This window comes from Shimia sp., from assembly GCF_039969785.1.
Lineage (GTDB): Bacteria > Pseudomonadota > Alphaproteobacteria > Rhodobacterales > Rhodobacteraceae > Shimia.
On sequence record NZ_JBDVNC010000013.1, the window covers coordinates 1 to 168,789 of the forward strand.

Annotated in this window: 153 protein-coding genes, 2 tRNA genes and 1 pseudogene; 78 read left to right on the top strand and 78 right to left on the bottom strand. The window is 56.0% G+C overall.

Features of this window, described 5'->3' with window-relative positions; translation table 11 throughout:
- On the bottom strand, nt 1-1,956 hold a 1,956-nt coding region (acs, locus tag ABJI08_RS05135), incomplete at its 3' end, for an acetate--CoA ligase (RefSeq protein ID WP_348400751.1).
- Nucleotides 1,957-2,483: 527 nt separating this feature from the next.
- Here acs and ABJI08_RS05140 point away from each other — a divergent pair.
- Nucleotides 2,484-3,359, top strand: a complete 876-nt coding sequence (locus tag ABJI08_RS05140; protein ID WP_348400752.1) for an aminoglycoside phosphotransferase family protein — start codon at nt 2,484-2,486, stop codon at nt 3,357-3,359.
- Between the two features lie 59 nt (nt 3,360-3,418).
- Here the strand turns inward: ABJI08_RS05140 and ABJI08_RS05145 are convergent, their stop codons facing one another.
- On the bottom strand, nt 3,419-4,747 hold the full coding sequence (locus ABJI08_RS05145) for a hypothetical protein (protein WP_348400753.1): 1,329 nt from the start codon (nt 4,745-4,747) through the stop codon (nt 3,419-3,421).
- Between the two features lie 400 nt (nt 4,748-5,147).
- Here ABJI08_RS05145 and ABJI08_RS05150 point away from each other — a divergent pair, with 400 nt between their 5' ends.
- The 7 genes from ABJI08_RS05150 to ABJI08_RS05180 all read left to right on the top strand — a co-directional run bounded on the left by ABJI08_RS05150 (nt 5,148) and on the right by ABJI08_RS05180 (nt 11,548).
- Complete coding sequence (locus ABJI08_RS05150) at nt 5,148-6,203, top strand: hypothetical protein (protein WP_348400754.1); 1,056 nt, start codon at nt 5,148-5,150, stop codon at nt 6,201-6,203.
- On the top strand, nt 6,200-7,420 hold the full coding sequence (locus ABJI08_RS05155; RefSeq protein ID WP_348400755.1) for a GNAT family N-acetyltransferase: 1,221 nt from the start codon (nt 6,200-6,202) through the stop codon (nt 7,418-7,420). Before ABJI08_RS05150 ends, ABJI08_RS05155 begins: the two co-directional genes overlap by 4 nt.
- Before the next feature lie 175 nt (nt 7,421-7,595).
- A complete protein-coding gene (gene dusA / locus ABJI08_RS05160) occupies nt 7,596-8,621 on the top strand; it encodes a tRNA dihydrouridine(20/20a) synthase DusA (RefSeq protein WP_348400756.1) in 1,026 nt (341 codons plus the stop codon).
- A gap of 67 nt (nt 8,622-8,688) precedes the next feature.
- A complete protein-coding gene (locus tag ABJI08_RS05165; protein ID WP_348400757.1) occupies nt 8,689-9,516 on the top strand; it encodes a sulfite exporter TauE/SafE family protein in 828 nt (275 codons plus the stop codon).
- Entirely contained in the window at nt 9,510-10,298 is a 789-nt protein-coding gene (locus tag ABJI08_RS05170) for a hypothetical protein (RefSeq protein ID WP_348400758.1), read from the top strand. The genes ABJI08_RS05165 and ABJI08_RS05170 overlap by 7 nt, the downstream gene beginning before the upstream one ends.
- Before the next feature lie 145 nt (nt 10,299-10,443).
- Complete coding sequence (locus tag ABJI08_RS05175; protein ID WP_348400759.1) at nt 10,444-11,361, top strand: calcium-binding protein; 918 nt, start codon at nt 10,444-10,446, stop codon at nt 11,359-11,361.
- Nucleotides 11,362-11,368: 7 nt separating this feature from the next.
- Nucleotides 11,369-11,548, top strand: a complete 180-nt coding sequence (locus ABJI08_RS05180; RefSeq protein WP_348400760.1) for a hypothetical protein — start codon at nt 11,369-11,371, stop codon at nt 11,546-11,548.
- Nucleotides 11,549-11,615: 67 nt separating this feature from the next.
- Here the strand turns inward: ABJI08_RS05180 and ABJI08_RS05185 are convergent, their stop codons facing one another.
- From ABJI08_RS05185 to ccmI, 3 genes are read right to left on the bottom strand one after another with little or no spacing between them, the layout of a single operon-like run.
- Nucleotides 11,616-11,861, bottom strand: a complete 246-nt coding sequence (locus tag ABJI08_RS05185; protein WP_348400761.1) for a DUF1289 domain-containing protein — start codon at nt 11,859-11,861, stop codon at nt 11,616-11,618.
- Nucleotides 11,858-12,343 carry a Holliday junction resolvase RuvX gene (gene ruvX / locus ABJI08_RS05190; protein ID WP_348400762.1) on the bottom strand — a complete coding sequence of 162 codons (486 nt, stop codon included), beginning with the start codon at nt 12,341-12,343 and terminating at the stop codon, nt 11,858-11,860. Before ruvX ends, ABJI08_RS05185 begins: the two co-directional genes overlap by 4 nt.
- Nucleotides 12,343-13,575, bottom strand: a complete 1,233-nt coding sequence (ccmI, locus tag ABJI08_RS05195) for a c-type cytochrome biogenesis protein CcmI (protein WP_348400763.1) — start codon at nt 13,573-13,575, stop codon at nt 12,343-12,345. Before ccmI ends, ruvX begins: the two co-directional genes overlap by 1 nt.
- 177 nt (nt 13,576-13,752) lie before the next feature.
- On the opposite strand from ccmI, the gene ABJI08_RS05200 reads away from it, so the two are divergent.
- The 6 genes from ABJI08_RS05200 (at nt 13,753) to ABJI08_RS05225 (ending at nt 21,386) form a co-directional block, all read left to right on the top strand.
- Complete coding sequence (locus ABJI08_RS05200) at nt 13,753-15,000, top strand: sarcosine oxidase subunit beta family protein (protein WP_348400764.1); 1,248 nt, start codon at nt 13,753-13,755, stop codon at nt 14,998-15,000.
- A gap of 127 nt (nt 15,001-15,127) precedes the next feature.
- Nucleotides 15,128-15,457 carry a sarcosine oxidase subunit delta gene (locus tag ABJI08_RS05205; protein WP_348400765.1) on the top strand — a complete coding sequence of 110 codons (330 nt, stop codon included), beginning with the start codon at nt 15,128-15,130 and terminating at the stop codon, nt 15,455-15,457.
- Nucleotides 15,454-18,468, top strand: coding sequence for a sarcosine oxidase subunit alpha family protein (locus ABJI08_RS05210; RefSeq protein ID WP_348400766.1), 3,015 nt, complete (start codon nt 15,454-15,456; stop codon nt 18,466-18,468). Before ABJI08_RS05205 ends, ABJI08_RS05210 begins: the two co-directional genes overlap by 4 nt.
- Entirely contained in the window at nt 18,461-19,027 is a 567-nt protein-coding gene (locus ABJI08_RS05215) for a sarcosine oxidase subunit gamma family protein (protein WP_348400767.1), read from the top strand. The genes ABJI08_RS05210 and ABJI08_RS05215 overlap by 8 nt, the downstream gene beginning before the upstream one ends.
- A 755-nt stretch (nt 19,028-19,782) precedes the next feature.
- Nucleotides 19,783-20,382 (top strand): superoxide dismutase, encoded by a 600-nt coding sequence (locus ABJI08_RS05220; protein WP_348400768.1) that lies wholly within the window; start codon nt 19,783-19,785, stop codon nt 20,380-20,382.
- A gap of 233 nt (nt 20,383-20,615) precedes the next feature.
- Entirely contained in the window at nt 20,616-21,386 is a 771-nt protein-coding gene (locus ABJI08_RS05225; protein WP_348400769.1) for an enoyl-CoA hydratase-related protein, read from the top strand.
- 63 nt (nt 21,387-21,449) lie between these two features.
- Here the strand turns inward: ABJI08_RS05225 and ABJI08_RS05230 are convergent, their stop codons facing one another.
- Nucleotides 21,450-22,001, bottom strand: a complete 552-nt coding sequence (locus tag ABJI08_RS05230; RefSeq protein ID WP_348400770.1) for a TIGR00730 family Rossman fold protein — start codon at nt 21,999-22,001, stop codon at nt 21,450-21,452.
- A 98-nt stretch (nt 22,002-22,099) separates the two neighbouring features.
- On the opposite strand from ABJI08_RS05230, the gene ABJI08_RS05235 reads away from it, so the two are divergent.
- Together ABJI08_RS05235 and ABJI08_RS05240 are read left to right on the top strand one after the other, a co-directional pair.
- Nucleotides 22,100-23,950, top strand: coding sequence for a LysM peptidoglycan-binding domain-containing protein (locus tag ABJI08_RS05235; protein WP_348400771.1), 1,851 nt, complete (start codon nt 22,100-22,102; stop codon nt 23,948-23,950).
- A gap of 76 nt (nt 23,951-24,026) precedes the next feature.
- Complete coding sequence (locus ABJI08_RS05240; protein ID WP_348400772.1) at nt 24,027-25,853, top strand: ABC transporter ATP-binding protein/permease; 1,827 nt, start codon at nt 24,027-24,029, stop codon at nt 25,851-25,853.
- An 11-nt stretch (nt 25,854-25,864) separates the two neighbouring features.
- Here the strand turns inward: ABJI08_RS05240 and ABJI08_RS05245 are convergent, their stop codons facing one another.
- The 5 genes from ABJI08_RS05245 to ABJI08_RS05265 all read right to left on the bottom strand — a co-directional run bounded on the left by ABJI08_RS05245 (nt 25,865) and on the right by ABJI08_RS05265 (nt 33,175).
- Nucleotides 25,865-26,284, bottom strand: coding sequence for a DUF1294 domain-containing protein (locus ABJI08_RS05245; RefSeq protein WP_348400773.1), 420 nt, complete (start codon nt 26,282-26,284; stop codon nt 25,865-25,867).
- Between the two features lie 96 nt (nt 26,285-26,380).
- Nucleotides 26,381-27,508 (bottom strand): reductive dehalogenase domain-containing protein, encoded by a 1,128-nt coding sequence (locus ABJI08_RS05250; protein WP_348400898.1) that lies wholly within the window; start codon nt 27,506-27,508, stop codon nt 26,381-26,383.
- Nucleotides 27,509-27,687: 179 nt separating this feature from the next.
- Nucleotides 27,688-27,996 carry a hypothetical protein gene (locus tag ABJI08_RS05255; RefSeq protein ID WP_348400774.1) on the bottom strand — a complete coding sequence of 103 codons (309 nt, stop codon included), beginning with the start codon at nt 27,994-27,996 and terminating at the stop codon, nt 27,688-27,690.
- A 155-nt stretch (nt 27,997-28,151) separates the two neighbouring features.
- On the bottom strand, nt 28,152-31,934 hold the full coding sequence (locus ABJI08_RS05260; protein WP_348400775.1) for an efflux RND transporter permease subunit: 3,783 nt from the start codon (nt 31,932-31,934) through the stop codon (nt 28,152-28,154).
- Entirely contained in the window at nt 31,934-33,175 is a 1,242-nt protein-coding gene (locus tag ABJI08_RS05265; protein WP_348400776.1) for an efflux RND transporter periplasmic adaptor subunit, read from the bottom strand. The genes ABJI08_RS05260 and ABJI08_RS05265 overlap by 1 nt, the downstream gene beginning before the upstream one ends.
- A 216-nt stretch (nt 33,176-33,391) precedes the next feature.
- Here ABJI08_RS05265 and ABJI08_RS05270 point away from each other — a divergent pair, with 216 nt between their 5' ends.
- The 4 genes from ABJI08_RS05270 (at nt 33,392) to ABJI08_RS05285 (ending at nt 38,060) form a co-directional block, all read left to right on the top strand.
- Nucleotides 33,392-34,072 (top strand): tetratricopeptide repeat protein, encoded by a 681-nt coding sequence (locus ABJI08_RS05270; RefSeq protein WP_348400777.1) that lies wholly within the window; start codon nt 33,392-33,394, stop codon nt 34,070-34,072.
- Between the two features lie 25 nt (nt 34,073-34,097).
- Nucleotides 34,098-35,396: a PQQ-binding-like beta-propeller repeat protein gene (locus tag ABJI08_RS05275; RefSeq protein ID WP_348400778.1), complete on the top strand. Its 1,299-nt coding sequence runs from the start codon at nt 34,098-34,100 to the stop codon at nt 35,394-35,396.
- A gap of 49 nt (nt 35,397-35,445) precedes the next feature.
- Entirely contained in the window at nt 35,446-36,927 is a 1,482-nt protein-coding gene (gene der, locus ABJI08_RS05280) for a ribosome biogenesis GTPase Der (protein WP_348400779.1), read from the top strand.
- 146 nt (nt 36,928-37,073) lie between these two features.
- Nucleotides 37,074-38,060 (top strand): fatty acid desaturase, encoded by a 987-nt coding sequence (locus tag ABJI08_RS05285; protein WP_348400780.1) that lies wholly within the window; start codon nt 37,074-37,076, stop codon nt 38,058-38,060.
- 146 nt (nt 38,061-38,206) lie between these two features.
- Here the strand turns inward: ABJI08_RS05285 and serS are convergent, their stop codons facing one another.
- From serS to ABJI08_RS05300, 3 genes are all read right to left on the bottom strand, one after another.
- Nucleotides 38,207-39,499, bottom strand: a complete 1,293-nt coding sequence (serS, locus tag ABJI08_RS05290; RefSeq protein WP_348400781.1) for a serine--tRNA ligase — start codon at nt 39,497-39,499, stop codon at nt 38,207-38,209.
- A gap of 80 nt (nt 39,500-39,579) precedes the next feature.
- On the bottom strand, nt 39,580-39,927 hold the full coding sequence (locus ABJI08_RS05295) for a trypsin-like peptidase domain-containing protein (RefSeq protein WP_348400782.1): 348 nt from the start codon (nt 39,925-39,927) through the stop codon (nt 39,580-39,582).
- Between the two features lie 11 nt (nt 39,928-39,938).
- Nucleotides 39,939-40,313: a trypsin-like serine protease gene (locus ABJI08_RS05300; RefSeq protein WP_348400783.1), complete on the bottom strand. Its 375-nt coding sequence runs from the start codon at nt 40,311-40,313 to the stop codon at nt 39,939-39,941.
- A 107-nt stretch (nt 40,314-40,420) separates the two neighbouring features.
- Between ABJI08_RS05300 and yajC the strand changes: the two genes are divergently transcribed.
- The 10 genes from yajC (at nt 40,421) to ABJI08_RS05350 (ending at nt 47,489) form a co-directional block, all read left to right on the top strand.
- On the top strand, nt 40,421-40,705 hold the full coding sequence (gene yajC / locus ABJI08_RS05305; RefSeq protein WP_348400784.1) for a preprotein translocase subunit YajC: 285 nt from the start codon (nt 40,421-40,423) through the stop codon (nt 40,703-40,705).
- Nucleotides 40,706-40,726: 21 nt separating this feature from the next.
- A complete protein-coding gene (gene secD / locus ABJI08_RS05310) occupies nt 40,727-42,409 on the top strand; it encodes a protein translocase subunit SecD (RefSeq protein ID WP_348400785.1) in 1,683 nt (560 codons plus the stop codon).
- A gap of 3 nt (nt 42,410-42,412) precedes the next feature.
- Nucleotides 42,413-43,381 carry a protein translocase subunit SecF gene (secF, locus tag ABJI08_RS05315; protein ID WP_348400786.1) on the top strand — a complete coding sequence of 323 codons (969 nt, stop codon included), beginning with the start codon at nt 42,413-42,415 and terminating at the stop codon, nt 43,379-43,381.
- The gene (locus ABJI08_RS05320) at nt 43,374-44,126 is read left to right on the top strand and encodes a sulfite exporter TauE/SafE family protein (protein WP_348400787.1); all 753 of its coding nucleotides are present in this window, start codon (nt 43,374-43,376) and stop codon (nt 44,124-44,126) included. The genes secF and ABJI08_RS05320 overlap by 8 nt, the downstream gene beginning before the upstream one ends.
- 10 nt (nt 44,127-44,136) lie before the next feature.
- Complete coding sequence (locus ABJI08_RS05325; RefSeq protein WP_348400788.1) at nt 44,137-44,499, top strand: Mth938-like domain-containing protein; 363 nt, start codon at nt 44,137-44,139, stop codon at nt 44,497-44,499.
- Between the two features lie 214 nt (nt 44,500-44,713).
- Nucleotides 44,714-45,337 (top strand): heme ABC exporter ATP-binding protein CcmA, encoded by a 624-nt coding sequence (ccmA, locus tag ABJI08_RS05330; RefSeq protein ID WP_348400789.1) that lies wholly within the window; start codon nt 44,714-44,716, stop codon nt 45,335-45,337.
- Nucleotides 45,334-45,990 (top strand): heme exporter protein CcmB, encoded by a 657-nt coding sequence (gene ccmB / locus ABJI08_RS05335; protein WP_348400790.1) that lies wholly within the window; start codon nt 45,334-45,336, stop codon nt 45,988-45,990. The genes ccmA and ccmB overlap by 4 nt, the downstream gene beginning before the upstream one ends.
- Nucleotides 45,991-46,082: 92 nt before the next feature.
- On the top strand, nt 46,083-46,814 hold the full coding sequence (locus ABJI08_RS05340) for a heme ABC transporter permease (protein WP_348400791.1): 732 nt from the start codon (nt 46,083-46,085) through the stop codon (nt 46,812-46,814).
- Nucleotides 46,811-46,963, top strand: coding sequence for a heme exporter protein CcmD (gene ccmD / locus ABJI08_RS05345; RefSeq protein WP_348400792.1), 153 nt, complete (start codon nt 46,811-46,813; stop codon nt 46,961-46,963). The genes ABJI08_RS05340 and ccmD overlap by 4 nt, the downstream gene beginning before the upstream one ends.
- Nucleotides 46,956-47,489, top strand: coding sequence for a DsbE family thiol:disulfide interchange protein (locus tag ABJI08_RS05350; protein ID WP_348400793.1), 534 nt, complete (start codon nt 46,956-46,958; stop codon nt 47,487-47,489). The genes ccmD and ABJI08_RS05350 overlap by 8 nt, the downstream gene beginning before the upstream one ends.
- A gap of 170 nt (nt 47,490-47,659) precedes the next feature.
- On the opposite strand, the gene acnA is transcribed toward ABJI08_RS05350, so the two are convergent.
- A complete protein-coding gene (gene acnA, locus ABJI08_RS05355) occupies nt 47,660-50,347 on the bottom strand; it encodes an aconitate hydratase AcnA (RefSeq protein ID WP_348400794.1) in 2,688 nt (895 codons plus the stop codon).
- A gap of 156 nt (nt 50,348-50,503) precedes the next feature.
- Between acnA and ABJI08_RS05360 the strand changes: the two genes are divergently transcribed.
- A complete protein-coding gene (locus ABJI08_RS05360; RefSeq protein ID WP_348400795.1) occupies nt 50,504-51,265 on the top strand; it encodes a DUF1223 domain-containing protein in 762 nt (253 codons plus the stop codon).
- A gap of 40 nt (nt 51,266-51,305) precedes the next feature.
- On the opposite strand, the gene ABJI08_RS05365 is transcribed toward ABJI08_RS05360, so the two are convergent.
- The 3 genes from ABJI08_RS05365 to purB all read right to left on the bottom strand — a co-directional run bounded on the left by ABJI08_RS05365 (nt 51,306) and on the right by purB (nt 54,669).
- Nucleotides 51,306-52,385: a FliG C-terminal domain-containing protein gene (locus ABJI08_RS05365; protein WP_348400796.1), complete on the bottom strand. Its 1,080-nt coding sequence runs from the start codon at nt 52,383-52,385 to the stop codon at nt 51,306-51,308.
- Nucleotides 52,386-52,446: 61 nt separating this feature from the next.
- Nucleotides 52,447-52,992: a tetratricopeptide repeat protein gene (locus ABJI08_RS05370; protein ID WP_348400797.1), complete on the bottom strand. Its 546-nt coding sequence runs from the start codon at nt 52,990-52,992 to the stop codon at nt 52,447-52,449.
- A gap of 372 nt (nt 52,993-53,364) precedes the next feature.
- Entirely contained in the window at nt 53,365-54,669 is a 1,305-nt protein-coding gene (gene purB / locus ABJI08_RS05375; protein ID WP_348400798.1) for an adenylosuccinate lyase, read from the bottom strand.
- 78 nt (nt 54,670-54,747) lie between these two features.
- Here purB and ABJI08_RS05380 point away from each other — a divergent pair, with 78 nt between their 5' ends.
- Together ABJI08_RS05380 and ABJI08_RS05385 are read left to right on the top strand one after the other, a co-directional pair.
- The gene (locus ABJI08_RS05380) at nt 54,748-55,086 is read left to right on the top strand and encodes a hypothetical protein (protein ID WP_348400799.1); all 339 of its coding nucleotides are present in this window, start codon (nt 54,748-54,750) and stop codon (nt 55,084-55,086) included.
- A 62-nt stretch (nt 55,087-55,148) separates the two neighbouring features.
- Nucleotides 55,149-55,712, top strand: a complete 564-nt coding sequence (locus tag ABJI08_RS05385) for a hypothetical protein (protein ID WP_348400800.1) — start codon at nt 55,149-55,151, stop codon at nt 55,710-55,712.
- Nucleotides 55,713-56,011: 299 nt separating this feature from the next.
- Here the strand turns inward: ABJI08_RS05385 and ABJI08_RS05390 are convergent, their stop codons facing one another.
- Together ABJI08_RS05390 and dddP are read right to left on the bottom strand one after the other, a co-directional pair.
- Nucleotides 56,012-57,229 carry a bifunctional alpha/beta hydrolase/OsmC family protein gene (locus ABJI08_RS05390; RefSeq protein WP_348400801.1) on the bottom strand — a complete coding sequence of 406 codons (1,218 nt, stop codon included), beginning with the start codon at nt 57,227-57,229 and terminating at the stop codon, nt 56,012-56,014.
- Nucleotides 57,230-57,338: 109 nt separating this feature from the next.
- Complete coding sequence (dddP, locus tag ABJI08_RS05395) at nt 57,339-58,682, bottom strand: dimethylsulfonioproprionate lyase DddP (protein WP_348400802.1); 1,344 nt, start codon at nt 58,680-58,682, stop codon at nt 57,339-57,341.
- 195 nt (nt 58,683-58,877) lie between these two features.
- Between dddP and ABJI08_RS05400 the strand changes: the two genes are divergently transcribed.
- Entirely contained in the window at nt 58,878-59,567 is a 690-nt protein-coding gene (locus tag ABJI08_RS05400; RefSeq protein WP_348400803.1) for a DUF3445 domain-containing protein, read from the top strand.
- 87 nt (nt 59,568-59,654) lie between these two features.
- The gene (locus ABJI08_RS05405; protein WP_348400804.1) at nt 59,655-60,857 is read left to right on the top strand and encodes a class I SAM-dependent methyltransferase; all 1,203 of its coding nucleotides are present in this window, start codon (nt 59,655-59,657) and stop codon (nt 60,855-60,857) included.
- Between the two features lie 290 nt (nt 60,858-61,147).
- On the opposite strand, the gene ABJI08_RS05410 is transcribed toward ABJI08_RS05405, so the two are convergent.
- A tRNA-Leu gene (locus ABJI08_RS05410) sits at nt 61,148-61,232 on the bottom strand.
- 56 nt (nt 61,233-61,288) lie between these two features.
- The gene (locus tag ABJI08_RS05415; protein WP_348400805.1) at nt 61,289-63,079 is read right to left on the bottom strand and encodes an NAD(P)H-hydrate epimerase; all 1,791 of its coding nucleotides are present in this window, start codon (nt 63,077-63,079) and stop codon (nt 61,289-61,291) included.
- A gap of 171 nt (nt 63,080-63,250) precedes the next feature.
- Between ABJI08_RS05415 and ABJI08_RS05420 the strand changes: the two genes are divergently transcribed.
- From ABJI08_RS05420 to cysE, 3 genes are all read left to right on the top strand, one after another.
- Nucleotides 63,251-63,589: a P-II family nitrogen regulator gene (locus tag ABJI08_RS05420; RefSeq protein ID WP_093093975.1), complete on the top strand. Its 339-nt coding sequence runs from the start codon at nt 63,251-63,253 to the stop codon at nt 63,587-63,589.
- Nucleotides 63,590-63,627: 38 nt separating this feature from the next.
- Nucleotides 63,628-65,034 (top strand): type I glutamate--ammonia ligase, encoded by a 1,407-nt coding sequence (gene glnA / locus ABJI08_RS05425; RefSeq protein ID WP_348400806.1) that lies wholly within the window; start codon nt 63,628-63,630, stop codon nt 65,032-65,034.
- A 471-nt stretch (nt 65,035-65,505) separates the two neighbouring features.
- Nucleotides 65,506-66,309, top strand: coding sequence for a serine O-acetyltransferase (gene cysE / locus ABJI08_RS05430; RefSeq protein ID WP_348400807.1), 804 nt, complete (start codon nt 65,506-65,508; stop codon nt 66,307-66,309).
- 51 nt (nt 66,310-66,360) lie between these two features.
- On the opposite strand, the gene ABJI08_RS05435 is transcribed toward cysE, so the two are convergent.
- The 6 genes from ABJI08_RS05435 to ABJI08_RS05460 all read right to left on the bottom strand — a co-directional run bounded on the left by ABJI08_RS05435 (nt 66,361) and on the right by ABJI08_RS05460 (nt 73,012).
- Nucleotides 66,361-67,644, bottom strand: coding sequence for a pyruvate dehydrogenase complex dihydrolipoamide acetyltransferase (locus ABJI08_RS05435; RefSeq protein ID WP_348400808.1), 1,284 nt, complete (start codon nt 67,642-67,644; stop codon nt 66,361-66,363).
- 13 nt (nt 67,645-67,657) lie between these two features.
- Nucleotides 67,658-69,019, bottom strand: coding sequence for a pyruvate dehydrogenase complex E1 component subunit beta (locus ABJI08_RS05440; RefSeq protein ID WP_348400809.1), 1,362 nt, complete (start codon nt 69,017-69,019; stop codon nt 67,658-67,660).
- 24 nt (nt 69,020-69,043) lie between these two features.
- Entirely contained in the window at nt 69,044-70,033 is a 990-nt protein-coding gene (gene pdhA, locus ABJI08_RS05445; protein ID WP_348400810.1) for a pyruvate dehydrogenase (acetyl-transferring) E1 component subunit alpha, read from the bottom strand.
- 119 nt (nt 70,034-70,152) lie between these two features.
- Nucleotides 70,153-70,455 carry a septum formation initiator family protein gene (locus tag ABJI08_RS05450; protein ID WP_348400811.1) on the bottom strand — a complete coding sequence of 101 codons (303 nt, stop codon included), beginning with the start codon at nt 70,453-70,455 and terminating at the stop codon, nt 70,153-70,155.
- Between the two features lie 350 nt (nt 70,456-70,805).
- The gene (locus ABJI08_RS05455) at nt 70,806-71,699 is read right to left on the bottom strand and encodes a fructose bisphosphate aldolase (protein WP_348400812.1); all 894 of its coding nucleotides are present in this window, start codon (nt 71,697-71,699) and stop codon (nt 70,806-70,808) included.
- A 119-nt stretch (nt 71,700-71,818) separates the two neighbouring features.
- Complete coding sequence (locus ABJI08_RS05460; protein ID WP_348400813.1) at nt 71,819-73,012, bottom strand: phosphoglycerate kinase; 1,194 nt, start codon at nt 73,010-73,012, stop codon at nt 71,819-71,821.
- A gap of 170 nt (nt 73,013-73,182) precedes the next feature.
- Here ABJI08_RS05460 and ABJI08_RS05465 point away from each other — a divergent pair, with 170 nt between their 5' ends.
- From ABJI08_RS05465 to ABJI08_RS05480, 4 genes are all read left to right on the top strand, one after another.
- On the top strand, nt 73,183-73,695 hold the full coding sequence (locus tag ABJI08_RS05465; RefSeq protein WP_348400814.1) for a peptidylprolyl isomerase: 513 nt from the start codon (nt 73,183-73,185) through the stop codon (nt 73,693-73,695).
- Nucleotides 73,688-74,236 (top strand): peptidylprolyl isomerase, encoded by a 549-nt coding sequence (locus ABJI08_RS05470; protein WP_348400899.1) that lies wholly within the window; start codon nt 73,688-73,690, stop codon nt 74,234-74,236. Before ABJI08_RS05465 ends, ABJI08_RS05470 begins: the two co-directional genes overlap by 8 nt.
- A gap of 147 nt (nt 74,237-74,383) precedes the next feature.
- The gene (locus ABJI08_RS05475) at nt 74,384-75,349 is read left to right on the top strand and encodes a DUF3179 domain-containing protein (protein WP_348400815.1); all 966 of its coding nucleotides are present in this window, start codon (nt 74,384-74,386) and stop codon (nt 75,347-75,349) included.
- 357 nt (nt 75,350-75,706) lie between these two features.
- Nucleotides 75,707-76,687 carry a Hint domain-containing protein gene (locus ABJI08_RS05480; RefSeq protein ID WP_348400816.1) on the top strand — a complete coding sequence of 327 codons (981 nt, stop codon included), beginning with the start codon at nt 75,707-75,709 and terminating at the stop codon, nt 76,685-76,687.
- 79 nt (nt 76,688-76,766) lie between these two features.
- Here ABJI08_RS05480 and ABJI08_RS05485 read toward each other — a convergent pair whose 3' ends face one another.
- The 4 genes from ABJI08_RS05485 to ABJI08_RS05500 all read right to left on the bottom strand — a co-directional run bounded on the left by ABJI08_RS05485 (nt 76,767) and on the right by ABJI08_RS05500 (nt 80,032).
- Nucleotides 76,767-77,276: a polymer-forming cytoskeletal protein gene (locus ABJI08_RS05485; RefSeq protein ID WP_348400817.1), complete on the bottom strand. Its 510-nt coding sequence runs from the start codon at nt 77,274-77,276 to the stop codon at nt 76,767-76,769.
- Complete coding sequence (locus tag ABJI08_RS05490; protein ID WP_348400900.1) at nt 77,266-78,579, bottom strand: M23 family metallopeptidase; 1,314 nt, start codon at nt 78,577-78,579, stop codon at nt 77,266-77,268. Before ABJI08_RS05490 ends, ABJI08_RS05485 begins: the two co-directional genes overlap by 11 nt.
- 161 nt (nt 78,580-78,740) lie before the next feature.
- A complete protein-coding gene (locus ABJI08_RS05495) occupies nt 78,741-79,574 on the bottom strand; it encodes a ferritin-like domain-containing protein (protein WP_348400818.1) in 834 nt (277 codons plus the stop codon).
- Nucleotides 79,571-80,032 (bottom strand): peroxiredoxin, encoded by a 462-nt coding sequence (locus ABJI08_RS05500; RefSeq protein ID WP_348400819.1) that lies wholly within the window; start codon nt 80,030-80,032, stop codon nt 79,571-79,573. The genes ABJI08_RS05495 and ABJI08_RS05500 overlap by 4 nt, the downstream gene beginning before the upstream one ends.
- A 152-nt stretch (nt 80,033-80,184) precedes the next feature.
- Here ABJI08_RS05500 and ABJI08_RS05505 point away from each other — a divergent pair, with 152 nt between their 5' ends.
- From ABJI08_RS05505 to ABJI08_RS05520, 4 genes are all read left to right on the top strand, one after another.
- On the top strand, nt 80,185-83,409 hold the full coding sequence (locus ABJI08_RS05505) for a DUF3971 domain-containing protein (RefSeq protein ID WP_348400820.1): 3,225 nt from the start codon (nt 80,185-80,187) through the stop codon (nt 83,407-83,409).
- A gap of 5 nt (nt 83,410-83,414) precedes the next feature.
- Nucleotides 83,415-84,461: a tRNA preQ1(34) S-adenosylmethionine ribosyltransferase-isomerase QueA gene (gene queA, locus ABJI08_RS05510; protein ID WP_348400821.1), complete on the top strand. Its 1,047-nt coding sequence runs from the start codon at nt 83,415-83,417 to the stop codon at nt 84,459-84,461.
- A gap of 99 nt (nt 84,462-84,560) precedes the next feature.
- A complete protein-coding gene (locus tag ABJI08_RS05515; RefSeq protein WP_348400822.1) occupies nt 84,561-85,820 on the top strand; it encodes an MFS transporter in 1,260 nt (419 codons plus the stop codon).
- A gap of 108 nt (nt 85,821-85,928) precedes the next feature.
- A complete protein-coding gene (locus ABJI08_RS05520; RefSeq protein ID WP_348400823.1) occupies nt 85,929-86,507 on the top strand; it encodes a DUF924 family protein in 579 nt (192 codons plus the stop codon).
- Nucleotides 86,508-86,518: 11 nt separating this feature from the next.
- Here the strand turns inward: ABJI08_RS05520 and ABJI08_RS05525 are convergent, their stop codons facing one another.
- On the bottom strand, nt 86,519-86,971 hold the full coding sequence (locus ABJI08_RS05525; RefSeq protein ID WP_348400824.1) for a hypothetical protein: 453 nt from the start codon (nt 86,969-86,971) through the stop codon (nt 86,519-86,521).
- 169 nt (nt 86,972-87,140) lie between these two features.
- Between ABJI08_RS05525 and lpdA the strand changes: the two genes are divergently transcribed.
- Nucleotides 87,141-88,547, top strand: a complete 1,407-nt coding sequence (gene lpdA / locus ABJI08_RS05530) for a dihydrolipoyl dehydrogenase (protein WP_348400825.1) — start codon at nt 87,141-87,143, stop codon at nt 88,545-88,547.
- An 11-nt stretch (nt 88,548-88,558) separates the two neighbouring features.
- The gene (locus ABJI08_RS05535) at nt 88,559-89,119 is read left to right on the top strand and encodes a methyltransferase domain-containing protein (protein ID WP_348400826.1); all 561 of its coding nucleotides are present in this window, start codon (nt 88,559-88,561) and stop codon (nt 89,117-89,119) included.
- Between the two features lie 41 nt (nt 89,120-89,160).
- Here ABJI08_RS05535 and ABJI08_RS05540 read toward each other — a convergent pair whose 3' ends face one another.
- The 4 genes from ABJI08_RS05540 to ABJI08_RS05555 all read right to left on the bottom strand — a co-directional run bounded on the left by ABJI08_RS05540 (nt 89,161) and on the right by ABJI08_RS05555 (nt 92,120).
- The gene (locus tag ABJI08_RS05540; protein WP_348400827.1) at nt 89,161-89,538 is read right to left on the bottom strand and encodes a DUF1761 family protein; all 378 of its coding nucleotides are present in this window, start codon (nt 89,536-89,538) and stop codon (nt 89,161-89,163) included.
- Nucleotides 89,535-89,963, bottom strand: coding sequence for an SRPBCC domain-containing protein (locus tag ABJI08_RS05545; RefSeq protein ID WP_348400828.1), 429 nt, complete (start codon nt 89,961-89,963; stop codon nt 89,535-89,537). The genes ABJI08_RS05540 and ABJI08_RS05545 overlap by 4 nt, the downstream gene beginning before the upstream one ends.
- On the bottom strand, nt 89,960-90,322 hold the full coding sequence (locus ABJI08_RS05550; protein WP_348400829.1) for a metalloregulator ArsR/SmtB family transcription factor: 363 nt from the start codon (nt 90,320-90,322) through the stop codon (nt 89,960-89,962). Before ABJI08_RS05550 ends, ABJI08_RS05545 begins: the two co-directional genes overlap by 4 nt.
- Nucleotides 90,323-90,416: 94 nt before the next feature.
- Nucleotides 90,417-92,120: a VWA domain-containing protein gene (locus ABJI08_RS05555; protein ID WP_348400830.1), complete on the bottom strand. Its 1,704-nt coding sequence runs from the start codon at nt 92,118-92,120 to the stop codon at nt 90,417-90,419.
- A 176-nt stretch (nt 92,121-92,296) separates the two neighbouring features.
- On the opposite strand from ABJI08_RS05555, the gene uvrA reads away from it, so the two are divergent.
- Complete coding sequence (uvrA, locus tag ABJI08_RS05560) at nt 92,297-95,155, top strand: excinuclease ABC subunit UvrA (protein WP_348400831.1); 2,859 nt, start codon at nt 92,297-92,299, stop codon at nt 95,153-95,155.
- 41 nt (nt 95,156-95,196) lie between these two features.
- Here uvrA and ABJI08_RS05565 read toward each other — a convergent pair whose 3' ends face one another.
- Entirely contained in the window at nt 95,197-95,631 is a 435-nt protein-coding gene (locus ABJI08_RS05565; RefSeq protein WP_348400832.1) for an excinuclease ABC subunit A, read from the bottom strand.
- A 126-nt stretch (nt 95,632-95,757) separates the two neighbouring features.
- Between ABJI08_RS05565 and ABJI08_RS05570 the strand changes: the two genes are divergently transcribed.
- Nucleotides 95,758-96,528, top strand: coding sequence for a helix-turn-helix transcriptional regulator (locus ABJI08_RS05570; protein WP_348400833.1), 771 nt, complete (start codon nt 95,758-95,760; stop codon nt 96,526-96,528).
- A gap of 9 nt (nt 96,529-96,537) precedes the next feature.
- Here ABJI08_RS05570 and ABJI08_RS05575 read toward each other — a convergent pair whose 3' ends face one another.
- The 6 genes from ABJI08_RS05575 to ABJI08_RS05600 form a co-directional block, all read right to left on the bottom strand.
- On the bottom strand, nt 96,538-96,732 hold the full coding sequence (locus ABJI08_RS05575) for a DUF2892 domain-containing protein (protein ID WP_348400834.1): 195 nt from the start codon (nt 96,730-96,732) through the stop codon (nt 96,538-96,540).
- A gap of 94 nt (nt 96,733-96,826) precedes the next feature.
- Nucleotides 96,827-97,699, bottom strand: a complete 873-nt coding sequence (gene mmsB, locus ABJI08_RS05580) for a 3-hydroxyisobutyrate dehydrogenase (RefSeq protein ID WP_348400835.1) — start codon at nt 97,697-97,699, stop codon at nt 96,827-96,829.
- Complete coding sequence (locus ABJI08_RS05585) at nt 97,696-98,742, bottom strand: enoyl-CoA hydratase/isomerase family protein (RefSeq protein WP_348400836.1); 1,047 nt, start codon at nt 98,740-98,742, stop codon at nt 97,696-97,698. Before ABJI08_RS05585 ends, mmsB begins: the two co-directional genes overlap by 4 nt.
- Nucleotides 98,739-99,884, bottom strand: coding sequence for an acyl-CoA dehydrogenase family protein (locus tag ABJI08_RS05590; protein ID WP_348400837.1), 1,146 nt, complete (start codon nt 99,882-99,884; stop codon nt 98,739-98,741). Before ABJI08_RS05590 ends, ABJI08_RS05585 begins: the two co-directional genes overlap by 4 nt.
- A gap of 95 nt (nt 99,885-99,979) precedes the next feature.
- On the bottom strand, nt 99,980-101,110 hold the full coding sequence (locus ABJI08_RS05595; RefSeq protein WP_348400838.1) for a carboxylate-amine ligase: 1,131 nt from the start codon (nt 101,108-101,110) through the stop codon (nt 99,980-99,982).
- A gap of 139 nt (nt 101,111-101,249) precedes the next feature.
- Nucleotides 101,250-102,749 (bottom strand): CoA-acylating methylmalonate-semialdehyde dehydrogenase, encoded by a 1,500-nt coding sequence (locus ABJI08_RS05600; protein WP_348400901.1) that lies wholly within the window; start codon nt 102,747-102,749, stop codon nt 101,250-101,252.
- A gap of 103 nt (nt 102,750-102,852) precedes the next feature.
- Between ABJI08_RS05600 and ABJI08_RS05605 the strand changes: the two genes are divergently transcribed.
- The 6 genes from ABJI08_RS05605 to ABJI08_RS05630 all read left to right on the top strand — a co-directional run bounded on the left by ABJI08_RS05605 (nt 102,853) and on the right by ABJI08_RS05630 (nt 107,571).
- Nucleotides 102,853-103,749, top strand: a complete 897-nt coding sequence (locus ABJI08_RS05605; protein ID WP_348400839.1) for a LysR family transcriptional regulator — start codon at nt 102,853-102,855, stop codon at nt 103,747-103,749.
- Between the two features lie 60 nt (nt 103,750-103,809).
- The gene (locus tag ABJI08_RS05610; RefSeq protein WP_348400840.1) at nt 103,810-104,244 is read left to right on the top strand and encodes a CBS domain-containing protein; all 435 of its coding nucleotides are present in this window, start codon (nt 103,810-103,812) and stop codon (nt 104,242-104,244) included.
- Between the two features lie 107 nt (nt 104,245-104,351).
- Complete coding sequence (gene coaD, locus ABJI08_RS05615; protein ID WP_348400841.1) at nt 104,352-104,849, top strand: pantetheine-phosphate adenylyltransferase; 498 nt, start codon at nt 104,352-104,354, stop codon at nt 104,847-104,849.
- 322 nt (nt 104,850-105,171) lie between these two features.
- Nucleotides 105,172-106,140 (top strand): DUF808 domain-containing protein, encoded by a 969-nt coding sequence (locus tag ABJI08_RS05620; protein WP_348400842.1) that lies wholly within the window; start codon nt 105,172-105,174, stop codon nt 106,138-106,140.
- A 49-nt stretch (nt 106,141-106,189) separates the two neighbouring features.
- Complete coding sequence (locus tag ABJI08_RS05625) at nt 106,190-106,447, top strand: DUF3302 domain-containing protein (protein ID WP_348400843.1); 258 nt, start codon at nt 106,190-106,192, stop codon at nt 106,445-106,447.
- Nucleotides 106,444-107,571, top strand: a complete 1,128-nt coding sequence (locus ABJI08_RS05630; protein WP_348400844.1) for a biotin/lipoyl-binding protein — start codon at nt 106,444-106,446, stop codon at nt 107,569-107,571. Before ABJI08_RS05625 ends, ABJI08_RS05630 begins: the two co-directional genes overlap by 4 nt.
- Nucleotides 107,572-107,650: 79 nt before the next feature.
- Here the strand turns inward: ABJI08_RS05630 and tkt are convergent, their stop codons facing one another.
- Nucleotides 107,651-109,669, bottom strand: a complete 2,019-nt coding sequence (gene tkt / locus ABJI08_RS05635; protein ID WP_348400845.1) for a transketolase — start codon at nt 109,667-109,669, stop codon at nt 107,651-107,653.
- A 221-nt stretch (nt 109,670-109,890) separates the two neighbouring features.
- Here tkt and ABJI08_RS05640 point away from each other — a divergent pair, with 221 nt between their 5' ends.
- The 3 genes from ABJI08_RS05640 (at nt 109,891) to ABJI08_RS05650 (ending at nt 111,699) form a co-directional block, all read left to right on the top strand.
- Entirely contained in the window at nt 109,891-110,646 is a 756-nt protein-coding gene (locus ABJI08_RS05640) for a hypothetical protein (RefSeq protein ID WP_348400846.1), read from the top strand.
- Complete coding sequence (locus tag ABJI08_RS05645) at nt 110,646-111,041, top strand: cell division protein ZapA (RefSeq protein WP_348400847.1); 396 nt, start codon at nt 110,646-110,648, stop codon at nt 111,039-111,041. The genes ABJI08_RS05640 and ABJI08_RS05645 overlap by 1 nt, the downstream gene beginning before the upstream one ends.
- Before the next feature lie 124 nt (nt 111,042-111,165).
- Nucleotides 111,166-111,699, top strand: a complete 534-nt coding sequence (locus ABJI08_RS05650) for a cytochrome b (RefSeq protein WP_348400848.1) — start codon at nt 111,166-111,168, stop codon at nt 111,697-111,699.
- 66 nt (nt 111,700-111,765) lie between these two features.
- Here ABJI08_RS05650 and grxD read toward each other — a convergent pair whose 3' ends face one another.
- The 14 genes from grxD to ABJI08_RS05720 all read right to left on the bottom strand — a co-directional run bounded on the left by grxD (nt 111,766) and on the right by ABJI08_RS05720 (nt 128,048).
- Nucleotides 111,766-112,128, bottom strand: a complete 363-nt coding sequence (gene grxD / locus ABJI08_RS05655) for a Grx4 family monothiol glutaredoxin (RefSeq protein WP_348400849.1) — start codon at nt 112,126-112,128, stop codon at nt 111,766-111,768.
- Nucleotides 112,129-112,357: 229 nt separating this feature from the next.
- A complete protein-coding gene (locus ABJI08_RS05660) occupies nt 112,358-112,588 on the bottom strand; it encodes a BolA/IbaG family iron-sulfur metabolism protein (protein ID WP_348400850.1) in 231 nt (76 codons plus the stop codon).
- Nucleotides 112,589-112,659: 71 nt separating this feature from the next.
- Entirely contained in the window at nt 112,660-113,142 is a 483-nt protein-coding gene (locus tag ABJI08_RS05665) for a GNAT family protein (RefSeq protein ID WP_348400851.1), read from the bottom strand.
- Nucleotides 113,139-113,795, bottom strand: coding sequence for an ureidoglycolate lyase (locus ABJI08_RS05670; RefSeq protein ID WP_348400852.1), 657 nt, complete (start codon nt 113,793-113,795; stop codon nt 113,139-113,141). Before ABJI08_RS05670 ends, ABJI08_RS05665 begins: the two co-directional genes overlap by 4 nt.
- 325 nt (nt 113,796-114,120) lie before the next feature.
- Entirely contained in the window at nt 114,121-114,804 is a 684-nt protein-coding gene (locus ABJI08_RS05675) for an ATP-binding cassette domain-containing protein (protein ID WP_348400853.1), read from the bottom strand.
- A complete protein-coding gene (locus tag ABJI08_RS05680) occupies nt 114,801-116,546 on the bottom strand; it encodes an ATP-binding cassette domain-containing protein (RefSeq protein ID WP_348400854.1) in 1,746 nt (581 codons plus the stop codon). Before ABJI08_RS05680 ends, ABJI08_RS05675 begins: the two co-directional genes overlap by 4 nt.
- Entirely contained in the window at nt 116,521-117,369 is an 849-nt protein-coding gene (locus ABJI08_RS05685) for a branched-chain amino acid ABC transporter permease (RefSeq protein ID WP_348400855.1), read from the bottom strand. Before ABJI08_RS05685 ends, ABJI08_RS05680 begins: the two co-directional genes overlap by 26 nt.
- Before the next feature lie 10 nt (nt 117,370-117,379).
- The gene (locus ABJI08_RS05690) at nt 117,380-118,528 is read right to left on the bottom strand and encodes a substrate-binding domain-containing protein (RefSeq protein ID WP_348400856.1); all 1,149 of its coding nucleotides are present in this window, start codon (nt 118,526-118,528) and stop codon (nt 117,380-117,382) included.
- A 29-nt stretch (nt 118,529-118,557) separates the two neighbouring features.
- Nucleotides 118,558-119,940 (bottom strand): indoleacetamide hydrolase, encoded by a 1,383-nt coding sequence (gene iaaH / locus ABJI08_RS05695; protein ID WP_348400857.1) that lies wholly within the window; start codon nt 119,938-119,940, stop codon nt 118,558-118,560.
- 59 nt (nt 119,941-119,999) lie between these two features.
- Nucleotides 120,000-120,758: a helix-turn-helix transcriptional regulator gene (locus tag ABJI08_RS05700; RefSeq protein ID WP_348400858.1), complete on the bottom strand. Its 759-nt coding sequence runs from the start codon at nt 120,756-120,758 to the stop codon at nt 120,000-120,002.
- Between the two features lie 330 nt (nt 120,759-121,088).
- Nucleotides 121,089-123,248, bottom strand: a complete 2,160-nt coding sequence (gene purL, locus ABJI08_RS05705) for a phosphoribosylformylglycinamidine synthase subunit PurL (RefSeq protein WP_348400859.1) — start codon at nt 123,246-123,248, stop codon at nt 121,089-121,091.
- An 82-nt stretch (nt 123,249-123,330) separates the two neighbouring features.
- Complete coding sequence (locus ABJI08_RS05710) at nt 123,331-124,344, bottom strand: BamA/TamA family outer membrane protein (protein ID WP_348400860.1); 1,014 nt, start codon at nt 124,342-124,344, stop codon at nt 123,331-123,333.
- A 224-nt stretch (nt 124,345-124,568) separates the two neighbouring features.
- Entirely contained in the window at nt 124,569-126,857 is a 2,289-nt protein-coding gene (locus ABJI08_RS05715; protein ID WP_348400861.1) for a mechanosensitive ion channel domain-containing protein, read from the bottom strand.
- Between the two features lie 285 nt (nt 126,858-127,142).
- Nucleotides 127,143-128,048, bottom strand: a complete 906-nt coding sequence (locus ABJI08_RS05720; RefSeq protein WP_348400862.1) for a LysR family transcriptional regulator — start codon at nt 128,046-128,048, stop codon at nt 127,143-127,145.
- A gap of 174 nt (nt 128,049-128,222) precedes the next feature.
- Here ABJI08_RS05720 and ABJI08_RS05725 point away from each other — a divergent pair, with 174 nt between their 5' ends.
- The 10 genes from ABJI08_RS05725 to ABJI08_RS05770 all read left to right on the top strand — a co-directional run bounded on the left by ABJI08_RS05725 (nt 128,223) and on the right by ABJI08_RS05770 (nt 139,928).
- A complete protein-coding gene (locus tag ABJI08_RS05725; RefSeq protein ID WP_348400863.1) occupies nt 128,223-131,642 on the top strand; it encodes an indolepyruvate ferredoxin oxidoreductase family protein in 3,420 nt (1,139 codons plus the stop codon).
- A gap of 102 nt (nt 131,643-131,744) precedes the next feature.
- Entirely contained in the window at nt 131,745-132,617 is an 873-nt protein-coding gene (locus ABJI08_RS05730; protein ID WP_348400864.1) for a lysophospholipid acyltransferase family protein, read from the top strand.
- A 21-nt stretch (nt 132,618-132,638) separates the two neighbouring features.
- A complete protein-coding gene (gene murI, locus ABJI08_RS05735) occupies nt 132,639-133,451 on the top strand; it encodes a glutamate racemase (protein ID WP_348400902.1) in 813 nt (270 codons plus the stop codon).
- Between the two features lie 108 nt (nt 133,452-133,559).
- A complete protein-coding gene (gene argC, locus ABJI08_RS05740; protein ID WP_348400865.1) occupies nt 133,560-134,588 on the top strand; it encodes an N-acetyl-gamma-glutamyl-phosphate reductase in 1,029 nt (342 codons plus the stop codon).
- 22 nt (nt 134,589-134,610) lie between these two features.
- On the top strand, nt 134,611-135,060 hold the full coding sequence (gene ccmE, locus ABJI08_RS05745) for a cytochrome c maturation protein CcmE (RefSeq protein WP_348400866.1): 450 nt from the start codon (nt 134,611-134,613) through the stop codon (nt 135,058-135,060).
- A 132-nt stretch (nt 135,061-135,192) separates the two neighbouring features.
- Nucleotides 135,193-135,804 carry a holin-associated N-acetylmuramidase gene (locus ABJI08_RS05750; RefSeq protein ID WP_348400867.1) on the top strand — a complete coding sequence of 204 codons (612 nt, stop codon included), beginning with the start codon at nt 135,193-135,195 and terminating at the stop codon, nt 135,802-135,804.
- Nucleotides 135,795-136,355 carry a holin family protein gene (locus tag ABJI08_RS05755; protein WP_348400868.1) on the top strand — a complete coding sequence of 187 codons (561 nt, stop codon included), beginning with the start codon at nt 135,795-135,797 and terminating at the stop codon, nt 136,353-136,355. Before ABJI08_RS05750 ends, ABJI08_RS05755 begins: the two co-directional genes overlap by 10 nt.
- 285 nt (nt 136,356-136,640) lie before the next feature.
- Nucleotides 136,641-138,614 carry a heme lyase CcmF/NrfE family subunit gene (locus ABJI08_RS05760; protein WP_348400869.1) on the top strand — a complete coding sequence of 658 codons (1,974 nt, stop codon included), beginning with the start codon at nt 136,641-136,643 and terminating at the stop codon, nt 138,612-138,614.
- Nucleotides 138,611-139,087 (top strand): cytochrome c-type biogenesis protein, encoded by a 477-nt coding sequence (locus ABJI08_RS05765; RefSeq protein WP_348400870.1) that lies wholly within the window; start codon nt 138,611-138,613, stop codon nt 139,085-139,087. Before ABJI08_RS05760 ends, ABJI08_RS05765 begins: the two co-directional genes overlap by 4 nt.
- Nucleotides 139,088-139,151: 64 nt before the next feature.
- Nucleotides 139,152-139,928, top strand: coding sequence for an enoyl-CoA hydratase-related protein (locus tag ABJI08_RS05770; protein ID WP_348400871.1), 777 nt, complete (start codon nt 139,152-139,154; stop codon nt 139,926-139,928).
- An 83-nt stretch (nt 139,929-140,011) separates the two neighbouring features.
- Here ABJI08_RS05770 and ABJI08_RS05775 read toward each other — a convergent pair whose 3' ends face one another.
- From ABJI08_RS05775 to gltX, 4 genes are all read right to left on the bottom strand, one after another.
- Entirely contained in the window at nt 140,012-141,250 is a 1,239-nt protein-coding gene (locus tag ABJI08_RS05775) for a calcium-binding protein (protein WP_348400872.1), read from the bottom strand.
- 184 nt (nt 141,251-141,434) lie between these two features.
- The gene (locus ABJI08_RS05780; RefSeq protein ID WP_348400873.1) at nt 141,435-141,932 is read right to left on the bottom strand and encodes a DUF2087 domain-containing protein; all 498 of its coding nucleotides are present in this window, start codon (nt 141,930-141,932) and stop codon (nt 141,435-141,437) included.
- A gap of 297 nt (nt 141,933-142,229) precedes the next feature.
- Nucleotides 142,230-143,525: a citrate synthase gene (gene gltA / locus ABJI08_RS05785; protein ID WP_348400874.1), complete on the bottom strand. Its 1,296-nt coding sequence runs from the start codon at nt 143,523-143,525 to the stop codon at nt 142,230-142,232.
- A gap of 73 nt (nt 143,526-143,598) precedes the next feature.
- Nucleotides 143,599-145,023, bottom strand: coding sequence for a glutamate--tRNA ligase (gene gltX / locus ABJI08_RS05790; RefSeq protein ID WP_348400875.1), 1,425 nt, complete (start codon nt 145,021-145,023; stop codon nt 143,599-143,601).
- Between the two features lie 79 nt (nt 145,024-145,102).
- Between gltX and ABJI08_RS05795 the strand changes: the two genes are divergently transcribed.
- Nucleotides 145,103-147,139: a ComEC/Rec2 family competence protein gene (locus tag ABJI08_RS05795; protein WP_348400876.1), complete on the top strand. Its 2,037-nt coding sequence runs from the start codon at nt 145,103-145,105 to the stop codon at nt 147,137-147,139.
- Here the strand turns inward: ABJI08_RS05795 and lexA are convergent.
- The 7 genes from lexA to ABJI08_RS05830 form a co-directional block, all read right to left on the bottom strand.
- Nucleotides 147,133-147,837: a transcriptional repressor LexA gene (lexA, locus tag ABJI08_RS05800; protein WP_348400877.1), complete on the bottom strand. Its 705-nt coding sequence runs from the start codon at nt 147,835-147,837 to the stop codon at nt 147,133-147,135. The two genes, ABJI08_RS05795 and lexA, sit on opposite strands and share 7 nt — an antisense overlap.
- Before the next feature lie 132 nt (nt 147,838-147,969).
- The gene (glp, locus tag ABJI08_RS05805) at nt 147,970-149,145 is read right to left on the bottom strand and encodes a gephyrin-like molybdotransferase Glp (RefSeq protein WP_348400878.1); all 1,176 of its coding nucleotides are present in this window, start codon (nt 149,143-149,145) and stop codon (nt 147,970-147,972) included.
- Entirely contained in the window at nt 149,142-149,618 is a 477-nt protein-coding gene (moaC, locus tag ABJI08_RS05810; RefSeq protein ID WP_348400879.1) for a cyclic pyranopterin monophosphate synthase MoaC, read from the bottom strand. Before moaC ends, glp begins: the two co-directional genes overlap by 4 nt.
- Nucleotides 149,618-150,430 carry an indole-3-glycerol phosphate synthase TrpC gene (gene trpC / locus ABJI08_RS05815; protein ID WP_348400880.1) on the bottom strand — a complete coding sequence of 271 codons (813 nt, stop codon included), beginning with the start codon at nt 150,428-150,430 and terminating at the stop codon, nt 149,618-149,620. The genes moaC and trpC overlap by 1 nt, the downstream gene beginning before the upstream one ends.
- On the bottom strand, nt 150,427-151,098 hold the full coding sequence (locus ABJI08_RS05820) for a uracil-DNA glycosylase (protein ID WP_348400881.1): 672 nt from the start codon (nt 151,096-151,098) through the stop codon (nt 150,427-150,429). Before ABJI08_RS05820 ends, trpC begins: the two co-directional genes overlap by 4 nt.
- A 52-nt stretch (nt 151,099-151,150) precedes the next feature.
- On the bottom strand, nt 151,151-152,173 hold the full coding sequence (trpD, locus tag ABJI08_RS05825) for an anthranilate phosphoribosyltransferase (protein WP_348400882.1): 1,023 nt from the start codon (nt 152,171-152,173) through the stop codon (nt 151,151-151,153).
- Entirely contained in the window at nt 152,170-152,763 is a 594-nt protein-coding gene (locus ABJI08_RS05830) for an aminodeoxychorismate/anthranilate synthase component II (RefSeq protein ID WP_348400883.1), read from the bottom strand. Before ABJI08_RS05830 ends, trpD begins: the two co-directional genes overlap by 4 nt.
- Before the next feature lie 146 nt (nt 152,764-152,909).
- Between ABJI08_RS05830 and ABJI08_RS05835 the strand changes: the two genes are divergently transcribed.
- The 3 genes from ABJI08_RS05835 (at nt 152,910) to ABJI08_RS05845 (ending at nt 156,712) form a co-directional block, all read left to right on the top strand.
- On the top strand, nt 152,910-154,304 hold the full coding sequence (locus tag ABJI08_RS05835; protein WP_348400884.1) for a divergent polysaccharide deacetylase family protein: 1,395 nt from the start codon (nt 152,910-152,912) through the stop codon (nt 154,302-154,304).
- A 177-nt stretch (nt 154,305-154,481) separates the two neighbouring features.
- Nucleotides 154,482-155,285 carry an alpha/beta hydrolase gene (locus ABJI08_RS05840; protein ID WP_348400885.1) on the top strand — a complete coding sequence of 268 codons (804 nt, stop codon included), beginning with the start codon at nt 154,482-154,484 and terminating at the stop codon, nt 155,283-155,285.
- 50 nt (nt 155,286-155,335) lie between these two features.
- On the top strand, nt 155,336-156,712 hold the full coding sequence (locus tag ABJI08_RS05845; protein WP_348400886.1) for an adenylate/guanylate cyclase domain-containing protein: 1,377 nt from the start codon (nt 155,336-155,338) through the stop codon (nt 156,710-156,712).
- Nucleotides 156,713-156,740: 28 nt separating this feature from the next.
- Here ABJI08_RS05845 and ABJI08_RS05850 read toward each other — a convergent pair whose 3' ends face one another.
- The 7 genes from ABJI08_RS05850 to fabI all read right to left on the bottom strand — a co-directional run bounded on the left by ABJI08_RS05850 (nt 156,741) and on the right by fabI (nt 164,510).
- Nucleotides 156,741-157,517 (bottom strand): methyltransferase domain-containing protein, encoded by a 777-nt coding sequence (locus ABJI08_RS05850; RefSeq protein ID WP_348400887.1) that lies wholly within the window; start codon nt 157,515-157,517, stop codon nt 156,741-156,743.
- 76 nt (nt 157,518-157,593) lie between these two features.
- The gene (gene trpE / locus ABJI08_RS05855) at nt 157,594-159,105 is read right to left on the bottom strand and encodes an anthranilate synthase component I (protein ID WP_348400888.1); all 1,512 of its coding nucleotides are present in this window, start codon (nt 159,103-159,105) and stop codon (nt 157,594-157,596) included.
- An 18-nt stretch (nt 159,106-159,123) separates the two neighbouring features.
- Nucleotides 159,124-160,965, bottom strand: a complete 1,842-nt coding sequence (locus ABJI08_RS05860) for a peptidyl-prolyl cis-trans isomerase (RefSeq protein WP_348400889.1) — start codon at nt 160,963-160,965, stop codon at nt 159,124-159,126.
- Nucleotides 160,966-161,043: 78 nt separating this feature from the next.
- The gene (locus ABJI08_RS05865) at nt 161,044-162,219 is read right to left on the bottom strand and encodes an aminotransferase (RefSeq protein WP_348400890.1); all 1,176 of its coding nucleotides are present in this window, start codon (nt 162,217-162,219) and stop codon (nt 161,044-161,046) included.
- Between the two features lie 128 nt (nt 162,220-162,347).
- Nucleotides 162,348-162,851: a xanthine phosphoribosyltransferase gene (gene gpt / locus ABJI08_RS05870; protein ID WP_348400891.1), complete on the bottom strand. Its 504-nt coding sequence runs from the start codon at nt 162,849-162,851 to the stop codon at nt 162,348-162,350.
- 81 nt (nt 162,852-162,932) lie between these two features.
- Nucleotides 162,933-163,676, bottom strand: a complete 744-nt coding sequence (locus ABJI08_RS05875) for a murein L,D-transpeptidase family protein (protein WP_348400892.1) — start codon at nt 163,674-163,676, stop codon at nt 162,933-162,935.
- Nucleotides 163,677-163,688: 12 nt separating this feature from the next.
- Nucleotides 163,689-164,510, bottom strand: a complete 822-nt coding sequence (gene fabI, locus ABJI08_RS05880) for an enoyl-ACP reductase FabI (protein ID WP_348400893.1) — start codon at nt 164,508-164,510, stop codon at nt 163,689-163,691.
- 116 nt (nt 164,511-164,626) lie between these two features.
- Between fabI and pdxH the strand changes: the two genes are divergently transcribed.
- The 4 genes from pdxH to ABJI08_RS05900 all read left to right on the top strand — a co-directional run bounded on the left by pdxH (nt 164,627) and on the right by ABJI08_RS05900 (nt 166,599).
- Nucleotides 164,627-165,232: a pyridoxamine 5'-phosphate oxidase gene (gene pdxH, locus ABJI08_RS05885; protein ID WP_348400894.1), complete on the top strand. Its 606-nt coding sequence runs from the start codon at nt 164,627-164,629 to the stop codon at nt 165,230-165,232.
- Between the two features lie 103 nt (nt 165,233-165,335).
- Nucleotides 165,336-165,887, top strand: coding sequence for a cold shock domain-containing protein (locus tag ABJI08_RS05890; RefSeq protein WP_348400895.1), 552 nt, complete (start codon nt 165,336-165,338; stop codon nt 165,885-165,887).
- A 59-nt stretch (nt 165,888-165,946) separates the two neighbouring features.
- Nucleotides 165,947-166,381, top strand: a complete 435-nt coding sequence (locus tag ABJI08_RS05895) for a DUF192 domain-containing protein (RefSeq protein WP_348400896.1) — start codon at nt 165,947-165,949, stop codon at nt 166,379-166,381.
- A 141-nt stretch (nt 166,382-166,522) separates the two neighbouring features.
- Nucleotides 166,523-166,599 (top strand) — tRNA-Pro (locus tag ABJI08_RS05900).
- Between the two features lie 71 nt (nt 166,600-166,670).
- Here the strand turns inward: ABJI08_RS05900 and ABJI08_RS05905 are convergent.
- Nucleotides 166,671-167,459, bottom strand: a complete 789-nt coding sequence (locus ABJI08_RS05905; protein WP_348400897.1) for a methyltransferase domain-containing protein — start codon at nt 167,457-167,459, stop codon at nt 166,671-166,673.
- A gap of 700 nt (nt 167,460-168,159) precedes the next feature.
- Between ABJI08_RS05905 and ABJI08_RS05910 the strand changes: the two are divergent.
- Nucleotides 168,160-168,789: pseudogene (locus ABJI08_RS05910) on the top strand (vitamin B12-dependent ribonucleotide reductase); the annotation flags it as partial.

Here is a 168,789-nt window from a genome sequence, read left to right on the forward strand (position 1 = left end):
GTTCATTCTGTTTTTGATGAGGTCATCGACGACGGCTGGTTCGGCGAGAGTTGAGGTGTCTCCGAGGGCTCCGAAGTCGTTTTCTGCGATTTTTCGCAGGATGCGGCGCATGATTTTGCCGGAGCGTGTTTTGGGCAGGCCGGGGGCCCATTGGATCAGGTCGGGAGAAGCGATGGGGCCAATCTCGGTGCGGACCCATGTGCGCAGCTCTTTGTAGAGCTCATCCGTGGGTTCGACGCCGTTCATCAGAGTGACGTAGCAATAAATGCCCTGACCCTTGATGTCATGCGGATAGCCCACCACGGCGGCCTCGGCCACGGCGGCATGCGCCACCAGCGCGCTTTCAACCTCGGCCGTGCCCATGCGGTGGCCCGAGACGTTGATCACATCATCGACCCGTCCGGTGATCCAGTAATCACCATCTTCATCACGCCGACAGCCGTCACCGGCAAAGTAATAGCCTTTGTAATCCGAGAAATAGGTCTTCTCGAACCGCTCGTGATCGCCCCAGACGGTGCGCATCTGGCTGGGCCAGCTGCTTTTGATCGCCAGCACACCTTCGACGCCATCGCCGCTGATCTCTTCGCCCGATTGCGGGTCCAGCACCACCGGATGCACGCCAAAGAACGGCTTCATCGCGCTGCCGGGTTTGGTCGCATGCGCGCCGGGCAGGGGGGTCATCATGTGACCACCGGTTTCGGTCTGCCACCAGGTGTCCACGATCGGGCAGCGCCCGCCGCCAACAACCTCGTTATACCAGTTCCAGGCCTCGGGGTTGATCGGTTCCCCGACCGTGCCCAGAATACGCAGGGAAGACAGATCGCAGCTTTCGACAAAGCTGTTGCCCTGACCCATCAGCGCACGCAACGCGGTGGGGGCGGTGTAAAACTGGTTCACCTTGTGCTTTTCACAGACCTGCCAGAACCGCGATGCATCCGGATAGGTTGGCACACCTTCAAACATCAGCGTGGTGGCGCCATTGGCCAGCGGGCCATAGACGATATAGCTGTGGCCGGTGACCCAGCCCACATCGGCCGTGCACCAGAAGACATCACCATCGTGATAGTCAAAGGTGTACTGATGCGTCATCGAGGCAAACACCAGATAGCCCCCAGAGCAGTGCACCACACCTTTGGGCTGACCGGTTGAGCCGGATGTATAGAGAATGAACAGCGGATCTTCGGCGTTCATCTCGGCAGGTTTACAATAGTCGTTCGCCTCCAGCGCCATTTCGTTATAGTCAAAATCGCGATCTGCAATCCACGTGGTCTGATCGCCGGTCCGTTTTACCACCAGACATTTAACAGTGTCTTTACAGTGCAGCAGCGCCGCATCCACATTGGATTTAAGCGCGGTTTTGCGCCCGCCACGTGGCGCGGTGTCGGCGGTGATCACAACCTTGGCGTCACAGCCATTCACCCGCGCAGCCAGCGCGTCTGAGGAAAAACCAGCAAAAACAATAGAGTGTATGGCACCAATGCGCGCACAGGCCAGCATGGCATAGGCCGCTTCGGGGATCATCGGCAGATAAATCACCACCCGGTCGCCTTTGCGCACGCCCAGTTCTTCCAGGATATTGGCAAAGCGACAAACGCGCTTGTGCAGCTGGGCATAGGTGATGTGCTGGGCCGGCTCTTCGGGGTCATCGGGTTCAAAAATGATCGCGGTCTGATCGGCGCGGGTTTCCAGATGGCGGTCAATACAGTTGGCGCTGACGTTCATCGTGCCGTCTTCGAACCACTTGATGTCAATATTGCCGGGCGTAAACGAGGCATTGGAGACCTTGGTGAACGGCTTGATCCAGTCAATCCGTTTGCCATGTTCGGCCCAGAACGCATCAGGATCCGCAATCGACGCCGCATACATCGCATCATACGTCGCCAAATCTGCATGCGCTCCAGACGATAACTCAGAAGATGGGGGATAGCTGCGATTTTCGGTGGATTCAGAAGACATGGAGGCTCCTCCCTCGGTCATTGATGTGTGCCCAAACGCTGGTGACGTGCGGGAAAGCACACACATGTTTCAGTCAAGGAGGATCATATGCGGGACAGAAAATAATGAAATAAGACACGGAAAGATAACAAAGTTTTTGTAAAGAATTTTCCAATATATTCGATTATTTGTAAAAAATATCCCAGTTATTTGAAAATATTCAAAGTTTGCAATGGGTTGGTCGTCACCCTGTTTCCAAAGATCTAAGGAGCAGGAGGAACAGCGCCATATTGTTAGCGCCCATACCCAGTATTGCGGAGGTGTGACAAAACGCTTCACCCTTGATGGATACGCCGGGTTTTCCTGCCACGAGTCGCTGCGGAATGTGAAAGCGACGACTTAGAGTTGCCTCATTTTTATCCCGATTCCTCCCAACGATATCCTGAATTGATGTGCAAATTGTCGATGAACCAAACCCGAAATGTCGGGCAGAAAACTAGAATCACGAAGGCCGGGCACCTGCTTTCATCTGTCCCGGAGGGCAGACCATGAATATGACGCGCACGACAAATGCACTGACAGTAAGACCAGAGCAGGGGCAATGGCACCCGGTGGTCCGGGCTCGTCTTGCTGGAAAATTCGATGCCATCGCACGTCTGGTTTCCGGGCGTAAATCGGGCGGGGCGCTGGAATTCGACGTGATCAAACACGGGCACAGTGCACTTTCTCTGGAAGTCAGGTCAGGCGGGCGGCGCGCCTATCTCAAACTATTTGATACGTCACACACGGATAAAGCTTATCGGCGTGAAAAGGCCTCGCTTTGCGCGCTGCGCGACAGCGGGCTTGTTCCACGCATTCTTGCGTTTTCCGATGGCCCACGGTTTATTCTGTGCACATGGTCTGACGGCGCCAGCGAATTGCAGCAAAACATCCCAATGGGGCCGACGGCATTCGCGCGAAATCTGGGCAAATGGCTTGCCGATCTGGACAGCGCCGTACCCGGAGAAACGGCGTGCGGTAACTGGTATGGATATTTGCAAAGCTTTGGCGCCTCGCTGGATATGGATCGCATTCAGGTCGCGCGTGACGTTTTAATGGAAATTCCCCTGTGCGGACGTGCGTTATCACGCAATGATGCTGCCTTGCAGAACTTTGTCACCAACGCAGAAGGCCAGTTGATGGGCTGCGACTTTGATCTGGCCCAGATGCGGCCCCGGGGTTGGGATTTCGTATTGGGCCATATTGGCCTGATTGAACGGTTCCCGGATCGGATAGAAGAAGTCCTGACGGCTTATACCGACGGCTTCTCGCGCGCACATCGCGGGGCTTTGATTGTAGAAGAGCTGAACGTGGTTGCCCGTATCCTGTATTGCGCACGTGCTTTGGCGACGGGCGATACGGCTGACATTATTCAGTGGCAGTAGATACGCTGTAGTACTGCTGGCGGAATTCCGGGCGCTTCATTGAAGCGCCCGGTGTGTTTTTAGAACATGATGATTTCGTCTTCGATGTCATCTTCAACCTGAGCATTCGTGCCCCCGGAAGCATTTTCGTCGAAATTGTTGGTCATCAAGGCCATGATATCGTCCAGCGACACATCGCCATTGTCGTCAGGGTGCAGAACGAATTCAGGCAAGCCCGCTGCTGCGGCTTTCGAAGACGTACCCATCGAGCCGCTTCCTGCAGTGCCTGAGCCCTTGGTGCCCGACCCTTTTGAGCCTGAACCTTTTGACCCTGAGCCCTTGGTACCTGACCCGCTGGTTCCTGAACCCTTGGTGCCGGAGCCTTTCGTGCCTGACCCGCTGGTTCCTGATCCTTTGGTGCCTGAGCCTTTCGTGCCTGACCCGCTGGTTCCTGATCCTTTGGTGCCGGAGCCTTTCGTGCCTGACCCGCTGGTTCCTGAACCCTTGGTGCCGGAACCCTTCGTGCCCGACCCGCTGGTTCCTGACCCTTTGGTACCGGAGCCTTTCGTGCCCGACCCGTTGGTTCCTGAACCCTTAGTACCAGACCCATTTGTGCCTGAACCATGGCAGTCATCGTCGTCACCCTCATCGGGATCATCGCCAACTGTTTCAGTTTTCAGGTATTGATCCAGCGAAACTTTGGGCGGGAGGCCGGGACCATGTTCGCCGATCACGTCGAGATCATTGATTGTGTATGTCGGGCTGGTGGGATCTTCTGGCAAACGAATTTCGTCTACGTTGCTAAAGTGTCCCCACGCAACGCGATCCCCGTTTTCGTCGCGGAACTCGACAGACCCGCCCCAAAGACCGGTTTCTTCGTTTTGACCGATATTGATCGCAAAGGCCGAACCCGCCTGAGACAGGTCCAGTACCGTGATTTCCTGCGGCTCTGAACTTGATTCGTCAAATTCGCCTGCCAGCTTAGCGTCATACCATTCCGAGAAGCTGTCACCCTCGACACCACCATTGTGGTAGGACTTGCTTGAGCTGGCTGAGTCATGACCTGACCCGCAATTGCCTGATCCGCCCGTACCTGAACCGCTAGTTCCCGTTCCCTTGGTGCCGGAACCCTTAGTTCCTGATCCCTTGGTTCCCGATCCCTTAGTGCCCGACCCTTTGGTTCCTGATCCTTTGGTGCCTGAGCCCTTAGTACCTGAGCCGCCGGTACCGGATCCTTTGGTTCCGGAGCCCTTCGTACCTGAGCCGCCGGTGCCTGATCCTTTGGTGCCGGAGCCCTTTGTACCTGAGCCGCCAGTTCCAGACCCTTTGGTTCCGCTTCCCTTGGTACCGGACCCGCCGGTTCCATTCCACTGATAGACGATGTCGTCTAGATTCCAATCGTTGGACATAGAGGTGCCTCCGTTTAATCACTCTCCCGAGGGGACCCCCATCCCAAAGATTCATGTCGTGTCGTCTCGGAGCGACAACAACATCCGTAATACACAGGATTGGGACCGTAGGTGGGTGCCTCATTGTTGACAAATTTTCGTTGAAATTTAGCCACTTGCGCCGGGTTTTGGCCAATAATAGGAAACAGTATGCGGTCCGTTTCCGGTGATTGATGCCGTTTCGGAACCAATGCGAAAAATACCGCCGCGTTTTACAAACTCGATTCGTCGCATTGGCGCGGGTTTGCCCAAGCTTGTCCTCATTCTTGTCCGAATTGTGAGATAGCTGTCTTTGTCATGTTAACGCCCGAGGTCCGTTTTTCGGGGCCAGTTTATGTTTGGCAAGAGAGGTATTGGTGACATGGCAGAACGCAAACGAAGTTCCCGGATCGACCGCATCGTGGCGAGCGCTGAAAAAGTTTTTGGACAAAGCGTCGAGCAGGTCACAGCGCCCGGAGGAGAAGGGCGCGCGAGCTTTCGTGTGCATTTGCCTGATCAACTGGTGATCGCAACGTTGCGGCCCAATTTTCGTCGAACACACCTTGAGGCGTTTGTTCTCAAGGAACTCGAAGGTCATTGCGATCTTCAACCCCGTTGCCTTGGGGTGGATGGCGAGATCATGTTCCAGTCGGATGTTGGTGGGCGCCGATTAAATCAGGAAATTGCCGCGGTTGATCCAGGCAAGAAGCTGGATCTGGCGGCTGAATCGGTGACATCCATTTTGCGCATTCAGGCTGGCGCGCGGGCCGCCGGGTTGAACGAAGCCGTACCGCATCTTGGTCAGAACGATCTGTGGGTCGCGAATTTCGCTAAGGGTCCCACGATGTTGGCCGAGTATTCAAACGGACGCGTCATGGGGCTGAGCCAGGATGACCTGTGCCGTGCGATCGACCGGCCGGGGCAACAATTTGTCAAATGGGATTGCCGATCCGGGAACGCAGCGATTGGTCAGGATGAAGTGCTGCGCTGGTTTGATTTTGAATATTGCGGTGCACGGCACGGCGCCGAAGATCTGGCCTGGTTGATTGCTGACGAAGCCTGGCAAGTCGCCCCAGAGGACATGCAGCGGATTGTGACCGAGAGTTTTGATCCGAATTGTGGCCACTCGTTGGATGACTACCTCGATTATCTTGCCCTGTACGTGACTTTTCACTGTGCCCAGCGTTTGGGCCTGATCGTGAAAGAAGCCCGCAAGCGTGGCTGGCTGAGCAAAGCCAAGGTTCGCAAATACGATGATGCCGGGGTCCATCCGGAATTCGCCGCTCAGATTTGTCGGGTCGGAACATTCTTTGGAGACCGCAACAGCCTGACCGCGCCTATTGCGCGAGACTTTGAAGAGGCGGAGGCGGTGTTTATCGGCATTCTGCGCGAAGGATATCTGCAGGCCGAGAATTTGAAAGAAGGGTTGAGAGCATGAAATATGACGCAACAACCACGCGCGACGCTGCCCTGCATGTCGAAGTGATCGACACTTGGGCAGATTTTGCCGCGCTGCGCCCGGCATGGGAACAGCTTTACGACACTGACCCGGAAACCAGCGTGTTTTTGAGTTGGCAATGGATTGCACAGGCCTTTAGCGGAAATACATTTCGCTGGAGCGTTCTGGTGGTTCGCGCCGAAGCGGGCGCGCAGCAGGTGATGTGCATTCTGCCGCTTAAATACCGGGTCCACTGGAGCCGCAGCCGCAACGAGTTCCACACCGAGATCGAAGCCGGTGGCCGTTTGTTGTGGAGCGAATATACTGGGTTTCTGTGTCACCCCAGTTTTGAACAGCAGGGTCTTGAAGCGGCGGCCACAAAGCTGGCCCAGCTGCCATGGACGCGTCTTTCGATGCGATACGTCGCTCAGGAACGCCGCGCACGGATATTTGTCGACGCGCTAGAGAAAAACGGGGCAAAAGGTGCTTTCCGTGATTACATGATCAACAAGGGCACGACGAACAATCTGTTATGCCCACAAGTGGGATTGCCCGACGATTTTGAAACTTATCTGGATGAACAGGTTAGCGCCAATCGCCGTCAGAAATGGCGTCGGTTTCTGCGTCATCGTATTGAGAAAGAGGGCGTCGCGTTTCATCTGGCGTCTGATAAAGACGCTGAAACCAACATTGATCAGCTTTTGTCCAACTGGATGGAACGTTGGGAAGACGACAAAGGTACACGTACAGCCAAGAGCGTGGCGTCCAACTATCGCGATGTTCTGATGTCGGCGCACAAACAAGGCGACCTTTTCCTGCCATCGCTGCGCCGGGAAGGCAACGTTCTGGGCGCGTTGGGCCATGTGCTTGACCGTGATCAGGGGCGGGTGCATTTCATTGTGGCTGGCCGGGACGTGAATGCCAAAGATCCGTTCATTGGCGCAGCCCTGCATTTCCACAGTATACAATGGGCCATCGAGAACGGATTCACTTGCTATGATTTCTGTCATGGGAACGAAGACTACAAATATTCCTTTGGGGCAGAGGATCAGGAAGTGTTCTATTTCGTGATCCGCCGTCAGGCCTATAACCCGCACCTCGCGTTTGACTCTATCGGAACCGGAGAAGCTTTGGGTAAGATCGAAGGGTTTATCCAAGACGGCAACACAGAACGGGCAACATTGGCGTGCCGTCAGTTGGCGAACCTACTGTCGTAATCTGAGCCTTTGGCGAACGTGTCATTGCCGAACCGACCTACCGCACGTGCGCAGAATTCGCGCATGGCCACTTGAACTGGCCTTCTGAGGCTGTTTGGTGGTAGAGGGCTGGCCTCATGTACGCGTCACGTGACAAATACATGACCGGGTTCTCAAAATACGCAAAGGGCGCGTCATGGCGACAGATATTGAACGGATCACATCAGAACACGCGACGCTGGCTCGCGCAGCCCGTCTGTCGGTCGCACCTATGATGGACTGGACGGATCGCCATTGTCGGTATTTTCATCGGCTGATGAGCCGGGATGCGCTGCTCTATACGGAAATGGTGACGGCGCCGGCCTTGGTGCGGGGTGGGGCCTTGCATTTGTTGTCCTACAATCCCGAGGAACACCCGGTTGCCCTTCAACTTGGGGGGAGTGATCCCACCGAGCTGGCACAGGCAACCCGCTTGGGGGCCGAGGCGGGATATGACGAGATTAATCTGAACGTGGGATGCCCGTCAGATCGGGTGCAATCCGGTACGTTTGGCGCGGTTCTGATGAAATCACCTGACCTGGTGGCTGAGTGTGTGTCTGCCATGGCCGCAGTAAGCCCGGTTGAGGTCACGGTTAAGTGCCGCATTGGGGTGGATGAACAAGAGGCCCATGAAACTCTGCCGCAGTTTCTGGAGAAAATCCGTGCGGCGGGTGTACGTCGAGTCACGATCCATGCACGCAAGGCGTGGTTGCAAGGGCTAAGCCCAAAGGAAAACCGCGATATTCCTCCGCTCGACTATCCGCTGGTCTATGCGATGAAAGTGGCCTTTGCGGATATGCATATTTCGATCAATGGCGGTATCGCGTCGCTGGATGAGGCGGTCACGCATCTGGACGCAGGGCTGGACGGGGTGATGATCGGGCGTGCTTCCTATCATGCACCCGCGGACATATTGCTGGATGCGGACCGGCGCATATTTGGCGCGGACCGCGCCGTTGACGCCGCTGATGTCGTTCAGGAGATGTTACCGTATATTGAGCGGCACCTGAGCGGGGGTGGAAAGCTGAATCAGATCACACGCCATATGCTGGGTCTGTTTGCCGGAAGACCGGGCGCGCGCGCGTGGCGGCGTATGCTGTCAGAAGGCGCGAGCCGCGCCGGTGCCGGGCCAGAGCTGGTGCAAGACGCGCTGGATCAGATCACTCGGCAGGCGGCGGCCTGAACCCAAACGCTTGCGGGTGTGGGTAAAATCCGCTTTACATCCGGGCGCGCACAGTACCGGAGCCACCATGACAGCCGATCCCGCCCTGTTGATCCAAATGTTGATTTTGTTGCTCGCGATAGGCGGGTTGGCGGGTGTTTTGGCCGGATTGTTGGGGGTTGGCGGTGGTATTGTGCTGGTTCCGGCGTTTTTCTATGCGTTTCAGGCGCTGGGCTATGATGGACCTCAGTTGATGCAGGTGTGTCTGGCGACTTCTCTGGCGACCATCATTGTCACATCAGTAAGGTCGGTGCTGAGCCACAACAAAAAGGGCGCTGTGGACTGGGACATTCTGCGAAGCTGGGCACCGGGCATCGCAGTGGGGGCGATAATCGGAGTGATGGTGGCTGCCAATCTGCGCTCGGTGACGTTGCAGTTTGTGTTTGGATGTCTGGGCATTGTGATTGGCGCGTATTTAGGGTTGGGGCGCGCTGAATGGCGCTTGGGGCAGGCGATGCCTAAGGGCGCCGTGCGTGCGGCAATGAGCGCCATCATGGGGTTTATGTCCGTGTTGATGGGCATCGGTGGGGGCAGTTTCGGCGTGCCGTTGATGAGCCTTTATAACACGCCCATTCACCGCGCTGTGGCCACGGCAGCAGGATTCGGTGTTCTGATCGCAGTGCCTTCGGTGCTTGGTTTTTTGTTTCTGGAGGTAGATGCGGCCACGCGCCCACCGTTGACTATCGGTGCGGTTAATCTGGTTGCGTTTCTGATTGTTATTGCCATGACGCTGCTGACGGCGCCATTGGGCGTTAAGATCGCGCATGCGATGGATCCCAAACCTCTCAAACGCGTGTTTGCCGTGTTCCTGACGCTGGTGGCGTTGAACATGTTGCGCAAAGCGTTGGGATGGTAGAGGAATTCTTTAAACGCGGCTGGACCACAACCCCATTTGATGCGTCTGTTCTGCAGTGGTCGGCTCGGGCGAAACTGGCCGGGCAGGCGGCAATGAATGATCCTGCTTTTGCCGATTGGTGGGTTTGCGAAAACACCTGGTTTATCGGAGTGGACGCGCTATCCAATGACGAGACGGGCGCTGTCGGCGGCAGCAAACCGCTCGGCGGAGCCCCGAAAAGCGCTATCGAGACGCTGTTCGGGGCTTGGCCGCGCCTACACAAAGCGCAGCTTTCGGTGGTCAGACCCGGATATCCCAAACCGCGAGCGGGCGAGAGTGCGGCTGCGTTCGGCTACCGATTGAGACGAGACGCAGCGCATGTAGACGGGATTAAACTGGTTGGCCCTGACCGCAAGCGGCACTTAGAGGAGCGACACGCGTGGATCCTTGGGTTGCCCTTGACACAAAACGGCCCGGATGAGGCGCCGCTGGTTGTGTGGGAGGGCAGCCACGAGATCATGCGGCGGGCCTTAATGCGGTTTCTTGCGGCCTATCCCGAAAGCGATTGGGAGCACGTCGACGTCACCGACTGTTATAAAAACGCACGTCGCGAGGTGTTTGAGACATGCGACCGGATTCCAGTCATTTCAGCCCCGGGAGAAGGCTTCGTGTTGCACCGCCTCAGCCTGCATGGTGTGGCGCCGTGGGCAAGAGAATCAGCAGCCCCAAACCCACAGCGTATGATTGCATACTTCCGCCCGAGGTTGAGAGATCCTATTTCTAACTGGCTGAATTTACCCTGAAAAACGGTTTTTTGTTGCCGATTGGGAAACGAGTTTTCGCAAAAGTGACGATCGTTACGAATTCCGAAACAGTTCCATCAAATTAGACACAAGTTGGCGAAAATGTGTTAATTTTGGGGCGCTGCATTTTCTAAAGGACATTCAAATGATTACTGCGCTTGCGCTGCTCGGAGCAGCATTCTGGATTGGGGTCTTGGTTAATGTTCTGGATGATGACGACGATGACAGTTCATCAGAGCAAAGCACCGGCGAAGAACTGACCGGCGATACCGGTGATGACCTTCTGGAAGGTGGATCTCAGGCCGACACAATTGATGGCGGCGAAGGGGGTGACACGCTTTTGGGGGCCGGGGGCAGTGATGTGCTGGACGGTGAAGAAGGCGCTGACAGCATCGAAGGTGGCACCGGTAATGATGACGTGTCGGGCGGCGAAGGCAATGACACCGTGCGCGCCGGCACGGGCAATGATTTGGTCAATGGCGAAGCGGGCGACGATAATTTGCGTGGCGGCGACGGGTCCGACGAGCTGCATGGCGGAGCAGGCGACGATGATCTCGAAGGCGGCGCCAATGAAGACAGCATGCTGGGCGGCAACGGCGACGATACTTTGCTTGGGCAAGAGGGTGACGACACGCTGACCGGCGGCGATGGGGACGACCTGATTAAAGGCGGTCATGGCGATGACGTTCTGTATGGCGGTGCCCAGGGTGTTGCCGGAGGCGAAGACGAAGGCAATGACACGCTTAACGGCGGCACTGGCGACGATGAGATCTGGTTAACGGAAAACGATGTCGGGGAGGGCGGTGACGGCTCTGACCAGTTTATAGTAGGGCCACGCACACAATTCGGAAATGTTGTCAGCATCACGGATTATGACGAAGACGAAGATCAGATTGTGGTGATGGTGCCACCGGGCGATACCGGTACAGTTCAGATCCAGCCAAACCCCGATGATACTACGACAGCCTGGGTGTTTTATGATGGCGAGATCGTCGCCTCGGTCGACAATGCGCAAAGCATTCTGACCGCTGATGACATTCAAGTCGTCGAAACAGTGGCGTGATCGGGATATGATCGAATTTGTAACCCACGCGCTTATTTCCGGGCCTTTGCCTGGGTTTGCGGCTGCGTCTGCAATGTTGGCGCTGATGGTGGTGCGTTCGATATCTCTGGTGCAGCAGGTGGCTCAGGTGTCTGAGCGGGTGCAGCAACAGAACCACGTCGGTCAGCCGCAAGAATTTCGCGACTAACTAGGCCTTTCCGAGCCAAAGTCCAAAACCCCGCGCTAATGTGCGGGGTTTTTGTTTGTAGCCTGAATTATCCCTGAACACGCGCGGCCCGGCCACCACGTCGCTTGCGCAAACGCGGCGCGCGCGATGGCAGTTCCTGCATAATCGCAGCGCGCTCATCGGTGTCCATCCTGGACCAGTTGGTGATTTCATCGATCGAGCGCAGGCATCCCGTACAGATGCGCTCTTGGGGATGCACGACGCAGACCTGAATACAGGGGCTTTCAATCTCGTCGCGTTTCCAAACGCTGTCTTTGTCAGATTTTGGGCTCACTGCTCTTTCCTCAGATGTCCCAGCCGATCCAGAACTCCCTGAAGAATATAGGACGCGGCGACGTGATCGATAACCTCTGCGCGACGTTTTCGTGTCGTATCCGCCTCCAGCAGCGCCCTTTCAGCGGCAACGGTCGACAATCTTTCGTCCCAGAACCCAATTGGAATACCCACCAAGGGCGCCAGATTTCGGGCAAATGCGCGCGTTGACTGACAGCGCGGCCCTTCTGATCCGTCCATATTCCGGGGCAACCCCAGAATGATGGCACCAAGCGAGCGTTGATCAATAATCTCTAACAACCGCGCAGCATCGATGCCAAATTTCTTGCGCTTTACGGTTTCCAGCGGTGTGGCCACCGACTGAAAACTGTCTGAAACAGCCACGCCTATTGTCTTCGTTCCCAAATCCAATCCCATCAACGCCTGCATCGGTGGCAGGGCCTCGGCCATCTCCTCGATGGTTTCAAAGATGTTGGCGTTCATCAGTTTGCCACGCCTGCACTGCGCGCACCGTCGCGCACAATCTCCAGCGCGTCGGGCACATCGGCAAAGACCTGTTGCGCCTCTTCCCAAATGACAGCAGCGCGTTCGGTATCACCCAGAACACCGTAAGCCACCAACAGGCGCGCCCATTCCTGAGGCGTGCCGCCTTCGGTGGCCAGACGTTCGGCCAGATTGGACACCATGCCACGGATCATGTCCTGCCGGTCCTCTTCGGACATCTCGTCAGCTGCCGTGACATCATCGCTGTCCGGGCCGGTCAGACCGTCAGAATGCGGTGGCGCGGGCAATTGGTAATCAACTCCTGCAAACCACGCCAGATCGGTGATCCGCGCACGAATGGCCGGCACCCACGGCGCGTCCGGAGGGCTTTGCGTCAATACCCGGTCCCAAATGCGAAATGTCAGGTCGGGCCGGTCATTTTGCAAAAGCATCAGGCCCCAGTAATATCGTGCCAGATTGTTGATCGGATCAATTTCCAGCGCGCTGCGCAAAGACTCCTGAGCCTTGGGCGACACATATCCGTCTGCGGCTGCGATCAACATGTTCGCGTGGATGCTGTAATCCGTGGCCGTGACGCTGTCGCCTTTCAGGCGGATCACATTGGCCTGCGCCTCATATGCGGCCTGCATATTGCCCAGCGAGGCTTCGTTGCGGGCCAGCAGTTCATAGCCCTGTAAATCATCCGGCCGCTCTGCCACGCTGGCGCGCAGTTTTTCCATCAGGGCCACGAAATCAGGTCCCGGTGTCGGGCCTGGTGCGGCCGGTACGTCTGCTTCGGCGGCGGCCTGGCTCTTGCGGTTGTCCAAACGTTCGCGCGATGCTTCAAGACGCAGATTCAAAGGCTGATCGTCATAGCCCGGTGCGCCCAACTGGGAATACGCAAAAAAGCTCGCCCCCACCAAAACAATACAAAGCCCCGCGATCAGCGGAACACCACCGCGTGCCTTTGATGTGCCTTGCCCTTTTGCGGCTTGCAACTGTGCATCCGCTGCCAGAATGCGGCGCGAAATCTCGGTACGGGCCCGGTCAGCATCCGTGGCGTTGATCACGCCACGTGCCAAATCCTTGTCCACTTCTTTCAGCTGGTCGCGATAGACCTGCAGATCAAAGGCGGCGGGATGCTCGGCATCGTCCCGGCGACGCAGGACGGCCAAAGCGATAAAGCCAGTTGCCGCAAGGGCAAGAGCGGCTGCAGAGATCCAGAATACCATAGTACCTCCTGAGGTTGCCCTTCATGTATAGGGGCGCAGCCCCGGGAAAAAGGGCAAATCGTGCATACCTTCGTTCATGTCGCAACCGAACGGCAAACCGGCGTTTTGGTCCGGGTGGCAGGGCGGGGCAAGGTCCACTAACAATACATCAGGAATCCCCGATCGGAATCACTGCCTATGAGACGTTATTCAGCTTTTGCCATCGCCCGCGAGGCACTCCGGTTTCACACAGGATGGGAACGCGCGTGGCGCTCGCCCGAGCCTAAAAAGAAATACGATGTGATCATCGTTGGTGCAGGGGGCCACGGATTGGCCACTGCGTTCTATTTGGGCAAGAATTTCGGCATCACCAATGTCGCGATCATCGAAAAGGGCTGGCTGGGCGGCGGCAATACAGGCCGCAACACCACCATTATCCGCTCGAACTACCTTCAGGACCCGTCCGCGGCGATCTATGAAAAAGCGCGCTCGCTGTACGAAACCATGTCGCAGGACCTGAACTATAACGTCATGTTTAGCCCGCGTGGTGTGATCATGCTGGCCCAGACCGAACATGAGGTGCGCGGCTATCAGCGCACCGCGCATGCGAACGCATTGCAGGGCGTGCCAACCGAATTCATCGGCCCGGAGCGTGTCAAAGAACTGGTGCCGATCATCAATATCGATGGACCACGTTATCCGGTTCTGGGCGGTCTCTGGCAGGAACGCGGCGGCACCGGGCGCCATGACGCGGTGGCGTGGGGCTATGCGCGTGCCTGTTCCGACATGGGCATGGACATCATCCAGAAATGCGAAGTCACCGGCGTGCGGCAGGACGGCGGTCAAGTCACTGGCGTCGACACCACCAAAGGCCCGATTGATTGTAACAAGCTGGGTCTGGTTGTGGCCGGCAACTCGGGCGATCTGGCCAATATGGCGGGCTTCCGCCTGCCAATGGAGAGCGTCGCCCTGCAAGCGCTGGTGTCGGAACCGATCAAACCCTGCATGGATGTGGTGGTGATGGCCAACACCGTGCACGGCTATATGTCTCAGTCCGATAAGGGCGAAATGGTGATTGGCGGCGGCACGGACGGGTTCAATAACTACACCCAGCGCGGATCGTTCCACCATGTCGAGGAAACGGTAAGGGCGCTGGTCGAAACCTTTCCGATGGTGTCCCGCCTGAAAATGCTGCGCCAATGGGGCGGTATCGTGGACGTGACCGGTGACCGATCACCCGTGATTGGTAAAACGCCACTGGGCAATTGTTTCATCAACGCAGGCTGGGGCACCGGCGGCTTCAAGGCCATCCCCGGCGGCGGCTGGGCCACAGCCGAGCTGATCGCCAAGGGCGAACCCGGCCCCTTGTGTGCCGAGTTCGGCATGGACCGCTTTGTTGAAGGCCGCTTCATTGATGAAAGCGTGGCTGCAGGGGTGGCTCACTAATGAACTGGACTGAAATCTTTCGCCCGGCGGCAACGGCGGGCAGCGCCCGACCCTCCCCACGGGAGGGCGCTTTCTGCACCCACCCAGGATCGGGCGCTGCCCTCATTACTTTGCAGGAGATGGCAACATGCTAACCCTTCAATGCCCCTATTGCGGCGTAGATGCCGAAGAAACAGAACTGCACGCCGAAGGCGAGGCACATCTGAAACGCTTTGGTCCCGGCTCATCCGATGACGATTTCGAAACCTATCTGTTCATGCGCGAAAATCCCAAAGGCGTGCATTTTGAACGCTGGCGGCATGTCTCGGGCTGCGGCAAGTTTTTCCACGCCGCTCGTTCAACCACCACGCTTGAAGTTTTCGGGACATATTCCGCGCAAACCTATGAGCCACCGCAAGAGATCAAAGACAAGATCTCGGCCAAAATTCCCGGCTGGAGCTGGAGGGACTTTTCATGAGCACACGTCTGGCGTCCGGCGGAGCCTATCTGAACCGCCAAAAACAAATCCGCTTTACCTTTAACGGCAAGCAATTCACCGGGTTCGAAGGCGACACGCTCGCTTCGGCCTTGCTGGCCAATGACCAGATGCTGATGGGGCGTTCGTTCAAATACCACCGTCCGCGCGGCGTTGTTGCGTCGGGCGCAGAAGAGCCGAACGCGCTGGTCAATATGGGGCAGGGCGGCAGCTTTGAACCCAACCAGCGCACCACCACAACCGAGTTGTTTGACGGGCTGACCTGCACCAGCCAGAACCACTGGCCCAGTCTGGAGTTTGACGTAGGCGTGGCCAACAATTATGTCGCGCGCTTTCTGCCTGCCGGGTTTTATTACAAGACATTCATGGCACCCCGTGCCGCGTGGAAACATGTGTTCGAACCCATCGTGCGTCAGTCTGCCGGTTTGGGCAAAGTGCCCAAAGACCGCGACGCGGACACCTACGAACATTTCTATGCCTATGTGGACGTGGTTGTTGTTGGCGGCGGTATTGCTGGGCTGGAAGCGGCTCGCGCGGCGGGTGCCTCGGGTGCCAAAGTGCTGCTGATGGAGCAAACCGCCCATTGGGGTGGCCGCACGCTGGTTGATGGCGGAGAAATCAACGGCAAGCCCGCGCTTGAACGCATCGAGGCGCTCAAGGCCGAGCTTGACGCGATGGACAATGTTACTCTGCGCACCCGGATGATGGGGGCTGGGGTTTATGATCACGGCTATGTGCTGGGCTACGAACGTGTGCGCGATCATGCGCCCGCACAGGATGGTCCGCGTCACCGTCTGTGGCGTATCCGCGCCAAGCAGATTGTCACGGCGACCGGTGCCATCGAACGCCCGTTGTCCTTTGCTGGTAATGATATTCCCGGTGTCATGCTGGCAGGCGCCGTGCGTGATTACGCGATTGGCTGGGGCGTGTCTCAGGGCGACCGCACTGTGGTTGTTACAAACAACGACGACGCATATCGCACGGCGATTGTGCTGAAAAAGGCCGGGCTGGACGTTCCGGTCATTCTGGATGCGCGTGCCATGGGCGGCGGTGATCTGGCGCAAGAGGCGCGCGATCTGGGCATTCGCGTCGAAAACGGCAAAGCCATCGCCAAAGTCAAAGGCGGCAAACGTGTGACTGGCGTGGCCATCTGCCTGCAATCGGGCGAAGGCGGCGCGCTGGAAGAGATCGCGTGCGACGCGGTTGCCATGTCTGGCGGTTGGTCGCCGGTTGTGCACCTGTGGTCGCATTGCGGTGGCAAGCTGATCTGGGACGAAGCGCAGGCGCATTTCCGCCCCGATGCAAGCCGTCCACCCACCAGCCATGATGGCCTTGGCTTTGTGATCCCCGCCGGAGCGGCAAACGGACCGCTGGAGCTGGCCGACGTGCTAACCGACGCTGACGCGGCAGGCAAAGCTGCGGCCAAAGCGGCAGGGTTTAAGCCCAAACGCACCGCTGCCCCCAAGGCCGCGCCGCAGGTTGAAATGGCTATGGAACCCGTCTGGTCGATGCCACAGGGCGCGGGACCGGAATTGCGCATGAAAACATGGTTGGACTTTCAAAATGATGTGAAAGTTTCCGACGTTCGGCTGGCAGCTCAAGAGGGCTATGAATCCGTTGAACACACCAAGCGTTACACCACACTTGGTATGGCGACGGATCAAGGTAAGTTAAGTAATATCAACGGATTGGCGACGCTTTCTGAGGCGCTTAATCAGCCTATTCCAGCAACCGGAACCACAACCTTCCGCCCGCCATACACGCCCATCAGCTTTGGTGCGATTGCAGGCGAAGCGCGCGACGCGGTGTTCCAGCCGCTGCGCCGCACGCCAATTCATCAGTATCACGAAGATCACAACGCGTTTTTTGAACCTGTAGGTCAGTGGCGCCGCCCGTATTGCTTCCCCAAATCCGGCGAAAGCCACGGCGATGCGGTGAAACGTGAGATCCTGCAAACCCGCAATTCCGTGGGCCTGTTGGATGCGTCCACCCTTGGCAAGATCATCGTCAAAGGCCCGGATGCCGCCAAATTCCTTGATATGCTCTACACCAATATGATGAGCACGCTGAAACCGGGCAAATGCCGCTATGGGTTGATGTGCAGCGAGAACGGCTTTCTGATCGATGACGGCGTTGTTGCCCGCATCGATGACGACACGTTCCTGTGCCACACCACCACCGGTGGGGCCGAGCGTATTCACGGCTGGATGGAAGACTGGCTGCAATGCGAATGGTGGGACTGGAATGTCTACGTCGCCAATGTGACCGAGCAATACGCCCAGATCGCCGTCGTGGGCCCGAATGCCCGTAAAGTTATTCAGAAATTAGGCGGCGATTTGGACGTGTCCGCCGAAAATATGGCCTTTATGGAATGGAAAGACGGTCGCATTGGCAAGTTTGACGCCCGTGCTTATCGTATCTCTTTTTCGGGCGAACTGTCCTATGAAATCGCCGTACCTGCCGCTCAGGGGCGCGCCTTTTGGGACGCGTTGATGTCCGCAGGGGCCGAGTTTAAGATCATGCCTTATGGCACCGAGGCCTTGCATGTGATGCGGGCTGAAAAAGGCTTTATCATGATTGGGGACGAAACCGACGGCACTGTGATCCCGCAGGATTTGGGGCTGAACTGGGCGATCTCAAAAAAGAAAGAAGACTTTTTGGGCAAACGCGCTCAATTGCGCGTGCATATGGCAGACCCCAACCGGTGGAAACTGGTTGGTCTGGAAACGCTGGACGGGTCCGTGATCCCGGATGGGTCCTATGCAATCGCGTCAGGCGAAAATGCCAACGGGCAACGCAATACTCAAGGCCGCGTGACTTCGACCTATTATTCACCCACGCTGGATAAAGGGATTGCCATGGGTCTTGTGCACCGCGGCCCGGAACGCATGGGCGAAGTGATCGAATTCAACAAGGTGGATGGAAGCAGCGTTCAGGCCCGGATCGTTGATCCGGTGTTCTATGACAAGGACGGGGAGAAGCAGAATGTCTGAGGCAGTCAGCGCCTTGAATGGCGCCAGTTTCGATGGGTTTGCCCGTGTGGATGACACCGGATTGCGCGGTATGATCACCTTGCGCGGTGATCTGCCCTCTGCGGCGATGGCCAAAGCCGTCAAGGCGGCCATTGGCGCGGACATACCGGGCCAGCGCAAGATTGAATTTGGCAAGTCGGGCGCCGTTGCCTGGATGTCGCCGGACGAGCTTTTGGTCATTACAGAGTACAGCAGCGTTGCCGAAACAATGTCTGCTTTACAGGCCGGGCTGAAAGACCAGCACGCGCTGATCGTCAATGTGTCTGATGCCCGCGCGGTTGTGCGGGTTTCCGGTGATGGTTCCCGCGAAGTTATGGCCAAACTGGCGCCGGTTGATTTTTCGACCGACGTTTTTGGACCGGGTGATTTTCGTCGCTCACGCCTCGCTCAGGTTGCGGCGGCGTTTTGGGTGAATACGGATGACAGTATTGAGGTGATCTGCTTCTCATCTGTTGCCAAATACGTTTTTGACGTACTTTCCGTTTCCGCACAATCAGGAGGAGAAGTAGGATATCTCTAAAGTAATGAACGATTGCGACATTATCGAATATTAGAACACGTGATTGGGGGTAATACTTGCTAAAAATACATATACCGGAGTATTTTCATTGATCCAAAAGATAGTGACCCGCGATCACAGGCACATTTGCTGTTGCCGATCCTCAACTACAACAACACTGAGGCAGGCAACGGCACCTGCACCATTGTCAAAAATGACAAATAGCAGAAAATAATTGGAGAGCCCGACATATTCGGATTCTATTTTTAATCAACGACTGCGTTTGATTTTGCTCCTTTCTGGTGCAGTACTCACATTTTCAGTTGACGCTAACTAGAGACAGGTTAGGGTATCTCCACCGCTTTGTGAGTTGATTAAGTCTTTACGTCAAAGGCTTTCGGGAACTGTATGTCTGCTTTTACGGCGCATACAAAACCTTAGGCAGCTCCTGAACAATACTGGTGATTTTTTTGCGTGGGACAGACACAATGACGGCAAAAAACCTGTTTCGGGTCTCGTTGGTACTGATGTTTTTGGCATTTATGATTTACGCCTCGCCGTAAGCTCCGGCAACCAATCTAAAAAACTCTTTCCTGCACTGGTAATGGCGAACACACATCAGATGTGTGGGGTACAAAAGTCCGGCTCACAGGATTGAGGGGCGCCGAGATGCGCGCCACAGGTGCGTTCTGCCGGTTTTGGCTTGACCTTGGACCATAAACTCCCACATCTGTGGCACAGAATGAACGCCCGAACAAAATAAGAGGACTTTGAAAATGGCTTTCGAACTTCCCGATCTTCCTTACGCCCACGATGCCCTTGCCGCCAAAGGCATGAGCGCCGAGACGCTGGAATTCCACCATGACCTGCACCACAACGCTTATGTGACCAATGGCAACGCTGCCATCGCGGGCACTGAGTGGGAAAGCAAGTCGATGGAAGACATCATCACCGGCACCTATGACGCCAACGCAGTGGCCCAGAACGGCATCTTCAACAACATCAGCCAGCTTTGGAACCACAACCAGTTTTGGGAGATGATGGGCCCGGGCACGTCGGCTATGCCGGGCGAGCTTGAAAAAGCGCTGATCGAGAACTTTGGTTCGATTGACGATTTTAAATCGCAGTTCGCCGCTGCCGGTGCCGGTCAATTCGGGTCGGGCTGGTGCTGGTTGGTCAAAAACGCCGACGGTTCGTTGGCTGTGACCAAAACCGAAAACGGTGTGAACCCGCTGTGCTTCAACCAGACCGCATTGCTGGGTTGTGACGTTTGGGAACACTCCTACTACATCGATTTCCGAAACAAACGCCCTGTGTACCTGTCGAACTTCCTCGACAATCTGGTGAACTGGGAAAATGTCGCGTCACGCATATAAACTTTGACCAGACGTAGATTTTTAGGGTCTGCCGGGGGTGATCCTGGCAGGCCTTTTTTCGTAGGTTTGCCCTTTTGAATATGCGCTGCGCTGCGTTGGCGGTTTGCACTGCATAACATCGCAGGCGGCGATGCGTCTGTCCTCCGGCAATCGGGGGGGGGGCGCGCCTTTGATCGTTTTAATTTGCAAGCGTTGCGGATGCGCGCCACTCTTGACCGGCACAAGGAGACGCCATGACAGAGCCGCTTGTTGATGAGACCCTGAGCACTGGCGTGCTGACCCTGACGCTTGGGGCAGGCAAGGCGCATGCGCTTTCCAGTGCGATGCTTACCGCTTTCAATGCCGCTCTGATGCGAGCCGAGGCCGATAACACGGTCAAAGTGATTGTTATCCATGGCCCCGGGCATATTTTCTGTGCGGGCCATGACCTCAAGGAAATTGCGCGTCGCCGACAGGACGCGGACGATGGCCAAGCCTATCTGGTGCAACTGTTCATGGATTGCGCCGAGCTTATGCAAAAGCTGACCCAAGGGCCCAAGCCCACCATTGCCATGGTCGACGGGATTGCGACGGCGGCAGGTCTTCAGATGGTCGCGGCCTGCGATCTGGCTTTTGCCTCCGAGCGGGCGACGTTTTGCTTGCCGGGCGTGAAAAACGACGGATTTTGTTCGACGCCGCTGGTTGCGGTCGGGCGGGCGGTATCGCGCAAACATGCCATAGAGATGGCCATGTCCGGTGACACATATGATGCCCAATGGGCGCTGAGCGCGGGGTTGCTAAACCGCGTTGTGACGTCCGAGGCACTTCCCGATACGGTCTATGATTTCGCCAGGAAATTGGCCACGCGGCATGGTCCGGCTGTCTCAGCGGGCAAACAAACCTTCTACGCACAAATCGAACAGCCCCTGCCACAGGCCTATGACATGGCAGGGGAAACAATGCTCGGCCACTTTTTGGATCCGTTGCGCGTCGCACGCGAAAAGAAAGAATGGGCTCAAGATTAAGCCTGTTCTGGCAAGGGATCACGATCCCAATGTTCCGGACAGTTCGTGTGACTTAAGACTGCTTCAGTCGAAAGCAGCCGCCAGAACGGCTTCGGCGTCCGGGACATCATCAACCACATGTACAAAATCCCGCAATGTCTGTTCAGCAAACCCTTGTGCGATCACATGGTCCAGCAGGGCCACCAGCGGCGTCCAGAACCCGTTTGTGTTCATCACAATGATTGGTTTGTCATGCAGGCCCAACTGGCGCCACGTCAGAACTTCGAAAAATTCGTCCAGCGATCCGGCACCACCCGGCAGCACGACAATCGCATCGCAGTTCATGAACATAACCTTTTTACGTTCATGCATGTTTTCGGTCACGACAAACCGGCTGAGATCGGTTTTCCCCACTTCCATCTCAAGCAGATGCGTCGGGATCACGCCAAAGGTTGCACCACCCGCCGTTTGACAGGCATTGGCCACGGCGCCCATCAGTCCGATATCGCCCGCGCCATAAACCAAACGCCATCCGCGCGCCGCAATAAGCTCGCCCAATCCTTGCGCTGTTGCCTGATAAGCCGGGTCCTGACCCGCACGTGAGCCGCAAAAGACACAAATAGACCGCTCTGTCATGAAATTCCCCAATATGTTCAAAGCCCTTTTGACCAGTGTTAACCGGGTTGATAAGGTCGCTCAACCTAAGGAAAGCCGTTTTCGGGGGATAATCGGCGATGAGCAAACTAGCATCTCTTTTCGGGGGAAATGTCGCCGTTGCAGGCGGCGCAGCCGTGGCCGGAGGCGTGGCGGTGGTTGCCGTTGTTGCCAGCGGTGTGCTGAACAGCCCGGAACCCGCAGACATACCCGATCCGGTTCAGCCCGCCGTGCAAGCACCAGCACCGCCAGAGCCCGCCGCGGAACCGCCGAAAAAGGCCGCTCCTGCGCCCGCTCCCAAAGCGGAGGACCCGGTTGTCGCACCGGCAGCCGAGCCCGACCCGGAACCAGAGGCCAAAACGGAACCGCCTGCGCCAGTTTTGATTTTGCCGTCCTTTGATCTGGTACGTGTCGATTCCGATGGCAATACCGTGGTGGCTGGACGGGCAGAGCCCGCCGCCGTTATTGGTATTCTTCTGGACAATGCTCAGATTGCAGAAACTCAGGCCGACGGTGCGGGCAAATTTGCCAGCCTGTTGGTCATCGCGCCCAGCCCACAACCACGCGTTCTGACGTTGGTCCACCGGCGCGACGAGGGCGATTTGCTGTCAGACGCCAGCTTTATCATTGCGCCTGTTTCGGTTGCACCGCCCGAAGAGCCAATCGTCATTGCCGGAACCGATACGTCCCCCGATGCGGAGCCGCCAGTGGCGTTGGTTGAACCTGTGGTGGAGACCCAGCCGGAAGAGCAAGTCAGCCCCAGGGTAACGGATCCGGAACCAGAACAGGTGCCGGACCCTGCTTCGGAAACCGCCGCTTCGGAACCTCAACCAGAAGAAGTACCCGAGCGAGAGCCGGTACCAGCGACAATAGCCGAGCCAGAAGCTGAACCTGTGGAAGAGCCCCCCATAGCTGAAACGGTTGTGCCGGAGGCTATTGAAGATGCCGAACCGGAAGTTGCAGAGGTTCAGGTCGAGCCCGAAGTTGCGCCAGCCGAACCGGCCCCGGCACCGCAGCCAGAAGCCGTGCCTGAAATTGTCGCGGAAGTTATCGAAACTCCGGTTGCAGAGCCAGAGGCCGCGCCGGTTGAGGTTGCCGTAGCAGAGCCGGAAACGCCGGCTATTGCAGAGGTTGCCCCAAACGCTGAACCAGCGCCGAAATCGACGCCTGAATCGACCTCGGAACCTCAGCCTGAACCCGAAGCGAAGCAACAGGAGCCTGCTGTAGTCGCTGAAGCCAGCGAGACGCCAGAGCCTGCGCCCACCCCTCTAGCAGAGGCGCCCAAAACGGAGAAACCGCAAGAGTTGGAAACCGTTGCTGCAGAACCAGAACCCGCTGCAGCAACACCAGAACCCGCTGTTGAGCCTGCGCAGAAAGCACCAGCCGTATTGGTTTCTGATGCGGATGGGGTACGCGTTGTGCAGCCGCCTGCGCCCGCCGACAGCACACCCGAGGTGTTGTCCAGCGTCGTTATAGACTCGATCAGCTATTCTGAAACCGGAAGCGTCCAGATCGCCGGGCGGGGGCGCAAGGATGGCCACGTGAGGGTCTATCTCGACAACACGCTGAATGCGTCTTCGCGCATTTCCAACTCTGGTCAGTGGCAGGCCGATCTGCCGGATGTCGCCCCCGGCGTATATACTTTGCGGGTTGATGAACTGGATGAAGATGGCAAGGTAACATCCCGTGTTGAAACGCCTTTCAAGAGAGAAGAGCCCGCACGCGTGGCCGAAGCACAGCAGGTTCAGGAAGGGACCGGAGATGCGCCGGTACGCGTTGTGACGGTGCAGCCCGGCTTTACGCTTTGGGCGATTGCCCGGCGTAACTACGGCGAAGGGTTGATGTATGTCCGCGTTTACGAGGCCAACAAGGACAAGATTCGCGACCCGGATCTGATCTATCCCGGACAGGTCTTTACTGTCCCGGAGTAAATAGTTGCGTTGCTAAGGGTGGTAGTTTTCGCTTGCAACGATTAGGTCTCTCGGACCAGCAACCGGGAATGGCAGCATGGCGAATTGGTACACAGCCTCGACAGAGGAACTTGAGCGCAACGAAAAGCGTTCAGGATGGCGCACGATCCGTCGGGTTTCGCCGTATCTGTGGCCTGATGGGCAAAACTGGGTCAAATACCGTGTAGTGCTGGCGATGCTGGCGTTGCTGGCCTCCAAATTGATCGCTGTGGGTACGCCGCTGCTCTATAAGGCGGCGGTTGACGCGTTGGCAGGCGAAGGTGTGCCACCGTTGGCTTTGGGGGCTGTTGGCCTGACAGTGGCCTATGGCATGGCCCGGCTGATGACCAACGGGTTTCAGCAATTGCGCGATGCGATTTTTGCCAAAGTGGCACAGCGCGCCCTGCGCACGCTCGCGCTTGAGACCTTTGAGCACATTCACCGTCTGTCGATGCGCTATCACATTACGCGCAAAACCGGCGGGCTTAGCCGGATCATTGAACGCGGTGTAAAAGGTGTCGAATTCCTTTTGCGGTTCATGTTGTTTTCAATCGGACCGCTGATGTTGGAACTGCTGTTGATTGCGGTGGTTTTGTTCTGGCTGTTTGACGTCTGGTACCTTGCAGTTGTTGCGGTCACGATTGGCATCTACATCTGGTTTACCTTCAAAGTGACCGAATGGCGGGTCAAGCTGCGCCGTGAAATGAATGATCAGGATACCGATGCCAATCAAAAGGCCATCGACAGTATGCTGAACTTTGAAACGGTTAAATATTTTGGGGCCGAAAAGCGCGAAGCGGCGCGCTACGATTCCGCGATGAAAGGCTACGAGCGCGCCGCGCTTAAGACGTCCTATTCGCTGGCGTTCCTGAATTTCGGCCAGTCTTTCCTGATCACCTCTGGCCTTGTCGGGGTTATGGTTCTGGCGGCCTTAGGAGTTCAAAGCGGCACCCTGACTGTGGGCGATTTTGTTATGGTTAACGCTTACATGATCCAGATCACCATGCCGCTGAATTTCCTAGGAACTGTGTACCGCGAAATCCGTCAAAGCCTTGTGGATATGGGCGAAATGTTTGATCTTCTAGAACAGCCGGCGGAAGTGTCCGACAAACCTGACGCTGCCGCGCTAAACGTGACGGACGGCAAGATTGAACTGAGCGAAGTCGAATTTGGATACGAGGCGGAACGCGCCATTCTGAAAGGTGTCAGCCTGGAAGTGCCCGGTGGTCAGACCGTTGCCATCGTAGGGGCGTCAGGCTCGGGTAAATCCACCATCGGACGGCTTTTGTTCCGGTTCTATGACGTCAATGCTGGTGCGCTGCGGATCGACGGGCAAGACGTGCGCGATGTGACCCAGGAAAGCCTGCATGACGCCATTGGCGTGGTACCGCAGGACACGGTGCTGTTCAACGATACGATCCGCTACAACATCGCCTATGGGCGAGACGGCGCCAGCCACTCCGAAATCGTCGCGGCGGCACAGGCGGCCCAAATCCACGACTTCATCACGTCGTTGCCGGATGGCTATGATACGATGGTGGGCGAACGTGGTCTGAAACTTTCAGGTGGCGAAAAACAGCGTGTCGGCATTGCCCGCACCTTGTTGAAAAACCCGCCGCTTTTGTTGCTGGACGAGGCGACTTCGGCGCTGGACACTGAGACCGAGCAAGAGATCAAGGGCGCGTTGGCGCGGGCCGGGCAGGGGCGCACCGTGATCACCATTGCGCACCGTTTGTCGACCATAGCCGAAGCAAACCGGATCATTGTTCTGGAAAACGGTGTGATCGTCGAACAGGGCACCCATGGCGAACTGTTAGACAAGGCTGGGCGTTATGCACAGCTTTGGCAACGTCAGGCCTCGGATGAAGACTCTGTCGCCGCATAAGCCAAAAACAATCAGCTTCCCGGGCCAAACCGGCGGGGCTTACTGGGTTTGGGCTCTGTCTCGGCGGGTTTCAGACTTGCAACCATCTCTCCGGCAAAACCCGTGACTTGCGGCCCGATGGGCGAGATCAAGACGCCAGCAACAATAATATGCACAACGCAGATCTGATTAAGGATCGCCGCAAATGGCTGTTTGCGTGTTTTGTGCCGCAATCGTTTCTGAGCCAGCTTCGCCCCCAAACTGCCCCCCAGTAATGCAAACCACAACAGCGCGCGTTCCGACACCCGGCGTCGTTTGTCGATCGCGTATTGCTTGTCGGATGCGAACAGCGAATAGGTCACCGCATTCATCAACAGATACACCAGCAAAGCGCCGACGATCACGACCTCTGTGCCATGGTCATTCAAAAGGCGGGGTAACAGATCTTGCATCGGGGTGTCCTTGCACAGTTTCGTCTTGCTGTGCCCGAATATTTCCTGAAATCGCGGCGGATGTATGAAACCACTCTGGCGATTTTCAGAACATGGTCAGGGACCCGCCCACCAATCCCTAGGCTTCAGGCGCTTCGCCCGGTCTGACCGCTTGTCCCACCACAACGCCCATTTGCGCCACCGTGACAGCGCCACCTTAAGCCACAACCGGTCGGCCCATGAGTCAAAGTCGCGGTTGAACGGGCACACGCGCATACAGATGGCGCAGTCCGATTGCAGCTTGGCCCAATAGCCAAAGCATGCCTTGGCGTCAGATGTCCATTTGCGCACGCCTGTGATGGCCGAACTGTCATCCGGGGCGCTTTCGCCCGGCGGCCCAAATGGCAACGCCTTGGCAGGGCAGGCATCTGCGCATTCGGTGCAGATGTCGCAGAACGCGGCAACGCCCGGCTTTTCGGGGATATCATGGGCCAGCGGCAGGTTTGTGAAGATCTTGGAGAACCGCAGGCGCGGGCCAAACTCTGGCGTTATCACCAGTTGATTGCGGGCATATTCGCCCAACCCGGCCTTGACTGCATAGGGGATCACCAGACCGGTGTCGTTCATGGACGGGATCGCTTCGTATCCCAGATTGCGGATATAGGCGGCCAGCTGAATGACAATTGCCGCCTCGTGGCTGTATTCGCGCCCGGTTGCCGCCCCGGCCAAGGCGGACGGGTAAGTGGCTACCAGATCCTTGTCCATCTGATGCCCCAACACAATCACGCTGGTCAGCCCCTCGGGCAAGTCGTTGTCGGTTTCGGAAAAATCACGCACATCGACCCGCGCGCTATAAAGCCAACGGTCGTCCATATCTGTGATCCCGGCCAGATCAGCCCCGAAAAAGCGCGCCACCCGTTTCAGCTCGGACGCCATTGCAACAGGATCGTCAATCTCTTCCCGGGTCTCGGCAACATCGGTGTCGCACGCTATCGGCGCCTGAAACCCTTCGCGTTTGCCTTGCGCTGCGCTGCGATCGGATATGATATCCGAGATCAGCCAGCTCGCATTGCGCAAGGCAAAATCTTTCTGCCGGAACCCGTCGCCTTTGCGATAAGAAGCCTTCATCCGGTAGCTGTCAAAAAACGCATCCGTCTGTTTTGACCTGACGGATGCATCCCAAAACGCGCGGGTAAAGATGTCGTTTCGTTGCGAAAACGGTTCAAAGGCCTCGGTGGTTTCGATCCCGGCATCCGCATCACTTTGCGCGTATTTCTTGCGCCACGCCGCACGTTGGGCTTGTGAGGGACCAGAATTAGACGGCCATGCCACGGTTAAGTCTCCTGCAACGGTTTCGCGGCAAGAGGCCTGCTTTTCAACATTCGCAATAGCGTCAGCTCTGTATTCCGACCCTCAAGGCGCAATCAGTTTCCTTCGTTGGTCTGGGTTGCCGGCTCGTCACTTTCGCCTTGCCGGTTGTCCTGCTTGCAGTCGCGTTTGTCCGCCCCGACCGCGCCCTCTTCCTGGCGGCAATCCTGTCGACCACCCCGGCGGTCCTGACGGTCGTCGCGGCGATCATCGCGCCGGTTCATGCCGTTTGTCTGGGCCATTTCGACACCGACATCGGGCGCATCAGGGCTCGAAAACGGGGTTAAAACACTGCCAGCGGTCAGTGACAGTGCCAATACACCCGAAGCGGCACATAGTGAAAACGCAATATCTTTGAATACCATTTGGAACACCTCGCTTTGTCGGTCTGAAAAATCGTCGACCGAATTTATGAATACGACCTAGGCTAGAGCATGACCTGCAATTCGGTCAATGCAGACGAGGCCGCCAGTGGGGGTCCAATGGCGGCCTCAATCTTTTCACTAACCATGTCGTCGGATCATTCCGCCGCGCGCAGTGTTCCGGTGGGTGAGGGTGGCACGGGTGTGTCGTCCTCGGGCGTGGGCGTTTTGGCGGTCTCAGGCGCAACATCCGGTTCTGCGGAGGTTTCCTCTTCTTCCACTGGCAAAGGATCGTCTTCCCAAAGGATCACGGGCGATTTGACCTTGCGGGCCGCACGACGCAACGCCCAATCCTGACCGGCCCGGCTGGTACGTCCCAGCGACAATCGCGCCAGCAACCGCATCAGCCAGTTGAAATAGGTGCTTGCCCAAACCCGCAGTGCCAACATGGACGGCGTGAAGACCAGCGTCAGAACCGTGGCGATGCCCAGTCCGAACACAACCGCCGTTGCCAACTGTTTCCACCAAAGAGAGGTGGGCGAGTCGATGGAATAGCCGCCATTGATAAAGTCGAGCGACAGCCCGAACATCATCGGCGCCAGACCGGCCATTGTGGTGATCGTGGTCAAAAGCACAGGTCGAATACGGCTTTGCGTGGTGCGCACAATCGCCTCAACACGCGGCATATATTGCGAATATTCCTGATAGGTGTCGATCAGAACAATGTTGTTGTTCACCACGATCCCCGCCAGCGCGACAATTCCGGTCCCAGTCATAATGATCGAGAACGCCTGATCCATTACAAGCATACCAATCAGCACCCCGGTCGTGGACAGGATCACCGCCAACAGCACGAGCACTGAGTTATAAAAACTGTTGAACTGCGCCAGCAGGATAATGAACATCAACCCAAGCGCGCCCATGAACGCCGACTGCAGGAAGGCACCACTTTCTGCCTGATCTTCCTGATCTCCGGTCCATTCCCATTCGATACCCGGCCCAAATGGTTTGGTCTCAAGCCAACTGGTCAATGCCACAATCCGTTCATTCGCATTCAGAACTTCGGCGGTATAGCCTTTGTCTTTCCATTCAGCCTGAAGGTCAGGACTGTCTTTCCAATCGCTTGACGCAATCAACATCTCTTCGCCGGTTTCAGCGTTCTTCAGGATCATCTGATTGCTTTCGACGCCAGCCTTTACGTCAAAGTATCGGGTTTGATCCACGCGATTGATCTCGGCCAGCTTCTGAACCGGCTTACGGCTGATGAAATTCGACAGCGGCACCAGACCTTCTGCGGTGCGTACTTTCAGCGCGTCCAGCGTGCTCAGAACCCGGTCTTTTTCCGGCAGGCGCACGCGGATCTCAATCTCTTCGTCTGAGCTGTCGACGCGCATCGTATCCAACAGAATACCCCGTGTCACCAGTTGCACCATGCCACCCACCGTGCGCACGTCGGCGCCATAACGGCCCGCCTTGGCGACATCGACATCGATTTCCCAATCGATGCCGGGCAGGGGACGGGTGTCCTCGATCAACGTTAAGCCTGCGGTGCCATCCATTTGTTGACGCGCAATTGTTGCCGCATCCAACAGCGTTTCCCAATTGTCACCCTTCACCCGCAGGTGCACAGGCTTGGCCGACGCAGGGCCGCGCGCTGCGCCCAGAATTTCGATCTGAACCCCGGCAATCTTGTTCAGCTCGACTGTCAATTCTTCCAGAACAAGGTCGCCATCCCATTTTGCATCTTTGGTGGTGCGCATGATGTCATAGTTGATCAGCGGCACCGAGAACCAAACTTCGTTGGAAAGGGGGCGGTCTTCCCATGGGATCGTTTCAAGTTGAATTTGTCCTATCATGTCCTTTGGCGCCGCCGCACCGCCGGTGTTCTGATCCAGTCCGCCTTCTCCGGCAAAGGCAAAGGCGGTTTTGACGCCGGGATGGGCCAAAACAACGTCTTCAGCCTGTCGCAACAACGCGTCTTTCTGGTTTAGGGACAAGTTGCCCCGCGCCTTAACGTAAACAATCGCCTGTTCGGGTTCGGATTCCACAAAGAATTCAACGCCCTTGTTGTTTTCTCCAAAATAGCCAAACACCGAAATCACAACAAAGATCACAGCCGCGATAGAAACCAGCGGCATGATCGGGTTGCCGGCGATCAGTTTGATAAACCACCCGAATGGTGACAACCGGAAACCTGCCTTGACCGATTTGCGGCGGCGTTGAATGCGCGCGGCGTCCAGCGTGATCGACGCAGCAAAAGCCCCCGCCAGGAACAGCACCGCACCGGGCAACACGTTGACGACGCCAGTGGCAGGCGGAGTTCCGCCAAACAGATATCCCGGGTTCAGGGTCTGCATCGCGCCAAGGAAAATCAGGTACATCGAAGGGGGTACCAAAATGGCGCGAAAAAACCAGGGTGTGCGGGCGCGCAGGAATTCAGACGCGTGATGAAAAGTCCGGCTGATACGGCCCGACACACCGCCCATAACTGGCAGATAAATCAGCGCGACGACCAGTGAGGCGGACAAAACAAAGATCAACGTGACCGGCAGCATGCCCATGAATTCGCCCGGAACACCCGGCCAGAACAACATCGGCAGAAAGGCGCACAATGTCGTCGCGGTCGACGACACAATGGGCCAGAACATGCGTTTGGCTGCCTCGACATAGGCATGCATCGGACCAATGCCCTCGCGGATACGCTTGTCGGCGTATTCCACCACCACAATCGCGCCATCCACCAGCATCCCTACCGACAGGATAAGGCCAAACATCACGATGTTTGAAATCGTCACACCCATCAACGCCAAAAGCACAAAACACAGCAGGAACGATGTCGGAATGGCAAACCCAACCAACAACGCAGCGCGCGTGCCAAGGGCCGCCAGAACGACAATCATCACCAGCGCAATAGCGGTCAGAACCGACCCTTCCAGCTGGCTGACCATCGAGCCAACAACCCGGCTCTGGTCGTTTGAGGTGCCCATTTCCACGGCGGTCTGCAATTCGGGTGGCCATTCGGTTTCGGCCTCTGCCACCACGTCTTTGACCAGCTGCGCAGTGTCGATCAGGTTAAAGCCTTTGCGTTTGACAACCTGCAACGCAACCGTTGTTTCGCCATTGAACCGCGCGGTTCCGGCGCGGTCTTCAAAGGTCAGATTAATCTGCGCCAGATCCCCTAGCGTGACAACGCGGTCGCCGTTGGTCTTGACGGGCAGGTCGTAAATATCGCGAGGCTCATCGAACGAAGACGGGATTTTGACCGCAAATGTACCTTGCGCGCTTTCAATCTCACCGGCGGCGATCAGCTGGTTATTGTTGACCACAACTTCGATCAGCTCGTTTGCCGTGACGTTATAGCTTTCCAGACGCAGCGGATCGATCACCACCTCCAGCATTTCGTCGCGCTGTCCGGCAATCCCGGCCTCAAGCACGGCGTCCAGCGTTTCAAGCCGGTCCTGAAGGTCTTTGGCGATACGGAACATCGTGCGTTCCGGTACACGCCCCGTCAGGTTCACAATGATAATCGGGAACTCGGAAAAGTTGATCTCGTTGATCGAGTATTTTTCAAAACCGTCCGGGAATTTCCCTTCGGCAGTGTTCATAGACTCGCGCACATCTGCCATGACGCGCGACTTGTCCCAGCCAAACTCGAATTCCAGAAACACGCCAGCATAACCTTCGGCGGCGGTTGAGGACATGGTTTTCAACCCGTCGATGTCCGAAAGCTCGGTTTCCATCGGTTTAACGAGCATAGATTCAGAGTCGCTTGCAGAAATGCCGGGGAAGGGCACCGATACAAACAATCCGGGGATCTGAATGTCGGGCTCACCCTCTTTGGGCAGCCCCCAATAGGCATATCCCCCCACCGTCAGTGAGAGGATAATAAACGCAATAACCATGCGGGCACGACCAGCGGCCCAGTCAACGACACCAATCATCAGGCTGGCTCCTCGAATACCGGCAACACGGGCACGCCGTCCTCGACGTATTCCTGACCGATAATGATGATATCCGCATTTTCAGGAAGGCCCTCGACCCAGATACCTTCTGGTGCATCCCGTAAAAGCTCGATCGCCATAAACCGGACCAGATTGTCCTGATCGACCAGCCGCACACCAAGCGTGCCCTCGTCATTGAGCGTCAGCGCCGATTGTGGAATCAGATGCGCGCTGGCCCCGTCCGAGGCGATAATAATCTCGGCCGTCTGTCCGTCACGAATGGTCAGTTTTGGGTTGGGCACGTCGATTTCAACGCGGAATGTACGGGTCAGCGGATCTGCCGAACGTGACAGGAACGCAACCTGTCCGGTCAGTTCCTGACCTGTCGTCAGCCGTGCACCTGCCATGGCGCCAAGGTCGACGCGGTTGATTTCGGTTTCGGGCACATAACCGACGACTTTGATCGGATCCAGCTGGATCACCGTGGCACATAGGTTTCCTGACTGTAACAAGCTGCCCAGTTCGGCTGTGTCGCTTTCCAACAATCCGCTGAACGGGGCTTTGATCGACAAACGTTCGATTTCACGCTCCGCTGCAGCCACCAGGGCCTCAGCCGATTCAATCCCGGCCAGGGTCGACTCGAGACCTGACTTAGCCGACTGAACCGCCGCTTCGGCAGCCTTTACATTGGCAGCAGTCGTGGCAAGACGCGTGGTCGATGCAAATCCACCCTCAGACAGCTTGCGCGCGGCATTGTCATTGATCAATGCCTCTTCAAGACGTGCATTTGCTTCTATTTCATAGGCTTGCGACGAGGGAACCTGTGCCATGGCCTCGGCCAGCCGCGCCTTTGCCTCGGCTAGCAACGCTTCGCGCGTGCCCGGCTCAAGTCGGCACAATTCCTGACCTTCGCTGACATGTGCACCACGACGCAATGGGGTCGAGATCATTCGACCAATCGTTTCCGCGCGCACTTCAACCTGCCGGTGTGCTTGGGTTTGGCCCCGCAAAACAACCGCGCTATCAACCATCCGTGCACTGGAATGAACCGCAACAACACGCACAGCATTTTCCGCAACCGCCACTGTTTCAACTGGTGTGGCGACCGTTTCAGGCGCCTCACTCGATGTTTCCGGAGCTCCGCCCGAGCTGGCAAACGCCACCAGCCGATCGCGTTCGACGACAATCATAAACAAAAATGCGGTCACGAGGATCGCGGACAACACCGGAATCAAACGCATAACTTACGTCCTTGCAAATAGTGTGCGTACATGTTGCAGCGACATATTGGGTCGCCAGACGGCCGAAACAAGCGTAATTTGCAAAATTCTGAACCGACCTGTTCAGATTATTGACAATTGTTCACGTGTGCAAGGCATCTTGTCATCTCTTTGCCACAGTACTTGGCAGCCCCTGAACAACGCGATAAGAGGGGGCAAACCAATAGGAGAGCAGGCGTGAGCGATACCGACAGTTTCATCGAAGAGGTCACAGAAGAAGTACGCCGTGACCGGCTTTTTACGATGATCCGCCGCTATGGCTGGATCGGCGTTGCTGTCATTGTGCTGATAGTTGGCGCTGCGGCATGGAATGAATGGAACAAGTCTCAGACCCGGGCAGCTGCAGAAGCCACCGGTGATGCGCTGTTAGCCGCGGTTGAGGCCAATGACGACGCAGCCCGGATCACGGCGCTTGAGGGTGTTCAGGTCGAGTCTCCACAGGCGCAGATTTTGACGGATTTCCTGTTGGCGACACATCAGGTCATTGCTGATGATGGACCCGCCGCCGCCGAGACGCTGGATGGAATCACCACCTCCGGCGCAGAAGTTCCTGAAATTTATCGACAAATTGCTGCGTTCAAATCCATTCTGGCGCGCGGCTCGGACATGCCGATGGACGAACGTCGCCTCGCGCTTGAATCAATGGCGTCCCCGGGCATGCCGTTGAGCCTTCTGGCGCAGGAACAATTGGCACTGGCCGACATCGAAGAGGTCAAGACCGAAGAGGCGATCACTCGCCTGAACGCAATTGTGCAGGATGCAAATGTTTCTCCGGGCTTGCGTCAAAGAGCAACTCAGTTGATTGTGTCATTGGGCGGAACCCCAGCCGGAGCGACAAGCCCGGCGGCCGGCCAATAATAATTATCTGGTGGGGGCCGGAGCAGTGAACAAAAAGTCGTGGATAGTGGCGTTTATGGGCGCGGCCGTTTTGGTCGCCTGTGCCGAAAAAGAGCGGATTTTGCCCGGTCCGCGCGAAGACTTGCGCCCGGTCGCAGAGCAGGTTGTAAACTCAGCACCCGCCATCAGTATTCCGGCAGTGACACGCAACAACAGCTGGACGCACCGGATCGGCACGCCGAAATACCGTGTGGCAAACGCTGCCTTGTCGCCTAATCCGGTGTTGGCATGGTCGACATCCATCGGTGCAGGTGAAAAGCGCAAAACCCGTATCACTGCCGATCCCGTGGTTGCCCAAGGGCGGATTTACACGGTTGATGCCGAAGCAACGCTGTCAGCCACATCTCTGAACGGTCAAACAATCTGGACCCGTGAACTGACGGCACCGCGTGACAAAACCGGCGAAGCCTCAACCGGCGGCATCGCTTTTGACAATGGCAGACTGTATGTCACCACTGGATTCGGCAGCATGCGCGCCTTTGATGCCGCCACCGGGGCCGATATTTGGGAACAACGGTTTGAGGCTGTCGGCAGCGGAACGCCGACCGTTTATGGTGATCTCGTATACGCCGTGTCCGGTGACGCTACTGCATGGGCGATCAACGCCGCCACGGGCAAAGTGGCCTGGCAACTGTTGTCACTGCCTGATGTTCAAAACGTACAAAGCCCCTCAGCCCCAGCCATAAATGATCGCCTTGCGGTCTTCGCTTATGGATCGGGCGAGGTCCAAGCTGCCTTCCGCAAAGGTGGCGTAGGACGTTGGAACGCCAGCATCTCGGGCCAGCGGGCCGGTCGCGCCACAAACACGATTGGCGACATTTCGGGCGACCCGGTCATTGTCGGTAACACAGTTTACGTTGCCAATCATTCGGGCCGCATCGTGGCGCTGGACGTGGACACAGGCAATCGTCTTTGGACCGCAGAAGAAGGCGCACTGAGCCCTGTTTTCCCTGCGGGCGGGTCCCTGTTTCTGATCAGCGACCGCAACAAGCTGATCCGTATGAATGCCAGTGATGGCACAATCATCTGGTCGCAGGATTTGCCATATTTCGTCAAAGACAAACCACGCCGCCAAACAGAACTGCACGCGCATTACGGCCCGATCATGGCCGGTGGGCGTTTGGTCGTGGCGTCGTCTGATGGCGTGTTGCGGATGTTTGATCCCAAATCCGGCGCACTGGTACACAGCACCGAATTGCCCGATGGCGCCGCTGTTAATCCGGTGGTTGCCGGGGGCGTTCTCTATGTGGTCAGCCGCAAAGGTGAATTGCACGCTTTCCGTTGAGTGCGAAATGGTATATCGGAGCGCCTTCAGACGTTTCGGAGTCTAAATCATGAGTTTTACGCTCGCCATCGTGGGCCGCCCCAATGTGGGCAAGTCCACTCTGTTCAATCGCCTTGTTGGCAAAAAACTGGCGCTGGTCGATAACCAGCCCGGTGTCACGCGTGATTTGCGTGAAGGCGAAGCGCGTCTGGCGGATCTGCGGTTCACTGTTGTGGACACAGCGGGTTTGGAAAACGCCACCGACGACAGCCTGCAGGGTCGTATGCGCCGATTGACAGAACGGGCGGTCGACATGTCCGATATCTGTCTTTTCATGATCGACGCCCGCACCGGGGTCACGCCTACTGATATGATTTTTGCGGAGATTTTACGCAAACGTTCTGCACATGTGATTCTGGCCGCCAACAAGGGCGAAGGCTCGGCGGCAGATGCCGGTGTTCTGGAAGCCTACTCGCTGGGTCTCGGAGAGCCGATCCGCCTGTCTGCCGAACATGGCGAAGGTCTGAACGATCTATATACGCATCTGATGCCGCTGGCGGATGAATTCAGCAACCGGTCTCAGGAAGACGCGCCCGAGATCGAAGTTGACGTCGATCTTGAGGATGATTTTGACGATGACGGGATGTCCGAAACGCGCCCGTCTCAGCTGATCACCGAACAGAAACCCATGCAAATCGCTGTGGTTGGCCGCCCCAACGCAGGCAAATCGACTCTGATCAACAACATTATCGGCGAAGACCGTCTGTTGACCGGTCCCGAGGCCGGGATCACCCGCGACGCAATTTCTCTGCGCACCAATTGGGGCGAAACGCCGGTGCGCATCTTTGACACTGCGGGCATGCGCAAAAAGGCCAAGGTGCAGGACAAGCTGGAAAAGCTGTCCGTGTCCGACGGGCTGCGCGCCGTGAAGTTTGCCGAAGTTGTTGTGGTCCTTCTGGACGCCGCAATTCCGTTTGAGCAACAGGACTTGCGCATTGCCGATCTGGCAGAACGCGAAGGCCGCGCTGTTGTGGTTGCTGTGAACAAATGGGACATTGAAGACGAAAAACAACAGAAACTCAAAGACTTGAAAGAGTCATTTGAACGATTGCTTCCACAGTTGCGCGGCGCGCCCCTGATCACCGTCTCGGCTAAAACCGGACGTGGACTCGATCGGTTGCACGGTGCCATTATGCGCGCCTATGACGTCTGGAACCGCCGCGTTTCCACGGCGCAACTTAACCGCTGGCTGACCGGAATGCTGGAACAGCACCCACCGCCCGCACCGCAAGGCAAACGCATCAAACTGCGCTATATGACTCAGGCCAAAACCCGCCCGCCGGGGTTTGTTGTGATGTGCAGCCATCCTGATAAAATGCCCGAAAGCTATTCGCGGTATCTGGTGAATGGATTGCGCGAGGATTTTGATATGCCGGGGGCACCCATTCGTCTGACGATGCGCGGGCAGGGTGACAAAAACCCCTATAAAGGGCGCAAAAAGTCGACGCCAAGCCGGTTGCGCAAGCATATCAAAGGGCGCGCGCCAAGCTGAGGCGTTGACGTCCCCTTGGGCACCTGCAATTTTGCCGTTATAATTGAACGCGTGTGATCCTGTCGCACGAGTGTTACGTATATAATGTACAGGCGGAGCTATTGCGGCCCCGGCCTGCATTTATGGATGGCAAAGGGTGATCTGCGATGGAAATTCGCGAGCGTTTACAAATGTATACCGGAAAGGATGACCGGCTGGGCGCGCTCAGCCTGTTTGGCACGTTTGCAGTCTATTTCCTGACGCTTTACCTGGCCATCACGCATGTGGCGACGTGGTATATTCTGATCCCTATGATGGTTCTGAACGGCTTTTCGGCGGTACGACTTTACGTGATCCAGCATGACGCCGGTCATGCATCCCTGTTCAAATCGCGCAAACACAATGATTGGGCGGGCGAAGCGCTGTCGGTTGTGACATTCGCTCCATATGCCGCCATGCGCCACAATCACAACCTGCACCATTCGCATCTGGGCAATCTTGAGCATCGCGAAACTGGCGAAATCCATACCATGACAGTGCGGGAATGGGCCGAGGCCGGATTTTGGCAGCGCCTGCAATACCGGCTGTATCGCAATCCGTTTATTCTGATCCCTGCAGGCAGTCTGTTTACCTATTTCCTGCGCTACCGCTGGCCCAAACACGCTGGTGAGATGATGGGCAGTGTGATCCGCCACAACCTTATGATTCTGCTCTATATGGGCGCGCTTTTTGCGTTGTTTGGGGGCACGGGGCTGCTGATTTGGTTTGTCAGTTCCTTCATGGGCGGCATGGTTGGCGTGTTCATGGTCTATCTGCAGCACAATTTCGAAGACACGTACTGGGATCGCAAACCAGACCTTGATCCCAGATTGGCAGCGCTTCAGGGCTCTTCGGCGCTTGATCTGGGGTGGTGGATGGATCTTGGTTCAGCCAATATCGCCTATCACGACATTCATCATTTCAATGCGCGCATCCCACATTACAGGCTGCGCAAATGTCATCAGGCGATCCGCAGGGAATATGACCTGCCGGTGATCAAATGGCCCGAGGCATTGCGGTCGTTCAGTCTCAAACTGTGGGACGAAGATCAGGAACGGCTGGTGCCTTTTCCGCGCGATCGTATAGCAGGCATCCCGGCAACCCCGGCGCAATAGGGGGCGTTGCCCACTCGGCCTGACGGCCTCACCCCCGAGTATTTTTAGCAAAATGAAGGGGCGGGCTTGGTTTCATTTTGCCAGAAATACTCAAAAACAGGCCGCACCCTGCGACACGGTCTGTTTTCTAAATTGAATTGGCCTGTTCAGGTGAGCAAGCCTTCTGCAGTCAGGGTGGTTTTGCCACCCAAATACGGCGCCAGTACATCCGGTAAGCTGACAGACCCGTCCGCCTGCTGTCCATTCTCCAGAACCGCAATCAGGCAGCGCCCAACGGCCAGACCTGATCCGTTCAGTGTGTGCACAAACTCAGGGCGTCCGCCTTCGGACGGCTTGAACCGCGCATTCATCCGGCGCGCCTGAAACGCACCGGTTGTGGAAACCGAGCTGATTTCGCGATATGTGTTCTGACCTGGCAACCAGGCTTCAATATCGAATGTGCGCCGCGCGCCAAAGCCCATGTCGCCTGTGCACAGGATGACAGTGCGATAGGGGATGCCTAGCTTTTCCAGCAACCCTTCCGCGCAGCGCAGCATGCGTTTTTGCTCATCATCGCTTTTGTCAGGATGGGTCACAGACACCATCTCGACCTTTTCAAACTGATGCTGACGCAACATACCCGATGTATCTTTGCCTGCGCTGCCAGCTTCTGAGCGGAAACACAACGTGTGCGATGTCATGCGAATGGGCAGGGCATCTTCGTTCAACGTTTCGCCGGAGACGGAAAAGGTCAACGGCACTTCGGACGTCGGCACCAGCCACCAGCCATTTGTGGTCTGATAGCTGTCTTCGCCGAATTTGGGCAACTTGTCGGTGCCATACATGGCTTCGTCTTTGACCAGAACCGGGCTGTTCACTTCGGTCAGGCCATTTTCATCGACATGCGTGTCGACCATAAACTGCGCCAATGCGCGATGAATGCGTGCCACGGCGCCTTTCAGCATGACAAACCGCGCGCCGGATATTTTGGCAGCGGTCGCAAAATCCATCGCGGCAGAAACCCCGGAGAGATCGAAGTGTTCGCGGGCTTCAAAGTTCAGCTCACGCGGCGTGCCCCAACGGCTGACTTCGACATTGTCGTCTTCATCCGCGCCATCAGGCACATCGCTGGCTGGCAGGTTGGCAATGCGCGCCAGCATGTCGGTCAGCTCTGCGTCCAGCGCTTTGGCTTCGACCTGCATCGCGGCCACTTCAGCTTTTTTCTCGCCAACAAGCGCGCGCAGCCGTTCAAATTCCACTTCATCGCCGCGCGCTTTTGCGGCGCCAACTTCCTTGGCGGCTTTTTTCTGATCGGCCTGTGCGGTTTCGCTGGCTGCGATCCTGGTGCGGCGGGCCTCATCCAGTTTCAGAACCGATGCCGAAACAGGCTCATCCCCACGGCGGGTCAGCGCAGCGTCGAAAGCGGCCGGGTTTTCGCGGATCGCTTTAATATCGTGCATCGTTTCGGTCCTTCCAGTTGACTCATTCAGGTGACGCGCCGCCTTATGCACCAGATTCGCACCGTGATACAGCCAGAAGACTAGGGCGAAACAAAATTGTCCAACACAGCCCCGATTGTGATGGTTCCATTGCCCGCAGAAACCACAGAAACGACGTGCCAGGCATCGTTGATCAGCGACAGAATGGGCCCGCCGGAATTGCCCGGACGGGTTCCACAATCCAAGACCAGACCCTGATCCGAGGTGCGACCTTCACAGTCAAATCCGGCGCTCAGCATGTGCGGGCGTCTGTCGAAATAGCCGAGTATGGCGAAAGATGATGCCGTCGTGCCCAAATCCAACGGGATCGGCGTGATATCCATCGGCTCAGTCAAATGCAACAGTGCCAAATCGTGCGCGACATCAATTGCATCATCTTTTGTCGCCATGGGATGTAACGTCACCTTTTCCGGTCGCCCACGCCCATATAGGTGCCCCGGGTCCATCCGGCGACAAAGACGATATCGCTGATCCGGACCGGATCAAGATTTGCACGCAAAACGCAATGGGCGGCTGTCAGCACCACACGCGCAGAGATTAACGTGCCCGAACACATGCCGCGCCGGTTAAAGCCAGCGATATTGACCCGCCCGATGGCGTCCCACTTCGATTGTTCGTCAACGGGCAGGGGGGCAAGCGGCTCACTTTGGACGGCAGGCGCCCAAAGCGTAAAAACAAGCAGAATGTGAAATAGGTAATGCACCCGAAAGCTGTGACAAAACCCGTTTGACGACACAAGCAGGAATTTGAGGCGGCCAAAACTTAATCGTGACAAAAGCAGCAACAGGCAGGCCTTTTCCTGTCTTGCAACCGGGCGCAATGCCCCATAGGTTCCACGCGACTTTCGCGGGGCATGTTCCCGCCAACAAGAGGACAGCTACCATGGAAGCCTTAGCCCAATTTATGCCTTTGATCCTGATCTTCGGGATCATGTATTTTCTGCTTATCCGCCCCCAGCAGAAAAAAGCAAAACAACATCAGGCCATGGTCGATGCGTTGCGCCGTGGCGATCAGGTTGTCACCCAGGGCGGATTGATCGGTAAAGTCGTCAAAGTAAAAGACGAAAACGAAATCGAAGTCGAAGTTGCGGATGGCGTCAAAGTGCGTGTGGTTCAGTCCACTATCGCGCAGGTGCTGAGCAAAACCGAACCGGCTGCCAACAGCTAAGCCAGGAACAGGGCCGCAACGATGCTGCAAATCGACCTTTGGAAACGTGTCCTTATCTGGGCCGTCTGTGCGTTTGGGCTGCTTTTGGCAACGCCCAACGCTTTTTATCAGAGGGTTGAGGCCCGAAACGACGCGGTCGCTGCGATCGAGCTGGGCCACAGCGGCAATGGGTTGGAAGAACAGGCGGCGATGTGGCCGTCTTTCCTGCCCTCGTCGCTGGTGAACCTTGGCCTTGATCTGCGCGGTGGTGCGCATTTGCTGGCCGAAGTGCAGGTCGCGGATGTCTACGAAGCGCGGGTCACCTCTATGTGGCCGGAAATTCGTGACATGCTGCGCGAAGAGCGCGCGACCATTGGCACCATCCGTTTGCAGCCGTCCGAAAAAGACGAATTGCGGGTTAAGATTTCCAAGGCAGACCAGATTGACCGCGCCGCATCGCTGGCGCGCGGACTGGCGCGCCCTGTTGTATCGCTGACCAGCGCGGGACAGAACGACATTGTTGTGTCCAGTGAAGGTGACACAATTATCGTGCAGTTGTCGGAGGCAGAAAAGCTCGCAACGGATGAACGCACTGTTCAGCAGGCGCTGGAAATCATTCGCCGCCGTATCGACGAAGTTGGGACACGCGAGCCAACCATCCAGCGGCAGGGATCCGACCGTATCCTGATCCAGGTGCCTGGCATTGGCTCGGCGGCTGAACTGAAAGACATTATTGGCACCACCGCACAGCTTACATTCCACCCGGTTGTGGGGCGTGGTGCGAACGCCAATCAGAATCCCGGTGTCGGCAATCTTTTGATGCCAGCCATTGAAAACGCCGACACAACCAGCACGGATGACGATGTGTTCTACATCCTAGAAGCCGCGCCCGTTGTGACCGGAGAAGAGCTGGTCGACGCACAACCCAGCTTTGACCAAAACGGTGGCCCCGCGGTGTCGTTCCGGTTCAATCCAACCGGCGCGCGGAAATTTGGCGATTACACAGCGGAAAACATCGGGTCTCCCTTTGCCATCGTGCTGGATAGCGAAGTGATCAGCGCCCCGGTCATCCAATCCCATATCCCGGGTGGGTCGGGCATCATCACCGGTCGTTTCAGCGTCGAAGAATCCACCAACCTTGCCGTATTGCTGCGGGCAGGGGCCTTGCCTGCGGGTCTGGAGTTCCTTGAAGAACGCACCATTGGCCCGGAACTGGGTCAGGACAGCATCGAGGCCGGGCGCATCGCCTGTGTCGTCGCCTTTGCGGCTGTGCTGGTGTTCATGTTCCTTAGCTACGGCACCTTTGGCATCTTCGCCAATATTGCCCTGATCCTGAATGTCGGGCTGATCTTTGGCTTGCTCAGCATGATTGGTGCCACGCTGACCCTGCCGGGTATTGCCGGTATCGTGTTGACCATCGGTATGGCGGTTGATGCCAATGTGCTGGTGTTTGAACGTATCCGCGAAGAACTGAAATCGGCCAAGGGTCCGTCCCGTGCCATTCAGCTTGGCTATGAAAAAGCGCTCAGCGCCATTCTGGACGCCAACATCACCACTTTCATCACCGCTGTGATCCTATTCGCCGTGGGCTCCGGCCCTGTGCGCGGCTTTGCCATCACGCTGGGGCTAGGTATCCTGACATCGGTTTTCACCGCGATCTATGTGACGCGTCTGATCATCGTGATGTGGTTTGAACGCCGCCGTCCCAAGACAATCGAGGTTTAAGCCATGCGTCTGAGACTTGTTCCCAAAGACACCAAATGGGATTTCTTTTCCCGCCCTGCGCTTTGGCTCGGGATTTCGGGTGGCCTGATGGTGCTGGCTTTGGTCAGCTTCTTCCTGCAAGGGCTGAACTATGGCATCGACTTTCGCGGCGGAACAACCATCCGTACCGAAAGCGCGCAAACTGTGGTTGTGGCGGATTACCGCGACGCGATGCAGCCGCTTGAATTGGGTGATGTGACCATTACCGAAGTGTTTGATCCCACGTTTGAAGAAGATCAAAACGTCACCATGATCCGCATTCAGGCGCAAGAAGGCGCGCAATCGGTTTCGGCCGATATCGTGCGCAATGTCGAAGCGGCGCTCAAGGTTGTGGCCCCTGATATTACCTTTGTGTCTGTCGAATCCGTTGGTCCGAAAGTGTCCGGCGAATTGATCCAGACCGCCGTAATCGCCGTGCTTCTCGCCATCACCGCCGTTCTGATTTACATCTGGCTGCGCTTTGAATGGCAGTTTGCACTGGGGGCCGTTGCGGCGCTGGTGCATGACGTTGTGCTGACCATTGGTGTGTTTTCCGAACTGCAGATCCGGTTTGATTTGGCGATTATCGCGGCTTTGCTCACCATCGTTGGCTATTCGCTGAACGATACGGTTGTTGTGTTTGACCGGGTCCGCGAGAACCTGCGCAAATTCAAGAAACTCAGCCTCAAAGACGTGCTGAACCTGTCGATCAACGAAACCCTCAGCCGGACAGTGATGACCTCTGTCACCACGCTTCTGGCGCTGATTTCGCTGTTTGTGCTGGGCGGCGACGTGATCCGCGGCTTTGTGTTTGCGATGATCTGGGGTGTGATTGTCGGTACGTATTCTTCGATCTTCATCGCCTCGGCGGTTTTGCTGAAACTGGGCGTGAAACGCGACTGGTCCAAGCCATCCAATACCTCTGGCAATCAGTTCGCCAATATCGATGCCTGAGATTTGGTCCGGGGTCTGGTCCATTGAGGGCCTGCCCTGGATTATCGGCATTGCCTTTATCGCCGGTCTGGTGCGCGGATTTGCGGGCTTTGGTACGGCGATGATCTATCTGCCCGTGGCAGGGCAATTCCTGCCACCGATCTGGGCGATTTTGACGCTGGCGGTCATGGATCTGATTGGTCCTTTGCCAAACCTGCCCCAGGTCTGGAAAGACGCGCACCGACGTGATCTGGTGCGACTGATCGTGGGCATGTTGGTCTTGATGCCGGTTGGCATTGCCGTGCTTCTGGTATCTGACCCAGGCGTGTTTCGCTATGGCGTGTCCATTTTGGGGCTGGGTTTGTTGGCTTTGTTGATATCGGGGTTTCGCTATCGCGGCACCCTGCGGGCGCCAATGATCTTTGGCATTGGCGGCGTTTCCGGGTTTCTGGGCGGGGTGGTTGGCATGCCCGGCCCACCGGTCATCCTGTTTTACATGGCCAGCCCACATGGCCCTGCGATCATCCGCGCCAATACAATGCTGTTTCTTCTCAGCTATGATGTGCTGGTGTTGGTCATGTTCTCGATTCAGGGCCTGATCAGCGCTGTACCCGTGGCACTTGGGCTTGCGCTGATCATACCAAACCTGATTGGAAACTGGCTGGGCGGCATCATTTTTCGCCCCGAATATGAAAAAACCTATCGCGCCGTGGCTTATGTGATTATAGCCGCATCAGCTATTTCCGGACTCCCGTTCCTGTCCTGAGGAGACTTGCATGCAACTGACCGAAATCACCTATGCCGAAGCCTTGCCCATCGAAAGCTATGGCCCGGGATTTTTCCGCATCGACGGCAAAGTCATCATGGGCGGCGCGATGATCCACGCCGCCGGCGCGCGCAGCTGGGGCGGTTATGACGACACGCAATCTATCCTGGACCTTGGCGATCAGGTCGATTTTGTCCTGTTGGGCACCGGCAGGCAGATGGCGCCGGTTCAGGCCGCCTTTCGCAAAGTGATGGAAGAGGCGGGTATCGGTGTTGAACCGATGGCATCGGCAACTGCTTGTCGCACCTACAATGTGTTGGTGTCCGAAGGGCGCCGTGTGGCGGCCGTGTTATTGCCGATTGAAACCACCTGAAGGAAATAAGCCGTCTACAACGTTCGCAGCCTTAACACGGGTCATAGGGCGAAACGTCACCGCCGCAATACCGACGCAATACCGACGTGTTGCCGAAAGCGGTTTTGGTTTGAATTCAGACAGTTAACTGTTGATTCGCCCGGTGATGCTCCACATCGGCGCAGGCTATGCCATTTCGCTTTTGTCCGCGCCGGTTTTCGGGTAATCGAATGGCATGACTTTAAGCGTTCACGACCTGACGATCACACGTGGTGGCATCCCCGTTCTGGAAGGGCTTAATTTCGCCCTCGAACCCGGGCGCGCTCTTGTTGTGCGTGGTCCAAACGGGGTTGGCAAAACCACCTTGTTGCGCACCGTTGCAGCACTTCAACCGCCTGTGAACGGACGGGTTGAATGCCCGCCCGAAAGCATCGCGTATGCTGCCCACAGCGACGGTCTCAAGGCCATGCTCAGCGTCACAGAAAATCTGATGTTCTGGGCGGATGTCTTTGGAACCAAAGACATTTCTGCCGCGATCACAACCTTTGATCTTGAGGGATTGTCCGAACGTATGGCTGGCACATTGTCCGCCGGACAAAAGCGCCGACTTGGGCTGGCGCGCCTGTTGGTGACGGGCCGTCCCATCTGGGTTCTGGACGAACCCACCGTGTCGCTTGATACCGCATCGGTACAGATGTTCGCCGAAGCCGTGCGCACCCATCTCAAATCTGGCGGCAGCGCGTTGATGGCGACGCATATTGATCTGGGGTTGGAAGAAGCCGATGTTTTGGACGTTGGGCCGTTCCGGGCCAAACCGGGCAGCAAGGTCTCAGGCGGATTTGACGAGGGTTTCTTATGATTTCCTTGCTGATCAGGGATCTGAAACTTGCCTTCAGGGCAGGTGGCGGCTTTGGCCTTGGACTGGCTTTTTTCCTTATTGTTACGGTACTTATACCATTTGGCGTCGGGCCTGAAAGCGGCCTGTTGGCCCGCATCGCACCCGGTGTTTTGTGGCTGGGCGCGCTGTTGGCCTGCTTGTTGTCACTGGACCGAATTCTGGCGCTGGACTGGGAAGACGGCTCGCTCGACCTGCTGGCCACATCGCCTTTACCGCTCGAAGGTGTGGTGTCGATCAAGGCATTGGCCCATTGGCTGACCACTGGCCTGCCACTGGCGCTGGCTGCGCCTTTTTTGGGTCTGCTGCTCAACCTACCGGAACAAGGCTATTTGTGGCTGGTCGTTTCGCTGTTTCTGGGCACGCCCGCGCTCAGCGTAATAGGCACTTTTGGGGCGGCTTTGACGGTCGGGATCAAGCGGGGCGGGCTGTTGCTTTCTCTATTAGTTCTACCCCTTTACGTGCCAACATTGATCTTCGGAGCAGAGCTGGCCCGGCGTGGTGCAGAAGGGTTGGCAACAACGGTGCCGCTTTTAATGCTGGCCGGGATCAGCTTTGGTGTGATCGCTTTGTTGCCCTTTGCAAGTGCTCTGGTTTTACGGGTCAATCTTCGCTAGCGGAACTCAGAGTTGACGGATATCAAAGACGCGCGCGCCGCTCTCGGCGATGTGAGGTGCATTCATAGCCTCTAGGCAGTTAGGAAGAGTTCATGGGATCGTTCTGGGAATATGCCAATCCGGTCAAGTTCAGTCGCACAGCGGGCATCGTTTTGCCTTGGGTGTCTGTTCTTGCGACCATCGCTTTGGTCGTTGGTCTGATCTGGGGATTCTTCTTTACCCCGGATGACTATCGACAGGGATCGACAGTCAAGATCATATACCTGCACGTCCCTGCGGCGCTGATGGCCATCAATGTATGGTTCATGATGTTGATCACGTCGCTAGTCTGGCTGATCCGTCGCCACCACGTCAGCGCGCTTGCCGCGCGGGCTGCGGCGCCTGTTGGGATTGTTATGACGGTCATCGCGTTGATGACCGGTGCGATCTGGGGCCAACCGATGTGGGGCACATGGTGGGCGTGGGACCCGCGACTGACGTCGTTCCTGATTTTGTTTTTGTTTTACCTGGGTTACATGGCGCTTTGGGAAGCCATCGAGAACCCGGATACCGCCGCTGATCTGACGGCCGTCCTGTGCATCGTGGGCTCAGTATTTGCGCTTCTTAGCCGCTATGCCGTGAATTTCTGGAATCAGGGGCTGCACCAGGGTGCGTCGTTGAGTTTGGACAAAGAAGAGCATGTCGCCGACGTGTTTTCGACGCCGCTTTATATCTGCATTGCCGGGTTTATATTGTTGTTCATCGCGCTTGTTTTCCTGCGCACACGCACGGAAATCCAGAAACGCCGCACCAAAGCGCTGCTTGCACGAGAGAGGTTGGGATGATGCCTGAGCTTGGAAAATACGCCGTAACTGTCCTGAGCGCTTATGGAATTTCGATTGTTTTACTGATCATCCTGGTTTGGTGGAGCCTGACTGCGTCGCGCAAGGCTCGTCTTGAACTCGAAAAAGTAGAGGCACGCAGGAATGGCTAAAGTCTCACCTTTGATGCTGGCGCCGCCAATTGCCTTTGCGGCACTGGCTGTTTTGTTCCTGGTTGGAATGAACCGCGACAATCCGAATGAGCTGCCATCCACACTTGCGGGGAAGCAGGCGCCTGAAGTGGCGATGTCAGTGCTGGGCGACAAACCTTTGTGGACACAAGAATCGCTGAAAGACGGGAAAATCAAACTGGTCAACTTTTGGGCCAGTTGGTGTGCTCCCTGTCGGGTCGAGCATCCGACCTTGGAGCTTTTGAAGAATGAAGGCATTCCAATCTACGGTGTGAATTACAAAGATGCAGCCGGCAACGCGTTGGACTTTCTTGATGAACTCGGAGATCCTTACGAGGCCGTTGGTGCAGATCCCGAAGGCCGGATGGGCCTGAATTGGGGCGTTTACGGGGTTCCGGAAACTTATCTGGTGGACGGCGAGGGTAAGATTATCCTTCGCATCGCTGGCCCTCTGACGAAACGTCAGCTCGATGAACGCCTGCGTCCGGTCATGGCTGATCTGAACTAGCTGCTAATCGTCCTATTTGAACGTTATAAAGTGCGTCTGGTTGTAGCTGTACAGCGGCATCTGCAGGTCACGCTAGTAGTTGCATCAACTCACGGCAACCGGGGGTTCAAAGTCCTAAACGAAATGAGGCCCCAAAAAGGGGCCTCACAATTCACCAATTTTATTGGTTTTTATGACTTGGCAAGGTTGCGCAGCACATAGTGCAGAACGCCGCCATGTTCGATGTATTCGATCTCTGGCGCCGTATCGATACGACACTTCAGCGTGATGGTTTTGGTTGTGCCATCAGCGAAAGTGATGTCGCAAGGAACTTCCTGCAATGGTTCAATGCTGTCCAGACCCGAGATTGACACGGTTTCTTCGCCCGTCAGACCAAGCGATTTGCGTGTGTCACCAGCGGTGAACTCGAACGGGATCACACCCATACCTACCAGATTTGAACGGTGAATACGCTCAAAGCTCTCGGCGATCACGGCTTTGACACCCAAAAGCGCTGTACCCTTGGCCGCCCAGTCACGTGAAGAGCCCGCGCCATACTGTTCGCCGCCAAAGACGACCAGCGGTGTGCCGGCTTCCTGATATGCCATCGATGCGTCAAACACGGATGTCTGTGCGCCGTCTGGGCCCTTGGTGTATCCACCTTCGACGCCGTCCAGCATTTCGTTCTTGATGCGGATGTTGGCAAATGTGCCGCGCATCATGATTTCGTGGTTACCGCGGCGCGATCCGTAAGAGTTGAACTCGCGTGGGGCGACTTGACGATCTGTCAGATATTGACCTGCAGGCGTGGACTGAGCAAACGAACCAGCCGGGCTGATGTGGTCGGTTGTGATCATGTCACCCAAAATCAGCAGAACCTTGGCACCCTCAACGTTTGAGATTGTGCCGGGCTTGTCGCTCATACCCTGGAAATAAGGTGGGTTCTGAATGTAAGTCGACGTCGCGGGCCAGTCATAGGTTTCCTGCTGCGGAACATCCACGGCTTGCCATTTTTCGTCGCCTTTGAACACGTCGGCATATTTCGACAGGAACGCTTCGCGTGTGACAGTTTCCTGAACCAGATCCGCAACTTCCTGCGTCGTTGGCCAGATGTCTTTCAGATAAACGTCGTTGCCATCCTTGTCCTGACCAATCACGTCAGCTGCAAGGTTAATATCCAACGTTCCTGCCAGCGCATAAGCCACAACCAACGGAGGTGACGCCAGATAGTTGGCGCGTACATCCGGGCTGATCCGGCCTTCAAAGTTGCGGTTGCCTGACAGAACAGACGTTGCCACAAGATCGCCTTCGGCGATGGCTTCCGAGATTTCCTGCTGGATTGGGCCAGAGTTACCGATACAGGTTGTGCAGCCATAACCAACAAGGTTGAAGCCAACCGCGTCGAGGTCTTTTTGCAGATCAGCAGCTTCCAGATAGGCAGAAACAACCTGAGACCCCGGTGCAAGCGATGTTTTCACCCAAGGCTTACGGTTCATGCCCAACGCGGCCGCTTTGCGTGCCACAAGACCCGCGCCGATCATCACATATGGGTTTGATGTGTTGGTACAGGATGTGATCGAAGCAATCACAACCTTGCCGCTTTCCATGGTGTAATCTTCACCCGCGACAGCAACTTCTTTGCCCATCGGACGTTTGAAGGTGTCTTCCATTTCCTTGCGGAACGCATTCTGACCCTCGGTCAGTGCAACGTAATCCTGTGGGCGCTTCGGACCAGAGATGGCCGGAACGATTGTGCCCATATCAAGGTGCAGAGTATCGGTGTAGATCGGCGCATAGTCCGCATCCCGCCAGAACCCGTTTTCCTTGGCATACGCTTCGACCAGCGCGATGCGGTCTTTGTCACGGCCGGTGTTGTCCAGATAACGGATGGTTTCCGCATCAATTGGGAAGAAGCCACAAGTTGCGCCATATTCCGGCGCCATGTTGGCGATGGTTGCGCGATCGGCCAATGGCAGACGGTCCAGACCGTCGCCGTAGAACTCAACGAATTTGCCAACTACGCCTTTTTCACGCAGCAATTCCACAACTTTCAGCACGAGGTCGGTACCAGTGGTGCCTTCCATCATTGCGCCGGTCAGTTCAAATCCGATGACTTCGGGAATCAGCATTGAAATTGGCTGACCCAGCATTGCTGCCTCGGCCTCGATGCCGCCAACGCCCCAGCCCAGAACGGCGGCGCCGTTGACCATGGTGGTGTGGCTGTCGGTGCCAACAAGCGTATCGGGGTAAGCAACTTCGTTGCCGTCCTGATCAGTGTCAGTCCAGACGGTCTGGGCCAGATACTCGAGGTTGACCTGGTGGCAGATACCCGTTCCCGGAGGCACAACGCGGAAGTTATTAAACGCGGTCTGGCCCCATTTCAGGAAGGTGTACCGTTCCATGTTGCGTTCATATTCGCGGTCAACGTTCATCTGGAACGCACGTGGGTTGCCGAATTCGTCGATCATGACCGAGTGGTCAATAACCAGATCTACCGGCACCAGTGGGTTAATCTTTGACGCGCTGCCTTTGAGGCCGACAATACCGTCGCGCATTGCAGCAAGGTCAACAACAGCTGGAACGCCGGTGAAATCCTGCATCAGCACGCGGGCAGGGCGGTACGCGATTTCGCGAGGGTTTTTGCCACCTTTGGCACCCCATTCAGCGAACGCGCGAATGTCATCGGTCGAAACCGAAAAGCCGCCGTCTTCAAAGCGTAGCATGTTTTCCAGCACCACTTTCAGTGAAGCAGGCAGATTTGAGAAATCACCCAGTCCGGCTTCCTGGGCTGCGGGGATAGAAAAATAGGAAATAGATTTGCCGTTTACCGATAGCGTTTTACGGGTTTTGGCGGTGTCCTGTCCGACTGTGATGGTCATACTGGCCTCCCTCTGATCAAAAAATAAAGGTCTCGCTGGCGCTGCTTTTGACGCATAGTGGGCTTGCGTTCAAGGGGGTAGCGCAAAATTGTATACCATTGCACACAAAAAAGTTTCGACTGTATTGCCGATCACTGGCGTCTCTCAAAACGTTGATTGGCTTTTAATACCTTGAACCCCTACAAAAGATTCGAGAAACACTTCACTAAAACGGGCAGACACATGATCCGCATCTTCGGAACACTCGCGACACTATGGCTCATCTTAACCGGAGCTGCGGTTGCGCAGGATCGCCCAGTTGTCGTCGAACTCTATACATCACAAGGGTGTTCATCATGTCCGCCCGCAGACGCTTATTTTCTTGAGAAGCTTTCCAAGCGGGATGATGTCATAGCTTTGGCGCTGCATGTTGATTATTGGGATTATATTGGTTGGAAAGACAATTTTGCTGACCCGGCCTATACGGCACGTCAACAAAGCTATGCCCGCGCCGCAGGGCACCGTTCGGTCTATACCCCGCAAATGATTGTGAATGGCCAGGATCATGTTGTTGGCACGAAACCCGACAAACTTGAAAAGCTGATTAGGTCTCACAAGGCGCAGAGCGGAGACGTTGACCTAACTATTGAACGTCGCGGGAACCGGGTCGCAATCTCTGCCAGATCAGCAGTTACCACACCAATGATTGTTCATCTGGTGCGGTATACGCCACAAGAGAGCGTTTCAATCAAACGTGGTGAAAATGCTGGTAAGGTGCTGACCTACGCCAATATCGTGGACGACTGGCAGACCATCGGCAATTGGAACGGTCGTTCGCCGCTGAAAATGGATGCACGCGCCAAAGAAGACGCTCCTGCGGTAATTCTCATTCAAAGAGCGGATGGCGGACCAATCCTTGCTGCTGCAAAGATCGACTGAGGATTCTCTCTCTCAAACTGACAACAACGTGGTCTTCTGGTCATTCTTCCCCTTCGTCCTGAGCAATCAGTTTCAGGTCCCCCGCGCTTTCCAGTTCCCGAATGACCGTGGTCACAACGGAAAGTGCGGCCTCTCCTTCGCGAGAAGGGACGGTGCCGCGCTCTTCGATGCTTTCGCGCAGTTGATCAGCAAGCCGGGATGATATGCTGTCCAACAAAAACTCTGTTGTGGCACCCGCTTCCCCTTCCGTCGCGTATCCTAAAGCAGTGACCAGAGTTGCGTCGTCAATTTCTTTCGCGACGCGCGGAATATCGCGGGCTTCGACGCGTGCAGGGATATGAGCGTATGTGAAAATGGTTTTGCGCACTTTTTCGGCAAAATCGGCATCGGTTTCTTCAAGCGCGCTCAACAGATCGTCCCGTGTGGCGGCTGTGGACGAGTTCAGAATGGCCCCAACCCGATCAACCGGTGCGTCGACAAAAGCTTTTGGGGGAACATCATCCATCTGACTTGCCAGGGTCAGCCCAATACGATCAACCGCTTCGGGTGTAATGGCACCTGTCAAAGACACGGCATAAGTAATCCGGCGTGCCATTTCACCCGGGAGCGAGCTGAGAAGTTCGGCAGCTTTGCCCACGTCCAGTTTGGATACAGTAACGGCTGCAACTTCGATGCTCTCGGCTTCTACCAGCTCCTGAAGTTCGGGGATGCTGAGCGCGCGCAATCTGTCCCACGGATCGCCAATCTGGCGCACGCCTGCCTCTTTGCGGAGTCGCGCCGACGTCATCGGGCTGATTCGCCCCTCCAAAGCTGACAAGGCCCCTGAAACACCACCAGGAAATGACAGGCCAATCGATTCCAGCTCGTGGGCGAATTCCAAAAGGACGTCGCCCAGCGTGTTTCGGTCGATATAGGCCATTCTGCCCATCAGATAGGTCAGTTCAACCTGCTGGGCGTCAGGAAGGTCGCTCAGCGATACTTCGGCACCTTCATTGAGCAGAAAACGGACAATGATTGCCGCCTTGTGCTTTTTAGACAATTGAGAGCCTGACTGCTCTGGCTGTTTTTCGATTTGTGAATGTTTCGGCGTAATCCGCGCAAGTTGCGTCTGGCTGCTCATGAGAGGCTCCTAGTGTTGGGGCCAAGAAAGCACCCAACACTAAAGAATCCCTGAACTGCCTTTAGAAATTGTACGTAACACCCGTGCGGATCGCGGTGGCCAGGGAGACTTCCGGCCATGTACCTTCGCCGCCCCGTTCGCGGATCTCAAGAAGCTCGGCCCTCGCCAGAACCAAATCACCAGCCTCAATGTGGGCCTGACCTTTGTAAGACCGGGCTAAAAGGTTGTCAGGGTTGGCGTTCAGCGCTTTTTCATAGAAGGACATTCCGCTGGCGAGATCGCCCATGTTGCGATGCGTAAAGCCCCAGTAGGTTAAAACCCGGTCTTCATTTTGATCCGGCATTGCCTTCAAAACTCTTTGCGCGTCTTGCAAGCGTCCGGCATAGGCCAGTTCGCGCACAGCGTCGTACAAGGTATCTGAGTTCAGTTCAGAGTTTTCAGGATTTACACAGCGTTTTTTCTTGTCGCTCCAGACCTTACCCTTTTTGCATTCCTTAGTGGTTTGCGTGGGTTGAGGTGGATCGTTATTGTCGCTGCCTGCGGCGAGAAGAGGGGCAGGGGCAAAGGACGCCAATGCGACGCAGGATAAAACAACTTTGATATTCATAATAAAACTCCCTGATACTGGTGGCTGCCCCAAGCAAGACGAGGATATTGTTTCGGGAAAAGTATTGTTACAGTCTCTTTTCATTCTGGTGGGGCGTGCGGTTTAATAATCTTATATCACTGGAAACAGAGTTTCAGAAATCACACACGCGTCAACCATTTCTGAGTTTCAGTTCGCAATAATTGTTTCGATGTGATGGCTGTCCTCTCAGTTTTGGGAGATTTGAGCGGATTATTGCAGCGATGGGCGCGAGTTGAAGAGAATGCTTTTCCCAATGACGTTCTTAAGAAATATCTGATCACATTTAATCAAAACGCGCGAGGCCACCACAGATATGCTGTAGCGGCCTCGTCAGAAAATGGTGTTTTTAGTTTACGCGCCAAATACGCGCTTGAAGATCGTGTCGACGTGTTTCGTGTGATAGTCCATGTCGAATTTTTGGTTGATGGCGTCTTCGCCAAGCGCCGCAACAACGTCTTTGTCAGACAGTAATTCTTCACGGAAATCAGTGCGTTCTTCCCAAACCTTCAACGCATTGCGCTGGACCATGGAATAGGCGTCTTCGCGGGAAACCCCGGCTTGCGTCAGCGCCAAAAGCACGCGTTGTGACATCACCAACCCTGGGAACTTATTCATGTTGTCTAACATGTTTTCTGGGAAGATCAGCATTTTTTCAATCACGCCCGCCAGACGGTTCAGCGCAAAATCTAGCGTGACTGTCGCATCTGGACCGATGGCACGCTCGACTGAAGAGTGCGAAATATCGCGCTCATGCCAGAGTGCGACATTTTCCATTGCCGGGATCACTGTCATGCGTACAAGGCGGGCCAACCCGGTCAGGTTTTCTGTCAGAACCGGGTTTTTCTTGTGAGGCATCGCGGACGAACCTTTTTGACCCATCGAGAAAAACTCTGCGCCTTCCAACACTTCGGTGCGCTGCATGTGGCGGATTTCGATTGCAACGTTTTCGATTGATGATGCGATCACGCCCAGCACGGCAAAGAACATGGCGTGGCGGTCACGTGGAATGACCTGGGTCGAGATCGGTTCCGGGCGCAGGCCCAGCTGTTCGCAGACATGCTCTTCAACTGCGGGGTCAATGTTGGCGAATGTGCCGACAGCGCCGGAAATGGCACCGGTGGCAACCTCGTCGCGCGCGGCTTGCAGGCGTGTTTTGTTGCGATCCATCTCTGCGTAGAACCGCGCAAAAGTAAGACCCATTGTGGTTGGTTCCGCGTGGATACCGTGACTGCGGCCGACGCGGACGGTATTTTTGTGTTCCAAAGCCCGAGTTTTGAGAGCGGCCAATACTCTGTCCAATCCGCTCAGCAGGATGTCTGCCGCGCGTACCAGTTGGACGTTCAGACAGGTATCAAGCACGTCAGACGACGTCATGCCCTGATGCACAAACCGTGCTTCGTCAGAACCGACATGTTCCGCGAGATGCGTCAGGAACGCGATAACGTCGTGTTTGGTGACGGCTTCAATCTCGTCAATGCGCGCCACGTCAAATTGCGCGTCTTTGGCTTTCCAGACGGCATCCGCGTTTTCCTGAGGGATCACGCCCAGATTGGCTTGGGCGTCACAGGCGTGGGCCTCGATTTCGTACCAGATGCGGAATTTCGTTTCGGGAGACCAGATGGCAACCATTTCGGGGCGAGCATAGCGGGGGATCATGTCACAGCCTTGTGTATAGAGAGCTTTCGCGCGCGGTTTAGACTGAAGGCAACGTCGCGGCAAGGTTGGAGAGATCAAATGAGACGGATTGCCCTTGTTTTGGGTATTTTGGCTGCTCCTTTGCACGCACAGGACTGGAAACAGGCAACAGAAGCCGAGATTGCCGATTTTCTGACGGGTCGCGTCGTGGAATATGCTTCGGCTTGGCAAAAATTCTATAGCTCTGGGCGGACACTGTATCATGCCGGGCCTGACAGCTGGGGCAATTGGCTATTGCGAGACGATCAATATTGCAGTCGATGGCCGCCGAGCGGGCTATGGGATTGTTATGAGGTCTGGCTTAAGACACCAAATAACATCCGTTTTGTGGGAACGGACGGGTCGCATTCAGATGGCGTGAGACGTCCGGCGCCTTAGGAAATGCTGGACAGTTCGACACAGGCTAATAGGATCAAAATATTCGAGAAAGGATGTTTGATGTGAAAAAGCTAACCAAATTTTTATGTGCCGGTGTGGCTGCGCTGGGATTAAGTGGCGGGGTTGCCAGTAGTTTGCTTGCAGATACACCTGTAACTTACAATGATGGATCCAATTCCGTGTTCCGGATCAATGTGCCGGACTTTTGGAGTGCGCGTGTCGGAGGGCATCGTGAGTTGACAGCGCCGGGTGATGAAGGATCCCGTGTTGTGGACCGTGTCATCGGATTGCAGCCCGAACGCGACAGCGGAGTTTGGGTTGGATTTGTATCGCCCAATGGCCTGAGTACGCTGGACGAAGCGGCAGAATATGCCCGGTCGCTGGCACCGCAGATTGCCAAGGACACCGAGATAACCGATTTCGAAAATCGCAACATCGCGGGCTATCCATCACGTGTCTATCGTGGGCATGGGCGTCGTGACGGGAACACAGTGTATTTCACTGTGTCGCTTATCGATCTTCCCAATGGGCGAGTGATTTTCAGCATGACCGCACTGCAGCCGGGGTACGAACCGACCGTCCTTGATGACGTCAATGCCATCTACAATTCCATTCGGTCACAGTGAGGGAGGCAGAAATGACACCTATTTCTAAGAATATTTTTCGTATCGTCGCCCTGGTCACAGCCGGAGGGGTCGCTCTGTCGGGGTGTGAATCAACAGGTGGATATACCCAAACCGGCGTGTATTACGATTCTATGATGTGGAACGATTACTATCGGCCGCCACACAATCGACCGGGGCGTCCCGAGCACCCGATTGAGCGCCCTCCAAACCGTCCGGTACACCCTATCGCGCCTGCACCACCAGTGCACCGTCCTTCGCCCAGTCCTTCACGACCGTCACGCCCATCACCACGTCGCTGATCAGACCGCCGCCAGCTCTGTGACAACAGTGCTGGCGCGCTCTAATGTCTGATGAACCGGGCATTTGTCGGCAATTTCCAAAAGTCTGGCCCGTTGTTCTTCGGAAAGCGGGCCACACAGGAAAAGCGTACGTTTGAATGTATCGACCTTTGACTGGCTTCCGGTTTCCGCGTCTCTGGCATGTACTTTGTCGTGGCTGACATCAACCCAGATATGTTCCAGCGGCCATCCTTTGCGTCGTGCATACATGCGCACTGTCATAGAAGTGCAGGCACCCAGACCAGCCGCAAGAAATCCATAGGGCGACATGCCCCGATTTGTGCCACCATAGGCAAGTGGTTCATCGGCAATGGCATGGTGCATCGGGCCCGCGTTTACGTCTTGCAGAAATCCGGCCGGATCAGCCTCAGACACGCGCACAATACCTTCTGGTGCACCGGGTGGGGGCGCGGGTAGTTTAAGATCAAGGTAGCTGCCAGCCCATGTCGCAATCACGCCGGCAGCATATTCCGCGTCTTCGGCGCGGGTGACCAAATGGTCGGCATGATCTAGCGTTACAAAGCTTTTTGGGTGCTTTGCGGCGGCGAATATTTCACCGGCGTTTTCAATACCAACAACATCGTCAGTTGGTGCATGCATCACCAACAGCGCGCGTTTCATACCCTTGATGGCAGTGCCTAATTTTGCAGAAGCCACATCGTCAACAAACGATTTTCGAATGGTAAACGGACGCCCGCCCAGTGTAACGTTAGCCTCGCCCTGCGCTTCAATCGTCGCAAGATCATCGCCAAAATTGTGGGTCACATGGCCAGGATCAAAAGGCGCTCCGATGGTGGCGACCGCTTTAACCGAAGCTATCTCGCCAGCGGCCCGTAAAACGGCCGCGCCGCCAAGGCTGTGACCAATCAACAGGCTGGGTGCTTTGCCCTCCTGGGACAGATGTTTGGCCGCAGCAATTAAGTCATCCACATTGGATGTGAACGTCGTGTTCGCGAATTCGCCCTGACTGTGCCCAAGGCCTGTAAAGTCAAATCTCAGAACTGCGATGCCCATTGCCGCGAGGCGTGCGGAAATGCGACGTGCTGCCGGGATATCTTTGGAACAGGTAAAGCAATGCGCAAATAAAGCGGTGGCAAGATGCGGGCCATCTGGTAAATCCAGCCGTCCGGAAAGCATTTCACCATTATGTCCCGGAAATTGCAGGCGTTCTGTAGGCATTGCGGAGTCCTCGTTTCATTTGAACGCTAACCTGCGCGTTCAAACGCATTCCGCCAAGTGGCATGTCAGGCTTCTCACGCCAAGGTGACTTAACGCGACCTCCGCGTCATCAGTTTTCACCCATCAGGGCCGGATCAAACGGGTATGTGGTGAGATTTTCGAAACCATCTTCTGTAATTAATACCTGATCCTCAAGTTTGATCGAAAAACTTCCGCCAACTTCGCCAACCAGCGCCTCGACACACAACACCATGCCGGGTTCCAGCGCATAATCAAAGGCACCGGGCACTGCTTTGTCGGAATAGGCCACAAGCGGCCATTCATCACACAATCCGACGCCATGCATCAGACATCCATATTTTTGCTGCCAGAACTTGTCGTCCAGTTTATGCGCGTTGGCCGTGAGTTCGGGTATGGTCACGCCCGGTTTCAGCATCTCCATATTTGTCATGATGTGTTCGTGGGCGTGTCGCATCGCATAGACCATGGCATTGGTTGGTTTCGCATCTCCGACCCACCATGTTCTGGAAATGTCGATGCAAATTCCATAAGATGAAATCAGATCAGTATCCAATCCGACAATTTCATTGTTTTGCACTATGCGCGGGCCGCATTCCTGAAACCAGGGGTTCGTGCGCTGACCGGATGTCAGCAAGCGGGTTTCAATCCATTCTCCACCTCGCCGGATATTTTCTGCGTGCAGCACTGCCCAGATGTCATCTTCAGATGTCTTGCCCAGAGGTACATTGTCGCGCATGAATCGCTCCATTTCGCCCACCGCCGTTTGACAAGCATGATTGGCGCACCGCATTGCCAGAATTTCATCCGGGCCTTTGACAGACCGCGACTTTTCGGTGACTTCTTCGCCCTCCAGTATTTCAAATCCCTGCGCTTCCAATGCGCGCAGGCCATGCACCATAATTTTGTCGACAGCGAGGCGGCAGTTGCCGGGAGAATGCTCCTGCAAAAGCGTTCGCACTTCGTTTGCAAAACTGTCGGCGGCGATGTCTACTTTGTCACCCCGGTCAAAATAGAACAGGTCTGCGCCGGATCGAGATTCGCGCACCAATGGGTTGAATTTGCTTAAGAAAGGCGCGTTCTTGTAGTCCCAGATAACCATATATCCATCCGCACACAAAAGAACTGCGCGAAATGGATTATGGGTATTCCACAGCTGCATGTTTGTACTGTCGGTGGCATAGCGGATATTCAGCGGGTCAAACATCAATAGACCGGCGTAATCGCGGTCAACGATGTGCTTTGTCAAGCGTTCCCATCGGAATTTGCGCATAGCTTGTAAGTCGGGCAGGACAAGACCAGCTTTTTGCCATTCCTGAAAGGCGAGATGGGTCGGTCCGATTTCAATGCGGTCGCTGTCATTTGGGGTATTGTCACCGAGTGTTGCGCCTCGTGATGGGTCAATCTTGCGGCTTTCCCGGTAATTTTCGCTCATCTCTGCCTCCCGTTGGATGATATTGACAGCTTGCGAGGCTAAAGCCCGCGGGTCGTGTCTGTTTACGACGCCGTTTTGTACTTTTTGGCTGTGCGGGTGGACCAGTTGAGGTAGTTTCATTTTATGAATTTGGTGCTGCAAAAAACAATTCCGTACGATCCGTTTCGCGAGGTCACTCTTCCCGGGATAACGCCCATGGATTTGGATGATTGGTTGATCGTAGATGATGCATATGCCGGTCAAATGGCCGTGCGTGAGCAGTTGCTCCGCCAAAATCGCGATCTGGTTTGCGCGTTGTCAGACCAGGCGCGTCCTGCAGCGGAAGAATTGCTTGAAAGGGTCGTGGCCAGTTTACGTGCCTCGGACGGCTTTGTTGTCAAAAGTGGAGTTGTGACCTGCCCGGACAGGCGGGTGGTTGCGTTGAACCGAGGCGACCCCTTGGTCACTATCGCCAAGCTCATCCAGGAAGATGTTTGTTTACTGCAACGCAAAGAAGATCAGCATGTTTTGACCGGTGCCGTTTTGTGCTTTCCCGCCAGCTGGAAACTCAGCGAAAAGATTGGCCGGCCCTTGGACGGGATTCATGCACCGGTTGACAGCTATGACGCCAATGTTGCGCGTCGAGTGCAACGGCTGTTCGATGGTGTCCGTGCAGAGTGCCCGTTGTGGCGCAAAAATGTGCTGTGGTATGATGATCCAGCCCTTTTTCAACCTCGGTCTCAAAGTGAAAGCCGGCAACCCGTAGGCTCCGGGGATGCGCCATACTTGCGATCAGAGCGCCAGAGCATTTTAAGGCTGCCACAAACCGACGCCGTTGTATTTTCCATTCACACATTTGTTCTGGCACGCGCAGACGCAGAGGCGGCGTTTGGACCTATTGCATAAAGCGCAGAAATTGTTGATTTTAATTTGAATAGTCTAAGCGGTACGTTCGATGTTTTGCATCGTTAGTTTCCGCATTTGAGGGCCCAGATGAGCATTACAGAACAGTACGACACATATCCCTATCCGACTCGGGACCCAAAAGACGAACGTAAACGGTTGGTTCAGGGCTCGCCTTCGTTGCCAATCGAGATTGATCACTATGTTTTTGGGGGAAAACGAAACTGGCGTGAACCCATCCGAATTCTTGTCGCGGGTGGCGGGACGGGGGACGCGCTTGTGCAGATGGCTCAGATACTGACGTCCGCCAAGCGCCCTTACGAGATCACGTATGTCGATTTGTCCGCCGCAGCCCGCGAAATAGCGGAGGCACGTATTGCAGAGCGTAACCTGAAAAACGTTACGTTTCATACAGGTAGCCTATTGGATGCGCCTGAGTATGGTGAATTTGACTACATCGATTGCTGTGGCGTGTTGCATCACTTACCAGATCCCGACGCGGGGTTTTCGGCGTTGTCAAAGGCCGTTTCGCCCCAAGGAGGCATGGGATTGATGGTGTATGCGCCATACGGTCGTTCGGGCGTCTATCCGCTGCAATCCGCATTTGGCGCGTTGTCCCGAGGGATGACGGCCAGGGATCGGCTACAGCTTGGCCGGACGTCTCTGCGCGCACTTCCTGACAACCATCCGTTCAAACGTAACAAGACGGTTGTCGATCACAAAAGCAGCGATGCAGAGTTTTATGATCTGTTACTGCATTCACAGGACCAGCCATACACAGTTGGTGAATTGACCGACGCGCTCAAACGGGCAGGGCTGAGATCGACTGGTTTCCTTCCTCAGGCTCAATACGATCTGGAACGTGTCTTGCCAGAGGCTGTGTCGCGCCCGGAAGGGTTGTCCGACATTGAGGCGATTGATGTCGCAGAAAAATTGCGCGGTACGATAAAAACGCATGTTGTTTATGCCGTCCCGGAGAAGCGGGCACTGAAACCCGTTGACGGCACGGACCTTTGGTCGGTTCCGCACTTGCGCAGTCTTGATGGGATGCGATTGTCCGGGCTTGTCGCCAAGCGGGGAAAGGTCATTGTCGATTTCCCAACCGAGACTGTGACGATCCCGATTGCGCGAGAAACAGCACCCTTGGTAGCGCTGATAGATGGGCGCACGCCGTTAAAAGTGATCAGGGAGAGGGCTGGTTTGGATGAATTCCTGTTCGGGACACTTTGGAAAAAGATACATGATGCTTTCGTGCCGTGGGATCAGTTGAATTATTCCAAGCTGTATGTCTGACCAGCAATCAGGATTAGAAAATGCTTTTTAAAGGCTCTCAGGCACGTCCACCGGGCTTGTCCGAACGAAAATGCAATGCCGCGCGAGGCCTGTTGCCTGCAAGGTTACTTATGAAAATGTGAAAACGCGTGCGAATGTGCATAACGACTGATTTCAAATCTTGTGCGGTATCGGTGCAATTAAGTGCACATCATCGGACTGTCACCATTTTGATGTCAGAAAAAAGAAAAGTGTTTCACAGGTTCTATGACCTTTCACCCAAAAGGCGAATAAAGGCTCTGATGAGAATTTGGTGCGGGTGAAGGGACTCGAACCCCCACGCCTCGCGGCGCCAGAACCTAAATCTGGTGCGTCTACCAATTCCGCCACACCCGCACTCGTTTGCGCGTCTTAGCAAAGCTAAAATCAGGATGCGAGGAGAAAATTTGCCCCTACAGGTTCAATCTTCGAAAAACAGCGGGCAATTGATCGGGCAGGTCTTCAGCGATCAGGCCGGGGCCAAATTCCAGCGCGCATTCCACATGCAACCATGCAGCTGTTTCTGCGGCTTGCGTCGGCGCAAAACCGCGCGCCAACAGGCCTGTGATAAACCCGGCCAAAACGTCACCGGACCCGGCAGTCGCCAGCCAGGGAGCTGCCCGCTCGTAATGCGCTGCATGTATGCTGCATTGGCCCGAGGGCTCAGCAATGATCGTGTCGGCACCCTTAAGCAGCACAACACAACCCGCTCGCTTGGCAGCATCACGTGCTGCGTCAACCTTTGAATAGGCTGGGCCGGATTGCGACGCGAGCGCGTCCTTCCACTGTTGTATGTCGGCCATGTACTGTTGAAGATTTGTTGGATCGTATTGAAGCGTATTCAGTACCGGAGGCTTCTTTGGCGAATTGAGTTTGTCGGCAAGGTCGGGGAACAATCTGGAGAACTCGCCCATGTGAGGTGTTAGAACACATTTCTCATGCAACATATCGAATAGCGCTTTGGGGTCGTCCTGATAGGCCGACAATGCACCCGCATCCAAAATCGTCGACCGCCCGGAATCCAAAGCTATCGGCACCAGAGCTTGTGCCAGCTTTAGCTCCATTCCCGGCCCAAGACATAACGCATTCAACCTATCGTCTTCAAGCACTCCGGTCAGAGCTTGCTGACCGTCGATACGAGCCAACATCAGTGCAGTAATCTGATTGGCCACTTCCATCTGCGCGTTAGGTGGACATCCAAGTGTGACCAGCCCAGCACCAATGCGCAAAGCGCCCCGAGCGGCCAGTCGCGCCGCACCTGTCTTGCCCGTACTACCAGTCAGGATCAACGCATGACCATGAGAAAATTTGTGAGCAGCGCCCTGTGATTTTGACAGCATGTCCCAGCGGTACATGTTCATGAATTGCCTGGTATCCGGGACCAACGGCTCTTTCGTTATCAAATTGACACGTGGCACACGTATGTTCCGACCTATCCCGCCCCTACGCATTGGTGCGGTGTCACGGCCTTTTTCATGGGAGGTACAGCGCCAATCTCTCAAGCCTATGTCCTTAACCACCAATTTATTGCAAACAGCCGGACCCTCGCCGATAAAGTGGCCAATTTTCGGGCTGTCAAATGCCACCGTCAATGATGCCGCCGCAGACGCACCCCGGTTGCTATATCCAGCCTCGGTTGCGCCACTTCCTAAGACACGGCCGCTGTCCAAGCACAAACCTGATGGTGCATCAATTGCGACTGTATAAGGGACGTAGTTATCACCATTTCGCCCGCACATGTGCGTGAGTACATTCCATGCCTCTCCATCAACTGGACGCGTCAAACCTGTGCCAAACAATGCATCGACATACAGATCAGCATATTTATGCCCATGCTCAGGATGTCGCTTTCGGAATGCCTTTTCCGTTAGCGTAGTAACCTGTCCTAGCTTTTCCCACCGATCGTAATTCACCTTTGCATCCGGCGGTAGTTGTTCCGCCTCTCCAAAGAGAAACAGCTGCACCTCCCAATCCCATTCCTTCAACAACCGCGCTACGACAAACCCGTCGCCACCATTGTTGCCGGGTCCACACAGGATGACTGCTCGATGAATGTTTTTGGCAAGCTCGGGCCACTCTTCAAAGACCGCTTCAACGACCCCGCGACCGGCGCGCTCCATTAACTCTAAACCAGTCACGTCACCTGACTTGATTGCGGCCAGTTCTATGGCGCGCATTTGGGCAGCAGTCAGGAGTTCGGTCATGTTGTCACCTCAAGCGATTCAATTCGGCTCTATTTTCATGCAAAGCGCCTAATTTTTAAGCAATCAGTTTGGAATACGCCGCCCTGTATGCCCCGCGTCACCATAGCCAATTGTTCCCCGCAAGCGAAAGTGATCTGAGCATTTCAGAATTCAGGTGAGGGGAATCTCAAGATGAAAAAGATCGAGGCAATCATCAAGCCGTTCAAACTTGATGAGGTCAAGGAAGCGCTTCAGGATTTTGGCATTCAGGGTCTGAGCGTGATTGAGGTTAAGGGTTTCGGACGCCAAAAAGGCCATACCGAACTTTATCGCGGCGCGGAATACGTCGTGGATTTCCTACCAAAAGTGAAAATTGAAGTTGTCCTGGACGACGATCAGGTAGACGGCGCCATTGAGGCCATCGTGGACGCCGCGAAAACCGACAAAATTGGCGACGGCAAAATTTTTGTAAGCCCCGTCGAGCAAGCCATTCGCATTCGCACCGGTGAATCCGGTCCGGACGCGCTGTAAACCCACACCTTTCCAAAGTAATCAGAAGGAAAATGAGAATGAGCGCAGACGCAGTTCTCCAGCTGATCAAAGACGAAGATGCGGCATATGTCGACATCCGCTTTACCGACACGCGCGGCAAGCTTCAGCACGTGACAGTAGACGTTGATCTTGTTGACGAAGACTTCCTCGAAGAAGGCTTCATGTTTGACGGTTCGTCCATTGCTGGCTGGAAATCGATCGAAAACTCCGACATGAAACTGATCCCCGACACAACGTCGGCTTATGTGGATCCGTTCTATGCCGAAAAGACCATCTGCATTCACTGCTCGATCGTCGAACCCGACACCGGTGAATCCTATGAGCGTGACCCACGTGGGACAGCTGAAAAAGCAGAAGCGTACCTGAAGTCTTCGGGTATCGGTGACGTGGCTTACATGGGTCCGGAAGCAGAATTCTTCCTGTTTGACGACGTGCGTTTTTCGAACACGATCAACAAAGTGTCCTACGAAGTCGACGCAATCGACGCATCCTGGAACACTGACACCGAATACGAAATGGGCAACACTGGCCACCGTCCGGGCGTCAAGGGCGGTTATTTCCCTGTGAATCCAACCGACGATGCGCAGGACCTGCGCTCTGAAATGCTTTCGACCATGAAACGTCTGGGCATGAAAACTGACAAACACCACCACGAAGTGGCGTCTTGTCAGCACGAGCTGGGCCTGATTTTTGACAGCCTGACCAAACAAGCGGACGAGCTGCAGAAATACAAGTACGTGATCCACAATGTGGCACAGTCCTACGGCAAGTCGGCAACATTCATGCCCAAGCCGATCTATGGTGACAACGGCACAGGCATGCACGTGAACATGTCGATCTGGAAAGACGGCAAGCCTCTGTTTGCTGGCGACAAATACGCCGATCTTTCTCAGGAAGCTCTGTACTTCATTGGCGGTATCCTGAAGCACGCGAAAACCCTGAACGCGTTCACCAACCCATCGACCAACAGCTACAAGCGTTTGATCCCGGGCTTTGAAGCCCCCGTTCTGCGCGCTTATTCGGCTCGTAACCGGTCGGGTTGTGTACGTATTCCCTGGACTGAGTCGCCTAAGGCTAAGCGCGTCGAAGCACGTTTCCCCGATCCTGCCGCGAACCCTTACCTGTGTTTCGCAGCTTTGTTGATGGCTGGCCTTGACGGCATCACCAACAAGATTGATCCGGGCGAAGCCATGGATAAGAACCTGTATGACCTGCCTGCCGAAGAACTGGCTGACATCCCGACTGTTTGTGGTTCGCTGCGCGAAGCCATGGAAGCTCTGGAAGCTGATCATGACTTCCTGCTGGCTGGCGACGTGTTCACCAAAGATCAGATCGACGGTTACATCGAACTGAAGATGGAAGAGATTGAGCTCTATGAGCACACTCCCCACCCAGTTGAGTTCGGCATGTACTACAGCTGCTAATCAGCTGACTATGCTTACAATTTCTGAAAGGGCGCCTGTCGGGCGCCCTTTTTTTGTGTCGAACTGTATGACGGGCTGAATACACTCGCTTCACATTTGTCTGTGGCCGAGCTGGCTGAATTTGACAAACAGTGACTCAGAGGCATTGCTTTCGCGCGCAACCGGTACGACCTCTCTCGGGTATGTAAACACGCACCACTAAGCAGCGCTTAAGGTACAAGTGAAATTTGCAGGCTGGTGGAGATTATGGCGCTCGACTCTTCTGCGACGTCGACAAGCCACACCGGCGACATTCAGAACGGATTTGGAGCGAACCTAAGGCGACACAGACGAGCACTTTGAGCGGTGCGCATAGAATGCGCGACAGATTCCCAATTGGGCATTCTGAATGCAAATCACTGCCATAACAGGTTTGAATTTGCCGTCGGAGTTCTATCTATAGTACTGTGGGGTGAGTTAGGAAGGATGACCATGGCTGAGACGCGCATAAAAGTGACAGAGCTTGATCCGGTTTGGCAGCGTATTACTGCGGAGGCTGAAGAGGCGGTTCGTGAAGAGCCGCTGATGGGCGGTCTGGTGCATGCTTGTGTGTTGCATCACAAGTCCATTGAGCGAGCTTTGAGCTATCGTTTTGCCGCGAAACTGGCATCCAATGAGATGTCGATGGTTGTTCTGCGAGAGATTGCGGATGAGGCATTCGCCTCGTGCCCGGAAATTATTGCGGCTGCCCGTGCTGACTTGATGGCCATATTTGAACGCGACCCGGCCTGCCACAGACTGCTTCAGCCAATTCTCTATTTCAAAGGATATCAAGCAGTTCAGGCCTATCGTGTTGGCCATTTGTTGTGGCAACAGGGGCGCTTTGATCTTGCCTATTTCATCCAGATGCGCACATCCGAGATTTTTGGAATCGACATTCATCCGGGTGCTGAAATTGGCAAAGGCATTATGATCGACCACGCCCATTCCATCGTAATCGGTGAAACGGCACGGGTTGGCGACAATGTGTCGATGCTGCATTCAGTAACGCTGGGCGGAACTGGAAAAGAAGAGGAAGATCGCCATCCCAAAATCGGGGACGGTGTTTTGATTGGTGCAGGCGCAAAAATCCTGGGCAATATCAAAGTTGGTCATTGCTCACGTATTGCGGCTGGCTCTGTCGTGCTTGAGGAAATTCCACCATGTAAAACGGTTGCCGGTGTGCCCGCGCGGATCGTTGGCGAGGCCGGGTGTGATCAGCCTTCAGTCAGTATGGATCAGCTGCTGGGTCACTGAGAGTTTTAATTTTAAACGCGCCGCAGACCCTGCGGCGCGTTTGCTTTCGAGTTACGCAAGCATCGCCATTGGATTTTCCAGATTGCTGACAATGTGTTTGAGAACCTCGGCACCCAAAGCACCATCAATCACCCGATGATCGACGGACAACGTAACAGACATTACGGTCGCAACTTCAAGCGTTCCATCCTTGTCGACAACAGGCTTTTTGACCCCGGCTCCGACTGCAAGAATTGCGCCATGTGGTGGATTGATCACGGCATCAAAATTGTCGATTCCGAACATGCCCAGATTTGAAATCGCAAAACTGCCGCCTTGATATTCATGCGGTGCAAGCTTGCGATCGCGTGCACGTGCCGCCAGATCCTTCATCTCGGCAGAAAGTGCTGAAAGCGACTTGGCCTCAGCATCCTGAATGACCGGCGTAAACAATCCGCCCTCGATCGCGACCGCAACCGCGACATCTGACGGTTTAAGCTTTAGAACGCGATCTCCGGCCCAAACTGCATTTGCATCTGGGACAGCTTGCAGTGCAAGCGCACACGCTTTGATAATGAAATCATTTACCGACAGCTTTACGCCCCGGGTTTCCAACTGTGCGTTGAGATCGGAGCGAAATTTCAACAACGCATCAAGCCGGATGTCGCGCCGTAGATAGAAATGCGGGATGGTCTGTTTGGCTTCTGTCAAACGCGCCGCAATGATCTTGCGCATGCCATCCAACGGGACTTCGATGTATTCGCGTCCTTCATACATACGCGCAACCGATGCCGCATCCGCGCTTTTCGGCATCGAAACTGGCGCAGCCGGAGCCGCTTTGGCCGCAGGTTCCGAAGCCGTTTTGGCACTTGGTTTGGCGTCTTCAACGTCGATCTTGATGATCCGTCCGCGCGGTCCGCTTCCCTTGATTTGAGAAAGGTCGATGCCTTTCTCTGCAGCAATGCGGCGCGCCAGAGGGGACGCAAAAAACCGTTCTCCACCAGATTGTTGAGGGGCTTGCACGTTTGCCGGAGGATTGCTTTCTGCAGGGGCGGCTGCCTGAGTGGCCTCTGCAGGGGCCGGAGATGCAACCGCGAAACTACCAACGTCTTCACCTTCTTCCAGAAGAACAGCGATGGCCGTATTGACTTTCACACCCTCGCTTCCTTCCGGAACCAACAATGGACCCATGACGCCTTCATCGACGGCCTCAAACTCCATGGTCGCCTTGTCGGTTTCGATCTCGGCAATTATGTCGCCGGATTGCACTTCATCGCCTTCTTTTACCAACCATTTCGCCAGCGTGCCTTCCTCCATAGTTGGGGAAAGGGCGGGCATGAGGATTTCAATAGCCATAGTCGGGTGCTCCTCAGCGATAGGTCACTTGTTTGACAGCAGCGATGACATCGTTTGTTGTCACAAGCGCCAATTTTTCAAGGTTAGCGGCATAGGGCATTGGCACGTCCTTGCCTGTACAGTTGATCACCGGCGCGTCAAGATAGTCAAAGGCGCGTTCCATGATCGTGGCCGACAGATGGTTGCCGATTGATCCCACTGGCCAGCCTTCTTCCACAGTGACACAACGGTTTGTTTTCATGACGGAATTTATCACCGTGTCATAATCGATCGGGCGCAACGTCCGCAGATCAATCACCTCGGCTCCAATGCCTTCCTCGGCCAGTTTATCCGCCGCTTCGAGGGCATATTGCATGCCAATGCCAAAGCTGACCAGCGTCACGTCAGATCCTTCACGCCAAACCTTGGCCTTACCAAATGGAATAGTGAAGTCGTCCACGGCAGGGACCTCAAATGACCGGCCATAAAGGATTTCGTTTTCCAAAAATATGACTGGGTTTGGATCGCGGATTGCGGTTTTCAGCAGGCCTTTTGCATCAGCGGCTGAATAGGGCATAACCACTTTCAGCCCCGGAATTTGAGAATACCAGGCCGCATAGTCCTGACTGTGTTGCGCACCAACGCGTGCAGCGGCACCGTTGGGTCCACGAAACACCATCGGAGCGCCCATTTGGCCGCCCGACATATACAGCGTTTTGGCCGCAGAGTTGATAATCTGATCAATAGCTTGCATGGCAAAGTTAAATGTCATGAACTCAACAATTGGCTTCAATCCACCAAATGCAGCACCAACCGCGATGCCGGTAAACCCATGTTCTGTAATGGGCGTATCGATTACGCGTTTTGATCCAAATTCATCCAACAACCCCTGGCTGATTTTGTAAGCACCCTGATACTCGGCGACTTCTTCGCCCATCAGATAGACGTGCTCATCCGAACGCATCTCTTCGGCCATCGCATCCCGAAGCGCTTCACGGACTGTTTGTTGTTTAAGGGGCGTGCCCTCGGGCCAGTCCGGTGTCAAATCCGCAGGTGCCGCAGCAGGGGCATTTGAAGGCTCTGACGCGGATGGCGCGGCCGCTTGGGCGGGCTGTGGCGTGGCCGTTGCTGCAGGGGCGGTTCCGGCTTCTTCGCCATCTTCCAAAAGTGTGGCTATCGCCGTGTTCACCAGTACGTTTTCCGTGCCTTCGGCCACCAAAATGTGCCCGATCACGCCGTCATCGACCGCCTCGAACTCCATGGTTGCCTTGTCGGTTTCAATTTCGGCGAGGATGTCGCCAGAACTGACGGTGTCGCCTTCTTTGACCAACCACTTGGCCAACGTGCCTTCTTCCATAGTTGGCGAGAGGGCGGGCATGAGAATTTCAATTGCCATCTTTTTTGTCTCCTGTCGCCTGCTTCAAGCGTAAATGTCGGTCCAGAGTTCTGCCGTGTCGGGCAGGGGGCTCTCGCGAGCAAAATCGGCGCTGGCATTCACCACAGCTTTGATTTCTTTGTCGATCACCTTGAGGTCTTCTTCGCTGACGTGTTTTCCATCCAGCAGCAAATGGCGCACATGCTCGATGGCATCGCGTTCTTCGCGCATTTTCTGGACCTCTTCACGTGTTCGGTATTTAGCCGGGTCTGACATGGAATGTCCGCGATACCGGTAGGTTTTGACTTCGAGAATGTAGGGACCTTTGCCCTTGCGGCAATGCGCTACTGCGCGCTCGCCAGCATCTTTTACAGCCAGCACATCCATACCGTCGACAGCTTCGCCTGGAATGCCAAACGCCTCGCCACGAGTGTGAATATCAGGGCTTGAGGTCGAGCGCTTCTGCGCCGTACCCATAGCGTACTGATTGTTTTCAATGACAAAAACGACAGGCAAGTCCCAAAGGGCCGCCATGTTGAACGTCTCGTAAACCTGACCCTGGTTGGCTGCGCCGTCACCGAAATAAGTGAATGTCACCCGGCCGTTTTCTTTATACTTATCGGCGAATGCCAGGCCCGCGCCAATTGGCACCTGGGCGCCGACGATGCCGTGCCCACCGTAAAAATGTTTCTCCTTGGAGAACATGTGCATTGAGCCGCCTTTGCCCTTGGAATAGCCACCCTCGCGACCCGTAAGTTCGGCCATGACGCCGTCTGGGTTCATGCCGCAGGCGAGCATGTGACCGTGATCGCGGTATGACGTGACACGCTTGTCGCCCTCCTCGGCGGCCGCCTCAAGCCCGACAACAACTGCTTCCTGACCGATGTAGAGATGGCAAAAACCACCGATAAGACCCATGCCGTAAAGCTGACCGGCCTTCTCCTCAAATCGTCGGATAAGCAGCATGTCGCGATAGTACTGTTTGAGTTCATCCCCTGAGACGTTGGTCTTTTTAGTGCTGCGCTTGGCCGCCATTCTATACTCTCCCGAACGCTGGATAGTTTAGCGTTAAACTATGTCGTCTGAAATCGTAACTCAGACGGGTTCAGGTTGCGAGCAGAAAAAAGCACAGCATTTCATAAGGATAGGAGAGATTAGCGGATTACGATCTCATCAGCGCGGATCATACCCAGCAAGTCGCGCACTTGTTGGTCGACCAGATCAAGGTCCAGAAACTCATCAGATAACCGATGGGTGAGGTTTTCCATGCGTGCCAATTCGTCTTGAATCAGGGCAAGCTCGGCTTCCAGCTTTTGCTTTTCAGAGTTAATCTCTACCCGTCGGAACAACCCGAAATCGCCTTGCACAGCAGCGAATGTGAAGTAGGACGCCAATGAAAACGCCAGCCCGAAAAACACGAGCGCTCCAATTGCGGGTCTGGATTTCTGCGTTGTCATACTGGCCTCATACGCCCTCTTTGCGGGGCGATTTGTGCCAGTATGACACAACCGGTTTGCTCTGTGAATCCCTTAAACCCGGGTAGGGTCAACTTAATGCGCGTACGTAGGACCGGGGCCAAAGGCATTGAGTGATACTTTTGATCGCCGGTTTCTACTGAAAGCAGGTTAATGATCTGGTTTCATTGAGTAATGGGGATCGGCAATGCGTCGGTATTACGTCGGTATTGGGACGGTTTCATTTCCCGCTTTGTCGCCTTAACGGATCGGATGCAACCCTCAGAGATTATCCACAAAAAAAGGGGCGCCGTTTAGGTGCCCCTTTCTCAAAATCACGAGGAACGTCGGAGTTAACCGGCGATCGATGCCTGATAGATGCTTTCGATAGAACCACCGATGGCGGCGTTGAATTCATCTTCGCTTTGCTGAGCGCTCAGACCTTCGGTCAGAGCGCGGCTGAAGCTGGCGATCATGCCTGTGTTCTGAGACAGACGGTTGTTGGCTTCATCCCGCGAGTAGCCGCCCGACAGTGCCACAACTTTCATCACACGTGGGTGCTGAATAACGGGCAGGTATTGATTGGCGGTTTCGGGCAGAGTGAGCTTGAGCATGACCTGCTGATCTTCGGGCAGGGCGTCCAGCTCGGCGGTCAAAGCGTCCAGCAACAATTCTTCGGCTGCGGCTTTGTCAGCAATTGTGATGTTCACCTCTGGTTCGATGATCGGGATCAGGCCGTGGCCAAGGATCTGTTTGCCGATTTCGAATTGCTGCGCAACGTTGGCTTTGATGCCGTCCGCGTTGGCGGCGTTGATTGTCGAGCGCATTTTGGTTCCAAACACACCTTTGGACACAGCACGTTCGAGCAGGGCATCCAGTTCGGGCATTGGCTTCATCAGTTGAACGCCGTTCTCTTCGTCTGCCAGACCTTTGTCGACTTTAAGGAAAGGTACAACGCCGCGCTTTTCCCACATAAATGTAGGGGTCGGGATGCCGTCGATGTCGCGGTCCATGGTCATTTCGAACAGAATGGCGCCAACCACCTTATCGCCGGTAAAAGCCGGGGCCTGTGCGATACGGGCGCGCATGCCGTGGATCAGGTCAAACATTTCTGCATCAGAGCTGTATGCATCTTCTTCGATGCCATAGAGGCGCAGGGCTTTGGGCGTGGAACCACCGCTTTGGTCGAGCGCGGCAACAAAGCCCTGTCCGGAGGAAATCTTATCGGCTTGAGATTGTTTTGACATATTGGGTCCCGCTAAAAAATTTTGATCGGTTCAGCCCGGAAAAGGGCTGTTGCTCCGCTTTTAGTTCAGCCAAGCGGAGCATGCAATTGTGATGGCGCTAACCATGCGCTGGATAGCTGTTATTGCTGGTTCAATGCGGCGACACCGGGCAATTCTTTGCCTTCCATCCATTCCAGAAAGGCACCACCAGCTGTTGAGATATAGCTGAAGTCGTTGCCAGCACCTGAAGCGTTCAGCGCGGCGACGGTATCACCGCCCCCGGCGACAGAGACAAGGTTGCCCGCTTTGGTCAACGCGGCCGCCTGGAGCGCGGCGGCATTGGTGGCCGCATCAAACGGTTCCAGTTCAAACGCGCCCAGCGGGCCATTCCAGATCAGGGTTTTGCAAGTCTCAAAGACTTTCGCAACAGTCGCGACGCTGGCAGGGCCGGCATCCAGGATCATGGCGTCAACCGGGCAGGCGTCGGCAGCAACAGTTTCGTTTTCGGCATGCGCCTTGAAGTCGCGCGCGACAACCACGTCAGTGGGCAGGACGATTTCGCAGCCAGCCGAACCCGCCTTGGTCAGGATCGCAGAAGCGGTGTCAGTCATGTCGTGTTCGGCCAGAGATTTGCCAACGTCGATGCCCTGGGCAGCGAGGAAGGTATTGGCCATACCGCCGCCGATCACCAGATAGTCGACTTTTTCCACGAGATTGCCCAGCAATTCGAGTTTGGTTGACACTTTGGCACCGCCCACAACCGCAACAACCGGGCGCTTGGGTTCGCCAAGCGCTCCTTCGAGTGCGGAAAGTTCGGCCTGCATCAGTCGACCGGCGCAGGATGGCAATGCGCGGGCCAGACCTTCGGTTGAGCTGTGGGCGCGGTGGGCTGCGGAAAACGCGTCGTTACAATAGATGTCGCCAAGTTCGGCCATTTCGGCGGCAAGGTCTGGATCATTTTTGGTTTCGCCCTTGTGGAAACGCGTGTTTTCCAAAAGCAGCACCTGACCGGGTTGCAGCGCGTCAACGGCGGCTTTGGCTGCGGGGCCTTTGCAATCGGCGGCGAAAACCACAGGTGCGCCAAAGGCGTTTTCCAGCGCGGGCGCGAGTTGTTGCAGGGACAAGGCATCGATGCGCTCTCCGCCCGGGCGGCCGAAATGGGCCAGCAGAATAGGCTTGCCGCCACCGTCAAGGATATCGCGCACGGTTGGAACAATGCGATCAATACGGGTCGCGTCGGTGACAACCCCATCTGAAACCGGCACGTTGATGTCGACACGTGTGAGCACGTTTTGACCAGCGAGGTCCATTTGATCGAGCGTTTTCCAGGCCATTGGCGGTCTCCTAAAATCAAAAGTTGCGCCTTACCTAGCGAAAAGTCCCGTCGGGTCAATCTTCAAAACCCCTGTATGAGCGGTGGATTGCGGCTTATCGGGCTGCATTCTATTGGCATTCCGGCTGTGGGTGATTAACTACGCGGCAAGATAGAAAACAGGAGTGCCCCATGGCCGAGATCAAAGACCCCGAAAACACCATTCTGATGGAACTGAAAGACGGCACCGTCAAAATCGAGCTGATGCCCGATATTGCGCCGGGTCACGTCGAGCGGATGAAAGAGCTGGCACGTGCCGGGCATTATGACAATGTGTGTTTCCATCGTGTGATTGACGGGTTCATGGCGCAAACCGGTGACGTGGCCAACGGCAACATGGAAAAAGATTTTAATCTGCGGTCGGCCGGAACCGGGGGCAGCGATCTGCCAAACCTGAAAGCCGAGTTCAGCCGTATCCCGCATGATCGTGGCACCATTGGCGCAGCGCGCAGCCAGATGCCCGACAGCGCGAATTCGCAATTCTTCATCAACTTCAGCGACAACCATTTCCTGAATGGTCAGTACACGGTTTATGGCCGTGTGATTGAGGGCATGGATCTTGTTGATGCGGTTGTTCGCGGCGAGCCGCCTGCGAACCCGGACCGGATGATCAGCGTAAAGGTGGCGTTTGATGTCGATGCTTAAGCTGGCGCTTGGATTTGCCCTGGCTGGCGCGCCCGCGCTGGCCACGGAATTGCAGATCGAGATCGCGGGTGAAGGTGCCAATGGCGTTGTGACCATTGACCTTTACGAAGATGTGGCTGAGCTGCACGTCGAACGTATTGCAGCGCTGGCAGAGCAGGGCGCCTATAACGACGTTGTCTTTCACCGGGTGATTGACGGCTTTATGGCGCAGACGGGTGATGTTCAGTACGGCAAGTTGGGCGCAAACCTGAGTGGCGCCGGTCGCGGTGGTTCGGACCTGCCGGATCTGCCTGCTGAGTTTTCTTCACTGCGGTTTGAGCGCGGCGTTGTCGGCATGGCACGCTCGCAGAACCCAAACTCGGCCAATTCGCAATTTTTCATCATGTTCCAGGACGGTGATTTCCTGAACGGTCAATACACCGTTGTTGGTAAAGTGACCGACGGTATGGATGTTGTGGACGCGATCAAGCTGGGCACAGGACAGAATGGTTCTGTTGTTGGTCAGCCTGATGTGATGAAGAAAGTCACTGTTAAACAATAAGATAGAGTGCTTTTGCACGAACCGGGCCCAATGTAATTTGGGCCCGGTTTTTTTATGCGTTACGGATTACCTGACAGGGTTGTGAACAGGATTGGTTTCAGGAATGTGCGGTTCCGGCGCACACTGTGGAAACCGGAGGATCACACTATGTTCAAAGCCATTGCCAGCGCGCTGTTGATTGCTGTTGCGGCACCTGCTGCTGCAAATCCTGATTTCTGGAAACATGAATGGCCTGATACGGATTTCAGCAGGACAACGGTTGATAACTGGGTTGAGATCCTGTCAGGCGGGCCACCTAAGGATGGCATCCCAGCGCTGAGTGATCCTCAGTTTATCCGGGTGGCAAACGAAAAAGACATCATGGTGACCGAACCCGTGGTGACGGTTGAGATCAAGGGCGCCGAGCCGCGCGCCTATCCGATCCGATATCTGACATGGCATGAAATTGTGAATGACCGCGTGGGTGGCGTTCCAATTGCAGTCACGTTTTGCCCCTTGTGCAATTCAGCAATTACGTTTGACCGGCGGGTGAAGGGTAAAGTTTTGACCTTTGGCGTGTCGGGCAAGCTGCGCAATTCGGATATGGTCATGTATGACCGGGAAACCCAAAGCTGGTGGCAGCAGGCCATTGGTACCGGCATCGTGGGTGAAATGTCCGGGGTCAAACTAGCGGCCATGCCAACCTGGATGGAAAGTTGGGGACAATTCAAGGCCCGCCACCCGAACGGGCTGGTGATGGCAGAGCCTGCGCATGCGCGCCGCTATGGCAGCAATCCCTATGTGCGATACGACAGTTCAGCGCGCCCTTTCCTGTATAGCGGTGAAGTTCCGCCACATAGTATCCCGGCGCTGGCGCGCGTCGTGCGAGTGGGCGACCGGGCCTGGCCGCTTGAACGGTTGGCCAAGGCGGGCGTGGTTGAAGAGGCGGGTGTGACGATCAGCTGGCAGGCGGGCCAGTCGTCGGCATTGGATGACGAAACCATCGGGCGAGGGCGCGACGTTGGGACAATCCGGGTGCGCGACAAAAAAGGGCAGGATGTGCCACATGATGTCATGTTTGCATTTGCCTATCATGCATTCTGGCCAGATGGGCAGTGGATGCTGGGACGGTAGGCTGCTCACAGGTAGAGCATTTGGTTTCGGTGTTATCGGTAAGGTATTGCAAATAAACATTTTAAGTTGAAAATACTGACCTGACTGACTTCGCTAACAAGGATCCAGTTTTGGTCGGTTTTTCGGGCCACTATGTAGAACTGGCACCACCTCTGTTTTCTTAACTCTGTTTTCACAATAGTGACGCAACTGTGTTCTGATCCGCTTGGGATGCGGGAAATCTGTGTGTGATGACATTTTGTGGCCATCAACTATCACCAAATCGGCCACGGCATTGCCTAGTGTGGCCCAATTTATGCGGCAGTTTGAACATGTCGGGCAATAGTGGCCTGAGTTTTTGAGTGTTCAGGGCATATTATGGCAATCGAGACAGTACAGGTTTATCGAATAACGAGCGGGGACAGCACGTATCCGCATTTCGGAAATTTTGGAATTTCTGACGCCGGTCAGATTTCGATTGATGATTCCAACGGATTTCGTGACGGTGAATTCGGCGACTTTACGCATACTGGCGGATCAGACGTGCCCGATCAGGATGTTGTCAGTTCGACAGTGACAGGTATCAGCAACGGCGACCTGATGGATTTGCGGTATAAATATACCGTTACCGGGTCAGATGGGTCCAGCGGTACAGTATATTTTCTGGCCTCGAACGGTCAGGCAAATTACGGACCTTTGATCGTATCCGATTTCCCGCTTGACCCAGCGGTGACGTATACGTTCGGCACATTTAACACTGACGGCGCAGTGGATTATGATGATCTGGTTGTGTGTTTTACCGCCGGTACGCTGATCGTTACTGACAAAGGGCAATTCCCGATTGAGACATTACGAGAGGGCGATTTTGTTCTGACCCGTGACAATGGATTTCAACCGCTGCGTTGGATCGGCACCAGAACCGTGAAGCCCAATGCCAAGACAGCGCCCATATTGTTGGCGGGGGGGACACTTGGCAATCACGCGGATCTGATCATTTCACCAAATCACCGCATGATGGTACGGCCGCCCAGTTCTGAGATGTTCTTTCAGGAACCCGAAGTTTTGGTCACGGCGAAAGGGTTGATCGGGATGCAGGGCGTGACCCGATTGGACGTCGAACAAGTCACTTATGTGCATATATTGTTTGATCGCCACGAATTGGTGTTTGCCAACGGTGCCCCAAGCGAGAGTTTTCTTCCCGGACCGCAAGCGATGAACGCGCTTGAAGCAGAAACACGTGACGAGGTGCTTCAGTTGTTTCCGGAACTTGATCAGGCTGACAATGCCTTGGCACAGGCTGCTCGGGTGTGTCTGAAACCTTACGAAGCCGAAATACTGCGGAAGTTGCTGGCGGCGTAGGACAAGTTCGCCGGATAACCAGAGCCCAACAAAAAACGCCACCCAATGGGTGGCGTTTCGGTTTGATCTTGATTTAGGCTCAGGCCTGAGGCGCTGGCTTTTTCTTTGGCACCGGGGGGGTGCCCGGGGTCTTGGTCAGTGGGTCGTCCTGACGCTGAACCGAGCCTTCGAAATGCGCGCCGCTTTCAATAGCGATCGTCTTGTGGATGATGTCGCCTTCGACGCGTGCGGTCGAGGTGAGGCGCACTTTCAAACCGCGAACGCGGCCCACGATGCGGCCATTGATCACCACGTCATCAGCCGTGATTTCGCCTTTGATCGTTGCGCTTTCGCCAATGGTCAGCAGATGTGCGCGGATATCGCCTTCGACAGTGCCTTCGACCTGAATGTCGCCGGTTGTCTTCATATTGCCAGTGACGTGCAGATCAGCAGACAACACCGATGCGGGTGGTTTTGCCTTGGGCGCAGAGGCCTTGAATTCGCTGCCCTTTGAGGGTGCGGTCGGTATACCGACAGAGGCTGATGCGGCAGGTTTGGCCGGATCGGCAGATTTTGGTGCGGGTTCGTTGATTTTGCTTTTAGAAAACATCTCTTCCAGCCTTGATAAATGTCATCGGATTCACGGCCCGCCCATTCACGCGTATTTCATAATGCAGATGCGTGCCGGTCGAACGTCCAGAGTTGCCCATATCACCAATAAGGTCGCCACGCGAGACCCTTTGGCCTTTCTTTACGCGGATTTTTGCCAGATGAGCGTAGCGGGTCTCAATCCCGAACTCGTGCTGGATCTTAATCAGGCGTCCGTAACCCGACAACCAGTCGGCGTGAATGACCACACCGTCGGCGGTTGCGTGGATCGGTGTGCCATATCGGGCAGCAAAATCAGTGCCTTTGTGCATGCGCCCCCACCGGACACCAAAGCCAGATGTATAGCGAAATGCGGACTTGAGCGGATTGGCGAAGGGCGCAGTTTCAGCGGCGATGCGATACATATTGAGCTGGTCCATCTGGTCCAGCAACCGGTTTGCACGCACGGCTTCCTTGGTCAGCTCGCCGCCCTTGGTCGAAAAAGACAGCGGCAGCATCGGTCCGCCTTGTCCATCATAGCCACGCCGAACTTCTTCCATAAGCGAGTCGGTATTCAGTCCGGCGGCGCGGAACATCTTGGTCAGAGGTTCAACCGACACCGTCATGGCGTCTTCTAGCTGGCGGAAAATCTGGTCATTCTTCTCTTCCAACAATGCGAGGTCGACCTTCATCTCATGGGCCGCTTGCAGTGCGGCTTGAGCGTCGGCAATAACCTGGTCCCGTTCCTGAGCGGTTTCGGCCAGTGCATCGGACAAGAGGTTCAACATGTCATTGCTGAGCGGTGTGCCCCCGGCGAGGGCGGTTGCAGATTCAGATTGAGCTTCGTCGAGCTTGCGCAAGTCGGCCAACGCGGCTTCGCGTTCTTTCATAGTACGGCGCAGCGTGGCCTGAATGACCTCGATACCGGTATCCAGTTCGCGGCGTCGGGTTTCCGAGGACAACAATTGCGATTGCATTACGGAAATCTGTTGCAGGGCAGTGTTGAACCTGTTTTGGGCGGCAAGCGCCTCGTCGGTGCGGGCATCGCGTTCATCAGACAGTTCGTTCAGGCGCAGCTCATAAGTCAGCTGATCACGTCGGGCCTGTTCGCGAAAATTTCCGGACCCAATGCTGTCCATTAACAAGATAGCAGTCGCAATAATGGTCCAGGCCACAATTACGGTTGAGCCGAAGAATGCGACAAGCTGCGTGCTGGGCTTCAGGCGGATGAAACGGGTATCGTTGTCGGATCTGAGAAACAGCCGTCTTTCCGGAAAATAACGTTCCAGAAGCGCGTGCATTTTTATTGCGAGTCGTGTTCTCACCATACCAAGTCCCTTGTCCCATCCCCATGGTTGACGCTCTTGAGCGGTGGCGCCTCGGAGCAAGGTATTAACGGCAGGTTACTGATCGGGCAAGGAAATTGACCCCAACCATACGGGATGGTTTGTCGCGCCTGTGTGTTTTGGGCAGCATATTGCCGATACTAGCGCGCATAGGCGGGAGGTGTCTCATCCGTCAGGGGCCAATAGAAGTCCGGTGGCATTCCGGCATCGGCACGTTTCTCTTCATTAAAGGGTGGTTTGAGAGGGCCGTGAAAATAGCGTTTGACCAGATCGTGAAACTGTTGCTTGGGGTCCAAAGCATGGCGTCCGCACAGAAAGTTAAACCATTTTGACCCATAGGCCACATGGCCCACTTCTTCGGCATAAATCACCTTGAGCGCTTCTATTGTCTGGGCGTCCTTGGCATTTTCGAAAACACGGATCATGCCGGGCGTCACATCAAGACCACGCGCCTCAAGTACCATTGGCACCACGGCCAACCGTCCCAACAGATCGTCAGACGTGTCTTCTGCCGCGCGCCACATCCCCGCATGTGCTGGCAAAGCGCCATAATGGCTGCCATGGGCCTCCAGGCAGTCGCACATCATGTTGAAATGACGCGATTCTTCGTCTGCCGATTTGACCCAGTCGTCATAAAACCCCAGCGGCATTTCAGTATCTGTGAACCGCGCGATAATGTCCCAGTGCAAGTCCACTGCGTTCAATTCGATATGCGCCACCGCGTGTAACAAGGCGATGCGCCCTTGCGGGCTGCCGGGGCGGCGACGTGGTACGTCCCGCGGATCAAGCAATTCCGGCTGCGCAGGGCGCGCGGGGCGTTCCGGTGGCGTCGCATGTCCGATCGCAAGAGGTTGACCCTTGTCCCGGGCGGTGAACCAGATGGCAGCGTTGCGGCGCGATACCTCAGTTTTTGCGCGACCGTCGGCGGTTGTCATAACGTCTACGGCCAATTCAGAAAGGGTTTTGTTAGTCACAGCGCGCGCACCGCCTCGAGAACCTCTGCTGCATGGCCATCGACCCGCACTTTTGGCCATGCGCGCGCAATCTGCCCGTTTCCGTCGATCAGATAGGTCGACCGCACAATGCCCATAAAGGTTTTGCCGTACATCTTCTTTTCTTGCCACACGCCGAATTTCTCGCAGACATCACTGTGTTCATCCGAAAGCAACGACACGCTTAAGCCTTGTTTGGTGATGAATTTGTCATGGCTGGTCAGGCTGTCTTTGGAAATGCCAAAGACCTGCGCGCCAGCAGACTGAAAATCAGCAAGCAATTCAGAAAACTGGATCGACTCTTTGGTGCATCCTGATGTGTTGTCACGAGGATAAAAAAACAGCACAACCGGCGCCGGGCGCAATGAAGACAGCGACACATCACTCCCATCAGATGACGGCAATGTGAAATCGGGGGCCATGGTTTGGGCATCAGGCATTGTCAGACTCCTTGGGCTGGGCGCGCATAAGGTATATACTTGTTTCGGCTGGGCAATCGATAACAGAACAAACTGAGGCATCAACCCTGACCGATCAACCGGATACCATACCACCGCCCCGTCGTCGGCCCCGTCGGGCAAGGCGGATCGGGTTGTTTGCTCTGGTTGGATTGCTAGTGCCGGTTCTGGCATTGTCAGTTCTGGCGTTGATTGCAATCGATCGCCCCATCATCGTACCGAACTGGGCGCGGCAACATATTCAGAATGTTCTGACCCGGCAACTGCCCGGTTTTACTGTGGAATTAGGCGAAGTTTCGCTTGTCGTTGAAGACAATTTCGACCCGTTCATACGGGTGCGTAATCTGGAAGTCAGCGCTCCAGACAATGCCGGCACTGTCGAACTGGCACAGGTCGAATCCCGTTTGTCTTTCTCTGCCCTGACCGACGGACAGATTGCTCCGCGCGACGTTCGGGTGTCCGGCGTTTTTCTGACTGTAATCCGTCAGGGCGACGGAACATTTAACATTTCCGTCGGAAGCGGCGGCGGTACAGGCGCATTCCGGGAGGCCACGCAACTGGCCACTTTGGGGGATCAGATCGAAGGGTATCTGGACCTGCCGGTTCTGGCGCAACTGGACAGTTTTGTTCTGGAGGACATGACGCTTCGGTACGAAGATGTCCGCGCGGGGCAGGGGTGGACCGTGGATAGCGGGCTTTTGCGACTGGTGCGGGCCGGCGATGATGTTGCGATTTCGACCCAGCTTTCGGTCTTGGGCGGGCGCGATTACGTGACCAGCATCGAAGGCTTCCTGAACACCAGCTTTCTGTCGACTGCAACACAGTTCGGCGTGAGCTTTGAAGACATGCCGTCGGACGGGATCGCGTCTCAGACGGCTGCGCTCGCTTGGCTGGAGATTCTAAGAGCGCCTTTTTCGGGGTCCTTGCGCGGGGAAACCGACGAGGACGGCAGGTTGGGGCCGCTTAACGCGTCGTTGCGAATTGAAAACGGATTTTTGCAGCCTGACGACAGCGTGCAACCCGTACCGTTCGAACGGTTGGGCACCTATCTGACATACGATCCCGCAAAAGAGTCGATTACATTTAGCGAGCTGTCACTGGACAGCAAATGGATCAGAGCTACGGCCTCTGGTCAGGCGTTGCTGCGTGATATGGAATTGGGCCTGCCCAAAGAGTTGCTTGTTCAGCTTGAGCTGAGCCGATTTGAAGCCAACCCTCAAGAGCTGGACGATGTTCCGCTGGTGCTGGACCGGTCGTTTGCGGATTTCCGGCTGAAGCTGGACCCTTTTGAACTGACGCTTGGGCAGTTGGTTTTGCGCCATGGCGGACATCGTTTGCAGCTGAGCGGCGCTCTGAGCACGTCAGAGTCGCGGTGGAAATACTCCGTTGATGGTCAGGCGGATGGGTTGGACACCGAACGGCTTTTGCCGGTCTGGCCAGTGCGTATCAAACCCAAACTGCGCACCTGGATTACAGAGAATATTCATCAGGTCACGCTGAGTGACATCAATCTGGCGATCCGCAGTCAGGCCGAAGAGCCGCCGGATGTGTATGTGGATTTTCAGTTTTCTGACGCCGAAGTGCGTTTTTTGAAAACCATGCCGCCGGTGCGGCAGGCCAGCGGTTATGCCAGCCTGATCCGGCATCAGTTCCGGGTCGGCGCGGAAAGCGGAATTGTGACCGCTGATCAGGGGGGCGATGTTGACGTGACCGGCACCGGGTTCATCGTCGAAAACACCCGGCTCAAGCAATCCCCGGCGCGGGCCGAAGTCAAAGCCACAAGTTCGGTCACGGCAGTCATGTCGCTTTTGGATCGGGATCCGTTGCGAGTGTTTACCAAAGCCAAACTGCCGGTGGACATGGCCACAGGGCGTGCCGATCTGAACGGCGAAGCGCAATTTGTGATGAAAGACAAATTGCCGGTGGAAGAGGTGAGCTATGAAGCGCGCGGCATTTTATGGGACGTGCGCACATCTCATTTCATCAAAGACAAGGAAATCCGAGCCGATTTACACGTGCATGCCAACAACGAAATGGTCGAGCTGAGCGGTGTGGGTGCGGTTGGTTCGTTGCCGGTTGACGGGCGTTGGCACATAATGATGGGGCCGGAAAAATCTAAAACAAGCTGGCTGAAAGGCTCTGCTGAGCTGAGCGCGCGCGCGGTTGAGGAATTCAACATTGGCCTGCCAAAGGGCTCCGTGTTTGGGGAAGGGCGCGGCGACTTTGAAATCATATTTGCGGCTGGGGAAACTCCCAGCATGTCGCTGACCTCAGATTTACAGGGCGTGGGGTTGTCTGCACAGCCATTAGGCTGGCGTAAAAAGGAAGACAGCACCGGGACTTTGGAAGTGGCGGTGACAATGGACACCCCAATCAAAGTAGACAGCCTTTCATTGGACACAAATGGACTGAAGGCCACAGGTGACATCACGCTGCGCGACACTGGCGGGCTTGATGTGATGCGGTTGACCAGTTTCGAAGTCGGGCGCTGGCTAAAAGGAACGGGGGAGTTGCGGGGACGGGGCGGAAATTTAGCGCCTGCAATTGCGATGACGTCCGGCAGTTTTGACATGCGTTATATGCCAAGCTCATCCGGGGGCAGCCAAAGAGGGGCCGCGCCGGGGCCGATTACGGCAAGATTGGACCGGGTGCAGGTGACGGACAGCATTCATCTTAGCAATGTGTCGGCAGAGTTGGACCTGAATAATGGTGTGTCCGGGCAATTCACCGGCGCCTTTTTGGGATCAGCGCCGATGTCTGGAGAATTGTCGCCGCATACTTACGGGACTGCACTTAAGGTAACGTCGCCCAATGGCGGGCAGATGGCGACGGCCATGGGGGTTTTGGCCTCTGCCACAAGGGGGGCGTTGACCATGACCTTGATCCCGCATCAGTCGTCCGGGGTTTATGACGGGACCCTGAGCATGCGAAACCTGAAAGTGCAGCGGATACCGTTGATTGCCGAATTGCTGAACGCAATTTCTGTGATTGGATTGATTGAACAGCTGGACGGGCCGGGAATTTTGTTCACGGATGTGTTTTCCCGTTTCAGATTAACGCCAAACCAGCTGATCATTGCCGAAGGCAGCGCCGCCGGGCCATCGATGGGCGTGTCTGCAGACGGAACCTTTACGCACGAGACCAGCCAGTTTGATATTCAGGGCGTGGTTTCCCCGATTTACGCGGTGAATGTAATTGGTCGCCCGATTTCAAAGCGCGGCGAAGGATTGATCGGATTCAATTATACCATGCGCGGACCATCGAGTGACCCGCAAATTTCAGTCAATCCGTTATCGGTCTTGACGCCGGGCTTTTTCCGGGAGATTTTCCGCCGCCCAGCCCCCAAGCTTAACAATTGAGCACCATGCAATTATCTGATTTCGACTTTGATTTGCCCGAGACGCTGATCGCGACCCGGCCCGCCAACCCGCGCAGCTCGGCCCGATTGCTGGTGGCTGAGCGTGACAAAATCACCGACACCCATGTGACACAGCTTGTCGATTGGCTGCGCCCGGGAGACCGGTTGGTTCTGAATGACACCAAGGTTATTCCCGCGCGCTTGTCAGGGTATCGTGTCCGACAGGGGCCCGAAGGCGAAACGCAGGCCCGGATTGAAGTGACATTGCTGGAGCCGCGCGCGGGTGGGACATGGGCGGCCCTAGTCAAACCGTTGAAAAAGATACGCGAAGGCGAGCAGATTATCTTTGCCGCAGGTCTGACGGCAGAACTGACGCAAAAAGAAGACGGGCAGGGCATTTTACACTTCGATCTGGCGGGCGAAGACTTTGACGCGGCGCTGAAACAAGCCGGTTCGATGCCTTTGCCACCATATATTGCGGCCAAGCGGGCGGCGGACGAGCGCGACAAAACAGATTATCAAACGGTCTGGGCGCGTCATAGCGGGGCAGTGGCCGCGCCAACCGCGTCATTGCATTTTGACGCCCCGCTTTTGCAAGCTTTGTCCGACAAGGGCGTGACGTTCACCCATGTAACGCTGCATGTCGGGGCGGGCACGTTTTTGCCGGTCAAGGTCGACAACGTCAAAGATCACAAAATGCATGCCGAATGGGGACGTGTCTCAACTGAGGCCGCGCAGGATATTTCTGCGACCAAGGCTGAAGGCGGGCGGGTTATTCCAGTTGGCACGACGGCCTTGCGTCTGATCGAAAGCGCGGCCGCTCAGGGCGAGATCGCGGCGTGGGAAGGCGCAACGGACATTTTCATCTATCCCGGTTTTCAGTTCCGGGTGGCAGACGCGTTGATGACGAACTTTCATTTGCCGAAATCCACGCTGATGATGTTGGTATCTGCATTGATGGGCCAGGATCGTATCCGCGACATCTATGATCATGCATTGCGCGAAGAGTATAGGTTCTTTTCCTATGGGGATGCGTCGCTTTTGTTGCCGTGAACTGAGATGGAATTCAAAACCGACACGCCGGAGTCGCAGATAGGATCGCGAGTCACCTGAGATTTTTGCACGTACAAGAAAACGTGCAAAGGTAGCGACATGCTTCAGTTTCTCAAAAGCGCCTGGCCCCTGTTGTTGGGGATGATGCTTCTTATGGTTGGCAACGGCATGCAGGGCACGTTGTTGGGTATTCGTGGCGAGATCGAAGGCTTTTCGACATTCGAGATGTCGTTGGTAATGTCCGCCTATTTTGTCGGGTTCCTTGGGGGATCGCGGCTGGCACCGGATATGATCCGGCGCGTGGGCCATGTGCGGGTGTTTGCGGCGCTGGCCTCGTTCATCTCGGCGGTTTTGGTTCTGTATCCGACGTTGGCGGAACCCTGGGCGTGGATATTGGGCCGTGTCATGATCGGGTTCTGCTTTTCGGGCGTCTATGTGACGGCGGAAAGCTGGCTGAACAACGCGGCCACCAATGACAGCCGCGGCAAGGCGCTGTCGGTTTACATGATTGTGCAAACGCTGGGGATTGTCTCGGCGCAGGGGCTGATCATGGTTGCCGATCCGTCCGGGTACGTATTGTTCGTAATCCCATCCGTGTTGGTTTCGATTTCATTTGCGCCCATTCTGTTGTCAATTTCACCCACTCCGGCGTTTGAAACCACCAAACCGATGAGCCTGCGTGAACTATTCAATAATTCGCCTTTGGGCGTGACCGGCATGGTTTTGCTGGGCGGAATTTTCTCGGCGCAGTTCGGGATGTCCGCGGTTTTTGGCTCTAAACTTGGGCTGAGTGTTCGGGATATTTCGATCTTTGTGGCCACGTTTTATGTGGGGGCGACGCTGTTCCAATATCCGCTGGGCTGGATTTCTGACCGAATGGATCGACGTGTTCTGATCATGATTGTCGCGCTGGTCGGAGGGGCCGCCGGGGTGTTCGGCTGGATGTTCACGGCCAGCTATCCAATGTTACTGCTGGCTGCGCTGATTGTCGGGGGAACATCTAACCCGCTGTATTCATTGCTGATTGCGCACACGAACGACTTTCTTGAGACCGAAGACATGGCGGCGGCTTCCGGTGGTCTGGTGTTTGTAAATGGGCTTGGCGCCATTGCGGGTCCGGTTGCAACCGGTTGGATTATGGAAGTGTTCGGACCGCCGGGTTTCTTTATGTTTCTGGCGGTCTTGCTGCTGCTTATGGGGGGCTATGCAGCATATCGTACAACGCGCCGTGCAGCGGCTTCGGTCGAAGACACCGTAACGTATACACCTGTGAGCCCGTCAGCTTCGCCAGTGGCAGTTGAGGTCGCACAGGAATACGCGATCGACACACGATTGGAAGAAGACGAAGCACAACAGTAACTTATGTGACCTTCTGTCGTAATTTGTTACTGTAAGGATGAATTCATTTATGCGTAACATTTTATTAACGCCCCTCGGGGGGGAGTACATATTAAAGGAGATGGGGCAATGGTGGGTCCCGAAGAAATTCTTGAGTTCTGGTTGGACGAGGTCGGTCCATCCGGGTGGTATGATGTGTCCGATGAGCTGGATCAGACGATCCGCGACAGGTTCGGGGAAACATGGAACAAAGCTCAGGAGGGCAATTTTGCCCAGTGGCTGACATATGCCAGCGGCACGCTGGCCTATATCATCCTGAATGATCAGTTTTCACGCAATATGTTCCGGGGATCGAGCAAAGCGTTCTCGTCAGATCGCCCAGCCCTTGCGGCGGCCAAAACGGCCATCGACAAGAAGTGGGACCTGAAGATCGACGAACCTGCGCGACAGTTTTTCTATATGCCGTTGATGCATTCGGAAAACCTGTGTGATCAGGAACGCTGTATTCGTATGTTCCTGGACAGAATGCCGGATCAGGGGGCCAGCAATCTTTTGCACGCCCGTGCGCATCGCGAAGTGATCCGCATGTTTGGCCGGTTCCCATATCGCAATGCGGCTTTGTCCCGCAACTCGACGCCACCCGAGGCGACCTATGTCGCAGATGGTGGATACGGCGTCACAGTGCGAGAGCTTCAGGCCGCGAGCTGAGTGTTTTGCGTTTAATTTGACGGCGTCGCTGCACCAACTGGTGTCGGCGGGGCCGTACATCCACGAAGCGCATAGGCCGTTTGCGCCAATTGGGTTGTTGATCTGTCGATGGCTTGGGTCATTAGCCGGTCCGGCGTTTCGGCCAGTTTGGTCATGGTCGTTTGAATGCGGTCAAGTTTTGCATTGAGCGCGGCCAGCCGAATGTCGAGCGCCTGACGCGTGGATGTCGGGCTTTGATCTGTGCCTGTGCCCAGTTTGGAAATATCTGCGCGTAGCCCTGCCACATCTTCGCGCAATCCGCGCACCTCTTCCCCGACTGGCTGTACAACCTTGAGATTGCTGGCAAAATTGGCGGCGATGTTTTCGGTTTTTCCAGCCAACTGCCAGAGCAGAAACAGACAAAGTGCAACAAGGATCAGTGTTGCATTGACCATGGCGATGAGCAGATCTTTGAGAGTTTTCACGAGGCATGCTCCAATACGGTGATTCCGAGGATTGGCAATTCAATTTGCGATGATGAAACACCAGATCACAGAGATATAGAAGGACTGATCTTGCGATAGCAGCTTGCTGCGTTGCGGGGCGTGGCGAGTTGAACTAGGCTCGGATCTAATGCGCAGGAGGAGGGCTCAAATGGCGACGCAAAGCTTTGACATGATTGTAATAGGTGCTGGTCCGGGCGGATATGTTGCCGCCATTCGCGGGGCGCAGCTGGGGTTGAAGGTTGCCATTGTCGAGCGCGAGCATCTGGGCGGGATCTGTCTTAACTGGGGCTGCATCCCGACCAAGGCGTTGTTGCGGTCGTCAGAAGTGTTTCACCTGATGGAGCGGGCCGGTGAATTTGGGCTGACCGCTGACAAGATCGGGTTTGACCTGGAGGCTGTTGTCAAAAGGTCGCGCGGCGTTGCAAAACAGCTGTCTGGCGGCATTGGCCACCTGATGAAAAAGAACAAGGTCACGGTAGTGATGGGCGAGGCCACTTTGCCCGCCAAAGGTAAAGTCAGTGTTAAGACCGCCAAAGGCACCGAAGAGCTGACGGCCAGGGCAATTGTTGTGGCCACGGGTGCGCGGGCACGGGAATTGCCGGGGCTGGAAGCCGACGGTGATCTGGTCTGGACCTATAAGCACGCGCTGCAACCACCGCGTATGCCGAAAAAGCTACTGGTCATTGGCTCGGGCGCGATCGGTATTGAATTTGCTAGCTTTTACAACACGTTGGGGGCCGATACGACAGTTGTCGAAGTGATGGATCGGGTGCTGCCGGTTGAAGATGCCGAAATCAGCGCCTTTGCCAGGAAAGCATTTGTTAAGCAGGGCATGGCTATCATGGAAAAGGCGATGGTTAAGCAGCTGGATCGGGCGCCTGCTAAGTCCGGTGGCAAGGTAACCGCCCATATCGAGGTAAAGGGGAAAGTTGAGAAACACGATTTTGACACGGTGATTTCGGCTGTGGGCATTGTTGGCAATGTCGAAGGGCTGGGGCTTGAAGGTCTCGGTGTTAAGCTGGATCGCAGCCATATTGTGACAGATGAGTTCTGTCGCACCGGGGTTGATGGCCTTTTTGCGATTGGTGACATCGCGGGCGCGCCGTGGCTGGCGCATAAGGCGTCGCATGAGGGTGTCATGGTTGCCGAGCTGATCGCTGGTGGCAAACCACATGCGGTGAAACCCGAAAGCATTGCCGGATGCACCTACTGCCACCCACAGGTGGCATCGGTTGGTTATTCGGAAGCGAAGGCCAAGGAATTGGGTTTTGACGTCAAAGTTGGACGTTTTCCGTTTATCGGCAATGGCAAGGCGATTGCTTTGGGCGAACCAGAGGGCATGATCAAAACCGTGTTTGATGCCAAAACAGGAGAGCTTTTGGGCGCGCATATGGTTGGCGCTGAGGTTACAGAGCTTATTCAGGGTTATGTCGTTGGTCGCCAGCTTGAAACCACTGAAGAAGATCTGATGAACACGGTCTTCCCACACCCCACGCTGAGCGAGATGATGCATGAAAGTGTGCTGGATGCGTATGGCCGCGTGATCCACATGTAGGCGGACACAGTATGGCCAGCCTCAATCGAATTGCGATGAACAAGTCAAGCCGCCAATGGTTGGGCGCGCTGGATCTGGAAAATATGGATGCGGCAGAAATTTCTGGCAAATGGGGCGCCAATCTGCAGGTTAAAAGCTACAAGCAGTACCGTTTTCCCAAGCACGATATCTGTGAAGGCCCATTTCTGAACGCGCGGGGCAAGCCGCGTCAGTTTGACCTGATCCTTGCCAATCAGGTGTGGGAGCATCTGGACCGACCGTACACGGCGTTGTGCAACGTGCATGATATGTTGCGTGATGGCGGGTATTTCTGGATTGCGGTGCCATTTGTGGTGCCAATGCATGGGGCACCGGTGGATTGTTCGCGCTGGTCGGCGCGCGGCCTGAAAAACCTGTTGATCGAAGGCGGGTTCGCTGAAACGGAAATACAAGCGGATCAATGGGGCAACCGGGCGGCGGCGCTCCGGAATATGGAGCCGGACTGGCCACCTGAATATCAACCCGAAACGGATGATCTGACCAATGACCCGGACTTTCCAATCTGCTCATGGGCGTTGGCCCGAAAATCCTGAGCCGAGTGAGGTCTGCCCGCGCAGGAACGCGGGCAGGGGTGTTATAAAATAGCGTGGGCAAGGATCATCAGAACCCCGGATCCCAGCACGTAAAAGACGTCGACCCCAATGGCAAAGCCGGATTTTTGCGCCCACGCGCCGGTGTTGGCGACGTAAGCGGCGCATGCCAGTATACCCAAAACGGCCACACCAAGGCTTTGGGTCGTTTCGGTCAGCCCGATAATCAACGCCAGTAACGCAATGGCGACCCAGTTCGTGACCAGCGGACCCATGGGCATTTTCGCGGGCGGTTCGGGATCGATATGTGACCCTTCTGCCCAGCGTTTCTGAAGCCCAAGAAACGGCCCGTAAACAACAAATCCAAACACCGCCGCTGCAATAAATCCGGCAGCAAAAGCAATCCAGTTCATGTCGGTCATAATGCACCTTCCAAAGATTGAAGAATGAGGGTCCAGCCGCCCTCGTGATTGTCCCGGCTTTCCTGACTGGGAAACCGGACATGGGTGAGGGTCAGGTCGGTCCCGCCCTCATTGGGTTCAAGGTCAAGCGTGACCTCGCTGTCTTCCTGACTATAGGGCGACACCCACGTAAACCGCAAACGGGACGCGCGATCGATTTCCAGGTATTCGCCTTCGTGCGGCCAGCCTTCATCGACGTCCGGGGCCTTCATGATCACCCGAAACCGCCCGCCGACACGGGGGTCGTTGCTGGCTTCTGGGACTGTCATTCCGGGGCCGGGCACCAGAAATTTTTGCATCATCACAGGGTCAAGCCATGCGTCGAACACGCGTTCGGGGGCAAAGGGCAGGTGGCGAGAAACCTTGAGCGAAAGGTCAGCAGTCATGTGTCTTCCTCCTTTAGGGCAGCTTCGAGGGCATCCAGCCGCAACGCCCAGATCGAGCGTAGATCGGCAAACCAGCGGTCAATTTGAGACAAGGGTGCCATTTCCACCTCGATCAGGTGTTCGCGCCATTCGGTGCGTCGGCTGGCCAGCCCTGCGGCTTCCAGCACTTTGATGTGCTTGGAGACCGCATTCAGGCTGAGATCAAACCTGCGCGCAATATCCGTGACTTTCATCGGTCCGAACTGGGCCAGAAGAGTCAGGATTGCACGGCGCGTCGGGTCCGATGCCGCCTTGAGAATGGCGTTGAGTTGGTGTGGGTCTTGTCGTTCAACCATGTGGGTGAATAACGTGTGCGTCACGATCAGTCAACCATTTGGGTGAATGATGCCGAGCAAGGGCAAAAAAAAGCGGCCCCGGGTCAGGGGCCGCCTGCGATATCGTTGGTTAGGCTTGTTATTCTACGACCACCGTTTTTGTGGCCATGATCCGCGGAACACCCCAGGTCGACACAAAGCGCAGCTCATACGTGCCGGGTGTGTCAGGTGCGGGTATTTGCGCGGGATTTCCCTTCAGTGTGTAGGCATATCCCTTAAACGCCGTTGGATCAGCCCCGGGTTCCACAAAGGTAATAAAGTCGCTTTTGTATGCCGGACCATCAAAGGCGACGGAAACAGTTTCCTTGACGGGAACGGTGTCAGGTGCGGTCAGCGTAACAGCAATATCCGTAAGTGTGATGGTCTGCGAAGCAGCAATCGAGCTGTCCTGACCATTGATATAGCGCAGCTCGAAATCGCCGGGATACATGGTCAGGCGCAGCGGAACCGGATTGCCCTTGGAGACATATTCATAGGTGACATAATCAGAAGCGCTGTCACCAATCGGAGCAAGCGTGATGTAGTCTTCTGAATACCCGCTGCCCGCCCATTCAACGTTAATTGTTGCGCCGACCGGTGCAGTCGCAGGTCCGGTCAGACCAAAGCTGCGTTCCGTCACCGTGATTGGGCGCGAGGCCAAAACCTGTGGGCCGACGGACAATAGATAGCGAATTTGATAATCGCCCGGCGTGGTTGGCATGCGCAGTTTTACTGGATTTCCCTTGGCCACATATTCGTATGTCTGGTAATCCGCGGGGCCTTCATCCGGAAGAGCGGTGTCGACATAGTCGTTTTCTTCGTTCGGGCCGGTCCACGTTACGTCGATAGTTGATCCGGCCGGGGCCTGATCCGGGGCAATCAATGTGGCGAGGGGCGCATAGGCCGGTAAATGCAATTTGACTTCGGTTTGAACACCCGAGGAAACTTTGAAATCTTGCTGAACAGAGACGTTGTCTTTGGGGCGGTTCGCGATCGCGGTATAGCTGCCGGGATCAAGTAACATTTTGAAATCACTTGCATCTGTAGATGGGTGCGCCACGCCATTGTCACCTGAAATCGCCACCGATACGTCGTAGGAAGAAATTTTCTGGTCTGGGCCTTCAACCACGAGAAACCGGGTTTCCGAGGGGGCTGATTCAGGCTCGGGCGGTGCAGGTTGGGGCGCGGCGGCAACTTGCGCGACGGCCTCGCCCAGCTCATCAGCGTTTGCAGCGGACAGGTATTTGCCGCCGGTGGCGTCGGCCATGCACTGAAACTGAGCACGGGCCTTGGGATCGGTGACATCAAAGCCAACCACATGTGCGGTAAAATCGACGCCGGTTTCTTCTAGCGATCGGGCCACTGCGCAAACATCAGGCACGCAGGTTTCGATACCATCGGACACAAGGATCACGGTGGCGGCCGCTTCGGTGTGACGCAGTGCTTGCGCTGCGGCGACCACCGCGTCAGCCATCGGGGTTTTGCCTTTGGGTTTGATCGCATTCACCGCGTCAGAAATCGCACCACGTGTGTCAGGGCCGGGCATCACAAGGGTTTCGATGTCGCTGCAATCCCCTTTGCGCCGATGCCCGTAGACGGTCAGCCCCAGATCGAGATCGTTTGGCAATGACGTCATCAAATCGCCCATGACCTTTTGCGCGATGGTTATTTTGGCGACACCGTCAATTTGCCCCCACATCGACCCAGAGGCATCCATGACAACAATGGCCGCCGGTCGATCCTGCGCGAACAACACTCCGGGTATCAGGGTCGTTACAACTGCGAAACTTTTTAAAAACTTCATCCAACTGGTCCTCAAATGCGTAGGTATCTGAGACTATGAAGGATTTCTGAATTGAGGCAAGTTGCGGCGAAATTCGCGGACTTGGCAATTTTAAATGTTCTCTCTATGTTCGCATTAACAGGTTGGCAGTCTGCGTTGTCTGACCTATGTCTAAGGCCGTATCCGTGGGGGTTTACATGGCTGAGCTGAAAAACATCGAAGTGCGCGGCGCACGAGAGCATAATCTGAAGTCCATTGACGTGGATATTCCGCGCGATCAGCTTGTCGTGATCACCGGTCTTTCGGGTTCGGGCAAGTCGTCGCTGGCCTTTGATACGATTTATGCCGAAGGCCAGCGCCGGTATGTGGAATCGCTGTCGGCCTATGCGCGCCAGTTTCTGGATATGATGGAAAAACCGGATGTGGATCACATCAGCGGTTTGAGCCCGGCGATTTCGATTGAACAAAAGACCACCAGCAAAAACCCACGATCGACTGTGGGCACTGTGACCGAGATTTACGATTATCTGCGGCTGTTGTTTGCGCGGGTTGGCACGCCATATAGCCCGGCCACCGGTTTGCCCATTGAGGCACAACAGGTTCAGGACATGGTCGACCGGGTCATGACGTTGGAAGAGGGCACGCGCGGCTATCTGCTGGCCCCGATTGTGCGGGACCGTAAAGGGGAATATCGCAAAGAATTCCTTGAGTTACGCAAGCAGGGTTTTCAGCGGGTTAAGGTGGACGGCGCCTTTTACGAACTGGATGAGCCGCCGACGCTGGACAAGAAATTCCGGCACGACATTGACGTTGTCGTTGATCGCCTGATCGTGCGCGAGGGGCTGGAAACGCGGTTGGCGGACAGCCTGCGCACGGCGCTGGACCTGGCAGATGGCATTGCGGTTCTTGAAACCGCGCCAAGCGATGGCGAGCCTGAGCGGATTACTTTCAGCGAGAAATTTGCCTGTCCGGTCAGCGGGTTTACAATCCCCGAGATTGAACCGCGCATGTTCTCGTTCAACGCGCCGTTTGGGGCATGCACAGAATGTGACGGGCTGGGCAAAGAGCTGTTTTTTGACGAACGGCTGGTGGTGCCTGACCAGACGCTGAAAGTTTATGACGGGGCTTTGGCACCATGGCGCAAAGGCAAGTCGCCATATTTTCTGCAGACTATCGAGGCGATCGCCAAGCATTTCCAATTCGACAAGAATACGCCATGGAAAAAGCTGCCCAAAAAGGTGCAGCAGGTGTTTTTGTATGGGTCGGGCGAGGAAGAGATTGATTTTCGCTATGATGAAGGCGGGCGGGTCTATCAGGTGACGCGGGTGTTTGAAGGCGTCATTCCGAATATGGAGCGGCGGTATCGCGAAACTGATAGCAACTGGATTCGCGAAGAGTTTGAGCGGTATCAGAACAATCGCCCTTGTGGGGCCTGCCGTGGGCATCGGCTGCGGGAAGAGGCGCTGGCGGTCAAAATTGCGGGCAAACATGTTGGCCATATTGTTCAGTTTTCGATCCGCGAGGCGTTGGCCTGGATTGAGGATGTGCAAAACCATCTGTCACCGCAACGACAAGAGATCGCGCGCGCCATTGTGAAAGAGATCAGTGAACGATTGGGGTTCCTGAATAATGTGGGATTAGAGTATCTTACGCTGTCCCGTTCAAGTGGTACGCTATCTGGCGGTGAAAGCCAGCGCATTCGACTGGCCAGCCAGATTGGGTCCGGTTTGACCGGGGTGCTATATGTTTTGGATGAGCCATCCATTGGTTTGCATCAGCGTGACAATGACCGGCTTTTGACCACACTGAAAAACCTGCGCGATCAGGGGAATACTGTGATCGTGGTGGAACATGACGAAGAAGCCATTCGCGAGGCGGATTACGTGTTCGACATTGGCCCCGGCGCCGGGGTGCATGGTGGACAGGTTGTGTCCAAGGGACGACCCGAAGAGATCGCTGCAGATCCGGCGTCGCTGACTGGTCAGTATCTGGCGGGAGGGCGTGAGATTGCTGTGCCGACAGAACGGCGCGACGGCAATGGAAAAAGTGTGACCGTGGTTAAAGCCACTGGCAACAACCTTAAGAAAGTGACGGCGGAATTCCCGCTGGGCCAGTTTGTATGTGTGACCGGCGTGTCGGGGGGCGGCAAGTCGACCCTGACCATCGAAACCTTGTTCAAAACCGCCAGCATGCGGTTGAACGGCGCGCGTCAGACGCCAGCCCCGTGCGAAACGATCAAAGGGTTGGAGCATCTGGACAAGGTGATCGACATTGACCAGCGCCCGATCGGACGTACGCCGCGTTCAAACCCGGCCACATATACCGGTGCGTTTACACCGATCCGGGACTGGTTCGCGGGCCTGCCCGAATCCAAGGCGCGGGGTTATAAGCCCGGCCGGTTCAGTTTCAACGTCAAAGGCGGGCGCTGTGAGGCTTGCCAAGGCGATGGTGTCATTAAGATCGAAATGCATTTCCTGCCGGATGTTTATGTGGAATGCGAGACCTGCAAGGGCGCGCGCTATAACCGTGAAACGCTGGAAATTAAATTTAAAGGCAAGAGCATAGCCGACGTTCTTGATATGAATGTTGAAGAGGCTCAGGGCTTTTTCAAAGCCGTGCCCAGCATTCGCGACAAGATGGACGCGCTGGCGCGTGTAGGGCTTGGGTATATCAAGGTGGGCCAGCAGGCGACGACCTTGTCAGGTGGCGAGGCGCAGCGTGTGAAGCTGTCCAAAGAGCTGAGCAAACGTTCGACCGGACGCACGCTCTATATTCTGGACGAACCGACGACAGGTCTGCATTTCGAAGATGTGCGCAAGTTGTTGGAAGTGCTGCATGAATTGGTGGATCAGGGCAATACAGTTGTGGTGATCGAACACAATCTTGATGTGATCAAAACCGCAGATCACATCATTGATATTGGCCCCGAAGGTGGTGACGGCGGCGGAAAGATTGTTGCAACCGGGCCGCCTGAGAAAGTTGCTTCGGTGGCGCGTAGCCATACCGGGCATTACCTCAAAGATATGCTGAAAACCAAGCGGGTTGCGGCGGAATAACAGACCTGCGCGCCTGTGATGGGCGCGCAGGTCTTTTGATGTCAGGCGAGGGCAGATCGAGACTTTGAGGCGCGCGCGATCGGGATCAGGAATAACGCGAGAAAACCGGAATTCAGGATCACGTTAAACCAAGCACCGGCCAGCACCGATCCGGTGCAATCGACCAGAAACCAGCTGATAATACCCCATCGCAGAATGCGCCCACCAATGGCCGGGTCATTTGCATAGACGTGTGTTGTGATCTGGTAGGACATGACGCCAAAACCAAACAGCAAGCCGCCGCTGATGGCACCAAGCAGGTGGGCGCTTGGGTCAGAAAAGGCCTGAGCCTGATCAAGCGGCAAAAAAGCCAGATCGAGAAACCACGCCATTAGCGATTGCGCGCCAAGGGGCAGAGCAAAGGCCATCGCAAGACCGACGGCCGCGCAGGTCAGGCTGGCGATTCTGAGCCAGCGTGTGGATTGTTGATGAGTCATTTCGATGTCTCCGAATGTGTAACTGAGGTCAGTCTGCATCGAGTCGCTGCAGTAAAACAATTACCTCATAGGTAAGTGCATCTGCAGTTTTCCGGGCTAAAGTGGGGACAACGGATCGGAGGTGTCATGGGACTGGAATTTGCCAATACATTAAAACACTGGCGACAAGCGCGGCGGATCAGCCAGCTTGACCTTGGTCTTTCTGCCGGGGTGTCGTCTCGCCATATTTCATTTCTAGAGACCGGGCGGTCGCGCCCCAGCCGCGGGATGGTGTTGCGCTTGTGTGACGAGCTGGCCGTGCCGTTCTCTGATCGCAACCGCATGCTGACGGCGGCGGGGCTAAGCCCGGCATACGGCAAACGACAGATGCGGGAAGAAGACATGGCGCCGGTGCGCGCGGCGGTATCATGGACATTGCAGCGCCACGATCCGTATCCGGCGATGGCGTTTGGCCGGCATTGGCTGTTGGTCGACATGAATGCTGCCTCGGCGCGTCTCTTGGGGGGGCTTGGTCTCAAGGTCGGAGACAGCCTGATTGACATGCTGGCCGATAATCCGGCAGTTTTACAATCCCTTGAAAACTATGAGGAAGTTGTGCGGCACACAATTGCCCGGTTGCGCACGGAAAGCGCGCATTTCGGGCATGACCCGGTGCTGGAGGCGGGCATTGTCAAGTTGTCTGCACGGCTTGATGGGGCCGAGGACGCAATGATCGGGATTAAGCCCGCCGTGATCCCCGCCATTTACCTGTTTGGCGGCATTCGGTTGTCGCTGTTTTCGACGATCAGCCAGTTTGGATCCGCCGAGGACATAGCCCTGAGCGAATTGAAGATTGAGATGATGTTTCCGGCCGATGACGCGACGCGGCACGCGTTAGAGGGGTTCGCCGCGTCGTGAATGCTTTGGTTATTTCTGGCTTAGCGGGCATGTGGCGAACCCAAAGATCGAATAGAGCGGGCAGGTGCCCAGCAGGCCCGTGACAAGCGGTACGACGCCAATCCACATCCACGCGCCATAACCCATTAATGCGCCAATGATCAGCAACGCGCCAATCACGATGCGTGCGATCTTGTCGATTTGACCAACATTCTTTGCAAACATATTCCTGTCCTCTGCTTCAGGTGATGCAGAGGACTTTATATAATGATTTTGGAATGTGAAATGATCTGGCTCAAGTCACCCGATCACAATCCGGTTACGAACGCCCGCGTTTTTCAAATCGGGGCAACATGGCCGAGAAATCCGTACCCAGCCCGGTCTCGTTTTCCACAAACTGTTCGTAAAGCGCTGTAGCGTGTTGACCCAAAGGCGTATCGGCGTCCGCGCTTTGCGCGGCTTGTTGGCTGAGCCGCAGGTCTTTGAGCATCAGTTCCGACGCAAAACCGGGTTGATAGCCGTTATCTGCTGGCGATTGTGGGCCGACACCGGGGGCGGGGCAATAAGCGTTCATGGTCCAGCTATAGCCAGACGACGTGGACACGACGTCGAACATTTTCTGACGGTCCAACCCGAGTTTGTCTGCCAGCGCAAAGGCTTCGCAGGTTGCGATCATGGTCACGCCCAGGATCATATTGTTGCAGATCTTGGCGGCTTGTCCGGCACCGGACGCGCCGCAATGCACGGCCTTTTGACCCATAATGTCAAACAGCGGATCGGCCTTAGCAAAGGCATCGGCGCTGCCGCCTGCCATAAAGGTGAGCGTCCCGGCAGAAGCACCACCAACTCCGCCAGAGACCGGCGCGTCGACGGGTAACAATCCGGCGTTGGTTGCGTCAGCCGCAACCGCGCGGGCGCTGTCGACGTCAACGGTAGAGCAATCTACAAATGCGGTGCCTGTGGACATGACGGGGACAATCTCGGCGGCGACGGCGCGCAGGATGGCGCCATTGGGCAACATGGTGATGACAATTTCGGCGTCTTTGGCGGCCTCTGCGCCTGTATCGGCCAGCTGCACGCCCTCAATCGCAACATCCGCCATATCAAAGCCCGTGACGTCGTGACCGGCTGCCGCCAGATTGGCCGCCATGGGGCCACCCATATTTCCCAGTCCGATGAACCCGATTTTCATGCCGTCTCTCCCTTTTCAAATGTCAGCGCCGCAGATCCCAACGGCAAGAGCATCTGGCTCACCGCGACATCGGGCAGGGCGTCGATCGCGTGTTTCCATTGCGGATTGCGATCTTTGTCGATGATTTGCGCGCGAATGCCTTCAAGGAAATCACCGTGTTCCATAGCGCGATAAGTGAACCGGTATTCGCGGTCCAGCGCGGTTCGGAAATTGTCAGCTGCGCGCGCGCGGTGAATGATTTCCAATGCGCAGCCCATCGCAAGCGGCGAATTGCGAGACAGTTTTTTCAACGACTCTGCGGCAAAGTCAGATGTGCCTACGCGCAGTGCATTCACAATGTCGCGCAGGCTTTCCCCGCCAAAGCTGGCGTCGATATTGCTGGCCTGTTGCGCGATGGGGCCGGGCGCGACCCAGACACCGGCATCGTCGATCAACGACCAGTCGCCGGTGTCTTCCAGTTGGGCTATGAGGTCGGGCCAGTTGGCCTCGGGGATATAGTAATCTGCAAAGCCGGTATGGATGGCGTCGCCCGCATTCAGCCGTGCTGCGGTGAGACCCAGATATTCGCCCATGCGTCCGGGCGCGAGGGCCAGAATATGGGAACCGCCCACATCCGGGACGAGCCCAATGCCACATTCCGGCATGGCAATCTGGCTCGTGTCACCGACCACACGGTGCGAGGCATGACAGCCCACGCCAACACCACCACCCATGGTGAACCCCTGCATAAAGCTGGCCACCGGCTTGGGAAATTCGAACATTTTGGCGTTCATGCGGTATTCGTCGGCCCAGAATATCTGACCATAGGCAAAGTCGCCCTTGGTGCCGGTTTCATACAGCTCGGCAATGTCGCCACCTGCGCAAAAAGCTTTTTCGCCCTGTGCGTCGATCACGATCATCTTCACGTCATCATCCTGCGCCCACGCGTCCAGCGCGTCCTCGATCGCGAGGCACATCTGATAGCTCATCGCGTTCAGCGCCCTGGGGCGGGTAAAGGTAATGCGTCCGGTTTGGCCGGATTTGCGGATGTGGATGTCGCTCATGCCGCCTCGGATATCATCTGGCGTGAAATGATCAGGCGCATGATTTCATTGGTGCCTTCGAGGATCTGATGCACGCGTAGATCGCGCACGATTTTCTCGATGCCATAATCAGCAAGGTAGCCATAGCCGCCGTGCAATTGCAGGCAGCCATTGGCGACCTCGAAGGATGCGTCCGTGACCATCAGTTTGGCCATGGCGCAAAATTTTGAGGCATCATGGGTGCCGTTATCCAGTTTCCATGCGGCCTGGCGCAGAAAGATGCGCGACGCCTGAAGCTTGGTTTCAAACTCGGCCAGTTTGAATTGCAGGGCCTGAAACTGGTTAATGGTTTTGCCAAAGGCCTTGCGTTCGGACATGTATTGCATCGTCAGGTCCAGCGCATTCTGGGCACCGCCAAGCGCAGAAGCCGCAATGTTCAGCCGCCCGCCGTCAAGGCCCGCCATGGCATAGGTAAACCCGCGGCCTTCTTCGCCGATCAGGTTGTCAGCAGGGACTTTGCAATCATCGAACTGTACCTGCGCCGTGGGTTGTGCCAGCCAGCCCATTTTCTTTTCCAGCGCGCCAAAGCTGAGACCGTCGGCGCCGTCTTCGACGACAACGGTGGAAATGCCTTTGGGCCCGTCATCGCCGGTGCGCACCATGGTGACATAGGCATCCGAATAGCCCCCGCCCGAGATGAACGCCTTGGTGCCATTCAGGACATAGCCGTCATTGGACCGTGCGGCGCGGGTTTTCAGGGCGGCCGCGTCCGACCCTGAGCCGGGTTCGGTCAGGCAATAGGAAAACACTTTGGACATGGTGCAAAGGTCGGGCAGCCATTTTTGCTTGGTCTCTTCGCTGCCGAATTTGTCGATCATACCGCCGCACATATTGTGGATCGACAGGAATGAACCAACGGCGGGGCAGGCCATGGCCAGTGCCTCAAAGACCAAAGTTGCATCCAGCCGCGACAGGCCGGATCCACCGTATTCTTCGGACACATAGATACCACCCAGACCCAATTCAGCAACCTGTGGCCAGAGCTCTTTGGGAATTGTGCCAGCCGCTTCCCAGTCCTGAGCATGCGGGGCGATGTGCTCTTGGGCAAATCCATGCGCCATGTCAAAGATCAGGGCTTGTTCCTCGGTCAGTGAAAAGTCCATCTGTGTCCTCCAGCCGTCTTAAATGAACGTCTGTTTAATTATACATTTCTTGCAAGAATATGTCAGGCCGCAATTTTGCAAGCCGTTTTGCAAAATTACAGGTCCCTGTGGAATTCTTCGGTCAGATGTTTCACTACGGCGCGCAATGCCTGATCATGGCTATAGTCTGCCTGAATGGCATCAGCATAGACGGCGCGCTGGTTGTCGGCGCTGGTGCCGGTTTGCAAAATCGCCAGAACATTCTGGATTTCGTCATGGCTGTCTAATGCGGCTGCGTCTTCCTGAAGCAGGTCAATCAGCTCGGTCATCAGGTCGACAAAAGGCACAATTTCGCGTTGTCCCCAGTCAATCAGGCCTTCGCTTGTGCCGTATCTTTGCGCGCGCCATCGGTTTTCTTCGATCAGGAACTGGTCGTAAATCCGCCAGCGTTGGTTGCGTGTGGCCAGACGCCAGAGCATGCGGCACAGCGCCTGGGTCAGGGCAGCGAGGGTCAGGGTGGTTTCCAGCCGGGGTGAGACATCGCAAATACGCGATTCAATGGTGGGAAACCGGGAGGAAGGGCGCAAATCCCACCAGATTTTCGACGCGTCTTCGATCACGCCAACATCGGTCATGGCCTGAACCGAACGTTCATAGGTTGACCAGCTGTCCATCTGCGGGGGCACGCCGGTGCGGGGCAGGTTGTCAAAGACGGTCAGTCGATAACAAGCCAGACCGGTGTCTTCGCCTTGCCAGTAGGGGGACGAGCAGCTGAGCGCCAGAAGATGGGGCAGGAAATAGCGCAGCTGGTTCATCAGATCGATGCGCAGGTCGGGGTTTTCGATTCCGACATGCACGTGCTGGCCACAGATCAGCATGCGCCGCACAACCCCGCCCAGATCATCACGCAGCGCGTTGTAGCGGGCTTTGTTGGTGTGATGCTGATCGCGCCAGTCCGAAAACGGATGGCAGGACGCCGCAATAGGCGCGAGGTTGAACCGTGCGGCCTCTTCGGCGACGGTTGCGCGCAGTTTGCGCAAATCTTCGCGGGCCTGGCCGACAGTCTTACAGACTTGCGACCCAATCTCGATCTGACAGTTCAGGTATTCCGGGGCAAACTGACCTTGTAGCCGACTGGAGCAGGCCTCCATCAACGCTTCGGGCGCGGGCGCAAGGTCGAAGCTGTCGAGATCAACCAGCAGATATTCTTCTTCGACGCCGATGGTGAAATCGGGTTCTTTCTGCATGGCTCGGCCTCCCAACTGACACAAGACCAAGTTCAGCAGGAAAGCGACATGATTTCAAGCGTTCACACGAAGGCGCGGTTCAAATGAAAAAGCCCCGGCGCATGCGCCGGGGCTTTTCCGTAAATAAATGACTAAAGGCTTAGTCCATTGCTTTGAAGTTGAATTCGCCGCCTTCTTTGATGCCCGAGGGCCAGCGTGCGGTCACGGTTTTGGTGCGTGTGTAGAATTTGAACGCGTCCGGGCCGTGTTGGTTCAGGTCACCAAAGGCAGATTTTTTCCAGCCGCCAAAGGTGTGATAGGCCAATGGAACCGGGATGGGTACGTTCACGCCGACCATGCCGATGTTGATGCGGTTTGCAAAGTCACGTGCGGCGTCGCCGTCGCGGGTGAAGATTGCTGTGCCGTTGCCATATTCGTGGTCCATCGCCAGACCAAGAGCCTCTTCATAGCTTTGAGCACGCACGGTTGCCAGAACCGGACCAAAGATCTCTTTCTTGTAGATGTCCATGTCCGGGGTCACGTTGTCGAACAGGTGTGGGCCAACAAAATATCCGTCCTCGTAGCCCTGCAGGCTAAAGTCACGACCATCCACAACCAGCTTGGCGCCCTGATCCACACCGGTTTCGACCAGACGCAGGATGTTTTCCTTGGCGGCGGCTGTAACAACCGGGCCGTAATCGACGTCGTTGCCAGCAGTGTAAGGGCCAACTTTCAGGTTTTCGACACGTGGCACCAGCTTTTCGATCAGACGGTCAGCCGTGTCATCGCCAACAGGGACCGCGACCGAGATCGCCATGCAACGTTCGCCAGCAGCGCCATATCCCGCACCAACAAGCGCATCAGCCGCTTTGTCCATGTCCGCATCGGGCATAATGATCATGTGGTTTTTCGCGCCGCCAAAGCACTGAACCCGTTTACCTTGGGCACAGCCGGTGCCGTAGATATATTCAGCGATTGGGGTCGAGCCGACGAAACCAACCGATTGGATGATTGGATCAAACAGGATTGCGTCTACGGCTTCTTTGTCGCCGTTTACGACTTGCAGAATACCCTTGGGCAATCCGGCTTCTTCCAGCAATTCCGCGAGCATCAAAGGCACAGAAGGATCGCGTTCGGATGGTTTCAGAATGAAGGCGTTGCCACAGGCAATGGCCGGGGCAAACATCCACATTGGGATCATGGCCGGAAAGTTGAATGGCGTAATACCAGCGGTCACACCCAGCGCCTGACGCATCGAATAGATGTCGATGCCGGGGCCGGCGCTGTCGGTGTATTCACCTTTCAGCAGCTCTGGCGCGCCAATGCAATATTCGACAACTTCCAGACCACGCTGCACGTCGCCAGCCGCATCAGGCAGAGTTTTTCCGTGCTCGCGGCTCAGCGCTTCGGCCAGTTTGTCCATGTCGCGGTTCAGCAAACTGACAAATTTCATCAGAACGCGTGCGCGACGTTGCGGGTTTGTGGCGGCCCAGGCTGGTTGCGCAGCGGCGGCTACGGAAACGGCGTGTTCCATTTCTGCCTTGCTGGCAAGCGGGCACTTGGCCTGAACTTCGCCAGTGGCGGGGTTGTAGACGTCGGAAAAACGGCCTGATGTGCCTTTGACATGGGCGCCGTCGATATAGTGAGTCAGTTCCTGCATGAGGTCCTCCATTCAAAATCTTGTGCAGAATAGGCTTGCAAAAATCAGGTGGAAAGAGCCATGTTTTCAAAATGGCATTGCATTATTGCAAAAGGGGGGCGACATGGATCCACAATGGGACGACTTGCGGGTATTTCTGGCAGTGGCACGCGAAGAAAGTCTTTCGGCGGCAGGACGTCGATTACATGTGGACCCGGCGACAGTGGGTCGCCGCGTGGCCCGGTTGGAAACATCCTATGAAACGCCTTTGTTTGTTAAATCACCAACTGGATATGCGTTGACTGATGCTGGGCAACGATTGATGTCTCATGCGATGCGTATCGAACAATCGCTGGAGGAAGCCGCCGAAGATATGGTTGGACAATCTTCGGGATTGTCGGGCCAGATCAGGATTGGGGCGCCTGATGGTGCAGCCAACTACCTTTTGCCGCAGGTGTGTGCGAAAATCGCGCAGGATAACCCGGATTTGGAGATTCAGATTGTGGCTTTGCCGCGTCTGGTAAACTTGTCCAAACGAGAAGCAGATCTTGTGGTGGCAGTCAGCCCGCCAACTGCCGGGCGTCTGACAGTTCAAAAAATCACGGACTACAAACTGCATCTCGCGGCTGCGCGCTGGTATCTAAGGCAGAATCCGCCGATCGAAACGTTGGACGATTTAAAACACCATATGGTAGTTGGATACATTCCAGACATGATTTTTGATAAGGAATTGGACTACTTACAGGAAACCGGGGTACAACGTGTCCGGCTGGCCTCAAATTCAGCTTCGGTTCAGTTTAACTGGATCCGGCGCGGGTTCGGGGTCGGGATTGTGCATGACTTTGCCATTCCGTCAGGCAAGGCGATACTGAAGGTCTTACCGGAGCAGATTTCGCTGACGCGGAGCTTCTATTTGATCCGGCATTCAGATGATCGGCGCCTTGAGCGGATGAACAAGTTTGCCGAGGCTTTGTGCGATGGCCTGCGTCAGGAAGTCGCTCGACTGGAATCACAAACTTGACAAGACCGATTCTTACAGCAACGCTTGATTTTATGGAATTAATTTACGGGAGGTCCGCCAATGCTAGTTAGCCAGATTCTCAAATCGAAAGGTTCTGAGGGCGTTTTGACTGTCACACCAGAAACATTGGTGTCAGAGGCGGCGAAAATTCTGGCCGAAAAGGGCATAGGAACCGTGATGGTGTCCGTTGATGGCGAAGTGCCCGCTGGTATTCTTTCGGAGCGTGATATTGTTCGGGAACTGGCACGGTCAGGATCTGGATGCCTGAAAGATTCGGTGGAAACCTACATGACATCCAATCTGGTGACATGCGGGCGCAACGACGATGCTGTTGAGGTTCTGGAAAAGATGACCCAGGGCCGGTTCCGACACATGCCTGTACTGGAAGATGGCAAGCTGGTTGGCCTTGTTTCATTGGGGGATGCGGTCAAGGCTCGTCTGAGTGAACTGGCCATGGAGAAAGATGCCCTGCAGGGCATGATCATGGGGCACTGACACGCAGGTGTGACCTGTTGTCTTTTGGGTCATTTGCGGCGTGATGACGTCTTGCAATTAGCGGCGCAATAATGTTGCGTGCAGGCGAGCAATCTCGGAGCTTTGGAATGCGGACAGCGTTGTATCCCGGCACATTTGACCCAATCACTCTTGGGCATGTTGATATTATCCGACGAGCCACTGTTTTGGTGGATCGGTTGGTGATCGGTGTGGCCATTAACCGGGACAAGGGCCCGCTTTTCTCACTGGAGGAGCGGGTGGCCATGATCGAGGCCGAATGCGCAAAGCTGTCAGAAGAGACCGACACAGAGATTACGGCACACCCGTTTGAGAACCTGCTGATCGATTGTGCGCATGATGTCGGAGCACAGCTTATTGTGCGTGGATTGCGCGCGGTCACTGATTTTGAGTATGAGTATCAGATGGTTGGCATGAACCGCGCCTTGGATGCGAGCGTGGAAACTGTGTTTCTGATGGCGGATCTTCAGCATCAGGCAATTGCATCGAAACTGGTCAAAGAGATAGCCCGACTTGGGGGGGACGTGTCCAAATTTGTCACCCCTCCGGTCAATGACGCGCTCAAGGAGCGCCTGTCGGTCGGCTGACACATCGGGTTCGTGATCGCGCAGATATCTGATTGTTCTGTGGTGTGAGTGATCGGCCCGGGTCTGTCTTTTGGTCATGTTCCGGGCGCGGCTTCGTTTTTGCATGGACTTGGCTGCCCAAAAGTTAACCATCTGAATTTTATGACAAACGCGGTTTCGGCATAACATCTGCAATGCGTCGGTATCGCGTCGGTGTAAGTGTGGCAGATTGGTCGGATTACGGCGTCGCGCGCCCGGCCGGGCAGGCAACGGCTGGAAGAGCCTTGCAAGGTCGCGCAGTGCGGGTCAGTTTGTGGTCAATGAGCGGACAGAGGGGCAGAATATGAGCGGTTTGCTGGCATTGCTGGATGACGTGGCAGGGATTGCCAAAGTGGCGGCGGCGTCGATTGACGATGTGGCGGTCGGCGCGGCCAAGGCCAGCGCCAAGGCCGCCGGCGCGGTGATCGATGACGCGGCGGTGACGCCAAAATACGTGCATGGTTTTGAGGCCAAACGTGAACTGCCGATTATCTGGAAGATTGCCAAAGGCTCGATCAAGAACAAACTGATTATTCTGCTGCCAGCCGCGTTGCTGCTTGCGAACTTTGCACCGTGGTTGATTTCGCCCTTATTGATGTTGGGTGGCGCTTATCTGTGTTTCGAGGGTGCCGAGAAAATCTATCATGTGCTGTTCCCGCATGGCCCACAGCACGAGATCGACAGCGAGGAACAGGGCGACCCTGCGCATCTGGAAGAGAAAAAGGCGGCGGGGGCGATCAAGACCGATTTTATTCTGTCAGCAGAGATTATGACAATTATCCTGTCGGGTATTCCTGATACCAATTTCTGGATGGAAGCGGCGACATTGGCGGTGGCTGGTGTAGGGATCACGGTTGCGGTCTATGGCTCTGTTGCGCTGATCGTCAAGATGGATGATGTCGGATTGGCGATGTATGCCAATGGTGATCTGTCGCTAACCCGTTTCATCGGGCGCGGTCTTGTGCGCGGGATGCCATATTTTATGAAATTTCTGACAATTGTCGGAACTGCTGCGATGCTGTGGGTCGGTGGTTCGATTGTCATTCACGGTATGGAAGAGCTGGGTTTTGGCTGGCTAGGCCATCTTATTCACGACTGGGCCGCGATTGCGGGCCATATGGTGCCCGAAGCGTGGGTTGGGTTTGTGGAATGGACCGCCAAAGCCGCTATGGACGGAGTGTTTGGCGTGGCTCTGGGGCTGTGTCTGATCCCGGTGGCAACCGGGGTGATCGGCCCGTTGTTAGGTTTGTTTAGCAAGGATGACGCACAATAAGTATATTTTCAGAGTGCGCGGCGTATTTTAGCAAGAAGAGGGGAGTGACATGAGTGGGTTGGATATTTTCGCCTGGGTTGTACTGATCGTTTTGATCTTTACCGTGATTGGTATCTTTGTGTTTCTGGCGATGTTGCCGGGGCGGATTGCAAAAGGCCGCAATCATCCTCAATCCGAAGCTGTGAACGTCGCAGGCTGGCTTGGCGCGCTTGCGTTAGGCGTTTTTTGGCCTTTGGCGTTGGTGTGGGCTTTCTATGTGTACCCGGGGCAGAAGCTTGCGATTGAGCCAGAGGGGAATGCAGCATGATCATTTTTCTCGCGCTTATTTATGTCGCAGTTTTGTATGTATTGATCAGGGCAAAGATATTACCCGATAGCAAAGTAACATGGGCCAGCACTGGGGTCTGGATCGTGTTGTTGCTAATTTTCCTATTTATTCCAATGCAATGGGGGGCGCCGTCGGGCCCGGCGCGGGTTTTGACACGGGTTGTACAAGTGGTGCCGAATGTATCCGGGCAGGTGATTGAGATCGCGGCGGAACCGAATGTGCCAATGCAACAGGGCGATGTATTGTTTCGCATCGACCCGGTGCCGTTTCAACAGGCTGTTGATATTGCGCAAGCTACGCTGGTGCAAACACAAGCGCGCGCGAAACAGGATCAGGATTCTTTGAAGACGGCCGAAGCCGGGTTGCGTCAGGCCGTTGCACAAGTGACGCTGGCGCAGTCGCGGTTTGACGACGACCAAAAGCTGGTGGATAGCGGCGTCTATTCCGAAAACCGTCTGGAGCGGCGTCAGAGCGATCTGGATCAGGCGCAGGCTGGTGTCGAATCGGCAGAGGCGTCGGTTCGGTTGGCGGAAACGGAATTGGGTGCGGTGATGCCTGACGGTAAGATTGCAAAGGTTGCCGAAGCGGAATCTCGGTTGGAACAAGCGGAATGGGACTTGGAGCAGACTGTCGTGCGTGCTCCGGGCGATGGGTATGCGACCAATATGGCGCTTGCTGTGGGGCAAAGGGTGGTCAACCTGCCATTGGCGCCATCCATGGCGTTTGTCGATACGTCAGAGTCCACCGCAGTTGCACAGATTCACCAGATTTACCTTCGCCATATTGAACCAGGTCAACAAGTTGAAATTGCAATGAAAACACGACCTGGTGAATTGATAATGGCGACAGTGGATCAGCTGGTTCCGGCAGTTTCAGGTGGGCAGGCACAAGTCTCAGGCGCAATTGCGGGATCGCAACAATATGGCGCGGAACCGTTTATGGTTCGGCTAACGCCAGTGCATCCTGAGGACACCGCGTTTCTAAGGCCCGGCGCTGTGGGAACGGTTGCGATCTATACCGAAAGCGCGGGTGCGACCCATATTATTCGCAAGGTGATGATGCGCATGTCGGCCATTCTGAACTACCTCAATCCTGCTCTGTAATCGTGTGACCGCATGAACAGGCAAAGAAAAAGGGGCGTCCGATTGGGCGCCCCTTGAATTTTTAAGTGGTTCGGTTTGCTCAGAGCAGGGCCTTGACCTTGTCCGCCACGTTTTGTGCGGTGATGCCGAATTTTTCGAACAATTCACCAGCAGGGGCAGAAGCGCCAAAGCGGTCCATGCCGACAAAGTCGGATTTTCCGGGCTTGGCGCGTTCGCCCAACAGCCACTGATCCCAGCCCTGACGTACTGCCGCTTCGATACCGACGCGCACGGCGGACCCTGCGGGCAACACCTTGCGGCGATAGGTTTCGTCCTGTTCTGCAAACAGTTCCATGCAAGGCATAGAAACCACACGTGTGCCGATGCCTTCGGCCTCAAGCAAGGCTTTGGCGTCCATCGCGAGGGACACTTCGGACCCGGTGGCGATCAGGATGGCCTGACGTTTGGCGTCTGCCTCGGCCAGTACATAGGCGCCTTTTGTGGTTAGGTTGGCCAGTTTGTGGTCGGTGCGCACAGTTGGCAGGTTCTGACGGGTCAGCGCCAGAACAGAGGGTGTTTCCTTGGCCGTTAGCGCGATTTCCCATGCCTCGGCCGTTTCCACGGTGTCCGCAGGACGGAACACATAGGTGTTGGGGGTCGCGCGGCAAATCGCCAGATGTTCCACAGGCTGGTGCGTCGGGCCGTCTTCGCCAACACCAATCGAGTCGTGGGTCATCACAAACACAGTTGGAATTTTAGAAAGTGCCGCCAGACGCATAGCCGGACGGGCATAGTCGGTGAAGCAGAAGAACGTTCCGCCATAGGGACGTATGCCGCCATGCAGCGCCATGCCGTTCATCGCAGATGCCATACCGTGTTCGCGGATACCCCAATAGATATATCGGCCCTTGCGGTTATCGGTATCAAACACGCCCATATCGTTGGTTTTGGTATTGTTCGACCCGGTGAGATCTGCAGAGCCACCAACGGTTTCCGGCATAACCGGGTTGATCGCAGCCAGTGTCATTTCCGACGACTTGCGTGTGGCAATCGAGGGCTGGTCTTCTGAAATCTGCTTTTTCAGAGCTTTGACAACCGCCGAAAGCTTTTTAGGAGCGTCCAGCGCATAGGCGCGGTTGAACCGGTCCTGTTTTTGCTTGGAAGCCTCGGCAAAACGACCTTCCCATGCTTCGCGATCGGCGGCACCGCGTGCCCCGATGGCTTCCCATTGCGCTTTGACATCGGCAGGAACGTCAAATGCACCACCGGGCCAGCCGTAAGCCGCCTTGGCCGCGGCCAGTTGATCGGCGTCCGTCAGTGCGCCGTGACCCTTGGAGGTGTCCTGAGCCGCATGGCCGATGGCGATATGCGTTTTGCAGGCGATCATCGAAGGTTTTTTGGTCTTCTTGGCAGCTTCAATCGCGGCGTCGATGGCCTCGGGGTCGTGGCCATCGATTTCCTGAACATGCCAGCCGGACGCTTTGAAGCGTTTGACCTGATCGGTGCGGTCAGACAGCTCGACCGTGCCATCGATGGTGATGTTGTTGTTGTCCCAGAACACGATGAGATTGCCCAGGGCATGACGCCCGGCAAGCCCGATGGCTTCCTGGCTGATGCCTTCCATCAGGCAGCCGTCGCCTGCGATGGCATAGGTGTAGTGATCCACGATCTTGCGGCCATACTGGGCGCGCTGCATCTCTTCTGCCATGGCGAAGCCAACGGCGTTGGCGATGCCCTGACCCAGAGGTCCGGTGGTGGTTTCGACGGCGTCGATCAGAAAATTCTCGGGATGGCCCGCGGTCAGCGCGCCCATCTGGCGGAAATTCTTAACCTGATCCAGCGTGACCTGCTTGTCGCCCATCAGATAGAGCAGCGAATAGATCAGCATGGAGCCGTGACCAGCTGAAAGAATAAAGCGGTCGCGGTCGGGCCAGCCTGGGTTGGCCACATCAAATTTCATGTGCTTGCCAAACAGCACAGTTGCCACATCGGCCATGCCCATGGGCATGCCGGAGTGTCCGGATTTGGCAGCGGCAACCGCGTCCAGCGTCAGGGCGCGGATGGCTGTGGCCTTCATCCAATGATTGGGGTTGTTTTCACGGAGCGCAGCGATGTCCACTGGGTTCGTTCCTTTACTTGGAAAAACGGGTCGGATGCTCAATAACACCCATGGATTAAAGTGCAAGCCACGAGGCAATATGGCTGTGTATATGGGGGCGCAATTTCCCGGCCCATTGGCTAATATCGGGAAAAGCCTGACAGGAGCCGATTCGCGGCGCATTTGCGATGGGACGCAAAATGTGCGTATCCGGCACCAAAAAGAATGAAGGACGAGGCAAAATGAGTGAAATCAGCGATCTTGAAAACAGGATCAGTGCTGCGATGGACCGGATCGGTCGCGGGCTGGAAACAGTTGCCAATGCCCCGGTTTCCGGAGGCGAGGCTGGTGAAGACGCGGAACGGCTGGAACGGGCGCTGGAAGATGAAAAGCTGGCAGGTGCCCAGCTAGAGGAGCGCGTGCGCGCGTTGTCCGAGCGTGTTGAAACGCTGGAAACAGAATTAAGCAGCGCCAATGCCGCAACTGAGGCGGCGCAAGGTGCGCTGGCCGAGGTCGAAGCCGCGCGTGATGCAGCCCAGAGTGCACAGGCCGAAGCCGAAACCCAGCGCGACGCAGCCGAAACCCAGCGCGAAGCGGCGGAAGCCCAGCGTGATGCGGCTGAAAGCGCCAAAGCGGACGCGGAAAGCGGATTGGCAGCGGCACAGAGTGCGGCGGCTGAAGTGGTGCCTGCAGCGTCGGATGCCGATATTGCCGCCAGCCGAGTTGCAATGGATGAGCTGACGCAGCGACTGCGCCGGATGCGCCGGTTGAGCCGCAACATTCGTGAGAACAATCAAAAGCTGCGCGAGGCCGCTGAAAAAGGCGTGACCGACCCAGCCTTAATCAATGCGTCGCTGCGCAGTGAGCTGGAAACCGTGAATGCTTTGCGTGAAACCGACGCATTGGAAACGGACGCCATTCTTTCAGGATTGCGCCCAATGCTGGTCGGGCAGGCGGCGCCGACATCCGAAGATGCCAATCCGATGGGAGATGCATAATGCCAGAAGTCGAAATTGAAATCGGTGGCCGCGTGTTTGAAGTGGCTTGTCAGGATGGCGAACAGCATTTTCTTCAGTCCGCGGCGCGGATGCTGGATGATGAGGCCAAAGTGCTGGCCGCTCAGACCGGGCGCATTCCCGAAGCACGTATGTTGCTGATGGCCGGGTTGATGCTGGCTGACAAAACTGCGGGTGCCGAGGATAAGCTGCGCGAAGTTGAAGCAAAGCTGGTGGCGCAGGAAAGAGAGCTGGAGGCGCTGCGCAATGCGCCCGCCCCGGAGCCTCAGAAAATCGAAGTGCCGACCATTCCCACCGAGGTACACGAGACTTTGGCCGAACTGGCCGCGCGCGCCGAGGCATTGGCGGCTGAGGTTGAGGAAAAAATCGCCGGGTGAACTATGCCGGGTCAAGATGTGAAACCGGGCCCCGTGGGCCCGGTTTTTTTGTGCGTTGTGCGACGGAAGTCGCGGCGTCCTGCGTTATATTCCTGAAGCGAGATGTTTTATCAAGGAGTTGACCATGACCGGAGTGGGTACAGCGTATGACCGTGTTTCACGGATCAATCATTGGGTTGTTGCATTATTGATGATCGGGATGCTGATCCTGGGGATCTATGTCTTTAAGGTATTGCCGCGCGGGCCCGACAAAGGTGCGCTGATTGGATTGCACAAGTCGATTGGCTTACTGGTTCTGGTGCTGGGATCGTGGCGCGTGGCGTGGCGGTTGAAACAGGGGTTTCTGGCGGCTTTGCACAGCGGTTGGCAGGAAAAGCTGGCGAACCTGGTGCATTGGGTTTTGTTGGCGGGCATTGTTGTGATGCCGTTGTCTGGACTGGCAGGCAGTTATTTTGGCGGGCGGGCGACCGGGTTTTTCGGCCTGTTTACCATTCCGGCCGGGCCAAAGATCGGGTGGATCGACTCGCTGGCGCATGGCGTGCATGGCGCGTTTGCTATGATAATGATCGCGGCCATACTGTTGCATGTGTTGGGCGCGCTGAAACACGCGCTGATCGATCGGGACGCCACAAAGGCGCGCATGACGGGACGGGGGTGATCGTTTAAACAGCAAAGCCCCGGAGGATATCCGGGGCTTTGAGATTTAACATCCCGGTGGGATGGATCAGGCGTTGGATTCGCGAATGCGATCTGCGGCTTCTTTGTCAAAACCGACGCCGTTGTCTTCGAGCAGCGTATCAAGTTCGCCTGACAGCGTCATTTCGGTGATGATGTCACAGCCACCGACAAATTCGCCTTTGACATAGAGCTGGGGAATAGTGGGCCAGTCGGAATAGTCTTTGATGCCCTGACGAATTTCATCGTCGGCCAGCACATTCACGTCCGAGAAATCGATGCCCATATAGTTCAGGACGCCGGCCACACGGCTGGAAAAGCCGCACTGGGGCATGTCCTTGGTGCCTTTCATATACAGCACCACATCGTTGGCTTTGATGATCTCATCGATCCGGGTTTTTGCGTCGCTCATTGTCAGCTGTTCCTTTCAGGGACGCGCCCTCTCTGGCGCTCTTCGTCCTCCAGTATGTCCTGAAGGAGCGATGTGTCGGTTGCTACTTGTCCCGGTGCCCGGCTAGAGACCCTTTTGGGTTTGCTGTGGGCAAGGGGGCGTGTGTTCTGGCCTTTGACATAGGCTTCCACTATGGCGGCGGCAACCACCAACAGGATTAATACACCTACAATCAAAAGCGCGGTGTTCATCAGTCAGGCGCTTTGGTGGTCAGGGCCAGCGCGTGCAGATCGCCGCTGTCGATGGCGGATTTCACAGTGGCATTCACCGCGCGCTGCTGGGCCACGCGCGATTTGCCGCGAAAGCTCTCGTCGATAACTTCGGCCGAGAAATGCGCGCCGTCATCGCCCATGACGGTGATTTTGGCATCTGGAAATCCTGTTCGGATCAGGGTTTCAATATCAGAAGCGAGAATGGCCATGCACGTTTTCCTTGTTGGTTGTTGACCTGAATTTAGGGGCGCGCGCGCAGAGGTGCAAGGCGATGTCGATGCTATCTGGCGCGCCATTCGTCGCGCAGCAGCCCCAGAACGATCAGGTCCACGATTTCGCCCGTGGGGCGTTTCCAATGTTGGCGCATCCGGCCTTCGCGCACAAAGCCGGTTTTCTCATAGCTGCGGATGGCGCGCGGGTTATCCGGGACAACGTCCAGCCAGATGCGGGATTTGTTGAGATTGTCGAACGCATATGAAACCAGATCACGCAAAAACGCCTGTCCGGCGCCTTTGCCGGTCTGTGCAAGCGCCAGACGGCGCAATTCGCAACGCCCCGCCGGATTGTCGAGCTCACAAAACAGCGCAAAACCCAGAGGGTGATTGTCTTGTTCCCAGATCAGGACCTGCATGTCGGGCGCATCAAGATAGCTTTGCAGGTCAGCGTCCGGCACATCATCAATATAGAGCCGGTATTCGGGGATACCGGCAACCGCGTGGATAAACGGAAAATCTGCCGGAGTGGCCAGGCGCAGGTGTGTCATGGGGTTTCCGGCAGCGGAACAGAAAGATAAACACCGAATTCCTGACCGATATCGGCGCTGACACGGGCGTGCACGCGGCCTTGGCGGTCTGAAAAGCGCTGCGAGTCATGCACCGGGAATATGCCCTCGTGCCAGATGCCGGGGTGAATATAGAGCCCGCGCGTGCCGTCACACCAGAACGCGATGACCTTGTCCGGGTTCAAATCGTCGCCGGGCAGTGCGACCGGCACCACAAACGGTTTCTTGTCCAGCGGAAAGAACAACTGACCGCCATCGGGGTGATAATTCATATGCCAGAGCAGCACCTTGGTGCGCGGTTCGGACTGCGCCTTTGCATCGGCTTTTTGCGGGTCGGTCGACCAGCCCAGAACGTAATGCCCGCCCACAGCCTCGTTGCGCCCATAGAGAATATCGCCCTGCCAGTCGCCAAAGAACGTGCCTTCGACCCAGCCACCTTCGTCACCGGAATCCGGATCAACCGGGCGCCAGCCTTGAGCGGGCCAACGTGTGATTTCAATCTCAAAATTGTCGGGATCGTCGACGAGACAGCCATACCCTTGCATGGTTTCGTCGGTGGCTATGACCAACGGCACCTCGTGCAGGGGCAGGGATGGTTTTTCGCTGGCATCAAAAATGTAAGTGGGCGCGTTCATGACACAGTCCTTTTTCCAGAGCGCGGGGCATGGCACGGCTTAGTTTCACGACAGGACACAGAAAAAAGCAAGTGTTGATCGTTTGGGTTTTGGGGATTGGTTTGGGTTTTTGGGTCGTTCCTAAACGACATCACGCGCCGCAAACGCTGTTTTTCGTGGCGTTGTCGTCTGACAATATGGATCGGAAGCCAGCGCGAAACCCATGGCTGGAATTTGTATGTTTTGTGCTGAATGCCTGTCTTGTAATGAGCCCATACTCACAAATGTTGGGCATTGATCAAGGTGGTAGAATGTACCAAATGCGGACCGTGATCAGTCGGGAAACCTACAAAGACAAAACCGAACTCAGGTCTTCTCTGGTTGTGGTCTGTTTGGTGCCAGTCATCATGATGCGACCCGAGTCCAAACCCAAAAAACAATCGGAAACTTTCGCCAGCATGTTTAGGTTTTGCTCACACAATAAAACGCTCGCGCCTTTGGCCACACGTTCCCTCAGACACTCGGCCATGCGGTCAATGTTCTCTGGCTGAACGCCTTCGGATGGCTCATCCAGAATGATCAGTTGCGTGTCTTCACTCATCGCGCGAACAAACGCCAAGATTTTTCGTTCGCCGCCTGACATGGTGCCTGCAGGCTGCTTTAGACGCTCAGCTAGCCGGGGAAACAGATCAAAATAGCGATCAGGCGGCGTTGCATTGTGGCCGAGATGAAGGTTTTCGTGAACTGTGAGATCGTCAAATACCATGGCTGTTTGGGGCATGTATCCCAGCCCGAGTTTTCTGCGCGCATGCGCGGGCAAATCCCTGATGGGTTGCCCAGCCAAAGTTATCTCGCCCACACTTGATGGGATGCTGCCTTGAACAAGGCGCGCAAGCGTTGTCTTTCCCACGCCGTTTCGCCCCAGCACACCAAGCAGGCTGCCAGCTTCGATTTTGAACGAGATGTCGAACACCACGTTGGTGTCTTGGTATCCTCCGGTCAGGCTTTTGACGTCTAACAGCGCGGTCATTTTGTGCCTCCCGCGTAAACAGCCATTACCTCTGGATTTTGGCGCACATTGTCGTAGGTATCAAAGGTCAGAACTTGCCCCAGATGCAGCACCAGAACCTTGTCAGATATCGCTTCGACAATGCTCATGTCGTGTTCAATGACGATGACGAGACCCTTGGTTGTTGCTTGATAGGTCTGAACAAGGGTGGTCATCAGACCCGTCTCATCCGGTGAAAGACCCGCACATGGTTCATCCAGCAATAACACCGTAGGCTCTGCCGCGACTGTCATCGCGTATTCCAGAAACTGCCTGTGCCCTTGTGGCAAATACTCAACGGGTTCGTTCAGCCCTTTTGCCAAAGGAACTTCTGGATGATCCAACACACCCTTCAGCGCGTCCGATTGCCATTGATAGGTGGAAGATCTGAACAAGTCCGCCAATCGAAGGCGGTTTGCCATCATGGCGATGCTGAGGTTTTCTGCGACGCTCAACGAGAAGAAGACGGACGGCACCTGCCGTTTTCGACCAATACCGCTGTTCAGGGCTTGGTGGGGTGGCTGCGAGTGGATTGCATGCTCACCCAGTGTGATCTGACCACCGGTCACGGCTAGATTGCCCGTTATTGTGTTCAAAGCACTTGTCTTACCCGCGCCATTTGGTCCGATCACACTCACGATACCCACGGAGGGCGTTTCGAATGAAACACCATTCAGAATCTGGACGACCCCGATTTGCAGATGCACATCTTCAAAGCGTAACGGCACGGGGCTTTTGTCGAAACGGACGGATGGGGCCGCGTGGGCTGGCAGGGTTTCATTTGCGGGTTTTGGCCATATCCGTCGGAACGCAGCCTCTATCAGTTCGGCAATGCCACCTGGTGCTTTCAAAACGACCAGAATGAACAGCACGGCCATCAGCAGTTCCCAATAAGGAAAGCTGTCGCGCAACTCAGCAGATGCCCAGCCAACGACCACAGCGCCGATCAATGGGCCAAGCACATGAAAGCGACCGCCAACGGCCGTCAAAATGACCAGCTCCGCAGACAGGGCAAAACCGGTTGAGGTTGGTGTGACAATCCCTTGATGCGAGGCGAACAAGCCACCGGCAAGTGCTGCGATCATGGCGGAAAAAGCAAAGGCGGCACCCTTGATGACGTGGGTCGGGAACCCCAGCAATTGCATGCGGGGTTCGTTGTCCAAGACCGCTCGGGCAATCAGGTTTACCGGCATCTTGTTCAAGAGGAGTAAAACCAAACTCACCGAGACGGTCGCCGCAACGATCACATAGTAAAACCCACCAAACGGGTCGAGGTTGGCCAGACTGCTAAACCCGCTCATGCCGTTGAACCCGCCGGTCAGTGACGTCGCGGTGCCAGCCACCTGTTCCGCGATCATGACAAGCGCCAGCGTGATCAGTGAAAAATAAGGGCCGCTTTCATTGCGCCCCCGAAAAACGAGCATCGCCAGCACATAAGCAAACCCTGTTATCGCGGCCAAAGCGATGGCGGCAAGGCCAAGGTTCACGATCAGATGCCCTTCGGCGCGCAGCGTGATCGCGGTGAAATATGCGGCAATGCCAAAGAACAAGGATTGGCCAAGCGGCAGCACCCCGGTTTTGCCCCAAAGAAACCCGATACCTTGCGCGGCGATACCATAGATCAAGTACAGCCCGATCTGGTAGGCGACGAAATCTCCGAACAGTTCCGGGACCAAAAGCAGCGCTGCCAAAAGCGCGCTAGCGGGAAGAAGAACGGATACCATTTGGTTTCAGCCACAGAAATAAAATTGAAAGGATGAGAACCGCCAGATACCCGTAGGTCTGGCTTGCGACAGACCCAATGAAAGTCTGCGTTCCCGCAATGATACCCGCGCCGATGCCCAAGCCTTCAAGACTGCCCAATCCGCCAACGACAAGGGCAAAGAAAGACCGGATCAGATAGTCGAGCCCCATCATCGGTTCGATCCGAATTGTCGGGGCCAGCACCAGACCGGCAAGCCCAGCGGTGCAGCACCCAAAGACAAAAGCCCCTGCTGACAGGCGGGCTGTATTGATGCCGACGGCTTGGGCAAGTTCGGGGTTGCCGACCATCGCCTTGATCTGAGTGGCGACCTTTGATCTGGTGTTCCACCAGTAAAGGCAGCCAAACCCCAGAATAATACCGGCGATCACCGCAATGCGGTATGCGGGATAGTCGGCACCGAATAGATTGATGGTTCCGGGAATTGGCGGGGTGACAGATTGATATCCACGGCCAAAGACCAATTCGACGACTTCGCGCAGCAGGATGGCGATGCCCCAAGTGGCGAGCAGACTGTCAAACATCCGCCCATAGAGGTGACGGATAATGGAACGTTCCAAAGCAAATGCAATCAGGCCCACTGTCACCAAACAGATAGGGACTTGTAGCCAGCCGGGCAAACCAAGCGTTGATGTGATGACCGGCGCATAGGCCCCGATCATCACAAATTCACCATGCGCCATGTTCATGATCCGCAGCTTGCCGAACACAATGGCAAGCCCCAAGGCCACCAACGCCAGTGTGCTGATTTGCCAAGCAAGGTTTAGGAACAGAACAGACGACACGGGCGAACGATCAGTTTGCGCAGTTTTCAGAGGACGCAACGTTGTCAAACGACGTGACAACGCTGAACGCGCCACTGCTGCCATCCGCAAGGTAAATCGTCTGCGCCATATGCCGCCCAACCATCGTGTTGTTGCCGCGTGGCGTGCTCCAGGTTGTGCCCTCGGCCGCGGCGTCCATGGCCGCAACGTCCACGCTACCCGCTTTGTTCGCCAAGGCGGCCAATAGCATCAGACCTTCATATGCAGACTGCCCCAGGCCGTTCAGCGCAGGTGCATCCGCGCCAAAAGCCGCCGAATAATCAGCCGCAAATGACGCGGCCGCCTCGGTTTGGATCGACGCAAAATAGCCTGAGGATGAATACAACCGATTGGCATTGCCCGCGCCGATTCCGGCAAGGGTGTTCTCTTCGATCAAGGTGCCCAAGCGGATTGCCTGGTCGTCCAGACCAAAGCCTGCAAAGCCAACATTGAAACCAACGGAGCCGCCCCCAACAAGTGTTACTAACACCGCGTCGGCGCCGCTTTCTTTGATGCGTTGCAGGGATGAGTCGAATTCGCTCACAGTGAAAGGGACATATTCTTCGCCCACGACTTCACCACCCGCATCGGCGATATAGCCCTTGGCCAAAGCGTTCGTGTCGCGCGGCCAATTGTAGTCATGGCCAATCAAATACCATTTGGATACGCCTTCTTTTTCGGCAAGGAATGGAATGACAGGTTCAAGCTGTTGGCTGGGCGTTTCCCCAGTGACATAAAGCCCATCTGCACAAGAGTTTCCCTCGTAGACAGGCGTGTAAACATAAGGCACCTGACCACCAAAACGGCCAATCAGGGCCTCGCGGACGGCGGAATCGTGCATGCCAACAAAGGCCTGCGCCCCTTCACCTTTCCACAGGCGGAGTGCAGATTGTGCGGCTTCTGCCGGTGGCACGCCAACGTCGGCAAACACCAGTTCGATTTGTTCACCGTTAATCCCGCCGTTTGCATTGATCTTTTCAGCAGCCAGCGTCGCAGAGTTACGCGTTGAGGGTCCGAACAGGCCTGCAGGACCGGAATCCGGCACAAGCACGCCAACTTTGATGTCGGCAAAGGCTGTCACCGACCCAAGCGTCAAACTCAAGGCCGCACTGGAAAGCAGAATTGCATTTTTCTTTAGCATAGTTAGTTCCCCTTTGTCGGTTTCGGCGTTTAATGCGCCATTGCTTTTTCTGCTGCCCTTGCGAGAGAGAGCAGTGATCGGTCCCTTCCTGGCAACGCATCGAATTCGATGCCCACAGGCAGACCGGACGTGATGGGGCAAGGCAGCGAAATGCCCGGCGCGCCGATATTCGAGCCGAGATCTGTGTTGCGGATATAAGTCGGGAAAGTCGGGACTTGTTCACTTTTCAGTTCGACTGTTTCGTCCCCGCCGATAGGGCGCGCGGGCAGAGGGGTGGTTGGAAACACAATCGCATCAAGACCTTGATCTTCGAACACTCGTCCGTAGATTTTGCGCATTTCGGGGCGGTGTCTGTCGATAGCTGCGCGATAGACCGCTTCGGGCATCGCATCATCGCCCAATTGGCTGCTGATGGCGCCGGCGACATCGGGTGACCCGATACTTGCAATTAGCGCATCAAACGTCACATCAGACGCGTGTTCAGCTAAATATGCAGGTAAATCACGCATGACCTCATAAAAGACCACCGGAAAGCTAAAGGCCTCGTTGTGGGACCAGATCCGTTCGAGATCAACCTCAACGAACTTTGCGCCCTGCATCGCCATTGCGGATAATTGTGCCTCGACGGTCGCGGCAACGATGGGGTCAATGTTTTCAAAAAACATCTGTCGGGGAACGCCGATTGTGAAGTCAGATATACCTGCATCCACGACGGTCAATGTGTCACCCGAAAGGACACCATCAAGAAGAGCAATGTCACGCACAGTTCTCGCCATTGGGCCGACCGTGTCTCGGGTATGTGAAATCGGCACGATACCGTCGCCTTCATAGCGCCCGGTTGTCGGGCGAAAGCCAATCACACCGCACAGGGCGGCAGGAATACGACAAGACCCACCCGTATCGGTGCCCAGGCCAGCCGGAAAAATGCCCGCTGCAACCGCAGCAGCAGTTCCACCAGACGATCCGCCAGCGATCATGTTTGGGTCAACCGGGTTTCGAACGGGACCGGTGACCGCATTGTTTGAAGTAATCCCAAAGGCCAGTTCGTGCATGTTGGCCTTGGCCCCGACAAAGCCACCGGCGCGCAGGATCTGCTCTATAACACCCGCTTCACGTGTTGGGGTATGACCCAACAGGGCCCTTGTTCCGCCTGACGTTGGATAGTTCGTCGTGTTGATATTGTCTTTCACGACGAGAGGTAGGCCCGCCAGCGGGGCGTTTGGATTTGCTTGAAACGTTTCGGTTGCCGTTCGAACGAGATATTCGGGGTCAAAACTCTGCAGCGCATTCAGGTTGGAATGGGCAGCTGCCCGCTCCGCCACTGCTTCTGCAAATTCAGAGGGTGCAACTGACCCAACTTTGAATGCTTTGACCGCAGTTGTCGCGTCCAACCGTTCCAAGTCCAGCTTCATCCTCGCCTCCCATATGATTGGAGAGAACGATAGAAGGCAGCGGCACTAGAGGCCTATCATCACAAATGATGATTTTTTTCGGTTAGGTATTGGGCCAGCTGGGTCCGTCTGTTTAGACCCGACTTTCGGAAAATCGCGGCAATATGGCTTCGTAATGTTGGTTTGGAAAACCCAAGCTTTGCGCAGATTTCATCATCAGTCAGTCCAAGTGTTAGAAGATCAGCGACTTCAGCCTCTCGCGCCGTAAAACCCAACCCATCAGCAATTTGGGCAAAGCGCAGCGACGGAAGGTGTTCTGACGCGCTTCTTGCACGGATCAGAGCGTTGACAAGACTTGGACCAACGGCATCCACGATCTGGGCGTCGCGGGATGTAAAATCTTCTCTGTTCGCACCCCGCCAGATACGCAGATCTCCAATGTTGTCGCCACGGTCAAAGGCAAAATAGTTCATGCCGTAGCATAGACCGTCTTGTTTGAGGAAATCATTGAAGAATTCAGTTTTAACAAGCCGGTCGTGCCGCATCACCTCACTGACAGGGGTTGCGCGGCGGCGATTCTGAAGTGTTGGGGTAATGGGGTCGTGAAACTGAAAATGGCTTTCATACCTGCGAAGGTTGTCATCACTCATGTTGATCTGGACGCATGACACAAACTTCTCTGTGGCATCATCCCAGACGTATGAGGCAAAGTAGTCCGCCTTCAGCAATTCCAACATCTTATGGCCGACACGTCTTCGGACCTCTGAGTGGTCAAACTCACCACTTAGATCTCGCATGATTGAGAAGATCAGATCCGTTTCTTGATCAGTCAGGTTCACAGCAATTGCACTTCTTTCAGAATCTCGATCGAAGTCAGTTTAGCTAGGAATACACGTTCCACGAAATCAAAATTGGGTGGCGGTGATCGCTTTTTGTTGGGCTCAGGTTTTCCTGGAGTCAGAAAATTGCAAAAATGCGCGCGCAGTTGCCGTTGGCCAGTTTGCAGCGAAGGTCGCCCTTTTCCGCGACCCGGGCATCGAGCCAACCCATAATGCAGGACGTACGAAGTCTGCACCCGTGTTCTCCCCGAAGCTTGTTCTGGGAAGAAACACGTCGTTGCAGACGAGAGTTGTTAATAGTGCATTGGACTAGCCGATAGGTACCGTATGTCAGGCAACTGCAGCGGCAAAGCTGGTGCGGAAGATTTCCGTCAGTTCGGCCAGCGGGGCTTCGGATTGGCCAAAGCGTACGGTGTCGCCGGTGAAGCGGCCCACAGTGATCAGCGGAACGTCTGCTTTGCCTGCTTCGATCATCAGCGCTTCGGCCTGATCAAAATTGCAAGCCACCAGATAGCGCGCCTGATCTTCGCCAAACAGGGTCGGAGTGTCCTCGGCGTCCAGCTGAACACCCACGTCTGCGGCTTCGGCCATTTCAAAGGCGGCCAGCGCCAGACCGCCATCAGACAAATCGGTGCAGGCCTTGATCAAATCGCGGTTTGCGCGGATGAAATCGCCATTGCGGCGTTCCGCGTCCAGATCAACCTGCGGCGCGTCGCCGTCTTCGCGGTTGAACACTTCGGCCAGCAGGGCGGACTGACCCAGATGTCCGGCGGTGTCGCCAATCACCATGGCCACGTGACCATCGCGGGCGATTCCGTTGATTGGCTCTTCTCCGGCGGCGATCAGACCAACGGCGCCGATGGTTGGCGTTGGCAGAATGCCGGTGCCATCGGTTTCGTTGTAAAGCGATACGTTGCCAGACACGATGGGCATATCAAGCGCGATGACGGCCTGACCAATGCCTTTGATGGCGCCTACGAACTGGCCCATGATCTCGGGCTTTTCGGGATTGCCGAAGTTCATGTTGTCGGTCGTAGCCAAGGGTTTGGCGCCGACTGCACACAAGTTGCGGAACGCTTCGGCGACGGCTTGCTTGCCGCCCTCGGTTGGGTTCGCTTTGACATAGCGCGGGGTCACGTCGCTGGTGAAGGCCAGCTTTTTGTCGGTGCCGTGAACCCGGATCACGCCAGCGCCAAGGCCGGGCAGGCGGGCGCTGTCGGCCATGACCATGGTGTCATATTGCTCATAGACCCATTGTTTGCCTGCATAGTTGGGCGAGGCGAGCAGCGCGCGCAGGCCATCTATGCCATCAATCTGGGGTACATCAGCCAGCTCTTCGGCGGCCGGTGTTTCCACCCAGGGGCGGTCATATTCCGGCGCGCGTCCTGAAAGAGGCGACAGGGGCAGGTCGGCTTTGACCTCGCCATGATGCACGATCAGAAAGCGATCTTCGGCCAGAGTTTCACCGACGATGGCAAAGTCGAGATCCCATTTTTCGAACACGGCGCGGGCTTCGGCCTCAAGCTCGGGCTTGAGCACCATCAACATGCGTTCCTGAGATTCCGACAGCATCATCTCGTAGGCGGTCATGTTGTCTTCGCGTTGGGGCACGTCTTCGAGGTTGAGCTTGACGCCCAGTTGACCTTTGTCGCCCATTTCCACGGCAGAGCAGGTCAGACCGGCGGCACCCATGTCCTGAATGGACACGACCGCGCCGGTTTGCATCAGCTCCAGCGTGGCTTCCATCAGGCGTTTTTCCGTGAAGGGATCGCCAACCTGAACGGTGGGGCGTTTCTCTTCGATTGTGTCGTCAAATTCGGCGCTGGCCATAGTGGCACCACCGACACCGTCGCGTCCGGTTTTCGCACCCAGATACACCACAGGCATGCCGATGCCGGAGGCCGCCGAATAGAAAATGCTGTCAGCTTTGGCGATGCCAGCGGCAAAGGCGTTCACAAGGCAGTTGCCGTTATAGGCGGGATGAAAGCGGACTTCGCCGCCGACAGTGGGCACGCCAAAACAGTTGCCGTAACCGCCAACGCCCTCGACCACGCCATTCACAAGCTGACGGGTTTTGTGGTGATCCGGTTCCCCAAAGCTGAGCGAGTTCATCGCAGCAATCGGGCGGGCACCCATGGTAAAGACATCGCGCAGAATGCCGCCAACACCGGTAGCCGCGCCCTGATAGGGTTCGATATAGGACGGGTGGTTGTGGCTTTCCATTTTGAAGACCACCGCATCGCCATCGCCAATATCTACGATGCCTGCGTTTTCACCGGGGCCGCATATGACCTGAGGTCCTTCGGTGGGCAGGGTGCGCAACCATTTCTTGGAAGACTTATAGGAACAGTGTTCGTTCCACATTGCCGAAAAGATACCCAGTTCGGTGAATGTGGGCGCGCGGCCGATGATTTCGAGGATCAACTGATATTCATCCGGTTTCAGACCGTGGGCGTCGATCAGTTCGGGAGTGATGGCCGGTTCCTGCATAGTCGGTAGAATCCCCGTAAGTGGCGTTTCACAGGGCTTTTAGGTCAGTCGCACCATAAGGGAAAGGGCTAACCCGTCGATGTCAGAAGCGTTGACCCACGTAGATATACACAAGTTGTTCGTCTTCGTCGTTGAAGGACACATCCACAGAGAAATCCGTTTCGAATTTCTTGGTCAGCTGAAAGCGCATGCCAAACCCTGCCGCCGTGTGAACGCCGCCTGCATCCAGAGAGCTGAAATCGGGACCCGTCATACCGGCACCGGCAAAGGCGACAGCGCCAAAACGGCTGCCGAATTTTTGTCTGAGCTCGACCTGAAGTGAGACGCTGCTTGTGTCGTAATACTGAGTTGCCGAGAATCCGCGAAAGGCATCAATGCCGCCCAAAGCACATTGATCAAAGAATGGTGTGTCGGACGTTGCCGCACATGTTGACAGCTGCGAGGCAACTACAGTTTTTTCGCCCAGGGACCAGTAACCAGCCATATTGGCAAAGCTGCGGGCGTAGTCGCGTGCGCTGCCTTCCAGGGTTGTGCCGCCCAGAAGTTCAAAATCTACAAAATATCCGCTGCGGGGGTACAGCGTATCGTCGCGGGAATCGTACTGTCCCACAAATCCAAGGTTGCCAAGTGTCAGGTTTGCGTCCTGAACGACGCCGGGCGGCAAAATGCCTCCGCTTTCGAGGCCAACAGTCGTTTCAAGATACCGTAACGTGCCCCCCACCAGAACATTCTCGCTCACGCCGCGCAACAGCGTAGCTGTAAAAAGTGAGCCGTCTTGTTTCAGGCCAACGGGTACGCCACCCACATACAGGTCGTAATACGCCTCTGCCTGCGCAAGCGTGGCGTCGAGTTTCCATGTATTCGCACCCCAAGACAAGGATCCGGATAAGCCATATCCGTTGGTGCCATTGTCGCTGCGCAATCCGCCGATGGCGAAATGCGAAGTGTCGCTTTCTGCGTCAAACTGGAACAAATAGGCCCCGCCAAGCGCCAGTCCTGCGCCAATCGTGGGGTTCTTGAAGGGGATCGGAGCAACCATGAAAGACCCGGTCCGCAGGCCATAGTCGTCTTCGCGTTCGCTGGCGTCAGCAATCATTTCTGTGCTGCTTACAAGGGCGCTTTCTGCTTTTAGCGAACCCGTTGAACAAAGTGCTAAACATGCGGACAAAGCCACGCCAAGACCCTGTGTGTAGGGCTTTTTGTCGAGGCGGTCACAAAGGCGATAACAATGCGGCACAAAAAAAGACATGCCCACGGTATCCCGCAGGCATGTCCTTAGAGTCAAGCAAGGGCCGATGTCCCGAGCGGCGTATGAAGCGTTTAGTCCGGACCCTTGGGTGCTGCGGCCGGGCCCTGGTCTTCCTGCTGTTGGGCAACAGTTGCTGCAGCCGCAGCGGCCATGGCCGTTTTTTCCGCCTCTGTCAGTTCCTCATGGTGTTCCATGTCCGGCATAGCAACGCGCACTTCGCGGCGGGCAAAGTCGATACCGGCTTCGGCAAACGCGGCCTTGATCTTGTTATAGATCTCTTTGCGGATCATGAATTGTTTGCCCGGCTTGGCCATGAATTTCCCACGGATCACCATGCCAACATCGTCGATGTCGAAAACACCCTGCGACTTGAAAGGTTGCAGGAAGTCGTCTTTGAACAGCTCGTCCTGCAGCATCTCCTGACCGATCTTCTTGAAGATCTTCTTGACCTTGTTGGGGTCGGTATCAAAAGGCACAGTGAATTTGAGCTTCATGATCACCCAGTCGCGTGAGTAGTTGGTCAGCTTTGGGATTTCGCCATAAGGGATCGTGTGCACAGCCCCGCGGTGGTGGCGCAGCTGCATGGAACGAATTGAAATCTTTTCAACCGCGCCCATGGTGCCTTCGATCTCGACATATTCACCAACGCGGAAGGCGTCGTCGATCAGGAAGAAAACGCCGGAAACCACATCCGTGACCAGTTTCTGAGCACCAAAACCAATCGCCAGACCAAGAACACCAGCACCGGCCAGAAGCGGTGTGATGTCGACCCCGAGATTGCCAATGGCCAGCAATCCGAAGATCACGATTATCGTGGTCTGGGCTGAGATCAGCGCCAACGGAAGAACCGTGGACAGTCGCGAGCCGCCGCCGCCGCCCATTTCGTTATCGGCATCTTCCTGAGACATGCCCAGAGCGGTAAACTCTGCCGCCAAGCGGCGGTTGATCCACAGCGAGACACCTTCGTATGCGACATAACCGAAGATAAATGTCAGCATGAAGCTGAACAGATTGTCGGCGATCCCGGCACTGTCCTGCATCAGGCTAAGCAGGCTAAAGTCCCATGCGCTGGCAATCATCGACAGGACAATTCCAAGTGCGATCACGCGCCCGATGCGAACATAGCTGCGCTTGGTGGCGATATAGGCTTGTTCCGCAATTGCACCGACGCCTTGCATCGGAGGAACGAGGTGGCGCACCAATCCGCGAATGGCAGTATCAATGACAGGTGTGAACAACAGCAGGAACATGGTTGTGTAATGCGCGCCCTGAATGATCTGTTTAAAGATCCCCAAACCGGCAAGCACCGCAACCACGCACCATATGAAAACAACGACGGCAATCCCGAAATAGGGATAGGCCCGTGCGACCATTTCATCGAACTTGGTATTGTCAGGGTCGGTGCCACGCATCATTTCTGACAGGCCTTCGCGGGCATACCAGCACAGATAGGCGACGTTGACGTAGACAAGCGTGTTGATCCAGTAGCCAATCAGGGATTTTCCAGGGGGAACACCGTTGGCGCCATTGAACTGAATGACAAAGATCGTCAGACCGCCAAGGAACACAATACCCACAATATTGCGGTGGATGAATTTGGCCCAATGATCGTCGACATTGACGAGTCGCAGGTCAGGCCGGTTTGGAGCCATCAGGAACCGGGAAAAGGCACCGGCCAAACGCGGCATCCAGATCAGATAACTTACAAAAGCAGCCGCGAAGAGGATCTGTTCAGGAGACAGTATCGCCCGGCCAACGACTCGCAAAACAACAAAAAAGATTATCAGGCCGAATATTTCGCGGAAAAACCGACGTGAAAGGAACCTGACTGCGTCTTTCAGAGAGGTCGTGGCTTCGCTTGCCTCTGGGTTACGCGGTTTTACGATCCAGTTCTTCGCTGCGTATTCCGCCCCGAAAGCGATGACCAGAACCAGAGCAAGGAGCCCAAAGAGGGTCATGACCCCGCCAGCACCGCCATAAAAGTTAGCAAAATTGCTAAAGGCTTCGATTTGGGTTGGGATCAGATTGGGAAGTACTTTGATCGCTGTGACCGTTGGCGTAATGAAGGCTGTCCAGAGATTGGCCAGCCGATCAACAAGATTCACGGGCTCCGGGGCCGCATCTGCCTGCATGGCGATGGCATCAAGCCTGTCCAATAACAGGTTGCGTACCTGGTCATCAGACATGCGCGCAACCATTGAGTTGATCGCTTCGGGCGTCATCTCTTCTGGTATTAGGGTCAGTTCAGCCTCGGCGGAACTGGTTGTTCCGGTTGGCAACATTGTCTGCGCCTGTACCTCAAACGAGCTTGCAAATGTCGTGAGAAGAACAAGCGTCACAATCCAAATGGTTTTTAACATGCAGTATCCCTGCTTTTAAATTCTTTGCTTCACGCGCAAGTTTAACAGCCTGTACGGTAATTGCATTTGATTTTTGAAGAAGAAACACAGAACGTTGCGCCGCGTTTTGCGCAAAGCAAAAAAAAGGCCGAGCATAAGCTCGGCCGAAGTCCAACAGGGAGGTATGAAGATGATGCGCATATGTGCAAACATCGCCTTCAAGAGATGAAATAGTGATCAGTATTGAATCGATCAAGCTTTTTATGCTGCAATTGCAGCATGGCCGCTATGCGTTTTTTGCATAGCTTAAGGATTTCCTTTTTGTGCCAACTGCTTGCGATGTGAAATTATTTCTTCCTGAACAAAGTCCCGGAACGCGCCAATGCGCTTGGACTGGCGCAATTCCTCTGGGTAGGCAAGGAATACGGGCACTTCGGCAGATTCGATTTCGGGCAGAACGCGTACCAAGTCCGGGAAATCCTGGATGACGTAGTCCGGCAATACACCGACGCCCAAACCATGAATAACAGCCTGAAGTACGCCGAAGTAGTTGTTGACGTAAAGAATGGACTGAAGGTCATCGGCCAACAGGCTTTGCACAAAACTGGCACCTGCGCCAACCTGTTCGGATGTGATGTTCTGGCAGATCAACCGGTGACTCGACAAATCTTTGAGCTCGTCGATTTCGCCATGCTCTTCGAGATACTGTTGCGTCGCATAGAGGCGCATGCGCACGCTCATCAGACGTTTGCGGATCAGGTCGGCCTGACTTGGCTCTTTCATACGAATGGCCACGTCGGCTTCGCGCATGGGCAGGTCAAGCACGCGCTCTTCCAGCATTAGGTCAATATTGAGGTCCGGGTATTTTTCGTAGAGCTTGGTCAGGCGCGGCGCCAGCCACAGCGTGCCAAAACCGATGGTTGTGGTGACGCGCAATTCGCCAAACACTTCTTCTTCGCTGTCACGAATGCGTGCCGAGGCAGCATCCAGTCGCTTGGTCATCGACTTGGTGGCATCAAACAGCAACTCACCCTGTTCGGTGAGAATCAGGCCGCGTGCGTGGCGGTGAAAAAGCGTGGTGCTGAGCGACTCTTCCAGCGCGCGCACTTGCCGGGATACGGCAGATTGCGACAAATGCAGGATGTCACCGGCATGCGTAAGGCTGCCAGCGTCTGCCACTGCGTGGAATATTCTGAGTTTGTCCCAATCCATACGGGTAACTTTCGCGACGTTTTGATTTGTTTATGCGAAACAGGTGCAAAACGAAACCGGGCTATCCCGAGAATGTGATCAGGCGGCGAAAAAATGTTTACATAGGTCAGAAATTATGACCTAATATTGCTACTATATTGGTCACGAGGGGTGATCCGGCGAGGGGAGCGCACGATGGGTATTCAGAAAGTGTCATTGAATGACAGACTGGATCTGAGCAAGAAAAACGTTTTGCTGAATGGTACACAGGCGTTGGTGCGTCTGATGATGATGCAAAAAGTGCGCGACACAAAGGCTGGGTTGAACACGGCCGGGTATGTCACGGGGTATCGCGGCTCGCCTTTGGGCGCGGTCGACAGCCAGATGATGCGCGCGGAAAAGGCACTGAAAGAACACGACGTTCTATTTCAGTCCGGGCTGAACGAAGACCTTGCGGCGACGGCGCTGTGGGGCAGTCAGCAGGCAGAACTGCGCGGCGAAGGTAAGTTCGACGGTGTTTACGGGCTTTGGTACGGCAAAGGCCCGGGCGTGGATCGCACTGGCGACGTAATGCGCCACGCCAATATGGCTGGAACCGCGCGTCATGGCGGCGTGCTGATGGCGATGGGGGATGATCATACCGGCGAAAGCTCGACCGTGCTGCACCAGTCGGAGTGGGCGTTGGTGGATGCCTATATGCCCATCGTATCGCCCGCCGGTGTTCAGGAGATCATGGATTACGGCCTTTATGGCCTGGCGCTGTCACGGTTTTCGGGGCTTTGGGTCGGGCTGAAGACGATGAAAGATACAATAGAGGCCACGGCAGTGGTGGATGGTGATCCGCATCGGCTGAGCTTTGTTGAGCCAGAGTTTGAGATGCCCGAAGGTGGATTGAACATTCGCCTGATAGATACGCCTCATGCGCAGGAGACGCGCATGATTGACCACAAACGCTTTGCCGCGGAGGCGTTTTCGCGCGCCAATAAGATGGACAAGCGCATGTGGGGGCAGGCCGGGGCCAAGGTAGGTTTGGTTGCGGCGGGCAAGAACTGGCTTGATCTTGTGCATGCGCTGGACCTGCTGGGGATTGACGCGGATGAAGCCGATCGGCTTGGCATCACGACCTATAAGGTGGGGCAGACTTTTCCGCTGGATATGAAGGGCTTTCACGAATGGGCCGAAGGGCTGGACCTGATTGTTATCGTTGAAGAAAAGCGCAAATTGATCGAGGTTCAGGTCAAGGAAGCCATCTTTGATGATCGACGTGGTCGCCGGGTTTATGGCTGGCACAAGGGCGGCGGCGCCGGGTCGATGCATGGGGAAGAACTGTTTCCGACACGTGGCGCGCTGGACCCGATCATGATCGCAGAGAAGCTGGGCGATATTCTGATCGAAGAGGGCCGTGGTACAGACGCGGTCAAAGCCGGTATGTCGACATTGTCCGAGGCCAGGCGGGCAGACAACGCCGAAGACATCGCCGTGCGCACACCGTGGTTCTGTTCGGGCTGCCCGCATAACAGTTCGACCAAGGTGCCTGAAGGCAGCCGGGCCTATGCCGGGATCGGATGCCATTACATGGTGCAATGGATGGACCGGGACACGCTTGGGTTCACGCATATGGGCGGCGAAGGGGCGAACTGGATCGGGGAAGCTCCGTTTTCCAACACAGACCACGTGTTCCAGAATTTGGGTGACGGGACCTATAACCATTCCGGTGTTCAGGCGATCCGCGCGGCCTTGGCTGCGGGCACTACGATGACCTATAAAATCCTGTTCAACGATGCCGTCGCCATGACCGGTGGGCAGGCCAACGACGGCGGGTTGTCACCCCAGAAAATCGTCAGCGAAGTGCGCGCGATGGGGGTTGAGAACGTAGCCGTGGTCTATGACGAAAAAGAAGACGTGGATCAGGGGGCTTTTCCCGCCGGAATAAGCTTTCACGAGCGGGCGGATTTGCAAACTGTTCAGAAAAGTTTTAGAGAAAACAGAGGCGTATCGGTTATTGTTTACGTGCAGACCTGTGCTGCGGAGAAACGTCGCCGTCGCAAACGTGGCCTGTTTCCAGATCCTGATCGTCGCGTGTTTATCAACACGGATGTCTGCGAAGGTTGCGGGGATTGCGGTGTGCAATCCAACTGTATTTCGATTGAACCTGTCGAGACCGAACTTGGGCGCAAGCGCAAGATCAACCAGTCCAGTTGCAACAAGGATTTCAGCTGTGTGAATGGATTCTGCCCGAGCTTTCTGACGATTGAGGGCGGTCAGATCAAGAAAGCTGCCACTGCGACGCTGGACTTGCCCGACATGCCATTGCCCGCGTTCAACCCAATTGAGGGCACGCATAATGTAGTGATCACAGGCGTCGGGGGAACCGGCGTTGTGACGATTGGGGCCATTTTGGCGCAGGCGGCGCAGATTGACGGGAAAGCCGCGGCAATGATGGAAATGGCCGGATTGGCGCAAAAAGGCGGTGCGGTGCACATTCATTGCCGTCTGGCCGAAACGCCAGACGCGATCAGCGCGGTGCGCGTGGCCACAGGCGAAGCGGATGCCCTGATAGGCGGTGATCTGGTGGTGAGCGCGGGTGCCAAGACGCTGGGCCTGACCAAAACCGGGCGCACAGCAGGTGTGGTCAACAGCCATGAGATCATCACTGGTGATTTCACACATGACACCGAATTTCGTATACCTTCTGATCGGTTAGAGGTCGCGCTTCAGGCAAGGCTCCGTGACAAACTGACAATGTTTGACGCGTCTGAGCTGGCGCGTGTGATCATGGGGGATTCGATCTTTTCCAACATGATGGTGTTTGGCGCGGCGTGGCAGAATGGATTGATCCCGCTTAGCCACGAGGCCGTTGTTGCCGCGATTGAAATCAATGGCGCAGCGGTGGAACGCAATTTGCGCGCCTTTGAGGTTGGACGGTGGGCCGCTCTTTATCCGCAGGACGCGGATGCGATGTCGGCACCTAAGGTAGTGGAACTGCCCAAATCGCTGGAAGATAAGATCGCGTTTCGCGCTGATCATCTGGTGAAGTATCAGGGCAAGCGATTGGCCAAACGGTATCGCAAGATGGTTGATGGCATTACGGATGTACGCCTGAAAGAGGCGGTGGCCGCAGGGTATCACAAGCTGTTGGCGTATAAGGATGAATACGAAGTTGCGCGTCTGCATCTGGAAAGCCGAGACAAGGCTGCGGAAGTCTTTGAAGGCGATTTCGAGATTAAATTCCACCTCGCGCCACCGATGTTGTCCAGGGAAGGCGCAAATGGTCGTCCGCTGAAAAAGGAATATGGCGCGGGTATGATGCGTTGGTTCCGGCTTTTGGCGCGTATGAAAGGTTTACGCGGCACGCCGCTGGACCTGTTTGGACGCACAGCAGAGCGCAAGATGGAACGCGCGTTGATCCGCCAGTATGAGAGCGACATGAAGGCAGTCTTGCGCGATCACGGTGCGCAAGCCTCGGATGCAGCCATCGCATTGGCGGAATTACCGTTGCAGATCAGAGGGTTTGGCCCGGTGAAGCAAGACAATGAGGCAAAGGCCGCCAATCGGCGCGAGGAAATTCTTGCGGCGCTGAAAGCCGGGGATGTGGTGAAAGCGGCGGCGGAATAGATCCCATCGGTCTATGAATTCGTTGAGGATGAAATAAGGTTGTTCAGGTCGCAAAGGCGCCCGTAGATTGCCAGCCAGTAAGACCTGAACACAGGCGCAATTATGACAAATGATGTCACCAGAGAGATCAGCTATGCCCAATGTGGCGCCACGCGAGTAGGGCGCACGATCATTCGTGGGCTGGAGAATGCCACCGGACGCGTCGGGTTGATCCGGCGCGGTGCGGGGTATGAAAACGACGTGGCGCAAGGGCGCGATTTCTGGCGGGTGATGATGGCGCGATACGGGCTTAGCCTTGAGGTAATTGCCGGGTCGCTGGCCGACATTCCGAAGCACGGGCCGCTTTTGATGGTGGCTAACCATCCGTTTGGTATTCTGGACGGTTTGATGATGGGCCATATATTGAGCGAGGTGCGGGACGATTTCCGTATTCTGGCGCATAATGTGTTTAAAAAGGCCGAAGTGCTGGATCGGATTGTATTGCCGATTTCGTTTGAGGATACAAAAGCTGCGCTGCAACTGAACTTGAACACGCGCAATCAGGCGTTGAATTTCCTGAAACAGGGTGGGGCCTTAGGGGTGTTTCCGGGCGGCACAGTCAGCACGTCGGCCAGACCCTTTGGCGCGCCACTGGATCCCGAATGGCGCAGTTTCACGGCGCGGATGATTGCCAAATCGGACGCGCAGGTTGTGCCGGTCTATTTTGAGGGCACCAACAGCCGGATGTTTCAGATTGCCAGCCATATGCACAGCAGTTTGCGGCTGGGATTGCTGATCAGAGAGTTCGGAAAGCGGGTTGATACGCCGGTGCGGGTTGTGATCGGTAAACCCGTCCCGCGCGACGATCTGGCGACTTTTGGCGGTGAGTCAAAAGGCCTGATGGACTTTCTCAGACGACGCACCTATGAGTTGTCGCCAAGACCATTGCCGGAAAGTGGCTATGGGTTTGAATTTGAGGAAAAACGCCGGGCGTAACGCCTGTGAGTGAGCACTACGATGGCAGTCGGTATTTTTGACAGCGGCCTTGGTGGCCTGACGGTTCTGGACGCGGTGACCAAACGGTTGCCGGATCAGGCATTTGTTTATTTCGGTGACAATGCGCATGCGCCTTATGGGGTGCGGGATTCGGATGATGTTTATAATCTGACCACGGCAGCGGTTGAACGTATGTGGGACGCGGGCTGTGATCTGATCATTCTGGCGTGCAACACGGCCAGTGCTGCGGCGCTGCGGCGGATGCAGGAAAGCTGGATTCCCACCGACAAGCGCGTTTTGGGTGTTTTTGTTCCTTTGATTGAGGCGCTGACCGAACGCAGCTGGGGCGATAATTCGCCACCACGCGAAGTGGGCGTGAAACATGTGGCGTTGTTCGCGACGCCTGCAACCGTGGCCAGCCGGGCGTTTCAGCGTGAACTGGCGTTTCGCGCGATCGGTGTGGATGTCGAAGCTCAAGCCTGTGGCGGTGTGGTAGATGCCATCGAAGACGGCGATTTGATTTTGGCCGAAGCCATGGTGCGCAGCCATGTTGATGCGCTTAAGCGCAAGATGCCAGATCCGGAAGCGGCCATCCTGGGCTGTACGCATTATCCGTTGATGCACGACACGTTTCAAAGCGCGTTGGGGGCGGATGTGAAGGTTTACAGCCAGGCCAATCTGGTGGCCGAGTCGCTGGCGGATTATTTGGAACGGCACCCGGCGATGAAGGGGCAGGGCACAGAAAACCTGTTCCTGACCACGGGTGACGCGCGCACGGTGTCTGACCGGGCCACGCAGTTTTTGCGACGACAAATAACCTTTGAGGCGGCGTAAGCGCGCAGGCCTCTCGCAATTTTCTCACATTTCGACTACATAACGCCCCGAACCTGAGGGGCTGCGCACGCGCATAAACGTGCGGCAAGGAAAGGAAGAGGTCTGATCATGACCCACAAAATCGCTATTCTGGGCGCCAGCGGCTATACTGGTGCAGAGCTTGTCCGGCTGATCGCCACGCATCCGAATATGGAAATTGTTGCGCTGTCGGCAGACCGCAAGGCGGGAATGGAGATGGCGGCGGTGTTTCCGCATTTGCGCCATCTGGCGCTGCCAACTCTTTGTAAAATAGATGAGATTGATTTTGCTGATGTGGATCTGTGCTTTTGCGCATTGCCGCATGCGACCAGCCAGCGGGTGATCCGCGATTTGCCAAAGACGCTGAAAGTGGTGGATCTGTCTGCCGATTTCCGGCTGCGCGATCCCGAGGAATACGCCAAGTGGTATGGCGGCCAACATGACGCGCTGGAGTGTCAGGCCGAGGCGGTTTACGGGCTGACCGAATTTTACCGGGACGAGATCAAAAACGCGCGACTGGTGGCAGGTACCGGGTGCAATGCGGCGACGGGGCAGTATATTTTGTCGCCTTTGATTAAAGCCGGCGTTATTGACTTTGATCATGTCATTCTGGATTTGAAATGTGCTGTATCTGGCGCAGGTCGGTCGCTGAAGGAGGGACTTTTGCACGCCGAGCTGAGCGAAGGGTATCATGGCTATGCCGTGGGCGGGACGCACCGGCATCTGGGTGAGTTTGACCAGGAGTTCAGCAAACTGGCCGGACGTGACGTTCGGATACAGTTTACGCCACATCTGGTGCCTGCAAACCGGGGCATTCTGGGGACGGCGTATGTGCATGGGTCTGCGCAAGAGGTGTATGATACACTTGCCTCGGCTTACGCGGACGAGCCGTTCATCACGGTGCTGCCTTATGGCGAGGTGCCGAGCACGAAACACATTCGGGCCTCGAACTTTTGCCATATCGGCGTGGTTGCGGACCGGATCGAGGCGCGCGTGATTGTGATCGCGGCGCTGGACAATTTGACCAAGGGCTCAAGCGGGCAGGCATTGCAGAACGCGAACCTGATGCTTGGGGAAGAGGAAACAGAGGGCCTGATGTTGGCGCCGGTCTTCCCATAAGCCCAGGGAAAGGGAAAAGAGGATGAAGAACCTCAAAAAGAAACGCCGGATTCAGGTGATCGTTGTCGCGTTTGTCGCGCTGGCGGTTTCGACGGCGTTGATTGGATACGCCATGCAGGACGGGATCAACTTTTTCCGCTCGCCCAGTCAGGTGGCAGAAGCGCCGCCTGCAGCGAACGAAGTTTTTCGCATTGGCGGGCTGGTCGAAGAAGGCAGCCTTGTGCGCGGTCAGGGCGAGACTGTGCGGTTTTCCGTGACCGACGGCGGGGCGTCTATTCCGGTGGCATTCACCGGCGTTTTGCCAGACCTGTTTGAGGAAAATCAGGGCATGGTCGGCACTGGGAGATACATCGAAGGTGTATTCGAAGCCTCTGAAATCCTTGCCAAACACGATGAGAATTATATGCCCAAAGAGGTGGTGGATGCGCTGAAAGAACAGGGTGTCTATGTGGAGCCTGACGAGGGCAGCTGAGCCTTTTGGCTTTGACATTGCAGGCTCTCCGGGCGTTGCCCTGGCGGGTCTTTTTTGTGCGCGCGGTGCAATTGGGCGGCATTAACACATTTGGGGCAGGTTGATTGGCGTTGATACCCGTGAGGATGCGCCATGCAGGATGTTCGCCAGATTGCCGAAGAAATTGTTGCCCGCGAAGGTGGCTTTGTGAATGACCCGGATGATCCGGGCGGGGCCACAAAATTTGGCGTCACGATTGCCACTGCACGCCGTGTCGGGCTGGACAAGGACGGCGATGGCGATGTGGACATTGCCGATATCAAAGCCCTGAGCCGAGAAGATGCCGTTTCAGTTTTCCTGAAGCACTATTATCAGGGGCCCGGGCTGGACCAGCTGCCACCCATCGTGCAGGCGTCGGTGTTTGATATGTATGTGAATGCGGGCCGTCAGGCGGTGCAGATACTGCAGCGTCTTCTGTGCCAGATGGGTCAACGTGTGAGTGTCGACGGTGCAATTGGCCCTCAGACCATTGCCGCAGCCGAGGCAGCGGCAGCCGCAGCACCGCATCATCTGGCAGATGCATATGGGATCGCGCGGCGGAATTTCTATTTTCAACTGGCCGACAACCGCCCGGCCAGCCGAAAATATGCGCGCAGTCGCGCAGGTGGCAAGGGGGGATGGATCCGTCGTGCCGAAGAATTCATTTCGCCACGCTATCACATGAATGATGCCGAGTTTCAGAAACGGGTGGCGACATGGGCCTGATCGAAAAGCTGTTTTCGATGGTGTTCGGGGGTGGGCGCAATGTGGTCAAGGAAACCGCCGAGGTGTTTCGTGAAAATGCCGAGGCCGGGGCGGTGCGGGCCAAGGACGTTCAGGTTGCAGCAATGGAAGGGTTTTCGGCCGAGTTCCGACAGGCCGGGCGCGGAGGGTTTGACCGGATCATGGATGGCGTGAACCGGCTGCCGCGTCCGGCCATGGCGTTGGGGTGTCTGGGGCTATTTGTGTCGGCCATGGTGAACCCGGTTTGGTTTGCCGAACGCATGGCTGGCATTGCGCTGGTGCCTGAACCTTTGTGGTGGCTTTTGGGTGTTGTGGTGAGTTTTTATTTCGGGGCGCGGCATCAGGCCAAGGGGCAGGAGTTCCAACGTGCCATTGCCGGAACCGTTGCGCGTGTGCCTGATGTGGTTCGAAATATTCGGGACGTCCGGAGTTTGGAGACCAATAGCCAGTTTCTGAGTGGCACAGATAATGCGGCATTGCGCGACTGGCAGAAAAACCAAAAAAGCCGTCCGGTTCCGGCCAGCGACCATTGAAACGTCCTGTCGTGTCCTTGATCGTTTGGGATTCAGGGCGTGTTACGACCATGACAAAGACCACGTGGTGGAGGGCCGTGTTTTCGCAGTCAGATTGAGTTCATTTCCAACGTTCAGTTTCAGCTTTCGAATTGTTCCTTTGATCTGAGGTGTATCGGAACTTGCGACCATTCGGTTCGCCATAATCGCCCAGGGTTCCGGAAAAGCCCACAACGCGACAATGTGATCGTTTGGACATGACGAAAGTCATTGGCCGCCAACGACTCGCGACGTATATGTCAAACCATGATAGTTGAGCTTGGCCATTTTGCCCTGATTTTAGCCGCCGTCACCGCGCTGGTGCAGGCGGTTGTTCCGTTGATTGGAGCCCATAAACGCTGGCCCGGCTGGATGGCCGTGGCGGAACCGGCGGCCGGGTTGCAGTTTCTTTTGACACTGGCGTCCTTTGTCGCGCTGACCTATGCGTTTGTGCTGTCAGATTTTTCGGTGCAGTTGGTGACGTCCAACTCGCATACGCTGAAACCGATGCTGTATAAAATCAGCGGTGTGTGGGGCAACCACGAAGGATCGATGCTGCTTTGGGTATTGATCCTGACATTATTTGGCGCGTGTCTGGCGTGGTTTGGCGGCAATCTGCCCTCCAGCCTGAGAGCGCGGGCATTGGCGGTGCAAGCCGCTGTGGGCGTTGCGTTTTTCGCGTTTATCTTGTTCACGTCAAACCCGTTTGAACGCATGAGCGTGGCGCCGTTTGACGGGCGCGGATTGAACCCGCTACTGCAGGATCCCGGTTTGGCGTTTCATCCGCCGTTTCTGTATCTGGGATATGTCGGTCTGAGTATGGCGTTTTCCTTTGCCATTGCCGCCCTGATCGAAGGGCGTGTGGATGCGGCATGGGCGCGTTGGGTGCGGCCATGGACATTGGCGGCCTGGGTTTTCCTGACCATCGGCATCGCCTTGGGGTCCTGGTGGGCCTATTATGAGCTTGGCTGGGGTGGTTTCTGGTTCTGGGACCCGGTTGAAAACGCGTCATTTATGCCATGGCTTTTGGCGGCGGCCCTGCTGCATTCGGCGATCGTTGTCGAGAAACGTGAGTCGCTGAAAAGCTGGACCATCCTGTTGGCCATTCTGGCGTTTGGATTTTCGCTGATCGGGACATTTATTGTGCGCTCTGGCGTAATCACGTCGGTGCATGCCTTTGCCAATGATCCCGAACGCGGCGTGTTTATTCTGGCCATTCTGGCGTTTTTCACCGGCGGTGGGCTGACTTTGTTTGCGGCGCGCGCTTCGGCGATGGAGGCCAAGGGTATCTTTAGCATGGTCAGCCGCGAAAGCGCGTTGGTTCTGAACAACATCCTGTTGGCGGTTAGCTGTTTCGTGGTCTTTGTGGGTACAATATGGCCGCTGGTTTCCGAGATTTTCTTTGTGCGCAAGCTGAGCGTCGGGGCGCCGTTTTTCAACATGGCGTTCACGCCGTTTATGGTGATCCTTGGGGCTGTGTTGCCGATAGGGGCGATGCTGCCGTGGAAGCGTGCCAAAATCAGCAAAGTTGTACGGCCTTTGATACCTGCCTTTGTGTTGGCATTGGCCCTGGCCGCGCTTGCATGGGTGATGCAGACACAACGCAGCATTCTGGGACCAGTTGGTTTGTTCCTTGGGGCGTGGTTGGTGTTTGGTGCACTGACGGATGTGGCGAGTCGCACCGGGCGTGGATCATTGAGCGCGCGATTTGCGCGGCTTGTCAGATTGCCGCGCGCCGACTGGGGCAAGACCGTGGCGCATGCCGGTATGGGGATCACCATGTTGGGCATTTCCGGGTTGATGGCCTGGGAAATGGAAGACATCCGTGTCGCCTATAAGGGTGAGCCGTACATAGTTGGTGGTTATGAATTAACGCTGATCGAAGTGCATGACGAACAAGGGCCGAACTATCTGTCCACAATGGGATCTGTCCGGCTGAGCAAAGCAGGACGCGAGATTGCCATGCTGCACCCGGAAAAACGCGTGTATCCGGTGTCGGCCATGCCAACCACCGAAGCGGCCATTGATTACCGTCTTTTGCGGGACGTCTATGTGGTTGTTGGCGATCCTCAGGCGGATGGCGGTTATACGGTGCGAACCTATATCAAACCGCTGACCAACTGGATTTGGATGGGCACGGCATTGATGGCGTTGGGTGGGTTGCTGAGCCTGTCTGACCGGCGATACCGCGTTGCAGCCGGGGCCCGCAAATCCCCACGTGCGGGAGTGCCAGCAGAATGATCCTGAAAAATGCGATGAAAGCTCTGACGGTTGTTCTGTTGATGCTGGGGCTGGCTGGCCCTGCTTTGGCGGTGCAACCGGATGAGATTCTGAGTGATCCGCAATTGGAAAGCCGGGCGCGGGTGATCTCAAAGGACTTGCGGTGTCTTGTGTGTCGCAATGAAAGCATTGACGATTCCAACGCCGAACTGGCGCGTGATTTGCGCTTGTTGGTGCGGGAACGGCTGGTGGCTGGTGACAGCAACGACGAAGTTGTGGAGTTTGTCGTGGATCGGTACGGCGAATACGTGTTGTTGCGGCCCAAGACGGGCGGGTCGAACCTGCTTTTGTGGGCCGCCGGTCCTATGGCATTCCTTCTTGCACTGTTGTTGGCGGGTACCTATCTCAGACGCCGGAGCCGCGTAACGGAGCCGGTTGAAAACAGTCTGAACGACGACGAGCAGGCACGCCTGAAGGAAATCCTGAAAGACTGACGTCAGGTCCCGCTTGGAGTGGATCGACAGGAATGTCATGAAAGACTGGCAGCGGAGAGGGCCTATGGAATATCAGACAATTTCTCTGGAAATAACAGAGGGGGTGGCGGTTCTGACCCTGAACCGTCCCGACACGATGAATGCGCTGACGCAACAGATGCGTGCTGAAATCACCGACGCGATGCTTTATGCAGGTGGGCAGGCCCGGGTTGTCGTCATGACAGGCGCGGGCAATGCGTTTTGCTCTGGTCAGGACCTTGGTGATGGTGGCAGCGCCGCTGCAATGGATCTGGAGCGCGGATTGCGCGACGAATACACGCCGATGATCCGGTCTGTGCGGGATTGCCCGGTACCCACGATCTGTGCAGTGAATGGCGCTGCGGCAGGGGCAGGGGCCAATCTGGCGCTTGCGGCAGATGTGGTTATTGCATCCGAGAGCGCATATTTCCTGCAGGCCTTTGCCCGCATTGGTCTGATGCCGGATGCCGGGGGAACATATGTTTTGCCGCGCAGCATGGGAACGGCCAAAGCCATGGGGGCGGCCCTGTTTGCAGACAAGATCACCGCTCGTCAGGCGGATGACTGGGGCATGATCTGGGAAGCGATCGAGGATGACGCGTTTGACGCGCATTGGCGCGCCCGTGCCAAGCATTTGGCCAATGGGCCGACTCAGGCCTATCGCCGCATCAAACAGGCGGTCCAGCAAAGCTGGGACAACAACTGGATGGCGCAAATGGAAAACGAAGCACGTCTTCAGGGGCGGTTGGGCAAAACCCGCGATTTTCAGGAAGGCGTTGTAGCATTTCTTGATAAACGCCCGGCAGATTACGAAGGCCGCTAACGTCTGTTGTAACGTCACCTGCGCGCGGTGTGATCCGGGCGCAGGTAGTTAGAGTGTCTCTATTCGTAGGTCGAACGCGGTTTTTAGCCTGCAACGAGAAGAGCTTCTGCAGGCTCATCAACGTCCACTTCGACATATTCGATTGAAGACGTCACCTCGGCAGTGCTGGACCCCTGAACCGTAAACAAGTGCTCGCCATCCAGAAACACGAGGATGCCGGTATCGTCGGTTTGCGTGGTGGCCACGGGTTGCGCAGTGCCTGTATTGTAGAGGATGACAAGCGCCTCATCCTCATCAAAATCAGTGATCACCGCCGGGCTGTCAGTGGCCAGCTGGTCCTTGTGCATGATGAAGCTGTCGTCGCCTTCGCCACCTGTGGCGGTGTCCATCGCGCTGAGAAGGATTGAGTCGTCGCCGTCGCCGCCGTTCAGGACATCCGCGCCGCTATTGTCCGGTGTAAAGTCCAGCGACAGCCCTGGAATCTCTTGGTTTGACGCGGCCAGCGCAAAGTCATGCACCGAAATCGCGCGGTTGAAAATGTCCGCTCCCATCAGTGTGTCGTCGCCATCGTTGCCGTTCAGTTCGTCCGCGCCACGCCCCCCGATCAGCAAATCAGCGCCGTCGCCGCCGTTAAGTGTATCCATGCCGCGCGAACCGCCAAGGCTATCATCACCTTCGTCGCCGTTCAGCAAATCGTCCTGCCAGTCGCCATCCAGCGCGTCATTGCCAGTGCCACCGCTCAGCGTGTCATTGCCGGACTGACCCAACAAAATATCATCGCCTTCTTCACCAGATAACTCATCGTGGCCGTCATTGCCAAAGAGGCCGTCGTCACCAACACCGCCGGCCAGTGTATCATTGCCGTTTAGTCCGAACAATTCGTCGTGACCCCAACCGCCAATCAAATCGTCATCGCCGTGGCCACCATCCAGAGTGTCATCATCGGCCTTACCGCGAATTGCGTCGTCGCCTGCGCCGCCTTCGAGCCGGTCAGCGCCGTTGCGTCCCAACATGAGATCGTTTTCGTCGGTTCCGCGAAGATAGTCGTCTCCATCAGTGCCGAGGATTTCATTGGCATAGATGGTTTCTGCCGGGTCCACAGGTTCTTCGGGGCTATCTGTTTCGGCTGGCTCTTCTTCAACCGGATCATCTTCGGGATCCGACATTATGTCAGTTGTCTCAGTCGTTTCGTTTGGCATTTCCTCTTCGGGCATTTCGTCCGAATTGGTGTCGCTAGATCCGCTATCGTCGTCGTCATCGATAATTGCGGAAATCGCCCAGACCCAAAATCCCACACCCAATAATATTGCTAATGTTGTCATCAGTTTACCCCCCCCGAGGTCTTAAAATCTGTTCCATTGTGGGGACGTTAACCTTTTGGGTCAATGCCGATAACGTATTGTTTCATATTGAGAAACAGTCGGTCTAAATATCTATGACTGTCTAATTCGGGCCAACGACCCGACTTTGAGGATCGTTGGTTCGTTTGGCATGTGCTGTTTTCGTTCAGGCCAATCGAGAGATTAAGGCCAGCCCTTCGGCCGTCGGTTTACGTTCGATCCGACGATAGACGCTTCCGTCAATCGTGCGTTCGGCAAGTCCGTGATCGATCAGAGATCGTCTGAGCAGAACATGATCGGAAAACGCCAAGCCTTCGAGAAGTACGGCGTTGACCTGTTTCTCGGTCAGGTCCTCGCGCGCTGGCAGACGGGCCCAAAATGGCCAGAGGCACAGGCCCTGAACCTTGGTGTGTTTGGGCCAGCGCGTCATGCGTCCGCTGTCATCAAACACCCGTAAGGCGCGCTTCATGGCCAGTTGATCAAGCTCTTGCTCGGGCGGCGTGGCGCGCAGGTGCTGGTGGTTGCGATATCCCGCCGCCTTGGCGATCAGGCTAAGCATAGCAGCGTGACCGGGCAGTTTTTCGGCCTCTCCCAGCGATTTGCGAAGCGATTTTGAGAACGCCGAAACGTCGGCAATAAAGAGGGGAGTCATATCTTTCGACATGGCTTGCATCCTTTTGACAATTCGCGCCGTCCCTGAACGGGACCCGATGGCCGCCCTTGTCGACGGCACGGCAAAAAGCATGCTGTCTGAAATATTCGTCAGGTTTAGCGTGGTCAGATGACCGGCGGCGCCTCGGTGAACTGCGGACCGTGACGCACGGTTTAAGAACCATTTTGGCCGGTTGCAAGACAATATTTTTGAAAGCTACGAGTCCTGATGGCACGTAAGACGGTCGCAGCCAAAAAAAATGCCCGGTTCAATAGAACCGGGCATTGTCGTAAAACTGTGGTGCGCTGATCAGCGGTTTTCGATATCCGTGTAATCGCGTGATGTGTCACCCAGGTACAGCTGACGTGGACGGCCGATTTTGTGGCCCGGATCGGACAGTTGTTCTTTCCACTGCGAAATCCAGCCAACAGTGCGCGACAGCGCAAAGATTGGTGTGAACATCGATGTTGGGAAACCCATCGCTTCCAGAATGATGCCCGAATAGAAATCGACGTTCGGGAACAGTTTCTTTTCGGTGAAATATGGGTCAGCAAGTGCGGCAGCTTCCAGAGCCTTGGCCGTGGCCAGGATCGGGTTGTTTTCAACGCCAAGCAGATCCAGAACTTCGTCGGCAGACTGTTTCATCACGGTCGCGCGGGGGTCGAAGTTTTTATAAACGCGGTGACCAAAGCCCATCAGACGGAACGGATCGTTCTTGTCTTTTGCACGGGCAATATACTCAGGAATATTCTCGGGCGCGCCGATTTCCTTGAGCATTTCCAGACATGCCTGATTGGCGCCGCCATGTGCGGGGCCCCAAAGACAGGCAACACCGGCCGCAATACAGGCAAACGGGTTGGCACCGGACGATGACGCCAGACGCACTGTCGAGGTTGACGCGTTTTGTTCGTGGTCGGCGTGCAGTGTAAAGATGCGGTCCATCGCGCGGGCGAGGATCGGGTTCACTTCGTAATCTTCGCAAGGCACGGCGAAACACATGCGCAGGAAGTTTGACGCATAGTCCAGATCGTTGCGTGGATACACAAAAGGCTGACCAATTGTATATTTGTAAGCCATCGCGGCAATTGTCGGCATCTTCGCGATCAGGCGGTGTGACGCAATTTCACGTTGACGCTGGTCGGTGATGTCGGTCGAGTCGTGATAGAACGCAGACATTGCACCCACAACACCCACGATGATCGCCATCGGATGAGCGTCACGACGGAAACCGCGGAAGAAGTTGATCATCTGTTCATGCACCATGGTGTGGCGCGTGATGGTGGTTTCAAATTTTTCCAGTTCTGCGGCTGTAGGCAAATAGCCATAAAGCAGAAGGAAACAGACCTCGAGATAATGCGATTTGCCGGCCAGCTGATCAATCGGATAGCCACGGTGCAACAGGATGCCTGCTTCGCCGTCGATATATGTGATGGTGGAATCGCAGGATGCGGTTGAAGTGAAGCCCGGATCATAGGTGAAAACGCCTGCCTGACCATAGAGCTTGCGGATGTCCAGCACATCAGGGCCTTCTGTCGGCGAATGGATCGGCAGGTCATAGTCCTTGCCGTCAATTGTCAAAGTCGCGGATTTCTGGGTGTCAGACATTCACTTTTCCTTCATCTCTTGCTTGTGCGCGGATCACACAGGCCAGTTATTGATTATCGGGGGCACAAATCGATCAGTCGTCCTGCGCCTCCGGTTGATATTCGGCCGCATCTTTCAGACGCGCGATGGTTTCATCGCGTCCCAAAACAAGCATCATGTCGAATACGCTAGGAGTCACTGCGCGCCCGGAAAGTGCCGCCCTGAGTGGGCCAGCCATTTTTCCAAACTTGATATCCTTTGCATCTGCAAAGGCGCCTGTAACCGCCTCCATACCGTCTCGCGACCAGCTAGCATTTTGCAACTGCGGCGTCAATTCGTTCAGTATACCACGGGATACTGAATTTAGATTTTTAGCCGCTTTTGCATCATAATTCAGGGGTCGATTGGTCATTACAAAGTGAGCCTTTTCAAGGAGTTCCGGAAAAGTCTTGGCCCGGTCCTTGAGGCAATACATCGCATCCCGTAGTAACACGGACTTGACTTCGCTTACAGGCGATTGGTCTGTTGCAACAAGAAAAGCGTCAAGTTCTGTCACAAGTGCAGCATCGTCGCTGACTGCAATATGCTGTCCACAGAGGTTTTCAAGCTTTTTGGTGTCAAACCGCGCGGGGCTTTTGCCAATACCGCCAAGGTCAAACCATTCTTTGGCTTGTTCGTCGGAAAAAAACTCATCGTCGCCGTGGCTCCAACCCAGCCGGGTCAAATAATTACGCATCCCGGCGGCTGGACAGCCCATGCCCTGATATTCCTGTGCGCCCAATGCACCATGGCGTTTGGACAACTTTTTGCCATCGGGGCCGTGGATCAATGGAATATGCGCCCAGACCGGCACGTCCCAGCCCATGGCCTGATAGATCGTCATCTGGCGGGCCGCGTTGTTCAGATGGTCGTCTCCACGGATCACATGGGTTACCCCCATGTCGTGGTCATCCACAACCACGGCCAGCATGTAGACAGGTGTGCCGTCCGAGCGCAGCAGGATCATGTCGTCCAGCTGGTCATTGCGGATTGTCACGTCACCCTGAACCTGATCGCGGATCACGGTCGCCCCGTCACGCGGGGCTTTGATACGGATCACAAATGGTGCGTCCGGGTGGGATGACGGGTCGGCATCGCGCCAGGGGCTGCGGTACAATGTGGATTTGCCGTCGGCGCGGGCCTGTTCGCGAAATGCGGCGATTTCATCCTGTGTCGCAAAACACTTATAGGCTTTGTCTTGCGCCAACAGCTGATGCGCGACCTCTGCGTGGCGCTCTGCGCCTTCAAACTGGCTGACAACTTCTCCGTCATGATCCAGCCCAAGCCATGCCATACCCTGCAAAATGGCTGCTGTCGCCTCGGGGGTAGAGCGTTCCCGGTCCGTGTCTTCGATGCGCAACAGGAACTTGCCACCCCGGCCACGTGCATAGAGCCAGTTGAACAGCGCCGTGCGTGCGCCGCCGATGTGCAAAAAACCGGTTGGGGAAGGGGCGAAACGGGTGACGACCTGGCCTGTCATGTGAGGCTTAACCTTTCAGTAACCACGGGAGTTCTAGTATTTGCGTCTGTCTATCGACCCGCCAGAGAGAGGACAAGGCTTGCGCGCCGTCATTACCCTGCGGCTGGCCCTGCTTGGGCAACGGGGGCATTTGTTTGCCTGGGTACCGGTGTGTCTGGCGATTGGGATAGGCACGTTTTTTTCGCTGAAAACTGAGCCAGATCTGTGGATTCTTGGCCTGACTGCGGGTTTTACCGGATGGACGGCGATGATTGCCTTGCGTAGCGACGCTGTGGTCGGGCCGTTATTCTGGTGCGTGACCCTGGTCGCAGCAGGGTTTGCCCTGGCCGGGCTGCGGGCACATCAGGTGGCCGAGCCGGTAATGGCCTTTCGCTACTACGGACCAATTGAAGGTACAGTGGTTGGTATCGACCGGTCGGCGTCTGATGCGGTGCGGCTTACTTTGGCTGATGTTCGACTGTCTGACCTTGCTGTACAAAAAACACCGGCGCGGGTGCGTGTGTCGTTGCACGGGGATCAGGGGAACTTTACGCCCGCACCCGGGATGCGGTTGGGCCTGACGGGGCATTTATCGCCCCCATCGGGTCCGGTTGAGCCGGGTGGTTTTGATTTTCAGCGCCACGCATGGTTTCAGGAGCTGGGTGCTGTGGGATATACCAGATCGCCGGTTCTGGAATTGCAGGCCCCGGGAAATGGCGGGCGGGTGTTTGCGTTTCGCATGGCGTTGTCCCAAGCCATTCAGGCCCGTATGCCCGCAGATGTCGGAGGTTTTGCAGCAGCAGTAACAACCGGCGACCGGTCCGGAATTCCGGTTGCGACGGTTGAAGATTTGCGGATTTCAAATCTGGCACATTTGCTGGCGATATCAGGGTTGCATATGGGATTGCTGGCGGGGTTTGTCTTTGCCGCCGTCCGCGTGGGGCTGGTGCTGATCCCGCCGATTGGATTGCGTGTGAATGGCAAGAAAGTGGCGGCGGTGACGGCGCTTTTAGCGTCCTCAGGCTACCTCGCGATGTCCGGCGGCAGCGTATCGACCGAGCGGGCGTATGTGATGACGGCCGTTATGCTGTTGGCGGTACTGGTGGACCGGCGCGCGCTCAGCATTCGCGCTGTGGCTATGGCTGCGCTGGTTGTGCTGGTGTTGCGCCCCGAGGCATTGCTGGGGCCGGGGTTTCAGATGTCTTTTGCGGCGACAACCGCCTTGGTCGCGGTGTTTGGGTGGCTGCGCGAAAGGGAAATCCGGCTGGGCCCGAAATGGGTGCAACCGATTGCGGCTGTGGTTTTGTCATCTTTGGTGGCAGGGTTGGCGACGGCGCCGTTTGCAGCGTTTCATTTCAATCAGGTCGCACATTACGGGTTGCCCGCCAATCTGCTCTCGGTGCCGGTGATGGGAACGGTTGTGGTGCCGTCAGCGGTTCTGGCGGCTTTGCTGTCGCCGTTGGGGCTGGAACAGCTTGGATTGTGGCCCATGGGCGTTGGATTGCGCTGGATATTGTCGGTGGCGCAATACACGTCGGACCTTGATGGCGCGCGGGGTGGGGTGCCCAGCCCGGAAGCATGGATTTTGCCGGTTCTGACGCTGGGCGGGCTGGTCCTTGTTCTGTGGCAGGGGCACGCAAGATGGGCAGGCGGCGCAATTGTTGCGATTGCGTTTGGCGCGTGGGGTCTGTCTGAGCGGCCTGATATTTTGATTGCAGACACAGGTGGGCTGGTTGGCGTTCTGGAAGCCAAGGAACGGGCGTTGTCCAAACCTAAGGGGCAGGGGTTTGTTGCACGCAATTGGTTAGAGAACGACGGATCACAGCAGGATCAGGTGCAAGCGGCGAGCCTGTGGCAGGGCGAGACTAAGGGGCTGAGATTGTGGCCAATTGCACCGGGTAAACGTGTGATCCACGTTCAAGGTAAGCGCGGACTGGCGCTTTTCCAAGGTTGCGATCCGGGAGATGTTGTTGTGTTTTCAGTGGTCTACGATCAAAAGCTGCCATGTGATGCCTACGACCCAAAGCGGCTTGCCCAGTTGGGGGCCATGGCCATTCACCTAAAAGGCGCAGACATCCGTATCATATCGGCAAGGGATGTCACCGGACGACGCCTCTGGAATGATCAGGCTCAGTAAGTTCGGATCAGACCCACAAGACAGCCCTGAACTTTGACCTTGTCTTCGGGAAACACGCGGGTTTCATAGGCGGGGTTGGCGGCCTCGAGCGCGATGGACGTGCCATTGTGGTGAAAACGCTTAAGGGTGGCTTCCTGATCTTCGACCAGCGCGACAACAATATCGCCATTATCGGCCGTGACGGTTTCACGGATGATCACAACATCCCCGTCGTTGATCCCCGCTTCGATCATGGAATCGCCTTTGACCTCAAGCGCATAATGGGACCCACCGGAGGACAGCATCTGACCGGGCACAGCAACGTGATGATCGACATGGCTGATCGCCTCAATCGGGACACCGGCGGCGATTTTCCCCATAACGGGTAGTTCGCGGGCAAAAAGCTGAACCTGATCCGGGGTAACGTTGGCCGGTTGCGTCGGGGACGGGTGCGGGCCATCAATCACACGCGGTTTAAAGCCCGTGGTTGGCGCGCCACCCAGGCTTTCCGGCAGTTTCACGATTTCAATGGCGCGCGCACGATGTGCCAGCCGCCGAATAAACCCACGCTCTTCCAATGCGGTGATCAGCCGGTGGATGCCGGACTTGGATCGCAGGTCAAGCGCGTCCTTCATTTCATCAAAGCTGGGCGGGACGCCATCGCGTTGAACACGCGTATTGATGAACTCCAGCAGATCAAGTTGTTTTTTGGTCAGCATGACAGGTCTCCGCTGCGACGTTTCTCTTTGTTCTACTGTTGTTCTGGTTTTGTGTCAACAATTTCGCGAACGTAAGGGAAACATGGACCATAATATCGTCCATATTTTAGTTCATCTGTCGATGAATGCCGTTCAGATTGGTAGAAATGCGACTTGCGCGCCCATTGCTTGGGCGGGATCATTTGGCGGGCGGATCACCAACGCATTTGCCTGGGACAGGAACGACAACAGCGAGCTGTCCTGATTGTCAAAGACGGTCAAAACGCCATTGTCGAAACGCGCCCGCATATAGTGTTCCCGAGGACCGTTCGCGTCGATGGGGTGTGCCAATGGTGCCTGCTGCGTCGGGGCCGGTGCGGAACCGAGGCCCAGCATGGCGCGCAGGACTGGAATCACAAATATCTGTCCACAGACCATGGCGGAAACCGGGTTGCCGGGCAGGCCGATCATCATCGCGCCTGAGGCCAAACGCCCCGCCATCAAGGGTTTGCCGGGCCGCATTGCAATTTTGTAAAAGCTGCGCTGCATGCCAAGGTCTTGTGCGACATCACCAACCAGATCGTGATCGCCCACGGACGCACCGCCGATGGTGATCAGCAGGTCCGCATCATCGACCAGCGAAAAGGCCATTTCCAGCGACTCGCGGGTGTCGCGCGCGATAGGCAACATGCGGGCTTCGGCGCCAAGATCGCGCAGCATGGCCTGTAACCCAAAGGTATTAGAGGCAATGATCTGATCCGGTCCCGGTGTTTCACCCGGCATCACCAGTTCATCCCCGGTCGACAGAATCGCAACGCGCGGTTTTCGAACAACTGGCACGTCCGCGATATTCATCGCGGCCAGAAGCGCGATATCGGCCGGGCGCAGGCGCAGGGGGGCCTCAACCTGTTGGCCGTTGCGAAAATCGCCACCAGCCGGGCGAATATGAAAGCCGCGATCCAGCGTATCGGACAACGTAATGGTATCGCCGTCGCGGGTGGTGTCTTCTTGGATGATGACCCGGTCAACGCCTTTGGGCACGGGTGCGCCGGTGAATATGCGCACGGCTTGTCCGGCGTTTACTGTGCCGTCAAATCCATGGCCTGCCGCAGCTTCGCCAATCACCTGATATGTTGCGTCGGGGGCGACACCGTCGGCCTGAACTCCGTACCCATCCATTGCGCTGGCGGCAAAAGGGGGCTGATCACGGCGCGCTGTGACAGGTGCGGCCAGAATGCGCCCGTTGGCCTGCGACAAGGGCACGGTTTCAGCAGGGAGCGGTCCGGCAAGGTCAAACAGCAGGTCGAGAGCTTGGGAAACTGATATCATGAGGCCTCGTAACGTCCTGATTTTCCGCCGTCTTTCAGAACGACGCGTATGCCACCGATCTCCATCGCTTTGTCTACGGCTTTGGACATGTCATAGACCGTCAGTGCGGCGATATTGACGGCTGTCAGAGCCTCCATTTCGACGCCGGTCTGGCCGGTGGTTTTGACTGTGGCTTCGATCCGAACACCAGGCAGAGTTTCGTCGGGGGTCAATTCGACCGCGACTTTGGTGATGGGCAGCGGATGACATAGGGGGATCAACGTCGAACATTGTTTGGCGCCCATGATACCAGCGAGCCGCGCCACGCCCAGAACGTCACCCTTTTTGGCGCGACCTTCGGCAATGATATCAAAGGTTTCACGGGCCATCCTGATCCATCCTTCGGCGACAGCAACCCGGCTGGTCACCGCCTTGTCGGACACGTCAACCATGTGTGCATCGCCCTTGCCATCAAAATGCGTGAGACCAGACATTACATCGCTCCTGACGTCAGCGGATTGGCAAGCAGATCACGGGTAGCTTCTGTCACGTCCGCTTGACGCATCAGGCTTTCGCCAATCAAAAAGATGCGTGCACCATAGCGTGCCATTTCGGCCAGATCGGCGGGTGTGTTGAGACCGCTTTCGGAAATGATTAGACGGTCAGCGGGCACCAGTTTTGACAAGGTGCGTGTTGTGTCCAGAGATGTCTCGAACGTTTTGAGATTGCGGTTGTTGATGCCCATCAGTTCGGATTTCAGGTCGCTGGCACGTTCCAGTTCTTCGCGATTGTGGACCTCAAGCAGAACGTCCATGCCCCAGGAGAACGCAGCTTCTTCGAGCTCTTGCGCCTGTGCATCGCTGACGCTGGCGAGAATGATCAGAATACAATCGGCCCCCAGCGCGCGGGCTTCGGCCACCTGATAGGTGTCATACATGAAATCTTTGCGCAGGGCGGGCAGGTTGGTGGCCTCGCGCGCGGCGGTCAGAAAGGATTTGTCACCCTGAAAGCTGGGTGTGTCAGTCAGCACCGACAAACACGTTGCACCGCCGTTTTCATAGGCTTTGGCCAATTCCGGTGGATTGAAGTCTTCGCGGATCAACCCTTTGGAGGGGGAGGCTTTCTTTACTTCGGCAATCAACCCGTACCCGCTTCGGGACGCCATGCGCAACGCGTCGGCAAAGCCGCGTGTCGGGCTTGCTTCGCGGGCTTGCGCTTCAACAGCTTCCAGCGATTTTGCGGCCTTGTCGGCGGCAATTTCTTCAAGCTTGTAGGCCTTGATTTTGTCCAGAACAGTTTCGGTCATGCGGTCGTCCAATTGATTTCCGGCTCACCGCGTGCAGCGAGCCAAGTGTTGATACGCGAAAACGGGCGCGAGCCAAAAAAGCCGCGCCGTGCTGAAAGCGGTGACGGATGTGCGGTCTCTATCATCAGGTGGCCATCTTCTTTGTTGGCACCAGTTTTAGGCGATGAGATATGAGGTGCAAGGGCTTGTGCCTGTTTTCCCCACAAGACAAAGGCTGTGGGGCGGTGTGACACCTCTTTTAGCACCTGATGGGCCAAAGATTGCCATCCAAGCGTTTTGTGCCCGTTTGCCTCACCCGCCGGAACAGACAGAACGGTGTTCAGCAAAAGAACGCCTTGCGCGGCCCAAAACCGCAGATCGCCGTTATCCGGGGCGTCTTCGAGGTCTTCGCGCATTTCCTTGTAGATGTTGTTGAGCGAGCGCGGCAGGGGGCGCACGTCGGGCTCCACTGAAAACGCAAGCCCATGAGCGTGACCGGGGGTGGGATAGGGGTCCTGACCCATAATCACAACGCGCACGTTATCTGGTGGGGTCAGGTCAAGCGCCTGAAAGCGTTGGTGTTCGGGCGGTAGTATCTGACGTGTGTCATCCCTTAGCGCTTTGGCAATTCGGGGCCAGTCATCACGGAAAAAGGGCAGATGCGCCCAGTTTGTCGGTATCACAGACATGGCGTTTCCGATCTGTTGACTGATGCGGCCTTGCGTGTTTGGCCCGTGCGGATCACGCGGCCTGAGAAGTGACTTTGGCCAGACCTTCAACCTTGGACAGAGCAGCGCCGCTGTCGATGCTTTCAGTTGCCATTTCAACACCCTGGCGCAGGTCGTTTGCCTTGTCTGCCACCACCAACGCTGCCGCGCTGTTGAGCAGAACCGCGTCGCGATAGGCCGAAGGGGCTCCGTTCAGCAAGGCACGAAAAGCGACGCCGTTTTCTTCGGGTGTTCCGCCGATAATGTCTTGGAACGGATGCACGGGCAGTCCGGCATCTTCGGGGTGCAGTTCGACGTCTTTTATGGTGCCGTCCAATTCCAGCGCCGCGACCCAGCTGACCCCGGTGATGGTCAGCTCGTCCGTACCATCAGAGCCGTGCACCAACCACGCCCGCTCGGACCCCAGCTGGCCCAGCGTTTCGGCCATGGGGCGGATCAGGTCACGGGTAAACGCACCGGTTAGCTGACGTTTGGCGCCTGCGGGGTTGGTCAGTGGTCCGAGGATATTGAAAATGGTGCGCGTGCCCAGTTCGGCCCTGGTGGGCATGACATGGGCGATGGCCGGATGATGCATGGGCGCCATCATAAAGGCGATGCCACAGGTTTTCAGTGCCTGTTCCACCACGTCGGGGCCAACCATGACATTCACGCCCATCTGGGTCAGCGCATCAGCCGCCCCTGATTTGGAACTGAGGTTGCGGTTGCCGTGTTTGGCGACCGGTACACCAGCGCCTGCGACGACAAATGCAGTTGCGGTAGAAATATTGAGCGTACCTTTGCCATCGCCGCCGGTGCCGACAATGTCCATTGCCCCGTCGGGAGCGGTGACAGCATGGCATTTGGAGCGCATCACGGCCGCAGCGGCGGCGTATTCATCGACGGTTTCGCCGCGCGTGCGCAGCGCCATCAGAAAGCCGCCTATCTGGCTGGGCGTGGCCTCGCCTTCGAACAGGGCGGCAAAAGCGCTTTCGGCTTCGGCGCGGGTCAGTGGCCGGTCGGCAGCAGTGCCGATCAGGGGCTTTAATCGATCGCTCATGCGGGCACGCCTTTGGTTTGTGTCATCATGTCGAGAAAGTTCTGAAGCATGGCGTGGCCATGTTCAGACCTGATAGATTCGGGGTGGAACTGAACCCCCTGTATTGGCAAGTCACGGTGTTGCAGGCCCATGATGGTGCCATCTTCAAGCTCTGCCGTGACTTCAAGACTGTCCGGCAGGCTTTCACGTTCGACAATCAGCGAATGATAGCGGGTTGCCTCGAACGGGCTGGGCAGGCCTTTGAAAAGTCCTTTGCCGTCGTGGTTCACCGTGCCCATTTTACCGTGCACAATCTCGTGACAGCGCACCACTTTGCCACCAAAGGCCTGACCAATGCTCTGATGTCCCAGACAAACGCCCATCAGCGGCGTTTTGGTTTCTGCGGCAGCTTCGGTCAAAGCAAGGCAAATTCCGGCCTGATCGGGATCACAGGGCCCCGGAGACAGCAAGATTCCGGTCGGGTTCATGCCCATGGCGTCCTGAACAGTGAGCGCGTCGTTACGCCAAACGCGGACATCAGCGCCCAATTCGCCAAGGTAATGCACGAGATTGTAGGTAAAACTGTCGTAATTATCGATCAGAAGCAGCATTTTTCTGGTTCTTTTCCCAAAGATGCAAAACGGGGTAGAGGCCGGGGCCTACGTCGCGGTATACATGTTCAGGCTTGGCACCGAGGGTCAAGGGGGGCGTGAGCAGTATCGTCCCGAAAAACAGAGCCAGATAAAGGGCAGTACAGATGTTGCGTGGAATTTTGTCAGGTATTTTCTGGGGCGGCATCGTTGTCGTCGTTGTGGTCAGTGTTGCGTCGTTGTTAGCGCCTTTGCCGGCAACCGTGACGCCGCAAACGTCAGCGGTCGAGGGCACCGAAGGGTCTCAGGCATCTGTTGCAGATGGTGCGTTGGATGGTACATCGCGCACCGATGACACAGTGGACGAGCTGGCTCAGCCCGAAGTTGCTGAACCCAGCGCCAGCGAGGCGCCACCGTTGGCGGATACTGATTCCGCGCCGCGCCCTGAAACCTCGACGCCGGAAAATGACCTGACCACACCGCAGAACCCGGATGGTGGCGGCGCGGTTGTTGTTGAAAGCGACAGCCCGGTCTTGCCAAACCCACAAACCGAAACACCAGATGCCCCTGCGGCCGAGGACGAACCGTCAATTTCGGTCAATCCGCCTCAGCCAGAAGTGCCTGATGTGACTGAAGAAGGCGCCTTTCCAACGCCTGAACCAGAGCCCGCGACCGAAGACATGGCCGAGGAAAAAATGGCCAAGGTGGATCCAGAGGATCTGACGCCAGATGCCGAAGCCGGAGAATCTCAGGCTGACGAGGGTGAAGAGTCGTTGTTGAAGCCTGCAGGCGAACTGGAAGAGAAATTCCCGCAGCACAAGTCCGATCGCATACCCTCCGTCGGGGATGAGGAAAGCGCAGAGCAAAGTGCTACAGAAACAGCGCTTCCACGGCCTGTAGTGGCCAATGCAGAGCAGATGGACAACCCGGACGGCAAGCCTGTGATGGCGATTGTTCTGGTGGATGTCGGTGACGAAAATGTTGACCTGAACGCATTGGCAAGCTTTCCCTATCCGCTGAGCATTGCGGTTTCGACGCTGGACCCGAACGTCAAGGAAAAGGCCGCAGAATATCGCTCGAAAGGGTTTGAAGTTCTGGCAATGATTGATGTACCGGCTGCGGCCTCGGCATCGGATGTTGAAGTGGCGCTTGATGCGCATTTGTCTGTGGTGCCCGAAGCCGTTGGCGTGATGGAAGGGTTGGGTGACGGATTGCAGGGCAGTAAGGTCGTCTCTGATCAGGTGGCCAGCGTATTGGCAGCAACCGGACATGGATTGGTGATGTTTCCCAATGGCCTGAACACCGCGCAGAAACTGGCCGCCAAGGAAGGCGTGCCATCGGCCACGGTTTTCCGGGACTTTGACAGCAAGGGGCAATCCGCTGTTGTGATGCGCCGGTTCCTGGATCAGGCAGCGTTCAAAGCCGGACAAGCGGAGGGTGTTGTGATGGTCGGACGCTTGCGCGAAGAGACTGTGTCGGCGTTGTTGCTGTGGGGCTTGCAGGACCGGGCTGGAACCGTTGCGTTGGCGCCTGTATCGGCAGCGTTGCAAACGATCAACTGACTTGCGGATGCAGACCCACTGGCCATGCGGTTAACGCTTTGAGACACATGGCGAATCGCCGTTCGGCACTGCGTCGGTATTCCGTCGGTATCGTATCGGCGCAATCGATTTGATATCGGTGGTTTAACAGCGCGCCCGGATGCAGCACGATTGGGCAAGGATGAACGGGAGAGAACCATGCCTTATGTCGATCTGAACGGTGCGCATATTCACTACACCGACACAGGCAGTGCGGGTGATGCGATTGTGTTTTCACATGGGCTGTTGTTCAGCGGAGACATGTTTGAGGCTCAGGTCGCGCATTTTCAAAAATTGGGATTTCGCTGCATTACGTTTGACCACCGTGGGCAGGGCCAAAGCGGCGTCACGCAGAGCGGATATGATATGGACACGCTGACCGATGACGCGGCGCAATTGATCGGGCATCTAGACGCGGCACCTTGTCATTTCGCGGGGGTGTCGATGGGCGGATTTGTCGGCATGCGGCTGGCGGCGCGGCGTGCGGACTTGCTGAAATCTGTGATCCTGATCGAAACGTCTGCTGACCCAGAGCTGCAGGAAAATCAATCAAAATACAGGCAGCTGAACTTTGTTGCGCGCTGGATCGGATTGTGGGCGGTGATCAGCAAAGTGATGCCAATTATGTTTGGTCAGAGCTTTCTGAATGACGCGACCCGGGACGCTGAGCGGGCACGTTGGAAGAAAGCGATTATCGGCAATCACCGAATTGGCATCACTCGCGCCGTGAAAGGCGTGATTGATCGCGCACCGATCCATAAAGAACTGGGCGAGATTGTTATCCCGGCACTGGTAATTGTTGGCGAAGAAGACGTTGCCACCGTGCCTGCCAAAGCGGAGCGTATCAAAGCCGCCACCCCGGGGGCGCAGCTTGTGAGATTGCCGCGCGCCGGGCACAGCGCGACCATAGAAGAACCCGACGCCGTAAACGCGGCCATGCAGGCGTTTCTGGATCGGATTTAGGCGTTTTGAATACGCGACGGGAGGTCAAAACTACAAAGGAACGGGATCACGTGCCCCAATCGCAGACCGGCACAAGTATAGAAACCGAAACGGAAGACGGTCAGAAACGGCTTGTCAAACGTGGTGGTGTGTCGTTTGCGCGGGCAGAGCGGCAAGGCATGATGCTGGCGGCGCAGGTACGCATCGGCGCGTTGTTGTTGATCCTGATCTGGCAGATCATCGACAGCCCGGAAACCGGGCTGGCCTATCTGGTGACGCTGCTACAAATCGCGAGTTTTGCGGTGCTGGGGCTTCTGCAATATCTGTGTGCGCGGTATGATTTTCACGTCAAAATTCTGCAATACGTGTTCATAATTCTGGATTGCGTGCTGATGACGTTGTTGCTGAGTGTGCCGGACTTCTTTGATGATACGGCATTGCCAGCGTCCGTGATGCTGGACTCCGGGCGGGCGATGTATTTCCTTGTTTTCCTGATGCAGGCAGCGTTTGCACTGCGTCCGGCATTGGTGTTGTGGAGTGGGTTTTGCATCATCGGTGCACGCGTGGTGATGCTGGTATGGTTTCTTGGTATGCCCGGAGTTTACACCAATCTGAGTTTGCCGGATCAATCTTTAGAGGCCTTTCTGAATGCGCGGGCTGACCCAAATTTTGTTTTCCTCGGATTTTGGACCACTGAGGTAATTGTGGTTCTGATCCTGACGGCAGGTCTGGCGTTGGTTGTGCAGCGGTCCCGCAGGCTGGTGGAACGGCGCGCCAGCGCGGAGCGGTCGCGCGCCAGTCTGGCGCGGTATTTTTCGCCCAATGTGGTGGATCATCTGAGTGAAGCGCAGGATCAGCTGAGCGAGGTTCGCGAGCAGAACGTCGCAGTGTTGTTTGCGGACGTGATGGGCTTTACGCGTATGTGCGCAAATGAACCACCAGAGGCTGTGATTGGGTTGCTGCGGGAATATCACAATCGGTTGGGGCAGGCGGTTTTTGCCAATGGCGGCACGCTGGACAAGTATATCGGCGACGGGTTGATGGCGACTTTTGGTACGCCGCAATCCGGCCCGTCAGATGCGCGTAACGCGTTGAAATGTGCAATCCATATGATTGATGCGCTGGCGCAGTGGAATGAAGAGCGTGCAGTGCGTGGACAGCCACCGGTGCGAGTGGGGGTTGGTGTGCATTACGGGCCAGTGATTGTTGGGGATATCGGCAATGCGCGGCGCCTGGAATACAGCGTGATTGGTGACAGTGTGAACGTGGCCAGCCGTCTGGAACATCTGACGCGGGATTTGGACACGTCGCTGGTGGTGAGTGACGATGTGATCAAGGCGATTGGTGACAGCGATGCCGAAATGGCGCCGCTGTTGGGACGTTTAAGGAATGCGGGCATTCAGGCTGTGCGGGGGCGTGATACCGGGGTGCCGGTCTGGGTTTTGTGACTTTTTGGCCCGCATAACGGTGATGTTGTTACGGGCGGATGGCGAAGGCCACGAAATGGGTCAGCGAAAAGAAGAACGTGCCTGCGGCATTGCGGTCTACTTGTTCGTCAAACCATGCTTGTGCTTCGTCGGCGGATACAAAACCATTTTGCACCGCGTAGGCCTTCATCAGATGCATCATCATGAACGCGAGGCTATTCGGGCGCAGGTTGGTGCATGAAAAATTGACCGGGCGTAGTTCAATCAGTTGAAAACCGGCGTTGTGCAGCGCGGCGGGCAGGCTGGCGGGCAGGTGCGGATCGGCGACGTGATCCTCCCACGCCTTACACATCCGGCGCATGCGGTCGGGGTTATCCGAGGCCCATGCCAGCGTGTCAAAATGCATGTCGCCAATCACCAGACGCCCGCCGGGGCGCAGTTTGCTGTGCAAATCCTCAAGCGCTTGGGCGACGTCTGGCAGGTATTCGAACACTTGCAGCGAAATCGCCGCATCCAGAAAGGCACTATCCACCGGTAAACGCCCCGCCGCGCCCTCCAGTATGTCGATATTGGTGTAATCGGCGCAGCCTTTGCGCGCGGTGTCCAGCATGTCCGGGCTGATATCGACGCCGATTATTCGTCCGGTTGGCCCTACTGCGCGCGCAAGTTCCTGAGACAGCAGGCCCTGACCACATCCCAGATCAAGAATGACCTCGCCCGGGCGGGGGGCAAGCATGCGCATGTTTTCCATACGCCGCCGGGTGATGTCGGAGCCAAGATAGCTTTCGTTGATGATTTTCAGCGTGTCGGCGTCAAAGCGCAGCATTCAGACCTCGGCAATAACTTGCAATTCCAATGCCAGATCATGGCATGGATATGGTCAATTGCAAAACGCCAGAGACTTAACTGTTTCCGTTGCCGCTGAACCGGGCCGCATCGGCGGCGGCGCGGCGGATGGCGTTGGATTTGTGCACGGTCTCCATATATTCCGCCTCTGGGTCGCTGTCATAGACTACACCGCCGCCCGCCTGAATATAGAGTTTCTGATCCTTCACGATGGCTGTGCGCAGCGCGATACAGATGTCCATATCGCCGCCCGAGCTGAAATAGCCCACACCACCGCCATAAAGGCCGCGTTTTTCGGGCTCCAACTCGTCGATGATTTCCATCGCCCGCACTTTAGGAGCACCAGAGACGGTGCCAGCAGGCATGCCTGCAAAGAACGCATCCAGCGCGTCTTTGTCTTCGGCCAGCTCACCAACGACGTTTGACACGATGTGCATCACATGGCTGTAGCGTTCGATAATGAACTGCTCGGTTGGGCGCACTGTGCCAATTTTGGACACGCGACCGGTATCGTTGCGGCCCAGATCAAGCAGCATCAGATGTTCGGCCAACTCTTTCTTGTCGGCCAGCAAATCGGCCTCAAGCGCGTTGTCTTCCTCGGGCGTGGCACCGCGCGGGCGGGTGCCGGCGATGGGGCGAATGGTGACTTCGTCGCCAAACACGCGCACAAGGATTTCCGGGCTTGCGCCCACGACCTGAAAACCGCCGAAGTTAAAATAGAACATGAACGGCGACGGGTTGGTGCGGCGCAGGGATCGATAAAGCGCAAATGGCGGCTGGCGGAATTCCTGTGTCCAGCGCTGTGCGGGCACAACCTGAAAAATGTCCCCGGCACGGATGTAGTCTTTGGCCTTTTCGACCGCATCCAAATAGCCCTGTTTGGTGAAATTGCTGACCGGGGGCGCGATTTCGTCGGCGTCGCCCAGATCGCGCGCTGCCTGAGGCATGGCGCGTTCCAGATCACGTACAGCGTCCATGACCCGTTCAGCCGCTTGCGCATAAGCGGCGCGGGCCGATTGGCCTTCGCTGGTCCATGCGGGTGACACCACAGTGACTTCGCCTTTGACGCCGTCCAGCACGGCCACAACCGAGGGGCGCAGCATGCAGGCATCGGGCAGGCCCAGCGGATCAGGGTTCACATTTGGCAGGTGTTCGACCAGCCGGATCATGTCATATCCGAGATAACCAAACAGACCCGCAGCGGCCTGTGGCAGATCACCGGGCAATTCGATACGGCTTTCGGCGATCAGGTCGCGCAGATTGACCAACGGATCGCCCGATTGCGGTACGAATCCTTCAGGATCAAAACGCGCCGAGCGATTGATGCGGCTTTTGGTGCCGTGACACTGCCAGATCAGATCGGGCTTCATCCCGATAATCGAATAACGCCCGCGCACCTCGCCACCTGTTACCGATTCCAGCATAAAGGCGTCTTTATGCGCGCCGGTCAGCTTGAGCATTAACGATACAGGTGTGTCCAGATCCGCAGCAAGACGGGTATAAACAACCTGATTTTGCCCCGCGTCATACGCCGGTGCGAAATCCTCGAATGAGGGGACGAGATCCACGACTGTGCCTTTCTCTCTTTACTGAAGCTGAGAGTGCACTGCGTTCAGTGCCTGCTGGTTGATTTCGACAGGATAGTTGGACTGGAGCGCTTGCGAGAAGGCGTCAAAGATGTCCTGTGCAATGCCTGCTGATACTTGCTGTGTGATGCTGCCTGCGACCGCCACCACTTCGGGTGAATCGGTTTGTGGCGCATTCACCGCGTTCAGGCGCACCAGCGTCAAACCGCCCCCGTCTTCCAGCTTGCGAATGTCGCCGGGCTGCATTTCGAACACGGTTTGCATGAAGTTTGCAGGGGTGCCGGGCACAAAGCCGCTGCGATCCTGACCAGTTTCTTCGATGGCGTTGAACCCAAACGAGGCAAAATCGGTGCCATCCTGAAGGCGTGGCATCAGCGTTTCAACCAGCTGGTCCAGTGCGGCAGCGGTTTGCGCGTTAGTCCACGCGGCACTGACCTCAGAGCGTACATCCTCCAGCGGGGCAGGGTGCGCTTCGCTTTCGCCGTCCAGTTGCAGCGCAAAGATACCGCCATCTTCAAGAGTTTCGATCTGCGGGAAATCATCAACAGAGACGGCTGCGGCCACGGTGCGGAAGTTTTCATAACCAGCAATCGGGTCTTCTGAAGCGGGATGCCAGCTGACGCTGCCCAACTGCATGTCTGTTTCGGCGGCCAGTTCTTCCAATGTGGCTCCTGCGGCCAGCAGGTCGTCAATGTCACCAATCTGAGCATCAATCACGCGGCGTGCCCGTTCGGCGGCCAGTTCTTCGCGCAATTGTGCACGCGCCTGTTCAAAGCTGGTGGATTGTGCGGGCAAAATGCCATTGGTGCGGAACAAAGCCGGGCCCAGGTCTGTTTGTGCCGGGCCGGAGATTGCACCGGTTGCAGCGCTGAATACAACGTCGCCTGCACCGCTCAGCTCGGCCTTGGACACGTCACCCAGATCAATATCCGAAAGCGTCAGCCCACGTGATTCCACCAATGCTTCAAACGTGGTTTCATCGGCGTCCAGCTGATCTTTGGCGGCTTGCGCTGCGGCCATATCCGGGAACGCAAGACGTTCGACCAGACGACGTTCCGGGCGGTTGAATTCGGACGCGCGGTCTTCGTACAATTTTTGCAGAGCGGTTTCATCAACCTCGACGCCGTCGATGATCATTTCCGGGCTGAGCCAGACAAAAGTGATCTGGCGTGTGGCCGGGATCATAAAGTCTTCCTGATGATCGTCATAGTGGCTTTGGATATCGGCATCCGTCGGTGCGGCGATCGGACGGGTCAAATTGTCAGCACTCAGACGCGACCATGTGAAATCACGCTGTTCACCTACAAAGCCGATCAGCGTGTCCGCATAGCTTTGCGGCATCGAAATACCCGAAACAATGGCGCCCTGCAGCAGGCTGCGCGCGGTTTCTTCACGAACGCTGTCTTCAAAGTCAGATTCGCTCATACCAGCCTGATCAATGGCAAACGCATAGGCGTCGCGATCAAACGTTCCGTCGAGCCCCTGAAACGCCGGGATTTCCAGCAATTCGCGGCGCAGGTTTTCGTCGCCAATCGACACGCCAAGCCGTTCGGTTTCAGCGTCCATCGCGCGGGTCACAACCAGCTGGCCCAGCACGCTGCGATCCAACCCAAGGGCCTGACCCTGAGCAAAACTGAAAGACTGCCCGGTTTGAGCCTCAATCGCGCGCAATTCGTCCTGAATGGCGCGGGCATAAGCGTTGATCGAGATTTCTTTGCCGCCGACTTCACCGATGGTGCGCACGGCGCCCGAAAGGTTGGTGACTCCAAAGCCGCCAAGACCCAGAATGAGCATGGCCATAAGGATCCAGACCAGCGTTTTTGACGTTTTTCCCTTGGACATGCGCGCCCCCTGCGGGTTGGTTATTCTATTGGTTCCGCGGATGTCTACGCGGTTGGTGCAGGGGGGGCAAGGGGGTGCTTAATAACGCGCCTGTGAGAGGCGCTTAAACAAGGTCGCAATCCCGTCGCGATCCACGTTGGCAAAGGCAATGCGCAGTTGTTTCTTACCGGCCGGATCGGTTTTTGGCATGAACATCGTGCCCGGCAGACATAAAATATGGTGGTCGCGCACCAAAGCAGGGGCCAGCTTGTCTGAAGGCATCTCAAACGGGTGTTCAAGATAGGCGAAATACGCGCCGACCCCCATCAATCGCCAGCCTTGGGGGGTGAGCCTGGGCATATTGGCGGTGATCGCGGCGCGTCGATCCAGAATTTCGGCGCGCTCTCCTGCCAACCATTGACCCAGATTGCGCATGCCCCAAAAGGCTGCATGCTGGCCCAGCTGATTGGGACAGATCGTGACCGTATCAAGGAATTTCTCGCCCCCCGCCAACAAGGACGTATCTGCGACCATGGCGCCGACGCGGTGGCCGGTCAGTCGGTAAGCTTTGGAAAAAGAATAAAGCTGGATCAGCGTTTTGGACCAATCCGGATCACCAAACAATGTGTGCGGCGCATCCGGGCGGGAATCAAAATCGCGATAGGTCTCGTCGATGATCAACTTGATCCCGTGCCGTTTGGCCAATGCATAAAACGCTGCCACAAGATCAGCCGGGTATTCCACACCGCCCGGATTGTTTGGCGTGACCAGAACAATGGCCCGGGTGCGCGGCGTGATCAGCGCTTCGGCAACGTCCGGATCTGGCAGCAGGGCCGCGTTTGTGCTCAGCGCAACGGATGTCAGCCCCATCATATCCAGCCACATTTTGTGGTTGAAATACCATGGGGTTGGAAGGATCACCTCATCCCCCTGATCCGCCAAAGCACTTATCGCGGTACAAAAGGCCTGATTGCACCCGGAGGTGATCGCGACCTGCGCCGGTGAAATTTCGCCGCCATAAGCAGCAGACCATTGGCTGGCCACTTCGGCGCGCAACTCTGGCAGCCCCAGCACCGGACCATAAAGATGCGCCTCGGCCACGTTCAGTGCAGTATCTGCAATATGCTGGCGCAGCGCCACGGGCGGCGGATCAACCGGTGCGGCCTGACTGACGTTCAACAACGGCTTTTCATCCGAAAACGCCACACCTTCAAGCCAGCGCCGCGCCTCCATAACCGGTGGGGCAAATGTTGCGGCAGTACGGGGCAGGGTCATAAAGCACCTTTCAAAACGAAGTCCCGGCAGAGCCTAGGCGTGACCTGCCGACAGGGCAATTGCCCACATCTTCATTTTGCCAAAATACTCCCGCCGGAGGCGTCCCGAACCCGCCGCCTGCGCGGAATTTAATCCGTGCCGCGATAGGGTTCGACATATTGCAGCGCCATATCCCACGGGAAAAAGATCCACGTGTCCTGAGACACCTCTGTAATAAAGGTATCCACCATCGGGCGGCCCTTGGGTTTGGCATAAACTGTCGCAAAATGCGCCTTGGGATAGAGCCTGCGCACCAGTTCCAGAGTTTTGCCGGAATCAACCAGATCATCGACGATCAACACACCTTCACCATCGCCCATCAAATCGGCATCCGGTGCCTTGAGCACTTCGGCCTCGCCCTGGCTTTGATGGTGATAGGATCGCACGCTGACCGTGTCGACGGTGCGAATATCAAGTTCGCGGCTGACAATCATGGCCGGGGCCATACCGCCACGTGTAATCGCGACCACAGCTTTCCACGCGCCATCGTCGGGTCCCTGACCATCCAGTCGCCACGCCAGCGCGCGGCTGTCGCGGTGAATTTGATCCCAGCTGATGTGGAACCCCTTTTCGTGTGGCAGACGTTCGCTCATTTTCTGGTCACCCTCGCGTTCAAAACATTTGGAACCTTCTAACAGAAGACAATTGCGGCGCAAATGGAACTGTTGGGCGGATCAGCGCAGCGAAACGTCATACCGACCATTTTTCACAGAGATCTGTGGCGGGACTTGGCTTTCTTCAAATTCAACATAGGCGGGCATCAGGTCCTGCCAGAACGGCAACCATGTATTGTCTTTAGCCTGTGTCATGCGTTGATTGGTCATGCGAAACGGAAACGCGTGCACGGGCACAAAAGATTGGCCGCTGCGCAAAGCTGCTTCGACCAGCACGAATATTTCTTCGATCCCGGCATCTGTCATGGCGTAGCAGCCTACCGACACGCAATCGCCGTGGATCATCAGATAGCTGCCAGTGCGCCCTTGTGCGCGGTCAAACCGGTTGGGAAAGCCCAGATTAAAGGACAAATGAAACCGGCTGTCTGGATTGAGCGACGATTTGTATACCCGGTAAAAGCCTTCTGGCGACTGACGATCGCCTTCCTTGAGCTTTGGGCCAAGATGGCCGGAATAATTGCAGATCGGATAGGTTTTAAACAGCCGGAACCGGTCGCCCGTCTGCACCCAAAGTTCCAGTTCGGCCTCTTCTTTGAAAACACGCAAATAGACCGGCGCACCAAAAGTCAGGCCCTGTTCGCCAAGAGCTGTTGTCAGGACGGGCGTTTGCGCCGCGCGCACTTCGGACACGGGTGGGCGAAGACCCAGGGGAGTGGCAATCGGATCAGGCAGACGGTGGCGCAGCAAATAGGCCCCGCCGATGGCGAGGCCCAGAATAAGAAATACGATCAGATTGCGGCGCATGCGCAGGGCAGATCAGCCTTTGCGCCCGGTGACGGCGTCAATATCGGGGCTGTCGACCGCCTTCATGCCCACAACATGATAGCCCGCATCCACGTGCAGGTTTTCACCGGTGGTGCCGCTGCCCAGATCAGACAGCAGATAAAGCGCGGATTTGCCAACGTCTTCGATGGTCACATTGCGGCGCAGGGGCGAGTTCAGCTCGTTCCATTTCAGGATATAGCGGAAGTCGCCAATGCCGCTGGCGGCGAGCGTTTTGATCGGGCCAGCCGAGATTGCGTTGACGCGGATGCCATCTTTGCCAAGGTCTTCGGCCAGATATTTGACGGATGCTTCAAGCGCGGCTTTGGCGACACCCATGACATTGTAATGCGGCATCACCTGTTCGGCGCCATAATAGGTCAGGGTCAGCGCGCTGCCGCCTTCGCCCATCAGTTTTTCCGCGCGTTGCATCACGGATGTGAAGGAATAGACCGAGATGTCCATGGTCATCAGGAAGTTGTCTTTGGACGTGTCGACATAGCGTCCGCGCAGTTCGGTTTTGTCCGAGAACCCGATGGCGTGCACGATAAAGTCGATCTTGCCCCATTTGGCTTCGATTTCGCCAAACGCGGCATCCAGAGAGGCCGGGTCGGATACGTCGCAATCTATCAATGTGTCGACGCCCAGCTGTTCCGCCAGCGGTACAACCCGTTTCTTGAATGCGTCCCCCATATAAGAGAACGCCAGCTCGGCGCCCGCGTCGGCACAGGCTTTGGCAATGCCCCAGGCAATCGACTTGTCGTTGGCCAGCCCCATGATAAGGCCGCGCTTGCCTGCCATCAGTTGATTTGACATCCCGTCCACTCCGTCCCAATTCGTTATCTGCCCCCCTTTAGGGGATAGAAACTGTTGCATCAAGGGCAGGGGCGGGCATGAATGATACGAGACCTATAGGTGTGTTGGAGAATACCATGAGTGACAGGACCGGCATTTTCGCAGGGGACGACCCGTTCGCGATTGCGCGCAACTGGCTGGCAGAGGCCCAGGTCAGCGAGCCAAATGATGCAAATGCAATCGCTTTGTCGACGGTGGACGGCGCGGGGTTGCCGAATGCGCGGATGGTGCTGCTGAAGGACATCGAGGATGCGGCGTTTGTGTTTTACACGAACTACGGCAGCGCCAAAGCACAGGAAATTGATGCCACCGGCAAAGCCGCGTTTGTGATGCACTGGAAATCGCTGCGCCGTCAGATCCGGGTGCGGGGCATTGTGACCCGCGAAGAGGGACCGCAGGCAGATGCGTATTATGCGTCGAGATCGCTCAAAAGCCGACTCGGCGCGTGGGCTTCTCAACAGTCAAATCCGTTGGGATCGCGCACAGAATTGATGGCTGAGGTGGCAAAAGTTACAGCCCGGCACGGCCCCAATCCCAAGCGCCCGCCATTTTGGGGAGGATTTCGCATCACTCCGGTCGAAATTGAGTTCTGGGCGGATGGTGCATTCCGGTTGCATGACAGGTTCCGCTGGGCCCGCGAAGCCCCTGATAAAGCGTGGGAAATTCAGCGCCTGAACCCCTGACATTCACGTGACGTGAATGGCAACGCGTTGATATGCGGGTCATTTTAGGCCTTGCTGCGGAAAGTTAATTACCGCAGAGTCTGTGTCATCATGGGGATGATATATGACTAAGGTAGAGGTTTTGACGACAAAAGACGATGGCGTCACAAAGATCGTTGGTGAGGTTAAGTGGTTCGATCCGGTAAAGGGTTTTGGATTTGTTGTGGCCGAAACGGGCGGTCCGGATATTCTGTTGCACGCGAACGTGCTGCGGAATTATGGGCAAAGCTCGGTCGCAGATTCGGCACGTGTCGAACTTGCGATTCAAAAGACAGAGCGTGGCGTTCAAGCTGTAGAGGTGTTTCGGATCGAACCGCCTGTTCAGCAAGAGGTAGTGCCACTTTCAGATTTTCAGGATCTGGACGAGGCGGACATCAGGTCGGCCCCGCTGGAACCCGCTCGGGTCAAATGGTTCGACAAAGGCAAGGGATTTGGCTTTGCGAACATATTTGGCAGTTCGCAGGACATCTTTTTACATATCGAAGTGCTGAGACGATCCGGTCTGGCGGATTTGCAACCGGGCGAGGCCCTGGCAGTGCGGGTGATCGACGGAAAACGTGGTCGCATGGCAACCGAGGTTCTGGCGTGGGAAAACGCGGTTTTTCAGGACGAGTGACTTCAAAATTTGCAAACAGGCGCTCATTTTTAGAAAAACTGGGCGTATGTCTGTTTTTGATGTTTCAATCTGGCGCTGTGTTGGCAGCAGGCTGTTCCGAGCAATCGCTGGAGCTGCGCGGCCCTTGGGGGCAGGCGCGATTTAACGTCGAAGTGGCAGATACGGAGCAAGAGCGCGCCGTTGGGCTGATGAACCGAAAGTCGATGCCCGGCAGCGCGGGTATGTTGTTTGTCTATGACCGCGCCGGTCGTGTGTCGTTTTGGATGCGCAATACGCTGATCCCGCTAGACATGCTGTTTGCTGACGACGCGGGCGTTATTCAGAGAATTCACCATAATGCGGTCCCTTTGGACGAGACACCGATTCCGGGTGGTGACTCCGTGCGTTATGTTCTGGAGATCAATGGCGGCCTGGCGCAGGCTTTGGGACTGACCGTGGGCAGCGAAATGCGTCATCCGGTGATTCCCGAAGGTTCTGCAGCCTGGGGATGCTGATCCCTCACCAAATCTGGTGTGGCAGGGGGCCAGAATGGCCCGGTGATGTGGCCGGATTTTGAACAGAATGCAGACGAATGAAATTCATTCCATTTTTGGGCTTTTCAATTCCGTTTGGCAGGGCTAAACAGCGCCACGGTCCGGGGCGTAGCGCAGTCTGGTAGCGCACCTGTTTTGGGTACAGGGGGTCGCAAGTTCGAATCTTGCCGTCCCGACCATTTTCCTCCTGTAAGATACCAGACGCTTGACGCGTCATGCGCGCCCAGTGCGCCCTGTGGGGCATTTGCAGCTAAGCAATCGCTTCAAACAGATGAGCCTCTTGTGGAACAACGAGAGTGTCGCCTTGGGCATACTGTTTCAAGTTTGCCGCCACATCGGCAACCACCGTATGCGTGACCGTTTCGCCGGCCTCTCTGAGATCCTGTTCCACGGGCAGGGCCATGATTTGCGCAAACAGATCTTCAAATCGACGTTCCAGCACGATGATGGTGTGTGCCTGAAGTGTGAAATTTGATTCTCTCATCAGGTTTGCGATGACGTCTCCGTCCCGAAATGAAAACGGAGCCCTCGCCTTGTCTGACGCGGCTTTGCCAACATGGCGCTCTAGCGCGTCCGCCAGCGCTTTGTTAAAGGGCGAAATCGCGCTCCAACATGTCAGCTTGAGGTGACCTCTGGGTTTCAGGACGCGCCGTACTTCCGTGAGGGCCGCCAGCTTGTCCGGGAAGAACTGTAAACCTTGCTGACAAAACGCCAGATCAAAGGTGGCGTCGTCAAAGGGCAGGGTGCAGACATCGCTGGCGACATAAGCCGCGCTGTGGCTGTCGGGCGGGTGGCGCTGGGTTGCAAGATCAATCATGGTGTCGTTCAGGTCGGCGCCGACAAGACGCCCGGTGCCCTGCATCTGCGCGGCAATCTCTCGGGTCAGAGCGCCGGTGCCACAAGCTACGTCCAGAATATGTGCGTTTTTTGGTAGTGACACTTTTTCCAACGTTGCGCGCGCCAATGGCCCGAACATCGCCGGAACGCTGTGGTTGTCGTATTTCTGAGCAGCAGCCGTCGTTAAGCGAAACTTGTCCACGGAAGTCTCCTTTGACTAAATGTTGGTCGGCTCAAATGAGGCCCCAGCATATCAGCTATGGCGTGATGTGTCTCAGCTGCCCACAAAGTCGTCGCGGTTTGGGGGGTGGGAAAGTCTGATCTGAGCCAGAGCGGCAATGCCGCGTCTACTGTTTTTTATGCGTCGAGTCGGTGTTTCGAATCGCCGGCGGCGGAAGGGCGTCATTTACTGATGTGGCCGATCTGCCATAGATGTGGTGTGGGTGGCAGAGTTATCCCCATATATTGTGGATAAGTTGGGGCCGTGTTGGCCCTATCGGGATTTTTTCAAAGGTTCCAAGGTGTTCAGGAGAGGTGCTTACTTAGTGGTCAAAGCAACAGGCGTTGCCGTTAACTTTTGGAATCGCAATGTCCGCCGTACGGCCCAGTATTTTGCATCACGGTCAACAGCAAAAAATTGAAGAATCTGTAAATAAAACCGTTGACCGTTTAGGGCGGAATACGCCAGATTGTGTGGGCGGCCTCGAAGAGCTACAAGATATAGTAGTTCAGGGCCAGGCAGGGACAGAAATCAGATATACGCCGGGACACTCTCCGGATGGAACGGACGGCAAGTTAAATTGCCGTGTGGGGTATTCTTTTCGGTTTACGCCTCGGGGTCGCAGTGTGCCATGCGCAATGACGCGTGGCTGGGGACATAATAGCTGGGACATGAGGCAGCGATGAAAATCGAAAGAAGATTTACCAAGTCAGGTCAGGACGCATATGCGGCGCTGAATTTTGTGACAACCGAGTCCGAGATTCGCAATCCCGATGGCACCATTGTATTCCGTTTGGACGAGGTCGAAGTCCCGTCAAGCTGGAGCCAGGTGGCCAGTGACGTCATTGCACAGAAGTATTTCCGCAAGGCCGGTGTGCCTGCATCGCTGAAGAAAGTCCGTGAAAAGGGAGTGCCCGAATTTCTGTGGCGCTCGGTTCCGGCGAATGATGATACCGAGATCGGTGGCGAAACCAGCGCCAAGCAGGTGTTTGACCGTCTTGCAGGCGCGTGGACCTATTGGGGCTGGAAGGGTGGCTATTTCTCGACCGAGGTAGACGCGCGCGCTTATTTCGACGAAATGCGCTTTATGCTGGCGACGCAACGTGCCGCGCCCAACAGCCCGCAGTGGTTCAACACCGGCCTGCACTGGGCTTATGGCATCGACGGTCCGGCGCAAGGCCACCACTATGTGGACTACAAAACCGGCAAGCTGACCAAATCCAAATCGTCATACGAACACCCGCAGCCGCACGCTTGTTTCATCCAGTCCGTATCTGACGATCTGGTCAACGAAGGCGGCATCATGGATCTG

What these genes read in the sequence shown, in the direction of transcription:
- ABJI08_RS05750 (WP_348400867.1), top strand. Translation starts at nt 135,193, where the DNA reads ATGCAGGATGTTCGCCAGATTGCCGAAGAAATTGTTGCCCGCGAAGGT.
- lexA (WP_348400877.1), bottom strand. Translation starts at nt 147,837, where the DNA reads ATGCTGACCAAAAAACAACTTGATCTGCTGGAGTTCATCAATACGCGT.
- ABJI08_RS05650 (WP_348400848.1), top strand. Translation starts at nt 111,166, where the DNA reads ATGACCGGAGTGGGTACAGCGTATGACCGTGTTTCACGGATCAATCAT.
- ABJI08_RS05600 (WP_348400901.1), bottom strand. Translation starts at nt 102,749, where the DNA reads ATGCAGGAACTGACTCACTATATCGACGGCGCCCATGTCAAAGGCACA.
- ABJI08_RS05640 (WP_348400846.1), top strand. Translation starts at nt 109,891, where the DNA reads ATGAGTGAAATCAGCGATCTTGAAAACAGGATCAGTGCTGCGATGGAC.
- der (WP_348400779.1), top strand. Translation starts at nt 35,446, where the DNA reads ATGAGTTTTACGCTCGCCATCGTGGGCCGCCCCAATGTGGGCAAGTCC.
- ABJI08_RS05875 (WP_348400892.1), bottom strand. Translation starts at nt 163,676, where the DNA reads ATGCGCCGCAATCTGATCGTATTTCTTATTCTGGGCCTCGCCATCGGC.
- ABJI08_RS05150 (WP_348400754.1), top strand. Translation starts at nt 5,148, where the DNA reads ATGGCAGAACGCAAACGAAGTTCCCGGATCGACCGCATCGTGGCGAGC.
- ABJI08_RS05220 (WP_348400768.1), top strand. Translation starts at nt 19,783, where the DNA reads ATGGCTTTCGAACTTCCCGATCTTCCTTACGCCCACGATGCCCTTGCC.
- ABJI08_RS05675 (WP_348400853.1), bottom strand. Translation starts at nt 114,804, where the DNA reads ATGACCGCGCTGTTAGACGTCAAAAGCCTGACCGGAGGATACCAAGAC.
- ABJI08_RS05715 (WP_348400861.1), bottom strand. Translation starts at nt 126,857, where the DNA reads ATGTTAAAAACCATTTGGATTGTGACGCTTGTTCTTCTCACGACATTT.
- ABJI08_RS05895 (WP_348400896.1), top strand. Translation starts at nt 165,947, where the DNA reads ATGTTTCAATCTGGCGCTGTGTTGGCAGCAGGCTGTTCCGAGCAATCG.
- ABJI08_RS05630 (WP_348400844.1), top strand. Translation starts at nt 106,444, where the DNA reads ATGATCATTTTTCTCGCGCTTATTTATGTCGCAGTTTTGTATGTATTG.
- ABJI08_RS05665 (WP_348400851.1), bottom strand. Translation starts at nt 113,142, where the DNA reads ATGACACACCTGCGCCTGGCCACTCCGGCAGATTTTCCGTTTATCCAC.
- ABJI08_RS05390 (WP_348400801.1), bottom strand. Translation starts at nt 57,229, where the DNA reads ATGCCTACAGAACGCCTGCAATTTCCGGGACATAATGGTGAAATGCTT.
- uvrA (WP_348400831.1), top strand. Translation starts at nt 92,297, where the DNA reads ATGGCTGAGCTGAAAAACATCGAAGTGCGCGGCGCACGAGAGCATAAT.
- ABJI08_RS05625 (WP_348400843.1), top strand. Translation starts at nt 106,190, where the DNA reads ATGAGTGGGTTGGATATTTTCGCCTGGGTTGTACTGATCGTTTTGATC.
- ABJI08_RS05710 (WP_348400860.1), bottom strand. Translation starts at nt 124,344, where the DNA reads ATGATTGCTGACGCCAGCGAACGCGAAGACGACTATGGCCTGCGGACC.
- ABJI08_RS05340 (WP_348400791.1), top strand. Translation starts at nt 46,083, where the DNA reads ATGGGATCGTTCTGGGAATATGCCAATCCGGTCAAGTTCAGTCGCACA.
- ABJI08_RS05265 (WP_348400776.1), bottom strand. Translation starts at nt 33,175, where the DNA reads ATGCGTTTGATTCCGGTGTTGTCCGCGATCCTCGTGACCGCATTTTTG.
- yajC (WP_348400784.1), top strand. Translation starts at nt 40,421, where the DNA reads ATGGAAGCCTTAGCCCAATTTATGCCTTTGATCCTGATCTTCGGGATC.
- ABJI08_RS05380 (WP_348400799.1), top strand. Translation starts at nt 54,748, where the DNA reads ATGAGACGGATTGCCCTTGTTTTGGGTATTTTGGCTGCTCCTTTGCAC.
- ABJI08_RS05325 (WP_348400788.1), top strand. Translation starts at nt 44,137, where the DNA reads ATGCAACTGACCGAAATCACCTATGCCGAAGCCTTGCCCATCGAAAGC.
- ccmA (WP_348400789.1), top strand. Translation starts at nt 44,714, where the DNA reads ATGACTTTAAGCGTTCACGACCTGACGATCACACGTGGTGGCATCCCC.
- ABJI08_RS05295 (WP_348400782.1), bottom strand. Translation starts at nt 39,927, where the DNA reads ATGGCGACAAAAGATGATGCAATTGATGTCGCGCACGATTTGGCACTG.
- murI (WP_348400902.1), top strand. Translation starts at nt 132,639, where the DNA reads ATGGCAGTCGGTATTTTTGACAGCGGCCTTGGTGGCCTGACGGTTCTG.
- glp (WP_348400878.1), bottom strand. Translation starts at nt 149,145, where the DNA reads ATGATATCAGTTTCCCAAGCTCTCGACCTGCTGTTTGACCTTGCCGGA.
- ABJI08_RS05835 (WP_348400884.1), top strand. Translation starts at nt 152,910, where the DNA reads ATGTTGCGTGGAATTTTGTCAGGTATTTTCTGGGGCGGCATCGTTGTC.
- ABJI08_RS05435 (WP_348400808.1), bottom strand. Translation starts at nt 67,644, where the DNA reads ATGGCTATTGAAATCCTCATGCCCGCCCTTTCCCCAACTATGGAGGAA.
- ABJI08_RS05780 (WP_348400873.1), bottom strand. Translation starts at nt 141,932, where the DNA reads ATGTCGAAAGATATGACTCCCCTCTTTATTGCCGACGTTTCGGCGTTC.
- ABJI08_RS05645 (WP_348400847.1), top strand. Translation starts at nt 110,646, where the DNA reads ATGCCAGAAGTCGAAATTGAAATCGGTGGCCGCGTGTTTGAAGTGGCT.
- ccmE (WP_348400866.1), top strand. Translation starts at nt 134,611, where the DNA reads ATGAAGAACCTCAAAAAGAAACGCCGGATTCAGGTGATCGTTGTCGCG.
- ABJI08_RS05225 (WP_348400769.1), top strand. Translation starts at nt 20,616, where the DNA reads ATGACAGAGCCGCTTGTTGATGAGACCCTGAGCACTGGCGTGCTGACC.
- ABJI08_RS05240 (WP_348400772.1), top strand. Translation starts at nt 24,027, where the DNA reads ATGGCGAATTGGTACACAGCCTCGACAGAGGAACTTGAGCGCAACGAA.
- ABJI08_RS05570 (WP_348400833.1), top strand. Translation starts at nt 95,758, where the DNA reads ATGGGACTGGAATTTGCCAATACATTAAAACACTGGCGACAAGCGCGG.
- purL (WP_348400859.1), bottom strand. Translation starts at nt 123,248, where the DNA reads ATGCAGGAACCGGCCATCACTCCCGAACTGATCGACGCCCACGGTCTG.
- ABJI08_RS05260 (WP_348400775.1), bottom strand. Translation starts at nt 31,934, where the DNA reads ATGATTGGTGTCGTTGACTGGGCCGCTGGTCGTGCCCGCATGGTTATT.
- ABJI08_RS05765 (WP_348400870.1), top strand. Translation starts at nt 138,611, where the DNA reads ATGATCCTGAAAAATGCGATGAAAGCTCTGACGGTTGTTCTGTTGATG.
- ABJI08_RS05540 (WP_348400827.1), bottom strand. Translation starts at nt 89,538, where the DNA reads ATGACCGACATGAACTGGATTGCTTTTGCTGCCGGATTTATTGCAGCG.
- ABJI08_RS05465 (WP_348400814.1), top strand. Translation starts at nt 73,183, where the DNA reads ATGGCCGAGATCAAAGACCCCGAAAACACCATTCTGATGGAACTGAAA.
- ccmD (WP_348400792.1), top strand. Translation starts at nt 46,811, where the DNA reads ATGATGCCTGAGCTTGGAAAATACGCCGTAACTGTCCTGAGCGCTTAT.
- ABJI08_RS05405 (WP_348400804.1), top strand. Translation starts at nt 59,655, where the DNA reads ATGAGCATTACAGAACAGTACGACACATATCCCTATCCGACTCGGGAC.
- ABJI08_RS05720 (WP_348400862.1), bottom strand. Translation starts at nt 128,048, where the DNA reads ATGGATTGGGACAAACTCAGAATATTCCACGCAGTGGCAGACGCTGGC.
- gltA (WP_348400874.1), bottom strand. Translation starts at nt 143,525, where the DNA reads ATGTCTGACACCCAGAAATCCGCGACTTTGACAATTGACGGCAAGGAC.
- ABJI08_RS05660 (WP_348400850.1), bottom strand. Translation starts at nt 112,588, where the DNA reads ATGGCCATTCTCGCTTCTGATATTGAAACCCTGATCCGAACAGGATTT.
- ABJI08_RS05370 (WP_348400797.1), bottom strand. Translation starts at nt 52,992, where the DNA reads ATGAATATCAAAGTTGTTTTATCCTGCGTCGCATTGGCGTCCTTTGCC.
- dusA (WP_348400756.1), top strand. Translation starts at nt 7,596, where the DNA reads ATGGCGACAGATATTGAACGGATCACATCAGAACACGCGACGCTGGCT.
- ABJI08_RS05485 (WP_348400817.1), bottom strand. Translation starts at nt 77,276, where the DNA reads ATGTTTTCTAAAAGCAAAATCAACGAACCCGCACCAAAATCTGCCGAT.
- ABJI08_RS05535 (WP_348400826.1), top strand. Translation starts at nt 88,559, where the DNA reads ATGGCCAGCCTCAATCGAATTGCGATGAACAAGTCAAGCCGCCAATGG.
- ABJI08_RS05670 (WP_348400852.1), bottom strand. Translation starts at nt 113,795, where the DNA reads ATGAACGCGCCCACTTACATTTTTGATGCCAGCGAAAAACCATCCCTG.
- ABJI08_RS05620 (WP_348400842.1), top strand. Translation starts at nt 105,172, where the DNA reads ATGAGCGGTTTGCTGGCATTGCTGGATGACGTGGCAGGGATTGCCAAA.
- ABJI08_RS05215 (WP_348400767.1), top strand. Translation starts at nt 18,461, where the DNA reads ATGTCTGAGGCAGTCAGCGCCTTGAATGGCGCCAGTTTCGATGGGTTT.
- ABJI08_RS05165 (WP_348400757.1), top strand. Translation starts at nt 8,689, where the DNA reads ATGACAGCCGATCCCGCCCTGTTGATCCAAATGTTGATTTTGTTGCTC.
- purB (WP_348400798.1), bottom strand. Translation starts at nt 54,669, where the DNA reads ATGATCCCCCGCTATGCTCGCCCCGAAATGGTTGCCATCTGGTCTCCC.
- gltX (WP_348400875.1), bottom strand. Translation starts at nt 145,023, where the DNA reads ATGACAGGCCAGGTCGTCACCCGTTTCGCCCCTTCCCCAACCGGTTTT.
- ABJI08_RS05605 (WP_348400839.1), top strand. Translation starts at nt 102,853, where the DNA reads ATGGATCCACAATGGGACGACTTGCGGGTATTTCTGGCAGTGGCACGC.
- ABJI08_RS05680 (WP_348400854.1), bottom strand. Translation starts at nt 116,546, where the DNA reads ATGGTATCCGTTCTTCTTCCCGCTAGCGCGCTTTTGGCAGCGCTGCTT.
- ABJI08_RS05400 (WP_348400803.1), top strand. Translation starts at nt 58,878, where the DNA reads ATGGATTTGGATGATTGGTTGATCGTAGATGATGCATATGCCGGTCAA.
- ABJI08_RS05145 (WP_348400753.1), bottom strand. Translation starts at nt 4,747, where the DNA reads ATGTCCAACGATTGGAATCTAGACGACATCGTCTATCAGTGGAATGGA.
- glnA (WP_348400806.1), top strand. Translation starts at nt 63,628, where the DNA reads ATGAGCGCAGACGCAGTTCTCCAGCTGATCAAAGACGAAGATGCGGCA.
- ABJI08_RS05730 (WP_348400864.1), top strand. Translation starts at nt 131,745, where the DNA reads ATGACAAATGATGTCACCAGAGAGATCAGCTATGCCCAATGTGGCGCC.
- queA (WP_348400821.1), top strand. Translation starts at nt 83,415, where the DNA reads ATGCAATTATCTGATTTCGACTTTGATTTGCCCGAGACGCTGATCGCG.
- ABJI08_RS05520 (WP_348400823.1), top strand. Translation starts at nt 85,929, where the DNA reads ATGGTGGGTCCCGAAGAAATTCTTGAGTTCTGGTTGGACGAGGTCGGT.
- coaD (WP_348400841.1), top strand. Translation starts at nt 104,352, where the DNA reads ATGCGGACAGCGTTGTATCCCGGCACATTTGACCCAATCACTCTTGGG.
- acnA (WP_348400794.1), bottom strand. Translation starts at nt 50,347, where the DNA reads ATGACCATCACAGTCGGACAGGACACCGCCAAAACCCGTAAAACGCTA.
- ABJI08_RS05575 (WP_348400834.1), bottom strand. Translation starts at nt 96,732, where the DNA reads ATGTTTGCAAAGAATGTTGGTCAAATCGACAAGATCGCACGCATCGTG.
- ABJI08_RS05235 (WP_348400771.1), top strand. Translation starts at nt 22,100, where the DNA reads ATGAGCAAACTAGCATCTCTTTTCGGGGGAAATGTCGCCGTTGCAGGC.
- ABJI08_RS05210 (WP_348400766.1), top strand. Translation starts at nt 15,454, where the DNA reads ATGAGCACACGTCTGGCGTCCGGCGGAGCCTATCTGAACCGCCAAAAA.
- ABJI08_RS05200 (WP_348400764.1), top strand. Translation starts at nt 13,753, where the DNA reads ATGAGACGTTATTCAGCTTTTGCCATCGCCCGCGAGGCACTCCGGTTT.
- ABJI08_RS05865 (WP_348400890.1), bottom strand. Translation starts at nt 162,219, where the DNA reads ATGACCCTGCCCCGTACTGCCGCAACATTTGCCCCACCGGTTATGGAG.
- ABJI08_RS05775 (WP_348400872.1), bottom strand. Translation starts at nt 141,250, where the DNA reads ATGACAACATTAGCAATATTATTGGGTGTGGGATTTTGGGTCTGGGCG.
- ccmB (WP_348400790.1), top strand. Translation starts at nt 45,334, where the DNA reads ATGATTTCCTTGCTGATCAGGGATCTGAAACTTGCCTTCAGGGCAGGT.
- ABJI08_RS05480 (WP_348400816.1), top strand. Translation starts at nt 75,707, where the DNA reads ATGGCAATCGAGACAGTACAGGTTTATCGAATAACGAGCGGGGACAGC.
- ABJI08_RS05230 (WP_348400770.1), bottom strand. Translation starts at nt 22,001, where the DNA reads ATGACAGAGCGGTCTATTTGTGTCTTTTGCGGCTCACGTGCGGGTCAG.
- argC (WP_348400865.1), top strand. Translation starts at nt 133,560, where the DNA reads ATGACCCACAAAATCGCTATTCTGGGCGCCAGCGGCTATACTGGTGCA.
- ABJI08_RS05255 (WP_348400774.1), bottom strand. Translation starts at nt 27,996, where the DNA reads ATGGTATTCAAAGATATTGCGTTTTCACTATGTGCCGCTTCGGGTGTA.
- ABJI08_RS05205 (WP_348400765.1), top strand. Translation starts at nt 15,128, where the DNA reads ATGCTAACCCTTCAATGCCCCTATTGCGGCGTAGATGCCGAAGAAACA.
- ABJI08_RS05460 (WP_348400813.1), bottom strand. Translation starts at nt 73,012, where the DNA reads ATGGCCTGGAAAACGCTCGATCAAATGGACCTCGCTGGTCAAAACGTG.
- pdhA (WP_348400810.1), bottom strand. Translation starts at nt 70,033, where the DNA reads ATGGCGGCCAAGCGCAGCACTAAAAAGACCAACGTCTCAGGGGATGAA.
- ABJI08_RS05440 (WP_348400809.1), bottom strand. Translation starts at nt 69,019, where the DNA reads ATGGCAATTGAAATTCTCATGCCCGCCCTCTCGCCAACTATGGAAGAA.
- ABJI08_RS05890 (WP_348400895.1), top strand. Translation starts at nt 165,336, where the DNA reads ATGACTAAGGTAGAGGTTTTGACGACAAAAGACGATGGCGTCACAAAG.
- secF (WP_348400786.1), top strand. Translation starts at nt 42,413, where the DNA reads ATGCGTCTGAGACTTGTTCCCAAAGACACCAAATGGGATTTCTTTTCC.
- moaC (WP_348400879.1), bottom strand. Translation starts at nt 149,618, where the DNA reads ATGTCTGGTCTCACGCATTTTGATGGCAAGGGCGATGCACACATGGTT.
- ABJI08_RS05690 (WP_348400856.1), bottom strand. Translation starts at nt 118,528, where the DNA reads ATGCTAAAGAAAAATGCAATTCTGCTTTCCAGTGCGGCCTTGAGTTTG.
- ABJI08_RS05725 (WP_348400863.1), top strand. Translation starts at nt 128,223, where the DNA reads ATGGGTATTCAGAAAGTGTCATTGAATGACAGACTGGATCTGAGCAAG.
- cysE (WP_348400807.1), top strand. Translation starts at nt 65,506, where the DNA reads ATGGCTGAGACGCGCATAAAAGTGACAGAGCTTGATCCGGTTTGGCAG.
- ABJI08_RS05585 (WP_348400836.1), bottom strand. Translation starts at nt 98,742, where the DNA reads ATGAGCGACATCCACATCCGCAAATCCGGCCAAACCGGACGCATTACC.
- dddP (WP_348400802.1), bottom strand. Translation starts at nt 58,682, where the DNA reads ATGAGCGAAAATTACCGGGAAAGCCGCAAGATTGACCCATCACGAGGC.
- ABJI08_RS05500 (WP_348400819.1), bottom strand. Translation starts at nt 80,032, where the DNA reads ATGCCTGATGCCCAAACCATGGCCCCCGATTTCACATTGCCGTCATCT.
- trpC (WP_348400880.1), bottom strand. Translation starts at nt 150,430, where the DNA reads ATGACCGAAACTGTTCTGGACAAAATCAAGGCCTACAAGCTTGAAGAA.
- ABJI08_RS05820 (WP_348400881.1), bottom strand. Translation starts at nt 151,098, where the DNA reads ATGTCTGTGATACCGACAAACTGGGCGCATCTGCCCTTTTTCCGTGAT.
- ABJI08_RS05515 (WP_348400822.1), top strand. Translation starts at nt 84,561, where the DNA reads ATGCTTCAGTTTCTCAAAAGCGCCTGGCCCCTGTTGTTGGGGATGATG.
- ABJI08_RS05455 (WP_348400812.1), bottom strand. Translation starts at nt 71,699, where the DNA reads ATGTCAAAACAATCTCAAGCCGATAAGATTTCCTCCGGACAGGGCTTT.
- trpD (WP_348400882.1), bottom strand. Translation starts at nt 152,173, where the DNA reads ATGAGCGATCGATTAAAGCCCCTGATCGGCACTGCTGCCGACCGGCCA.
- ABJI08_RS05140 (WP_348400752.1), top strand. Translation starts at nt 2,484, where the DNA reads ATGAATATGACGCGCACGACAAATGCACTGACAGTAAGACCAGAGCAG.
- ABJI08_RS05155 (WP_348400755.1), top strand. Translation starts at nt 6,200, where the DNA reads ATGAAATATGACGCAACAACCACGCGCGACGCTGCCCTGCATGTCGAA.
- iaaH (WP_348400857.1), bottom strand. Translation starts at nt 119,940, where the DNA reads ATGAAGCTGGACTTGGAACGGTTGGACGCGACAACTGCGGTCAAAGCA.
- ABJI08_RS05555 (WP_348400830.1), bottom strand. Translation starts at nt 92,120, where the DNA reads ATGAAGTTTTTAAAAAGTTTCGCAGTTGTAACGACCCTGATACCCGGA.
- fabI (WP_348400893.1), bottom strand. Translation starts at nt 164,510, where the DNA reads ATGTCAAATCAACTGATGGCAGGCAAGCGCGGCCTTATCATGGGGCTG.
- secD (WP_348400785.1), top strand. Translation starts at nt 40,727, where the DNA reads ATGCTGCAAATCGACCTTTGGAAACGTGTCCTTATCTGGGCCGTCTGT.
- ABJI08_RS05350 (WP_348400793.1), top strand. Translation starts at nt 46,956, where the DNA reads ATGGCTAAAGTCTCACCTTTGATGCTGGCGCCGCCAATTGCCTTTGCG.
- gpt (WP_348400891.1), bottom strand. Translation starts at nt 162,851, where the DNA reads ATGAGCGAACGTCTGCCACACGAAAAGGGGTTCCACATCAGCTGGGAT.
- grxD (WP_348400849.1), bottom strand. Translation starts at nt 112,128, where the DNA reads ATGAGCGACGCAAAAACCCGGATCGATGAGATCATCAAAGCCAACGAT.
- ABJI08_RS05420 (WP_093093975.1), top strand. Translation starts at nt 63,251, where the DNA reads ATGAAAAAGATCGAGGCAATCATCAAGCCGTTCAAACTTGATGAGGTC.
- ABJI08_RS05365 (WP_348400796.1), bottom strand. Translation starts at nt 52,385, where the DNA reads ATGAGCAGCCAGACGCAACTTGCGCGGATTACGCCGAAACATTCACAA.
- ABJI08_RS05590 (WP_348400837.1), bottom strand. Translation starts at nt 99,884, where the DNA reads ATGGACTTTTCACTGACCGAGGAACAAGCCCTGATCTTTGACATGGCG.
- ABJI08_RS05755 (WP_348400868.1), top strand. Translation starts at nt 135,795, where the DNA reads ATGGGCCTGATCGAAAAGCTGTTTTCGATGGTGTTCGGGGGTGGGCGC.
- ruvX (WP_348400762.1), bottom strand. Translation starts at nt 12,343, where the DNA reads ATGAACGCCAACATCTTTGAAACCATCGAGGAGATGGCCGAGGCCCTG.
- mmsB (WP_348400835.1), bottom strand. Translation starts at nt 97,699, where the DNA reads ATGAAAATCGGGTTCATCGGACTGGGAAATATGGGTGGCCCCATGGCG.
- ABJI08_RS05850 (WP_348400887.1), bottom strand. Translation starts at nt 157,517, where the DNA reads ATGCTGCGCTTTGACGCCGACACGCTGAAAATCATCAACGAAAGCTAT.
- serS (WP_348400781.1), bottom strand. Translation starts at nt 39,499, where the DNA reads ATGCACGATATTAAAGCGATCCGCGAAAACCCGGCCGCTTTCGACGCT.
- ABJI08_RS05470 (WP_348400899.1), top strand. Translation starts at nt 73,688, where the DNA reads ATGCTTAAGCTGGCGCTTGGATTTGCCCTGGCTGGCGCGCCCGCGCTG.
- ABJI08_RS05320 (WP_348400787.1), top strand. Translation starts at nt 43,374, where the DNA reads ATGCCTGAGATTTGGTCCGGGGTCTGGTCCATTGAGGGCCTGCCCTGG.
- ABJI08_RS05245 (WP_348400773.1), bottom strand. Translation starts at nt 26,284, where the DNA reads ATGCAAGATCTGTTACCCCGCCTTTTGAATGACCATGGCACAGAGGTC.
- ABJI08_RS05175 (WP_348400759.1), top strand. Translation starts at nt 10,444, where the DNA reads ATGATTACTGCGCTTGCGCTGCTCGGAGCAGCATTCTGGATTGGGGTC.
- ABJI08_RS05595 (WP_348400838.1), bottom strand. Translation starts at nt 101,110, where the DNA reads ATGCAGAAAGAACCCGATTTCACCATCGGCGTCGAAGAAGAATATCTG.
- ABJI08_RS05545 (WP_348400828.1), bottom strand. Translation starts at nt 89,963, where the DNA reads ATGACTGCTGACCTTTCGCTCAAGGTTTCTCGCCACCTGCCCTTTGCC.
- ABJI08_RS05860 (WP_348400889.1), bottom strand. Translation starts at nt 160,965, where the DNA reads ATGTCCAAGGGAAAAACGTCAAAAACGCTGGTCTGGATCCTTATGGCC.
- ABJI08_RS05180 (WP_348400760.1), top strand. Translation starts at nt 11,369, where the DNA reads ATGATCGAATTTGTAACCCACGCGCTTATTTCCGGGCCTTTGCCTGGG.
- ABJI08_RS05760 (WP_348400869.1), top strand. Translation starts at nt 136,641, where the DNA reads ATGATAGTTGAGCTTGGCCATTTTGCCCTGATTTTAGCCGCCGTCACC.
- ABJI08_RS05475 (WP_348400815.1), top strand. Translation starts at nt 74,384, where the DNA reads ATGTTCAAAGCCATTGCCAGCGCGCTGTTGATTGCTGTTGCGGCACCT.
- ABJI08_RS05170 (WP_348400758.1), top strand. Translation starts at nt 9,510, where the DNA reads ATGGTAGAGGAATTCTTTAAACGCGGCTGGACCACAACCCCATTTGAT.
- ABJI08_RS05415 (WP_348400805.1), bottom strand. Translation starts at nt 63,079, where the DNA reads ATGACCGAACTCCTGACTGCTGCCCAAATGCGCGCCATAGAACTGGCC.
- lpdA (WP_348400825.1), top strand. Translation starts at nt 87,141, where the DNA reads ATGGCGACGCAAAGCTTTGACATGATTGTAATAGGTGCTGGTCCGGGC.
- ABJI08_RS05830 (WP_348400883.1), bottom strand. Translation starts at nt 152,763, where the DNA reads ATGCTGCTTCTGATCGATAATTACGACAGTTTTACCTACAATCTCGTG.
- ABJI08_RS05450 (WP_348400811.1), bottom strand. Translation starts at nt 70,455, where the DNA reads ATGACAACGCAGAAATCCAGACCCGCAATTGGAGCGCTCGTGTTTTTC.
- pdxH (WP_348400894.1), top strand. Translation starts at nt 164,627, where the DNA reads ATGAGTGACAGGACCGGCATTTTCGCAGGGGACGACCCGTTCGCGATT.
- ABJI08_RS05565 (WP_348400832.1), bottom strand. Translation starts at nt 95,631, where the DNA reads ATGACTCATCAACAATCCACACGCTGGCTCAGAATCGCCAGCCTGACC.
- ABJI08_RS05770 (WP_348400871.1), top strand. Translation starts at nt 139,152, where the DNA reads ATGGAATATCAGACAATTTCTCTGGAAATAACAGAGGGGGTGGCGGTT.
- ABJI08_RS05840 (WP_348400885.1), top strand. Translation starts at nt 154,482, where the DNA reads ATGCCTTATGTCGATCTGAACGGTGCGCATATTCACTACACCGACACA.
- ABJI08_RS05610 (WP_348400840.1), top strand. Translation starts at nt 103,810, where the DNA reads ATGCTAGTTAGCCAGATTCTCAAATCGAAAGGTTCTGAGGGCGTTTTG.
- ABJI08_RS05285 (WP_348400780.1), top strand. Translation starts at nt 37,074, where the DNA reads ATGGAAATTCGCGAGCGTTTACAAATGTATACCGGAAAGGATGACCGG.
- ccmI (WP_348400763.1), bottom strand. Translation starts at nt 13,575, where the DNA reads ATGGTATTCTGGATCTCTGCAGCCGCTCTTGCCCTTGCGGCAACTGGC.